Below are 228788 nucleotides of genomic sequence, written 5' to 3'. Positions count from 1 at the left end.
ACGGCGCTGTGCGTGCTGGACGACCGGACCGTGGCGTACCTGCCGGAGGCGTTCTCCCCGGGCTCCCAGGCCGTGCTCCGCCGGCTCTTCCCGGACGCCGTGCACGCCACCGCGACCGATGCCGCCGTGCTCGGGCTCAACGCCGTCAGCGACGGCCGTACCGTGGTGCTGCCGGTCCAGGCCACCGCACTGACCGCCGCGCTGCGCGAGCGCGGATACGAAACCGTGGGTGTCGACCTGTCGGAGTTGCGCAAGGCCGGCGGCGGACCCAAATGCTGCACGCTGGAGGTGCGCTCATGACGACCGTGGACATGCGTACGCCCGCCGCCCTCGCCGAGGCGGAGCGGTGGACCGCACACAACTACCACCCGCTGCCGGTGGTGATCGCGGACGCCGAGGGTGCCTGGGTCACCGACGTCGACGGGCGCCGCTACCTGGACTTCCTGGCCGGCTACTCGGCGCTGAACTTCGGGCACCGGCACCCCGCGCTGATCAGCGCCGCGCACGCCCAGCTGGACCGGCTGACGCTGACCAGCCGGGCGTTCGTGCACGACCAGTTCGCCGAGTTCTGCCGCCGGCTGGCTCAGCTGTGCGGCAAGGACCTGGTGCTGCCGATGAACACCGGCGCCGAGGCGGTGGAGACCGCGATCAAGGTGGCCCGCAAGTGGGGTTACCGGGTCAAGGGCGTGCCGGCCGGGCAGGCGAACATCGTGGTCGCGGAGAACAACTTCCACGGCCGGACCACCACCATCGTCAGCTTCTCCACCGATCCGGACGCGCGGGACGACTTCGGGCCGTACACCCCGGGCTTCACGATCGTTCCGTACGGCGACGCCGGCGCGCTGGCCGACGCGGTGGACGACCACACCGTGGCCGTGCTACTCGAACCGATCCAGGGCGAGGCGGGGGTGCTGGTGCCGCCGCCCGGCTACCTGGCCGCGGTCCGGAAGACCTGCACCGAGCGCAACGTGCTGTTCATCGCGGACGAGATCCAGTCCGGGCTGGGCCGCACCGGCCGCACGTTCGCGATCGAGCACGACGACGTGGTGCCCGACATGTACGTGCTCGGCAAGGCCCTGGGCGGCGGCATCGTGCCGGTGTCCGCGGTCGCCGCCGACGCCGACGTGCTCGGCGTGCTCGAGCCGGGCCAGCACGGCTCCACGTTCGGCGGCAACCCGCTGGCCTGCGCGGTCGGCACCGAGGTGGTCAAGCTGCTCGAGTCCGGCACCTTCCAGCAGCGCTCGGCGGCCCTCGGCGAACAGCTGCACGCCGGCCTGTCCGCGCTGATCGGCCACGGCGTGATGGCGGTACGCGGGCGGGGCCTCTGGGCCGGCGTCGACATCGATCCGGCGTTGCTGACCGGGCGGCAGGCGTGCGAGCGGCTGGCCCAGCGGGGCGTGCTGGCCAAGGACACCCACGGGTCCACCATCCGCCTGGCGCCACCGCTGGTGGTGACGGAGGCGGACCTGGGTCAGGCGCTCGCCGCCGTCAAGGCCGTCCTCGACGAGGCCCGGGCGGGCTAGCGCTCGAACTCGCCTCGACGAGGCCCGGGCGGGCTAGCGCTCGAACTTGCGGATGGCCATGGTCGGGGCGTCGGCCATCACCGAGGCGGGCTGGCTGACGCCGCCGGTGGCCCACATCCGGGCGCGGCCGACGTTCACCCCGGCGTACAGCTCCACCACGTCCTCGGCGGCCAGCTCGCGGACCTCGTCGCGGGCGAGCGTGACGCGCTCGTCGTCGTCCAGCGAGCCGGCCGGCCGGACGCCGGTGCCGTTGGTGGAGACGTCCTGCACGGTCAGTTCCGTGCCGGCCAGGGCGAACTTGGCATGGCCGCGGCTGATCCACTTCCGGGCGTCGTCGGTGAGCCACTGGCCGAGCATGACGCCGCCACCCTCGGGGGCCCGTCCGACCACCACCGGCTGGCCCTCGCTGACCACGAAGCGCTGCCGGATGACGCCGTCGATGCGGACCGACAGGACCTCGACGCGGGGGCGCGGACCGGCGTCGCTCAGCTTCGTGCCGTGCCGCGGGCAGCAGGGCACGCCGGCCCGCAGCGTCGCCGGCGGCTGCGCGACCGGGCTGATCACCTTGCGCATGTCGGCGAACGGGCTGTCCGAGTCGCCGCCGCCGAAGGCGCTGCAGTTGGACTCGGGGCACCGCCACACCCGGGCGAGCAGTTTCGCGCCCATCGGGGACGGGTCCGCCACCGGCGGCACCTCGCCGCGACCGACCCGGGCCACCAGCACCGGGCCGCCCGCGCCGGGCACCGCGGCCAGCAGCCGGCCGGGTTCGTCGACCCAGGGCCGCCCGTCGCGGAACTGCTCCGCGCGGGACCGGGTCAGCACCGGCAAGCCGAGCAGCTCGGCCACTTCGAGCACGCGGTCGCCGACCTCGGGCACGACCTCGACCACGCCGTCGTCGGCCCAGCGCCGGACCACCATGCGTTCGTTGGAGGTCAGGTCGGCGTCGGAGAGCAGCCCGCGGGGTACCACCGCGTACACCGGGACGTTCTCCTCGGCCACGTGCCGGCCCAGCGCGTCGATGACCTGGCCGAGCCGCAGCATGCTGGCCGGCCGGCCGCCGTCGAGATCGGCGTAACGCACGATCTCGGACAGATCAACCACGGCCCGGGCCAACGCCGGGTCGGTGGTGAGCCGGGCCTCGATGGCATCGAGGACCTTGCTGACCTCGAATCTCACGGATACTCCCTGTACGTGCGCGGGCCGCTACCTGGGGCCATCATGCCGCCTACGCCCCGGTACCGGAAATCGCTTCCACCAGCTCACCCACCTTAGTGCCCGGCTCGGCTCCGCTCACCGTCCGCGTCCGTGGCGACCCGGATTCCTGCCCGTCGATGACGCCGGCGGCCGGAAACCGGGGCGGACGTTGTCGCACCTCTCGGATACCGTGGGCCGGACATCGTGGCGTCGACCCGCCCCGGGCGGCGGCACCACCCCACGGGGAGGGTATTGATGAGGAATCGACGGCTGGCCATTGCGGGCCTGGCGCTGGTGGCCGCGCTCGGTCTGACCGGCTGCGGTCCGAGCGGCACCTCGACCGGCGGGTCGGGTTCGGCCCCGGCCGCGCAGAGCACCAAGCCGGTGGACCCGGCGGCGGAACTCGCCGCGGCGGCCACCAAGCTGAGCACCGAGTCGCTCAAGATCAAGATGAAGTCGGCGGCCGGACTCAGCGTCGACGGCGCTTCCAGCGTCGGCGGCGAGCAGATGCAGATGAAGATGACGCTGGGCGTGGGCGGGTCCGAGGACACCACCATGACCATGCGCAAGGTCGGCAACGACGTGTACATCAAGATGGACGGGGCGCTCGGGTCCGCGCTCGGCGCCAAGGCCGACAAGTGGATGCACGTCGACGCGTCGACGATCCCCGAGGGCAGCCCGTTCTCGATCTCTGGCGGCGGCCCCACCGACGCCAGCAAGATGATCGCCGCCACCCAGAAGGTGGAGAAGACCGGCGAGGGCTCGTACAAGGGCGTGCTGGACATGACCAAGACGCCAAACTCCAACGACAAGGCGCTGGAAGCGCTCGGCGCGAAGGCGAAGGCGGTGCCGTTCACCGCGAAGACCGACGCCGAGGGACGGCTCACCGAGCTGGCCATCGACACGGAGTCGCTGATGGCCGGCGCCGGCAAGATGACGACCACCTACTACGACTTCGGCACTCCCGTCTCCGTCAAGGCCCCGCCGGCCAAGGACGTGCAGGAGATGCCGAAGTCGATGCTGGGCGCGGCGAACGCCTGATCCACGGAGGGCGGCCGGGCCGGGACAGCCCGCCCGGCCGCACTCTCCGTGGTGTCGCGATGTCCCCTCGTGTCCGTTTGCCGTTTCGCGTCACCGGGCACAACAGGCCGTGGCCGGAGTCGCCAGGACGGCCGGCACGTTAGGGGAGGACAGCGATGCGGACACGACGACTCGCCGGATCGACGCTGGGGGTCTTGGCCGCGGTCGCGTTCGCGGTCTCCGGGTGCGCCGAGGGCGGCGACGCGGGCACGCCCGGCGCCGGCACCACGTCCGGCGCGCCCAGCCCGAGCGCCAGCACCGGGACCGCCGACCCGGCCGCCGCCGAGGCGCTGGGGAAGGCAACCGCCGCGCTCGGCAACACCAGCTTCAAGGTGACCATGACGTCCGGTCCCGGCTTCCAGCTGACCGGCCTGATGGACGCGCCCAACGGCAAGGCCACCGGAGAACTCGCGGTGACCGGCACGAACGCCGAGATCAAGGTCAAGACCCTGATCATCGAGCAGGACCTGTACGTCCAGATCCCCGGCATCACCAAGGGCTCCACCTGGACCCACGTCGACGTCTCCCGGCTGCCCGAGGGCGCCAACGTCGGCCTGCGCCCCGGTCAGATCGACCCGGCCAACACCGCCGACCTGCTCGCCTCCAGCACCGACGTGCAGCAGGTGGATCCGCGCAGCTACCGCGGCACCCTCGACCTCACCAAGGCCGCCGGGATCGCCGGCCTCGACCAGGTGACCGTGGACGGCTACGGCGCGGCCGGACAGAACGTGCCGTTCACCGCCGGGCTCGACGACCAGGGCCGGCTGTCCGCGCTGACCATCCAGCTGCCGGCCGCCGCCAACGGCCAGCAGGCGCAGCCGCTGGAGGTGCTCTACACCGACTACGGCACCACGGTGAACGCCCAGCGCCCGCCGGCCGGGCAGATCACCGAGGCCCCGAACGACCTGTACACCAGCCTGGGCGGCTGACCCACCCCCTGGCATGCTCCCCGGCCCGCAGGCAGACCGCCTGCGGGCCGGCTCATGTCCGGCGCCCAGCGGCCGGCTCCCAGCGGTCGGCTCCCAGCGGTCGGCTCCCAGCTCCTAGCGGCCAGCGGCCAGCGGCCAGCCGAGTGAACCGGCTGAGCGGCCCGGTCTAGGGGCCCGACCGAGCGGCCCGGCCCACAGCGGGTTGACCCAGAGCGGGCTGACCCGAAGCGGGCTGACCCATGGCGGGCTGACCCATGGCGGGCTGACCCATGGCGGGCTGGCCAGTGGGCCAGCCCCGCGGTCAGGCGTCTGCTGAGCTGCGGCTGGCCGACCGGGACCGGCCGGTGCCCGATGGGTACGCCGCCGGCTGATGTTCCTCGATCCATGCGTCGATCCGGGCCCACCAGTCGTACAGCCAGGTGATGCGGTCCGCCTCGGTGGCCGGAACCTCCTCCGGGGGCACGCTCCAGAACCGCATCACCAGCCGCTTGTCCATGGGCAGCTCGCGCCACACGTCCGCAACGGTGAGCATCCGGTCCAGGCCGGTGTGCGCCACGAAGATGACCCCCGCGTCCGGCGCCGCATCCAGCGCGGCGAGCAGGCCGCCCGGTTTCGGCGGCAGCACGTTGCGCAAGTTCTCGGCACGTTTCGCAAGGTCACGCAGCCCGCGCCGGCGCAGCCCGGCAATCGCCCGAACCCGTCGGCGCGGGGAGAAGTTACCGCCCTCTGGAAAGATCACGAAGGCGTCGTTGTCGTCCAGACCGGTGGCCAGGTCACCGATCTCCTGCTCCAGCGTTCCCGTGCCGGTGCGGCCGGGCGAAATGAAGCGGTTCGGCAGCCGGTTGAGCAGCACGTCGACCGCCGGGTCCCACTGCAGCGCCGCCTTCAGAACGATCCGCGGTTCCCGGGCGAACCAGTTGACCAGGGCGTCGATCAAAATGAACGAGTCGCCCGGCCCGGCGTGCCGGCTGACCACGATCTCCGGCCGGCCGGGCAGCGCGGTGTCCGGGTCGGTGCCGACCACGTCGATGGACAGATGCAACGACCACCGGGCCACCCAGAACAGCATCGCCAGGAACCGGCCGGTGAGCACATAGTGGGCGCGCTGAAAGGCGGGCGACCGGATCTTCCAGCCGAACCCGGAGGCGATCCACAGCGCGGTCAGGGCGACGAGCGCGGCGGCGTCCCAGACCACGTAGACGATCGCCAGCCAGATCAGGCGGGGCACCCGCAGGCGGCCGGGCACGAACGGCGAGGCCGCCACGGCCAGCAGCAGCCAGGCCGGGAGCGTGGTCAGCAGCACGAGCGCGAGCGCGACGACGACCGGCCCGAAGACCAGCCGCCGCACCCAGACCGGAGGCAGCGACATCAGGCGTCCCCACCCGAACCGGCCGACGGCGGATCGGCGGGCCAGGGCTCGACCGGACGCGGATCAGCCAAAACCGGACCAGCCGGCGACCGACCGACCAGGCGCGGATCAACCGGGACCGGATCAACCGGGACCGGATCAGCCAGGACCGGATCAGCCAGGACCGGATCAGCCAGGACCGGATCAGCCAGGACCGGATCAGCCAGGACCGGATCAGCCAGGACCGGATCAGCCGAAACCGGATCAACCGGGACCGGACCTGCCGGCGACCGACCGGCCAGGACCGGATCAGCCGAGACTGGGTGGGCCTGCGACGGATGGGCCGGCGACGGATCCGCCGGGCGCGGATGCCGCGGCGGCGCGACGTGGTCGGCCAGGTAGCGGCGGGAGGCGGTGTAGGCGCGGCTGATCCGGCGGCCCACCGCGGCCATGTCCCGGTACGCCCACGGTGTGTCGTCCCGGCCCTCGCCACCGCCGCTCGGCAGGACGTGCACCTCCACGCCGGCCGGCAGCGCGGCGATCTCCCGGGCGAACCGGTGCCGCCGGGCAATCTCGAAAGCCACCTGGGCCACCTCCCACGGCCGGCGCGGCACGGTCAGCGGGCGTTCGATCCGGCCCACCTGCAGTACGAAGATCAGCCGGGCGCCGACGTAGACCGCCTCGCCGATCGGGATCGAGTTGACGATGCCGCCGTCCACGAAGTGCTCGCCGTCGATCTCCATGGGCGGCAGCAGCCCGGGCACCGCGGACGACGCCACCACCGCATCGACCAGCGGGCCCGCGTCGAACCAGTGCTCGGCGGCCCGCTCGATACTGGCCGCGCAGCACCGGAACGGGATCTTCAGATCGGCGAACGTGGAGTGCTCCCCCAGCTCGTTCTCCAACAGCCGGCGCAACGGCAGCGGCGAGTGCAGGTGGGTGCGGGCCGCGAACCGGCGGACCTGGCGCCCGATCGAGTCGCCGTACACGGCTGCCGCCTCCGGCGATGTCCAGAGCCGGACCAGCCGGTCGGTCACGCCCTCGCTCGGGTCGGCCGCGACCAGCGCGCCGTTGACCGCCCCGATCGACGTGCCAATCACGTGGTCCGGCCGGTAACCGGCGCGGAACAGGGCGCGCAGCATCCCGACCTCGACGGCGCCCAGCACGCCACCCCCACCGAGCACGAACGCCACCGGACCGTCGACCATGCGCTCATCGTTTCACGATCCGGCCCGACCACCGAAAACAAGATCCGGTGACCCGGCCGAGCCGACAGCAGCGGTACGGACAGTCCGCGGCGCGGCACCGGCTGGCACCGGCGGAGCGGGCGGTCGAGCGAGCCACGGGTACGCCCTGCGCGGCCAAGCCAGCGTGACCAACGTGCCGTCGCCACGCTGCTCTGGCTCCAGCCACGTCGCAGGCCTATGTTTTCTCGGGATGCCATGCGCCGCGACGTCGTTAGCCGGCCGCCGCCGCTTGAGGCCGCCGCCGCTTGCGGAGCCTGGCCGCGGCTGAGTGTGGATCTCGGGTGCGGTGGTCGCCGGGTTTCCACACATGGGGCGGGCGGTTGCCGGGCTTCGCGCGTGGAGCGGGCAGTTTGCCGATTGCGTGCGTAGGGCGCGTCAGTTGCCGTCCGGGGCGCGCGGGGCGCGGCAGTTGCCGGGCGGGCGCGGGCGCGGCAGTTGCCGGGCGGGCGCGGGGCGGCGCAATTTGCCGAGCGGGCGCGCGAGGGCGGCGCAATAGCCGACCGGGCGCGCGAGGGCGCGGCAATTGCCGGATTGTGCGTGAGTGTGGGGCGGTCGTCGCGCGTGGGTGTGGATTTGGGTGCGGTGGTTGCCCGAGTTCCACACGTCGGAACGGACCAGCTGGCGCGCGTGGAGTTCAGGCGCGGTAGTTGCCCGAGTTCCACACGCCGCAACGGACCAGCTGGCGCGCGTGGAGTTCAGGCGCGGTAGTTGCCCGAGTTCCACACGCCGCAACGGACCAGCTGGCGCGCGTGGAGTTCAGGCGCGGTAGTTGCCCGAGTTCCACACGCCGCAACGGACCAGCTGGCGCGCGTGGAGTTCAGGCGCGGTAGTTGCCCGAGTTCCACACGCCGCAACGGACCAGCTGGCGCGCGTGGAGTTCAGGCGCGGTAGTTGCCCGAGTTCAACACGCCGCAACGGACCGGCTGGCGCGCGTGGAGTTCAGGCGCGGTAGTTGCCCGAGTTCAACACGCCGCAACGGACCAGCTGGCGCGCGTGGAGTTCAGGCGCGGTGCGCGCCACTAATGCACACGCCCGGCCAGCTCATAGTGTCGGATGCCGCGAAGTCGTGCGGCTATGGCTCACATACGACCCCAGCACCACAAGATCTACGCAGAGTCGCCGCGGTGAGTTGCAGTCATGGCAGTAAGGAGCGCCAGTCTTGCTCACAGAAGCGCAGTATCGCCACAAAACACCCTGCCAGGGCGCCGACGGACGGAATTCGTCACGCCTGGATTCCGAGACGGCCGACGCCAGCCGCCGGAACGCCAGCCGCCAAAGGGCTCCCCGCCGGCCCACGAGCCGCCGGCCCACGAGCCGCCGAAGCACGAGCCTCCGGAGGGACCACCCGCCGGAGCACGAGCCGCCGAAGCACGAGCCTCCGGAGAGACCACCCGCCGGAGCACGAGCCGCCGGAGCACGAGCCTCCGGAGCACGAGCCTCCGGAGGGACCACCCGCCGGAACACCAGCAACCAGAACAACTCCCCGCCGGAACGCCAGCCGCCGGAAGGGCTCCCCATCGGACGGCCGGCCAGGTGATGCGACTGCCGGCTGATCACCGATGCGGCGGTGCCGGCTGCTCCGGCCGTAGCCGGAGCAGCCGAATCCGAGAAGTCGGGTGGACGTAACGCATTCCCCTATGGGCGCTACCGCCACCGCCGCCGCTCCCCCCGAACCTCGAACGAACGAGCGAACGAGCGGACGAGCCCCGCGGGCGACGCTCAGCCGAGTCCGTTGAGGAAGGGCTCGTGCGCGTTCCGGAACTCCCAGCCGTAGAACCTGTCCCAGTTGATCGACCACGTCATCAGGCCACGGAAGTTCGGGCTGGTGCCGCTGCGCGGGGTGTAGCCGCCACAGTTCGTGCCCTTGACCAGGCAGGTCACCGCCTGCTGCACGCCGGGCGGGGAGACGTACCCGTTGCCCGCGCTGACCGATGACGGCGCACCGAACGCGACCTGGTCGGCGCGCAGGGCCGGGAACACCTGTGCCGCGTTGCCGGCTACCGGGAAGCCGGCCAGCAGCATGTCCGTCATCGCGATGTGGAAGTCGGCGCCGCCCATCGAGTGGTACTGGTTGTCCAGGCCCATGATGGAGCCCGAGTTGTAGTCCTGGACGTGCAGCACGGTGAGGTCGTTGCGCAGGGCGTGGATGACCGGCAGGTACGACCCGGCGCGCGGGTCCTGACCACCCCACGGGCCGGAGCCGTAGTACTGGTAGCCCAGCTGCACGAAGAACGTCTCCGGTGCCATGGTGAGCACGAAGCCGGCGCCGTACCGGGCCTTGAGTGTCCGTAGCGCGGCGATCAGGTTGACGATCACCGGGGTGGTCGGGTTACGGAAGTCGGTGTCGCCGGCGTTCAGGGACAGCGAGTGGCCCTCGAAGTCGATGTCCACGCCGTCCAGGCCGTACCGGTCGATGATCGCGCTGACCGAGCTGACGAACCGGTCCCGTGCCGCCGTGCTGGTGAGCTGCACCTGGCCGTTGGCGCCGCCGATGGAGAGCAGCACCTTCTTGCCGGCCTGGCGCTTGGCCCGGATCGCGTCGAGGAACGCGGCCTCGGTCTCCACACCGGGGCACTCGCTGGCCGGGCAGAGCGCGAAGCGGATGTCGCCGGAGGTAGGTGTGGTCGGTTCGCCGAACGCCAGATTGATGATGTCCCAGTCGGCCGGGACGTCGGCCATCCGCAGGTACCCGGAGCCGTTCGCGAAGCTGGCGTGCAGGTAGCCGATCAGGGCGTGCTTCGGCAGTCCGCCGACCGGCGGCTGGGTGGGCGGGTCGGTCGGCGGATCGGTGGGCGGGTCGGTCGGCGGGTCGGTGGGCGGGTCGGTGGGCGGGTCGGTGGGCGGGGTGGTGCCGCCCTCGCACGCGCCGTTGTCGGCCCAGACTCCCCACTGCCCGCTGGCCGTGGGCACCTCGTTCTGCGTCCACCACTTCGCGGTGTAGTTGCGGCCCTGGTAGGAGGCGGTGTCGTTGCGGACGTAGACGGCCGTGGAACTCCACGCCGGATGGCAGCTCACGGCGGCCGAGGCGGAGGCGGTCAGCGAGACGGCGGAGCCACCGGCGGCGAGGACGGCGGCGAGGACGAGAACGAGGGAGCGGCGCATGGGGGTGGCCTCCACGTCGGTGCATCGACAGTGGAGAAATTATTAGGACTGTTAACTAAGAAAGTCCAGGGGTACGGCCGTCAGGACCCGAAGTATTTTGTCCGGTCCAGCAGGCCGTCGCCGGTGTCGTCGTACATCCGCTTCTCGAAGATGCCGTCGTTGTCCTTGTCGTAGTCGGCGTAGTCCACCCGGTTGTCCGCGTCGGTGTCGTACCCGATGAAGTCGGTCCCGCCGTCGCCGTTGAGGTCGACCAGGATCTCCGCGCCACCGTCCTTGCCGCCGCGGTAGGTGGCCCGGTCCCAGTCGCCGTCGCCGTCGGCGTCGACCCGGTTGCGGTAGCCCTTCGGCGCCTCCCGCTCCTCGGGCTCCGGGGCCGGCGGCGCCTCACCGAGCGCGCTCTGCGGGGCCGCGCCGAGCCGGGACGCCGCCGGAAGGCCGTCCAGGTCGCGCTCCGGCACGTCGCCGAGGCCGGAGCGTACGCCCGCCGTTCCCCCGCCCGTGCCCCAACTCTCCGGCGCCGGGCCGACGCCCTGCGCGGCGACCGGATCGGGCACCGCCTGCGCGGCCTGCTGCGCGACGCCACCCGCCGCGCTGCCGAACTCCGACCACGGGCCGAGCGGTGCGGCGGGCGCCGCGGGGGCGCAGTCGCTCAGCCGGTTGCCCAGCATGCCGGCCAGGCCGCCGGCACCGGCGAACGGAGACATCAGACCGAACGTGCTCGACTTGGTGATCCGCGACTCGACCGCCGCCGAGCCCGCCGCGGTGTCCCCGGCCACCTGCTGACGGAGCAGGTCCGCCTCGCCGTCGGCCAGCGTGTACCCGGACAGGGCCTGGTCCGGGTCGGCCGCCAGCGCGGCGGCGAACGACGGATCGGTGAGTAAACGTTCCAGCACCGCGTCGAAATCGCTCATGGCGAAAAGAGTAGGCCGCCGAGTCGAGCCGCCGGTATCGGATGCCCGACTAATCGAGTTCCGGCATCGCCACCGGTTGCGGGCGGGGCTTGCACGTGCCGCACTGGACCGCGTCCTCGACCACCAGGGCCTCCGCGCGGGCGCGCGACTCGGACCGCATCACCTGCAGGAGGTACGGCCCGAAGCGCGCATGATCCTCACAGAGACCTCGTGCGCAGAACCGACACGATCCCCGTGCCGCCTTGGCACAGAACCAGCAGAGCACCCGCGTTCCTTTCGATCAGCCGATGATGACGGGCGGCACGCTAATGCCCGTGTTGGAGGTGGAGGGGGTGACCTCGCCGTCGCCGCCTTCACCCTCGCCCTCGCCGTCCCCGTCGCCGCTCTCGCTCGGGTCCGGATCGGACGAGGTCGGCGGGGTCGTCGTGGGGGACGTGGGCGGCGTCGTGGTGGGCGTGGTCGGCGGACGCGTCGTCGTCCGGGTCGGGGTCCGCGTGGTCGGCGGCGGATCCTCCGTCTCCTCCTCGTCGTCGTCCGGGTCGTCGACGACCGGCGGGGGCAGCGGACGTGGCTGGACCGGCGCGTCGGTGGTCGGCGGCACGGTGGTGGGCGACGTGGACGGCGTGACCGACGGAAGCTCGCTGGGCAGCTCACTCGGCGTCTCGCTGGGGCCGGCCGCCGGCGGGGTGACCGGCACGCCGTCGCCGCAGGACAGCGCGCCACCGGTGGGCTCGGACCGGGTACCGGCGACGGTGACCCGGCCGGTGGAGACGCTGACCGCGCTCGGCTCCACCGCGTACCAGGCCTCACCGGTGTTGACCACCTCGCCCAGCGGGCGGTTGACCACCAGCGCGAGCGGCCGGAACGCGCCGGACGTGCTGGTCGTGTCGGCCAGCAGCCGGCCGTTGTCGATGGCGAGCGTGGCGTGCGGCGCGCGGGACCGGTTGGTCGCCGTCCACAGGCGGCCCACCTGGGTCCGCGAACCCGGGCAGAGCACCGTGGCGGACCCGCCCTGGAAGGTCAGCCGGCCGGTGGCCGCGGGCGGCACCTCGACCCGGGTGCCGGTCTCGACGTACCGGCGGTCGCCCTCGTCCAGCGCCACCTCCTGGCCGCCGATCAGCGCGATCAGCCGGCCGCGCTCCGCGGTGAGCAGCGCCCGGTTGGTCGGCATCTCGGCCCACGCCGGGCCGGGCACCAGGTTGGCGCCGGTGAGCAGCAACGCGAGCAGGAGCAACAGCAGCACGAGCCACCACAGGCGGCGCTCGAAGCGGCGGTCCACGTCCGGGTCCTCGGTGCCGTCCGGCGGGCCCGGCGGCACGGCCAGCGGCGGGTAGACCCCGCCCGGGTGCACGCCGGCCTGCAGCGCGGTGCGGCCGACGACGGGCGGGCCGGCGACCGGGCCACGGTGGGCGGCGCCGACCAGCGCCGGGAGCGTGGAGGCGTCCGGGATGACCCACAACCGCACCGGGGTACGGCTCTGCGCCACCACCCCGGGGCTGCCGTCGCCGACCGGGCCGACCAGCGTGCCACGGCGCAGTTCCACCCCGTCGGGCATCGCGATGACGCCGGACTCGACGACCACCGCGTGGGTGGGTCCGGGCAGGCTGACCGGCGCGCCCGGGTCCAGGTCCACCGGGTGCGCGGACGCGATCAGCGCCAGCCGTTCGTCCACCGCGAGCGAGGCCAGGGCCGGGGTGTCGGCGAACAGCGCCTCGGCCTCGGCCCGGTCGTTGGGCGGCGGTCCGGGCAGCGGTCCCACCACGGCCGCGACCGTGGCGGTGGGCAGCGAGAGCAGCGTGGTGCCCGCGGTGTACCAGTTCAGCGCGGTGGACCGTCCGGTGAGCGCGTTGGCCAGGCCGACCACGCCGCCCGTGCCGACGTGGTGCCGGATCACGCCGCCGGGGTCGTTGGGCAGGCGGGCCTGCATGGCGCCGTCCACCACCACGTACACCGCGCTCTGCGAGGCGCCGGCCAGCACCACCTGACGGCCGGTGGGCGGATGCATCCAGCGGGCCCGGGAGGCCAGCGCGGCCAGCGCCGGCTCGGGCAGGCCGCCGAGGTCCGAGGCGCGCAGCGCGGCGAGGCGCCGGGGCATGTCCGCCTCGTGTTCCCGCTCGACGGCGGCCAGCCGCCAGCGGCGGAAGGCGCGGGTCAGGCGGCCGACGGCCAGGTAGATCAGCGGCGCGGTCAGGCCCAGCAGCACCAGGATCAACAGCAGCTGGCCGCCGATGCCGCTGTGCCACAGCCCGGTGGTCAGGCCGGAGACGCGGTCGGACCAGATCCGGTACGCCAGGTTCGCCGCGATCACCAGCCAGAGCACCGCGAGCACGCCGTACAGGGCGACGATGCGGCCCTCCCGGTCGAGCATCGACCAGCGCGGCGGGCGCCCGCGCAGCCGGCCGGTCACCCAGGACAGGCCACGGGACCGCAGGTTCGGGATCTCCAGCCAGTCCATCAGCAGGTAGTAGCCGTCGAGCGTGAGGAACGGGTTCAGGTTGAACAGCACGTTCAGGTACCACACGAAGGCGAGCTTGAACGCCAGCGGCCCCAGCCCGGGCACGGCCAGGCCGACCAGCTGCATGATGCCGGCCAGCACCAGCCCGCTCGCCGGTCCGGCCGCGGTGACCAGCATCCGGGCCCGGCGCCCGGCCATCCACACGTCCGTGGTGTCCACGAAGACCGACGGGATGCCGAAATACACCAGTAGGCCGGCGGCCGGGACATGCCGGCCGGCGTGTTTCGTGGCGAGCGCGTGGCCCAGTTCGTGACAGGCCAGTGCCACCACGTTGAGCAGCAGCAGGACGACCGCGCCCAGCAGGTAGGACCCGCCGGACAGGAAGACCGCCTGGCTGCCCCGCCACCAGGTGCCGAGGAACAGCACGGCGCCGACCAGGCTGATCACGGCCAGGGCGATCGCCGAGGCCCGGTGGAACAGGAACCGGCCGCCACCGCGGTAGAGCGCGGTGATCACCGGATCGATGTTGATCATCAACATCCGGCGGCCCCGCGCGGCAGCCAGCAGGCTGCGGCCCATCCGCGCGGCCAGCGGTCGCTGGACGATCTCCTGCAGCGGCCCGAACGCGTCGATCGGGAGTTCCTCGAGCATCCGGTTGCCGGCCAGGTCGGCGACGATGCGGCGGACCTGGTCGGGCGAGAGCCGCCCGGCGATGCGGGCGAACTCGGCGACCAGGCGGGCCACCGTGTACGAGCCGTCCATCATGGTGGCGAGCTGCCACTCCTCCGGCGTGAGCCGCAGGTAGCAGGCGCGCGAGCCGTCGTCCGGCGAGCGCAGCATCACGTACACGGAGCCGCGCACGCTGGTCAGCTCCACCGCCTCGATACCGGCCCGCAGCACCGGGCGGGCCCGGGCCGGGTTGAGCCGCTCGACGACAGCGCCCCACAACCCCGGGTCGGCGGGGCCCGAGGGTGTCCCCGGTTCCCGCCCGGCCAGGGCTTCCCAGACATTCATCCGGGTTTCGACGTGCGTCACTCGAGTCGGCCTTCCACTCCATGCAAACGGCGAATGGAGACTAGGCGTTTCGGCCGTTCAAACGCGAGCCTCAGACGCCTATTCGATAACCGGTTAACCATAAAGCAGGCATAAAGGTGCGGTGGGTGGTCGAGCCAACCCCCTTGGCCCGACCACCCACCGCGTGGGAGGAGGCGCCCGACCGATGGCCCGGGCGGGCGCCGGATGCTTGGTTACTGCGTCTCGGCGAGCGTGGCGGTCACCGTCTTCTCGGCGCCGTCGCGCTTGAACTGGACCGTCACCCGGTCGCCGACCTTGCCGGTCTGCACCACGCCGATCAGGTCGTCCGAGCCGTTCACCGGCTTGCCGTTGATCGCCGTGACGACGTCGCCCTGCTGCAGGCCGGCCTTCGCGGCCGCACTGTCCGGCGTGACCTCCCGGATCAGCGCGCCGCCGCCCTCGACCTCGGCGACCTTGACGCCCAGCGCCGGGTGGCTGACCTTGCGCCCGGCGATCAGATCGCCCGCGACCTGCTTGGCCCGGTTGCTGGGAATCGCGAATCCGACACCGATGTTGCCGGAGCCCTGCCCGGACGTGGCGATCGCGGTGTTGATGCCGATCACCTGACCGTCCGTGTTGACCAGCGCCCCGCCGGAGTTGCCCGGGTTGATCGGGGCGTCCGTCTGCAGCAGACCGGACATCGAGGTGGGCGCCTGCGACTGCTGCTGCTCCTGGCCGCCGAACGGGTTCGGCGGTGCCTGCTGCTCCGGGTTCGAGCGGATGGTGCGGTCCTTGGCGCTGACGATGCCGGCGGTCACCGAGCCGGCCAGGCCGAGCGGGCTGCCCAGTGCCAGCACGGTGTCGCCCACCTGCATCTGGGAGCTGTCGCCGAACGTGGCCGGCTTGAGCCCGGCCGTCTCGCTGGTCTTGACCACCGCGAGGTCGGTCCGCGGATCGGTGCCGACGATGGTCGCGGGCGACTTCTTGCCGTTGGCGAACACCACCTCGACCGCGTCGTTCTGGGCGCTGGCCACCACGTGGTTGTTGGTCAGCACGTAGCCGTCCGTGTTGAGGACGACGCCGGAGCCCTCACCGGAGCCGGTGCCGATCGAGACGACACTGTCCTGCACCAGCGCGGCGATCTGGGCCAGCGACGAGCGGTCCACCATCCGGGTCACCGAGGAGTTGCCGGTCTGGATCGGCGGAGTGCCGTCGGAGTCCATCGCCAGCACGGTGGCCGCACCGACGCCGCCACCGGCGAGCGCGATGAGCACCGCCGCCGCGCCGGCCGCGAAGATCCGTCGGCCGCGTCCGGCGCGGGCCGGGTCACGCTGCTCCACGCCGACCGGCTGGGCCCACGGCGGTGCGCTGTTCTGCGCCGGCTGTTCCGGTCCGGGCTGCTCGTGCCCCGGCTGGTGTGGGTAGGCAGGTGCGCCGGGGTGCTGCTGGTAACCGAAGGGCGTCTGCGTCGGGTACGGCTGGCCGTATCCCGGCTGCTGCGGGGGGCCGTACGGCTGCTGCCCGGCGCGCTGCCACGGCGAGGGTCCCCACGGCCCGCCCTGCGCGGCGCCGGCGCCGACCGGCTGCGGCACGCCCGGCTGGCCGACCGCGGGCTGGCCGGCCGCGGGCTGGCCGGCCGCGGGCTGGCCCGCCGCGGGCTGGCCCGCCGTCGGGTGGGTGACCGTCGGCTGCGCCGCGGTGGGTTCGTCCACCACCGGCTGCGCGGCGGCCGGCTGGTCGACCGTGGGCTGGGCGACCGTGGGCTGGGCCGCGGTCGACTCGTCCGGGGTGGGCTGGGAGGCCGACGGCTCGGACTGTCCCCGCTCCGGGCTGATGCCACCGAAGGGGGCGTCCGCGGGCCGGTGCGACGGCTCCGTGGCGGGAGTCTCGTGCCGCTGCGGGTTGGTCTCGTGCTCGTTCATGAGACCTACCTTGCCCACCGGCACTCGGACATGCCTGTGTCAGGCCTGGATGTTTTCTGTGAATGATGCGTCACTCGGCGGGCGGATCGTCCGGTTCCAGCGCGGGCAGAGTGACCCGGAAGGTGGCGCCCTGCCCCGGTTCGCTGATCACCTCGACGGTGCCGTGGTGCGACCGGACGATGGCCGCCACGATGGCCAGGCCCAGCCCGGCCCCGGTGGCCGCCCGGTCGGTCCGCCGGGTGCGCGCCTCGTCCACCCGGTAGAAGCGCTCGAACACGTGCTCCCGTTGCTGCGGGGACAGCCCCGGCCCGGTGTCCGAGATCTCGATCACCGCGCGGTTGCCGGGCTCGCTGTACAGCCGAAGCGACACCGACGCCTCCGGCGGCGTGTGCACCAGCGCGTTGGTCATCAGGTTGCCGATCACCTGGCGCAGCCGGGCGTCGTCACCGAACGCCACCAGCTTCGACGGCTCGTCGCGGACGTCCAGCTCGATGGCGCGTTCCGGCGCCACCGCCTGCGCCGCCTGCACCGCGTCCACGGCGAGCACCGGAAGTTCCACCGGTGCCAGCCGGATCGGCCGCTCCCGGTCCAGCCGGGCCAGCAGCAGGAGATCCTCGACCAGCAGCCCCATCCGGGCCGACTCGTCCTCGATCCGGCGGACCAGCTTGGCGATCTCCTCCGGGTCGCTGACCGCGCCCTGGCGGTACAGCTCCGCGAACCCGCGGATCGTGGTCAGCGGGGTACGCAGTTCGTGCGAGGCGTCCGCGACGAACTGGCGCATCTTCGCCTCCGAGCGCACCGCACGTGCCTCGGACATCTGCGCGTCCGCGGCGGCGTCCCGGGCCGCGGACTCGGCCGCCCGGGCCGCGGTCTCGGACTGGGCGCGGGCCGTGAACGCGGTCTCGATCTGGGCCAGCATCGCGTTCAGCGCCCGGGACAGCCGGCCCAGCTCGGTCTTCGGATGCGGGCTGTCCGGTTCCGGATCGGGCACCCGGCGGGTGAGGTCGCCGGCCGCGATGGCGGCCGCGGTCTGTTCGATCTCGTCCAGCGGCCGCAGGCTGGTACGCACCACGGCGGCGCCCACCGCGGCCAGCGCGATCAGCACGCCCAGGCCGACCAGCGAGTCGATCCAGATCAGCTGGGTGACCGCGTACTCGACCTCGGACATGTTGCGGCCCACGTACAGCACGTCGCCGTTGGCCACCGTGGTGATCATCATCCGCCAGTGCACGCGCTTGCTGGGCGACACCACGGTGTACGGCTGGTCCACGATCCGGTCGGCGATCTCGTCGACCGTGGTGAAGTACGGCGGCATGTCGTCCGCGCTGAGCTTGGCGTTGTTCCAGTACGCGTCGCCGACGCCGGTGGTGGACCGGACCGCGAACATGTACTCGGTCGGGATGCCGTCCTGCCGCGGGCTGAGCCGGCTGGCGCCACCGGTCGGCAGGACGGTGGCCAGCGACGCGGTCACCGCCCGCAGGTCCCCGTCCAGCCGTTCGAGCAGGTAGCTGCGCAGCGCGAACGTGCTGGACACGCTGATCAGGGTGAGCGCGGCGAACACCAGGGCGAGCAGCGACGCGAGCAGCTTGATCCGCAGCGGGGTACGCCGGAGCTTCGCCGCGAGCTGGCCGGACGGCGGCGCGGACGCCGGAGGCGGTGGTGCCGAGACGGGCTCCACGGCAGCTTAGGCCGCGGGCTTGCGCAGCACGTAGCCGACACCGCGCAGCGTGTGGATCAGGCGCGGCTGCACGTTGTCGACCTTGCGCCGCAGGTAGGAGATGTACGACTCGACGATGTTGTCGTCACCGCGGAAGTCGTACTTCCAGACGTGGTCCAGGATCTGTGCCTTGCTCAGCACCCGGTTGGCGTTCAGCATCAGGTAGCGCAGCAGCTTGAACTCGGTGGGCGAGAGCTGCACCCGCTGGCCCGCGCGGTAGACCTCGTGGGTCTCCTCGTCCAGCTCGAGGTCGGCGAACGTGAGCCGGGACGGCGTGTCGTCGCCGGCCGTGGTGCGGCGCAGCACGGCGCGGATCCGCGCGGTCAGCTCCTCGAGGCTGAACGGCTTGGTCACGTAGTCGTCGCCGCCCAGGGTGAGGCCCCGGATCTTGTCCTCGGTGCCGTCCCGGGCGGTCAGGAACACCACCGGGGTACGCGCGCCGCCCTCGCGCATCAGCCGGATGACCTCGAAGCCGTCGAGGTCGGGCAGCATCACGTCGAGGACGACGAGGTCGGGATTGGCGCTCTTGGCGGCACTGACCGCGGCACTGCCACTGGTCGCGGTGCTGACGTCGAACCCGGCGAAGCGCAGGCTGGCGGAGAGAAGCTCGAGGATGTTGGCGTCGTCCTCGACGACGAGGAGCTTCGCCTCGCTGGGCTTGGACTGGGTCTGGGCGGCCATGGGCCCATCTTTCTCCCAGCCGCTGCACTCCGGCTGCACACCGGCTGAAAGTTTTCTGTGAACCGGCTCGATTCAGGCGGCCAGGTCCAGGGCCGCCGGGGTGAGACCGACCGAGGCCTGCGCGGCCCGGGCCACCATCCGCCGGTCCGCGTCCGCCACCGGGTGCAGCGCCGGGCCGCCGGCCAGGGTCACGGTCAGCCCGCGCAGCGTGGCCACCCGGCGGACGGAGGACCACAGCGTGTCGTCGCCGACGAACGCCGCGGCCGGCGAGTCGTAGGTGATCGCCAGCGGCAGCACCGGCGCACCGGCGTCCACCGCGGCCTGGAACATGGCCGGGCGAAACGCGCCGCGGGTGGCGCCGCAGAACGTCGTACCCTCCGGAAAGACCGCCACCGACCGGCCGGCCCGCAGCGCCGCGGTCACCTCGGCCACCGTCCCCGGCAGCGATTTGGGCCGGGACCGGTCCACGAAGATGGCGCCGGCCGCGCCGGCCAGACCGCCGATGCCGGGCCAGCCGCGGACCTCGCGCTTGGCCACCGGCCGCACCGGCGCGGACGCCAGCAACGCGACCACGTCGAGCCAGGACACGTGGTTGGCGACCAGCAGGCTGCCCGGTCGTACCGCCGGACCACGGCCACGCACCCGGACCCCGAGCGACGCCAGCACGGCACGGGCCAGGGGCCGCACCGCGCGTCCGCGCAGCAGCGGCACGAGCAGCAGACCCAGCACGAGTACGCCGGCCAAGGTCACCAACCGCAACACCGCCCGGCCCGGGTGGACCAGGTCGTCCCCGCCCGGCCGGCACGCCGCACCGCACCCGGAGACCGGCCGCCACACGCTGCTCCCGCTCCCGCTCCGCGACTCGGCGCTCGTCCACCGCGGTGGTCCGGACCGTAGCCTCCCCGCTCCGCTCATCTCGTGGCCCCCAGGAAGTGCCGGCGGTAGCGGGGGTCCATCCGGTCCATGGAGAACAGCACGTAGAAGTCGGCGGTGCGGAAGTCCGGGTCGTAGGCCGGCTCCCCGCACACCCAGCTGCCCAGCCGCAGGTACCCGCGCAGCAGCGGCGGCACCGGCGTGGCCGGGTCGCCGACCAGCTCCGTGCCGGCCAGCCAGGACCGGCGCGGGGTGACCCGCAGGGCGGGCGGCGACAGATGCCGGGCGGAGACCCGGGCCCAGACGCCGGCCGCGGTGTGCCCGCCGTCGTCCAGCGCCACCGAGGCGCAGCCGCCGAGCCAGCGCAGGTTGTTCAGGTGCAGGTAGCGCGCCAGCCCGGCCCACATCAGGTTGACCACGGCGCCGGAGCGGTGGTCCGGGTGCACGCACGAACGCCCGGTCTCGACCAGCTGGTCGCGGAGCGGGCCGAGGCGGCTGAGGTCGAACTCGCCGTCGCCGTACCGGCGGCCGGCCCGGGCGGCGGCCGCGGGCGACAGCATCCGGTACGTGCCGACGACCGCCCCGGTGTTGTCGTCCCGGACGATCAGGTGGTCGCAGTACTCGTCGAACTCGTCGATGTCGCGACCGTCGGCGGCGGTGGGTAGGTGGACGCCGAGTTCGGCGGCGAAGACGTCGTGGCGCAGTTGCTGCGCGGCCGCGACCTGGCTGGCGTCGTCGGCGATCATCAGGGTGTATCCGCTGGTCCCGGTCGAGGCGGGGGCGGTCAGCAGAACTGCCATGTCACCTGTGTAGGGGCCGGACCTGCCGCGGGCGTGTCGGCCGAGGTGGAACCGGGTGTCAAGAAGATGAACGCCGCTCGGTGGTGGCGTGTGAGAGGTTCTGACCATGCACATCCCGGCTCGCTTCAACGGCCCTCCCGGCTCCGGCAACGGCGGCTGGTCGGCCGGCGCGTTCGCGGTCGCGGCCGGCGCCGGCACCGGCGGCGCACCGTTCCAGGTGACGCTGCGGGTGCCGCCGCCGCTGGACACCGAACTGACCCGGTCCGGCGGCACCGTGCTGGCGCCGGACGGCACGCTGGTCGCCGAGGTGGAGGCCGGTGGCGACGCGGGCGAGCCGGTCCCGCCGGTGCCGGTCGAGCGGGCGCGGGCGGCCGCCACGGCGTTTCCGGGCTTCACCGCGCATCCGTTCCCGACCTGCTACGTCTGCGGGCCGGAGCGCCCCGACGGGCTGCGCCTGTTCCCCGGCGGGCTGCCGGACGGACGGACCGCCGCGCCCTGGTCGGTGCCGGCCGACGTCACGGTCGAGACGATGTGGGCCGCGCTGGACTGCCCGGGCGGGTGGTCGGCACTGCACGACGGCCGGACCTACCTGCTGGGCCGGATCACCGCGGCGGTGGATGCCGTGCCCCCGCCGGGCGCGTCCTGCGTGGTGGTCGGGCGCCTGGATGCCATGGTGGGCCGCAAGGCGACCACCTCGTCCACGGTCTACTCCGCGGACGGCACGCCGCTGGCCACGGCCAGGGGCACATGGATCGCCCCCGCTCCGCTACCTTGATCACCCGCACCTCGCCGAAGGGAGTCAGCGTGACCGTCGGGCAGACCAGTCCCGGGTCCGAAGAGATCGTCGTCCGGAACCTGACCAAGCACTACAAGCAGCTCCGGGCCGTGGACGATCTCTCGTTCACGGTGCGGTCCGGCCGGGTCACCGGCTTCCTCGGGCCGAACGGCGCGGGCAAGACCACCACGTTGCGCATGCTGCTCAACCTGGTCACCCCGACGTCCGGCACGGCGACCATCGGCGGGCAGCGCTACCTCGAGCTGGATCAGCCGATCCGCCACGTGGGCGCGGTGCTGGAGGCGAGCAGCGCCCACCGTGGACGCACCGGCGTCAACCACCTGCGGGTGATCTGCGCGGCGGCCGGGCTGCCGCGCGAGCGCGCCGACGAGGCCCTGGCGCTGGTCGGGCTGACCCCGGCCGCCAAGCGCAAGTTCAAGGGCTACTCGCTGGGCATGAAGCAGCGGCTCGGCATCGCCGCCGCGATGCTCGGCGACCCGCGGGTGCTGATCCTGGACGAGCCGGCCAACGGCCTCGACCCGGAGGGCATCCGCTGGATGCGCGACCTGCTCAAGGCGCTCGCCGCGGAGGGACGCACGATCCTGGTCTCCAGTCACCTGCTCAGCGAGATGCAGCAGCTCGCCGACGACGTGGTGATCGTGGCGGCGGGCAAGCTGGTCCGCCAGGGCCCGGTCGACGAGGTGCTCGGCTCGATGGGCGCCGCCGTACAGGTCCGGGTGCGCACCCCCGATCCGGCGAAGCTGACCACCGCGCTGGCCGCGTTCCAGCCGTCGATCACCCCGCTGCCGGACGGCGCGCTGCTGGTCACCGGCATGGAGACCGCCGCGATCGGGCACGCCGCGTTCACCGCGTCGGTGGAACTGCACGAGCTGACCGGCGAGCGGGCCGACCTGGAACAGGTGTTCCTGCAGCTGACGGCCGGAAAGGCGGGCATCCGATGAACCTGGTCCGCTCGGAACTCACCAAGCTCCGCACCACCTCGACGTGGTGGGTGTTCACCCTGATCATGATCCCGCTGTGGGCGCTGGCGGTGCTCTACAACTGGGGCTCGTCGTACGCCACGCAGCAGGCCAGCACGGCCTCCGACGTCCCGGCCGACCAGGCCGAGGTGGTCCAGGTCGCCGGCGAGGCGATCAACGTGGCCACCACGCTCTACACCAGCGGCCAGTTCCTCGGGGTGCTGCTGGTCATGCTGCTCGGCGCGATCATCGTGACCAACGAGTTCTTCCACCAGACCGCCACCACGACGTTCCTGGTGAGTCCGCACCGCGAGCGCGTGATCCTGGCCAAGTTGATCACCGCGGTCCTGGTGGGGCTGCTGTTCTGGCTGGTCACCACGGTGCTCAACCTGATCGCCGTGCCGTTCGTGCTGGACGCGCTGAACGTGCCGGTGCAGCTCGGCGAGGCGGGCGTCTGGCGGGCCGTCGGCCTGAACGCGCTGGCGTTCGCGCTCTGGGCGATCGTCGGCGTGGGCGCGGGCGTGCTGATCCGCAGCCAGCTCGGCGCCACGCTCACGCTCTCCCTCGGCTACGTGATCGGCACGATGGGCGCCAGCCTGGTGTTCTTCCTGCTCGCCGAGTACGTCGCCGAGTGGTTCGAAAAGCTCCAGGTGCTGGTCCCCACCACCGCCTCCGCCCTGATGATCTCCGGCACCGAACTGCCCGGCAATCCACCCCGCTGGGTAGGCGCCGCCGTGCTCATCGGCTACGCCCTGGTGACCGGCCTTCTAGGCACCGCCATCATGAAGCGCCGCGACATCAGCTGACCAAGCCTTACCCGCGGGCGCCCGAACTACCGGGCCCCCCCGCGCGTTTCCGCAGCTCCGCCCCACGGTGAAGTAACCGCGCCCACCCACCCGCGAGGGCCGCCGGTCTTCGGGTGCCAAGATCGAAGGAGCGAAGCGAGCTTCGATCTTGGCACCCGATGACCGGGTATAAGGCCCGAGCCCGCGAGCGACAGCGAAGCCGGCCAGCAGGGTAGCCTTGTCAAGCAAGACTCTCCGTCCCGTGTGACGATCGCGTCGCGTGCTGACAACATGGTGAAAGAGGCGAACACGGCAGTGTCGACCCAGCAGACTTCGCAGGACAATCCGCTCGCCGATTTCGGTCCCAACGAGTGGATCGTCGACGAGATGTACCAGCGCTACCTGGCAGATCCGGCCAGCGTCGACCCCGCCTGGCACGACTTCTTCGCCGACTACAAGCCGGCGATGGCAACCGGCTCGATCGTGACGCCGGACGAGGCGACCGCGGCGAACGCCACCGCCAGCGCGGCCCGGGCCGGCACCGACGCCCCGGCCGCGACGACCGTGGCCCCGGTGAAGCCGACCGTGCCGAAGTCCCCGGCCGAGCCCGCGAAGTCCGCACCCGCCCCGAAGCCGGCCGCCGAGACCAAGCCGGCCGCGCCGAAGCCGAGCACCAACGGCAAGGCGCCGGAGGGCGCCAAGGTCACCACGTTGCGCGGCGTGGCCGCCCGGATCGTGCAGAACATGGACGCCTCGCTGGAGGTGCCCACCGCCACCAGCGTGCGCGCGGTCCCGGCCAAGCTGCTGGTCGACAACCGCATCGTGATCAACAACCACCTCGCCCGGGGGCGCGGTGGCAAGGTCAGCTTCACCCACCTGATCGGCTGGGCGCTGGTCCGCGCGGTCATCCAGCACCCGGAGATGAACAACTCGTTCGCCGAGGTGGACGGCAAGCCGGCGCTGGTCCAGCCGGAGCACATCAACCTGGGCATCGCGATCGACCTGGCCAAGAAGGACGGTTCCCGCGCGCTGGTGGTGCCGTCCATCAAGAACTGCGAGCAGATGGACTTCCGGCAGTTCTGGCAGGCGTACGAGGACGTGGTCCGCCGGGCCCGGCGCAACGAACTGACCATGGACGACTACTCCGGCACCACGATCTCGCTGACCAACCCGGGCGGCATCGGCACGGTCCACTCCATCCCGCGCCTGATGGCCGGGCAGAGCGCCATCATCGGCGTCGGCGCGATGGAGTACCCGGCGCCGTACTCGGGCATGTCCGACGAGACGCTGGCCGACCACGGCGTCAGCAAGGTCACCACGCTGACCAGTACGTACGACCACCGGGTCATCCAGGGCGCGCAGTCCGGCGAGTTCCTCAAGGCCGTGCACGAGTTCCTGCTCGGCGAGCACGACTTCTACGACGACATCTTCACCTCGCTGCGGATCCCGTACGAGCCGGTGCGCTGGATGCGCGACGTGGCCCGCACGTCCGAGGGCCAGATCGACAAGGCCGCCCGGGTGGTGGAGCTGATCCACGCGTACCGGGTGCGCGGTCATCTGATGGCCGACACCGACCCGCTCGAGTTCGAGATCCGCCGGCACCCCGACCTGGACGTCACCCAGCACGGCCTGACGCTGTGGGACCTGGACCGGGTGTTCCCGGTCGGCGGCTTCGCCGGCAAGCAGAAGATGAAGCTGCGCGACGTGCTGGGCGTGCTGCGCGACACCTACTGCCGCCGGGTGGGCATCGAGTACATGCACATCCAGGGCCCGGAGGAGCGGCGCTGGATCCAGGACCGCATCGAGCTCAAGTACACCAAGCCGGACCCGGCGGAGCAGAAACACGTGCTCAACCGGCTGAACGCGGCCGAGGCGTTCGAGACGTTCCTGCAGACCAAGTTCGTCGGCCAGAAGCGGTTCTCGCTGGAGGGCGGCGAGTCGCTGATCCCGCTGCTGGACGAGGTGCTGCAGGCGTCCGCCGAGGCGGGCCTGGACGAGATGGTCATCGGCATGGCGCACCGCGGCCGGCTCAACGTGCTCGCGAACATCGTCGGCAAGCCGTACGAGAAGATCTTCAACGAGTTCGAGGGTCAGATGGACCCGCGGTCGGCGCACGGCTCCGGCGACGTCAAGTACCACCTGGGCCAGACCGGCAAGTACACGACGCCGGACGGCGAACACGCCACCACGGTCAGCGTGGTCGCCAACCCGTCCCACCTGGAGGCGGTCGACCCGGTACTCGAGGGCATCGTCCGCGCCAAGCAGGACCGCCTGGACCTGGGCCTGCACGGCTACACGGTGCTGCCGCTGCTGGTGCACGGCGACGCCGCGTTCGCCGGTCAGGGCGTGGTCGCCGAGACGCTCAACCTGTCCCAGCTGCGCGGTTACCGCACCGGCGGCACCGTCCACGTGGTGGTCAACAACCAGGTCGGCTTCACCACCGCGCCCGAGTACAGCCGCTCGTCGCTGTACTCCACGGACGTGGCCCGGATGATCCAGGCACCGATCTTCCACGTGAACGGCGACGACCCCGAGGCCGTGGTCCGGGTCGCCCGGCTGGCCTTCGAATACCGCCAGGCGTTCAACAAGGACGTCGTGATCGACCTGGTCTGCTACCGCCGCCGCGGGCACAACGAGGGCGACGACCCGTCGATGACCAACCCCAAGATGTACGCGATCATCGACACCAAGCGTTCCGTCCGCAAGCTCTACACCGAGGAGCTGATCGGCCGGGGGGACATCACCGTGGAGGACGCGCAGGAACAGTTGCGCGACTACCAGCAGCAGCTGGAGAAGGTCTTCAAGGCGACCCGGGACGCGGCGGGCTCGCCGCCGAAGCCGCGGCGCGCGCTGACCGAGGAGCCGGAGCCGCAGGTCGAGACGGCGGTGGAGGCGGGTGCGCTGCGCGCGGTCGGCCAGGCCCACCTCGAGCTTCCGGAGGGCTTCACCCCGCACAAGCGGGTCCAGCAGCTGCTGGAGCGGCGCGCCAAGATGGCCGCCGAGGGCGGCATCGACTGGGGTTTCGGCGAGCTGCTGGCTTTCGGCACGCTGCTGTCCCAGGGCGTCACGGTACGTCTGGCCGGTCAGGACTCGCGGCGCGGCACGTTCGTGTCCCGGCACGCCTCGATCGTCGACGCGAAGACCGGCAAGGATTTCCTGCCGCTGTCCACGCTGGCCACCGGCAGCGCCCGCTTCTTCATCCATGACTCGCTGCTCAGCGAGTACGCGGCGATGGGCTTCGAGTACGGCTACTCGGTGGAGAACCCGGAAGCGCTGGTGCTGTGGGAGGCGCAGTTCGGCGACTTCGTCAACGGCGCCCAGTCGATCGTGGACGAGTTCGTCTCCTCCGGCGAGGTGAAGTGGGGCCAGCAGTCCTCCCTGGTGCTGCTGCTGCCGCACGGCCAGGAGGGCCAGGGCCCGGACCACTCGTCCGGCCGCCCGGAGCGGTTCCTGCAGCTCTGTGCGCAGGACAACATGCGGGTGGCGAACCCGACCACCCCGGCGAACTACTTCCACCTGCTGCGCCGGCAGGCGCTGTCCGGCAAGCGGAAGCCGCTGATCGTGTTCTCGCCGAAGTCGCTGCTGCGGCACAAGCTGGCGGTGTCGTCGGTCGCCGACTTCACCGACGGCTCGTTCCAGCCGGTGATGGGCGACGCCGGGGTGAAGGGCCGCCCGCTGGCGCCCGAGTCGGTCAAGCGGGTGCTGCTCTGCTCCGGCAAGGTCTACTACGACCTGTACCAGGCCCGCGCCGAGCGCGACATCACGGACACCGCCATCGTCCGGATGGAGCAGATCTACCCGCTGCCGGTGGAGGAGCTGAAGGCCGTGCTGGCGCAGTTCCCGAACGCCGAGGACTTCGCCTGGGTGCAGGAGGAGCCGGCCAACCAGGGTGCCTGGTCGTTCGTGGCGCTGAATCTGCTGGAGCACCTCGAGGGGGTGCGCCTGCGGCGAATCTCGCGTCCGGCGGCGGCCGCGCCCGCGGTCGGGTCGGCCAAGCTGCACGACGCCGAGCAGGCCGCGCTGGTCGAGGCGGCGCTGCCGCAGTCCTGACGGTTGCCGGGGGCGGGGAGGACCTCTCCGCCCCCAACGCCGGTTGCTTAGGATTCAGGCATGTACTTCACGGATCGCGGCATTGAGGAACTGGTCGAGCGGCGCGGTGAGGAAACCGTGACGCTGGAGTGGGTGGGCTCGCAGCTGCGCAGCTTCGTCGACAATCACCCGGAATTCGAGACGGCGATCGAGCGGTTCGCGACCTTCCTGGCCCGAGACGACGAGGACGACGACTGACGAGCGCAATGCGGCGAGTTTGTCGCCCCGCAGAAACAGTCGACGGTTTATCGGTCATCGCCGTTTGCCGCACATTTCCGCCGGACCGGCCATTCCACGCCTTCCCGACGATTTCCCTCGCTGCTCGGATCAAGAAACCCCACCCGAACCCGCCAGCCAGTTTAATAGTCAAACAAAAGAGCAACGCCATCGCCGCGGGCAGATCCGCCCGGTCCTGCAATGCCCCGCATCACCGATCCGGTCGCATGCCGCCCCGCGCGCCGCGCCCGCCGCACCCCGCAACGGCCGCCCGACGCGCCCCACCCCACCTCGCCGCACCCCACCACGCCCACCCGACGCGCCCCACCCCACCTCGCCGCACCCCACCCACACCCGCCCGACGCGCCCCACCCCACCTCGCCGCACCCCACCCACACCCGCCCGACGCGCCCCACCCCGCCTCGCCGCGCCCCACCCACGCCCGCCCGCCGCGCCCCGCCGGCCTTGACACCGATGCCATTCCTCACCGTGGCAATGCCGAAGAAACCGACCGCCCCCGACCACAGGCAGATCGCATTTTGGCATGATCGAATACTGACAAGCCGTCTCCGGGATGCGGGACAATTGCAGCATGGGGCAGTTGGCATTGTTCAGTCGGACCGAAATCAGCAAGCTTCGCGACCGGACTGCCGCACGCAATCATTCGGAATTCCGTGAAGAATTCCGCCGCGCCCACGAGCGGCGCCGGGCCTGGGGTCTGCAAAGCCGCCATGCCGCCAAAATGCGTCGCATACGGCTGGGCGGCGCCGTGTCGCCGACCGCACCCGCAGCCAGAAGCGACCGGACGCGCCCCCGAACGGCGACCGCGACCCCGCTTGCACCACCGCCGAACGGCGTCGTCTCACCGCCGGCAGCGCTGGACACCGCGGCAACCCGCCAGACAGTCACCGCCCGCGACACACCCACAGCCCGCGACACAGCCGCTACCCGCGACACACCCACAGCCCGCGACACAGCCGCTACCCGCGACACACCCACAGCCCGCGACACACCCACAGCCCGCGACACAGCCGCTGCCCGCGACACAGCCCGCCGCTCGCGACATGGCGGCAGTCTTGGCCCGGCCCCTGGCCAGGCGCCGACTTCGGCTGACGGTGGTATTGCCGCATCGCCCACCGGCCGGAGCCGCCGGTCGCGTGGCGTGGTGCCGATCGCCGTGGTTGCCGGCCAGCTCCACAGCGCGAGCCCTCGCACCGTGGCTCGGTCCGGCTACCGTCGGCCGGGTGGGAACGATCGGCGAGCGCCGGCCGGTGCGCCGGGTGGAACTGGACCACGGCGTCGAGGTCGACAAGTCGGCGTGGTGGGCGCAGATCCCGGCTGTGGCCGCCGTGCTGGAGCGGGGACTCAACATTCCGGCCGGGGTGACGTTCCTGGTCGGCGAGAACGGGTCCGGCAAGTCGACGCTGGTCGAGGCGCTCGCCGGGGCGTACGGACTGAATGTGGAAGGCGGCTCACGCAGCGCCCGGCACCGTACCCGGGAGACCGAATCGCCGCTCGGCGGCATGTTGCGGGTAATCCGCACGCCGGGGCGGCGAGCGAACGCCTACTTCCTGCGGGCCGAGACCATGCACGGGCTGTACACCTACCTGCAGGACAACGTCGGCGACCCGGGTGCGTTCCACGAGAGCAGCCACGGCGAAGGGTTCCTGGAGCTGCTGGAGAGCAGGTTCACCGGGTACGGGTTCTATCTGATGGACGAGCCCGAGGGACCGTTGTCCTTCACCTCCACGCTGAGTCTGCTGGCCCGCCTGGACGTGCTGCGCGGCGCCGGCGCCCAGGTGGTGGTGGCGACGCACTCGCCGCTGCTGACCGCCCTGCCCGGCGCCACCATCCTGGAACTCGGCGATCATGGCATCCGCCGGACGCTGTGGAGCGAGCTGGAGATCGTGGCGCACTGGCGGCGGTTCCTCGCCGGGCCGGACGCCTACCTCGGGCGGCTGCTCTGACCGCCACGGCCGTTCGGCCCTATCACGGCGACCGATCTTGGGTACGTTGAAGCCGTGGCGCGCAGTGTGTACGTCGCCGGGCTCGGTCCCGGTGTCGGCAAAGGAACGGTCGCTCTCGGCCTGGTCGAGTTGCTCTCCCGGCAGGTGGCCCGGATCGGGGTGTTCCGGCCGCTCGCCGGCGCCACCGACGATCCGTTGCTGACGCTGCTCACCACCCGCTATCCGGTGATGGCCGGGTACGCCGAGTCGTACGGCGTCACCGCCGCCGAGGCGTCCGCGCTGGTCGCCGACGGGCGGCGGGAGGAGCTGATCTCCCGGATCGTGGAGCGCTACCGCGAGGTGGAACGGCGCTGCGCCGCGGTGGTGGTGGTCGGCAGCGACTTCGCCGACTCCCAGCACGAGGACGGCGGCGAGGAGATGCCGCGCGAGCTGGCCTTCAACGCCCGGCTGGCGACCGAGTTCGGCAGCGTCGTCCTGCCCGTGGTGAGCGGCGAGGGGCGTACCTCGGCGACGTTGAACTCGGCCGCGCGCAGCGCGTACCACTCGATCGTCGATCTGGGCGCGACCGTGCCCGCGGTGATCGCCAACCGGGTGCCGGACGGCGTCGACGTCCCGGCCGGCCTGCCGGTGCCGGTCTGGGCGCTGCCGGAGGTGGCGGCGCTGGCCGCGCCCACCGTGGCCGAGGTGGCCGCGGCGCTGGACGCCGAGGTGCTGGCCGGCGGCGAGGCGGCGCTGGACCGGGACGTGCTGGACTACGTCGTCGGGGCGGCGCACGTGCCCGCGCTGCTGGACCACCTGACCGACGGCGCGCTGCTGATCACCCCGGGCGACCGGGCCGACCTGCTGGTGGCGGCCAGCGCGGCGCACGCGGCCGGCAACGTCACGCTGGCCGGCCTGGTGCTGACGCTCGGCGAGCTGCCGGATCCCCGGGTGGTCCGGGTCATCGAGCGGCTGAACACCGGCCTGGCCATGCTGGTCGTGCGGAGCGACAGCTACCACACCATCTCGGCGGCCGGCCGGATCGCGGCCCGGCTCAGCCCCGCCACCCCGCGCAAGGTCGACGCGGCGCTGGGCGTCTTCGAGAAGCACGTGGACACCGCGGAGCTGTCCCGGGCGCTGGAGGTGGCGCGGTCCAGCCGGGTGACCCCGCTGATGTTCGAGAACGACCTGATCGACCGGGCCCGCACCGACCGGCGGCATCTGGTGCTGCCGGAGGGCACCGACGAGCGCATCCTGCGGGCCACCGAGACGCTGCTGCGGCGCGGCGTCGCCGACCTGACCCTGCTCGGCGACCCGGCGGAGATCAACCGCCGGGCCCGCGAGCTGGGCGTGGACCTCGGCGCCGCCCGGCTGGTGCACCCGGAGACCAGCAGCTGGCGGGACACGTTCGCGGAGCGGTACGCGGACCTGCGCCGGCACCGCGGCGTGACGCTGGACCTGGCGTACGACGTGGTGCGCGACGTGAACTACTTCGGCACCCTGATGGTGTCCTCCGGCCTGGCCGACGGCATGGTGTCCGGGGCCACCCACACCACCGCGGCGACCATCCGGCCCGCGTTCGAGATCATCAAGACGGTGCCCGAGGTGTCCGTGGCGTCGAGCGTGTTCTTCATGCTGCTGGCCGACCGGGTGCTGGTGTACGGCGACTGCGCGGTGAACCCGGACCCGGACGCCGCCCAGCTCGCCGACATCGCGATCTCCTCGGCGCACACCGCGGCGGCGTTCGGCATCGAACCGCGGATCGCGATGCTGTCCTATTCCACCGGCAGTTCCGGCGCCGGTGCCGACGTGGAGAAGGTCGCGGCGGCCACCGCGCTGGTCCGGGAACGCCGGCCGGACCTGCCGGTGGAGGGTCCCATCCAGTACGACGCGGCGATCGACCCGGCGGTGGCGGCCACGAAACTGCCGGAGAGCACGGTCGCCGGCAAGGCCACGGTGTTCGTGTTCCCGGACCTCAACACCGGCAACAACACGTACAAGGCGGTGCAGCGGTCGGCGAACGCGGTCGCGGTCGGGCCGGTCATGCAGGGCCTGCGGCGCCCGGTGAACGACCTGTCCCGCGGCGCGACGGTCAAGGACATCGTCAACACGGTGGCGATCACGGCGATCCAGGCGGCGGTATGAAGATCCTCGTCCTCAACACCGGCTCGTCGTCGGTCAAGTACCGCCTGTTCGACGGCGCCGACACGGTCGCGAAGGGGCTGATCGAGCGGATCGGCGAGGCGGACGGTGACGCCGCCGACCACGGCGCGGCGCTGCGGCAGATCATGGATTCCGTCGACCTGTCCGGGCTGGCCGCGGTCGGGCACCGGGTGGTGCACGGCGGCAGCGACTTCGAGAAGGCGACCGTCGTCGACGACGACCTGGTGGCCGCGGTGGAGCGTCTGGTGCCGCTGGCGCCGCTGCACAACCCGGCCGCGCTGACCGGTATCGCGGTGGCCCGCGGCCTGCTGCCGGACCTCCCGCAGGTGGCGGTGTTCGACACCGCGTTCCACGCGTCGATCCCGCCGGAGGGCGCGGTCTGGGCGATCGACGCCGAGCTGGCCCGGCGATGGCAGATCCAGCGGTACGGGTTCCACGGCACCTCGCACGCGTACGTGTCCCGGCAGACCGCCCGCCTGCTGGGCCGGCCGGTCGGCGAGACCAACGTGATCACCCTGCACCTGGGCAACGGCGCCAGCGCCTGCGCGGTCCAGGGCGGCCGCAGCGTGGCCACGTCGATGGGGATGTCACCGCAGGGCGGCCTGGTGATGGGCACCCGCAGCGGCGACATCGACCCCACCGTGGTCTTCCACCTGCACCGGGAGGCCGGGATGTCGATCGACGAGATCGAGACGTCGCTGACCCGGGGCGCCGGGCTGCAGGGGCTGGCCGGCGCCAACGACATGCGTACGGTGCAGGAACGCTGGTCGGCCGGCGACCCGGCGGCCACGCTGGCGTTCGACGTCTACTGCCGGCGGATCCGCGAGTACGTGGGCGCCTACTACGCCGTGCTGGGCCGGGTCGACGCCGTCACGTTCACCGCCGGTGTCGGCGAGCACTCACCGGAGGTCCGGGCCGTGTCGCTGTCCGGGCTGTCCGCCCTGGGCATCGAGATCGACCCGGACCGCAACGAGCGCGGCGAGAAGATCATCTCGCCGGACGGCGGCCGGGTCGCGGTCTGCGTGGTGCCGACCGACGAGGAACTGGAGATCGCCGAACAGACCCGCACCGCGATCGCGTGAGACGGGTTACAGGGCCAGCCAGGCGATGACCGCGAGCACGACCACGGCGAGAACGACGCCGCCGAGAATCAGCGGTGTCTTCGACGCGGCGGCCGGCTCCGCCGGGGAACTGGTGAAGGCGCGGAACGCCTCGGTGTTGCCGCTCGGGTCCACGGAGTTGTCAGACATGCGCACGACCATAGCGAAGCCGCGCACCCCCGGCGACTCCCGCCCATAGCGCCTACCAGCCCAGACGTCTCGAGACTGCGGAATTCACTCCATCGTGGGAGTGTCCGCCCTACCGTCGGAATCATGGGGCGAATGACCTTCACCGTGGCGGCGGTGGCTCTTGTGGTGACGCTGCCGGCGACCGCGTGCGTGTCGGAGCGGTCCCGGGTGGCGGTGCACGACGCTGGTGTTCCACTGGAGCGCTCCAGTGGAACACCAGCGCCGGAATCACCCGCGCCGCGGCTGCGACCCGAAGCGCGGCCCGAAGCGCGGCCCGAGCCGGAGGCGCGGCCGCGCCGCTACGCGGTCGGGCTGCGGGAGCTGCGGCTGGCGCGCGGACCGGACCGGCCGCTGCGCACGGTGCTGCTCTATCCGCGTACCGCGCCTCCCGCCGCCGAGGCCGGTGACCCGCCGCTGCGCAACACCCGCCCGGCCCGCGGCCGGTTCCCGCTCGTGCTGTTCAGCCACGGCCTGCACGGCTCACCCGAGCGGTACACCCCGGTGGCCGCCGCCTGGGCGTCGGCCGGCTTCGTGGTCGCGCTTCCGGCCTACCCGCACACCAGCGCCGGCGCACGGCCGTACCGCCGCGCCGACATCGTGCACCAGCCGGCCGACGCGGCGTACGTCATCGCGCAGGTCCGCCGCCTCGACACCCGGCGGGGCGACCCGCTGCGCGGCCGGATCGACGGCGACCGGGTGGCCGCGGTCGGCCACTCGGCCGGCGGCTACACCACGACCGGGCTGTTCACCGCCGGTCATGACGCGCGGCTGCGGGCCGGTGCGGTCCTGGCCGGGTGGCAGGCCCCCGGTGCGTTCGCCGGGCCGAGCGCCACGATGCTGTTCCTGCACGGCGACGCGGACCCGGTGGTGCCGATCGCCCGGGGCCGCGCGGCGTTCGGGCGGGTGCCGTGGCCGAAGTCGTTCGTCCGGCTGCCCGGCGCCTCGCACGGGCACTTCCTGCTGCCCGGCAAGCGCGGCTACCCCCAGGTGATCGCTCTGGTCACCGACTTCCTCCGGTGGACGCTCACCGGCGATCAGCGGGCCGGCCGCCGACTACCGCCGAGCGACCTCCCGGTGCCCGGCACAATGGGTGCATGAGACGCCGTACCGCCGCGCTGGCGATCGTCGCCCTGAGCGTGGCCGGGCTGCTCAACGCCTGTTCCGCGGACCAGCCTCCGGCCGCCGACTCCCCCACGGCCGGACCCCGGTCGCCCGCGCCGTCGCCCGCGCCCGCCCCGCCGTCCGCCGGCGGCGCCCCGAAGGGCCTGCCCGCCGCCGGGACCGCGCCCACCACCCGCTTCCAGGTCGAGGTGCGGACCCTGCGGTTCCACCGCGGTCCGGACCGCCCGCTGACCACCACGGTGTGGTACCCGGCCGACGGCGACGGCCCGTTCCCGCTCGTCGTGTTCAGTCACGGCCTCACCTCGGAACCCGCCGCCTACGCCTCGGTACTCCGGTCCTGGGCCCGCGCCGGTTTCGTGGTCGCCGCCCCGGCGTTCCCGCACACCTCGTACCGGGCGAGGGACTTCGACGCACTGGACGTGATCAACCAGCCGGCGGACGCCTCCGAGGTGATCACCCGGATGCTGGCGCTCAACGAGACCGACGGCGACCTGCGCGGCCGGATCGCCCCGGCCCGGATCGGGGCGGCCGGGCACTCGGCGGGCGGCATCACCACCATCGGCATGTTCAGCGGCGCCCGGGACCCACGGCTGATCGCCGGCATCGTCCTGTCCGGCCGGCGGGTGCTGCCGGCGCCGTTCACCGGTCCGGCCGCGCCGCTGCTGTTCGTGCACGGCAAACGGGACAAGACCGTGCGGTACGCCGACGGCCTCGCCGCGTACCGGGCCGTGCCCTGGCCGCGCGCCATGATGGCGGTCACCGAGGGCGGCCACGTGGCGATCACCAAGGACTTCGGCCCGGTGATCACCACCACGACCGACTTCTGGCGCTGGAGCCTGTACGGCGACGGGACCGCCAAGGACCGTCTGAAGGCCGACGCCACCCGCGGCGGGCGGGCCACCTTCACCGACGACCTGTAGGCCCCTCAGTGCAGGTGGTCGACGACGACCTTGCCGAACACCTCGCCCGAGTGCAGCCGCGCGAACGCGTCCACCACTGCGGTGAAGCCGTACGTCGAGTCGATCACCGGCCGGATGTCCATCGCCGCCATCAGGTCGAGCAGCGCGCCCAGCTCCGCCGCCGTACCCATCGTCGAGCCCAGCACCTCCAGCCGCATGGCGAACAGCCGCCGCAGGTCGACCGTGGCCTGATGCCCGCCGGTGGCGCCGCAGACCACGATCCGCGCGCCCGGCGCCGCGCACTTCATCGAGTGGTCGAACGTCGGCGCGCCCACCGACTCGATCACCACGTCGACCCGTTCCGGCAGGCGGGTGCCGGGTGCCACCGCGGTGGCACCGAGCGCGGTCACCCGTTCCCGCTTCCACTCCTCGCGGCTGGTGGCGTACACCCGCTTGCCGAGCGCCACCGCGAGTACCACGGCCGCGGTCGACACGCCCCCGCCCGCGCCCTGCACCAGCACCGATTCGGCCTCGGCGACGCGGCCCCGGGTGGTCAGCATGGTGTAGGCGGTGAGCCAGGCGGTGGGCAGGCACGCCACGTCCGCGAAGGAGAGACCGGCCGGTTTCGGGATCAGGTTCTCCGGGGGTACGGCCACCCGGTCGGCCAGCGTGCCCGGAAAGTTCTCGGAGAGCAGGGACAGCCCGCGCGGGTCACCCGGGTCCGGCACCACCGGGAAGACGACGACCTCGTTGCCGTCCGGGTCCACCCCGGCCGCGTCGCAGCCGAGGATCATCGGCAGCCGGTCGGCGGGCAGGCCGACCCCGCGCAGCGACCAGAGTTCGTGGTGGTTGAGCGAGCTGGCCCGCACGTCGACGGTCACCCAGCCGGCCGGCGGCGACGGCTCGGGCAGGTCTCCGACGGCCAGCGCGGCCAGAGGTTCGTCGGGCTTCACGGTGCTGGCGTAGGCGGCGCGCATGGCCCGAGCTTACGGCCCGGCGACCGACGCCGGTGTTCCACTGGAGCGCTCCAGTGGAACACCGGCGTCGTCACCTCACGCCGTAACCGACGCCCGCTCGTCCGGGACCGCCGGCGCAACCGTCATCCGGGCCACCCCGTCCCGCTCCGCCGCCCGGGCCACCGCCTGCGCCACCGCCGGCGCGACCCGCGGGTCCAGCGCGGACGGCACGATCGCGTCGGCCCGCAGGTCGTCCGCGACCACCTCGGCGATGGCCTTGGCGGCGGCCACCTTCATGCCCTCGGTGATCGTGGTGGCCCGGGCGTCCAGCGCACCCCGGAAGATGCCGGGGAACGCCAGCACGTTGTTGATCTGGTTGGGGAAGTCGCTGCGTCCGGTGGCGACCACGGCCGCGTACCGGGCCGCGATGTGCGGCGGGACCTCCGGCGTCGGGTTGGCGAGCGCGAAGATGATCCCGCCCGGCGCCATGCCGGCCAGGGCCGCCTCGTCGATCAGTCCGCCGGAGACGCCGATCAGCACGTCGGCGCCGATCAGCGCTTCGCGGATGCCACCGGTACGCCCGGAGTAGTTGGTGGCCGCGGCCAGCTCCGCCTTGCTCGGGTTCAGCCCCTCGCGTTCGGTGTACAGGATGCCGCGGGAGTCGCAGACGATCACGTTGGCGCCGGTGACCCCGGCCGCGATCAGCATCCGGGTGATCGCCACCCCGGCCGCGCCCGCGCCGCTGATCACCACGCGCAGGTCGGCGAGCCGGCGGCCGAGCAGCTTGGTGGCGTTGCGCAGGGCGGCCAGCACGACCACCGCGGTGCCGTGCTGGTCGTCGTGGAAGACCGGGATGTCCAGCGCGGCGTCCAGCCGGCGCTCGATCTCGAAGCAGCGCGGTGCGCTGATGTCCTCCAGGTTGATGCCACCGAACGAGGGGGCGAGCGCGGTCACGATCGCGATCAGCGCCTCGGTGTCCTGGGTGTCCAGGCAGACCGGCACCGCGTCGACGCCGCCGAACTGCTTGAACAGGACCGCCTTGCCCTCCATCACCGGCATCGCGGCCCGGGGTCCGATGTTGCCCAGGCCGAGCACCGCCGAGCCGTCGGTGACCACGGCGACCGCGTTGCCGGTCCAGGTGTAGTCGGCGGCCAGGTCGGGGTTGTCGGCGATCGCCTCGCAGACCCGGGCGACCCCGGGCGTGTACGCCAGCGACAGGTCGTCCCGGCTGGACAGCGGCACGGTCGCGGCGATCGCCATCTTGCCGTGCTGGTGCAGGTCGAAGACGGGGTCGGCGGCCAGGGCGGGATCGAGTTCAAAACTGAAAAAGGACATGGGAAACTCCGAACGGCATCGGGACGTCGTTGAGCCAGCCGGTCGGTGCGCGAGTCTGCGCGGACCGGCGTGCGATGCGGGGGTCTCCCGGACAATGACCGCAAGACTACGGTGTGCTGCGGTTACCGGAGGTTAACTTAGGCGTCCCGGACGGGGCCAGTAACGCCACCGAGCGCGTCCGATGACATCCGCCACTCCGTACGCTCGGGAATCGTCCGTCACGAACTCGTTGTCCCCGCGTACCCACCAGCCGTCGTCCTGCTCGCGCACCGCGCGCTTGATCACCAGCAGGTCCGGCCGGGAGCGGAAGCGCGCGACCACGACGTCACCGGCGCGGACCCGGCCGCCGCGCCGCACCAGCAGCGCGTCGCCGTCGCGCAGCGTCGGCGCCATCGAGGGTCCTCGCACCAGTACGGCAAATAGTGGCAGTTGCCACCGCACGGCATCACGTCTCTCGCTGAGTCAGGCGGATGTGTAAGGGGTAGTGTCGTCTTCGGATCATCGCAACCAGTCTGGAGGGGTCCTGATGCGACTTCCGCGTTTCCTTATGCCTCGCACCGTGGTCAGTGCCCACTGCGATCTGCCGTGTGGGGTCTACGACCCGGCCCAGGCCCGGATCGAGGCCGAGTCGATCAAGGGCATCATGGAGAAGTACCAGGCGAACACCGACCCGGAGTTCCGCACCCGCGCCATCATCATCAAGGAGGAGCGGGCCCAGCTGGTCAAGCACCACCTGTGGGTGCTCTGGACGGACTACTTCAAGGCACCGCACTTCGAGAAGTACCCGAACCTGCACCAGCTGTTCAACGAGACGACCAAGCTCGCCGGAGCCTCCGGCGCCAAGGGTTCGCTCGACCCGGCCGTGGCCGACCAGCTGCTCGGCAAGATCGAGGAGATCGCCAAGATCTTCTGGGAGACCAAGCAGGCCGCGTGACTTCTGCCGTCACCATCCGGCCGGCGCGTCATGACGATGTGCCGGCCGTCGTGGCGATGGTCCACGAGCTGGCCGAGTTCGAGCGGGCCGCGGACCAGTGCCACCTCACCGAGGAGCAGCTGCGTACCGCGCTCTGCGGACCGGATCCGAGTGTCTTCGCGCACGTCGCGGCGGACGCCGACGAGGTTCCGGTCGGCTTCGCGCTGTGGTATGTGAACTTCTCCACCTGGGAGGGCACCCACGGGGTGCACCTGGAGGATCTGTACGTGCGCCCGGCCGCCCGGGGCACCGGGACCGGCGCCGCGCTGCTGGCCGCGCTCGCGGCGATCTGCGTGGAGCGCGGTTACCGGCGCCTCGAGTGGGTGATGTTGGACTGAATCCGGCCGCCGACTTCTACGCCGCGATCGGTGCGACCGTGGTGGAAGACTGGTTGCCGTACCGATTGACCGGCGATGCTCTGGACCGACTCGCTGAACGGGCCTCCCGCACCGGGACCTTCAGCCGCTAGAGTCTCGTCCATCGGGAGGATGGGTACGTGACTCAAGCGACACAAACGCAACCGGAGCCGGCGATCGGGGACGACGTCGTGCTGCTCACGGTGCCCGCCGACGGTGGCTACCTCGGTGTCCTCCGGACCGCGACGGCCGGACTGGCCGCCCGGCTGCACTTCGCGCTCGACGAGATCGAGGATCTGCGCATCGCCGTGGACGAGGCCTGCGCCATGCTGCTGGCCATCGCGACCCGCGGCGCGGAGCTGGAATGCCGGTTCGCGGTCACCGACGACGCGCTCACCGTCGAGGTGACGGTCTCCACGGTGCGTGGTGCCCGGCTGCCGGCCGAGTCGTCGTTCGCGTGGAAGGTGCTGACCGCGCTCACCACCAGCGCGTCCGCCGAGGCCAACGGCCGCTACGCGACCATCCGCCTGCTCACCCGCCGCACCGAGTTCTGATTACCACCGGGTTCTGACTACCGCTGGTTCACCTCGGAGAGGTAGTCGAGGTGCCGGCGGGCGGTCACCACGGCTTCCTCGGCGTTCCGGTCGGTGAGGTGCTTCAGCAGCGCCCGGTGATCCGCGTCGATCTGCGCCCAGTATCCGTCCGGCAGGCTGTCGACCACTTCCTCGCCCAGCGTGACCTGGTACAGCGGGCGGGTGACCAGCTCGAACAGCGGGTTCTCGGTCGCCTTCGCCACCGCCGAGTGGAAGATCGAGTGCGCGTGCAGCATGACGTCGAAGTCGTCGATCTCCGGATTGAACAGCGCGCTGCGGATCTCGGCCAGGTGCGCGTCGGTGCGCCGGATCGCGGCCAGACCGGCGGCCGGGACCTCGAGCGCCCGGCGCAGCTCCAGCAGATCGGTGAGGCCCACCGCGGGCGAGTTGGTGAGCAGCGTGAGGCCGGTGGACAGCGCGTCGGACAGCTGCCCGGCGTTCGGGTGCGCGACGAAGCTGCCCCCGGTGACGCCGCGGGTGGTCACGATGAGGTGCTGGCTGGACAGCAGGCGCAGCGCCTCGCGGACCGTGCTCCGGCTGACCCCGGACCGCACGCAGAGTTCCGGCTCCGGTGGCAGCCGCTCACCGGGCCGCAGCCGTCCGGACGTGATGTCGGCACGCAACTCGTCGGCGAGGAGCTGATACGCCGGGGGTCGCACTGTTGATCCGGTCACCCACTCAGGGTAGGCCTAAATCGGCGCCCTGCGGAGCTAGTCGACGCCAAGAGCCCGGGTGCTCGAGGGCGACACGAGCAGGACGCCGACCACCAGACCGAACGCCATCAGCAGCAGCCCGAGCCAGGCCGGGCCGGTCTGCAGCAGGAAGCCGCCCGAGGCGATCACGAACAGCTGCACGACGACGGCCGGTCCGCGGGCGCCCGGCGCGCGCCGGGACAGCGCGCGGGCGACCACCACGACCGCGGCCGCGGCGAGCGCGGCCATCACGATCAGGGCCACCGCCACCCCGACCTGCACCTCCGCGGCGGTGAGGAGCCGGATCAGGAGGTACGCCGTCAGAGCGGCCAGACCGAGCGCTTGGAGCAGCAGCAGGCGTACCGCCCAGAGGAGGGTCGCCGGGGTCGTACTGTCGGATTTCTCGCCGTTCACTGGAGCACCATACCGACAGCTCAGAATGCCTCCGGCGTTGTACAGTGCCGCGCATGCGCGCGTTACTGGTGGTTAACCCCAAGGCCACCACCACCAATGAGCGCAGCCGGGACGTGCTGGTCCGGGCGCTGCGCAGCGAGGTCGACCTGACGGTGGAGTACACCCTCCGTCGTGGGCACGCCACGGCACTGACCCGGGCGGCGGCGGAGAGCGGCGTCGATCTGGTGGTGACCCTGGGCGGCGACGGCACCGTCAACGAGGCCGCGAACGGGCTGATGACCGCGGCCCCGGCGATCTCCGGGCGGACGGTGGCGCCGGCGTACCGGCTGCCCGCGCTCGCGGTGGTCCCGGGCGGCTCGACCAACGTCTTCGCCCGCGCGCTGGGCATGCCCCGGGACTGGGCCGACGGCACCAGCGTGATCATCGACGGGCTGCGGGACGGCCGGTACCGGGTGATCGGGCTGGGCCGCGCGGACGACCGGTACTTCACCTTCTGCGCCGGCTTCGGCCTGGACGCGGACGTGGTCCGGCGGGTGGAGCAGGCGCGGCTGCGCGGCCGCACCTCCACCCCGGCGCTGTACGTGCGCTCGATGATCAGTCAGTTCTTCTCCGGCGAGGACCGCAAGTCGCCGCCGCTGTCGCTGGAGCGTCCCGGCGAGGAGACCGAGGGGGAACTCGGCACGGTCATCGTGCAGAACACCGCGCCCTGGACCTATGTCGGCGATCATCCGATCAATCCGAACCCGGAGGCGTCGTTCGACACCGGACTGGACGTCCTCGCGGTACGGAAGCTCTACGTCCCTAGCACTGTACGCACAGTGACGCAGATCGCCTCCAACAAGCGAGATCCACACGGCAAACAGGTCCTCCGGTTGCACGATCAGGCCGAGTTCACGGTGGTCGCCGGACGCCCTCAGGCGTTCCAACTGGACGGGGATTACCTGGGTGAGCGGCAGAAGGTGCACTTCATGTCCGTTCCCGAAGCGTTGCGTGTGATCTGCTGACGACGGGGTACGCGTACAGGGCACCCCTCACGATCCGTTACAGAAACTCGGCAAAAGGGTCGGCAACCGGGCCGGGACCGTACTACATTGATGGGAGCGTTGGTCAACCGGATCTGCGGGATAGCCACAGAACCGGACATAGGGGTCGTGAGGCAGCTCACCCGCCCGGAGAAAGTTCGGGCGTTACCCTTGACATCGCAGGAGTTCGTGAAAGCATTCACAAGCGATAAGAAGTAACCGGTTGCCGCTCGCGTGCGTTCCTAATCCAGAAGCGCCGGAACGGTGCCATGAACAAAAGCTTGCTCACGCCCTGGTGATCCGACCGCTGCAGTCAGTCGGTAGCCACGGCGTATGCATATAGGTAAACCCGCACCGCGTCTATTGCCACCCATTAGAAACAAGGAGTGTTGCCGCCATGGACTGGCGTCACCATGCGATCTGCCGCGACGAGGACCCCGAGCTGTTCTTCCCGATCGGGACGTCTGGCCCGGCGCTCCTGCAGGTCGAGCAGGCCAAGGCCGTCTGCCGGCGGTGCACCGTGACCGAGGAATGCCTGTCCTGGGCACTCGAGTCCGGGCAGGATGCCGGCGTTTGGGGCGGCATGAGCGAAGACGAGCGCCGCGCTGTGAAGCGTCGTGGCGGTCTGCGCGTCGGAGCACCCACCGCCTAGTCAATCCCCCTCACAGCATTTACGCCCCGCGGCCGATCGGCCCGGGGCGTCGTGCTGTTTCGGGACGATTACCACCCGCAATGACTGCGCTCCGCGCGAATTCGACCACTCAGGGTTCGCGAAATGATCTCGAAATTGCCTCGGCCACCTTTGGTTCCGGTCCGGGTACCCTCCGCTGCGAAGTTTCTTGTCAAGATGGGGCCATGTACTACTCCCCCGGCGAGGTCGCCGACAAGACCGGCTTCAGCATCGACACGCTCCGCTACTACGAGCGCATCGGCCTGCTCGAGGGCATCGCCCGCACGTCCGGCGGGCAGCGGGCGTTCACCGACGACGACATCTCCTGGCTGGGAACGCTGCGCTGCCTGCGGGACACCGGCATGCCGATCGCCCGGATGCGGCGCTACGCCGAACTCACCCGCCTGGAGGGCACCGAGGCGGAACGGCTGCAGATCCTCGAGGAACACGACGAGGAGGTGGGCCACCGCATAGCCGAACTGGAAGACCAGCGCTCCTACATCCGCGGCAAGATCGCCTGGTATCGCGAAACCACCCAGACCCCCGCCACCGCCCCTTCCGCCTAACCCCCGCCCCTCCACAGCCCACAGCCCCCCGGCACCCGCCTCCGGCACCCGTGCACCCATGCACCCGCCCCAAACTGCGTCGATCTTGGACTCCTGGTGGGAATAAAAGCCGCATCGCACCGACAATTCGGGCACCACAAGTCCAAGATCGACGCAGTTTGGCGGCGCCGGGGCGGCGGTGGGACCGCGGGGACGGCAAGAGCCGGCCCAGCACGCAGAACCGCAGGAACGGCAAGAGCCGGCCCAGCACGCAGAACCGCAGGGACCGTCGGGCCGGCCAAGCACGCAGAACCGCAGGGACCGTCGGGCCGGCGTGATCGGACACGCCGGCGAGACCGCAGGGACGACAGGAGCGGCCGGACGGACGGAGACGGGCGGGGCGGGGCGGCTCGTTCCTTAATCGGTCGCGCGGAGCCGAGGTGCGGGCTAGCGTGCGCGAACGTGGACACCCCATCGATGACCGCGTCCGTGGCGGTGGACGGGGCCGTCGCCGGCTCCGGCCGGGTGGAGTGGTGGGACGAGGCCGACGGCACCCGGCTCTACCTGCTCACCGGCGAGATCGACCCCCGGTGGCGCCGCCGTGGACTCGGCCGCATCCTGCTCGCCCGGCTGGAGGAGCAGGCCGCCGCGCACTGGCGGGACCATCCCGGCGCCGGGCCGCCGCTGTTCGGCACCAACCCGTCCGACGAGGCCGCGCTGGCGCTGGCGCACGCCGCCGGCTATCGGGTCCGTTTCACGCTGGTCGACCTGGCCCGCGACCCGGCCGGCGCGGTCGAGGCGCCGCTTCCGCCCGGCGTGGCGCTGCGCCCGGTGCGCGGGGAGCATCATCCGCGGATCCACGCGGCGATCAGCGCCTGTTTCGCCGAGTCCCGGCTCGGCCAGGAGGTTCAGACGTACCACGAGTACCGCGACGGGGTACGGGACACCGACCTGTGGGTGGTCGCCTGGGCCGGTGACGAGATCGCCGGCCTGGTCGTCAACGAGCGCGAACCGGACGGCACGGTGGACAGTTCCTGGGTCGCCGTACTGCCGCCGTGGCGCCGGCGTGGGCTGGCGTCGACCCTGTTGCAGCACAGCCTGCGCCGGCTGGCCGGGCACGGCGTGCGGACCGCGACGATCCGCACCGTCCAGGAGAATCCGCACCGGACCGTGGCGCTGTACGAGCGGGCCGGCTACCGGGTGACGGTCCGCACGCCCCGCTACGCGAAGCCGCTCCGGCAGGCGGGATAGCTGTCAGGCGGCGAGCAGCCCGCTCGTCTGGGCGTACACCCGTTCCTCCACGAGCCGCACGAGTTCGGGCGCGTCGCCCAGCGGCTGCGCGACGGCCACCGCCCCGGCCGACACCGCCGACGCCACCACACCGTCGTAGAGCCGCCCGGGTGCCAGGAAGTACCCGGCCACCCCGATCCGGCGCGCTCCGGCCGCCTGGAGGCGCTGTACGGCCTCGGCACCGGTCGGCGGGGCCGCGGAGGCGTAGGCCACCGTGCACGGCAGCCCCAGGCGCGCACCCAGCGCGGTGGCCGCGTCGGCCACGGTGGCCCGCGCGGCCGCGTCCCGGGTGCCGGCGGCGGCCAGCACCACGGCGTCCAGGTCCGCGTCGGGCAGCCGCCGGATCAGTCCGTCCAGCAGCGTCGCCGAGCCCGGGCCGAGTACGTCGGTGATGTCCACGGTGAGACGTAGCCCGGCCGCGTGCGCGTCGGTGACGACGGCCGGCACGTCGACCTTGCCGTGGTACGCGGCGGTCAGCAGCACCGGCACCAGCACCGCGCGCCGGTGGCCGGCGGCCTCCAGCCGGGTCAGGACGTCCAGTGGCCGGGGGCCGGCGTGGTCCAGGTAGGACGCGCGCACCACCCACTCGGGGTGGGCGTCGGCCACGGCCCGGGTGAGCGCCTCGGTGGCCGCCGCGGCCCGCGGGTCACGGCTGCCGTGCGCGATCAGCACGACGCCGGTGGAGCGCTCCAGTGGAACACCACGGACGCCGACGGCTAGACGTGCAGGCCGCATTCGGTCTTCTCGAACATCGCCCAGCGACCGGCGCGCGGGTCCTCGCCGGCCGTGGTCCGCCGGGTGCACGGCCAGCAGCCGATCGAGCCGTAGCCCTTCTTGAACAGCTCGTTGACCGGCACGTTCCAGCGGGCGATGTAGCGGTCCACCTCGGCCTGGCCCCACGCCGCGATCGGGTTGACCTTCACCTTGCCGCGCTTGGGGTCGAACGCCACCACCGGGGTGTTGGCCCGGGTCGGCGACTCGTCGCGGCGCAGGCCGGTGGCCCAGGCGTCGTAGTCGGACAGGGCCCGCTCCAACGGCTCCACCTTGCGCAGGAAGCAGCATTCGTCGGGGCTGCGGGCGAACAGCCGGGGGCCGTACTCGCCGTCCTGCTGGCCGACGGTGAGCCGGGGGCGGATCGAGCGCACGTTGACGTTCATGGTGCGGGCCACCGTGTCGCGCACCTTCAGCGTTTCCGGGAAGTGCAGGCCGGTGTCCAGAAAGACCACGTCCACGCCGGGCGACACCCGGGAGAACAGGTGCGCGACCACGGCGTCGGCCATCGAGCTGGTCACGCAGAACCGGGAGCCGAACGTGTCGGTGGCCCAGCGTGCGATCACCTCGGCCGGCGCGCCTTCGAGGTCCCGGCCGGCGTCGCGGGCCAGCGACTCGAGCCGCTCCGCGGTTTGGCGCGGCGGCGGCGTCGCGCCGAGATTGACCAGTCCCAAACCAGTGGCAGCCACGACCGTCATCGGTTCACCTTCTTTGATAGAAGCCCGTTGAACTTGACCGTGAAGACTCGTGCGCAGGAGTGGCACTCCCACGCCCCGTGCGACGCCTCGTTGGGCCGCAGATCCTCTTCCCCGCAGTAGGGGCAGTACAGCGGTGCCGACCGGGCGTCACTCATTTCAGTAACTCCTCGTCGGCTCTGAGCACCCACGTGGCGAACGACTCGCCGTCGGTGCGACCGGCGAGGTAGTGGGTGGCGACGCGTTCCACGTACTCCGGCAGCTCTTCCGCGGTGGCCTTGAGGCCGCGCAGCTTGCGGCCGAAACCGGCGGTCTGTCCCTGCGCCATGCCGAGGCCGCCGCCGAGGTGGATCTGGAAGCCCTCCACCTGCTCGCCGTGCGCGTTCATGACCAGCTGGCCCTTGAGGCCGATGTCCGCGACCTGGGTCCGGGCGCAGGCGTTCGGGCAGCCGTTGATGTGGATCGAGATGTCCGCGTCGAAGTCGCGCAGCCGCTCCTCCAGCCGGGCGACCAGCTCTTCGCCGCGGGCCTTGGTCTCGACGATGGCGAGCTTGCAGTACTCGATGCCGGTGCAGGCCATGGTGCCCCGCCGCCAGGCCGACGGCCGGGCCTCCAGCCCGATCCCGCGCAGGCCGGTGACCAGGGATTCCACCTGGTCGTCGGCGACATCCAAGACCAACAGCTTCTGGTACGGCGTGAGGCTGACCCGCGCGGAACCGTGCGCCTCGACGACGTCGGCCAGGCGGCTGAGCTGGGTGCCGGAGGAGCGGCCGACCACCGGGGCGGCGCCGATGTAGTTGCGGCCGTCGCGCTGCTTGTACACGCCGATGTGGTCGATCGGCTTCGCCGGCAGCTGCGGCGGCGGTCCGTCGATCAGCGCCCGGCCCAGGTATTCCTTCTCCAGCACCTCGCGGAACTTCTCCACGCCCCAGTCGGCCAGCAGGAACTTCAGCCGGGCCCGGTTGCGCAGCCGGCGGTAGCCGTAGTCGCGGAAGATCCCGACCACGCCCTCCCAGACGTCCGGGATCTCGTCCAGCGGCACCCACACGCCGAGCCGCTCGGCCAGCCGCGGGTTGGTGGAGAGACCGCCGCCGACCCAGACGTCGAAACCCGGGCCGTGCTGCGGGTGGACCGAGCCGATGAACGCGACGTCGTTCGACTCGTACGGGGTGTCGGCGAGCCAGCCGATCGAGGTCTTGAACTTGCGCGGCAGGTTGGAGTACTCCGGGTTGCCGACGTACCGGCGCAGGATCTCGTCGATGGCCGGCGTGCCGTCGACCACCTCGTCGGCGGAGACGCCGGCGACCGGGCTGCCCAGCACGACGCGCGGGCAGTCGCCGCAGGCCTCGGTGGTCTGCAGGCCGACCGCGTCGAGCCGGCGCCAGATCTCCGGCATGTCCTCGACCCGGATCCAGTGCAGCTGGATGTTCTGCCGGTCGGTGATGTCGGCGCTGTCCCGGCCGAAGTCGGTGGAGATCTGCGCGATGGCCCGCAGCTGGGCCAGGTTGAGCTGGCCGCCGTCGATCCGGACCCGCAGCATGAAGTACTCGTCTTCGAGCTCGTGCGGCTCGAGGACCGCGGTGCGCCCGCCGTCGATGCCGGCCTTGCGCTGGGTGTACAGCCCCCACCAGCGGAACCGGCCGCGGAGGTCCTGCGGGTCGATCGAGGCGAAACCGGTGTGCGCGTAGATGTTCTCGATGCGAGCCCGGACGTTCAGCGGGTTGTCGTCCTTCTTGATCCGCTCGTTCGGGTTCAGCGGCTCGCGGTGTCCGAGCGCCCACTGACCCTCACCACGTGCCTTGCGCGGCCGGGCGGTAGGCCTCTGGGTGCGGTCGAGCGCCATGATCGGCGTTCCTTCCGGGGTTGTGGGCGCGTCGGGACGCTCACGGCCACCCGGTGAGGGCTCGCGACTTCAATGTCTGGAGAAGGCCGGCGCGTCTTTTCGCACCCGAGACAGAATGATCGGGCGGCGTCAGGAAGCCGGACACATCGCGCTGCGGACGCGGCCGTAGTCGACGTGGCGCCGGGCCACGAAGCGGCGGTCAACTGCAGCGGTCATGCCGGTAAGCCTCTCACGAGAGGCGAATGTCGGCCAGTGCGGTCCAGATTGCGGGAGTGTGGCGCCGCCCACGCTCGGCGCCACCGCGATTGCGCTATGTGCCTATCGCTTCCCGAGCGGCACCACGAGCACCGCCTCGGTGCCGCCCTCGGCCCGGTTCCGCAGCTCGATGCTGCCGCGCAGTTCGCCGGTCGCCAGCGCGCGGACGATCTGCAGGCCGAGCGTGCCCTTGGCGTCCGCGGCGAAGCCCTCGGGCAGGCCCCGGCCGTTGTCCGCCACGGTGACGTGCAGCTGCTTGCGGAACCGGTGCGCGGTGACCACCACCTCGGCCACCGTCTCCGGCGGCACGCCGCCCTCGCCGAAGCCGTGCTCGACCGCGTTGATCAGCAACTCGTTGAGCACCATGACCAGGGAGGTGGCGATCTCCGCGGGCAGCACGCCGAACGAGCCCTCGCGGCGCATCTTCACCGACACCTCGGTGGTGGCGACCTCGGTCGCGGCGGTGGCCACCCGGTCCACGATGCCGTCGAACTCGACCGCCTCGTCGCTGGACATGGAGAGCGTCTCGTGCACCAGGGCGATCGAGGCCACCCGGCGTACCGACTCCTCCAGCGCGTTGCGCGCCTCCTGGTTGTCCACCCGCCGGGCCTGCAGCCGGAGCAGCGCGGCGACGGTCTGCAGGTTGTTCTTCACCCGGTGGTGGATCTCCCGGATGGTGGCGTCCTTGGTCATCAGCGCCCGGTCCCGCCGCCGCACCTCGGTGACGTCGCGGACCAGCACCAGCGCACCGATCGGCACCCCGGCCGGGAGCAACGGCAGGGCCCGCATGAGTACGGTGGCCCCGCGCGCCTGCACCTCCTGCCGGGGCGGCGACTCACCGCGCAGCGCGGAGAGCATCCGTTCGGACGCGTCGTTGCCCTCCAGCGGGTCGGCGGCGAGCCGGCTGGACAGCGCGGACAGCTCCTCGCCGACCAGGTGCGCGTTGAAGCCGAGCCGCCGGTACGCGGACTGCGCGTTCGGGCTGGCGTAGGTGACCTTGCCGCTGGCGTCGAGCCGGATCAGCCCGTCGCCCACCCGTGGCGCGGACGTGGTCTCCCCCGGGTGCCGTGGCGGCGGGAACGTGCCGTCGGAGACCATCTGGGCCAGGTCGTCCGCCGTGGTCAGGTAGTTCAGTTCCAGCTGGCTCGGGGTGCGGGCGGTGGACAGGTTGGTGTCCCGGCCGATCACCGCGATCACCTCGCTGAAGCCCTCCTCCTCGGCGGAGACGTCCCGCAGCCGCACCGGAATCGCCTCGTGCCGGGCCGGCGTGTCGCCGTACCAGACCGGGTCGCCCTCCCGCCAGATCCGGCCCTGGGTGTACGCGATGTCCAGGTGCGCCACCTCGGGCCCACCGACGATCTTGCCGACCTGGTCGTCCTGGTACGCGGTCGGCGCGGTGGTGGGTCGCACCTGGGCCACGCACAGGAACGCCCGCGGCTGGCCGTCCGGCGCGCGCACCGGCACCCACAGCAGCAGGTCGGCGAACGACAGGTCGGAGAGCAGTTGCCAGTCCCCGGCGAGGCGGTGCAGGTGGTCGATGTCGGCGGAACCGAGGCCGGTGTGCTCCTCGACGAGATCGCGCAGCGTGGACACGACACCAGCCTGCCACGTGTGCGCGTCGGGCTGGTTACGTCCTCCTACAGGGTGGAGGTGACCTTGTTCAGGCCGCGCGGTGCGTCCGGGTCCTCGCCGCGGGCCAAGGCCAGGGCCAGGGCCAGTTTCTGCAGCGGCAGGATGTCCAGCAGCGGGGCGTACCGCTCGTCGACGGCCGGCACGGCCAGCCGGCCGGAGGCGCCGGCCACGTCGGCCGGGCCGACGGTGACCACGTCGGCGCGGCGCTCGCCGAGCCGGTTGACCACGTCGCTCATCGCCCGGCCGCCGGGACCGTCGCCGACCACGGCCAGCACCGGCACGTCCGGGTCGGTCATCGCCAGCGGACCGTGCAGCAGGTCGGCACCGCTGAACGCGAGCGCCGGCAGGTACGACGTCTCCATCAGCTTCAGCGCGGTCTCCCGGGCCGTCGGGTACGCGTACCCCCGGCCGGTCGTGACCAGCCGCGACGCGAAGCGGTAGCGCTGGGCCAAGGTATCCGCCCCGGTGTCGGTGAGCACGTCCGCGGCCAGCTGCGGCAGCTTGTCCAGCGCGGCCCGCTCGTCCGCCGGCAGCCTCCCGTCGCCGGCCCGGATGCCCTCGACCAGCAGGAGCAGGGCGAGCAGTTCGGCGGTGTAGGTCTTGGTGGCCGCCACCGCACGCTCGTGCCCGGCCGCGACGTCGATGGACAGCTCGGCGGCCCGGGTCAGCGGCGAGTCCGGGTTGTTGGTCACGGCCAGGGTCAGCGCGCCGGTCTCCCGGGCCACCGTGAGCACCCCGGTGAGGTCGGGCGAGCCGCCGCTCTGGCTGACCCCGACGACCAGCGCGTCGGACAGGTCGGGGCGGGCGCCGTACAGCGTGATCGTGCTCGGCGAGGCCAGCCCGACCGGAATGCCGAGGCGGATCTCGGTGAGGTACGCGCCGTAGAGCGCGGCGTGGTCGGAGGTTCCCCGGCCGACGAAGACCACGTGCCGCGGGCGCCGTTCGGCCACCCGGGCGGCGACCGCGGCGATCGCCGCGCCGTGCTCGCCGTCGAGCAACCGCGCATATCCCGCGGGCTGCTCCGCGATGTCGGCGGCCATGCCCTGACCTCGCTGCGTCACGTCCGTCATCCTCCCACGCAAGCATGAATCTGCTCTATTCGTGCGCAGTGTTGCACGAAAAAGCAGGGAACCACAATCTTTCGAGCAGCACTGCGCATGGAGCGGACTGACATATCGACGATCGTCGCCTAGGCTCGCGTCCGAGCGCATGTGCAACTTGCACAGGGAAGGTTGGCTCGTGGACATGAGCGATCCACCGGGGTCCCCCGAACGCGATCTCGAGCAGGCCCGCGAGGCCCTCGATCGCGGCGAGATGCACCACGCGGCCGGGCATCTCGCCGGCGCCATCGCCCAGGCACCGACCCGTCCCGAGGCGCACGAGCTGCTCAGCCGGCTGGCCGCCCGGGCGGACGGCGCACTCGAGCTGTTCCCCCTGGACCAGCCCGCGTTCGTCGGCACCGTGGTGGCCCGCGCGCACCTGCTCGCCGCGGCCGGCCGCCCCGAGGACGGCCTGCCCCTGCTCGCCGCGGCCAGCGGGCACACACCCGGGATGAACTGGGCCGGCGTGCCCTGGGTCCGCGACCCCGGGCTGGGCGTGCGGATGGAACCGGGCCTGCTCGCCCGGATCGTCATGCAACTCTGCAGCGCGGTCGGCGACCCGGCTCCGGAGGCCGGACGGGACGCGCTCCAGCCCTACCTCACGGTCGCCCGGCACGCCATCGCGGTGCACCCCGACCACCCGCTGCTGCTCGGCGCCGGCTCCGCGCTGGCCCGCCGGGTCGGCGAGACCGCGCTGGCCGTGGACTGGGCCGAGCGCGGTGCCCAGGCCCGGCCGTCGAAACTGGCCGAGATCTGGCTCGGGTACGCCTACCGCGCCGCCGGACGGATCGGTGAATCCCTCGCCGCGCTCCGCCGCGCCGTCGCCCACGATCCCGACGACCTGTCCGTGTACGCCGACATCGCCGGCACGCTCGCCGACCAGGGCCGCCTGCAGGACGCCCTGGACTGGGTGGACCGGGCACTGACCCGCGACCCGGAGTACGACTGCGCGGTGCACACCGGGCACCGGCTGCGGTACCGCGCCGACGGCGACCTGGCCCACCTGGTCCGGCTGGCCGACTTCATCCGCGACCATCCGGACGACACCCACGAGCACACCGATCTGGCCGACTGCTGCGCCGGTACGCCCTGGCTGAGCCGCGTCCCGTCGGCCCCCGGCGCCCCGGTCGACCCGGACCGCCGCCCGCCCGGCACCGCCCGGCCGCCGGCCACCGCGGTGGAACGCCTGCACCGGGTCGCCCAGCCGCTGTGGCCGCATCCGCCGGCCGCGTACGACGCCGCCGTACCCCTGCTCCTGGTCTCCCCGGACGACCTGCTCGCGCTGGTCACCCACCCGCCGGACGCGCCGGACACCGAGACGGCCCGGGTCCTGGCCGGGGTGGACCCCACGCTCTGGGACCGCTGCGCCCGGGTGTGGGCCTGCCTGGGGCTGCTGCACCACGGCACCGACGAACCGTGGGCCGACTCCACCCGCCGGCGCCTGCTCCTCGACCTGGCTCTGGACGGCACCGACCGGATCACCGAGGCGGCGCTGTTCGCCCTGATCACCAACGCCTGGATCGACCCGTCCGCCCGCGCCGACGTGGCCGCACTGGTGACTCGCCGGCTGCACGACGTACGCGACGGTGCGTCACCGATCGCCTGGTCGGTGGCCCAGCTCGCGCTCGCCACCCCGGACCTGCCCACGTCCACCCGGGACCTGGCCGGGGCGGTGCTGGTGCAGGCCGCGTCCCGACTCCGGCGGGCGCGCCGCCGGCCGGTGCGGCGCCGGCTGCTCCGGTGGCTCGCCCGGGGCTGACCCCGCCGAAGCGGTCAGGAGTCGATGACGGCGATCAGGTCGCCTTCCTGGACCACGTCGCCCTCGTTGACGGCCAGCTGGGAGAGCGTGCCGTCGGACTCCGCCAGCACCGGGATCTCCATCTTCATGGACTCGAGGATCACCAGCGTGTCACCCTCGGCCACCTCGTCGCCCGCGGCGGCCACGACCTTCCACACGTTGGCCACCATCTCGGCACGGATTTCGTCGGCCATGGCGAAGCTCTCTTTCGGTCGAGACTGTCGGTGGCAAGTATCCAATCATGGATCGGCCACGACGCACCGGCACGCGGGGCGATCCGCACCGGCCGGGCGCGCCGACTACGATCGGTCGCCGACGACGTGCGAACGAAGAGGAGTCCCGATGGCGAAGAAGGCCCGCAAGAAGAAGGCTCGCAAGAAGAGCTCGGCCAACCACGGCAAGCGGCCGAACAGCTGATCCGACACGGCCCCGGCAGCTCGCGCTACCGGGGCCGTTTGAGTCGACGTCAGGGCAGGTACTCGCGGGTTTCCACCTCGACGGTCAGCTCGCTGAGCTTGAAGCGGAGGCGGTCGCGGAGCTCCTGCGGCGCGGTCTCGTCGCCGCAGCAACGGGCGACCAGCGCCTTCACCTCGTGTTCGATGCCGTACTCACGCAGGCAGCGGGAACACTCCTCCAGGTGCTTCTGGATGAGCGCCCGCCGGTCCTCACGGCACTCCAGGTCCAGGTACAGGTAGACCTCGCTGAGCACCACGCTGCAGTCGGTTTCGAATTCGTCGCCCACGTGCCTCACGCCTCCTGCGGTTCGGAAGCAGCGGCGGTGCGGGTGATGCCCCGGTCGGCGGCGTACGTCTCGAGCAGCTTGCGCAGGTTGCGCCGGCCCCGGTGCAGGCGGGACATGACCGTGCCGATCGGCGTACCCATGATGTCGGCGATCTCCTTGTACGAGAAACCCTCGACATCAGCGAGGTAGACGGCGAGCCGGAAATCCTCCGGCAGAGCCTGCAGAGCGTCCTTGATGTCGCTGTCCGGCAGCCGGTCCAGCGCCTCCGTCTCGGCGGAACGCAGGCCGACCGAGGTGTGCGACTCGCTCGACGCCAGCTGCCAGTCGGTGATCTCCTCGGTGGGAGCCTGCACGGGCTGCCGCTGCTTACGCCGGTACGAGTTGATGTAGGTGTTGGTGAGGATGCGGTACAGCCACGCCTTGAGGTTGGTGCCCTCCTCGAACTGGTGGAACGCGGAGAACGCCTTCAGGAACGTCTCCTGCACCAGGTCTTCGGCGTCGGCGGGGTTGCGCGTCATCCGCAGACCGGCGGCGTACAGCTGATCCACGAACGGCAGCGCATCCCGCTCGAAGCGCGCCCGGCGCTCCTCGGTCCGTTCTCTCTGGGCCACGCGATCCTCTCCCCTCGACTGCCTCGCCGAGGATACGGGTAGTGCCCCTGCAGCAGATTCGAAAACCGCCGGTGTGCTGACACTCACCGATGATGCGACCGGCGCCGGTGCGGCGGCCGGCCACTCGGGGGAACCCAGCAGGTTCCGTACCCGGCGCACCTCCCGCTCGTCCCGGTCCGCAGATATCGCTGGCACTCGACAACCCCTTCCGACGTTCAGCCTTCCGGGGGATGTAACCGTCGGCGGGCCCGCAACATTCCGGTCACCGGCCCCAGTGGTGCGCGCGCAGCCAGGTCAGGACCGCGTCGGCCGTGCCGGCGAGGTCCTTGCGAAGGTCGTGGGTGGCGCCCGGACGGACCACCACCTCGACCCGCCCGACGGGCACCGGCACCCCGAACGGGTCCCGGTCGCCGTTGACCACCAGCGTCGGCAGGTCGGTGGGCAGCTCGGCGGCACGGCTGCGCTCCGGCCGGCCCGGCGGATGCAACGGAAAAGCCAGCGCGAGTACGCCGGCGGCGCCCAGTGCCGCCGCGGTGCGGCACGCCACCCGGGCACCGCTGGACCGCCCGCCCAGCAGCAGCGGCAGGCCGGGCTCGGCCAGCTCGCGCACCACCGCGGTCCACGCCTCGTCCAGCTGGGCCGCCGGTGCCGGGGCACGGCGGCCGGCCACCCGGTACGGCTGGGTCACCAGCGCCACCCGCACCCCGGCGGCGGTCGCGATGTCGTGCACCCGGGTCAGGTCCGGGGCGTGTACCCCACCGCCGGCGCCGTGCCCGAGGACGAGCAGGCTGACCGGCGGACCGGCGGGATCGGTGATCTCGATCTCCGCCGGACCGCGGGGTGTCTGGATTATGTCGGTCGCCACGGCGTCATTGTGATCGCCGTGGCGCCGGTTCGGTCAGCGGCTTACCGGGATCATGGTGAGCAGTTCACGGTCCTCGGCGTCCGGACCGTCGTCGACCTCGTCGCCGTTGGGCTGGACACGTTCGCGCCAGGCCACCAGCATGGCGCGCCGCTCCCGGGGCGTGGTGCCGCCCCAGACGCCGTGGCAGTCGCCCACCTGCAGGGCCCAGGCCAGGCACGGCCCCTGGACGTCGCAGGTACCGCAGAGCGATACCGCGCTCTCGGTCGGCTCGTTCGGAGCCGGGAAGAACGTTTCCGGATCGACGCTGCGGCATGCCCCCCGGATGCGCCAGGCCTCATCGCTCCGGCGCTGCGAAATTGCTTCGATCAGTCTCGGGTCGCGCCTCGCAATGGCGACCTCGTGCGGACGCGGCATACGTGCCCGTGTCATCAGCAGCCCACCTCCCCCGTGGGACCGGTACTACGCGTGGTTACGCCGTCCGCACCGTGCGGACCGACACCACTCCGGCGGTGGTTTGTATCGCAGATCAGAAGATCAGAACAAGGCCCTTATCTATCTCGCAACAAAGTTGGCGATTCAAATTGCCTGCAAAGTGGGGTGATTCGGTCATCAAAAAAGCGTCACCGGGACCGGTTCCGGGTCCGGCGGAGTGATCAAATCCGGACCGTTGTTACGGACGTTCCCGACGTCCGGACGGACCGCGCGCAGCTCGATCCGGTCGAGTTCGGCGGGCGGCATCGGCCGCAGCAGTTCGGCCGGCTCACCGCCGCCGGCGAGCCAGTCGGCCCACCGGTCGGGCGGCAGGATCAGCGGCATCCGGTCGTGCACCCGGGCCAGCCCACCGAGCGCGGCGGTGGTCACGACGCTGCAGGTGAGCACGTCGGCGGCGGACATGCTCCAGAGGCCGGCGAAGGCCAGCGGGGAGCCGTCCCGGGGGGTCATGTAGTACGCCTGTTTGCGCTTGCCGTCGCGGACCCACTCGTACCAGCCGTCCGCCGGGACCAGACACCGCCGCCGGGCGAACGACGGCGCGAACGCCGGCAGCGTGGCCACCGTCTCGGCCCGCGCGTTGATCATCCGGCCACCGGACCGGGGATCCTTGGCCCACGCCGGCACCAGCCCCCATTTTGCGGTATCCAGCACTCGTCCGCCGCGCCGCTTCGACACCCGGACCAACGGGACCGGGTCGGTGGGCGCGACGTTCCAGCTCGGTGTGAGCCCCTCGGTCACGTCCACCGCGTCGAACAGGCGGCTCAGATCGGCTTCGCTGCGCGTCGTCGCGTACCGGCCACACATGCCCGCGACCCTACGCTCTCGCCTTGTCCACGTTGAGCCGGAACGGGTTGCGCAGGCCGGCGACCGTCCCGGGGGACGGGAAGGCGCCGCCGGAATGTCGTACCCGACCGGCAGAATGGGACGCGTGACTGAATGGATCGCACCGACCGCCACCGGCCCGGTGACCGCCTCCGTGCGGCTGCCCGGCTCCAAGTCGATGACGGCCCGCGCCCTGGTGCTCAGCGCTCTGGCCGACGGCCCGTCCGCGATCGAGCGGCCACTGCGGGCCCGCGACACCGAGCTGATGGCCGGTGCGCTGCGTGCCGTCGGCGTCACGGTCGACACCGGCCGCGACGACCGCTGGACGGTGCAGCCCGGCGAGCTGCGCGGGTCGGCCCGGGTGGACGTCGGGCTGGCCGGCACCGTGATGCGGTTCGCCCCGCCGGTCGCCGCGCTGGCCGAGGGGACGGTGACGTTCGACGGGGATCCCTACGCCCGCAACCGCCCGATGCGCCCGCTGGTCGAGGCGCTCCGCGGGCTGGGCGTCACGATCGAGGCCGCACCCACCGGCGGGCTGCCGCTCACCGTGCACGGCGCCGGGCTGGTCGAGGGCGGCGAGGTGGTGATCGACGCGTCCGCGTCCAGTCAGCTCGTCTCGGCCCTGCTGCTGTCCGCGCCGCGCTTCACCAAGGGCCTGGTGCTGCGGCACGAGGGACCGCCGGTGCCGTCCGCGCCGCACCTGCGGATGACCACCCACATGCTGCGGGCCGCCGGCGCCGTGGTCGACGACAGCACGCCGGACGTGTGGACCGTCGAGCCCGGTCCGCTGCGGGGCCACACGTGGGAGATCGAGCCGGACCTCTCCGGCGCCGCGCCGTTCTTCGCCGCGGCCATGGTCACCGGCGGCACCGTGACGCTGGCCGGCTGGCCGGTGCGGAGCTGGCAGCCGGTCGACCGGCTCACCGCACTGCTCACCGGCCTGGGCGCCGAGGTGACCCAGACCGGCGAAGGGCTCACCGTGCGGGGCACCGGCGCGCTGCACGGCATCGACGCCGACCTGTCCGAGGTGGGCGAGCTGACGCCGGTCGTCGCCGCGCTGGCCGCACTGGCCGACAGCCCGTCCCGCCTGCGTGGCGTGGGACACATCCGGCTGCACGAGACCGACCGGGTGGCCGCGCTGGCCCGCGAGCTGACCAAGGTCGGCGCGGACGTCACCGAGCACCCGGACGGCCTGGACATCACGCCGGGCCCGGGCCGGTCGGCCGTCTTCGAGACCTACGACGACCATCGGATGGCCCACGCCGGCGCGGTCGTGGGACTCACCGTGGAGGGCGTCGGGCTCAGCGACGTAGCGTGTACCTCGAAGACGTTGCCCGAGTTCCCGGAACTCTGGGCGGGACTCGTGGCGAGGAGCTGAACCTGCCGGGCCGCAAACGGGAGTACGACGAGGACGACGTCCGGATCCGACCGGGCCGGGCGTCACGACCTCGCACCCGTCTGCGCCCGAAACACGACGACGCGGTGGACGCGCTGGTGATCACCGTGGACCGCGGGCGGTACGGCTGTGTGCGCGCCGACGCCGAGCAGGACGAGGTGGTCACCGCGATGCGCGCCCGGGAACTGGGCCGCAAGTCGGTGGTGGTGGGTGACCGGGTGGCCCTGGTCGGCGACACGTCCGGTGCGGCCGGCGCGCTGGCCCGGATCGTCCGCATCGCCGAGCGCCGATCCGTGCTGCGCCGCACCGCGGACGACGACGACACCACGCCCGAGGGCCGGCTGGAACGCGTGGTGGTGGCGAACGCCGACCAGCTCGTCATCGTGAGTGCGCTGGCCGACCCGCCGCCCCGGACCGGGTTCATCGACCGGTGCCTGGTGGCGGCGTACGACGCCGACGTCGAACCGCTGCTCTGCCTCACCAAGGCCGACCTGGCCGGGCCCGCGGCGGTGCTCGACTACTACGCCGAGCTGGACCTGCCGTACGTCCTGGTCCGCCCGGACAGCGACCTGACCGAACTGCGCGCCCACCTGGCCGGCCGCATCTCGGTGCTCGTCGGCCACTCCGGCGTGGGCAAGTCCACGCTGGTCAACCGCCTGGTCCCGGACGCACTGCGAGCCGTCGGCGTGGTCAGCGCGATCGGCAAGGGCCGGCACACCTCAACCAGCGCCGTGGCGCTGCGGCTGCCCCGGGTGATCAAGAAGGGCGACCCGGGCTGGATCGTCGACACCCCCGGAATCCGCAGCTTCGGGCTCGCCCACGTCAGCGCGGACAGCCTGCTGCACGGCTTCCCGGACCTGGTCGAGGGCACCGTCGACTGCCCCCCGAACTGCGGACACACCGCGGCCGACCAGGACTGCGCGCTGGACGCCTGGGTGGCGGCGGGCAAGGCGGACGCGCGGCGGCTGGCGTCGTACCGCCGGCTGCTCAGCTCACGCGCCGGCGAGCCGGACGCCCGCGACCAGCCGGACCCCCGCGAGGAGCCGGACCCCCGCGACCAGTCCGCGCCCCGCCCCTGACCCGGCCCGCCCCTGACCCGGCCCGCCCCTGACCCGCACGTCTCCACGACTGCCCCGCCCTGCCCCGCCACTAGCCGGCCCCGCCCCGCCAGTGGCCCGGTCCCGCCCCGCCAGTGGCCCGGTCCCGCCCCGCCAGTGGCCCGGTCCCGCCCCGCCAGTGGCCCGGTCCCGCCCCGCCAGTGGCCCGGTCCCGCCCCGCCAGTGGCCCGGCATGCCTCCGCCACTGACCCGGCCCGGCAACTGGCTCGCCCCGCCACTACCCCGCCTGGCCCGGCACTGGTTGCCTCGCCGTCGGCACGACGGTTGATCACCTGGGCCCCAGAAGTAGATCTTGGCGGCCAGACGTTGGAGCGGCACTGCCTTAGGAGGGCCATTCGCACCAAGAATCGCTCCACCATCCACGATCTGCCGCCAATCTCCCGCCCACCCCGACTCCCCTGCGCCCAACTCCCCTGCGCCCGACTCCCCTGCGCCCGGCTCGCTAGGCACTGCCGTACAGATCCTCGAGTCGTGCTGGGCGCCTCGCACCGACAATTCGGGCGCATCGCCCCCGACTTTGGCAGAGTCAGGCGGGAGCGGCGCGTGGCAAGCCCCACCGGCCGCGCCTGGTTCCCGCGATGCGCAGTGCGTGTGGTTCCGGGTGCGGAGCGCGCCGCACCTCCACACGCCGGGCACAAGGCGACCGGGCGTGTCGAGTTCCGGTGCGCAGCGAACCATCCCGCCACACGCCGGGCACAAGGCGACCGGGCGTGTCGAGTTCCGGTGCGCAGCGAACCATCCCGCCACACGCCGGGCACAAGGCGACCGGGCGTGTCGAGTTCCGGTGCGCAGCGAACCATCCCGCCACACGCCGGGCACAAGGCGACCGGGCGTGTCGAGTTCCGGTGCGCAGCGAACCATCCCGCCACACGCCGGGCACAAGGCGACCGGGCGTGTCGAGTTCCGGTGCGCAGCGAACCATCCCGCCACACGCCGGGCACAAGGCGACCGGGCGTGTCGAGTTCCGGTGCGCAGCGAACCATCCCGCCACACGCCGGGCACGGGGAGACACTGTGTGTCGAGGTGCAGCGCGCAGCGAGCGACCGGACCTATAAGCGCACGGCACGCCAAGCCCCACGATGCGCCGAACCGCACACCCCGGAGAGCCGTGCGGACCCGCCCCCGTGACCATCCGCTAGGTTTCCGGCATGACCGGTTACGCCGATGATCTGTCGCTCGCCCACCTGCTCGCCGACACGGCCGACTCGATCTCGATGGCCCGGTTCCGCGCGCTGGACCTGCATGTGGAGTCGAAGCCCGATCTCACCCCGGTCTCGGACGCCGACACCGCCGTGGAGAAGGCACTCCGGGCCACCCTGGCCCGGGCCCGGCCGCGCGACGGCGTGCTGGGCGAGGAGTTCGGCATGTCCACCCCGGCCGCCGGGTCCGGCAGCCGGCACTGGGTGATCGACCCGATCGACGGCACCAAGAACTTTGTCCGCGGCGTCCCGATCTGGGGCACGTTGATCGCGTTGATGGAGAACGACGTCCCGGTGGCCGGTCTGGTCTCCGCCCCGGCGCTGGGCCGCCGCTGGTGGGGTGCGCTGGGTCACGGCGCGTACGCCGGCCGGCACCAGCGGGCCGCGTCCCGCATCCAGGTGTCAGCGGTGAGCCGTATGGACGACGCCAGCTTCTGCTACTCGAGTCTCTCCGGGTGGGCGGAGAGCGGTCGCCTGGAGCCGATCCTGGACATCGTCCTGCAGGTGTGGCGGAGCCGGGCGTACGGCGACTTCTACGGGTACATGCTGCTCGCCGAGGGTGCGGTGGACGCCATGGTGGAGCCGGAGCTGTCGTTGTGGGACGTGGCCGCGCTGGTGCCGATCGTCACCGAGGCCGGCGGGCGGTTCACCGATCTGGACGGCGGGGCCGCGCCCGGCAACGGCAGCGCCATCGCCACCAACGGGCTGCTGCACGCCGACGTCCTCGGCCGCCTGGCCGACCACCGGGCCGGGCAACCCGGCCGCTGAGGCCCCCGACGGACAGGAAGGCCGGGTAACCCAGCCGGGAACGGTCTATTCTCGCCGAGTGGTGTCCCCGGGCTGGTTCTTCCTCGCTGCCATGATCGCGGCATACGGGGTCGCCAACTTGCTTCAGTCGGCGGCCGCCGCGCGTACCACCGTGCACCACACCTTCGACCCGGGCCTGCTGTTGCGCCTGGCCGGGCAGCGCACCTACCTGCTCGGCATCGGCTGCCAGCTGTTCGCGTTCGTGTTCGCCTTCCTGGCCCGGCGGGACCTGCCGCTGTTCCTGGTGCAGGCGAGCGTGGCCGCGGGGCTGGGCGTGACCGCGCTGCTCGGCGTACTCCTGCTGAAGTGGTGCCTGCCCCGCGCCGAGGTGGGGCTGCTCGGTCTGCTGCTGGCCGGCATCGCCGCGCTCGTGTTGTCGGCGCAGCCGGCGCCGGCCCGCCCGCTGGGCGCCCCGGCGATGGTGGCGCTGGGTGCGGCGCTCGGCCTGCTGGCCGGTCTGGGTTTCTTCGCGGTACGCCTGCACGGCTCGCTCGGCTCGGTGGTGCTGGGTTCGCTCGCCGGGATGGCGTTCTCCGCCGCGGCGATCGCGGCCCGCCCGCTGGCCGGTGAGCATTCGGTGGCGGGGGTCTTCACCAACCCGCTGCTCTATCTGCTCATCGCGCACTCGATCGTGGGTCAGCTGCTGCTCGGCCTGGCGATGCAGCGCGGGTCGACCACGGCGGCGGTGGCCGCGATGGATGCCGCGGGGGCGGTGCCGGCGGCGATCGTCGGACTGTTGCTGCTCGGCGACCAGATCTACCCGGGCCGGGAGTGGCTGGCGGCGGTCGGGTTCGTGGCGACGCTGGCGTCGGTGATCGGTTTGACCCGGTACGCCGAGCCGCAGCACCACCACGCGACGGTGCCGGGTGGCCGGCACGAGGCCCGCCGCCCGGAGGCGGGCCGGCTGCGCACGGCGGGCACCAGTCGCTGAGTCCGCGCCGGACGCATGAGCCCGGCCCATCGGGGTACTTGCTGGCCATGCCCATGTTGCGCTTATGTCCCGATTAGCCGATATAAGGCGTATCGCCGCTAAAGAGGTAGCGATTTTCTCTCCGCGCCGAAATGCGAGGCGAGATCGCGATAGGCACAATGGAGCGATCATGACGAGCGAGCTGACACACCGACTGGTCACCGAAGGCATGTACCCGGTGCTTCAGCTCAGTGGGGTGCTCGACGCCGGCACCGCCCGGCGGGTCCGGTCGATCCTGCTCGGCCTGCTGGCACACCAGCCGGAGGCGGTCGTGGTGGACGTGACCGGCGTCCGGCTGGCCGAGCCCGGCGCGCTGCAGGTGCTCCGGGACGTCGCCCGGGAGACCGCCGACTGGCCCGCCGCACACCTGGTGCTCTGCGCCGCGGACGGCGACCTGTGGCGGGCCACCGGCCTCACCGTGTGGCCCGGCCACTCCGAGGCGTTCACCCATCTCGGCACCGCGGACGCCGACCACTACCTCAGCCTGGCGCTCGACCCGGTCCTCGGCGCGGCCCGCCGCTCCCGGGAACTCGTCACCGAGGCGTGCGGCCGCTGGGACCGCCCCGAGCTGGCCGGCCCGGCCTGCATCGTGGTCACCGAGATGGTCAACAACGTGGTGGCGCACGCGCACACGCCGATGACGGTGTTCCTGGCCCGGCACGGCGAGGCGATGAGCGTGGCGGTACGCGACGAGTCCCCGGTCGTGCCGGAGTTCTCCGGGCCGGTGGCGCCCACCTCGTACGGCGGCCGGGGGCTGCTGCTCATCGACGCGGTCGCGGCCCGCTGGGGCAACCTGCGGCTGGACGACGGCAAGGTGGTCTGGGCGGTGCTGGAGGACCAGCGCGAGACCGCGTCCGCCCCGGACCGCCATCTCGGCAGCGAAGGCATGGCCGACCCCGCACGCGGGTAGGTAGCGGTCATGCGAGACAACGACTACCCGACCGAGGTGTCCGACCCCGAGGCCTCCGGGCTGCCGGAGACCGCGGACGACGACTCGAACGCGTACGACTCGGTGGACAGCCCGCGCTGGGCCGACGGAGCGGACCCGGCCGCGCTTGCCGGTGTGGGTCCGGGCGGGTCGAACCGGTTCGGCGACACCGCCGAGGAGCAGCGCCAGGGCGAGTCCCTGGAGCGCCGCCTCCGGCAGGAGGAGCCGGACGTCGGCGCGGAGGACCCGCTGCCACCGGCCCGTGACCCGATCGACGAGACGCTGGACAGCTCCGAACAGCGCAACCTCGACGCCGACGTGTGGGGCGCGAGCCCGACCTCGGACCCGAAGTCGCAGGTGTCGCTGTACGACGACGGCCAGCTCGACGACGACAGTCCGGCGACCGTGGGCCGGCTGGTGGAGCCGGACGAGGGCTACGGCTTCGACAACGAGACGGACAGCGTGGCCTACGACGCCGGTGCGGCCGGCGGCGGCGCCAGCGCCGAGGAACTGGCCATGCACGAGACCAACCCGCCGAGGTACGAGTAACTCTGGGCTCAGTCGAGGCCCCGCTCGATCGCATAGCGGGTGAGTTCCACCCGGTTGTGCAGCTGCAGCTTGCCGAGCGTGTTCTGCACGTGGTTCTGCACGGTGCGGTGGCTGAGCACCAGTCGTTCCGCGATCTGCCGGTACGACAGGCCCTTGGCCACCAACCGCAGCACCTCGGTCTCGCGCTCGGTGAGCTTCGGCGCGCCGCCGTCGTCCGCGGCCGGCTGCTCCACCGCCAGCCGGCGGAACTCGCCCAGCACCAGCCCGGCCAGTCCCGGCGTGAACACCGTGTCACCGGCCGCGGTGCGGGCCACCGCCTCCAGGAACTCGGTCAGCCCGGCCGACTTCAGCAGATAGCCGGTCGCGCCGGCCTTCACCGCGTCCAGGACGTCCTGCTGCTCGCCGCTGGCCGACAGCATCAGCACCCGGATGCCGGGCACCGCCTCCAGCAGCCCGAGGATCGCCTCGACCCCGGTCACGTCGGGAAGTTGCAGGTCCAGCACGACGACGTCGGGGCGGGCCGCGGCCGCGATGCGGATCGCCTGGCGTCCCTCGCCGGTCACCGCGACCACGTCGTACCCGGCGGCGGCGAGATCCCGGCTCACGCCCTCGCGCCACATCGGGTGGTCGTCCACCACCATCACCCGTACCGCCTGCTCTGCCACGGCGTTCACGATATCGGTCCGCGCGGTACGGTCAGCTCCACCTCGGTGCCCTCGCCCGGGGCCGAGGCGATCTCCACGGTCCCGCCGAGATCGGTGATCCGGCCCCGGATCGACTGGGCCACGCCCAGCCGGCCCTGGGCGGCCGCCTCGTCCAGCCGGGCCGGGGGGATGCCGCAGCCGTCGTCGCGGACGCTGACCGTGACGTCGCCCGGCTCGTCCTCGACCAGCACCCAGACCTTCGTACCCGGCGCGCAGTGCTTGGCGACGTTGTCCAGCGCCGCGCCGACCGCGGCGGCCACCTCGGCGGCGACCCGGGCCGGCAGCCGCACGGCCGCGGCCGGGGACGCGATCGACACCGTGCTGGAGGCGTACCGGCCGAGCAGCGCCATCAGGTCCGCCTCGGCGCCGTCCGCCACCGCCGGCGCGGTCCGGCTGGTGACCAGCGCACGCAGCGCGGCCTCCTGCTCGCCGGCCAGCCGGGCCAGTTCGCCCGCCTCGCCGTCCAGCCCGGCCCCGCGGCGCTTCACCAGTGCGAGCACCTGCAGCACCGAGTCGTGGATGTCCCGGGCCAGCCGTTCCCGTTCCCGGGTGGCCGCCTCGAGCTGCACCGCGTGTTCCAGCTTCGCCTGGGCGACCTCGACCAGCCGGACCATGTACCCCACCGCGAGCGCGGCGAGCAGCATCAGCACCGTGCCGGTGAACGCGGCCTGGTCGTAGTGCGCCCGCACCACCAGGTCGGTGGCGCCCATCGCCAGGGCCGCGATGATGCCGCCGCGACGCCCGCCGGCCACCGCCCAGGCGATCACCGGTGCCACGTGCCAGGCCACCGCGAGCGTCGGCCGCCCGGCCTCCAGCGCGGCCCGGCCGACGACCCAGATGCTGGCGGTCATCACGCCCATGGTGATGACCAGGTCGGCCACCAGCAGCGGTGGCCGGCGGCGGGTCGGGTCGGCGTACGCGTACGTGGTGACGACGGTCCAGGCGGCGGTCAGCGCGAGGACGGGCCAGGCCAGCACCGGCCGTTCGTACTCGCCGACGTTGCGGACGACCAGGATCGTCACGTACACCAGGGCGGCGATCCGGAACACCGCGATGGCCCGCCACAGCGGCGCCTGCAGACCCCCGGCGCGGCCGGCGAATGCCCCGGTCACCTCCGACATGCCCCTGACCCTCCCATAACGACACCACGGCCGAACTTAAAGAAATTTTTAAGTCTGCCCCGCGGACTTGCGAGATCATCTCGCATCTTCGACAGTGTCACTGCCGCCTCGGCTCCCCCGTCCGGAGGTATCGACTCGATGCACCGTGCCCGCCACACCGGAGCGTCCTCTTCCGCCTACCGACCGCGACAGATCGTGGCGGTGGTCGCCGCCGCGGCGGGCCTGGCCACCGCGATCTGGCTGCCGTCCCGACTCGACCGCGCCGAGGCCAACGACCTGGACCGGCGCGGCCGGCCGGGCCAGAGCACCCAACGCGACACCGACGAGCAGGTGACGTTCGAGGACCGTTTCGCCGGGCGCCGGGGCAACGGTGCGGACCGGGACAAGTGGGCCGTGCCGGCGGACAGCGCGCGGGCGGTCCGGCTGGACGGGTCCGGCACGCTGACGCTGGTGGCCCGCGGGTCCGACGCGACGCGGCTGGTCACCCGGGAGCCGATCGAGCAGGAGCAGGGCCGCCTGGAGACCCGGATCAAGCTGCCGGAGAGCCGGGGCGCGCGTCCGGCGCTGTTCCTCGCCGGCGCCGGGGAGGGCGCCACGGAGACCGACCTGCTGGGCCCGATCCGGCGGGTCGAGCCGCGGGCGCTGGACCGGGGCTTCCACACCGTCACGGTGGAGTGGGACGCCGAACTGGCGGTCGCGTCGGTGGACGGTGACGAGGTGTTCCGGGTGCGCGCCGAGCAGGCCGGCGACCAGTGGGTCTTCGACGGGCCGTTCGTGGTGGGGATGAGCCTGGGCGTGGCCGAGTTCGCGCGGCGGTCGGTGTTCCCGCAGCGGATGCAGGTCGACCTGGTCCGGGTGTCCACCGAGGTGCCGGAGTCGGCGCCGCCGGCCAGCAGCGCGCCACCGTCGGTGGAGCCGACCACGCCGCCGCCGGCCGCCGAGCCCACCACGCCGCCGCCCCCGCCCGCGGCACCGGCCGCCTGGGAGCCGTTCACGCTCTACACCGCGGGCGACAAGGTCACGTTCGACGGCGTGCAGTACGAGGTGAAGGAGACCCACACCTCGCTGCCGGAGTGGCAGCCGCCGGCCGTACCTAACCTGTTCACGCCCCTCTGACAAGAAGACTTACAAAAAAAGGTGTTATCCGGGGTTCCGGAACCAGTCGCTCTTGACTGATGACAGTCGAACTTTAAAGACTGTTAACGGAATCATTACCTCTCCCCGGAGGCATCCCCATGCGCAAGATCCGGATTCTGCTCGCCGCGGCCACCGTCGCGGCGACCCTCACCGGCGGCCTGGTGGCCGCCTCACGCGGCGACACGGCCGAGGCCGCCATCGGCCCGGTCACCTGGCAGGACGAGTTCAACGCACCGGCCGGCACCCCGCTCGACCAGAACAAGTGGAAGTTCGACATCGGTGGCGGCGGCTGGGGCAACAACGAGCGGCAGTACTACACGAACTCCACCAGCAACGTGGTGCACGACGGCTCCGGCCATCTGGCGATCACCGCCCGCCGCGACAACCCGGCGAACTACCAGTGCCACTACGGCCGCTGCGAGTACACCTCGGGCCGCATCCTGACCGCGGACAAGTTCGCCCAGCGGTACGGCCGCTTCGAAGCCCGCCTGAAGATCCCCCGCGGTCAGGGCATCTGGCCGGCCTTCTGGATGCTCGGCGGCGGCAACTGGCCCACCGACGGCGAGATCGACATCATGGAGAACGTCGGGTACGAGCCGAACACGGTGCACGGCACGGTGCACGGCCCCGGGTACTCCGGGGGCGAGGGGATCGGCGGCGGCCGGACGATCGGCGAGCCGCTGAGCAACAACTTCCACACGTACGCGGTCGAATGGTCCCCGAACCTGATCGTCTGGTACCTGGACGGCGCCGAGTTCTACCGGATCACGCCGGCCAACCTGGGCGGCGACCGCTGGGTCTTCGACCACCCGTTCTTCATGATCCTGAACGTCGCGGTCGGCGGCAACTGGCCCGGCTACCCGGACGCCACCACCACCTTCCCGCAGACCATGCTGGTCGACTACGTCCGCGTCTCGGCCTGGACCGACGGCGGCGGCACCCCCACCGGCAACGGGCTGCGCAGCGCGCTGAACGGCAAGTGCATCGACATCCCCGGCGGGAACCCGGCCGACGGCGCCCGGCTGCAGATGTACGACTGCAACGGCAGCGCCGCGCAGCAGTGGACGTTCAACGGCGACGGCACGGTCCGGGCGATGGGCAAGTGCATGGACCCGGCCGCCGCGGGCAGCGCCAACGGCACGCCGATCCAGCTGGTCACCTGCAACGGCAACCCGGTGCAGCGGTTCACCCTGTCCGGCGCGGGCGACCTGGTGAACATCTCCGCCAACCGGTGCGTGGACATCAAGGAGGTCAACCCGAACAACGGCGCCCAGCTGCACCTCTGGGACTGCCTCGGCGCCTCGAACCAGAAGTGGTCCCGGGCCTGACCGACGGTTTTCCACAGCCGGACGCCGGCCGCCCACGGGCGGCCGGCGTCTCGTCTACGGTGTCTGCGTGACCAAGGATTACGTCGCCGCGATCGACCAGGGCACCACGTCCTCCCGGTGCATCGTCTTCGATTCCGGCGGCACGATCGTGTCGGTGGCCCAGCGCGAGCACCGCCAGATCTTCCCCCGGCCGGGCTGGGTCGAGCACGACGCGGAGGAGATCTGGGAGTGCGTGCAGTTCGTGGTGCGCGAGGCGCTCGCCTCCGGCGGCCTCGACGCGTCCCGGCTCGCCGCGGTCGGCATCACCAACCAGCGCGAGACCACCGTGGTGTGGGACCGCGCCACCGGCCGGCCGGTGCACCACGCCATCGTCTGGCAGGACACCCGCACCGACGAGCAGTTGCGCCGCTTCGACGCGGCGTTCGGCGAGGAGAACTTCCGGGCCCGCACCGGCCTGCCGCTGGCGCCGTACTTCGCCGGGTCGAAGCTGGCCTGGCTGCTGGAACACGTGGACGGGCTGCGCGAGCGGGCCGACGCCGGTGAGGTGCTGTTCGGCACGATGGACAGCTGGCTGATCCACAAGCTGACCGGCCGGCACCTGACCGACGTCACCAACGCCAGCCGCACGCTCCTGATGAACCTCCGCACGCTGGACTGGGACGACGAGATCCTGGCCGCCACCGGCATCCCGCGGGCGATGCTGCCGGAGATCCGGTCCTCTGCCGAGGTGTACGGCACCGCGCACAGCGGCCCGCTCGCCGGGGTCCCGGTCGCGTCCGCGCTCGGCGACCAGCAGGCCGCCCTGTTCGGGCAGACCTGCTTCGCGCCGGGCGAGGCCAAGTGCACCTACGGCACCGGCAGTTTCCTGCTGCTCAACACCGGCACCGAGCCGGTGGTCTCCGGGCACGGGCTGCTCACCACGGTCGGCTACCGGATCGGCGACGCCCCCGCGGTGTACGCGCTGGAGGGCGCCATCGCGGTCACCGGCGCGCTGATCCAGTGGCTGCGCGACAACCTGGGCATCATCCGGGCCGCCGCCGAGGTGGAGGACCTGGCCCGCACGGTGCCGGACAACGGCGGCTGCTACCTGGTGCCGGCGTTCTCCGGACTGTTCGCGCCGCACTGGCGCGCGGACGCCCGCGGGGTGCTGGTCGGGCTCACCGGGTTCGTCAACCGCGGGCATCTCGCCCGGGCCGCGCTGGAGGCGACCGCCTGGCAGACCCGCGAGGTGGTGGACGCGATGAACGCGGACAGCGGCACCCCGCTCACCACGCTCCGGGTGGACGGCGGCATGACCGCGAACGACCTGCTCATGCAGTTCCTGGCGGACGTGCTGGCGGTACCGGTGGTCCGGCCCACCGTCGCCGAGACCACCTGCCTGGGCGCGGCGTACGCGGCCGGGCTGGCGGTGGGCTTCTGGCCGGACACCGACACGCTGCGGGCCAATTGGACGGCGGACGCGCACTGGACGCCGGAGATGAACGCCGACGAGGTGGCCCGCGGCCTCACCCAGTGGCGCAAGGCGGTCGACCGCACGCTCGACTGGGTCTGAGCCGGGGCTAAGCGGAGACCGTGAAGCGGTCGCCGTAGACCCGCCAGTTCAGCGGCGGGCTCAGGTCCAGGTTGCCGGCCCGCAGGAAGGCACGCTGCGCGGTGTCCACCCGGGTGGTGTCGCTGTGCGCCTCCTCCACCTGCATCGCCTGCACCCGGGCGGTCAGGAAGGCGGCCAGCCACACCGTCTCGTCGCCGCCCTGCCGGGGCGTCTTCGCCGACTTCACCGTCTCGGCCCGGATCGCGTGCAGCCCGGACATGCCATGCATGACCGCGGCGTCGTAGTACGCGAACTGCCCCAGCGCGCGCAGCCCGTCGGTACGCGCCAGGGTGACCGCCGGACCGAAGTACATCCGGTCCCGCTCGTCCTCCTGGGTCTTCTGGAAGACCGGGTCCCGGGCCGCCGCCCGCCACGCCGCCGGGAAACCCGGATCCAGTCCGGCGTGCGAGTCGGAGCCGTCCACCGCACGCAGCGCCGGGAGGTACCTCGCCAGCCCGTTTCCCGGCTTGCGGCGGGTGTACTCGGCGACCACGGCCAGCATGTCCGACGTGCCGGAACAGAACCCGACGAGGCCGGCGGTGTAGCCGCGGCCGTCGCCGATGTCCTCGATGTAGCCGTACTGCGAGCGCCAGTTCAGCGTCGAGTTCTCCGCGGTGGAGACCAGTTGCATGGCGAGTTCCTTGCGCCGCGGGTCGTCCAGCGCGACCGCCGCGGCGGGCACCGCCGTGCCGGGCGCGACCCGGGGTGCCGGCGGCGGCACCGGCCCCGGGCCGTACGCCCGCACCTCGTGCAGCGAATAGCCGTACGAGGTGCCGCGCTGGGTGGCGAGCACCCGCAGGTACCGGCCGGCCCGGTCCAGCCGCTTGAGGTCGTCGGTGCCGCCGTTGCCGGAGCGGGTGGCGTACAGGTCGGTCCAGGAGGCGCCGTCGCCGGACACCTGGACCCGGTACGACGCCGCGTACGCCTTCTCCCACACCAGCGTGACCCGGTGCACCCGGCGGGCGGCGCCCAGGTCGATCCGCAGCCACTGGGTGCCGGGCCCGGACACGCCGGCCCAGCGCGAGCCGAGGTCACCGTCGACCGCGCGGGAGGCGTCGTACTGCGCCCCGCTGGTGCTGGACGCGAGCGCCGGGCGGCCCCGGGACAGCAGCACGTCGGACGCCGCGTCCGCGGTCACCGACACGGCCAGCGGCACGCTCAGCACCGTGCAGACGGCCACGCCCAGGGCGACCCCACCGACTCTGCTCCGCACCCCCTCACGCTAGGACGCAGCCGGTCAGCGCCGCTTGCGGTTGCGCGAAATCAGCACGATCGCCAGCACGATGGCGCCCACCACGACGAGGCAGCACAGGGCACCGATGATGAAAAAGCCGCCGCCGCCCCGGCGCCGGGACCGGGCCGCCTCGACCGCCACGTCGGCCACACCGGTGCTCACCGCCCACGCGTGCACCGGGATCATCAGGGTCAGGATTGCACCGGTCACGGCCGCGGTCGCCCGGGACCACCACTTCATCGCTTGAGACATGCGCTCCATCCTGGCCCATACCGGCAAGCCGGACTACCTCAGGTGCGGCAGGGTATGTGCGAGCGGACCCGAGGAGTAGGAGAGCGGATGGACCCGGATCTGGTGGCGCTGGCCGAGGCACACGGGGTGGCGACCTGGTACGAGGACTGGCATCGCGAACGCCGCGACGTGGCGGCCGAGTCCGTCGTCGGGGTGCTGGGGCTGCTCGGCGTCGACGCCGCCACCCCGGACGCGGTACGCCGGGAACTGGACGCGATCCGCGAGACCCGGCGGCTGCGCAGGCTGCCCGGCACCGTGGTGGTCCGCCACGGCACCGGCCGCCCGCTGGCCGGACCCGGCACCGTCACGCTGGAGGACGGCACCCGCCGGGAGGTCCGCGAGATCCCCGCCGACCTGCCGCTGGGCTGGCACCGGCTGACCCACGACGACCAGGACGTGACGCTGGTCGTGGTGCCCACCGAGCTGCCCGAACCGCCGGAGGCCTGGGGCTGGATGCTGCAGCTGTACGCGCTGCACTCCGCCGACTCGTGGGGCATCGGCGACCTGGGCGACCTGCGCACGTTCGTCCGCGGGCAGGACGCCGGGCTGATCCTGCTGAACCCGCTGCACGCGATCACGCCCACCCTGCCGGTGCCGGCGTCGCCGTACTCGCCGTCCAGCCGCCGCTTCGCGAACCCGCTGTACCTGCGGGTCGCCGACACCGACGCGTACCGCCGGGCGGATCCGCCGCTGCGCGCCCAGGTGGACGCGTTGCGGCCGGCGCCGACCGGGGACGGCCTGATCGACTACAGCGCGGTCTGGCAGGCCAAACGGGCCGCCCTGGAGCTGCTCTGGCCGCTGGCCGGCGAGATCGACCTGGACGCCGACCCGGGGCTCACCGACTTCGCCACGTTCTGCGCGCTGGCCGAGCGGCACGGCGCGAACTGGCAGCAGTGGCCGGCGGAGCTGCGCCGGCCGGACTCCCCGGCGGCCCGCGCGGCCCGCTCCGGCGACCGGGTGGCGTTCCATGTCTGGGTGCAGCATCTGCTCGAGGCCCAGTTGGACGCGGCCAACGCCGCGGCCCGCGAGGCCGGGATGCCGGTCGGCGTGGTGCACGACCTCGCGGTCGGCATCGACCCGAGCGGCGCGGACGGCTGGCTGCTGCAGGACGTCCTGGCCGCGGGCGTGCACACCGGCGCCCCGCCGGACGCGTTCAACCAGCTCGGGCAGGACTGGGGCCTGGCCGCCTGGCGGCCGGACCGGCTGATCGAGAGCGGATACGCGGCCTACCGGGACATGCTGCGCCGGATCTTCCGGTACGCCGGCGGACTGCGCGTGGACCACGTGGCCGGGCTGTGGCGACTGTGGTGGGTGCCGCCGGGCATGGGCGCCGCCGAGGGCACGTACGTGCACTACGACCCGGAGGCGATGCTCGGCATCCTGGCGCTGGAGGCGCACCGGGCCGGCGCCGTGGTGATCGGCGAGGACCTCGGCACGGTGCTGCCGGTGGTGACCGAGGGCCTGGACCGGATGAACATGCTCGGCTCGGCGGTGCTCTGGTTCACCCGCGACGACGACGACCCGGACGGCGGCTACCTGCCGGCCCGGCGGTACCCGCGCAACGCGCTGGCCAGCGTCTCCACCCACGACCTGCCGACCGCCGCCGGTTTCCTGGCGGGCGAGCAGGTCCGGGTCCGGGCCGAGCTGGGCCAGCTGGCCGGCAGCGAGGCGGACGAGCGGCGCCACGCCGACGCGGACCGGGCCCAGCTGCTGGCCCTGCTCCGCGCGGAGGGCCTGATCACCGCGGACAGCACCGGCGACGAGGTCGTGGTGGCGATGCACGAGTTCCTGGCGCGGACCCCGTGCCGGTTCGTCACCGCGTCGCTGTACGACGTGCTGGGCGAGCTGAACCAGCCGAACCTGCCCGGCACCACCGACGAGTACCCGAACTGGCGGATGCCGCTGCGGCTGTCGCTGGAGGAGATCGAGGCCGATCCACGGGTCCGGCGGGTGGCGGGCATCCTGGCGAAACGCCCCGCCTGAGCGGGTTTGCCGCCCCGGTGGCCGGGCACCGGAGAGGCAACCGCAACGAGAGGAGCCGACCATGGGTTTCATGGACAAGGCCAAGGACTTCGCCGACGACCATGACAAGCAGGTCGACCAGGGCCTGGACAAGGCCGGCGACCAGATCGACGACCGCACCGGGAACAAGCACTCGGAGCACATCGACAAGGGCGTGGACCAGGCGCAGGCGCGTACCGGCCAGGGCGACACCCAGCCGTAGGTCAGATCGACAGCGGAGGCGGCGGCGGGTCGTCGTCCACGGCGAACAACATCGGGTGTACGACCACCCGCTCCTCCCGCTCCCGGCACCGGGTCGGCGGCAGCAGCGACGACCGGTGCTCCGGGTGTTCCGCGCAGTGGCGCAGCGCCCGGGTCACCGCGTCGGTGTGGTGCCGCCCCCCGCCGTACTCCCCGCACCGGGCACAGTCCCAGCGCCAGTACGCGGGCCCCTCGTCGGAGTCGTGCCGGCGGATCCGCAGCGCGGCGCCGGTCCGGTTGTGCCGGTCCGCCGCGGCGACCAGGATCGCGGCCATCTCTGGCGACGGCGGTGTTCCCGCCGGTCGGGTGGCACTGACGCCGACGACCTCGGCCAGCACGCCGCTGGTTCCGGACACCGGGCACCTCCCTCACCCCCGCCCACCGCGGACGGGACATCGTGCGCCAGTGTGAACCGCCGGACCCGCCGGGAGCAGCGGTTTCACTTATGCCCCTCGGGTATTCACCCGCACCGGTACCCACCTGTGCGGGCCCGGCCGGCCGATCGGCAACCGGTGTTACGGTTGTCGCGCGGAGGTGGCCGACGTGCGCGACAGCGGACCTGGAACCACCACGCCCCGCTTCCGGCACTCCGCCTTCCTCTACGGCTCCGAATCCGCGTACACCGGCTTTCTGCTGCCCTTCCTCTGCGAGGGCCTGGAACGCGGCGAGGCGGTGGCGGTGGCCGCCGGCGACGAGCACATCGACGCGCTGCGTGCGGCGCTGGGCCGCGACGCGGCCGCGGTCCGGTTCCTGCCGGCCGGCGACTGGTACGTCCGGCCGGTGCGCACGCTGTCCGGCTGGGCCCGGACGCTGTCCGCCGCCGCCCGCGCCGGCCGGCCGGCCGCACGGCTGGTCAACGAGATCGCGTTCGGCGACGAACCCCGGTCCTGGGTACGTGCCGAGGCCGCCACCAACGCCGCCCTGGCCGACCTCAACGGTCACCTGCTCTGCCCGTACGACCGCCGCCACCTCCCGCCGCACCTGATCGACGCGGCGCGGCGCACCCACCACCTGCTCCACGACGACGGCTGGCACATCAGCGACGACTACGTACCGCCGGACCTGCTGCTCGCCGACCTGGCCGAACCGCTGTACCCGGCCGACGGCCCGCCCACGGTCGAGGTGGCGGTCGGTGACACCGTGGCGGACCTGCGCGCCTGGCTGCGGGACCGGGCCACCGCCGAGGGCTGGCTGCCGCCGGAGCGGGTGGAGATCCTGCTGCTCGCGCTCAGCGAACTGGCCACCAACGGCATCCGGCACGGCGGCCGGCAGCGCAACGTGCGGGTCTGGGTCCGCCCGGAGGCGGTCGTCTGCGAGGTCACCGACGACGGCGCGGAACCGCCCGACCCGCTGGCCGGATACCGCCCACCGGCGCCCGGGGTGATCGGCGGCATGGGGCTGTGGCTGGTGCACCAGGTCTGCGACGCGTTCGCGGTGCACGGCCGGGACGGCGTCACGCTGGCCCGGTTCGCGCTGCTCCGCTAGCGCGCCGCGACCAGGCCCAGGGCGCTCGGCTGCACGCCGGGAAAAACGCCGCTGGTGCTGCCCACGCCGCACCGCTTCTGCAGGATCTCGGCGATCACGGCCCGGTAGTCGGTGGTCACCGCGAGGTCGCCGTCGACCAGGCGGGCGGGTGCCAGGCCGGGCCACCGCCCGTACACCCGGCCGCCCTTCACCCCGCCGCCCAGGACGAACATGGCGTTGCCGTACCCGTGGTCCAGCCCGCCGGACCCGTTCTGCGCGACCCGGCGGCCGAACTCGCTGATCGTCACCAGGGTGACCCGGGACAGCCCGGCCGGTCCCAGGTCGGTGGCGAACGCGGCCAGCGCCCGGGCGAGGCGGTCCAGGTTCTCGTACATCCGCCGGCCCGGCACGGCGGTGCCCAGGTCCTCGTGCATGTCCCAGTCACCGGAGTCCACGCACGCGCTGCGCAGGCCGACGCCGGCCTTCACCAGCCGGGCCACGTCGCGCAGCGCGGCACCGAGGTCGGTGTCCGGGTAGGCGGCGCCGTCGGCCGGCGTGTACCCGGCCTCGATCAGCCGGCCCGCGGTGGCCAGCGCGTCGGTGACCTGCCCGGTGGTCTGCGCCATCGCGGCCGGAGCGCCGGCGTACAGCTTGGTCATGGTGGCGGCCATCGGCCCGGCACCGCCCTCGCCGTACAGGCGGAACCGGTCCACCGAGGTCAGGCCCAGGTCCGGGGCCGGACCGGCCAGCACCCGCGCCGGACGGGCGCTGCCCAGCGACACCCCGCGGAACGGGTCACCGCCGCCCAGCCCGCCCAGCATCCGGTCGAGCCAGCCGGTACGGATCGAGGTGCCCGGCGCGGCCCGTTCCAGTTCCTCCATGGCGGCGAAGTGCGAACGGTTCGGGGCCGGCTGACCGACCGCCTGCACCGCGGCCAGCCGGCCCGCCTTCCACAGCGGCAGCAGCGGCGCCAGCGCCGGGTTCAGCCCGAACGACGCGTTCCCGCCGATCAGCCGCGCCTTCGGCACCGCGATGCCGGGACGGGCCGAGTAGTAGTACGGGTCGCCGTGCGGCACCACCGCGGACATCCCGTCGAAGCCGCCGCGCAGCGACAGCAGCACCAGCACGTCACCGGAGTACGCGGGGTCCGCGGCGAACGCCAGCCGGGTGTCGAGCTGGTCGCCGATCAGCCCGGCGAACGCGCCCGCCGCGCCGGCCGCCAGCAGCCGGCGGCGGGTCACGGTCGCGCGCCGGTCCTCGGCGCAGCCACAGTCGTCGGTTGCCATCTCGGTCACCTCAGCGCGAACGAAGGGGAATTCAGGAGCAGAGCCACCAGGTACGGGAACGCCCAGCCGACCGCCCGGTCGCCGGACCGCAGCCGCGTGCCGGCCGTCTTGCCGTAGAACGCGGCGACCGCCTCGGTGTGCTCGGCGGACAGCCGGCGGCCCAGCAGCCGGTCCGCGGCCAGCCCGATCAGTTCGCCGTACGTGGGCGGCAGCGGCCCGATCAGGTCGGCCACCGGGGCCGCCGGGCGGACCAGCTGTTCCGGATACCAGCCGGCGGCCAGGTTCAGGTGCCCGTTCCAGCGGATCACCTGCCCGGACGGCGACGCCCAGGCGGCGGCCACGTCCGGGTAGCCGTTCGGCGGTGCCCACGCCAGCGGCGCCTGCCCGGCCGACTCCGCCATCCAGTACAGCGCCCGCAGTGCCGCGGTGCCGGCGGGCTCGGGGCCGTACCCGAGGATCCGGACCGTGGCGGCCAGATCCTCCAGCGGGGTCCGGGTCTTGGCACCCACCGACGCCGCGAACTCGGCCGAGCCGAACAACGCCCGCAGCACCGGGGCGATCGCGGTGCGATGGTCCAGGTACACCTTCGTCAGCCGGGTGACCAGCGAGGCCGGTGGCTGGTCCGAGACGAACCGGACGCAGAGCTTGGTGACGATCCGCTTCGCCGTGGACGGATGCAGTGCCAGGTGGTCCAGCAGTGCCAGCGCGGCGGCCTCACCTCCGGTGGCGGTCCGGTTGGCGTGCCGGAAGCCGAGCACCGCGACCGCGCCGGTGGCGTGCGCGCCGGCGTCGTACCGGTAGCGGCCGGTCTCCCAGCTCACCGTCAGGCCGGTGCACAACCGGGCCGTGTGCTTGACGTCGGCCTCCGTGTACCCGAGCCCGACGGTGTGCAGTTCCAGCAGCTCACGGCCGTAGTTCTCGTTCGGCGCGGCACGGGTGGACGACCGGTTGTCCAGGTACGACAGCATCGCCGGGTGCCGGGCGCTGGCCTTGAGCATGTCCGCGAACCGGCCCAGCGCGTGCTTGCGGATCACCGTACGGTCGTAGTCCGGCCGGCTGTCCCAGACGTCGCCGCCCGGGTTGGTCACGTTGAGGTGGTTGGACCAGAAGTCGACCATCACCTCGAGCAGTTGCCGCTCGCTCCAGATCGCCCGGGCGACGGCCGCGTACCCGAGTTCGAACATCGGATCCCAGGTGTATTCCGGCAACGCCCCGGCCCGGACCCTGGCCCGGATCCCGTCGATGGACAGGCCGCTCAGCGGCAGCCGCGCGACCACGCCGTCGGCCACCGGGTCGGCGATCGTGGCGGGGCTGAGCTGCCGTTCCAGCCAGGCCGACGCGCCCAGCCTGCGCACCTCGGCGACGGACGCCACGGTCGGACCGTAGGTCGCCCGGCGCAGCAGGTGCAGCAGCGGGTCGGCGGGCAGGAATTCGGCGGTCACGGCCTGGTCGTCGGCGGGCCACCCGGAAAACGTCGGACAACCGGCGCGGTGCTCCCCGACTGCAACCGGGATACTGGCTGCCGTGGGGCGGCGCAGGCAGGACCGGGAACGGGCGGAGCGGCAGGTGGTCGCGGTGGCGTCCGGCCTGGCCGAGCTGGTCCCGGACCCGGACCGGTCCACCGGCTGGACCCTGCTGATCGACGGCACCCCGCAGTCGCACCTCGACCTCGCCGACCCCACCCACCTGGAATTCGAGTACGTCCGCCGGATCGGCACCGTCATCGACCTGATCGCGCCGCCCGGCGCACCGCTGCGGGTGCTGCACCTCGGCGGCGGCGCACTGACCCTGCCCCGGTACGTGGCCGCCACCCGGCCCGGCTCGGCGCAGCGGGTCGTGGAGATCGACGGGCCCCTGGTCGAGCTGGTCCGCCGCGCGCTCCCGACCGACCCGCGGATCCGGCTCAAGGTGCGCGTCGGCGACGCCCGCGAGGTGCTCACCGGCGCCCGCGACGGCGGGTACGACCTGGTGGTGCTGGACGTGTTCGCCGGCGCGCGGACCCCCGCCCACCTGGCCTCGGTGGAGTTCATGCACGAGGTGGCCCGGGTGCTGTCCCCGGCCGGCACGCTGGTGGCGAACGTCGCCGACGGGCCACCCCTGCGGTACGCCCGCGCCCAGGTGGCCACGATCCGCGCCGCCCTGCCGCAGGCGTGCCTGGTGGCCGACGCGGCGGTCCTGCGCGGACGCCGGTTCGGCAACCTGGTGGTGCTGGCCGGCCGCACGCCACCGCCGGTCGCCGACCTGACCCGGCGGGCGGCCGGCGACTGGTTCCCCGGCCGGGTGGAAACCGATCTGGACCGGTTCACCGGCGGCGCCGCCCCGGTCACCGACGCCACCGCGGTCGCCTCCCCGGCCCCGCCCGAGGAACTGTTCAGCGCCCGGCGGTAGGCCCGAACGTTCATCGATTTCCGGCTTTCGGCGTAGTCGTCCCGTGTTCCGGCGAAACTCGGCCGTATTCACTTGTCGTCGTCGATGTGGACCGATGTAATCGAGTGGCTGCGCGGCCGGGCGCGGCATCGACGGGAGGGGGCCGCCATGTCCGAACAGCACTTCCTGTCCTCCCCCACCGGCTCGTCCGGCGCCCTGCACGGCGCCGAGCGGGTGATGTGGCGCGGGCACTGCGGGGTGGCCGAGTACGGGTTCCACGAGCCCGATTCGCTGCCGCTGTGGACACTGCCGGAGAGCACCGAGGTCCTCGTCACCGACCAGCGGGTCCGGTTCTCCTGCGCCGGCACCGGTGCCGGCGAGTTGCGCTGGCTGTGGCCGCAACACCTACGCCTGCAGCCCGGTTCCCCGAGCACCGACCGCGGCACCGCGGCCACCCAGGTCCAGCTGGTCTGCGCCGGCACGGACGGCGGCTGGCCGGCACTGGTCCTGGCCGGCGGCGACCTGACGTCGGTGGCCGAGGCCGACCACCTGGCCAACACGGTCCGGCAGGCGATCGCCCGGTTCCGGGTGGACAACGCGGACAAGCTCGGCCTGACCATCCCGCAGGCCCGGATGCTGTCCCGGCTGCTGATGGCCCCCGAGTTCCGCAACCACCAGGGCGGCGACGGCCAGACCGTGTCCCTGCTCGGCGCCCTGCCGGTGCACCGCGGTGCCGCACCGCCGGAGGACGGCACCCGGCCGCCGAGGCACCGCCCCGGCCTGGCCGCGGACATGGTGCGTGCAGTGCTGGCGGCCGAGGCCGAACTGGCCGCCCAGCAGGCGGAGCCGGACCAGGCGTCCCGGGCGGCCGAGCTGGCGGCGCGGGTCGCCGCCCTGGTCTCCCAGTCCCCTGCGGACAGCTGGCCCGAACCACCAGCCGACCACCAGCCCGCACGCCCCGCCGAAGATCGGTCCGCACCGCCGGTCGCCCACCGGGAACGGCAACGGGCCGCCGACCAGTTGCGGAACGCACCGACGCTCAACCTCACCGAACGGGCCAAGGCGATCCGTCGCACCGCGGCCCGGATGGCAGCCAACGCGGCCCGCAACCGCACGCCCGGCCGCCACACCAATCGCAACTCGGAAGCCAGAGCCCGCGGCAACGACCGCAGCTGACCTCGGCCCGCGGGGCGGGGAAGGGGTCAGTGCACCGGGACCTCGAAGCAGACGCCGTCCGCGACCCGTTGCTCGTGCAGTAGATGCGCTCGGCCGATCAGTTCCATCAACTCGGCCTCCTCGCGGATCCGCCGGCGGTGCTTCGCGGGCAGCGTCCGGATGTGCGCCTCCTCGACCTGCAACCGGTGGAAGATCTCGTCGCAGTAGGCCGGGTCGGTCTCGATGTCGAGGTACTCGGTGGCGTGCCGGCGGGCCGCGGACACGTACGTCTGCGCCCGGCCGCGCGGGCTCAGCAGCGACGCGACCACCGTGATGACCAGCACCAGGATGATGAACGCCAGGGAGGCGCCGGTGCTGATTTCGACCACGTCGATGTGTTCGCCGCCGTTGATGAACGGGACGTTGTTCTCGTGCATGGCGTGCAGGATCAGCTTGACGCCGATGAACGCCAGAATGCCGGCCAGCCCGTAGGACAGGTAGATGAGCCGGTCCAGCAGCCCGTCCAGCAGGAAGTAGAGCTGGCGCAGGCCGAGCAGGGAGAACGCGGTGGCGGTGAAGACCAGGTAGACGCTCTGGGTGAGGCCGAAGATGGCCGGGATGGAGTCCAGCGCGAACAGCAGGTCGGTGCCGCCGATCGCGACCATGACCAGCAGCATCGGGGTCATCACCCGGCGGCCGTCCTGGATCGTGAACAGCTTGTCGCCGTCGTACGTCTCGGAGGTGCGCAGGAAACGCCGCGCCAGCCGGATCATCACGTTGTCGGCGGACCGCTCGTCCTGGTGCTTGAGCAGGTTGCCGGCCGTCATCAGCAGGATCAGGCCGAACAGGTAGAACACCCAGGCGAACGAGTTGATCAGCGCGGCGCCGAGGAAGATGAAGCCGGTCCGGGCGATCAGCGAGAACACGATGCCGAACAGCAGCACCTTCTGCTGGTCGGCGCGGGGCACCTTGAAGCTGCCCAGGATGACCAGGAAGACGAACAGGTTGTCGACCGACAGGGCCTTCTCGGTCACGTACCCGGCGTAGTACTCGGCGCCGGCGGCGTGCCCGCCGAAGATCCACACGCCGAGGCCGAACGCCAGGGCGATGCCGACGTAGATGGACGACCAGATGGCCGCTTCACGGATCTCCGGGATGTGCGCCCGGCGGACGTGAAAGTAGAAGTCGAAGATGACCAGACCGAGGATTCCCACCACGGTCAACGCCCAGACCAGGCCGGACACCTGCATGCAGCACGCTCCACGGATCGCTCGGGCAGCGATCTCATCCTAGGGGCGATCTATTACCGCCGCGCTTCGTGGATCGGTCCGGGCCGCGCGGAGCTGGGCGCGGGTCAGGAACAGCGCGCCACGCAGGTCGGCGCCGCGCAGGTCCGCACCGCGCAGATCGGCGCCGGTGAAGTCGGCCCGGCGCAGGTCCGCGTCGCGGAGGTCGGCGCCGATCAGCAGCGCGCCGCGGAGGTTGGCGCCGCGCAGGTCGGCCTTGCGCAGCCGGCGCCCGATCAGGTCGGCGCCGCGGTGGTCCGGACGCCGCCCGGCGCCGGCCCGGGCCAGGTCGCTGGCCTGGAGCAGCAACGGGTTCACCCGCCGCCGGTGGGCATCGACGTCGATCGCGGCGAGGTCGCCGGGTGCGTACCCGGTCAGCTCCTCGGTCTCCGCCAGGGCGGACCGGAGCCGGCCGTGCAGCGGCCGGGCGGCGGCCAGGCGGAGCGCCTCGGTCAGGTACCAGATCAGCTCGTGGAGCTGCCGCATCACCGGCAGCGCGGCGAACATCGGGCCGGCGATCTCCGGTGCCGAGCGCCAGTCCCGGCCGCCGAAGGTCACCTGGGTCACCTGCTGCCCGGCGCCGAAGCAGTCGAACACGGTGCATCCGGGGAAGCCGCGCTGCGCCAGCCGGTCGTGGATGCCACAGCGGAAGTCGTCACGCAGGTTCGGGCAGGGACGGCCGGCCGGTTTGTCGATCGCGAAATCGGACGAGCGGGCGAACGCGGGCGCCACGCAGCACAGGCCCGCACACCGGGCGCAATCGGCTTCCAGGGACCGCTCCATGGCGGGGCACAGGCTACCTCGACGGCCGTCGGGGGCCGAGCCGAGTCCGACTTGATCCGACTGACCCCAGTTTCGGGGGTAACGCTAAGTACGGACCGCCAGGTTGCAAGACCTCGTCCGACCAGGCAATAAGCACGCCCGTCCAGGCGGATGACTACGGAGAGTATATCGACCTAATCTTCGACGGTCGTCCGCCGGGGGTGGTGGACGCATATCGGACGCCCCGTAGCGAAGGCAGGCAAGCTGCCGAGGGAGACAAGTGATGCACACACGTTCCGCACGGCCGTCCGGCCGTCAGCGGGCCGCCGGACTCGCCGCAACCGTGGCGCTCGGCCTGGGCACCGCCGTGTTCGGCGTGAGCTCGCCGGCCATGGCCGCGGCACCGACGCTGAACCAGCCGGCGACGCCCACCGGGTACTCATACGTGACGTTGACCGGTACCGCCGACCCCGGCACCACCGTGGTCCTGTGGGAGGCGGCCTACGCGTTCCGGACCGCGATGTACGAGGCGCAGCAGTTCTTCCCCGAGGACGTCATCACGGACGTCGCGGACTCCTCCGGCCGGTTCGAGCTGCGGCGCCGGATGGACTCCGGCTTCGTCTTCAAGGTACGGGTCGGCGGCACCGACTCGAACACCGTCGAGGTGCCGATCATCGCCAAGCCGTCCCTGCAGGTCACCGCGTCCGGCAACAACGTCAGCGCCAGCGTGCTCGCCGACCCCGGCCAGCCCGGCCTGGCCGCGGCCGTGCAGCGGTGGAACGGCACTGCCTGGGTCACCGAGTCGAGCGGCCAGACCGACGAGAGCGCCACCTACTCGACCGTGCTGACCAACCAGCCCGGCGGACTGCAGTACTACCGCGCGTCGGCCGGACCGGACGACGAGAACTTCGTCCGCCTGGGCTACTCGGACACCGTCGGCCTCACGCTGGCGGGCTCCGGCGGGTCGACCAACTCGCCGCCGGCCAACCCCACGCCGACCCAGACCACCGTGACGCCGAAGCCGACCACCACCACGGTCACGCCCAAGCCGACGACCACGGTCACGCCCAAGCCGACCACCACGGTCACGCCGAAGCCGACCACCACCGTCACGCCCAAGCCGACGCTCACGCCGACGCCCAAGCCGACCTCCACCCCGAAGCCGCCGGTGGTGACCGGGCCCAAGCCCGGCGACGTGAAGTTCACCTACGCCTACTACAACTCCAAGGGCTCGGACACCGGCAGCAACAAGAGCCTGAACCTCGAGTACGTCCGGTTGACGAACAAGACCAAGAAGACCATCAACCTGCGCTACTGGACGGTTCGCGACCGGGCCGGCAACGTCTACAAGTTCACCGGCAACTTCCCGCTGGCCGCGGGCAAGAGCGTCTACCTGCGTACCGGTAAGGGCACGAACACGTCGACGACCCGCTACTGGGGCCGCAAGTCGTACGTCTGGAACAACACCGGCGACACCGCGTACCTGCGGAGCAGCGCCAACAAGACGATCGACACGTGCGGCTGGGGCAAGGGCAAGGGTTACACCTCCTGCTGATCAACCGCTGAGCAGCCATCTGCGACGGCCCCCGGATGCCTCCGGGGGCCGTCGCCGTGCCCCAGGAGGGCAAGGTGGTTGCCGGTCCGACCCGGGTCGCCAAGGATGGCCTGGGGATCATCGTCGAGGAGGACACATGACCGGCACGCGAAGTCTGACCCAGGCCGAGGCGCGGGAGCGGGCCACGCTGCTTGCCGTCGACGGGTACGACATCGCGGTGGACCTCACCGACCTGCCCACCGGCCCCGCGGTGCGCTGCGTCGCCACGGTGACGTTCAGCTGCCGGCAGCCGGGCGCCGGGACGTTCGTCGACTGCGCGGCCGACGTGGTCAGCGCCACCCTGAACGGGGTGCCGCTCGCGCCCGCCGCCGAGGGCCGGATCGCGCTGCCGGACCTGGCCGGGCAGAACACGCTGCGGGTGGAGACCGTGCAGAAGGACACCAGCGAGGGCCAGGGCGCACACAAGGCCACCGACCCGGCCGACGGCGAGGTGTACCTCTGGATGTCCTTCGAGCCGGACGAGGCACACCACGTCTGGGCCTGTTTCGACCAGCCCGACCTCAAGGCGCCGCACGCGTTCACCGTGACCGCACCGGCCGAGTGGACCGTGACCAGCAACTCCGGGGACGCCGCGATCGAGGACCTGGGCACGGCCCGCCGCTGGACGTTCCCGGCGACGCCGCCGCTGTCGACGTACAACACGGTGGTGAACGCCGGCCCGTTCCACCACGTCCGGCGTACCGTCGGGGGTCATGACCTGGGCATCTATGCCCGCCGCTCGCTGGCCCCGATCCTCGAACGCGACGCCGACGAGATCTTCACGCTGACCGCGCAGGGTCTCGGCTTCTACGCCGAGGTCTTCGGGATGCCGTTCCCGCAGCGCCGCTACGACCAGGTCTTCGTTCCCGAGTTCGGCGGCGCGATGGAGAACTTCGGCTGCGTCACCTGGTCGGACGTGTTCCTGCGGCGGGCCACGCCGACCCCGGCCGAGCGCGAACTGTTCGCCAAGATCCTGCTGCACGAGATGGCGCACATGTGGTTCGGCAACATCGTCACCATGCGCTGGTGGGACGACCTCTGGCTGAACGAGGCGTTCGCGCAGTTCGCCTGCAACTGGGCGGCCGTGCGGGCGACCGCGTACACCGACGCCTGGGCCGGGCACCTCGCCGAGGACAAGCTGACCGCGTACGTGGCCGACCAGGGACCGATCTCGCATCCGATCCACCAGCCGATCCCGGACGTCGCGCACGCCATGACCATCTTCGACGCGATCACCTACCCCAAGGGCGCGTCGGTGCTGCAGCAGCTCATGACGTACGTCGGCGAGGACAACTTCGTCACCGGCATGACCGCGTACTTCGCCCGGCACGCCTGGGGCAACACCACCCTGCAGGATCTGATCGACGCGCTCGCCGAGACCAGCGGCCGGGACCTGAACGCGTGGCGGGCCGGCTGGCTGGCCACCGCCGGCACGGACCGGCTCACGCTGGAGCGCGACGGCGACTCCTACGTGCTGGTGGCCGCCGGACCGGCCGGGCCGCCCCGCCCGCAGGTGCTCGCCGTGGGCGCCTACCAGCGGCACGGTGACGACCTGCACCGCACCGCGCTGGTCGAGGTGGACGTGCAGCAGGCCCGCACCCCGGTCGACCTGCCGCCCGGCGCCGAGCTGTACCTGCTCAACGACGAGGACCTCACGTTCGCCACCACCCGCCCGGACGCCGCGGGCCGGGAGGCGCTGCTGAGCACCGCGGCCGACCTGCCGACCGCGGTCGCCCGCGGGGTCGCGGTCGCCACCGTGTACGACATGCTGATCAACGGCGAGGCGTCCGCGGCCGAGGCCGTGCGCGTCCTCACCGCGGTCCTGGCCGTGGAGACCTCCGACTCGGTGATCGAGCCGTACCTCGCGCTCGCCGCGACCATCGCCGAGCAGTGGGCGCCGGAGGCGGAACGGGCCGGTTTGACCGCCGCCGTCGCGGCCACCGCCCGGGCACTCGCCCGGGACACCAGCCGCCGCCAGGTGGCGCTGCGCGCGTTCGCCCGGACCGCCGGCAGCCTGGCCGACCTGGCCTGGCTGCGGGCCGAGATCGGCGACGACGTGGATCTGCGGTGGCGGGCCCTGATCCGCGCCGCGCACCTGGGTGCGGACACCGCCGCCGAGGCCGCCGAACTCCGCGACCGCGACCCCGACCCGGACGCCTGGACCCGGGCGCTGGCGGTGCGCGCGGCCACCGACGACGCGGGCGAGCTGGCCGCCGTGTGGCAGCAGGTGATGCTGGACCGTGCGGTGCCGCTCAGCTCCGTCCGGGAGATCGCCGCCGCGTTCTGGCGCCCGGGTCGCGACCACCTGCTCGCCCCGTACGCCGAGCGCTACCTCGACCTGCTGCCCGAGATGCACCGCGGCGGCATGGTCCCGGCGATGGCGTACAGCAGCGGCCTGTTCCCGATCTTCGGCGTGGACGCCACGTTCCTGGACCGGGCGGAGGCGGCCGCCGAGCACGTCGCGCCGGTGGTCCGGACGAAGATCCGGGAGAAATCCGGCGTGGTACGCCGCATGCTGCGCGCCCGCGGCTGACCGCCGCGGACCGTAGGGACTGTTCGACCACACTTCCCGGGGCCCTTCGGGCATCCGTTGAACCGCACCCGCAAATCCTCCGTTCATGCCGCGGAGCTGATTTGTCGAAGGGACCGATCTACCGTGCGCTTGCCGTCCTTTCCCATGTTCAGCCGACTGGCCGGCCGGCTGAAACTCAGCCGTCTGATCGGCCGGCTGAAGAAGAGCGTCGCGGCGACCGCCATCGCGGGGGTCGCGGGGCTGTCCGTCGTGGCCGCGATCGGCTGGGGCGTGGCCGACGCCGACGACGACGAGCTGGTCGGCCGGGCCATCTCCGACGCCCACCTCGCGGCCATCAACGAGGCCGCGCTGTCGTGCCCGATGCTCACCCCGACGCGGATCGCCGGCCAGCTGATGGCGGAGTCCGGCCTGAACGAGAAGGCCAAGCGCACCGTGTCCGGCGGGCGGGGCATCGCCGGCCTGGACGACGCCGACTGGAAGCGCTGGGCGCCGTGGCAGAAGGCCGCGCGCACCGACCCGGCGGCGAACATCCTGGCGCTCGCCCACCAGATGTGCCACTTCAGCGGTGAGCTGCGGCTCACCACCATGCGCGGGGACCACTGGCAGCTGTCGCTGGCCGCCTACCGGTCCGGGATGAAGGCGGTGGAGTCGGCCGGCGGCGTGCCCAAGCCGGCCGCCGACTACGTCAAGAAGGCCGACGCGTACGCCGCCTACTACGAGAAGCTGCCGCACATCGGCAGCGACAAGCCGGCCGCGCCGGACGAGAAGCCGGACGACACCAAGCCCATCCCCGACGAGTACGTCGAACCGCTCGTCAAGGCCGGCACCAAGTGCCCGCAGGTCTCGTCCGCGGCGGTGGCCGGCCAGATCATGGCGCTCTCCGGCTTCAACGGCGACAAGCTCGGTTCCCGCGGCGAGCAGGGCATCGCCCAGTTCCGGCCGGACATCTGGAAGCGCTTCGCGCCCGGCGGTACCTCACCGTGGGACGCCAAGGTGGCGATCCCGGTGGTGGGCACCGCACTGTGCGGCCTCGTCACCGAGTTCTCCGGCCTGCCCGGCGACCCGTACCTGCTGGCGGTCAGCGCGTTCACGTCCGGGCCCACGACGGTCCGGCAGGCCGGCGGCAAGCCGCAGGCCAGCGCGACCGGGTTCCTGGAGCGGGTGGCCGCGTACACGGCGTACTACAAGCTCGACACCCGGCTGACCGGTGCGCCGAACGCCGCCCCGCCAGCTGGCAAGCCCACCGCCTCGAACCCGGTTGCCGTGCCCTCGGGGGCCGCGCCGCCACCGCCGCCGGAGGCGCAGGCACAGGCGCAGGCCAATCCGCCGAAGGGCAAGGACACGCCGAAGTCCAAGACCACGACGAAGGCCGCCCAGCCGCAGTCGCAACCGGACACCCCGCTGCCCGGCGTCACGTTCGTGCAGAAGATGTCCGGCAAGTGCCTGGACGCGGGGGCCGGCGTCGACGGCACGAAGCTGACCATGCAGTCCTGCAGCAACGCCTCCTCGCAGCGGTGGGACGTCCGGGACGACGGCACGATCCGCTCGATCCTGACCGGGCTGTGCATGGACGTCGCGATGGCGGACACCGCGCAGGGGACGCCGGTGCAGACCGCCAACTGCAGCGGCAACCCGGCGCAGCAGTGGTCGATCAACAACAACATGGTGAAGACCGGCCTGACGAACAACTGCATCGACAGCGTGGGCGACAGCAAGGCCAACGGCACCAAGATCGAAATGGTGGGTTGCCAGGGCGCCGGCCACAGCCAGCAGACCTGGAACCGCAAGAAGTAGACCGCGTCGGCAGCAGCGAGAAGGCCCTCGGAGAAAGATCCGAGGGCCTTTCGCGTGACCGAAGGAACAACCTGTGTAGCCCCTTCCGTGGGCAGGATCTACGCCGTTGGTAAGTCGAACTCTCCGGCTTTCACTGCAGTGAGGAATGCCGCCCACTCATCAGTGGAATAAATGAGCGCCGGCCGCTCCAGGTCCTTCGAGTCCCGGACAGCTACGAAATCAGGCGTGAGAGCCACCTCAACACATGTACTGCTGCCACAAATCGACGCTTTCTGCCATTCCAGGGTGGGCAGCAACAGTCCGTAAGTCATTGATCGACTCTGTCCTTCGAGTAGGGCGTCACTAATCACGTGAGTTCGCGGTGTACAGTCTTCAAGAACCGAATGGATTCGGCAGATTTGAGGGCTCTGCTTCGCAGAGCTTCAAAGGCACTTAGGTGAGCAGAAACGTCTTCCGGCTGCTCAAGATAGACGTCGCTCGAAATTCCTTCAATGAATACGACGTCCTGCATGCGGTAGTCGTCGCGACCGGGAGGGGCGTCGAACTGCAGCACGGTAAAACCTGACATCACGCCCGGATGCGCCCCCTTGCCGAATGGCATGATCTGGAAGTTCGAGACCCTTGACGACGTGGCAGACTGGATCAAGTAGTCAATCTGCGCCCTCATGACGTCTACGCCCCCGACAATCCGACGAACGGCAGCTTCATCCACGATCACATCCAGAATCGTGTCCGCACGCAGCGCATCTTGTCGCATCTCCCGCAAATCCAGCTTCTTCTTCTTGGTCGCCGGCTCAAACTTTGCGAATCCGTCGATGATCGCGCTGGTGTACCCTCGCGTCTGCAGAAGCCCAGGCACCAGAAGCTGGTAGTCACTAATCTTGCTGGCCGCACCTTCAAGGCCAACGTACTTTTCCAACGGCGGCTCGAGATCGAATTCCTTCCACCATCCGGACTCTCTGTTTTGCCGGGCAAGTCTGATGAGTCGATCTCGAGTCTCGGGCTCGGTGACGCCATAAAGGTTCAGCAATGCAAGAACGTCCGGTACAGATATGTTTCTCTGCGCATTCTCTAACCGACTGATCTTCGCCGAGTGAACCTGCAACTCGTCCGCGACATGCTTCATGGTCATACCAGCGTCGATTCGGAGCTGCCGCAAGGCCGCCCCCAGTTGGTATCGGCGCACCATGGGCCCCGGGTCGCTGCCCATCTGCGCCACCCCCTAACTAGCGACCTGGCGAACCGCCATCTGGCAGTTGCGCTGAGGCAAATCTAGTTTGGCAATTGCCACTTGGCAACACGCCACGCGTACGGCATCATGAAGTTACGCAAAGCTACGCATCACTAACACTCAGCTGTATCTGGATGCCGCTCACGGAGGGGGCGATTCCCATGATCACGTCTTGATCTGCTTGGCCAACCCACCAGGACAACAGCATCACCTGAGCAATCGGTGCAGGGAGCGCCATCACAAGATCACTCTAAGCGAGGGCGTTGCTGTCGTGGTGTCGCCCGACAAGTTCGCTCGTGATCCACCTGCCCGCCACATCACCTCGGCTGGCTCCGCCACCCCACCCATCTGGGCGCCGGGCACATGGCGCTGAGCGCAAGTACCGATTGAAAGAGGCGCCTACGGCTGGCACCGCAGACGCCTCAATTGCGAACCGCGCCGACGACTGAACACTTATCGAAGGGAACGGCTCATGACCAGACTAGTCCTCGTTGGGCTAGAGACCCAGCAAGGATCGAACCTCTCAGCCACAGGCACGATGCTGCTCATCTTGGCAGCGTTCCTCTTGCTGGTGGCTCTCGACACGATGCGGCTTGCACTCTCGCCACTGAGGGAGGTCCTCAAGGCTTTCGCCGCAGCGGGAACAACGACGATTCTTGTGCTACTCGCTTTCGCGATGGTGATGACGGCGCTGATCCTGTAAGCCATGCTGCCCGGCGACCAGACAGATGGGCGGGGCCCGCCGGTGGGACAGTTACCGATCCTGCCGGCGGGCCCCGGCCACGTCGAGGGCGGACTGCAGGGAGGCCCGGTAGCCGTCGCTGGTGAAGGTGGCACCGGAGACGGTGTCCACGTCCGCGCTCTGCACGGCGAGGGTCTGCCGTTTGAGCGCCGGCAGCGCGCGTTCGCTGACCTGCCTGCTGGTGCCGTTGCTGTCCGGGAAGACCGGTACCGCCACGCTGGTGATCCGGCCCGCGCGGACGGCGACGACGACCTGGACGGACCCCGTGGTGATCTCCACGACCCGGCCCCGGTAGGTCCCGGCGTCACCGGCCGGTGCGCCCGGGCTGAGCCGGTAGCTGAACAGCAGGACCAGGGCGGTGACGGTGTAGACCAGCCACCGGACACTGCGCCGCATCACGCCTCCTCGGATGTCATCGGCTGAACAGTTCGGTGTGCAGGCGGGAGTCGGGCACCCCGGCCGCCCGGGCCGCGGCCCGCACCGACCCGGCCCACGCCTCCGGGCCGCAGACGTACACCTGGGCCCGGGCGATGTCCGGCGCGATCCGGCGCAGTTCGGCCACGTCTCCGTGGCCGGCGAGCGTGGCGGGCAGCCAGGACGAGTCGCCGGCGCGGGGCCCGATCAGGTGCACGACCCGCACCCCGCGGTGCTCGGCGAACCACCCGAGTTCCGCACCGAACGCGGCCTCGTCCGCGCTGCGGGCCCGATAGACCAGGGTGGCGTCCGCCCGGCCGTACGGCAGCTCGCCGAGCAGCGCGAGCAGCGGGGTGATGCCGATCCCGCAGGCCAGCAGGACGACCGGGCCGCCCGGGTAGGTCTCGCCGGTCAGCTTGCCGAACGGCCCCTCGAACAGCACCCGGGTGCCGGGCCGCAGGCGGGCGATCCGGGCGCTGCCGTCACCCACGTCCCGGACCGTGATGCGGAGCCCGTCGTCGCGCGGCGCGGCCGACAGCGAGAACGGGTGCGCCCGGGTCCAGCCGGGCCCGTCCAGGAAACGCCAGAGGAAGTACTGGCCCGCCCGGACCGGCAGCCGGTCCAGCCGGCGACCGGTGAGGTGGACCGAGGTGATCCCGGGCGCCTCCGGGACCACGCCGCGGACGGTCAGCCGGTGACGCCGGTTGCGCCAGACCGGCACTCCGATCCGGTAGACCACGACCGCCCCGGCGGCCAGCGCGTACAGCGTCCACCAGTAGGCCCGTGCCGCCGGCGAGCCGACGAATTCGGTGCCGGTCCCGATCTGGTGCGGCAGGGCCAGACCGATCCCGAGGTACGCGTACAGGTGCAGCGCGTGCCACGACTCGTACCTCAACCGGCGCCGGGCCGCCCGGACGGACGTCACCGCCACCAGGACCAGCAGCCCGGATCCGACCGCGGCCAGCAGCATCCCGGCGCCGGAGCTGACGAGGCGCGCCAGCTCGGCGAAGAACCCGGTCCGGGTGGCGGCACTGGAGCCGAGCACCGTCCACTGGAGGTGCAGCAGCATCAGGTGGAACGAGGTCGAGCCGGTCCATCGGTGCCACCGGGTGAGCCGGGGCTGGCCGAAGGCACGTTCCAGCACCGGGATCCGGGCCATCAGGAGGACCTGCACCAGCAACAGGTCGGAGGCCAGCAGGCCGGCCAGCCGCCCGACCGCGAACACCATCGGAGGACCACCGGAACTCACCTGCCGCACGCCGCCGTTGCGTACCCACAACGCGGTCACCACCAGGAGGCTGGCACCGACCGCCACCCCCGCGGCGTCGGCCCACCACCGCGGCGCCGCGGCGGGCGGGCGCCGGAGGGGCGCCGCGGGTCCGGCGACGGCCGGCCGCACCGCGGTGGTCACCGGCCCCAACCTTCGGGGCGGACGTTCTCCCTCGGCTCACCGCCGACACAGGTGACCTCGACGCGAACCGCGGGCGGCCCGCCGTGCCGGCCCCAGCTCGCGCCCTTGCTCCGCGCGAAGCGGATGGACGCGGTGCGCGCCGGGCCCTTCTCGATCGGGCTCGCCGTGTACCCCTGCGCCGGACTCCAGCTCAGCAGCTTGGCCTGGTCGCCGGTGCAGGAGGCGAACAGGCTGCTGCCGCGGTGCCCGAAGGCGCGCGACTTGGCGGCCGGCGGCGCGGTCGTCCGGGCCGGTACCGGCGCCGCCGACGTCGGTGCCGCCGAGGGGGAGGGCGAGGCCGCCGACGACGCGCTCGCGGCCGGCGGAGGTGCGGCGGAGAGCCGGGCGGCCACGTCGGAGTCGCTCAGCGGCCGCGCCGCCGATCCGGCGAAGTCGTCACTCAACGTGTTGACCGCGGCTACGCCCAGGGTCGTGGTGAGGCCGGCCGCGACGATCCACGCGCCTGCCCCAATGCTCCATCGCTTTCGTCTCACCTGCTCAGCATGCTGGAGAGCAGGGATAAGGAGCGGTTAACGTAGGGCTATGGCCAAGATCCTGATCGTCGAGGACGACGCCACGATCCGCACCGGAGTAGTCCGCGCGCTCACTCAGCGTAGCCATACCGTGGTGTCGGCGGCGACCGCGATGGACGGGCTGCGGCTGGCCACGGCCGAGAAACCGGACGTCCTGCTGCTGGATCTCGGCCTGCCCGACGCGGACGGTCGCGAGATGCTGCGGATGCTGCGGGCGGTCAGCCAGGTCCCGGTGATCGTGGTCACGGCCCGCCGCTCGGAACACGAGATCGTCCAGGCGCTGGACGCCGGCGCCGACGACTACGTCGTGAAGCCCTACGGCGCCGACCAGATCGACGCGCGGATCCGGGCGGTCCTGCGCCGTCTCGGGGCGGCCGCGCCGGCCGGGGAACGCGACACCGCGGTCGCCGTCGGTGGTCTGCGCATCGATCCCCGCTCCCGGCAGTCCACTCTGGACGGCGCGCCGCTCGATCTCGCGCCCCGGGAGTTCGACCTGCTCTACTACCTCGCCGCCCGGGCCGGTGAGGTGGTCAGCAAGCGGGAACTGCTGACCGAGGTGTGGCGGCTGCCCTACCACCGTGCCGACAAGACCGTCGACGTGCATCTCTCCTGGCTGCGCCGCAAGCTCGGCGAGACCGCGCAGGAGCCGCGGTACCTGCACACCGTGCGGCGCGTGGGTGTCCGGCTGAGCACCCCGTGAGGCGCCGCATCGCCGTGCTCGTCACCGCGACCATGGCGCTGGTCCTCGTCTCGTTCGTGGTGCCGCTGGCCCTCCTGGTCCGGCGGACCACCGCGGACCGGGCGGTCAGCCGGGCGGTGGAGGAGGCCCAGTCGCTGAGCGTCCTGGTCGCCACGAGCGACACGGCCACGTTGCGGCTGGGCATCGAGCGGGCGAACGCCGGGACGACGTTCCCGCTGACCGTTTTCCTGCCCGACGGCACCGTGGTGGGCGCCCCCGCCGCGGTGACCCCCGCGGTCCGGCTGGCCGGCCAGGGCGACAGCTTCTCCGTCGCCCAGCCGGCGGGACGGGAGATCGTGGTCGCCGTGCAGGGTCTCCCGGCCGGCACCGCGGTGATCCGGACCTTCGTGCCGGACGCCGAACTGACCCGGGGCGTGGCGCGGGCCGCCCTGCTGCTCGCGCTCGCCGGTGCCGGCCTGCTGGTCGTCGGGGTTCTGGTGGCGGACCGGCTCGCGGCTTCCCTGGTACGTCCGATCCGCGACCTGGCGCGGCTGTCGGACCGACTCGCGACCGGTGAACTCGACGCCCGGATCGCCCCGTCGGACATCGCCGAGATCAACGCCGTCGGCCTGGCCCTCAATCACCTCGCGGGCCAGATCCGGGACCTGCTGGACGCCGAACGGGAATCGGCCGCGGACCTGTCGCATCAGCTGCGGACTCCGCTCACCGCGCTCCGGCTGGAGGCCGCCACGCTGTCCGACCGGGAGGAGACCGCCCGGATCGAGGACCAGATCGCGGAACTGGACCACGCGCTGACCCGGGTCATCGAGAACACCCGCCGATCGGGCGGCTCCGGCGGCGTACCCGCGCCGGGCGGTGAGCCGGCCGACGCGGCCCAGGTCATCGCCGCCCGGGCCGCGTTCTGGGCGGTGCTCGCCGAGGACCAGCAGCGCCCGATGGACGTGGCGGTGGCCCCCGGGCCGCTGCCGGTCGACGTGCCCGCCGCCACCCTGACGGCGTGCGCCGACGCGCTGCTCGGCAACGTGTTCGCGCACACCCCCGACGGCACCCCGTTCTCGGTGCGGCTGAGCGCGCGGGACGGCGGCGGCGCGCTGCTCGTCGTCGCCGACCGCGGACCCGGCCCGGGGCCCCTCGACGGCACCCGCCGGGGCGTCAGCGGCGCCGGCTCGTCCGGGCTCGGCCTGGACATCGCCCGGCAGGCGGCCGCGGCGTCGGGCGGCACCCTCACCTTCGAGCGCGGCGAGTCCGGCGGCGCCCGGGTGACCGTCGTCCTCGGCCCGCCGGCACGCTGACCCGGCGTCACAGGCCCCGCGTGAGGCTGCCGCGGACGTGGACGCGAGCCTGATGGATGCGGGACTTGACGGTGCCCTCCGGGATGCCCAGGTGCTCGGCGATCTCCCGGTAGTCCAGCTGGCAGATGTCCCGCAGCACCATCGGCGCCACCCACTCCGCCCGGTGCGCCTCCAGGCGTTCCAGCGCGTCCAGCAGGTCCAGGCGGGAACCCGCGATGACGCTGGTGGTCCGCGCGTCGGCCGGTTCCACCGGCGGCGCGGCGTAGGCCTGCTCCGCGGCCCGGCGCTTCAACGACCGGTACGTCTGCCGGGCGCTGTTCGCGACGATCACGTGCAGCCACGTCGAGAACCGTGATCGCCCCTCGAACCGGTGGATGTTGCGGGCCACCTGGAGCAGCACGTCCTGGCAACTCTCCTCCGCGTCCTGCGGGCAGGGCAGGAATCGCGCACACCGGCGGAGCACGCCGGGCCGGATGGCGGCGAGCAGCGCGTGCAGCGCCGTGTCGTCCCCCGCCGCCGCCCGGTGCGCCAGATCCTCGTGCTGGTCGTTCCGCATGCCCGCCCCCGTCGTCCGCCGCGCGGCTGATGAATAATACGAACGTGTCGATGCCCGCCGAGATCGGCCGCTACCGTGTCCTCCGGCGGCTGGGATCCGGCGCGTTCGCCACCGTCTGGCTCGCCGAGGACGATGTCCTGGACTCGCCCGTGGCGATCAAGGTGCTGGCCGACAACTGGGCGCACCACCCCGATGTGCGTGCCCGCTTCGAGCAGGAGGCGCAGCTGCTGCGCCTGGCCGACTCGGAACGGCTGGTGCGGGTGCACGACTTCGGCGAACTGCCGGACGGCCGGCCGTACCAGGTGATGACCTACGCGGACGGCGGGACGCTGGCCGAGCGGCTCGCCGACGGCCCGATGCCGGTCCGGGCCGCGTTGCGCACCGCCGCGGACATCGCCGAGGCGGTGTCGGTGCTGCACCAGGCCGGTGTCCTGCACCGGGACCTGAAACCGTCCAACGTCCTCTTCAGCACGGTCCGGGGAAGCCGGCGCGTGCTGGTCGCGGACCTGGGACTCGCCAAGACGATCGCGCACGCCTCCGGCTTCACGGTGGTCGCCGGCACCCCCGGCTACATGGCGCCCGAGCAGTCGGTGCCGGGCGGCGGCATCGACGTACGGACCGACGTCCACGCCCTCGGCGCGCTCACCTATCACATGCTCACGGGGCGTCCCCCCGGGTCGCGGGAGGGCCGCACCGGTATGCCGCCGGCACCGCCGTCGAAGGTACGCCCCGGCATCCCGCGGCAGGTGGATCACATCGTCCTCCAGGCTCTCGAACGGGACCGGCAGCGGCGCTGGCCGACCGCGGACCGGTACGCCACGGCCCTGCGCGCCGCCGCCGTCAGCCGGCCCGGCCGCAGTCGGCTGCACCGAGCGTTGTCGCGGACGGCGGGTTCCGTGGCGGTGCTGGCGATGCTCGTCGCTCTCGGCGGATCCTCGGAGGCGGCCGGGTGGACCCGGGTCGCGGACTCCTCGGGAACGCTGTCCCTCGCGGTGCCGCGCGACTGGGCCGAACAGGTGCGCAGCACCGGCTGGGACCCGGCGACCGTCGGGCTTCCCTCCGGTCGCCGGCCCGGCCTGCTCGTCGGTGCGGACCTCGGGTCCTGGGGCGACCCACTGCACGCCCGCCCGGGCGTGTTCGCCGGGGAGAGCCCCGCGCTGGCGGACGGCGATTCCACGCTGCGCCCGCCGACCCACGGGGGGTGCCGCCGGCAGCCCGACCGCCCGGTCACCGTGGCCGGGTCGACCGCCCGGATGCGGCGGTGGACGAGCTGCGGCGGGACCGCCGTCTCGTACAGCGAGGTGGTGCTCGACGGCGTCTACGTCCAGATCAAGCAGGCCGGCGGCACCGACCGCACCGACGAGGTGCTCCGTACCCTGCGCCGGTCCTGACCGTCAGTCGATGCACCTCTGCTCGGCGGAACTCAGCGCCAGGTGGCTGACCTTGCCATCCTTGATGTCGATGACATATCGCGCACCGCGGTTGCCCGGCACCCGCACCGCACCCTCCCCGGCGTCGCTGTCACCCAGGACGAAGGCGAAGCCCGGGTACGCCTTCCGGACCGCACTCAGCGAGCTGCCGAGCCGGACTCCCCGCGGCGTGCGCACGGTGCCGTACAGGGCGAGGTAGGAGACGCCCCGGCTGGGATCGATCATGACCGTCGCGTTCTTCGAGCCACGCACCTTCGAGACGCCGCAGCGGGCCGGATAGTCGGCGACCCGGTATCCCTGGAGCATGCCGGTCGCCTTCGCCTGCTTGCGGCTCATGCCCAGCTTCAGCGGGCCCAGGCCGTCCGGCCCCAGCACCCGCCGCGCGCTGCTCGTACGCACCGGACCGGACGTGGCCGGCCGCTCCGAAGCCGACCGGACCGAGACCGGCGCGCTCCGCCCCGGCCCGGTCGTGGCCGGCGCGGAGCGGGCCGGGCCCAGAGATGCCGAGGCGGCGGGCCGCTCGCCGGCCGGCGCCGTATCCCCCGCCGCCGGCTCCCCGCCCGTACCGCATCCGGTGATCAGCACCACGCTGATGACCGCCCCCGTGACAGCAATCGTTCGCACCTCGTGTCCCTTCGTCGCGTGTGGCTCCCGTCCTCTGGTGCGATGCCGAGGACCACGCTCCGGTTCTGACGGCCAGGTCACGAGACGATAACGGCCGTCAGGCGCGCGGCCCCCCGCGCTTCGTGGTGAACCGGTCGGTCATCCATCTCTTGCTGTAGTTCCCGTCGTCCGCCCGCGTGTTCCGGCCGAGGTTCACCCCGTCCAGTCTCGCGGCCAGCCGGCCGAGGTCGACGTCGTCGGCTCGCCCACTGCCTCCCCACGCCGCGGTCGTCAGCGCTCTGGGCACCGGTGCCGGCGGAAGACCCATCGCCCGGGCGATGTGCCGGCTCAGCGCCTCGTCCAGGGACAGAGCGTTCGGCGACTTCGCCGCGGGGGGCGCTATGACATAGTCCGGAATCGGCGGGGCCGTCCGGAGGGCGGGGGGCAGCGGCGGCACGGCCATCCCGTGCACCTTGTGGAAGTGTGTCCAGGCCTGCTGGGGATAGGTTTCCCCGGTGGCACCGGCGACCCAGCCCGCCTCGTAGAGGTTCCGCCACGCCCACTTGAACGCCTCCGCCTTGAAGACGTCCCGCTGCTCGAGCAGTTCCTTCGCGTTCGGCTTGGCCTTCAACTCGGCGATCAGCTTCGGGTACGCCCAGTGCGTGTCGAGCCGCCCGGGGTCCGCGTCCCAGAGGTAGGTCGCCTCGGCCATGATCGAGCGGGCCTCGTCGGCGATGTGGATGTGCACGAACGCGTCCGGCGGCAGCCCGGGCCGGTTCTCGCGGACCAGGTCGGCGGTGGCGCCCCTCCGGAACGATTGCACGTGGGCCATCTCGTGGATCGCCTCGAGCGCTCGGTCCTCCGGCGACACCCGGGCGTCCAGGTAGACGGCGCCCATGTTCGAGCGGGAGCCGCCCTCCGACCAGAACAGGGGAATTTCCATGCCCTGGTACGGACCCGGCCGGCCGACGATCGAGTCCCGCAGCTGCCGGGCGAACTCGGAACGGTCCAGCTTCGCGTGCACGTCCTGCCAGGTTGCCCGGTCGATGGGGCGTGGCGCGGCGGGCGGCGCCGGCCACGGGTGATACCCGTGATGGGAGTACATCGTTGTTTGCTCGTTTCGCCGGGGACGGCTGATGACCCCCCATAACGAGCTCCGGACCGGAACGGTTCACGGGACACGAAGACGCCCCCTCAGAGAATCTCTGAGGGGGCGTCATCCTTGGTAGCGGGGACAGGATTTGAACCTGCGACCTCTGGGTTATGAGCCCAGCGAGCTACCGAGCTGCTCCACCCCGCGCTGCCTGCAACCCCTTGCGGCGTTGCTTGGTAAACAGTAGCGCACCCGTCCCGCGGGCTGCAAAACGACCCCCCGTGGCCCGCCCCGGAGGGCGGGCCACCTGGGGAAACGTCAGCCGCTGGGACTCGGTGCGGGGTTCGGCGGCGCGCTGCCGGACGGCGCCGGTGTGGGCGCCGAGGTGGCGCCCGCGGCCCGCTGTGCGTCCTGGAACCGGGTCATCGCCTGGTCCAGGGCCTGCATGGCCTGCCCCTCCTTGACGAAGTCGTTGGCCCGCTGCGCCGCCTTCAGGTCCCCGATCGCCTTGTCCACGTCCGCGGCCGCCTGGGCCAGCTGACCGGGTACCACCGGAGGTGGCCGGTTGTCGGCCGGTGGCGGGTTGTTGCCGCCGGCCGGCGGGTTGTTGTTCCCGGTGTTGGCGCCGGCCGCCTTGCCCTGGGCGACCAGGTTGTCCAGGCCCTCCTTGAGGTTGTTGGCCAGCACCACGTAGGTACCGCCGTCACCGTAGGAGAGCAGCACCTTCTGCAGCAGCGGGACGGCGTTCTCCTGGCTGCCCTTGACGTACACCGGCTCGACGTACAGCATGCCGTTGCCGACCGGCAGGGAGATCAGGTTGCCGTAGAGCACCTGGGACTGGTTGCTGTTGGACAGCAGCGTCAGTTCGGACCGTACCGTCGCGTTGTTGGTCATGCGTTGATGCACCTGGACCGGGCCCTGGGTGACCGTCTGGTCGGGTAGCTCCAGCACCTCGAGCTTCGGCTTGCCGTCCACGTACGAACCGGAGATCAGCGCCGCGAGGTTGTCCCGGTTGCTCGGCGTCACCGCGGACGTCAGCTGGAAACGCGCCTTTTCCTGGCCGGGCAGCTGCACGTTCAGGTAGAACGGCGGCTGCTTGATGCCCTCCTGCGGCGCGTCCGGGTCGTTCGGCACCTGCCAGAAGTCCTGGCCGGAGAAGTACTCGGCCGGGTTGGTGACGTGGAACCGGGAGAGCAGGTTGCGCTGCACCTTGAACATGTCGGCCGGGTAGCGGAAGTGCTCGGCCAGTGACGCCGGCGTCTCCGCCTTGGGCACGACCAGGTCGCCGCCGAACGCCGCGTTCCAGGCCTTGAGGATCGGGTCCTGGTCGTCGAACTCGTACAGCTTGACCGTGCCGTCGTACGCGTCGACGGTGGCCTTGACCGAGTTGCGCATGTAGTTGACGTTGTCCCGGGCCAGCGCGAACGTGCCCTGGTTGGTGGTCTCGTCGCGGGTCTCCTGCTGCAGGTTGACCCGCTGCGAGTACGGATACGTCGCGGAGGTGGTGTAGCCGTCCAGAATCCACTGGATCTTGCCGTCCACCACGGCCGGGTACGGGTCGCCGTCGATGGTGAGGAACGGCGCCACCTTGGCCACCCGGGAGCGCGGGTCCCGGACGTACATCAGGCGGGACTCCGAGTTGACCGCGTCGGAGAGCAGGAAGTTGCTCTCCGTGTTCTTGATCGCGAACACCAGCCGGCGGAAGAACGAGCCGATCGGCACGCCGCCCTCGCCGGTGTACGTGTAGCGCTCCTCGGCGTTCTTGTCGTTCGGCTGCGGGCGGTCGAACTCCACCTTGCGGTTGGGGTCCTCCTGGCCGACGATCGCGTACTCGGTGGACTGCTCGCCGTAGTAGATGCGGGGCTGCGCGACCCGGATCTCCTCGTCCTCCGACGCACAGCCGGGCTGCTGGTCGTCGCCGAGGAAGCCGGAGACGAAGTACGGCAGGCCGCCGCAGACCACCTGGTTGGCGGGCGCCGCGACAAGGCCGTACCCGTGGGTGAAGGTGGTGTGCCGGTTGATCCAGTTCTGCTGCTGCGTGGTGAGCGCGCTGTCGTTGATCTCGCGGACGCCGACCACGTAGTCCTTGGAAGCGCCGCCCACCGTGTACCGGTCCACGTCCAGCTTGGGCCCGAAGTCGTAGAAGCCGCGGACCTGCTGCTGCTGGGTGAACGCCTCGGACACCAGCTGCGGGTCGATCAGCCGGACATTCTGCGCGTTGGCGTCGGTCGCCAGCGTCCCCGGCGGCACCGTGTTCGACGCCGCGTAGGGGCGCATCTCCGCGACGTCCAGGCCGAACGCCGCACGGGTGGCCTTGATCGACCGCTCGATGTACGGCGCCTCCTTGTCGGCGAGGCTGGGCTGGACCGTGAAGTTCTGCACCGCGAGCGGGTAGATGCCGCCGATCGCGACCGCCGAGATGGCCAGCAGCGCCAGCGAGACGCCCGGCCAGACCAGGTTGCGCATGAAGGCGTTGGAGAAGACCACGATGGCGATCGCCACCACGATCGAGATGTAGACCAGGATCTCCTTGGCCGGCAGCAACGCGTTGACGTCGGTGTACCCGGCGCCGTACAGGCCCGGTGAGACGTGCTGCTCGAGCAGCAGGGCCCGCTGGTCCAGGATGTAGGCCACGGCCTTCAGCAGCACGAACACCGCGACCAGCGAGGTCAGGTGGGCGCGCGCCGCGGACGTCATCCGGTCGCCGACGCCCTGCAGCCGGACACCGCCGAAGATGTAGTGCACCGCCAGCGCACCGAGGACCGACAGCACCACGGCGGTGAAGCCGACGCCCAGCACGTACCGCCAGAGCGGGTACTCGAAGACGTAGAAGCCGACGTCCACCTTGAACTCGGGGTCCTCGACGCCGAACGGCTGGGCGTTCTGGAACAGCAGCCAGTCCCGCCAGCGGTTCTGCGCGCTCAACCCGGCGAAGAACCCGATCACCACGGCGATCGACGCGATCCAGGTGCCCAGGCGGGGCGCGATGACCATCCGGTACCGCTCCAGCGTGGCCTGCTCCGCCGAGTGCGGCCGCAACAGCGGCCGCAGACGGTACGCCAGGTAGAGGTTGCCGGCGACCACCAGCGCCATCAGCAGGCCGACCACCACGAACAGCAGCAGCCGGGTGACCAGCATGCCGGTGAAGACATTGGCGTAGTCGACCTCGCGGTACCAGAGCAGGTCGGTGTACTTGTCGATGCCCCAGCCGAGCAGCGAGAAAAGAAGGAAGACCCCGACCAGGACGCCGACCGTGACGCGACCGCGCCGGCTCATCCTCGGCAGAGGACTGTTACGCATGACCAACGTAGGCTCCGAACACTTGGCGGAGTTTCACATTATGGCGTGCTGCCCCGCGGGCGGTTGCACGAGTCGTTACGAGCATGGCACCGCAGTGCCGCCGGTGGTGAATGCCTGGAGTGCCCGGAGGGCGTCGTCCACGCTGCCCACCCGCGCCATCGGCAGGCCCGGGACGGCGTTGCGGAGCGCCTCGGCGCAGTTGTCGGCCGGCACCAGGAACAGCTGGGCCCCGGCGGCCTTGGCGCCGACCAGCTTCTGCGGGATGCCACCGATCGGGCCGACCGTACCCTCGTCGTCGATCGTGCCGGTGCCCGCGATGATCTTGCCGCCGGTGAGGTCCTGCGGCCGGACCTTGTCGATGATGCCGAGCGTGAACATCAGGCCGGCGCTCGGCCCGCCGATCTCCCCGAGGTCGATCTTCACGTCGAACGGGTGCGGCTGCCGCCGGTCGATCTGCACGCCGATCCGCGGGGTGCCGCCGTCGTCCTTGCTGGTGATCCGCGCGGTGCCCGGCTTGCCGTCCCGGGTGTACCCCACGGTCAGCGTGGTGCCGGCCGGTTTGGCCTGGATCAGCTCGGTGAGCTTCTGCGGGCTGGTCACCGCGGTGCCGTCGACCGTGCTGACCACGTCGTCCTTGGCCAGCTTGCCGTCCGACGCGCCGCCCGCCGTCACCTCGGCCACGAACGTCTGCACCGGGTAGCCCAGCTCGCGCAGCGCGACCGTCTCCGCGCTGGTCTGCGACACCTGGAACTCCTGCTCGTTCTGCTCCTCGACCTGCTTCTCGGTCTGGTCCGGCGGGTAGATCACGTCCCGCGGCACCACCGCCTGCTGGTCGCTGAACCAGCCCCGGATCGCCCAGACCAGTTCGACGTCGTTCTGCACCCCTACGGTGGTGAGCCGGAGCTGGCCGGCGGACTTCGACGTGTCGGTCCGGGTCACCTGGATCACTTCTTTGCCGTTGTCCGAACCGAGCGTGTCGACGGTCGGACCGGGCTTCAGCACGACGTACGGCATGGGAGCGGCCATGACCCCGACGGCTAGCAGCGCGGTGATCAGGGCGCCGAGGATGACCGTGACACCGCGACGTCTCATGCGCGTGAGCGTACCCACCTACCCTGAGTTCTCTCTGAGCTGACACCGGCATCGGCGCTTCGGGGGCGTTTCCCGCGTACGGTTGAGCCGTGCCTGATATCCCGTTCGGCTTCTCCCTGCCGGGCGCACAGCCGCCCGACCCCTCCGACCCGCAGCAGATGCAGCAGTTCATGGCCCAGCTGCAGCAGATGTTCGCCGCACCGGGCAGCGGCCCGGTCAACTGGGACCTGGCCCGGCAGGTGGCGGCCAGCCAGCTGACCGGGACCGGCGACCCGGCGGTGACCATCGTCGAGCGCAACCAGGTCGAGGAGTCGCTCCGGCTCGCCGACCTCTGGCTCGACCCCGCCTCCGCGCTACCCAGCGGCATCCGCACCGCGACCGCGTGGAACCGTAATGAGTGGATCTACAACACGCTCGACGTGTGGAAGAAGCTCTGCGACCCGATCGCCGGCCGCATGGTCGGCGCGATGGGTGACCTCGTGCCCGAGGAGGCCCGCGCCCAGCTCGGCCCGATGCAGTCGATGGTCGCCACGCTCGGCGGCGCGCTGTTCGGCGGCCAGCTCGGCCAGGCGCTCGGCCAGCTGGCCGCGGAGGTGCTCTCGGCCGGCGACATCGGCCTCCCGCTCGGCCCGGCCGGCACGGCCGCGTTGATCCCCGCCAACATCAAGGGGTACGGCGAAGGCCTGGAACTGCCCGAGGACCAGGTCCGGCTGTACGTGGCGCTGCGCGAGGCGGCACACCAGCGCCTGTTCGAGCACGTCCCGTGGCTGCGTGCCCACGTGCTGAACGCGGTGGAGACGTACGCCAACGGCATCACCGTCAACCGCGAGGCCATCGAGGACGCGATGAGCCGCGTCGACCCGTCCGACCCCGAGTCCATGCAGGCGATGGCGCTGGAAGGCATCTTCACGCCGGAGGACACCCCGCAGCAGAAGGCCAGTCTGGCGCGGCTCGAGACGGCGCTGGCGCTGATCGAGGGCTGGGTCGGGCACGTGGTGGACACCGCCGCCGGCGACCGGTTGCCGTCGGTGGTCGCGCTCGGCGAGGCGTTCCGCCGCCGCCGGGGTGCGGGCGGTCCCGCCGAGCAGACGTTCGCCGCCCTGGTCGGCCTGGAGCTGCGGCCGCGCAAGCTGCGCGAGGCGGCGGCGCTGTGGGCCGCGGTGACCGAACACCGCGGCGTGCCCGGGCGGGACGCGCTCTGGGAGCACCCCGACCTGCTGCCGACGGACGAGGACTTCGCCAACCCGCAGGGGTTCGCGCAGGCCCGGTCGGACTGGGACATCTCCGAGCTGGACAACCTCGGCAAAGAGGACGGCGGGCCGCAGAGCTAGACGGCCCTCACCTGGGCCGGCCCGTCCGCGGGCCGGCCCGCCGCCGGCCTGAGCTGGTGGGTTCGGTCCGCCGCTCGCCGTCGGCCTGAGCTGGTGGATTCGGTCCGCCGCTCGCCGTAGGCCTGAGCTGGTGGGTTCGGTCCGCCGCTCGCCGTCGGCCTGAGCTGGTTCGATGCGGTCAGCCACCCAGCAGTGCGCGGGTGGCGTCCCACCCTTCGAGGGCGGGGTCGAGCGTGGCCAGATCCGCCGGTCCGCGCAGCCGCCGCCACTCCGCGGTCGACTCGACCTCGCGCGGCTCCGGTGCGGTCCGGCGCAGCGACGTGGGTGACGCCGTGTCCAGGTCGTGGTCGCCCAGCCAGTCCGGCGCGGGCAGGCGGGTCGCCACGCCCAGCAGGCCGCCGCCCGGTCCGCCCGGCGCGACCGCGACCGGCTTGCTGGTGAGCGGCCGCAGCAGCTTGCCGAGCACCATGCCGGGCACGTCGGCGGCATCCGAGGCGATCACCGCGGCCTGGTCGTACCGGTCCGCGGCGGCGGCCTCCAGCACCGGCCGCACGGTGGCCGCCGGCACCTCGTAGATCCGCATGCCCGGCCAGGCGATCCGCTCGGCCAGCGCGCGGTCCGCCGGGGTGGCCGCGATCGCCGGGTCGGCCTGCGCCAGCATGGCCAGCAGATCGACGACGTCTTCGGCCAACGCGGCCCGCCACGCCTCGAGGTCGACCCCGGGCGGGCTCCACGTCACGGGCACCAGAAGCGCCACCACCACCCGCCGCACGTCCCTAACCTACCCATGACGCCGGTTCCGCGCCGCCGGCGCCCGCCACCGCGGAGATACGCCCGGGTCTCGAGGGCGGAGGTGCACTCCGACTCAGTCGGCCAGCACGAGGCCCGTTGCCGCCGAGATGCCCTCCAGGTAGCCGCGGGCCCGTTCCGCCTTCGGGTACCGGTTCACCAGTTCCCAGAACCGCGCACTGTGGCTCGGCACGACCAGATGGGCCAGCTCGTGCAGCAGCACGTAGTCGATGACCCAGTCCGGCATCTCCTGGATGCGGTGCGAGATGCGGATGGTGCCGTCGTCGGGGGTACAGGACCCCCAGCGGCCGTTCTGGTTGGTCACCCACCGGACGCTGGCCGGCGTCACCCGGGCCGCGTGGTCGGCGAGGTACCGGGCGGTCAGGCGGGTGGCGCGCTGGGCCAGCTCGTTGTCCGTGCGCTGGATGCGTTCCTCGCGGGCGGCGAGCCGGGCGAGCATGCGCTCCACCCATTCGGTCTCCTCGGCGCGGGAGAACCGGTCGGGGATGAGCACGACGACGCGCTCACCGTCGCGATAGGCGGACACCGTGCGGCGACGGCGCTGGCTGCGCCGCACTTCGACGACAGGCTTGCGCGTCCGGGCCATTACCGGCTCGCGCGGCCCAGATTCGGGTTCACGTTGAGACGCTAATCCGTGAGACCTAGGTCACCGCAAGAGTACGCCCGACGACACGCGCCAGAAAAGAACCCTTTGCCCCGGACTGACCGAAAAAAATTTGCCAACCCGCAACACCAGTACCCGTACCCAATCACATGATCGGGGAACCCACGACACTGGCGTCCCGTTTAGGCCCTTCTGAGACTTTCCTCGGCGTGTCCCGGCATATCTGCCCAAAAAGGGCGCACCTGGCCCGCAGACTCACGTCGTCGTCGACACCGGCGACACCGCGCTGACATGGAAACGGCTCGACCTGGGTAGTGACCGCCCCGAGCGGGTGGCCACATGCACGTGGTCGCGGAGCGGTCCAGCGCCAACAGGTCGCGGCCTGTCGCCGCGGGGAGGGCACCGGGTCGACCCGGCCGACAACATGAACGAGGAGGAACCGTGGCCGACAACACGTACAACGGCTACTGCGTCAAGTGCAAGGAGAAGCGTGACTTCCAGGGCAACGTGGAGGTCTCGAAGACCGGCATGAACATGGCCAAGGGCAAGTGCCCGGTCTGCGGCACCACCGTCAACCGGATCCTGGGCAAGGCCAAGGCCTGAGTTGCCTGACCGGGACAGGGGCGGCCGAACCGGCCGCCCCTGTCCCGTTTCACCCCTGCGAGTCGTAACCAGTATCCACATCACCACGTTGAGTAAGTAGAGCCAGTATCGTCGCTGTGGATAACTTGTGGATAAGTCGGTGGACAGGCTGTCACGCCTGTGGACAACCGTCTCGCTTCGCATCGCGGTGATGACACGCTGTGATGTATGAGTCGGTCCGCCGTACCCCGGCCCACCCTGATTCCCGGCCTGCCGCGCCTCTGGCGCGACCCCCACACCCTGCAGCTCGGCCTCGATCCGCCGCGCGCCGTCCTGGTCGATCTGCCGGACCCGCGAGCGGCGCGGATCCTCGATCTGCTCGACGGCTCCCGGCCCGAGCGCGTCGTACTGCGCCGGGCCACGGCGGACGGCATCGCCCCGGCCGACGCCCGGGCTCTGCTCGACGCACTGCACGCGGCCAGGTTGGTGCTGCCGGCACCCGCGCTGTGGCCGGCGTTCCTGACCGAGGACGCCCGTCACCGGCTGACCGGCGAGGCGGCTGCCCTGGCGTTGCAGCGAGCCACCGTCCCCCGGCCGCCCGGCTGTCCGGAGGATCGGGCCCCGAGCGGAAGAGCGAAGGATGCCGGTGCGGCCAGAGCCGGTGGTCCGGGCGGGCGGTCGCCGGCCGCGACGCTGCGCCGGCGCCTGGCCGCCCGCGTGGTCGTCACCGGGCACGGCCGGCTCGGTGCCGCCATCGCGGTCGCCCTGGCCGAGGCCGGCGTCGGTCACGTCCATCCCGATCTGCCCGGCCCGGTCGCCCTGGCCGAACTCCCCGGCGGCCCGCTCCGCGGCACCGATGTCGGCACACCGCGGAGCGAGGCCGTCGCGTCGGCCCTGCGCCGCAGGGTGCCGGGCGTCGAGACCCGTCCGGTACGCCGCGGCGCCGCCGCCCTGCTGATCCAACTCGGGTACGCCCAGCCCACCGCCCTGGTCGCCGCCGCGCATCTGAGCCGGCGCCAGCCTCACCTCGCCGTGTCGGTCCGGGACGGCGTCGCGGTGGTCGGGCCGTGCGTGCCGCCCGCCGGCGCCCCGTGCCTGCGCTGCGTCGAGTTGCACCGCCGGGAGCGTGACGCCGGCCGCCCGGAGCCGGCGGACCGGCCGGCGACCGGGACCGCCGAACCGTGCCCGGTCGCCACGCTGCTCACCGCCACCGGGTACGCGACCGCGGAGGCGCTGACATACCTGGACGGCGGGCGTCCGGAGACGGTCGGGGCGGCCGTGGAGATCGCCGCGCCGGGGCGGTTCCGCAGGCGCAGCTGGACGCCGCATCCGGACTGCGGCTGCCGGCGGTGAACGGGACTTCCGGGCCGGGTGCGGCGCAGATGACACAACCGGGGAGGTTGAACCGCCCGGCGTCGGTCACAATGATCTGGTGAGCGACATACCGCGTCGTGCGGCCTCCCGGACCGCCAGGCTTGCCGCGCTACCCCTCGGCTTTGCCGGGCGGACGGCGCTCGGCCTCGGCAAGCGGGCGGTCGGCGTCGCCACGGACGTCATTTCCGCCGACATCCAGCAGCGCACCGCCGAGCAACTGTTCAGTGTCCTGGGACAGCTCAAGGGCGGAGCCATGAAGTTCGGGCAGGCCCTGAGCGTGCTCGAGGCGGCGATGCCGGAGGAGATGGCGGGACCGTACCGGCAGGCGCTCACCAAGTTGCAGGAGGCCGCGCCGCCGATGCCGGTGGCGAGCGTGCACAAGGTGATGAGCGAGCAGCTGGGCGCGGACTGGCGGGACAGGTTCGCCGAGTTCGACGACAGCCCGGCCGCCGCGGCCAGCATCGGGCAGGTGCACAAGGCGGTGTGGAAGCTGCCGCCGTCCCGCAAGGGCGCCCGGCCGAAGACGCTGCCGGTGGCCGTGAAGATCCAGTATCCGGGCGCCGGCGACGCGCTGCTGTCCGACCTGAAGCAGCTGTCCCGGCTGGCCGGCATGTTCAAGATCATTCAGCCGGGCATGGACATCAAGCCGCTGGTGGCGGAGCTGCGGGAGCGGATCGTCGAGGAACTCGACTACGCCATGGAGGCGGAGGCGCAGCGCACGTTCGCCGCCGCGTTCACCGGCGACGCGGACATCTACGTGCCGCGGGTGGTCGCGGACGCGCCGCGGGTGCTGGTCACCGAGTGGGTGGACGGCACGCCGCTGGCCAAGGTGATCAGCGACGGCACCGAGGCGGAACGCGACGAGGCCGGCCGGCTGATGGCCACCCTGCACTTCTCCGCACCGCAGCGGTGCGGCCTGCTGCACGCCGACCCGCACCCCGGAAACTTCCGGATTCTCGCGGACGGCCGGCTCGGGGTGATCGATTTCGGTGCGGTGGCCCGGCTGCCGGGCGGTCATCCGGAGCCGATCGGCCGCCTGGTGCGGCTGGCGCTCAGCGGCGACGCGGAGGCGGTGGCGGACGGGCTGCGCGACGAGGGGTTCATCAAGCGCGACGACGAGATCGACGCGCAGGGTGTGCTGGAGTTCCTGCGCCCGATGATCGAGCCGGTGGCGGTGCCGGAGTTCCGCTTCACCCGGGCCTGGCTGCGCGGCGAGGCCACCCGGCTGTCCAATCCGCGGTCACCGGCCTACCAGTTGAGCCGCAAGCTCAACCTGCCGCCGTCGTACCTGCTGATCCACCGGGTCACGATCGGCTCGATCGGCGTGCTGTGCCAGTTGGAGGCGCAGGCGCCGTACCGCGCGATCCTGGAGAAGTGGTTGCCGGGTTTCGCCCCGGTGCCGTGACCGCCGTCCGAGCAGGGCGAAGGCCCGTCCGCCGGAGCGGACGGGCCTTTCGCGTTCTCTGGTTGCTGACGGTCTCACTCGATCAGAAGGGGCGCCCACCCAGTTCGCGTGCGGCGCGCTGACGCGCGGCCATGGCTACTCGGCGTCCGGATCGGTGAGCCTCAGGGGTCTGGTCGGCCTGAGGCCGACGCATTCGGGCACGGGACAACGCTTCTTGGAGAAGTTTCACCTTCGGGGCTCCGTTCAGGGTCACAGCTGCACTCGTTTCGCGGACGGGGTGGTGGACGGGGGCGGTGGTGGTCGTGATGGTCATGTCACGCCGCCAGCCGGACGGCGTTGCGCTCGAGACCGTTCGCGGCGAGCCGCTCCTCGACCTCGACCTTCAGCTCGGCGTCGCGAGCGACGTCGACCTTGCGGGGACGGCCCCGCGGCCGCTTGCGCGGAACAACGGCACCGCGCTCAAAGATCTCGCCTCCCCAGACACCCCAGGGCTCGTTCCGCTCGACCGCGCCGGCCAGGCACTCGACGCGCAGCGGGCAGTCCCCGCAGAGCGACTTCGCCAGTTCCAGCTGGGCCGGGGAGTCCGAGAACCACAGGTCCGGGTCGAACTTCCGACAGGGCAGGTTTGCCTCGAGCTCGACGGAAACGTCGAGTGGGGCCAGCGCCAGACTCATAAAGCCCGGTCACCTCTCTCTTCTCTCGATCTTCTGGATCGCCATACAGGTCGTGCGCGCCGGCCGGTGAGCCGACAAAAAATATGGCCGCGGATCCCGGTTACGGGTTCCGCGGCCTCGAGGTGAGCCGGTTGGTCTGTTGATCAGACCGGCCTTCCTCGAGGCGGGACACCGCTGGCGCCATCCGTCATACGCTTGACGGAGATGCCGTTGCTGCCCACGAACCCAGTGGTCCCGTAGTTTCCGCCGACGCCGGTCAGGGTGAGGCCCAGCTCGGCCTGGGTCCAAACCTGGTGCACCTGCGAAACCGGAGCCCGTTCCGCAGCCAACACCGCAACGGACACGGTGGACGGCTTCGGAGCGGACGGAGCGCAGGCAGCAGCAAGCAGCAGCGACGGTCGCTGAATCGTGTAGATCTCCATCGGTGCCACCTCCTCCATATGCCTTGCGCTCGTGTTCCTACGGGGTGTTTCTGCCCTGGTCGGGCACGGTGCGAAGCCGCGCTCGTCTAGGTGTGCACTGAGGCTAAGCCTCGTCGCACAGCGAGGGCAAACGAATTACGGGACTAGTTTCCAAAGTTTTCTGCCACAAGATCATCTGGGTCGGCGCCGCGCACCAGAGCGAACACTGCCTCGCCGTACTGGCCCAGCTTGCGGGGGCCGATGCCGGCGATCGCCAGGAGGTCGGCCGGGGTGTCCGGGCGGCGCTCCGCGAGGGCCACCACGGTGGCGTCGGTGAACACGACGTACGCAGGCACTTTCTGGGCCGCGGCGGCCCGGCGGCGCCACTCGGTGAGGCGGGCGAAGAGGTCCTCGTCGAGGTCGGACGGGCAGGTCGGGCAGCGCCCCAGTTTGCGGTCCGCACCGGCGAGCAGGGTGGCGCCGCAGATCCGGCAGGAGGACACCTGGGAACGCCTGCGGTCGGGTTTCCGACTCACCGACGAGGCGCCGGCCCGTTCGGTCCCGCCGGAGCGCTCCAGCTGCGGCAGGAACCGGCACGGCCGGCGGGCCCGGCCGCCCGGGGAACGCGACTGGCCGTACGACAACCAGAGCCACTGGCGGGCCCGGGTCACCCCCACGTAGAGCAGCCGCCGCTCCTCCTCGAGCTGCTCCGGCGTCTTCGCGTACGTGGTCGGCAGGGTCCCGTCGGAGAGACCGACCAGGAACACCGCGTCCCATTCCAGGCCCTTTGCCGAGTGCAACGACGCCAGCGTCACGCCCGCCACGGTCGGCGCGTGCTGTTGTTCGGCGCGCCGGGCCAGCTCCGCGTTGAACGCGGCCAGCGAGACGTCCCGCTGCACCGCGCCGGCCTCGCCGAGCGGAAGCACCTCGGGGGCGGCCGCGTACTCCTCGGCGAGGGTGACCAGCGCCGCGAGCGCCTCCCACTGCTCCCGGGCGGCCCCGCCCGGCGGTGGCTGGTCGCGTGCCCAGCCGGTCGCGGCCAGCGCCTCGACCACCGCGTCGACCAGGGGCGTCTCGCCCGGGATGGAGCGCACCGCGGACCGCAGCGCCACCATGGCCTGCCGCACCTCGGAACGCTCGAAGAACCGCTCCGCGCCGCGCACCACGTACGGCACCTCGATCTCGGCCAGCGCCTTCTCATACGTCTCGGACTGCGCGTTGGTGCGGAACAGCACCGCGATCTCGCTGGCCGGCGTGCCGGACGCGATCAGCTCCCGGCACCGTCTCGCGACCGCCGTGGCCTCGGCCGGCTCGTCCGCGAAGATCTTCAGCTCCGGTTCGGCACCGGGCGGCCGCTGGCCCTGCAGCTCCAGCCGGAGCCGCGCCTCGCTGCCCCGGGCCTGCCGGATGACCGCGTTGGCCAGGCCGACCACCTGCGGGGTGGAGCGGTAGTCACGGACCAGCCGGACCACCACGGCGTCCCGGCGCTGCTTGGGGAAATCGATCAGGTACGACGAGGTGGCGCCGGTGAACGAGTAGATCGTCTGACTCGCGTCGCCCACCACGGTGACGTCCTCCCGGCCGCCCAGCCAGGCGTCCAGCAGCCGCTGCTGGAGCGGGTTGACGTCCTGGTACTCGTCCACCACGAAGTGCCGGTACTGCGCGCGGATCTGCTCGGCGACGTCCGGGTGCTCCTCGATTCCCCAGACCGCGGCGCGCAGCATGTCCTCGAAGTCGATCACGCCTTGCCGGCGCTTGAGCTGCTCGTACGCCGCGAAGACCTCGGCCACCTTGGCCGCCTCGATCGGCGGCTCGCGCAGCGCCTTGGCCGCGGCCACCGCATATTCCCCGGGCTCGGCCAGCGAGGACTTCGCCCACTCGATCTCGGCCGCGAGGTCCCGCGCGCCGGTGCGGTCGACCCGGACCCCGGCGCGGGTGGCGGCGAGCGCCACGAGCCGGCCCTTGCTCTCCAGCAACTCCGGCATGCCGCGCCCCTCGAGCAGCCGGGGGGCGAAGTAGCGGACCTGGCGCAGCGCGGCCGCGTGGAACGTGCGGGCCTGCACCCCGGCGGCGCCCAGCGCGGTGAGCCGGGCGCGCATCTCGGCGGCGGCGCGGGCGGTGAACGTGACGGCCAGCACGTGCCGGCCGCTGATCTCGCCGGTCAGCGACCGGTACGCGATCCGGTGGGTGATCGCCCGCGTCTTACCGGTGCCGGCCCCGGCGAGGATGCAGACCGGCCCGGCGGGGGCGGTCACCGCCCTGCGCTGATCGGGGTCCAACCCGGCGAGTACGCGTTCCGCTGTCACAACCGGGAATCATGGCACCCACCTACGACGTTTCCCCGGATGGCTCCGCGGTATGCGGCAGCGGACGCCACCTCTGCGAAGGGATCGTGACCGATGTTGATCATGTACTCGACGTCCTGGTGCGGGTACTGCCACCGCCTGAAGTCCCAGCTCGACCGGGAAGGCATCGGCTACCAGGTGATCGACATCGAGCGGGACCCGGCCGCGGCGGAGTTCGTGATGGGCGTCAACGGCGGCAACCAGACCGTGCCGACGCTGCGTTTCGACGACGGGTCGGCCCTGACCAATCCCTCGATCAAGCAGGTCAAGGAACATCTCGCGGCGCTGCGGGCCTGATCTCGCCACCGCCCGGCCCCCGTTGTGAGGCCGTCTGATCACGGCCCGAGCCGGACGATGTCGATCACAGTGGGCCGCCCGGTGCGGGGGCGTACCGGGCGGCCCGGCTTTCGGCCCGCCGGAGTAGCAGCTCCGGCGGGTCGTCGCGGGCCCGTTACGGGATCAGAGCCGGGATGCTGGCGTCCAGCAGCCCGCGCTGCTTGAGTTCGCCGTACAGCGGGGTGGTCTCCGGGTAGTGGCCCCAGAGGTGATCGCCGTCGCCGTCGCCGACGCCGCCGAGGAGCTGGCGCTGCACGTCGTTGAGGCCCGCCCACATGGGCTGGTTGGGCAGGTCGGCGACGTTGTCGCGGCCGGCCAGCCAGCGGTAGGTGTACCCGAAGAAGGCACCGACGCGGGTGATCGACGAGTAGTTGTCCGACCGGGCGTGCCAGATCCGGCGGTCGAACACCACCAGGTCGCCCGGGTTCGCGGTGATCTGCAGCGCGCCCTCCGGCTGCGGCCACGGGACGCCGCGGCTCGGCGGGCCGGGCAGCCAGTTGGTCAGGTGGCTGCCGGGCAGCACGGTGAAGTTGCCCCGGCCGGTCTCGCTGACGTCGGAGAGCCAGTACGCCAGCTTGACGCTCATCCGCGGACGCGGGTCCGTCTCCAGCTCACGGTTCTGCCGGCCGCCGTCCTGGTGCCAGTGCCACCAGTCGGGCGTCTTCTCCTTGATCTGCGGGTGCACGTCGATGTGCGAGTGGTAGACGTGCACGTTCCAGCCGAGCAGCGACCAGATGTACCGGAACGCCACCGGGTGGTCGAGCAGGAAAGCCAGTTCGGGGCAGGCGGTAACCGCGGAAAGCTCATGCAGCGCACCCGTCACACCGGCCTTCTCGCGGAAGTTGAGAATGGCCGTACGCGCCCGCTCTATCTCGTCCTGGTTCAGCACATTTCGAATCACCAGGAAGCCGTCGCGGTCGAATTGCGCGCGTTCCTCGTCCGTCATGGGGGTCCATGCGGGCGCGATGACCTGCGTCATGTGTGTAAACCACCTCTCGGTCTCTGCAATGCAGACGTGGCTCGTCACCGTATTCGTTGCACGCAATAGCCGAGATTCTCGCTGATTCGACGGACGTGATTCCGTTATCGGGGGAAATCACCCATCCAACGCTCAACCAGATAGAACGCGATAGACGACCGCATAGGGAGGCTCATGGCGATGCCACTCTGTGGCTCAATGTAATTGCCGGCAATCATTTGAGTAATGTCGCGGCGACTGAACCAGTGCGCCTCGTCGATCTCCTCGGGGTCCAGCGTCAGCTCCTGGTCCCGGTCGGCGACCGCGGAGAAGCCGAGCATCAGCGACCCGGGGTACGGCCACGACTGGCTGGCCTCGTACCGCACCGAGCTGAGCCGGATGCCGACCTCCTCGGCCACCTCCCGGGCCACCGCCGCCTCCGCCGACTCGCCGGGCTCGACGTAACCGGCCAGACAGGAGAACCGCCGCATTCCGTCCGGCCCGTCCGGCCAGGCCGAATTGTGCCCGAGAAGACACCGCCCGGCGGGCCCGGCGACACCGTCGTGGATGAGAACGATCATGGCGGGATCGGTACGCGGCCACATCTGCCGCCCCTCCGGATCCACCCGCGACCAGCCGCCCTCGATCACCGTGGTGGGCTGCCCGCTGCGCGGCGAGTAGACGTGGGTGGCGTGCCAGTTCCCCAGCGCGGCCGCCGCCGTGAAGATGCCGGCGTCCCGGTCGTCCAGCCGGTGCCCGATCTCGCGCAACGTCACCGCACGGGCCGCGCGACCGGTCGGCAGCGGCGCGTCGACGGTGAACAACGGCGTGCCGTCGAGGTCGAGGCCGAGGAACAGCCGTTCCCCGGCGGGCGCGTCCGTCGCGGGCACCAGGACCAGCGCGGCGCCCCCGCCGGGTTGCTCGGTGACCAGCGCCCGGCCCCCCTTCGCGACGTCCACCACCAGCACCAGCCCGCGCTCCCAGGCGGACGCCAGCCAGGCGGCATCGCGCCGGTGGTGCGCCGCCCGGTCCAGCGTGGTCCGGGCCAGCGGCGGCGCCACCGGCCGCCCACCGGGCTGCTCCCCGACATCCGGCTGCTCCCCGGCGTCGCGCTGCTGGTCCTGGCTCACTCGGTGTCGCGCTCCAGCGCGGTCAAGGCGGACAGCGGCCCCTCCACCTTCTCCGCGTCGCCGAGCACCACGGTGATCGCCCGGGCCGGGGCCAGGTATCGCGCGGCCACCTCGGCCACCTGCTCCCGGGTCGCCGACGCCAGCGCGGCCGAGTGGTCGCGCAGGTAGTCCAGGCGTAGCCCGAAACTGGCGTACATGCTGGCCAGCCCGGCCAGCCCGCCCTGGGTGGACATGCCCAGGCGCAGGGTGCCGAGCGCGTACCGGCGGGCCTGCTCCAGCTCCTCCTCGCCCGGCGGCAGGCTGGCGATGCGGCCCAGCTCGTACATGGTCTCGAGCAGCGACGGGCCGGTCACCTCGGTGGCCACCTCGGCGGACGCGACCAGCGCGGAACCGGCGAGGAAGTGCTCGATCGAGGTGTGCGGGCCGTACGTGTAGCCCTTGTCCTCCCGGATGTTCTCCACCCAGCGGGACGAGAAGTAGCCGCCGAAGAGCAGGTTGGCGAGCTGCAGCGCGGCGTGGTCGGGGTGGGTACGGGGCACCGCGGGCAACGCCATCCGCAGCGACGACTGCACCGCCCCGGGACGGTCCACCAGCAGCAGCGGACCGGGCTCCAGTTCCGGCGTGGGCGGCACGTTGCCGTCCTTGCTCGGGCCGGTCCAGCTGCCCAGCGCCTTGTCCGCGGCGTCGATCGCCTTCTCCGGGTTGACGTCGCCGACCAGCACCAGCACCGCGCCGTCCGGGCGCAGCCGGTCCGCGTGCAGGGCCCGCAACTGGGCCGGGCGTACCCCCTTGACCTGTTCTGGCTCCGGGGTCTGCACCGCGTAGGGGTGGCGGCCGTACATCCGCTTCAGCAACGCCACCCGGGCCAGGTGCGCGGGCTGACTCTGCGCCACCTGGATGTGGTCGACCAGCCGGTCCCGCTCGGTGGCCACCTCCTCGGCCGGGTAGGTGGCGTCGGTCAGCACCGCGGCGAGAATCTCCAGCGTCCGGTCCAGCCCGCCGGCCAGCGTGTTGCCGGTGATCAGCAGCCGGTCCGGGTCCAGCCCGGCGGACAGCCCGCCGCCGACGGTCTGCAGCTCGGCGGCGATGTCGATGCTGGACATCGTGCCGGTGCCGGTGAACAGCGCCTGGGACAGCAGCGTGGCGCGGGGCAGCGGGGCCCGTCCGAACGGCACCCGCAGCCGCAGCTCGACCAGCGGCACCGAGGTACGCCGGATGGCCAGCACGGTCAGGCCACTGGCCAGCGTGCGCTCGGCCTGGCGAGGCAGTTTGATCTTGCTGTCCGGCACCAGGTCCGGAAGGGAATGCTTGGTCACTGGCCCGCTCCCGGTACGACCTCGACAGTTGCCCGACGTGAAGGTTGCAGAGTGGCGGCCGCCGCGACGATCTGCTCCGCGGTCACCTCGCCGACCAGCCGGGGCAGGTCGTTGAGCAGGTCCGGGCGTCCGCGTTGCTGTTCCAGGACGGCCATCGGCAGGGCCCGGCCGAGCACCGGATCGGTGTCGCGCAGCAGGTGCGTCGCCATCCGGGCCTGGGTGCGGGCCAGCTCGCCGGCCGGCAGGCCGCCGGTGGCCAGCCGGTCCAGTTCCTCGTCGATGGTGCGCAGCACCTTCTCCGGGTCGCCGCCGGGTGGGAGGTGCGCCTGCAGCAGCAGCGCGGTCGGGTTGCGCACCAGGTATTCGTCGCCCATGAAGCCGATGTAGCCGCCCAGGCTGGTGACCGTGCGGTCGCGCTGCACCAGGCGCTCGACCAGGCGGGAAGCGTCGCCGTCGGTGAGCACCTCGGCCAGCACCACATACGGCAGATAGGCGGCGAAGTCCCCGATCGGGTCGGGCACCCGCCAGCCGCTGGCCACCGCGGGCAGCGGCGCGAGCCGGTCGGTGTACCGGTCCCGCTTCTCGCCGGTCAGGTCGGGCTCGTCGAAGTCCGGTCGCGGCGGCGCCGGGCGGGACGGTACGTCGCCGAAGTGCCGTTCGACCAGCGCCGTCGCGTGCGCCACGTCGAAGTCGCCGGCCACCGACAGCACCGCGTTGCCGCAGGCGTAGTAGCGCTGGAAGAACTCCTGCGCGTCGTCGACGGTGGCGCTCTCCAGGTCGGCGAAGGAGCCGTACCCGTCGTGCTCGTTGGGGAACGTGGAGAACATCACCGGGGGCAGCTTCAGCCAGGGGAAGCCGCCGTACGGCCGGTTCAGGACGTTGACCCGGATCTCCTCCTTGACCACGTCCACCTGGTTGCGCAGGTTCTCCTCGGTGAGCCGGGGCCCGCGCATGCGGTCGGCCTCGAGGAACAGCGCCCGCTCCAGGCCGCCGGTCGGCAGCACCTCGAAGTAGTCGGTGTAGTCCAGGTGGGTGGACCCGTTGAAGGTGCCGCCAGCGCCCTGCACGTGCCGGAAGTGGGCCAGCTTCTCGAGGTTCTCCGAGCCCTGGAACATGAGGTGCTCGAAGAGGTGAGCGAACCCGGTGCGGCCCTCCGGCTCGGACCGGATGCCGACGTCGTAGACGACCGCCACACCGACCACCGGTGCGCTGCGGTCGGGTGACAGGACCACCCGCAGGCCGTTGTCGAGGGTGAATCGTTCGATCGGGTACTTCGTCGCGGGGATCTTCACTTTGCGCGCCACGGTATGAATCTAGCCTGACCTGCCGACCCGACGGCGACCACGCCATCACTTTCGGTCGTCCCCCGCCTTCCACGATGCGGTTCACCCTTGACGAGGCAAACCCACCTCATCCATTATTCCCATGCATCAGATAGGGAAAGCGGAGTTTGATCGACCGCCCGTGACGAGAGGACGACCCCTTGTACGTCTCGGCACGCACCGACTACGCGGTCCGGGCGATGCTGTCCGTGGCCGCGGACCACCCGCAGTTGGTCAAGGCCGCCACACTCGCGGCGGCCCAGGACATCCCCCTCAGCTTTCTCCAGGGCATCCTGCTCGATCTGCGCCGCGCCGGGCTGTTGCACAGCCATCGCGGGGTGGACGGCGGGTACGCGCTGGCCCGCGACGCCCAGGACATCACCGTGGGCGACGTCGTACGCGCGGTCGGCGGAGCGCTGACCACGGTACGAGGGCTACCCACCACCACCGCGACCTACCACGGCGCGGCGACCGGCCTGGGCGACGTGTGGATGGCGGTCGAAGCGGCCATCGAGGGCGTCGTCGACCGCACCACGCTCGCCGAACTATCTGTTTCCGCCGTTTCTTCGAGATCGAAATAGGAGTGGGCATGAGCTCACGCACCATCCGTACGCTTGCTCTCGCCGCGGCCGCCGCCCTGGCCGCCACCAGCCTGTCCGCCTGCGGCGGCGGCGACGAGGCCTCGGCCGGTGGCGGAGGGACCACGCTGCGGCTCGGCTACTTCCCGAACATCACCCACGCGCCCGCCCTGATCGGGGTGAACAAGGGGCTCTTCCAGCAGTCGCTCGGCGACACCAAGCTGGATCCGAAGACGTTCAACGCCGGACCGGCCGCGATCGAGGCGCTGTTCTCCGGCGCGATCGACGCCACCTACATCGGACCGAACCCGGCGATCAACGGCTGGGCCACCTCCAAGGGCACCGCCCTGAAGATCATCGCGGGCAGCACCTCGGGCGGCGCCGGCCTGGTGGTCCGCAACGGCATCAACACCCCGGCCGACCTCAAGGGCAAGAAGATCGCCACCCCGCAGCTGGGCAACACCCAGGACGTGGCGCTCCGGAACTGGCTCAAGAAGAACGGGTTCACCGCCGACCAGCAGGGCGGCGGCGACGTCTCGGTGCTGCCGCAGGACAACGCCACCGCGGTGCAGGCGTTCGCGCAGGGCGCCATCGACGGTGCCTGGGTGCCGGAGCCGCACCTGAGCCGGCTGCAGCTGGAGTCCAAGGGCAAGCTGCTGATCGACGAGAAGACGCTGTGGCCGAACGGGCAGTTCGTCACCACCCACCTGATCGTCAAGCAGGAGTTCCTCAAGGAGCACCCGGACACGGTGAAGAAGCTGCTGCAGGGCCACCTCGCGTCGGTCGACTACATCGAGAAGAACGGCGAGGACGCCAAGAAGGCGGCCAACGACCAGCTCGCCGCGCTCAGCGGCAAGCCGCTCAAGGACGAGATCCTGAACGCCGCGTTCAAGAATCTGACGTTCACCAACGACCCGATCGCGGCGTCGCTCTACGCCAGCGCCCAGCACGCGCAGGACGTCGGGCTGCTCAAGCCGGTCGACCTGAAGGGCATCTACGACCTGGCCCCGCTCAACGAGCAGCTCAAGGCGGCCGGCAAGCCCGAGGTCAGCGACGCGGCCGCGTCCTGATGTCGTCTCCCGGCCGGGCGCGGACGCGCCCGGCCGGGCCTGACCGAGGAGTGAACATGAGCCTGGTAGAGACCAAGCCGGTCCGGCAGGACACCGACGTCGTCGTCCGCCTCGACAGTGTCTCCAAGCAGTACGGCGCCGGGGCGAACGCCCTGCTGGCCCTGGACAAGGTCTCCCTGACCGTCCGTCAGGGAGAATTCGTGTGTCTGCTCGGCGCCTCCGGCTGCGGCAAGAGCACGCTGCTGTCGCTGGTCGCCGGCCTGGACGAGATCAGCGGCGGCACGCTGGACATCGGCGGCCGGCACGTGTCGCTGATGTTCCAGGAGGCGGCGCTGTTCCCGTGGCTGTCGGTGTCCGGGAACGTGGAACTGGCCATGCGGCTGCGCGGGATCGGCAAGGCCGAACGCCGGCGCCGGGCCGCGGAGCTGCTCGACGTGGTGCGGCTCACCGGGTTCGGCGACAAGCGGCCGCACGAACTCTCCGGCGGCATGCGCCAGCGGGTGGCGCTGGCCCGGGCGCTCGCCCAGGACGCCGACATCCTGCTGATGGACGAGCCGTTCGGCGCGCTGGACGCGATGACCCGCGACATCCTGCACGACGAGCTGGAACGGATCTGGCGCGAGCAGGCGCTGACCGTCGTCTTCGTCACGCACAACGTGCGCGAGGCGGTCCGGCTCGGCGACCGGGTGGTGCTGCTCAGCAGCCGGCCCGGCCGGGTCATCGAGGACTTCCCGGTCGGCCACGCCCGGCCCCGGCGCATCGACTCGCCCGAGGTGGCCGGTCAGGCCGCCGACATCACCGACCGGCTCCGCGCGGAGGTCGCCCGCCATGCCCACTGACGTCAAGGACGACGCGGCCGACCGCCTCTCCGGGCTGGACGCGCTGGAGCTCTCCCCGGCCCGCGAACGCGACCTCGGCCGCCGCCTCTGGCGCGCGACCTGGCCCAAGCTGCTGGCCGTGGGGATCGTCATCGCGGCCTGGCAGCTGGTGGTGCTGTCGGAGTGGAAACCGGAGTACGTCCTGCCCGGCCCGGCGACCGTGTTCGGCGACCTGGCCACCCTGGTCACCACCGGCGACTTCTGGGAGGGCGTACGGCTGACCATGCTCCGGGCGGTGACCGGGTTCGCGCTCGCCGTGCTGATCGGCACGGTGGTCGGCGCCGCGGTCTCCCGGTTCGCGCCGCTGCGGGCCGCGATCGGATCGCTGATCACCGGCCTGCAGACGATGCCGTCGATCATGTGGTTCCCGCTGGCCATCCTGCTGTTCCAGATCAGCGAGAGCGCGATCATGTTCGTGGTGGTCATCGGCGCCGCGCCGTCCGTGGCGAACGGCCTGATCAGCGGCATCGACTACGTGCCGCGGACCTGGCTGCGGGTCGGTCAGGTGCTGGGCATGACCGGCTTCGCCCGGTACCGCCACCTGATCCTGCCGGCGTCGCTGCCGTCGTTCATCTCCGGGCTCAAGCAGGGCTGGGCGTTCTCCTGGCGCAGCCTGATGGCCGGCGAGCTGCTGGTGATCGTGCCGGGCGCGCTCTCCGTCGGCGTACGCATGCAGCAGGCCCGCGACCTCAGCGAGTCCAGCCTGGTCATCTCGTTCATCATCGTGGTGCTGGTGATCGGCATCCTGATCGACATGCTGTTCAACGCGGCCGACAACGCCCTGCGCAAGCGCTGGGGGCTGACCGGTACCTGAGCCGCGGCCGTCGCGCGGCGGCGGACGTCAGAGCGGGCGCACCGACTTCAGCACGTCGTCGACCACGGGGTCGAGATGCCGGTGCGTGCCCGGGATGGACACGTAGAGCACGGCCGCCGTCGTCTTGCCCACGTCGACGACCGCCACCGCGGACAGTTCGTCGGTGGCCGACAGGCCGGGCGCGGAGAACGTCAGCCGGAACTTGCTGACCCACGCCGGCCGCCCGCCCAGCGTGGTGAGCGCGTCGCGCAGCGGCTCCATGGTGTTCGGCTGCGGGTAGTACTCGGCCCGCACGTCCGCCGCCACCTGCCGGCCCACGCACTCCAGGTCGAGGGTCACCGCGTCGTTGTTGGCCGCCGGGACCGCCGCGGACAGGATCGAGGCGTGGTACTGCCCGCCGCTGTAGCTCTCGGTGACGAAATGCTGGCCCTTGCGGTACGGCACCTGCAGCGTGCCGGCCCGCCACACCTGATTCCAGGTCTCCCAGGGGGCCCCGTACGCCGCGTAGGAGATGCCGGCCTCGTCGTCGACGGTCCGCGGGCCGGCCGGCGGTGCGGCGACCGGCGGACCGGACGGCGCGGCCTCGGGTACCCCGGTCGGCGGCGGGCATGCCCGCGCGAGCGGCGGCCGCACGTCGGTGGGCGCTTCGGCCCGGTCCCGGCCGAACGCGTCCCCCTCACCGGACAACACCAGCACCAGGACGACGGCCAGGCCGGCCGCGAGGATCGCACCGGCGATCCCAGCGAAGATCATCATCTGCCGCCGGCGCCGTTGCGGTCCGTCCGGGCCCGGCGGTCGCGGCGGGTCGGGCGGCGGCGGAGTCAGCGGGGGTACGGACGGAGCGGTGACCATGCCGGACGCCCACGGACCGCCCGGCCGTTGCCAGGAGAAGGTCTGCGTGGGCTCGGACACGCCTACCAGTGAACACCACGACGGGTGCCAGGTGCCTACCCCATCACCATCGGCTCGTACCAGGGTGCGAAGGCGACCAGCGTGACCAGGGCGATGCCGGTCACGGCGAGGAACAACACGAGCGCCATCTCCCGGCGTGCGGCGCGGGTATAGCGGGTGTCCATCTATGCCTCCCCGTGGGTTTGCCTTCGACGCAGTCATCTCTAAGACGTCGCGGAGGGCGAGATGGTTGCACTCTGCGCAGGCCGGGTTCAGGTTGGGCGGTTACCTTCTTCACATGGACCTCGTGTATCCCCCGGTCATCGGTGCTGCCAAGACCATGTTCCGGGTGCTCGACCTGAAGATCACCATCGACGGTGCGGAGAACATCCCGACCACCGGCGGAGCGGTGCTGGCCAGCAACCACGCCAGTTACCTCGACTTCATCTTCTGCGGCCTGGCCGCCCAGCCGTCCAAGCGCCTGGTGCGGTTCATGGCGAAGAAGAGCGTGTTCGACCACCGGATCAGCGGTCCGTTGATGCGCGGCATGCGGCACATCCCGGTGGACCGCGAGGCCGGCACCGCGGCGTTCCGGGCGGCCACCACGGCGCTCAAGAACGGCGAGATCGTCGGCGTCTTCCCCGAGGCCACGATCAGTGAGTCGTTCACCGTCAAGGAGATGAAGTCGGGCGCCGCCCGGCTGGCCCGTACCGCCAAGGTGCCGCTGATCCCGATGGCGGTGTGGGGGCCGCACCGCCTCTGGACCAAGGGCCGCAAGAAGGAACTGACCAAGCGGCACGTACCCGTGCTGATCTCGGTCGGCGAACCGGTGGAGATGCCCCGCGGCACGTCACCCGACGCCATCACGCAGATCCTCAGCGGGCGGCTGAGCGTGCTGCTCGACTCGGTGCAGCGGGCGTACCCGGAGCAGCCGGCCGGACCGGACGATCGCTGGTGGCTGCCCGCCCACCTGGGCGGCACCGCGCCGCTGCCGGCCGCGACCGCGGAGGCCGCCGAGGCGTGAGCCGTGCGCGGTGGCCGGGCTACGCCTCCCCGGCCACCGTCCGGCCGTAGTTCTCGACCGCCAGGTACGGGTTGAGGTGCGGATGCCGGCTGCCGACCGCGACGTCGCGCCAGTACCGCTGCAACGGGTTCGAGTCGGCGAACCCGGCTGAACCGTGCAGGTCGAGCATCCGTTCCAGGGCGGCGCGGCAGTCCCGGCCCGCGTCCGCCAGGTCCATGTGCAGGCGTACACCGTCGGCGGGGGTCGTCGCGGCACCCGAGTCGGCCGCCCGGGCGACCTCGGTCATCGTCCGCCCGGCGCGGTCCACCAGGTGCGTGGCCTCGGCCAGCCACTGCCGCGCCCCCGGTGACTCGCCCATCCGGGTGTAGGCGGTCATAAACGGTGCCCGGTCCGAGGCGAACATCGCGCCGATGACGTCCAGCGCGCCGCGGGCCGCGCCCACCACCGGGCCCAGCACGGTGATGCCGAACAGCAGCCGGTCGGAGCTGTTCCGCATGTCGAGCGGCGCGATCCGGTCGGCCCGGACCAGCACGTTCTCCGCCACCAGGGTATGGCTGCCGGTGCCGCGCATCCCGGCCATCTGCCAGGTCGGCTCGATGGTCAGGTTTCCCATTGGCACCACCGCCAGGTGGAACGTCCCGTCCACCAGGACGGCCAGGGAGGCCCAGGCGGCGTCCTCGCAACCGGAGACCGCCGGCCACCGCCCGTTGACCAGCACCCCGTCCGGCCGGCGCTCGCCCCGGGCGCCCGGCCGGCCGGAACCACAGGCCAGCGCGTCCGGGTCGGCGAAGATCTCGGCCCCGGCCGGGCCGGTGAACAGCGTCGCGGCCAGGGTCTTGGCGGTGGCGCAGGTACCGGCGATCCAGGCGGTCGAGGGACAGGCGCGCCCCCACTCGGCCAGGCGGGCGGCGACGGTCTCGGCGCCCGCGCCGGCGCCGCCGTAGGCCGGCGGGGTCCGCAGCGCGAACGCCCCGGCATCGCGGGCGGCCCGCAGGCTCTCCGCGGCGGGCCGCTGCCGTTCCTCGGTCCGCTGCGCGTGCGCGGCCAGGATGGTGAACACGTCGGTGGTGGTCTCTGTCGTCACGATGACCCAGTCAAGATCACAAAGGCCCGCCGGACCATGTCCGATCGTCCACCGCGCATACGCGTTCGCGCCTGGGACGCGCGTGCGCGGCTACCATCCGCCGATGGACGTGATCAGCGACGTGATCGGCAGCGTGCGCACCGGGCAGGCGTTCGCCCGCCGGATCGGCGAGTCCGGGGACTGGGGCCGGCGCTACGTGCAGTTCACCGGCGTCGGCTTCCACGTCCTGCTGCACGGCTCGGGCTGGCTGATCCCGGCCGCCGGGCCACCGGTAGCGGTCTCCGGGGGCGACATCGTGCTCTCCCCGGCCGGCGACGAACACGGGCTCAGCCCCACGCCGTGCACGCTGGCCGCGCTGCCGGAGGCGCCGATGAGCGCCGAGCCCAGCGGTCCCGGGCCGCACGACGTGGAGTTCCTGTGCGGCGCCTACCGCCTCGGCCGCGGACAGGTGCACCGGTTCCTGCAGGGACTACCGGCCACCGTCGTGCTGTCCCCGGCGGACGACCGGGCCGCGGCTCTCCGCTCGCTGACCGCGCTGCTCGCCGACGACGTCGCGGCGGCCCGGCCCGGTGCCCAGGCGACCCGGGGCGCGCTCATCGACCTGCTGCTGGTGCAACTGCTGCGGCTGTGGCAGGACCAGCACGAGGCGGACCGGCCCGACGTCGACCCCGGCATCGCCACCGCGCTGCGGCTGATCGACAGCCGGCCGGAGGAGCCGTGGACGGTACGCCGGCTGACCGAGGCGGCCGGGATGTCCCGGACCACGTTCACCCGGCGCTTCACCGAGGCGGCGGGCAAGCCGCCGATGGCGTACGTGATCGGCGCCCGGCTGGCCCGCGGCGCCCGCCTGCTGCGCGAGACCGAGGCACCGTTGGCGGCCGTCGCCCGGCAGGCCGGATACGCCAACGAGTTCGCCTTCGCGGCCGCCTTCCGCCGCGAATTCGGCGTCGCACCGGGCCGGTTCCGGCGGGAATCCGTGCTCACCGCGCCGTGCACCACCACCCGTGCCGGCTGACCCACCACGGTCGCCGGTGGATATGACGCGGCTGGACATGACGCGGCGCCGCACCCCGAGGGGGATGCGGCGCCGGTGTGTCCGTTAGCTCAGAGCGGACGGATGTTCGCGGCCTGCGGGCCCTTCTGGCCCTGCGTGACCTCGAACTCGACCCGCTGGTTCTCGTCCAGGCTCCGGTAACCCGAGGACTGGATCGCGGAGAAGTGGGCGAAGACGTCGGCGCCGCCGTCGTCCGGGGTGATGAACCCGAAGCCCTTGTCCGCGTTGAACCACTTCACAACGCCCGTAACCATGCTCGTCTCCTCGACGGTCGATCGCCCCCGGCCATTATGGCCGGAAACGAGGTGGTAAGACCCGCAATTCGCGAGTCTCGTGCTGTCGTACTGATCGCCCGTACCGGAAACACCCGGGTTACGACAAAGAGCGCCTGGGGCAGAATCCCCCACAGGCGCTCCTGAGTACTTGGGAACCAAACTGACAACGCAACGGAGCCTAGCACGACGGAGGAGGGCGATCGGTGATCGGCGTGCATGTGGCGCAACAACTTCGGGAAGCCGGACTGACCTGGAAGCCAACGCCCGGTGACCGGTTCGCGATCCCCGATCGGGACCTCGACGACGAGGTCTTCGTCCTCAGTAACATGACGATCGAGGTCTACACCGTGCCCGAGGGCCAGGTGATCGGATTCAACGGCACCACCGAGTGGGCCCTCGACGACGTGGAACTCGACGAGGCACTGTGGCTGCCGCGCGAGGAGCAGTTACGGGAGCTGCTCGGCGGCACGTTCCGGACCCTGCACCGGGCCGCGGCCGGCTACGCGGTGGACACCCACCTGCTCGGCGCGGACCACACGTTCACCGCGCCCACCGCCGAAGAGGCGTACGCGGCCGCCCTGCTGCATCTGCTCACCGCGGCCGGTGCGTGATCACGCACCGCACAGATCGATGTCCTTGACTGGCGTACCCGGGCCCGGGAAGTCTCCCGGAATGACCCTCACCCGCCGCACGTTGATCGGCGCCGCGGTGGCCGGCACCGCCGCCCCACTGGCCGGCACCTCCGCGGTGGCCGCCCCCACCCGCAAGGCGGTCCGGCCACCCGCGCTGCGTCCCGGTGACCGGGTCCGGGTCGTGGCGCCGGCCGGCGTGCCGGACGCACGGCTGGACCGCGGCATCGCGATCCTGGAAAGCTTCGGCCTGGTCGTGGAGCGCGGCGCGCACCTCTACGACCGGTACGGCTACCTGGCCGGCACCGACGAGGCCCGCCTCGCCGACCTGAACGCGGCGTTCACCGACCCGGGCGTCCGGGGCGTCTTCGCGGCCCGCGGCGGATACGGCACCCAGCGCATCCTGGACGGACTCGACCTGGCCGCGGTACGCCGCGATCCGCGCGTGTTCGTCGGGTTCAGCGACCTCACCCCGCTGATCGGCCGGCTCTGGCGTGGCGCCCGGCTGGTCAGCTTCTACGGCCCGATGGTGAACTGGACCGACGCGCGCACCGGCCCGGTGGAGATCGAGTCGCTGCGCTCGGCGCTGACGACCACGGCACCGATCGTGCTCACCCGGGACCCGGCCGAGCCGAGCGCCGCGGTGGAGGTGCCCGGCACCGCCACCGGAACCCTGCTGGGCGGCAACCTGACCATGCTGCAGGCCAGCATCGGCACCCCGGACCTGCCGAACCTGCGCGGGGCGATCCTGGTCTTCGAGGACGTCGACGAGGCGCCGTACAGCTACGACCGGATGCTGACCCACCTGCGCCGCGCCGGCATCCTGAAGCACCTCGCCGGGGTGGCGGTCGGCCAGTTCACCAACGCCACCGGCACCGCCGGGCAGTGGACCGCGGCGCAGGCCGTGCAGGACCGGCTCGGCGACCTAGGGGTGCCGGTGCTCGGCGGACTGCGGATCGGGCACGGCAACGGGCAGTTGACGGTGCCGTTCGGCACGCGGGCGACGCTCGACACCGCGGCCGGAACGCTGACCGTGGCGGCCGGCGTGGTGGATGGTTCCCGGGCCCTCGGCGGTTGAGTGCGGAGCGGGCGTCCCCCGGCCGGGACCGCGTCCCTATCCGGGACCGTCGAGCTCCGGCAGATCCTCCAGCAGGGCGGCCAGCGCGGCCGCGTCCAGCAGATCGGCCGGCCGGGCGGTCACCCCGTCCCGGACGAAGTGGAAACCGGCCCGCACCTGCGACACCGGCACCCCGGCGAGCGAGGCCCAGGCGATCCGGTACGCGGACAGCTGCACCACCGCCGCCGCCCCGTCCGCCGCCGACGTCGGCCGGTGTCCGGTCTTCCAGTCGATGACGTCGAACCGGCCGCCCGGGTCGGCGTACACCGCGTCCATCCGGCCCCGCACCACCACCCCGGCGATCGTGGTGGCGAACGGCACCTCCACCTCGACCGGCACCCGCTGCGCCCACTCGCCGGCCAGGAACGCCTCCTGCAGCGCCGCCAGGTCGTCGTCGGCCGCGGCGTCGTCGTCGGCCGCGCCGGGCAACTCGTCGACGTCCAGCAGTCGCGCCGACCCGAACCGCTGCTCCAGCCAGGCGTGGAAGGCGGTGCCCCGGCGGGCCTGCGGCGCCGGGCGCTGCGGCAGCGGCCGGCGCAGCGAGCGGGCCAGCGCCTGCGGGTCGCGGCGCAGCACGACCAGCTGCGAGACCGAGAGATGCGCGGGTACGGCCACCTCGATCGGCCCGTCCCGCTGGGCCCGTTCGGCGCGCTCCGCCAGCAGCAGGGTCGCCTCCCGCCGCCACCGGGCGATGTCCGGATCGTCCGGTTCCTCGGGCAGGCCGACGAGATCGGCGGCCCGGCCCGCTTCCGCGCCCACCTCGGGATCGCTCTCCGCCAGGTCGGCGAACGACGCCGCCGCCTCCGGATCGGGGCTGGCGATCATGCGGCGGATCAGATCGGCCGCCGCCGCCATGGCCGGGCGGCGGGCGCCCAGCGGGTCGGCCGGCCATTCCGCGGTGGCCACCAGCTCGGCGCTCGGGTTGGTGGCGTCCGCCGCCGGCTCCGGCGTCCACACGTCCACCACCCCGGCACCGTCGGCGCAGGTCGCCCGGATCTCCTCGAGGAACGGCGACGGGCCGCGCGGCCGTTTCACCCCGTCGCCCCACCAGTAGCCGGAGCAGAGCAGCAACCGGCGGGGCCGGGTCACCGCCACGTACGCCAGCCGGCGCTCCTCCCGCTCGTCGTGCTCCCGCCAGGCCCGGCCGAACGCGGTCACCGCCGCCGCGACGTCCTTCTGGTCCGCCGCACCGGACAGGTCCAGCTCCGGCAGCCCGTCGGCGTCGCCGCGCAACGGGAACGGCAGCACGCCCAGCCCCTTCAGGTAATGGTCGGACGACCGCACCTGTCCCGGCCACACCCCCCGGCACAGCCCGGCCACCGAGACCACGTCCCACTCCAGGCCCTTCGCCGCGTGCGCGGTCAGCACCTGCACCGCGCCCTCGACCACGTCCACCTGGCCCGGTTCCAGCCCGCGTTCCTCCTCCTCGGCCGCGGACAGGAAGGCGAGGAACCCGGCCAGCGTGCCGCCGTCGGTCTCGCCGGCGTAGCGGGCCGCCACGTCACCCAGCGCGTCCAGGTGACCGCGGGCCAGGCCGGCGTCGCCCGCGCCCCAGCCGCGCACCGCCACCTCGACGTCCAGGCCGATGGTGCGTTCGATGTCCGCCACCAGGTCGGGCAGCGGCTGGTCCAGGCGCAGCCGGAGTTCCGCCATCTCCCGGGCGTACGCCCGCAGCCGCGCGTACCCCTCGGCCGAGTACTGCTGCGGCGCGCCCAGGTCGGCCATCGCCTCGACCAGGGTGGCGTCGTCCAGCCGGTCCGCGACCACCTCCTCCGGCCCGGTGCCGCGGGCCTGGTGGGTGGCGGCCGCCCGGGTGGCGGCGATCCCCCGGGCCCGCCGGTGCAGCGCCACCAGGTCCCGCGGCCCGATCCGCCAGCGTGCCCCGGTCAGCAGCCGCAGCAGCGCCGCGCCGTCGGTCGGGTCGGCCAACACCCGCAGCGTGCACACCACGTCGCGTACCTCCGGGGTGTCCAGCAGGCCACCCAGGCCGACCACCTCGACCGGCAGGCCGCGGGCCCGCAGCGCCTCCTCGATCGCCGGGATCTGGCTGCGCACCCGGACCAGCACCGCGCTGGTCGGGCGCTTGTCCAGCGGGATCTCGGTGGCCGGCGCGTCCGGCAGGCCGGCCGCCAGCCGCCAGGCGGTGAGCATGGAGTCGGCGATCCAGCCGGCCTCGTCCGCGTACGTCGGCAGCAACGCGCAGGTCACCGTGCGCCCGCCGACCGCGGACGCGACCCGCTGCGCCGGCACCAGTTCGGCCACCCGGGCGCCGGCCGTGCGCAGCGGGGCGGACAGCGCGTTCGCGACACGCAGGATCTCCGGCCGGTTGCGCCAGCTGCGGGTCAGGTTCAGCACCCAGGCCGCCCGGCCGCCCGGGCCGGTGAACTCGGTGGGGAACCGCTCCAGTGTGCCCGCCGACGCGCCGCGCCACCCGTAGATGGACTGGCACGGGTCGCCCACCGCGGTCACCGGGTGACCGCCGCCGAACAGCGCGTTCAGCATCACCACCTGGGCGTGGCTGGTGTCCTGGTACTCGTCCAGCAGCACCACCTTGAACCGGCCGCGCTCGATCGCGCCGACCTCCGGATGGTCCCGGGCGACCCGGGCGGCGCGGGCCATCTGGTCGCCGAAGTCCATCGCCTCCAGGTCGAGCTTGCGCTGCGCGTACAGCCGGATCAGGGGCAGCAGGGTGAGCCGGTGCTGCTGGCGCTGCAGCACGTCGGTGACGTCGGCGTACGCCCGGCCCGGCAGCGACTGCACCTCGGCGAAGAACCGCCCGGTCCAGGCGGCCAGGTCGTCCGGCGTCACCAGGTGTTCGGCGAGTTCACCGGCGAGGGCCAGCACGTCGTCGGTGACGGTGGTCGGCGCCCGGTTCAGGCCGGTCATCTCCCCGGTGTACGAGCGCACCAACGAGTCCACGATCTGCCAGCGGGCCGCCTCGGTGAGCAGGCGCGCGGACGGTTCGTACCCGGCACGCAGGCCGTGCTCGGTGACCACCCGCGCGGCGTAGGAGTGGTACGTGGCCACCGTCGGCTCCCCGGCGAACGCCTCGTCCCGGCCCAGCCGCCGGACCAGCTGCCCGAGCCGGGTACGGACCCGGTGCGCCAGCTCGCCGGCCGCCTTGCGGGTGAACGTCAGGCCGAGGATCTCGTCCGGGTGGGCGTACCCGTTGGCGACCAGCCAGACCACCCGCGACGCCATCGTCTCGGTCTTGCCGGACCCGGCACCGGCCACCACCAGGACCGGTTCCACCGGCGCCGCGATGATCGCGGTCTGCTCCGGGGTGGGCGCGTGCAGCCGCAGCAGCCGGCCCAGTTCGAGCGGCGTGTAGCGGGGCCCGGCGTCGGCACGCGGACGACGGTTCGCGGCGGGTTCCGCGAACAGGCTGGGCTGGGTCAAGCCGCACCGTCCGGTTCCACGACCTGCCGGCCCTTGCCGGACACCGGGCAGCTGGTGGACACCGGGCAGACCCGGCACTTCGCGTTGGCCACGGCGGAGAAGGTAGCCGCCGCCATGGTGTCCGCGGTACGCCGGACCATGGCGTACGCCCAGCCCGGGTCCTCGGCCTCGGCCAGCGGCAGCTGCATCTGCTCGCGGGCCTCCTTGGTCGGGCCCAGCTGCACCAGCGCGGCGCCGCCACTCTCCGTGCCGAAGTCCGCGAACGCCCCCGCGTCCACCGCCGCCTGGTAGCCCGCAAGCTGCGCGTGGTCCGCCACGTCGGACGCGGTCACCGCGGTGGACTTGCCGGTCTTCAGGTCGATGACGACGAGCCGGCCGTCCTCGTCCACCTCCAGCCGGTCGACCCGGCCGGTGAGCTGGATCGGCCGGGCCGGGTCGTCCAGCCGTACCGTGAACTCGTGCTCGATGGCGAGCAGCCGGCGTGGGTTGCGGGCCAGCCAGCGGAGCAGCTTGTCCACCATGGCCTGAGCCCGCTCCTGTTCCGGCCCGGCCAGCCAGCGCGCGGCCAGCTCGATCGCGTCGAAGCGGGCCGAGACGTACTCGACCAGGCGTTCCCGGTCGGCGTTGGCGTCCTCGGCCAGCATCGCGGCCGCGTGCACCAGGTTGCCGACGCCCTGCGCGGGGCCGGCCGGTGCCGCACCGCCGTGCCGTTCGAGCAGCCAGCGCAGACTGCACCGCAGTGCGCTGTCCATGGCGGACGGCGTGACCTTGACCGGCTCGCCCTCGTCGACCAGCGGCCGGTCGTCGGAGAGCAGGCGCAACCCCCACCACTCGTCCGGATGGGCGCCCGGCACGCCGGTCGCGGCCAGCCGGGCGAGTTCCGCGGCCGCGGCGTGCCGCCGGGCCGGGGTGGCGTGCGGGTCCACCACCGCGGTACGGAGTTCGGCCACGAGGGCGGCCAGCGTCAACGCCCGCGGCGGCCGTCCGGCCTCCAGCTCCCCGTCCGGGTCCTCGTCGGCGGCCGGGGGCGGCTCCGTCGCCGGGCCGTCTCCCGGCGGGCCACCGTCGGGCTGCGCGGGGATGCCGGCCGCAGACCGCTCGTCCGGCCCCGGCGACCCGTCATCCGGCGGCGTGCCATCCGGCTCCGGCGACCCGTCGTCCGGCAGGCTCGGCGGCGTGCCATCCGGCTCCGGCGGGATGTCGTCCGGCGGGGTGTCGTCCGGCTCCGGCGGGGTGTCGTCCGGCGGTGGGTCGGCGGGGCCGCGGTCCGGCATCGCCAGCTCGGTCAGGAAGCGGCTCGGCTGCTCCTCGCCGTCCGAACCGCCCACCCCGGCCGACGCGACCGCCGTGACCACCAGGCGCCGGCGGGCCCGGGTCGCCGCCACATAGAACAGCCGCCGTTCCTCGTCCAGCAGCGCCGACGTCTGGCCCACCACCGCCGCCGCCCCGGACGCCGCGCGGCCCGCGAGGTAGTCGACCAGGCGTTCGGAACCCAGCAGGCTGCCGCGCAACCGCAGGTCGGGCCAGATGCCCTCCTGCACGCCGGCCAGCACCACCACGTCCCACTCCAGGCCCTTCGCCGCGTGCGCGGTGAGCAGCCGCACCGCCTCGCCCCGGTCGGCGCTGGGCGCGATCGAGTCGGCCGGCAGGTCCTGGCCGAGGACGTGGTCCAGGAACACCTCGGTGCGCGCGCCGGGCAGCCGGTCCACGAAACGTGCCGCCGCGTCGAACAGCACCACCATCGCGTCCAGATCCCGGTCGGCGGCCTCGGCCCGCCACTGCCGCGCCCGGCCGCCCTCGCCGCCCGGTTCGACCGGCGCTCCGCGGGTGCTCAGCGAATACCACCGGTCGGCCAGGCCGCTGGCCCGCCACACCGTCCACAACACCTGTTCGGCGGTGGCGCCCGGCGCCGCGGCGGCCTCCCGCGCGGTGGCGATCAGCCGGGCGACGGTCTGCGCGGGCAGCGCCCAGCGGCGCTCCACCATGTCGAGTCCGGCCGGGTCGCGCAGCGCGTCGAGGAGCAGCTCGCCGGACGGCCGGCGGTCACCGGCGGCCAGCGCCAGCGCCCGCAGTCCCTGCCGCAGCCGCCGCTCGGCCAGCGGGTCCGCCCGGCCCAGCGGCGAGTGCAGCAGCGCGACGGCCGCCTCCTCGTCGAGCGTGTCCGGTTCCAGCGCGCACCTCAGCAGCAGCAGGAACGGTGCGACGGCCGGCTGCAGGTGCAGCGGCAGATCCTCGGCATGGGTCACCGTGGGCACGCCGGCGGCGGCGAGCGCACGCTGCAACGACGGCAGCTGCAGCGAGGTGGACCGGAGCAGGACGGCCATCCGGGACCAGGGCACGCCGTGCAGCAGGTGGGCCTCGCGGAGCACGTGCGCCACGTAGGCGCTCTCGCTGGTCGCGGAGCGGAACGTGCGCACCAGCGCCCCGCCCGGCACCGCCGCCGCGACGCGCGCGGACTCGCCGTCAGGGACGACCTCCGCGAGGCGCGCGGACTCGCCATCGGGGACGGCCTCCGCGAGGCGCGCGGACTCGCCGTCCGGGACGGCCTCCGGAGGCGGCGGATGCAGTGCCCGGTGCGTGACCGGGCCGCGCATCCGCCGCGCCACCCGGCCGGTCGCCGCCAGCAGGGTGGGCTCGGCGCGGTAGCTGGTGTGCAGCGTCACGGTCTCGGCCAGCGCCCCCGATGCCGTCCGGAACCGGAGCGGGAAGTTCGGCACCGCGTCGGGGTCGGCGCCGCGGAAGCCGTACACCGAGGAGTCGGGATCACCGAACGCGACCAGCGGTTTGCCCCCGGACGCCACCAGCGACAGCAGTTCCACCTGGGCCGGGTCGGTGTCGGCCAGCTCGTCGACGTAGACGTACTCCAGCCGGCGCCGCTCGGCCTCCAGCAGGGCGGGGTCGTCGGCGAGCAGGCCGGAGGCGGCGCGGACCAACTCGGCCGGGTCGTAGGCGGTGGAACCGCGGGTGGTGGCGTCGCGCAGCGCGAGCACGGCGACGTACTCCCGGAGGAAGCGGGCGGCGGCCGGCCAGTCGTCGCGGCCCAGGCGTTCACCGAGGCGGGCCAGCTCGACCGGGCCGACCCCGCGCTCGGCGGCGCGCTGCATCAGGTCGCGCAGCTGCTGGGCGAAGGCGCGGGTGGGCAGCGCCGGGCGCAACGCGGCCGGCCAGCCGATCGGGTCGTCGGCCTCGGCGTCGCCGACGACCGCGAGCAGCTCGCGGATGACCAGGTCCTGTTCGGGGCCGGTGAGCAGGCGCGGGGACGGTTCCCCGCGCTCGGCGGCGGCCCGGCGCAGCAGCCCGAACGCATAGGCGTGGAACGTGCGGACCAGCGGCTCGTGCACGATGCGGCCGGGGTCACCGGCGATCCGCGCCTCGATGCGGTCGCGGAGCGCGGCGGCTCCGCGGCGGCCGAACGTGAGCACCAGGATGCGTTCCGGGTCGACACCGGACGCGATGCGCGCCGCCACCGCCTCCACCAGCACGGTGGTCTTGCCGGTGCCCGGTCCGCCGACGACCAGCAGCGGACCGTCGGTGTGCGCCACCGCGTACCGCTGGAGGGGGTCGTCGCGCAGGGCGGCCACCGCCGGCCGGCGGCGCCGGACCAGACGGTAGGCCGGGCCGCGCACGGCCGCGGACGTCACCGGAATGCTCACGACGTCAATGACACCACGCGGGTACGACGCCGGCTCGCGGCGCCGTCACTGGTCGGCCGGGTCGATCTCTTCCTCCGGCATCTGCGGTGCCGCCGGACCGGTGTCGGCCGGGTCGGGCGCGATGGTCGGGAACGTGGGGGCCTCCCGGGGCGGCGTGGCCGCGGCGCCCTCGGTGGCCGGGGTCTCGGCCGGCTGGTCGTTCGGGAGTGGACCGGGTGCTTCCGGGGTCGGCTGGACGGGCGGCGCCGGCGGCACCTGGGTGACCACGGCCGTGCCGCCGGTGCCGCCCGGTGCCACGCTCCGGGTGACCACCGGCGCGGAGCGGCCGGGCGGTACGGCGTCGTCGGCGGCGGGGTTGCCGGCCAGCGCGGCGGGCGGGGCCGGCACCACGGGTACCGGCACGACCGGGGTCTGTCCCTCCACCTCGGGTGCGGACCGGCCGCCCGGCGCCGGGCCGTCGGTGTACACGCGACCGGGCTTGAGCACCCCGCCGGGGCCGAGCACCCCGGCGGCCGGCGCGCCGAGAGCCGCGGCGACCAGGACGGCCCCGACCACCAGCACCCGCTTCCGCGTCATCCACCACTCCCGTGATCTGCGATGACAGAAGACGCTAGCGGTACGGGCGCGCGCTGACCCTCCCCCGCAAGGTGGACTACCGCCGACCGATCGAGGCACGTCGGCGTACCGGCATCGGCACCCGGGTCACGGCCGGCTCGGACGGCGGGCCGAGCAGCAGTTCGACGGCTCGCCGGCCGAGCTGGTAGTGCGGCAGCGCGATGCTGGTCAGCGGCGGCCGGAGCCAGGCGGCGAGTTCGGAGTCGTCGAACGAGACCACCGACACGTCGCCCGGAATGGCGCACCCGGCCGCACGCAACGCCTGGTACGCACCCAGCGCGATGCGGTCGTTCAGGCAGATCAGCACGTGCGGCCGGAGTCCGCCGGTGAGCGCGCCGAGCACCGCGTCGTACGCCGGGTCCGGCCACCAGTCACACTCGATGGTGCCGGCCAGCCGGGCTCCGGCGGCGGCCAGCCCGGCGGCGATGCCGGTCATCCGCTCGCGGCCCGCGAAGACCTGGTCCGCCGGCCGTCCGACCAGGTAGATGCCGCTGTGGTGTCCGGCGTCCAGGACCACCGTGGCGGCGGCGTGCCCGGCCGCCAGCTCGTCCGGGACCACCGCGTGGTGCGTCGGCCGGTGCGCCCCGGTCAGGCAGTTGAGCAGGACCACCGGGTGGCCGTGCAGCAGTCCCGGGACGCGCACCTGCCGGGTGACCATGCTGGCGTACACGAACGCGTCGACCTGCCGGTCGATGAAGTCGGAGATGAGGCGTTCCTCGATCCGCGGATCGCCCTCGGTCTCGCCGATCAGCAGCAGGTGCCCGTGTGCCACCGCGGCGGCCAGGCTGCCGTGGACGGCCCGGCCGGCGTACGGGTCGGCGGCGATCGTGTCGGACACCAGCGCGATCGTCCGGGTCACCTTGGTGCGCAGGCTGCGGGCCATCAGATTGGGCCGGTAGTCGAATTCCTGCGCGGCCCGCAGCACCCGTTGCCGCGCGTCCTCGGAGATCCGCATGTCGACGTGGCGTCCGGTCAGCACGAAGGAGGCCGTACTCCGGGACACGCCGGCCCGTTGCGCGACCTGCAGCAGTGTCGCCCGTGGCGGGGGCATGCCGGCAAGTTTTCCACGCCGGTCCGCCGCCCGTGGCCCCGTGCCGCGGGGCCGTCCGGTCAGGCGACCGCTTCCACGGCGTCCAGCGCGGCGGTCACCGAATTCACCACGACCACCTGGTCCAGCGCCGCCCGCCGGACGAACTTCGCGTCCGCCAGGCCGGCCAGCCAGGTCATCAGGCCCGCGTAGAAGCCGTCCGGGTCGACCAGCACGATCGGCTTGCGGTGCAGGTCGAGCGTCGCCGTGGTCCACACCTCGAACAGTTCGTCGAGCGTGCCGAGGCCGCCGGGCAGCGTGATGAACGCGTCGGACCGGTCGATCATCAGGTTCTTCCGGGTGCCCATGTCGGCGGTGACGATGAGTTCGTCCGCGGCGGTGTCGGCGACCTCCAGGTCCACCAGGGACTGTGGGATCACCCCGAGGGTGTGTGCGCCGCCCTGCCGGGCGCCGTCGGCCACCGCGCCCATCATGCCGACGCAGCCGCCGCCGGAGACGAGCGTGTGGCCGCGGGCGGCCAGTTCCCGGCCGGTGTCCGCGGCCAGGTCCAGCCAGCGCTGCTCGATGGTGTTGGAGGAGGCGCAGAAGACGCAGATCGCCGCCATGTCACTGCTTTCCGTTCTCGGTCGCCGCGGCGTCCGCCGCGGCCACGATGATGCGCACCGCCTCGTCCACGTCGTCGGTGAGCTGGATCAGGTCCAGGTCGGCGGGGCCCACCTTGCCGTCCGGGAGCAGCCGCTCGCGCATCCAGTCGAGCAGCCCGGCCCAGTATTCGGTGCCCATCAGGATCACCGGAAACCGGGTGACCTTCTTGGTCTGCACCAGCGTGATGGCCTCGAACAGCTCGTCCAGCGTGCCGAAGCCGCCGGGCAGCACGACGAACGCCTGCGCGTACTTGACGAACATGGTCTTGCGGACGAAGAAGTAGCGGAAGTCGATGCCGATGTCGACCCAGTCGTTGAGTCCCTGTTCGAACGGCAGCTCGATGCCGAGCCCGACGGACATCCCGCCGGCTTCGGTGGCGCCGCGGTTGGCCGCCTCCATCACGCCGGGCCCGCCGCCGGTGATCACCGCGTACCCCGCCTCGGCCAGTGCCGCGCCGAGGTCGGCGGCCAGCTCGCACTCCGGGCTGTCCGGCTTGCTGCGGGCCGAGCCGAACACGCTGACGGCGGGCGGCAGATCGGCCAGGGTGTCGAAGCCCTCGACGAACTCGGACAGGATGCGCAGGGCCCGCCAGGCGTCCTTGGTCTTCCACTCGCGCCGGTGGTGCGAGTCGAGAAGCTTCTCGTCCGCGGTGCTCGCCGGTATCGAGTCACGTCGCAGCGTGACCGCTCCGCGATGACGCTCCGACTCCGCACGGGGTCGCCCGTTGGTGCTGTCCGTCATGGCCCCCACGGTAGTGCGGACGGTCCGTAACCGGTGAATAACCGGTCTGGTTTCGGCAACGGGATTGCGGCGTCCGAACCTTTTTGCCAGATTGAGGCAACGGACGGTAGCTCTCGAGCGTCTGTACAGTTACCAACGCCCACGGCAGGCAGAGGAGCCACCGTGACGACTCGATACGAACGCATCAAGATGCAGCGCCGCATGCAGCGGCGCATCCGCCAGGTGGTGGAGGAGCGGCGGATGTCCCGCGCGCTCCCGCCGTTCGCCGCCGAGACCCCGTTCGACCCGGAAGCGACCGTGGAGATATCGCCGCGCGCGATCGGCCGGGCGGTCGCCGAGACGATCTGACCGCCCGGGGTCCTCCCGGTCTACGGGGCGGCCAGCCAGCGGTGCAACGTGGCGGCACCGTCCCGGATCTTGCCGATCTCCACGTGCTCGTCCGGCGCGTGCGCGAGCAGCGGGTCGCCCGGCCCGTAGTTCAGCGCCGGGATGCCCAGGGCGGCGAACCGGGCCACGTCGGTCCAGCCCAGCTTGGCGGCCGGCTCGGCGCCGACCGCGGCCAGGAACTCCCGGGCCGGTGCCGCGCCGAGGCCGGGCAGCGCGCCGGGTGCCGAGTCGGTCAGTTCGATCTCGAAGCCCTCCATCACCTCGCGGACGTGGGCCAGCGCCTGCTCCTCGGTGCGGTCCGGCGCGAACCGCAGGTTGACCTCCACCGTGCAGGCGTCGGGGACCACGTTCCCGGCCACCCCGCCGGAGATGCGGACCGCATTCAGTCCCTCACGGTACGTACACCCGTCGATGGAGACCGTGCGCGGACGGTAGTCCTGGAGCCGCCGCAGCACCTCGCCCGCCGCGTGGATCGCGTTGACCCCGCGCCACGACCGCGCGGTGTGTGCCCGCCGCCCGGTGGTGTGCACCAGCACCCGCAGGGTGCCCTGGCAGCCGGCCTCCACCACCCCGTAGGTCGGTTCGAGCAGCACCGCGAAGTCGGCCTCCAGCCACTGCGGATGGGCCTGCGAGACCAGGTGCAGCCCGTTGTACGCGGACTCGATCTCCTCCGCCTCGTAGAACAGGTAGGTGACGTCGTAGCCCGGGTCCGGCAGCGTCGCGGCCAGGTGCAGCGCCAGCGCCACGCCGGACTTCATGTCGGACGTACCGCAGCCGTAGATCAGGTCGTCCACGACGGTGGACGGGAAGTTGTCGTTGATCGGCACCGTGTCGAGATGCCCGGCCAGCACCACCCGTTGGGCGCGACCCAGATCGGTGCGCGCCATCACGGTGTTGCCGAGCCGGTCCACGCTCAGGTGCGGCGTCTGGCGGAGGACCTCCTCCACACAGTCGGCGATCACTTTCTCGTTGCGGGAGACGGACTCGATGTCGACCAAGGTGCGGGTGAGCACGACCGGGTCCACCAGCACGTCCGAGGTCAGCGGGTTGTTGCCCATACGGCGCACCATACCGGCCGCCGGTGAACCTCCCTCGCGATAGCGACCAGGCGCTTTCGGTAGGGTCTCGATCGTGACTACCGAAATCTCGACCTCGCCCGCCTGGGGCATCGGGCTGGCCACCGTCACCGCCGCCGGCCAGGTGCTCGACACCTGGTACCCGACCGGCTTCCTGGGACTGGGCGCGGAGCCCGCCGAGGCGCCGACGCTGCCCGCCGGGCTGACCGGTCCGCGGGCGCTGGCCGGCCTGTCCACGGTCGAGGTGCGCACGGTGATCGGCTCGCTGGCCGACCCGATCAAGGACGCGGCGGACGCGTACCTCCGTCTGCACCTGCTGTCGCACCGCCTGGTGCGGCCGAACGCGCAGAACCTGGACGGCATCTTCGGGCACCTGGCGAACGTGGCCTGGACCTCCGCCGGGCCGTGCCCGCCGGACCGGGTGGACGAGTTGCGCCTGATCGAGCGGGCCGCGGGCCGGCACCTGACGGTGTTCGGGGTGGACAAGTTCCCCCGGATGACCGACTACGTGGTGCCCGCCGGCGTGCGGATCGCCGACGCCGACCGGGTCCGGCTGGGCGCCCACCTGGCCACCGGCACCACGGTGATGCAGGAGGGGTTCGTCAACTTCAACGCCGGCACGCTCGGCACGTCGATGGTCGAGGGCCGGATCGTGCAGGGCGTGGTGGTCGGCGACGGCTCCGACGTGGGCGGCGGCAGCTCGATCATGGGCACGCTCTCCGGCGGCGGCAAGGACAAGGTGCGGATCGGCGAGCGCAGCCTGCTGGGCGCGAACGCCGGCGTCGGCATCTCGCTGGGCGACGACTGCGTGATCGAGGCGGGCACCTACATCACCGCGTCGTCGAAGATCACCCTGCCGGACGGCCGGGTGGTCAAGGCCCGCGAGCTCTCCGGCGTCGACAACCTGTTGTTCTGGCGCAACTCGGTGACCGGGGCGCTGGAGGCCCGCCCCCGCAAGGGCACCGGCATCGAACTCAACGCGGCGCTGCACGCCAACGACTGATCAGCGCCAACGGACGGGTCGGGCGAGTCGGGCGCTCACCGTCAGCGCAGCGCGTCCCGGGCCGCGGTCTTCACCGCCCCGGTGAGCGCGCTCAGCACGGTCGATTCCATCCGCCAGTACTGCCAGTACAGCGGCACGTCCAGGTGGCGGCCGGGGACCAGTTCGACCACCCGGCCGGCCGCCAGGTCGGGCACCGCGATCTGCTCCGGCATGAGGGCCCAGCCCAGCCCGAGCCGGATCGCCTCGACGAACGCGGCGGCGGCCGGCACGTAGTGGATCGGCGGGTCCGGCCGGCGGCGGTTGAGCGACGCCAGGAACCGGTGCTGCAACCGGTCCTTGCGGTTGAGCAGGATCATCGGCGTGGTCGCGAAGTCCACCGCGCCGAGGGCCGGCGCGGCCACCGCCCGGTACCGCATCGCGCCGAGGCGTTCCACCCGGCAGCCCTGCACGGCGACGTGCTGTGCGGTGACCGCGGCCATCGCGGTGCCGGCCCGGAGCAGGTCGGCGGTGTGGTCCTGGTCGTCCTGATGCAGGTCGAAGTCGATGCCGGGCAGGCCGGCCAGCGCCGGCAGGAACCAGGTGTGCAGCGAGTCGGCGTTGACCACCACCGAGATCCGGGTACGGCCGGCGCCGGCCAGCGCGCCGCGGGCCGCGGACAGCGCCTCGCGTTCCAGCAGGGCCACCTGTCCGGCGTACCGGACCAGCGCCCGGCCCGCCTCGGTGGGCTCGCACGGTTTGGCCCGCCGGATCAGCACCTGGCCGACGTCCTGTTCGAGAGCCTTGATCCGCTGGCTCACCGCGGACGGCGTGACGTGCAGCGCCCGCGCCGCCGCCTCGAAGCTGCCCGTGTCGACGATCGCCTGGAAGGTCGCCAGCTGGGTCGGGTCCACGTTAAGCGATGCTAAACGAAGTGCAGAATCTTTAGCTGGAGAGGTACGCCGTCCGCCCGTACCGTCGGGTCGTGCTCACCTCAGCCGTCGGCGGTTTCGCCGCCTCTCTCGTTCTCATCGTGGCCATCGGCGCGCAGAACGCGTTCGTGCTCCGCCAGGGCCTGCGCCGCGAGCACGTCCTGCCGGTGGTGGCGATCTGCGCGCTGTCCGACCTCGCCCTGATCGTGGCCGGCATCGCCGGCCTGGGCGCCGTGGTGGCCGCCCAGCCCGTCGCGGTGACCGCGATCCGGTGGGTGGGCGCGGCGTTCCTGCTCGGGTACGCGGGACTGGCCGCGCGGCGCGCCCTGCGGCCCGGCACGCTCGCGCCCACCGACCGGGCCCCGGCCACGTTGCGGGCGACGCTGCTCACCTGCCTCGCGCTGACCTATCTGAATCCGCACGTCTACCTGGACACGGTCCTGCTGCTGGGGTCGGTGGCGCAGCAGCATCCGGACCGGTGGGCGTTCGGTGTCGGCGCGGCGGTGGCCAGCGGCGTCTGGTTCACCGCACTCGGCGCGGGCGCGCACCGGCTGGCGCCGATTCTGGCCCGTCCGGCCGCGTGGCGGGTCCTGGATGCCCTGATCGCGGCCGTGATGGCGGCGATCGCGATCACGCTTGTGGCATAGCTAGCTATCGACGGATTTCAATCTATCGGCTAGACATGACGGGGTTGGTCGATAGGAGGCAACATGCGGAGAGTGTTCGCAATCGTGGCGGTGACCGCGGCGCTGATGGCCGGGATAGGTGGTCAGGCGTGGGCCGAGCCGCCCGATCCGCCGGGCACACCGGGCGTGCCGGGCGTGCGGCTGGTCGACGGGCACACGCTCACCTGGACGTCGCCGACGCTGGTGTCGGGCGACGCGGCGATCGAGTTCTGGGCCGCGGACCGGCTGCTCGGACGCCCCACCACGACCGACCACCGCACCTTCCGGCTGGTCGTGGACGAGCCGCCGAAGCCCGCCGAGCTGCAGGTCCGGGCGGGTGGCCGGCGCCTGGACGGTCCGCCGCCGGCGCAGGGTTCGACGGAACCGCCGCCCGCTCCCCCGCCGGCCGCGGCCGCCGCGGTGGACCCCGGCCTGCCCGGGACCTACCGGACGGTCAGCGGCGAGTACAAGCTGGACGCGGTGCAGCTGTCCGGCTACCCGAAGCCGGTCGAGATGCAGGCCGTGGTGGTGGCGCCGGAGGGCGCACCCGGCGCCCGGCCGCTCGCGCTGTTCCTGCACGGCCGGCACTTCACCTGCTACCGCGGCGTCGAGATCAACAATGTCACGCTGGACTGGCCGTGTCCGTCCGGTACCGCCATGGTGCCCAGTCACCGCGGCTACCTCGAGGCCCAGCGGCTGCTGGCGTCGCAGGGCTACGTCACCGTGTCGATCTCGGCCAACGGGATCAACGCCCAGGACAACGTGACCGAGGACGCCGGCGCCCAGGCCCGGTCCACGCTGGTCCGGATGCACCTGGACCGGTGGGCCACCTGGTCCGGCACCGGCCGCCCGTCGGCACCGCCCGCGGTCCAGGCGGCACCCCCGGCGGACCTGTCCCGGGTCCTGCTGGTCGGGCACTCGCGCGGCGGTGAGGGAGTGAACCGGGCCGCGATGGACAGCCTCACGCCACCCCCGGCCGGCCAGGACGACTACCGCGGCACCGTGCGCTGGACCGTTCGCGGCACGCTGCTGATCGGACCCACCGTCTTCGGGCACAATCCGGTGCCCGACGTGCCGTCGGCCACCCTGCTGCCCGGTTGCGACGGCGACGTCTCCGACCTGCAGGGCCAGATGTACGTGGACGCCACCTCCGGGGTGAGCACCGGCCGGGCCCTGCACAGCGCGCTGTTCATGGTCGGCGCGAACCACAACTACTTCAACTCCGAGTGGACGCCCGGACAGGCCACCGCGCCCGCGTACGACGACTTCCCGACCGAGGCCGGCGACCCGGTCTGCACCCCGGGCAAGGCGACCCGGCTCACCGCGGCGCAGCAGCAGAAGGCCGGCGCCACCTACATCGCCGCCGCCGCGCGCCTGTTCGTGGACGGCGACGACCAGGTCCGCCCGCTGCTGGACGGCACCGGCGTACGGGCGCCGTCGGCCGACCCGGCCCGGGTGCTCAGCCACGCCATCGGCGGCGCCCGGACACCGCTGGTGGTCCCGGAGGAGGCGGTCCAGGTGACCGGCGCGGGACGGCTCTGCGCCGAGGTGACCGAGGACCGGACCCAGGCGTGCATCCCGCCGCCGTCGTGGCTGGCGCTGACCCCGCACTTCGTGTCGTTCGCCGGGCTCAACCCGGAACCCGGCCGGCGGGCGGTGGCGATGGAGTGGTCCGCCGCCGGTCAGACGATCACCATGCGGCCGCCGCGTGCGGTCCCGGTCAGCGGCGCCGTGACGATGCGGATCGCGGTACCGCCGAACACCACCGGCACCCGCTTCGGCGTCGCGGTCACCGACGACGCGGGCCGGCGCACCGAACTCGGCGACGTGCAGGTGGACGGGCTGCCCGGCTCGACGATCCTGACCCAGCACTGGGGGCAGGAGGTCCGGGTGCCGCTGGCCGCCGCGCAGTCGGTCGTCCAGCTGGAGCTGATCCCGCGCGGCACCGCCGGCAAGGCGTGGCTGCTCGACGCCTGGGGCTGGCAGCCGGGCACACCGGACCCGCAGGCGACCGGTCTGGCGCGCATCGACGTGGGCAGCCTCACGCCGGTCCAGGAGGGCGACTCCGGCACCCGTACCCACCAGGTCCCGGTCAGCGTCACCGGCAGCGGCACCGGTCAGGTCCGGGTGTTCGTGACCGACGCGGTGACCTGGGACAGCCAGTCCTGGCTGGCCACCGTGACGCCGGAGACCACGTCCATCCCGATCCCCATCCCGGTGGCCGGCAACACCCGGTTCAGCGGCGACCGGGGCTATCCGGTGGGCATCAAGGTGGTGCGCGGGCTGGTGATCGGCGACTACGGGAGCACCGTCAAGGTGGTCGAGGACGATCCGGTGCCCGCCGTGACGGTGACCACGGTGGCCGACTCGGTCACCGAGGGCGGCAAGCTGACCTGGCGGCTCACCCTGTCCACGACGGCCGACACCGACCTGTACATGGTCGCGACCCCGGTGCCGCTCTCCGGCGCGCCGGAACTGTCCAGCTCGGACGTCGAACCGGACTGGTTCCGCGAGCAGGCGTTCGAGGACCCCGAGCCGTCCCGGCAGCTGTCCGGGACGAACCTGCGGCCCCGGATCCGGGTGCCGGCCGGCCAGCTGACCGCGGACCTCACGGTGCCGACCGTGGCCGACGGGGTGACCGAGCCGGCCGAGCAGGTGCGCTTCGAGCTGGCCCGCAGCGGCCACGGCGACGCGCTGCCACTCGGCACGGTCACCGGGAAGGTGACGGACTGACCCGCGCCGGCCCCGGGCAGCGGGTCGGTCCGGGGCCGGCACACAGCGGATACCCAGCCGATTCCTTGGTTCCTGCGGCACGTTGGTTCCAGCACCGGACGTGACCCGCATCGGAGGAACCATGCAGCAGCCCCGCCAGCCGCACTACCGGGGGCGCCCACTGCCCCGGCCGGACGACGAGGTCGTCGACCAGGGACTCGGTTTCGACCTCGGGACGCTGCTGGACCGCCGGCAGCTGCTCCGGGCCTTCGGGCTCGGCGCCACCACGCTGGGCCTGGCGGCGTGCGGCGGCACGTCGGACGGGGAGCCGCCGACCGCCACGACCGCGACGGCGACGTCCGGGGAGATTCCCGACGAGACCGGCGGGCCGTACCCGGGCGACGGATCCAACGGGCCGAACGTCCTGGACGACAGCGGCATCGTCCGCAGCGACCTGCGCTCCAGTTTCGGCGCCGCCGACGGCACCGCGGAGGGCGTGCCGATGACCCTGGAACTGACCGTCCTGGACGTCGCGAACGGCGGCCGGCCGTTCGCCGGGACGGCGGTCTACCTCTGGCACTGCGACCGCGAGGGCCGCTACTCGCTCTACTCCGAGGGCGTCGAGGACCAGAACTACCTGCGCGGCGTCCAGATCGCCGACGGCTCCGGCCGGGTGCGCTTCACCACCGTCTTCCCCGGCTGCTACGCCGGGCGGTGGCCGCACCTGCACTTCGAGGTCTACCCGGACCGGGCCGGCCTGGCCGACGCCGGCAACGCGATCGCCACGTCGCAGGTCGCGCTGCCGAAGGAGGCCTGCGACAAGGTGTACGCCGAAACCGGCTACCAGGCGTCCGTGGGGAACCTCGCGGCGCTGACCCTGGCGAGCGACAACGTCTTCGGCGACGACGGCGGCGCCACCCAGCTCGGCACCGCGACCGGGGACGTGACCGCCGGCTACGCGGTCTCGCTGCCGGTCCGCGTGGACACCCGCACGGCCCCCACCGGCGGTTAGTTATCCGGCGACGGCCGCCCGGCCGGCGCGCCCGGCAGCCCCGGCGCGCCCGGCAGCCCCGGCGCGCCTGGCAGCCCCGCGCGCCCGGCGGTCCTGGCTCACCGGCGGCCTCGATGCACCCAGCGGTCTCCCGCCGTCCCGATAAGGAGGCGCCGGCTGGGCGGTTGACCCCTTCAGCGGCACGGCTTGTCTGGTTTGCGGCATTCGAATGCGTATCTTGGACGCTTGACGCGGCTCGCACCGCCCCACAACTCCACACGCCCAGCAACCCCGGACACGGCGTGCTGAACTGCGGCCCGCACCGCACCACAACCCCACACGCCCCACCACCCCCAACCCACCGTGCTGAACTGCGGCCCGCACCGCACCACAACCCCACACGCCCCACCACCCCGACGCAGCGTGCGTGAGGCGCGCGCCCGAAGACCACACGCACTCGCCACCAGCCGCACCAAGCACGGTGCCGCGACGCGCCGCCCCCACACCGAACTCCGGCGACCACCAAGCTGCGGGCAGGCGTGAACGGGTCGGCCAGGTTCCGTCTCGTGGCTCTCGTGGGTGCGAGGCCGAACCTAGGCCGCGCGTTCGGAGAAGCGGACCATGTTGCCGGAGGGGTCGCGGAACGCGCAGTCGCGCACCCCGTACGGCTGGTCCACCGGCTCCTGCAGGACCTCGGCGCCGGTCGCCCGGATCTTCTCGAACGTCTCGTCGCAGTTGCCGGTCCGGAAGATGATGCCCGGCAGCAGCCCCTTGGCCAGCAGGTCCGCGGTGGCCTGCCGGTCGGCGCCCGAGGTGTGCGGGAAGTAGCCGGGGATCATGAAGCCGATCTCGACGCCCGGCTGGTCCGGGGCGCCGAGCGTGAGCCAGCGGTTGTCCTCGAAGGTCACGTCGTTGCGGACCTCGAGGCCGACCACGTCGCGGTAGAACCGCAGCGCCTCGTCGTAGTCGTGGACGGTCAGGAAGCAGTGCGACAGCGAGTTCGTCATGCGTCCCACGCTAGGCCGGCGACACCGGGCGGGCTTCTCCGAAACTGACCGGTTGTCCCAGGCCACGCGCCACACAGCCGGGGATGACGGCGACGGCCCGGTGGTCGCGGGCCCGGTACGCGCGCGGCGTCTCCCCGACCAGCTCGGTGAACCGGCTGCTGAACGAGCCCAGCGAGGTGCAGCCGACCCGCAGGCAGGCGTCCGTGACGCTGACGTCGCCACGCCGCAGCAGCGCCTTGGCCCGTTCGATGCGGCGGGTCATCAGGTACTGGTACGGCGTCTCGCCGTACGCGGCCCGGAACCGGCGGGCGAAGTGGCCGGGCGACATGTGCGCGGTGCGGGCCAGCGACAACACGTCGAGCGGCTGGGCGTACTCCACGTCCATCCGGTCCCGCGCCCGGCGCAGCCACTCGAGGTCCACTGCCCGAGCCTACGTCCGGGCGGCGCCGCGCCGCGCCGCGCGGAGATACGGGCGTTTTAGGACGACTTATTAGTTTCGCACTATCTGAGACTCTCGACCTAACAGATTATATTTGTGAACTTTCCGGGTCGAGAATCCGCCAGAATTCACCCCCTTGAGCAGGGCGGATATCGCGGCACTACCGCCGGCGCACCGGCATACCGGCACGTCAAGGCGTTGACCGAATAACTAATTGATGCCAGCCTATGCCCATACCAATCTAGCGGGGGTAAGATCAGGTATTCGAGGGCCGGATTTCCGTTCCGGCACCCATCACGCAACGAACTCTGCTGACGAACGAAGAGGCTCGTTCGTCACAGCGGATTGCGTGCCTGCATGCCAACCCCGCCCGTCGAGCGGAGGCATCAAGTGGGCAAGTTTTTTAGGACAGTCGTGTCCGCAGCCCTGGGCGCAGTGATTCTGTTACCAGGCACCGCACTAGCCGATGGCCCATTGGCGGACCAAGCGGTGCTCAACGCCGTTCAGGCGTCCCCGGAGTTCCAGCAGGTTCAGGCCGAGAATTCAGATCTCGAGCTGGTTCCCTCACTTTCCCGAACGGCTCGTGAGGGTCACTTCGCGGTGGCGGTGCAGGCACTCAAGGACGACTTCGGCACCACGCTTGTGGCGACCCATTTCGTGGACATGAACACGGGCGACGTCAAGCTCTCCCGCCTGGGCAGGATCGTCGTCGAGGACGCGGGGGCGACGGCGCGCGGTCGCTTCGGAGAGAACGTGTCCAAGACGGCACGGATCACGATGACGACGAACGGTGCGGTCGATTTCGTCGGCACCGTGTCCGACACGGGCGTACTCCGTGAGGACACCGGCTACGAGGCGGTCGCGAACGAGGCCCGGCAGAAGGCGAAGGCCGGCTGCGTGGAATGCGACGCGGCCACCAAGCCCGTTGATCCGTCGCAGGAACTCAGCGCCATGGGCTGGTGTGAGGATCTGATCAATATTCTCTGCGGCGCTTCGGGAGCATTCCAGTGTTTCCTGTACTGCAGCGCATTCGGCACGACGCCGGCTGGGCTGGGGTGCGGCGTGATCTGTGGCCTCATTGCCACACTGGGTTGCGCCAGCGTCATCAACCAGCTCTGCTAAAGTCATTTATTTCCGCAGTTTCGATGCACAGGAGCCCTTAATGCTGGGAAAGCTGGCGGTCGCCGTCCTGCCGTGTCTCATCATGATTGTGGGCGCCGGACTGCTACGGGGATGGTCAGCGGCCCTGTACACCCTCCTGGGCTCCGCGGCGGGACTGCTGGGCCTGTGGTTCTGGCAACTCAGGTCCGACCGGAACGTCAGCCGACGCGCGTAGGCGGGCGTCTCGACGCCGACGCTGGGGCCCTACCGGATCACCGTCCGGTAGGGCCCCAGCTTCTCGTCGGCCGGCCGAGGGCCCCTTCCCGCGGCCGGCCACGGGTTTCAGGCCCACAGCGCCGCCCGGACCCGGTCCGCGACCGCGCCGACGTCCACCGGGCGGGCGGTGTCCACCCGGATCACCGGGCCCAGCCGCAGCGGCTCCGCCCGCGCCGCCCAGCCGCTCCACCGGGTCGCCAGCCGTTCCGCGTCCGCGTGCACGTCCGGGCGCCGGCGCGCCACGAACCGGGCCCGGGCCAGATCCGCGGGCACGTCGCACCAAACCTCGACCGATCCGCTCGCGCCGGCCCGGGCCAGGCCGGTGCGGGCGTGTTCCAGGTCGCGCGGCCGGAACCACCACGAGTCGACCACCACCATGCCGGGCAGGTCGGCGGCGCAGCGCCACACCGTGTCCATGGCGACGGCGCCCAGCGTCGGCAGGTCGGTGACCACGGCGTCGGCCAGCGCCTCCTTGACCCGGTCCTTGGACAGGAACCCGGCGCCGAGCGCGGCGGCGAGCCGGGGGGCGAGGCTGCTCTTGCCGGATCCGGGCAGTCCGTTCACCAGCACCACGTCACGCGCCATGCAGGCACGATCGCACAGCGGGCGATCGGCCGGCCGGCCGATATTCTGTGCGCCGCATCCGGTCCTGGTCGCAGACTACGGGCATGAATGCGCCTGAGCGGTCGAGTGAGTTGCTGGGATATCCGCCCACGGCCCGGCTGCTGATCGTCAACTGCGACGACTTCGGGATGTATCCCGCCATCAACGCGGCGGTGATCGAGTCGATCGACGCAGGCATCGCCACCTCGTGCAGCCTGATGGTCCCGTGTCCCGCGGCGCCGCAGGCCATGGACCTGCTCAGCCGGCGGCCGCAGATCCCCTTCGGAATCCACCTCACCCTGGTGTGCGAGATGCGCGGCCTGCGATGGGGGCCGATGGCCGCGAAGGAACGGGTTCCGTCGCTGCTGGACCCGGCCGGTGAGCTGTTCGCGCCGACACCGGCCGGACGGGCCGCGCTCCTCGGCCAGGCGCGGCTCGACGAGATCGAACTCGAGTTCCGCGCGCAGATCGGTGCCGTCGCGGAGGCCGGGCTCACGCCGACCCACCTCGACTTCCACTGCCTGGCCGACGGGGGCCGCCAGGACATCCTCGACCTGGCCGTGATGCTGGCGGCCGAGGCCGGCCTCGCCGTCCGGGTCTGGCTCGAACCCGCGCGCCGGGCGATGCGGCGACGCGGGCGGCCGGTGATCGACAACGACTTCCTGGACAGTTACTCCCTCGACATCGAGGACAAGGCGGCCCGGTACGTCCAGCTGCTCCGGGACCTGCCCGCCGGCCTCAACGAGTGGGCGGTGCATCCCGGGCTGGGCGACGCGCGGGCCCGGGCCGTCGACGACGGCTGGGCGGTGCGCCGGACGGACTACGCGTTCCTCACCTCGCCGCAGGCCCGTGACGTGCTGCGGCAGGAGGACATCGTGCCGATCGACTACCGCACAATGCAGCAGGTGTGGTCCGCGAACCGCACGGCTTGACCCTCGAGCAGGTCGAGGCGGCAGGGTCTGCGACGTGGAGAGTGACATGCGCGGGATCGGCGAGATGGCCCGGGCCAGCGGCCTGAGCGTCAGCGCCCTGCGGTTCTACGACGGCGCGGGTGTGCTCGTGCCGGCCGAGGTCGACCCGGTGACCGGCTACCGCCGGTACGCCGACGGCCAGGTCCGTGCCGCCCGCCTGGTGGCCAGCCTGCGCCGGGTCGGTATGCCGCTCGCGGACATCGTCCGCGCGGTGCACGGTCTGTCCGACCCGGCTTCGGTACGGCGGTTGCTCGACGAGCACCTGCGCCGGCTGGAGCACGGGCTGGCCGACGCCCGCCGGGAACTCTCCAGTGCCCATGCCCTGCTCGATCTGGAGGACCGAATGACCCGTGTGACCCTGCCCGCCGCCGCCCTCGCCGCCACGCTCGACGCGGTGCGGTTCGCCGCCGGCACCGACCCGGCCCTGCCGATGCTCGGTGGTGTGCTGTTCGAGACGTCCGCCGACGGCCTGACCCTGGTGGCCACGGACCGGTACCGGCTGGCGGTGGCCCGCGCCGACGCCACGGTGAGCGGACCGCCGGCCCGGGTGGTGGTGCCGCTGGGGCTGGTGGACGAGGTCCGGCCGCGGCTGGCCGGCGACGAGCCGGTGACGCTGACGCTCGGCCCGGACTCCGTCGAGCTGGGTCCGGTCGCCGGCCCGCCGCTGGGCGTCGACTTCCCGGATCACCGGCGGCTGATCGGCGCACCGGTCGGGCCGCGGGTCACGGTGGAGGTCGCGGCGTTGCGGGCGGCGCTGGCCGCGCAGCCGGTGTCGTGGCGGGAACACGACGGGACCGCGTACCCGGTGGCGGTTCTCGGGGTGGACCCGGCGGGCCGGGTGCGGCTCGCCGCGGAGGCCGAGTGGGCCGGCGACGCGGACGCGCACGTCGCGGTGAACCGGGAGTTCCTGTTGCAGGCGCTCGACGCCGGCGGTGCCGGCCAGCTGGTGCTGGAGCTGGACGGCCCGATCCGGCCGCTGGCGGTACGGGTGCCGGACGCCGACCGCTTCTCCCTGTTGATGCCCGTGCGGCACTGACACACTGGCCGGGTGAATGACGAGATCAGGGCTCGGCGGGCCGCCTGCACCGACACGTTCCAGGCGAACGGGCTGTTCCGGCCGGCCGATGTCCTGCCCTCGATCTCGGCCGACCTGGAACCCGACATGTACGGCGACGGCGGCGTGGTCGCCGAGCTGGAAAGCTACGTGGCCGACCTGCTCGGCAAGCCGGCCGCGGTGTTCCTGCCCAGCGGCACCATGGCCCAGGCCGCCACGCTGCGGGTGCACGCCGACCGCCGGACCAGCCGCACCGTGGTCTGGCATCCGTACTGTCATCTCGCCGTGCACGAGAGCGAGGCGTACGCGCGCCTGCACCAACTGGTCGGCCGCGCGGCGGGCGGCCCGGACTCGCTGCTCACGCTGGACGACCTGACGTCGGTGGCGGAGCCGGTCGCCGCGCTGGTGCTGGAGTTGCCGCAGCGCGACCTGGGCGGTCAGATGCCGGGCTGGGACGCCCTGGTGGCGCAGACCGACTGGGCCCGCGGGCGGGGCGCGGCCGTGCACCTCGACGGCGCCCGGTTGTGGGAGGCGGCGGCCGGATACGAGCGTTCGCCGGACGAGATCGCGGCGCTGTTCGACACCGTCTACGTGTCGTTCTACAAGGGCGTCGGCGCACTGCCCGGCTGCTGTGTGGCCGGTCCGGCCGACGACGTGGCGCAGGTCCGGGAGTGGCGGCACCGGCTCGGCGGCACGCTGTACGCGCTCTGGCCGGGCGCGGGTTCGGCGTTGCACCTGCTGCCGGCGGCGCTGGCCGAGATGCCGGCCCGGATGGAGTACACCCGCGCGGTCGCGCGGGCGCTGGCGGACGTGCCCACGGTGCGGGTGGTGCCGGATCCGCCGCAGACGCCGATGATGCACCTGCTGCTGTCCACCACCGCGGACCGGTACGCGGCGCAGGCGAAGCGGCTCGCCGAGGAGTCCGCGTTCTGGGTGTGGCCGCAGGCGGTGGCGACCGGGGATCCGGCGGTGCAGCGGGTGGAGCTGTCGGTGGGGCGCGCGACGATGCGGCACAAGCCGTCGTTCATCGCGGAGACGCTGGCCTACCTGACGGCGTGACCGCCGGTCAGCCGCCCGTGTTCTCGGCGTCCCACATCGCGATGACCACGCCGAGCACGAACACCTGAACCGGTACCGGCAGCCCGGGCAGGTCGGCCGCGACGTCGCTGCGCCAGGCGCTGACCCGCTTCACGTAACCGATCCGGTTGTCGTCGGCGTACAGCTCCTGGGTGCCGTTCCACCACGACTTTCGGCGGAACTGGTACGTCCGGCCGGCCGACTCGACGGTCCATTTCCGGCGGCCGACCCGGTCCGCCGCGGCGATCGGCGCGCCGGACTCGTCGGCCATGGTGAACCGGTTGCCCCAGAGGTTGCCGCGCACCGGGTAGCGCCGGCCGGCCACCTCCGCGGTGCCGCCGCTCTTCCACACGTTGCTGTCCCACGCCGCCAGCGGCCGGTCGTCGACCGCGACCTCGTACCGGTTCCGCCACATGCTCGGCTTCCTCGCCACCAACATGAACCCAGCGTAGAGGTCACGGTCACGCGCTGCCGGGATCACGCTCCTGCCAGGTGCACAGGCAGACCCGGTTGCCGTCCGGGTCGGCCAGCACCCAGAAGCTCGGCGCCTCGGCGTCGCTGACCAGGGTGCCGCCGGCGGCGAGCGCGGCGGAGATGCGCGGCTGGACCTCGGCGGGGTCCACCCAGACGTCCGGGTGCCAGCGCTGGCGCGGCTCGGTGTCACCGGACTCCTGGAACCACACCACCGGCAGGGCGCCGAACGGGTCGCGCAGTTCGTCGCCGAGGTCGGGCCCGGACCGGGGCTCCATGGCCAGAACCGCGCCCCAGAACGGCAGCACCTTGGCGAACGCCGGGCTGTCCAGGGCGAGTTCGAGCCGGGAGACGCCGGCCCGCTCCGGGCTCGCTGCGTGCTCGGCGGCGACGGCGGAGATCCGGCGGGCCAGCCGGACGTCCCGGCCGGTGACCGCGCCGACGTCGTGGCTGGTCAGCCTGATGTCCAGGTGGGTGTAGCGCAGGTCCAGGTCGGGATGGTGGTCCAGCTCCTCGGCGATCGCGCCGATCGCGTTCACCAGCGCCAGCCCGGCGGCGAAGTCCGCGGTACGGATGCGGGTCTGCAGGCCGCCGAGCAGGTACGTCCACCCGTCCAGCCGCTCGTCGGCGACCTGACGTCCGGTCAACTTGGTCATCCACCCATGCTCGCGCACCGGCCGCCGGTGCGAAACTCGGGGCGGCTGACACGTCGGAGATTTCCGACGCATCATGGTCGGCATGCCGGAAGTCGACGTCTTCGGCGCGCTCGCCAATCCGGTGCGCCGCCACCTGCTGGAAGCGCTGCGCGACGGCCCTCGCCCGGCCGGCGACCTGGCCGGACGGTTCGCGTTGAGCCGGCCGGCCGTGTCCGAACACCTGGCCGTGCTGCGCGCCGCGCACCTGGTCACCGAGGAGCGGCGCGGCCGGCACCGCTACTACCGGCTGACCGCCGAGCCGCTGGCCACGGTCAACGACTGGCTACACCCGTTCGAGCGGTACTGGCGTACCCGCCTGACCGCACTCCGCGACCTGATCGAGGACGAACCCGAAGGGAACCGACCGTGAACAGCAACGAATGCGAGCAGTTCACTGGCCGGCCCTGCTCGGCGGATCGGGCCCGCGCTCACCCGCTGACCACCGCGCCCTTCTCGTCGACGACCACCGAACTCCAGTACCGGTCCCACTCGTCGCCGACCCGCTCCGGGACCTTGCCCTCGGGATACTTCACGTAGCCGGCCGGCGGTTCCTCGCCCTCCGGCACACAGGCCGCGCCGGTGGTGTTGCCCACCGCCTTGACCGGGTACTCGTCGGACCCGCAGATCCGTTGGTCGGCACAGGCCGCGGTCGACGCGACCACCAGGACACCCATCAGGAACAGACGTACACGCATGCCGATGAGCCTGCCGCAGCGGCGGCACGGCGGCATCGGTACAGATACTCAAGCGTGCTGTGGAACACGCACAACCGCGTCGCCGGAACGGCCGTCCGGTGGTTACCGTCGGGCCATGACGCAGATCGGGCCACCGTACGAGGACCTCGTCGGTGCCGCCGTCGGCGTACCCGTGCCGGGTTGGGAGTTCGCCTGGCTGGACGGCCGCGCGGACGGCACCCAGCCGTCCTGGTCGTACCCGGAACTCGCCCGTCCGCTGCTGCGGCGCGCCACCAGCCTGCTGGACCTGGACACCGGCGGCGGCGAGTTGCTGGTCGAGCTGTCGCCGCTGCCGCCGCACACGGTCGCGGTGGAGAGCTGGACGCCGAACGTGCCGGTCGCCCGGGACCGCCTGGCACCGTACGGCGTGTCCGTGGTGACCGAGCTGCCCGGCGGCGAGGAGGAGTTCGACGTGGTGCTGAGCCGGCACGGCCGGCTGCCCGCCGAGGACGTGGCCCGGCTGCTCCGGCCGGGCGGGACACTGCTGAGCCAGCAGGTCGGCAGCGACGACCTGGCCGAGTTGAACGCGGCGCTGGGCGCGCCCGCGCCACACCCGAAACGCTGGACGGCCGAGGTCGCGGTCGCCGATCTGGAGGCGGCCGGGCTGGCGGTGACGGACGTACGCGAGGAGCGCCCGACCCTCGCCTTCCACGATGTGGGAGCGATCGTCTACCAGTTGCGGGCGGTGCCGTGGCAGGTCCGCGACTTCGACCCGCAGCGGTACGAACGGGCGTTGCGCCGGCTGGACGCGATCATCCGGACCGAGGGCCACTTCACCGTCCAGGCGCACCGGTTCCTGGTGCAGGCGTACCGTCCACCCGCGACGACCGGGCCAGCACCAGCGTGGTGACCAGGTCCAGCGTGATCTGGTCGCCGACCACCTGGTCGAGGCCGTCGAGCGCGGCCCGCTGCTGCTCGGGCGGGCGCCGGCGGAACGGCGAGAACGTCTGCATCAGCCGCAGATAACGCCGCTTGCTGAAGACCGGGTAGGTGTGCCAGACCTGCTCCCGCACGTCGGCGAAGACCGCGCTCTGCCGCACGTCGTCGAGGATCCAGTGCTCGGCGCGGGCGGTGACGGTGGAGTCGACGCCGTGGATGACGCGCTCGATGGCGGCGGACTCGGCCGGGTCGGCGTACCCGTAGGTGTGGCCGAAGACGGCCAGGGTGCCGCCCGGGGTGAGCGCGTCGTGCGCGCGCCGGTTGCGGGTTTCCGGGTCGAGCCAGTGCCAGGCCAGCGCACAGCCGATCAGGCTCACTCCGCCGGGCGGCGGCGTCCACCGCTCGAACGTCGCGCGCACCACCTCGACCTGCGGGAACTTGTCCGCCAGTACGTCCGCCATCAGCGGGTCCGGCTCGATGCAGGTGACCGGCGCGCCGAGACCGGTCAGCAGTTCGGTGCCCTTGCCGGTGCCGGCACCGAGCTCGGCGACGGACTCCGGGGTGCCGCCGTGGTAGTCGACGATCGCGTCCCGCACCACGTCCGGGTAGCCGGGGCGGACATCGTCGTACATCCCGGCGACCGGACCGAAGATCTGCGTCATCCCAGCAAGCTATCCGGTCGGTGCGCGGCGAGCGATCAGTCCTTCGGCGACACCGCACCGGACGGAGCCGCGCTGCCCGGCGGCTCCGGCTCCGTGCCGTCCCGGGCCCCGCCGCTCGCCAGCGCGCCGACGATCAGCAACAGGGTCAGGCAGAACAGCAGCACGGCCGACACCACCACGGCCGCCGTGTCCCGCTGCCGCAGTGGCGACCGGCCCTGGGCGACCGGCTCGTCGAACCACGACGCCGGCTGCTCTTCCGTCATACCTTCAAGTTTTCGCCGCCCGCCGCCGGTCGTGATCAGCCGAACCGGCGACAGCGTCAACCGAAAGAAGCAAAAAGTTTAAGACTCTTTCGGGACATCCGGGCGGGCGGTCCCCTCGTTGGACCCTTCCGGGCTCAGGAGCGGAACGCCGCGACCAGGTCGCCCAGCCGGCGCGCGGTGCCGGTCAGCTCGGCCACCGCCCGGCGGGTCTCCCCGGCGGCGCCGCGAACCTGCTCGGCCGCGCCGCTCACCGTGCCGATCGCCCGGTTGATCTGCTCCGCGCCGGAGCTGACCGTGCTCGCGCCGTGCACCATCGCGCCGGTGGTGGCGGTCTGCTCCTCCACCGCCGCGGCGATGGTGAGCTGGTGCTCGGCGATCGATCCGATCACGTCGGTGAAACCGCCCACCGCGGTGACCGCCTCGTTGGTGACCTGCTGGATCTCCTCGATCCGGCGGGCGATCTCCTCGGTGGCGTCGGCGGTCGACTGGGCCAGCACCTTCACCTCGCCGGCCACGATGGCGAACCCGCGCCCGGCCTCCCCGGCCCGGGCCGCCTCGATGGTGGCGTTGAGCGCCAGCAGGTTGGTCTGCGCGGCGATCGCGGTGATGGTCTTGAGGACCTCGCTGATGTGCTGGCTGGACTCGTACAGCCGGCCCACGTTCTGCGACGCCTGCGCGGCGCCGGTCACCGCCTGGTCGGCGGTCCGCGACACCTCGGAGGTGTTCGTGCTGATCTCCGCGATGGCGTGGCGCATCTGCTGGGTGCCCTCGGCGATCGCCTCGACCTCGTCGCTGGTACGCCGGGCCGACACCGCCACCGTCTCCAGCTCCAGGGCCGTCGCCTCGGCGGCCCGGGTCATCGTGGTGCTCGCGTGCTCCAGCCCACCGGCCGACGTGGCGACCTCGCCGACCGCCCGGCGGATCCCGTCCACGGTGTGCTGCATCCGGTCCATCATGGCGTTGTAGGCGACTGCCATCTGACCCAGCTCGTCCTCGCCCACGACCGGCATGCGCCGGCTCAGGTCGCCGTCCGCCGCCGACTCGATCACCTCGGCGTCGATCCGGAGCACCCGGACGATGCTGACCTGCACCGACACCTGCAGGAGCACGCCGAACACGGCGAGCGCAGCCGGCGCCCACAGCAGCAGGCCGGCCAGCGCCTCCAGATCGGCCCGCGCCGCCGAGCCGGCCGGCGACGCGGCGGCCGCGGAACCGGCCACCGAACGGGCGTAGAACCCGAGCCCGACCAGGCCACCGGCAAGGCTGAGCAGGGCGAGGCCGGTACGCGGCTTGGTGGGCAGCCGGTCGAGCAGCGTGAACATAGTTCCTCCTGGCGGTCGCTGTCCGACGTATCGGACGTGCCACTCCCGACCTGAGGGGGCGACACCGCCGGGTAAGCGAATTTCCGCCCAAATTGCGGAACAACGTCCGGAGGGCCCGGTGGTGACGGGTACGGAGCGACCGGCCCTAGCGGGCGTCGTCCGCTTGGGCGACACCCCCGTGCACCGGGACGCCGTCACCCCATCGGCATCCCTCGAACGGATTCGGCTGAAGGGTTCGACCCCGGTCGACGCCTGCCTGCGACCGGGACCCGCACGTAGGGTTACTGGACAGCCCGGCAAAGTTACTTTAAGCGTCATGGATCTCACATCGACCGACATCCTGTTCGGCCTCGGCGCCGTAGCCGCGGCCGTCTTCGCGGCGTGCGGCGTCTACTGGGCCAGCGGCCGCGGCACCGCCGCATCCCCGCGCGGACCGCTTCCGCCCTCCCCGGCGGAAACGGTCACGTCCCCGCCGGCCGCCGCGGAACCGGCCCCCGCCGCCCCCGCCCCGCAGCCACGTGCCCCCATCGGCCTCGACCCGCACGGACGCCACCGTGCCCCGGAGGAACTGCTGCGCGCCTCGACCTACCGGCTGACCGCGGACCGCATCGCCCGGGCCAAGGTGCAGGCGCCCGACCAGCGCACTCAGTCGTCGCAGGCGATCCCGTCACCGTCCCGGTCCAGGTCGTAGGGATCGCTGCCGGTGACCCGGATCGGGCCGCTCACGTACTCCGGCCCGTCGCCGCTGCCGCCCGCACAGTCCACGTCGCTGGCGATCGGCACGCACGGGCGGTATCCGGACCGGCAGTCTCCGCCGGAGTCGGTCCGGGTGCCGACCGCCACCACCTTGGTGACCGGCTTCCGGGTCACCTCGGAACGCACCAGCCGCCGGTCCGTCTGCTCGCCGTCGGTGACGGTCACCTCGTAGGTCAGCGTGCGGACGCCGCGCACACCCGCGGTCCGTACCCGCGTCTCGCCCTTGTCCAGGGAGCTGTCGTCGACCTTGCGGGTCCGGTAGGCGATCGACGTGCGCTCGACCACGGTGCGCTTCTGCACGACCGGCGCGGCCACCTCCTCGGTGGGGGACGCGGTGGCCGGCCCGGCCGACGGCGTCGCGGCCGCGGTGGCCGCGGTCGCGGGGCCCGGGTCCGCCGGGGTGGTGGGATCGGCCGCGGCGAGCTGCCGGTCCGGAGCCGGGGCGACCTGCTCGACCCGGTCCGGCTCACCGGCCAGGGCGCCGATCAGCGTGAGCCCACCGCAGCACGGCAGGAGCACCGCGGCGAAGAGGAGACCGACCCGCTGCAACGGCGTGCGGCGCGACCAGAAGCCCCCGCCGGGGCCCGGGTGGTGCGGTGTCTGATTCGTCACCGGCTCAGTGTCGGCGTCCGGTTCACCGGGCAGATCGGTCGATCGGCCGGTACCCGCCGCCGAAAGAATCGAATCTTCTAAGCCTCTTTCACCGGCGGGGCCCGGCTCAGTTCGCCCGGCGAGGTGCCGATGAGGCACGTGAACACCATCTGCGCTTCGAGTGCGAGACGAGGTGAGCCACGTGCTGGTGGCGGTCGGCGCGCGCCCGCGACGGGACGTACGCCGGTGAGCAAGTCCCGCGCGCTGTTCGTCGACGACGAGCCGCGCATCCTCGACGGCCTGCGCCGATCGTTGCGGGGCAAGCGCGCCGAGTGGGACATGGTGTTCGCGGGCGGCGGCGCGGAAGCGCTGGAGTTGCTGGCCGTTGACCGGTTCGACGTGATCGTCTCGGACATGCTGATGCCCGGCATGGACGGCGCGGACCTGCTGGCCGCCGTGGGCCGGGCACATCCCGGCGTGGCGCGGGTGGTGCTGTCCGGGCACATCGAGCAGGACTCGGTGATCAAGGTGGCGGTCGCCGGTCACCGGTTCCTCACCAAGCCGTCCGAGGTCGAGCACCTGGTCGACGTGATCGAACAACTCCTGGTACGGGCGCCGGGCGCGCACCGGGACACCGCACGCCGGATCGCCGGGGGTGTGCACTCGCTGCCCGCCGTGCCGGAACACCGCGGTCCGGTGGACGCGCTGCTGCGGCCCGACGCCGACCTCGCCGCCGCGGTACACGCCGCCACGCACGACATCGGGCTGGCCGCGAAGCTGCTGCAGCTGTCCACGTCCCGGTTCTTCGGCGCCCGCCCGCGCAACTCGTCGGTGGAGTCGATCGTGAGCGCGATGGGCGTACCGATGGTGCAGCAGGTGGTGGCCGCGACCGCCGGGCTCTGGCCGGCCGATCCGTGGCACCCGGGGACCGCCGGCCTGATCCAGGCGACCTGGCGGCACGCCGTCGCGACGGCCTACCTGGTGGAGCTGGTCGCCTCGCCGGCGAGCCGGCCGCACGCGCACGCGGCGGCACTGCTGCAGGACATCGGCCGGCTGGCCGGTCTGGCGGTGACCGACGGGGACCCCGCGGACATCGATGTGGACGCCGGCACCCGCGACGGTGCCGGGTTCCGCGACATCGGGGTGGAGTTGCTGCGCCTGTGGGGCGTACCGCCGCCGGTGGTCGCCGCGGTCGCCCAGCGGGACACGCCGCAGCGGCCGGACGCCACCGGCCTGGGCGTGACGGCCGCGGTGCGCACCGCGCACCTGCTGGTCCAGCAGACCGACGCGGCCGACCCGCAGGGCGGCCAGGAGCCCGGGGAATTGGCGTCCCTGCTGTCGCATCCGCAGATGCAGGCGCGGGCGACGGACTGGCGGCAGGCGGCCGACGAGGCCGCCTGGCGGGCCGGAACGGCGGCCTGCGCCGCACCGGCCGCCGGCACATCCGGCTGACAGAGGGGGAATCGATGGCGCGCGTTCTGGTGGTCGACGACGATCCGGCGATCCGCAGCCTGCTCACCGATCTGCTCGAGATGGACGGGTACGAGGTGAGCGTCGCGGTGGACGGCCTGGCCGCGCTGCGGGCGGTGGAGACGGTGAACCCGCACTTCGTGGTGCTCGACGTGATGATGCCGGGCCTGGACGGCTTCGGCGTGCTGGCGGCGATCCGGGCGCTGCCGGGCGATCCGGTGCCGGTGCTCATGCTGACCGCCGCCGCCGAGACGGACGCGAACGCCAAGGCCTGGGCCAACGGGGTCGACTACTACCTCGCCAAACCGTTCACCCCGGACGCGGTGCTGGATCTCGTCGAGACCGTCCTTGCCGAACGCGTAGTCGACTAGTGACAGCCAGTTACTATTCCTCTCACGTCCACCACGACCCGGCCGATGGTCTTCCGCAAGCAGCGGAAATCCGTCAACAACCGAGGTGCGCAAGCCAATGAAACGAACCCCCCGGGCGGGTACGGCCGTCGCGGTCGCCGCGCTCATCGCACTGACCAGTACTCCGGCCCCCGCCGCCGCGCACGTCCCGGCGACCGCGTGGCGTGAGGTCGTGGTGACCGGCTCCGGCGCCGAGGACGCGGCCCGCGCCGTCGAGGCCGCCGGTGGCCAGGTCATCGCCGCACTCCCGGTCGCCCGCGGCGTGGCCGCCCGGCTGCCGGCCGATCGCTCGCTGGGCGCCGGGTGGGTGGTGGCGCCGCAGCGGGAACTCACCGTCGCCGAGGCCGGCACGCCCGCGTCGTCCGGTGCGGCCACCACGATCCGTCAGATGGTCGGCCTCCCGGCGAACGGCAACGAGGGCCGCGGCGTGACGGTGGCCGTCGTGGACACCGGCATCGCCGACGTGCCCGACCTGGCCGGCCGGGTGACCCGGCGGGTCGACGTGACCGGCACCGGCGGCGGCGACGGCTACGGGCACGGCACGTTCATGGCCGGCCTGATCGCCGCGTCCGGGGCCGCCTCGGGTGGCGCCCACCGCGGCGTGGCGCCGGGCGCCGAGCTGGTCGACGTCAAGGTGGCCGACGCACAGGGCCGCACCGACCTGATCACCGTCCTGCGTGGCCTGCAGTGGGTCAGCGACCACCGCAAGGACATCCAGGTCCTGAATCTGTCGCTGTCGTCGCAGAGCCCGCTGCCGTACCAGCTCGACCCGCTGAACCAGGCGCTGGAGTCGTTGTGGCAGCGCGGTGTCACGGTCGTGGTGCCGTCCGGCAACGACGGCCCGGGCGTGGGTTCGGTGACCGCACCGGGCAACGACCCGGTGCTGCTGACCGCCGGCGGGCTCGACGCCTCGGGCACCGCGGACCGCGGTGACGACGTGGTGGGCACCTGGTCCGGGCGCGGCCCGACCTGGCAGGGCGACGCCAAGCCGGACCTGGTCGCGGCCGGTGGCCGGGTGGTGAGCCTCAGCGCGCCGGGCAGCGTGGTCGAGCGGGCGAACCCGCAGGCACGGGTCGGCAACGGCTACTTCCGTGGCTCCGGCACCTCGATGGCCTCGGCGGTCACCTCGGCCGTGGTGGCCGCGACCCTGTCCGTGCAGCCGAAGCTGGGACCGGACGCGATCAAGAACCTGTTCGTGAGCACCGCGTACCCGAGCGCCGGGTTGACCGCGCGGGCCGGCGGGGGCGCCGGCGGCCTGGACGTCGGCGCCGTGCTCGACGCCGCGCCGAGGTGGCGCACCGGCAAGGCGCACGCCCAGCACGCGCAGGACACCGCCACCATCCGCCGGGACGCCAAGCGCTGGACGGAGTTCGCCAAGGCGCTCGTCGACGAGGACCCGGAGACCGCCGCCCGGGCGTGGGCCGCACTCAGCCCGGCCTCCCGCGACTGGGCCGCACGGGCCTGGGCGCAGTTGGACCCGGCCGCCCGGGCGTGGGCGGCGCGGGCCTGGGCCGGCGAGGACTGGGCCGCACGGGCCTGGGCGAACGCGGACGGAACCTGGGCGGCACGGGCCTGGGCGGCCCGGGCGTGGGCCGCACGGGCCTGGGCGGACGCCGACTGGAGCGCGCGGGCCTGGGCGGACGCGGACTGGACCGCCCGCGCCTGGGCCGGTGACGACTGGGCGGCCCGGGCCTGGGCCGCCGACCGGTGGAACGCCCGCGCTTGGGCGTGGTTGCCCAGGTCGTGAGCGCTCCGTTGCCGCACGTCGGCCGCCCGGTCCTGGACCGGGCGGCCGACGCCGTGCGCGCGTGGGCGCGGGACCCGATCCTGCGGCGGGTGGTCGGCGTCGGCCTGCTCGGCGTGCTGCTGGCCGGCGCCGTGGTGTTCGGGCTGGCCGGCAACCGCGCGGTCCTGCGCGGCATCGACCTGCCGACCGCGTGGCTGCTGCCCGGCCTGGTCGTACTGACCTGCCTGGCGGAGATCGCCGTGGTCCGCCTGCGCCACGGCGACGCGGTCGAGGAACTGAGCCTGTACGAGGCCGCGCTCGTGGTCGACGTGCTGCTGCTGCCGCCCCGCGACGCGCTGATCGCGGCGGTGGCCGGGCTGGTCATCGCGAGCGCCGTGCAACGCCGTCCGCTGATCAAGGCCGCGTTCAACCTCGGCACCTACACCGCCGCCATGGCGGTGCTCATCCTGGCCATGCACGCGATCGGCGACGCACCCGGCACGGTGACCGTCGGCGTGCTGGTCGGCGTCGTGGTCGGCACGTTCGCCTTCACCATCGTGAACCTGTGCTGCCTGGCCCAGATCCTCGCGGTGATCAACGACGTGTCCTGGTGGACGATCGTCCGCGCGGAGGCCCGGCTGTCCGCGTACATGGCGGTCGGCACGGTCGCCACCGGACTCACCACGACCGTGATCGGGCTGGAGGCGCCGCTGCTGCTGCCGTTCATGGCGATGCCGGCGCTCGCCGTCACGTACGCGTACCGGGCCGCCGCCCGGGAGGCCGAGGAGCGGGTCCGGTCGGCCTGCCTGCTGCGCCTGTCGCACGCCCTGGCGGAACGCGAGGACGTGGTCCGGCAGTTCCTGCTGCTGGTGCGGGAGGCCTTCAACGCGGACCTGGCGGTGGTCGCGCTGGACGGGCCGAACGCGGCGTGGTCGGTGTCCGCGGACCAGGCGGCCACCGTACGGCCCGGCGAGGTGCCGGGCTATCTGGCCGCCGCCCGGGACCTCGAGGGCCCGGTGCAGCTCACCGAGAACCTGCCGGCCGGTCTGCGCCAGCTGGTCGTGGTGCCGGTCGAGGGCGGCGGCCGGCGCCTGGGCACCGCCGCGTTCGGCACCCGGGACCGCGGCCGCCTCTCCACCGGCGACATCACGCTGCTGGCGTCGCTGGCCAGCACGCTGGCGGTAGCCATGCGCGGCGCCGAGCACCTGAACCGGCTGACCGAGGAGACCAGCAAGTTGCAGGCGGTGGTCGAGCAGTCCGCCGAGGGCATCCTGGTGATCGACGGCGACGGCGTGGTGGAGATGTGGAACCGGGCGCTCACCGACCTCACCGGCATCGACGCCGCCGGGGCCGCCGGGCGCCACCTCGCCGACCTGCTCGACGTGCCCGCCGAGGAGGAGCGCGAGTTGCTCGTACCCGTGTCGGTGGAGGTGCCCAGGGCGGCCACCGACCTGTCCGTCCGCGGGCACGACGGCGAGGAGCACCGGCTCCGGATGGCCCACTCGGCGGTGTTCGCCGGCCACCGCATGCTGCGCGACGTCATCGTGATCAGCGACCTGACCCGCGAGTACCGCACCGAGCGGCTGAAGTCCGACTTCATCGCGATGGTCTCGCACGAACTGCGGACCCCGCTGACCCCGATCATCGGGTACGTCGACCTGCTGCGCCGCCGCGGCGAACGGATGACCCCGCAGAAGCGTGCGGACGCGCTGGACCTGATCGGGGACCGCGCCGCGCACCTGTCCCGGATGGTGGAGGACCTGCTGCTCGCCTCCCGGTTCGGCGACAACCCCGACGACGTGTCGCTGGAGGTGGTGACCGGATCGCACGACGCCGGGGCGATCGTGGCACAGGCGGTGCAGGACCTGGGTTCGGACCGGATCACCGCGACGCTGCCGGACGGGCCGGTGTCCGCCCGCTGCGACAGCGGCCGGACCCTGCAGATCGTCACGAACCTGGTCGGCAACGGGCTGAAGTACTCGGCCGAGGACCAGCCGGTGGAGGTGACCCTGGAACACGACGACGAGCAGGTGCGCGTGGTGGTGCGCGACCACGGGCGGGGCATCCCGGCCGACGCGGTGGACAAGGTGTTCGAGAAGTTCTACCGGGTCGAGGACCCGATGACGATGAGCACCAGCGGCACCGGCCTGGGCCTGTTCATCGCCCGCCGGCTGGCCCGGGCGATGGGCGGCGACGTCACCGTGGAGTCGGCGCCGAACGTCGGCTCGGTGTTCACGCTCGCGCTGCGCCGCTAGGCGACTGCGCCGCCGGGCACGGGGACGGCTCGGCGTCGTGGTGGTGCCGGCCGCCGTCGACCAGCCGCCGGACGGCGGCCACCAGGGCCTCCCGGGTGAACGGCTTGACCAGCGTCGCGCAGAGCTGAGCCTCGACGGCGCGCGGATCGCCGGGGGCCAGCGAGCCGCTGATGATGGCCACCGGGGTGTCGCTGAGCTGGTGGTGGCCGCGGATCGCGCGGCACAGTTCCAGACCGTTCAGACGCGGCATGTCGAAGTCGGTCAGCACCACGTCCGGCCGTTCCCTGACGATGGCGTGCAGGGCCGCCAGCCCGTCCGTCTCGGTCAGGACGGTGAATCCGGCGTCGCGGAAGATGCGCTCGAACATGGCGCGGACGTTTTGATCGTCTTCCGCGATGAGTAACACGGTCACGTGGTGGCCCTCCGACGGTGCGGGAACGTTTGCACCACGGCATCTTTCGCGGCGCCGGCGGATCCGTCGGCGCGCCACTCCGCCGCCGCCCGGACGGCCGTCGGCAACCGTCCACGGGCCGCATCCCGGCCGCCGTTCGGGCGGTGGCCGGGCCTGGTCGGCGGAGCGTCGTTGCGTCCGGCCCGTCCGCGAGGCGGCTACCCTTCGCGGACGCGCGTGCGTTCAGCCCGCTTCGACGCGGTTGCGGCCGGCCCGTTTGGCGTCGTACAGCCGCTGGTCGGCGCGGGTCATCGCGGCCGGCAGGCCGGCCGGGGACGGCACCGCGGCGAGACCGAAGCTGATCGTGAGCGCCAGTCCCGGTTCCATCTCGTCCCACGGGTACGCGGCCACCTGCGCGCGCAGCACCTCGCAGCGCGCCGCGGCGTCCGCCAGGTCGGCCGCCTCGATGCCGATCACGAACTCCTCGCCGCCGAACCGGGCGACCAGGTCGGTCTCGCGGACGTGGTCACGCAGCACCGCGGCGATCCGGCGCAGCACCTCGTCGCCGAAGAAGTGGCCGTAGCGGTCGTTGACGTTCTTGAAGTGGTCGACGTCGGCGACGGCCACGCAGAGCGGCCCGGCGGCGACCATCTCGGGCAGCCGCAGTTCGGCGTGGCGGCGGTTCGGCAGGCCGGTGAGCGGATCCTCGGTGGCCTGCCGCTGCCAGCTCAGGTTGGCGGCCTCCAGTTCGGCGCTGCGCACCTGGGCCAGTTCCGCCTCCAGCCGGGCGTTGTCCAGTTCGAACTGGTGCACCGCCATCCGGGCCCGGACCGCGGCCACGTCGTTGTGCGCGGCCCGCTCCAGCGTGTGGTAGGCCCGGTACTGCTCCAGCGCCGCCCGGAAGTCACCCAGTTGCTCGTACGCGCCGGACAGCTCGCGGTGGATCTCCATGGCCACCGGGGTGGCGCCGGTCTCCAGCGCCCGGTCCAGCGCCTCCCGCAGGCCCTTGATCGCCGGTGCGCACTCGCCGCGCAGCAGGCGTACCCGGGCCCGGTCCTGCAACGCGCCCAGCTCCAGCGAGCGGTATCCGTGGACGGCCGCGATGGCCCGCGAGTCCTCGATCATCCGGTCCGCGGCGTCGAAGTCGCCGCCGAGCGCGCGCAGCATGCCGAAGTTGCCGAGGCAGATCGCCTCCCGGAACGGGTTGCCCGACTCCCGGGCCAACTGCAGCGCCTCGGCGATGTAGTCGAGCGCGCCGTGCAGCGCCGCGTCGGCGGTCGCCGTGTCGCCGGCCGCGCGCAACCCGGGCACCTGGTAGACGGCGTTGCTGCCGACGTTGTTGAGGATGCAGAACCGGGCCTCGTCGTCCATGCCCTCGACCATGGTCAGGGCCTTCGCGAGGTACTCGGCGCTGGAGTCGTACCGGCCCAGGCTGCCGTGCACCACGCCGGTGCGGTTGTGCACCCAGTACAGCAGTTCCCGGTTGCCGAGCCGCTGGGCGATCTCCCGCGCCCGGGCCAGCACCCCCAGCGCTTCCTCGTGCATGCCGAGTTCGTCCAGCGGCAGCGCCTGCACGGTGAGGACCTCGCAGATCGAGGCGTCGTCGGAGAGCGCCTCGAGGACGGCCACCGCCTCCTGGCAGGCGGTGACGGCCGCCTCCTGCGCGCCGAGGCGCAGCAACTGGTTGGCCATCGAGCGCAGCGCGCGGGCGTGCCCGGCGGCGTCGCCGGACGACTCGGCGAGCACGGCGGACTGCCGGGCGAGCTCCGAGCCGGCCCGGTAGTCACCCCGGAGCCGGGCCGCCTCGGCCTGCTCCAGCAGCTCGCGGACCTGCCCGACGGCCTCGGCGGGCGGTGCGGCCTCGACGAGCGCGGTGGCGGTCATACCGCGGACGATCGTCGGCCCGGCCGCGGACCTGAGCGAAATCTCATTGCCGGATCGATCTGGACGCAGATAGTAAGACCGGTTAATAATTCGGTCAGCTTCGATGTCTCTGGAGGACCCGCATGCCTCGCTCCCGCACCTTGTCGATCTTCCTGGCCGCTGCGGTCGCCGCCGTGGTGGGCGCCGCCGGGCCGGCCCCCGCCGCGCCCCCGGACGCCGGCCCGGTCGCCCGCCACGGCCAGCTGACGGTCTGCGGTCAGCAGCTGTGCGACGCCTCCGGCACGCCGGTCCAGCTCCGCGGCATGAGCACGCACGGCCTGCAGTGGTACGCGCAGTGCGTGAACGACGCCTCCCTGGACGTGCTCGCCGACGAGTGGCGGGCCGACGTCCTGCGGATCTCGATGTATGTCCAGGAGGGCGGCTACGAGACCGACCCGGCCGGCTTCACCGCCAAGGTGCACGACTACATCGAGAAGGCCACCGCCCGCGGCATGTACGCGATCGTCGACTGGCACATGCTGTCCCCCGGCGACCCGAACCACAACCTGGCCGGCGCCCGGACGTTCTTCCACCAGATCGCGGAGCGGCACCGCGACAAGCCCAACGTCCTGTACGAGATCGCCAACGAACCCAGCGGCGTCCACTGGTCCACCATCAGATCGTACGCGGACCAGGTCATCCCGGTGATCCGCGCGCAGGACCCGGACGGCGTCGTGCTGGTCGGCACGGAGGACTGGTCCTCGCTGGGCGCCTCCGGCGACGGCGAGGGCGTCGCGCGCATCCTGGCCGACCCGGTCCGCGCCGGCAACGTCATGTACACGTTCCACTTCTACGCGGCCTCGCACGACGAGTGGTACCTGAACACCCTGCGTGATGCCGTCGCGAAGCTGCCCATGTTCGTCACCGAGTTCGGCACCCAGGAGTACACCGGCGACGGCCCCAACGACTTCGCCCGGGCCCAGCAGTACCTGGACCTGCTCGCCGAACACAAGGTGAGCTGGGTGAACTGGAACTACTCCGACGACATGCGCAGCGGCGCCGTGTTCACCGAGGGCACCTGCGCGGCCGGGGCGTACTCCGGCACCGACCGCCTGAAGGAGGCCGGCGTCTGGATCCGCGACCGGATCCGCACACCGGCTTAACAAGTTCCTCATATCGACGGGCCACGATCACCGCCACGCCGGTCCCGGTAGCCGGCGCCGGACGATGACGGACGGAGCCCGCATGGTGACACACCGAGCACCCAGCCCGCGGTGGCGGCGGCTGCGCCGCTGGACGCTGCGGGCCGTGGCCGCCACGGCGATCCTGTCCGGCCTGGCCGGCGCGGCGGCCTCGGGATACGTGGCGGCCATCGACGTACCGCCGGACCCGGCGCCGCCGCAGGCGTCGGTGCTGTACTACCGCGACGGCCGCACCGTGCTCGCCCGGATCGGCACCGCGAACCGCACCGACGTTCCGCTGGCGCGCGTCCCGACGGACGTGCGCCGGGCGTTCCTGGCCGCCGAGGACCGCGGGTTCTACCACCATCCCGGCGTCTCCGTGCGCGGCGTGCTGCGCGCCGTGTGGTCCAACCTCTCCGCCGGGTCCGCGCAGGGCGCCTCCACCATCACCCAGCAGTACGTCCGCAACGCCTACCTGACGCAGGACCGCACCCTGAACCGCAAGGCCAAGGAGGCGGCCCTGGCGCTGCGCCTGGAACGCCAGCTCACCAAGGACGAACTGTTCGAGCGGTACCTCAACACCATCTACTTCGGCCGAGGTGCGTACGGCATCGAATCGGCCGCGCACGCCTACTTCGGCACCCGCGTCGACCGGCTGACCGGCGTGCAGGGCGCGGTGCTCGCCGCCCTGATCAAGAACCCGTGGCTGAACGACCCGACCGTCGACGCGCAGCGGGCCGAGAACCGGTGGCGGTGGATCCTGCGGTCGATGGCCGGGCAGGACTGGCTGGACCCGGCGGCGGCCGAGTCGGCGACGTACCCCAAGGTGGCCGAGCGGTCACCCACCGCGGCGGCGGTCGGCGGCCCGGCGGGCATCATCGCGGACCGCGTGGAGGCCGAACTCGACCGGCTGGGCGTCGCCTCGCAGTTGCTGCGTACCGGTGGCCTCCAGGTGGTCACCACGGTCGACCGCACCGCCCAGCAGGCCGCCGAGACGGTGGTCCGCAAGGCACTGAAGGGACAGGCCAAGACGATGCACGCCGCCCTCGTCGCGGTCGACCCGGCGACCGGCGCCGTCCGCGCCTACTACGGCGGGGACGACGGCCGCGGCTACTACGACGACGCGATGGCGCCCCGGCCGCCGGCGTCCACGTTCAAACCGATCGCGCTGGCCGCCGGGGAGCTGGCGGGCATGTCGTACCGGGCGTTGTGGGACGGCACCTCGCCGCGGCAGTTCACCGACCGGCAGGGCGTGCCGCTGCGCAACCGCAACGGTCTGCAGTGCCCGGTGTGCCCGCTGGACGTGTCGATGGTGCACTCGCTGAACACGCCGTTCTACGCGCTCGCCGAGAAGGTCGGCCCGGCGCAGGTCCGCGATCTGGCAGTGCGGCTGGGCGTGCCCGAGCAGTACGGCGACCGGAAGACCCTGGTCGACCTGCCCGGCGAGCCCACGCCCGGGCAGACCCGCGCCGACATCGCCCTCGGCCGCTACCCGGTCTCCCCGGCCGACCTGGCCACCGTCTACGGCACGTTCGCGGCCGGCGGCCTGCGCGCCGAACGCCACCTGGTGCAGTCGGTCGCCGGGGCGGACGGCAGCCGCTGGCACCAGCACAAGATCAAGCAGCGGCGGGTCCTGGACGCGGCCGTCGCGGCGGACGTCGGCGTGGTGCTGTCCGGCGTGGTGGACGCGAACGGAACGGTCCGGGACCGGCCGGCCGCGGCCAAGACCGGATCCCAGCAGTGGGGCAACAGCAAGGACACCTCGGACGCCTGGACCGCGGGGTACGCACCGCAGCTGGCCGCCGCCATCTGGGTCGGACGGCGGGAACCCGGGCCGATCCGGGACGCCCGGCAGAAGAACATCCCGGTGAACGGCGACGGGATCCCGTACCGGATCTGGCGGGAGTTCCTCGGCACCGCGCTGGCCGGCCGGCCCGCCACGCCGCTGGCACCGCCGGGCGACGTCGGGGACGTCCGGGCGGGCGACTCCAAGCTGGGCGCCAAGGCGCTGTCGGACTCGTTCCCGTACGTCGGCATGGTGTTCGACGCCGACGGCAACGTGGTGGGCGGACAGGAGGACCGGCGGTTCCCGCTCCCGACGACCCCCGACGAGGCGGAGGCGGCGAAGCTGAGGCAGCAACGGGAACTGGACCGTCCGAGGCCGTCGACCTAGGCCGGCCGCAGCCGGTACTCCCAGCCCTCCCGCCAGGCGAAGTCCGCGGCCGTCAGCTCCTCGAGCGGGACGCCGTCGACCAGATGGTCCAGGGCCCAGCGGGTGGCGACGTGGCCGATCACCAGGACCCGCTGCCCGTCCCACCGGGTCGGCACGTCGCTGAGGAAGCGGCCGGCCCGGTGCACCGCCTGCCGCCAGCTCTCGCCGCCCGGGTACGGCCGGTCCAGGTGATCCGCCCGGCGCTCGTGCAGCCCGGCGGCCGGCGTGCCGTTGCCGGTGCCGTAGTCGCACTCGCGCAGCCGCCAGTCGTGCAGGATCGGGATCGCCGAACCCTCGAACGCGATCTCGGCGGTCTCGACCGCACGCCGCAGGTCGGAGGTGAACACCGCGGCGATGCCGTCGTGGCGCCGTCGCCGGCCGAGTTGCGCCGCCAGCGTCCGTCCCCGCTCGGAGAGCCGGCCGGGCAGCCAGCCGGTGGCGATGCCGCGGTCGTTGTCCTCGCTCCACGAATGCGTCTCGAACACGACCACGGTCGGCATCCGAACAGGTTAGTGGGCGAGACGGTCAAACCGGGAGACCGCCCGCTGCATCCGGTTTTCTGGCGTTTGCGTCGCCGCGTGCGGGCCGGGCCTGGCGCGGCTCGCGCTGAGTGCGTGTGGTTTTCAGGTGCGGCCGCACCACTTCTAGGCACGCCAGTCAGGGGGACGGCGGAGCGTGTGGAGGTCTGGCAAGCACCACACCACACCTCAACACACCACGCCCGAGCCGGCGGTGAGTGCCGTGCGGAAGGGGGCGAATCGCGCACTCGATCGGAGGCGGGAGGTCGATGTCGTGCAGTTGTGGTCGATCCTCAGTCCACAAGCTCAGGGATGCCGCATGGCGCTCAGAGCCCACGTGGCTGCGGTGCGGGCAGACGCCGCCGGCCACGATGCGCAGGTCCACCCCATTCCTCGGACCCGACGCAGTCACCGCTTGACATCGCACTTGACAGATCTTGGAGCCTGGGCCGGATCTTGGAGCCTGGGCCGGATCTTGGAGGCGGACGGCCCCTGGAGGGGCGTTTTCGCGCCAAGGTCTGCCCTGGCCTCCAAGATCTACCCCTCGAAAGCCGCACACCGGACAGGACGCGCCGCCGGTTCGCCCCCGCCCCCGTCGGCGTTGACCGAAAGGTGGCCTTCGCGCCTGCGCCGCAATCGTCCAGGCAACGAGCCGACGTATCCGGAACCCGACCCGCTGCACGGCGTCCGTCTTCCAGGCCGCGCTGCCCCGAGGGCGGCCCGACACCGTCCTCGGTAGACGAGCAACAGACAGCGACCACCGTCCGCAGAACCCGACCGGCTCACGGACGCCGGACATCGCCCTCAGAAGACGGACAACGGAACCCGACCGGCTCACGGACGGCCGGACATCGCCCTCAGTAGACGGACAACGAAATCCGACCGGCACGCGGACGGCCGAACGCCGTCCTCAGTAGACGGCAACGGCCAGCCCGACCGGCACCGCGCTGACCGCCACGAAGCGCCCTGGCACCATCCGCAAACCCGACCAACTCGCGGAACGGCCCGACACCGTCCTCACTGGACAGCCGGCGGACAGCCCGGCACCAGTCTCGGTGGACGGGCCGGGCGTCGCTCGGATCGGCCGCGCCCGGATCGCGGTCACCGGATCGGGCAGATGAACTGGATCGGGCCGGTCGACGGGTCCACCGGGGGTCCGCCGTCGGTGAGGGCCAGCCGGTACCGCCCGCTCTCGCGGCTCACCGTGAACGCGCTCCGGAGCAACACGTCATCGCCGTCGTGCACGACCAGCACGCCGTCGGAGACCTCGTACCGGTATGTCCGGCCGTCGTCCGGGGTGAAGACCCGCAGCGTGCCGGTGTTGTAGAAGGTGAGGCCCGCGGAGACCGGATACCAGTCGAGGTCGCGCAGCCAGGTGGTGAACGTCAGGTCGTCGCCGCCGGGGTCGAAGAGCGGCCGGGCCGGTTCCGCCGCGCGCAGCCTGGCCGCGATGGCGTCGTCAGCCGCTGCCAGCGCCGGCAACAGGGCGGCGCGCACCTCCTCGTCGGCCTCCTCGGCGGCGAGCCGGAGCAGGCGTTCGGTGACCTGCGGTGCGTCCCCGGTGCCGAGCCAGGTGACGGCGGCCAGCCGGACCCGCGGATCGGCATCGTCCAACGCGGCGAGGCCGGCCGAGACCCTCGGATCGGCACCGTCCAACCCAGCAGAACCGGCCGGGGCCTGGTCCGGGAGGGCGGCGAGTCCGCGCACCGCGGCGAGCCGGACGCCCGGGTCGGGGTCGGTGCGCAGGGCCGCGGCGAGCGGCTCCGCCGCCGCCCCGCCGGCCTGCGCGAGGCTCGTGGCGGCCGCGCTGCGCACGTGCGGTTCGGGATCGCCGGCCAGCAGCTCGGCCAGGCGGGCGGCCAGGTCGGCGCCGGCCGAGGCCGGGACGCTGCGCGCGGCCAGCGCCCGGACCAGCGGGCTGGGGTCGCGCAGCAGGCCGGGCAGCACCGGGGCGAGTTCGGCCGGTCCCAGGTCGATCAGGGCCCGGACGGCGTGGGCGCGGAGCCGGTCGTCGCCGTCGTCGCGGGCGATGGCGCGCAGGCGGCCGGCCTCGTCCACGCAGCCCAGTGTGGCCAGGGTGCGGACCGCGGCCTCGCGTACCGCCGGTTCCGGGTCGTCCAGCAGGCGGGCCACGGCGCCGCACCGGCGCACGTTCCACCGTTCCAGGGTCTGCAGCGCGAGCTTCCGCACCCGGGACGACGGGTCGGTGAGCAGCTGCACCACCGCCTCCACGGTGTGCGTGTCCGGCCGTTCCACCAGCGCGCCCAGCGCACCTTCGCGGACCTCCGGGTCCGGGTCGGCCAGCATTCCGGCCAGATCGTCGGTCGCCGCGACGCCCAGCGCCTGCAGCGCGGTCGCGGCCCGGGCCCGCACCCGGGTAGACGGGTCGCCCAGCCGGGCCAGCAGGTCGATCCGCAGCGCGCCGACCCGGTGCCGGCCGATCAGCTCGACCGCGGCCGTCCGCTGCGCCTCCTCCGGTGCGACGATCAGACGGCGCAACAGATCCGGTACGGCCTCCGCGTCGGGCAGCGCGTCGACGGCCCGGATCACCACCTGCGGGTCGGGGTCGCCCAGCGCGGTCGCGAGATCGCCGGCGGCCTCGTCGCCCAGCGCACCCAGCACCTGCACGGCGAGCGCCCGGACGCGCGGGTCGGGGTCGCGCAGCCCGGCGCGGGCGACCGGCAGGATCTCCGGGCCGGTGGTGCCGCGCAGCGCGATCAGCGCCATCGTCTTCTCGTCGCGGGTGCCGCCGTCGAGGAGTTCCCGGGCGGCGTCCGGCAGGTCGGGCCGGGTCCGCAGTTCCTGCAGTGCGGCGGCGATGCCACCGGTGCCGCTGGCCGCCAGCGCACGCAGCAGGTCGCCGGTCGGTGCCCGGAGGTCGAGGTCGTCGCTCATCACACGCTGCCTTCGGCGACCAGCGCCCGGCGGACCCGGCGGTCGTTGAGCGCGGTCAGGCCCTGGTCGTTGAAGCTGAACTGGTTGACGTTGCGGTGGCCCTGGATGGTGCCGCTCAACGGGCCGATGATGAGGTCATAGGGCCAGCTCACGTGTCCCCCGAGCCTGCGGTTCTCGTCGCGGAACTCTTCCCAGCTCATCGAGCGTGTCACGTCGGGCGCGATGTCGTCAGGGTATCGGACGTCGACCGACGTGCGCCGGTCCGGGAACACCAGCACGTACTCGCTGCCGGACAGGCCGAGGATGGACTCCAGCAGGCCGGCGGCCTGCAGCGCGGCGATCGGGATGCTGAACTCCACCACGCCCCACTCGGTGAAGCCGCCGCGGGCCCGGGTGTACTGCTCGGCCGCCCGCTCGGCGGGCGCCTGCGCGGCGAACGTGTAGAAGCCGGCGCCGAACTCGCCGCCGCCCCGGGCGTCCACCCGCACGCCGCGGACCAACGTCTCCGCGGTGCCCTTGTCGCTGCCGTGGTAGAAGTTCTGCGGCGGCTCCACCTCCGGCGGCACGGCACCGGATCCGCCGAGGGGGATGTCGCCGTCGGCCTCGGTGGTGTTCGGCGCCACCCGCACCTGAAAGTGGATCTGCGGGGTGACCGTGCGGCCGGTCTGCTCGGGAAACAGCACGGACAGCCGGATTCCCGGCCGCAGCTGCGGCTGCGCCTCGGTCTCCAGGGTCCGGGCGTCCTGTTCCTTGCGCGCCCGGACCTGCCGGTACGGACCGGGCGTGGGCTGCTGCAGGCGGCCCACGGCAGCGCGCACCAGCGCCATGTGCAGCTCCAGTTCGGCGGGCGTGAGGGGGCCGCCGGGCACCGGGTGCGCGTTCGGGTCCTGCTGGACGCCGGCGGCCGGCGGCGCGTTCGGGCCGGTGGCACCGGCGCCGCCGCGGAGTGCCGTCAGCGCGGCCTGGCCGAGCCGCATCGCCTGCTCGAACAGCCAGTCCAGGGCCTGGTCGACGAGTTGCCGGAGACCGCCGATGATCTCCACGACCTTCTCCGGGACGTTGCCGATGCCGACCTGGTTGGCCAGGAACCCGATGGCCACCGGCACCGCCTGGGCGAGTCCCTGTTCGAGCATCTGCGCGCCGGGCTGAATGTTGCCCTTGGCGACCGCGGCGAGGGTGGAGACGTACCGGTCGACGATCTGCAGGATGTCGCGGAGGTACTCGATGGCGGACTGGATCGCGTTGAAGAACGCCACGAAGCTGTTCACCACGGCCATCACGCCGGTCGGGTCGAGCATCGAGAGCAGCCGGGCGGTGACCTTCTCCACGATCTCCGTGACGATCCAGTCGCGGGCCATCCCGATCAGCGTGTCCCACAGGTTGCCGAGCTGGTCGGAGACGTGTTCCCAGATGGCCACGAGGCCGCGTTCCTGGACGTCCTTGACGAAGCCCCAGGCGCCGGTGAGGGTGTCCACCGCGCCGCGGACCCGGGCCACGTTCTCGGCGCCGATCTGCTCGCCCAGCTTCTGCCACAGGGTTTCCGCGGTGATGCCGAGGACCTGCAGGACCATGCCCAGGATCGATTCGAGCGACAGGTCGGCGGGGCGCTGGATGCCGAGCCCGCCGAGGCCGCGGAACAGCCAGTCGGTCAGGCCCTGCAGCAGGTAGCTCAGGATCTTGTCGAAGAACGCGGACAGCCCGGACTTGAGCGCCTGCATCATGTTGACCAGGAAGCCGACCGGGTCGGCGGTGATGTCGTCGATGGCCGACATCGCGTTGCCGAGGATGCTGCCGACCAGGTCGGACGGGAAGTTCATCAGCTGCAGGATCAGCGTGATGACGACCTTGACGACCTCGCCGACGAACTGCACGATCCGGCCCAGCGGTTCGCCGAAGCGGGCCAGGATGCGTTCGAACGCGGCCACCGGCGCGAGCAGGTCGTCGAGGGTGAGGCTGTCCCAGACCCCGCGGAACGTGTTGACGATCAGGTCCCAGGAGATGCCGAGCCGGCCGATCGCGCCCTCGATCTGCGCGCCGGCCTGCGCGATCACGCCGGACTCGGCGAGCTGGGCGTACGTCGCCTCGCCGCCCGGCATGAGCGCGATGAAGCCGCCGATCAGGTTCTCCGCGGTACGCGGCACCGACTCGCCGGTGAACGGGTTGCGCCCGAGCACCACGGTCAGCAGCCGGAACCCGTGCAGGTGGTGGGCGTGCTCGCTGAGCCAGCCGAGCAGCGCGTCCTTGACCAGGCGCAGCACCGTGGCGATGACGTCGGTGGCGAACGCGCCGACCCGTTGCACCAGCCCGACCGCGTCGCGCGCCAGGGCCTGCAGGTTGGCCGGCAGGTTGGCCAGGTTCTGCGGCTGGATCGCCGCCCAGCCGGCCGCGAACAGCGCGCCGAGTTCGGAGAGCAGCGACAGGAACCGCGGCACCTGCTGGTCCAGCCAGTCGGCGGTCTTCTGCAGCGTCCCGCGTTCCTGCATCTGCGCCAGCCGCTGCTCCTGACCGATCAGCGTCAGGAAGTCGGTGAGGATCTCGACCGTGCTGGCCTCGACCGGCGTGCCGCGCAGCGGGTCGTGATGCAGCACCTTCTTCGCCAGGCTCCACACCGGAGTGCCGACCAGGAAGGTCTCGGCCAGGTCGACCGCCGCCTCCCGGATCAGCTGCACGACCGCGTCGATGATGGACCGGACGAACGCGAGCGCGTCCTGGTAGACCGCGTCCACGTGCCGGGTGATGATCGCCAGGTTGCCGCCGATGCCCTCGGTGACGGACAGCTCGTCCCAGGCCTGGTCGATCTCCCGCTGCAGGCGGGCCAGCGTCAGGTTGTGCGCGGTGAGGCCGCCGTCGACGATCCGGTACGCCTCGTGCAGCACCCCCAGCTCGAGCAGCCGGTCGGCGATCTGGTTGCCGAACGGCACGATGCTCAGCGCGCCGCGGACCAGGTTCTCCGGGGTACGCGGCACGTCCCGGTCGCTGATCGGGTCGTAGCCGACGGCGACCGTGAGCATCGGATAGCCGGGCACGTCGTGGGCGTACTCGCGGACCGCGTCGAGGATGAAGTCGGGGATGAAGTCGTCGGTGGCCCGGAACAGCGTCTCCCGGTAGATCTGCACCGCCTGCTGCTGGACCACGTGTGTCGCCTCGTGCGCCATCAGCGGCAGATCCCCGGCCGACTCCCCCGGTCCGAGGAAGATGTGCCCGCCGGCGGTGAACGCCCGGGCGCCGATGTCCGCGGCCGCGGCGCGCGCCGTCTCCGACGTGTGCACCGGCACCTCGGCGAGGCTCACCCCGAGGTAACTCTCCAGCGGCGCCCGCACGTGCTCCGGGATCGGCGTACCCGGGCCGGGGTTGCGGATCGCGGCCTCCACCGACGGCGGCGCCGCGGCACCCGCGGGGTCGCCGGGCGGGACCGCGCCGCCGGCCGCCGGCTGCCGTGCGGCGCGCGACACGGACGCCGCCGGGGCGGTGCCGGGCGCCTCCGGGACGGACCCGGACGAGAACCGGGCGGCGACCGCGTCCGCCTCGCGCTCCAGCGGGTCACCGGGCCGGCTGACCGTCCACTTGGCCTGCACCGGGGACCGCCCGGCATGCCACCGGTGCAGCGCCGCCGACCCGCCGGCGGACAGCGCACCGGGGGCGGCGGCCGGTGGCCCGTCGCCGGCGGCGAGGCGTTGCACGGCAGTGTTGCCGGACGGCGCCACGGTCGGGGCGGACGGCGCCGCGGTTTCCCGCGTGGGCGCGACCCGGACCGGCTCGGCGGCCTGCGGCTCGTCCGAGCGGACACGGGCGGGCGCGGTCACTGCTGGCGGGCCTCCGGCTCGGGCGTGCGGACGTACGTCGCTCCGAGCGTGGCAAGTGCCCGCACGTCCTGGCAACCCGATCGGGCGCGCTTGCACCTTCGGCTGCACCTTCGCCTTGCCGATTGCCGGGAACTTGTCCGGCCGCTGGATCGACTGATGTGACGAACGCCCCCGCGCCCCGAACGCAGAGGATCCCCGATGTCCGTCACCGAAGCCGCCCCGGCCGCCCCCGCCCCGCCGGCCAGAAGACCGTCGTCGCTCGGCGCGCTGCTGCTGCGCCTGCACTTCTACGCCGGCGTGCTGGTCGCGCCGTTCCTGCTGATCGCCGCGGTCACCGGCCTGCTGTACACGGTCGCGCCGCAGGTCGACGCGATCCGCTACGGCGATCAGCTCACCGTCGCGGCCGACGGCCGCACCGCGCTGCCGCTCGCCGAGCAGATCGCCGCGGCGCGGGCCGCCCACCCCGAGGGCACCCTGTCGGCGGTCCAGCCGGGGCAGGGCGACGCCACCACCCGGGTGGTGTTCGACCTGCCGGAGCTGGGCGAGAAGCAGCACACCGTGTACGTGGATCCGTACCGTGGCTCCGTCCGGGGCACGCTCACCACCTGGTTCGGCTCGACCCCGGCGGTGACCTGGCTCGACGATCTGCACCGTAACCTGCACCTGGGCGTGGTGGGCCGGCACTACTCCGAGTTCGCCGCCAGCTGGCTGTGGGTGCTCGCGCTGGGTGGGATCGCGCTGTGGTGGCGCCGCGCCCGCGGCCGCCGGCTGCTCGCCCCGGAGCTGTCCGCGAAGAAGGGGGTACGCCGGACCCGCAGCTTCCACGCCTCCACCGGCCTGTGGCTGGCGCTCGGCCTGCTCATTCTGTCCGCCACCGGGCTGACCTGGTCGCGGTACGCCGGCGGCAACTTCACCGACGTGCTGGACGCGTGGGACGCGCACAGCCCGGAGCTGTCGACCTCGGTGTCCGCCGAGGCGCACCACGGTGGCGGTGGCCCGGCGGACGCGGCGGCCGCGGCGGACCCGGCGGCCGCCGACGGCGTCTGGCGGGTGGCCCGCGACCACGGGCTCACCGGTCCGGTGGAGCTGACCGTGCCGGAGACCGCCGGTGCGGCCTGGACCGTGGCGGGCGTGGACCACACCTGGCCGGTGCGGCTCGACCGGGTGGCCGTCGACCCGGCCACGGACACCGTGGTGGCGCGCAGCGACTTCGCCGACTGGCCGTTGCTGTCCCAGCTCAGCAAGCTCGGCGTGCAGGCGCACATGGGCGTGCTGTTCGGCGTGGTCAACCAGATCCTGCTGGCGGCTCTCGCGGTCGGGCTGATCTGCGTCATCGTCTGGGGGTACCGGATGTGGTGGCAGCGGCGGCCCACCCGCACCGACCGGCGGGCCGCGTTCGGTGCCCCGCCGGCGCCCGGTGCGTGGCAGCGGCTGCCCGGGTGGATGATCGTGGTCGGGGTGCCGCTGGTGTTCGCGATCGGCTGGGCGGTACCGCTGTTCGGCGTACCGCTGATCGGTTTCCTGCTCGTCGATCTTCTCGTGGGCGTGGTGCGCGCCCGCAGCTGATCAGCCGGCGGTCACGACCGGCAGGCCGCGGAGCCGGCGTCGGTGTAACTCTGGCCCGCTTCCGGGACGAACAGCCAGTCGTACCCGCCGGAGCGCAGGGTCAGCCGCAGGATCCCGTAGGCGGTGGCGTTGCGGGCCTCGCTGTGCGGGTGGACGGCGCCGAACGGGTAGTGGGACGCGCCGCCCATCCCCACCACGAACTGCCGCATGCCCCGTCCGGTGTCCAGCCGGCCCTGCGGGTCCAGTGGCGCGAACCGCTCGTAGTTGTGGTTGTGGCCGGTGAGCACCAGGTCCGCCCGGTCGTCGTAGAGCGCCTGGTACAGCGGGCGGGTCGCGGTCGCGCCGCTGTGGTTGGTGGCCGAGGTGAACAGCGGGTGGTGCCAGTACGCCAGCGTGCAGGAGCTGGTGTCGGCGGCCAGGTCGGCGCGCAGCCACCGTTCCTGGGCCGAACCGGCCGCGCAGGACACGATCGTGCAGTTGGAGTTCAGCACCACCACGTGCCACTGGCCCAGGTCGTAGGAGTAGTAACCCTTGCCGGGCTCGCCGGCCGCCGCGCCGAAGTAGGCGAAGTACGGTGCGGCGCCGGGGGTGCGGTACTCGTGGTTGCCGACCGCCGGGCGGGTCCGCGACCGGTGCCGGCCCCAGCTGGGCGCGTAGCACCGGGCGAACTGCTCGGCGGTGCCCTCCAGATAGGCGGTGTCGCCGATCGCGGCGATGGTGCCGTCGAGCGTGTCCAGCAGCGCGGCGGTGGCCTCGTCGCCGGCCGAGGCGCAGTCGGCGATGTCGCCGGCCGCCAGCAGCACCGGGTCGACGGTGGTGGACGGCGCGGTCGTGGTGACGACGAGCCGGGGGGCCAGTCCGGGGAGGTCCCGGCTGTCGAAGTAGGTGCTGTCGTCGTGGGTGGGCAGCACCGCGAGGCTGACCGTGCCGTCGCGGACCACGGCCGCGGTGACGTCCAGGTCGTACCAGCGGTTGCGGCTCACCGGGCCGACGGTGGCGAGCGCGGTCGCCGCGACGGCCGGGCGGTTGCGGTAGGTCGTCGCCGACTCCGACCATCCGGTGCCGGTCACCGCGGCGACCTTGCCGCCGGCCGGGCTGGCCGCGTTGGCCGTGTCGCGGGTGTGCAGCCGCAGGGTGGCGCGGGTGACCGGCGCGGTCAGGCCGGAGAGCACGAACGAGAGGTAGGCGATCTTCGCCGGGGTCCGGTCGACGGTGAGGTGGTCGGCGGTGCCGTGGTTGCGGGTCGGCGCGTCGGCCGCGACGAACGTGTCGGCGGACGCCGCCACCGTCACCGTCGTGGTGGCGCTGGGCGCCGGGGCGGCCGGGCCGGCCGGGGCCGCGGCGGTCGAACCGGGCACCGCGGCGATCACGCCGACCAGCGCCACGGCCAGCATTCCGGTGCTGGTCACGCGTAGTTTCATGGTCGCCCCCGGTCGCACTGCGGTTTCCGTTACCGGGCAGATCCTTCCGACCGGGCACCGGGCGACGTGGGCATTTCGACATATTCGAGCCGGAAATTCAGGCGTAAGAGTTCATCTTTCATTGACACATCTCGATATAGGATGACGTCCTCGGACCGGCACCGGGGAGGTCGGCATGAAGGTTGTTCCGCGGGCGCTGCTCGCCTCCGTGTTCGCGTTGGCGACCGTCCTGGCCACGATGCCGGCGGCGGTGGCCGGCCCGGCCCACCGCGCCCGGTGGGCGATGGGCGGGCACGACCTCGGCAACAGCCGCGCCAACCCGGCCGAACGCATCCTGCGACCGTCGACCGTCGGCCGGCTCGCGGTCGACTGGACGGTCACCACCCAGGGCGACGTCTCGGCGACACCGGCCGTGGTCGACGGCGCGGTCTACTTCCCCGACTGGGGCGGCGCGTTCACCAAGGTCGACGCGGACACCGGCGAGGTGCTCTGGTCCCGCTCGGTGAGCGAACTGGCGGGCGTCGAGGGCACATTCTCCCGCACCAGCCCGGCGGTGGCCGGCGACACCGTCTACCTCGGCACGCAGACCGGCGGCGTCCTGCTGGCCGTCGACACCGAAACCGGTGACCTGCGGTGGCGTACCCCGATGGACCCGCACCCGATGGCGATCCTCACCTCGTCGCCGGTGGTGCACCGGGGCATCGTCTACCAGGGCGTGTCGTCGCTGGAGTTCCTGCTGGCCGGCGACCCGGCGTACGACTGCTGCACGTTCCGCGGCAGCCTGGTGGCGGCGGACGCGGCGACCGGGGAGATCCGGTGGAAGACACACACGCTGCCGGACCAGGGCGCCGGGGGCGACATCTTCAGTGGCGCCTCGGTCTGGGGCAGCACGCCGACCATCGACCCGCACAGCCGCAGCGTCTTCGTCGGCACCGGGCAGAACTACTCGGTGCCGGAGAGCGCGCGGGAATGCCAGACCAACGGCGGCACGCCGCGCGAGTGCCTGCCGGAGTGGAACGCCAAGGACTCGATCGTCGCGTTCGACCTGGACACCGGGAAGATCAGGTGGACCAGCGGCCCGGCCCGGTTCGACGAGTGGAACCTGGCGTGCCTTCCGGGCTTCCCGCCCAACAACTGCCCGAACCCGGGACCGGACCACGACACCAGCGACGGCACCCATCTGTACACCCTCCGCGGCCCGGACGGACGGCCCCGCCGTGCGGTGGGCGCCGGGCAGAAGAGCGGCGAGTTCTGGATGCTGGACGCGGCCACCGGCGAGGTCATCTGGAGCGCGTCGGTCGGCCCGGGTTCCGTCCTCGGCGGCATCGAGTGGGGCACCGCCACCGACGGCCGGCGCATCTACTTCGCCGAGACCGACTACGACCGGGTGCCGTACCAACTGCCCGGCGGCGAGACGATCGACCACAGCTCGTTCGGTGCGCTGGACGTGCAGACCGGCCGGATCGTCTGGCAGGTCGCCGAACCGCACGGCGGCCTGGCGGTGGGCCCGGCCACCACGGCCGGCGGCGTGGTCTACTACGGCGCCCTCAACGGCTACATGTACGCCTTCGACGCGGCCACCGGCGAACTGCTCTGGGAGCACCAGGGCGCGGGCGCCTCGAACGCCGGACCGGCGATCGTCGACGGCCGGCTGTACTGGGGCAACGGCTACCAGCGCCTGGGCGCCGCGAGCACCACGTTCTACTCGTTCGCACTGCCCGGGTCGTAGGCCGGGAGCCCGTCGATGCTCGCGGTGTTCTTCACCCTGCGGTAGTCGGCCAGGTCCGCGTCGGTACGCCGGGCGCTCCACTTCAGCAGCACGTCCCGGTCGCCCTGGTAACTCATCAGCGGAACGGAGTACCCGCAGGAGTCGCTGACCCGGTGCACCGCCACGTCCACGATCGCGCGGACCCCGTGCGTGTCGGGCGGAGCGGAGAAGTGGGTGAGCAGTTCGGCGTACTCCGGGTCGGTGGCCGGCAGCACCCGGCCGGTGCCGTGCAGCCGGACGATGTTCGGCTTGCCGTCGAAGGCGCAGAACATCAGCGTGATCCGCCCGTTGTCCCGCAGGTGCGCCGCCGTCTCGGCACCGCTGCCGTGATAGTCCAGGTACGCCACCCGGAGCGGATCGAGCACCGCGAAGGTGCCGGTCATCCCCTTCGGCGAGACGTTGACGTGGCCCTCCGCGCCGCTCGGCGCGGTGGCCACGAAGAACACCGGCTGGCTGACGATGAACTCGCGCAGGCGGCCGTCGATCGAGTCATGGACCTTCATGCCGCCATGGTCCCCCGGCCGGGCCCCGGCGGCCCACCCGATTACCGGGCCCGCGCGGGCTGGACGTCGGCGGCGGCGTGCCGTCCCGGCAGTGCCGGACCCCGCGCCGCCTCGAAATCGGCCTGCCGGGCCACCAGCGCCGGCTCCAGGAGCGCGAACGCGCTCGGGCCGACCGGCAGTCGCAGCGGCGGCTCCGGCAGGCCCGCCACGTGCCGGACCGCGTCGGCGAACAGCGCGGGCGGGCTGACCTGGTCGCTGTCCACCATGCCGCGCAGTGCGCCGAGCATCCCGCCGGACACCGGTCGGTAGGCGTCGATCGGCCGCTCCGGGAGGTGCACCTTGTCGCCGTACGAGGTGGCGAATCCGCCCAGCTGCAGGATCGTCACCTTGACGCCGAACGAGCCGGCCTCCGCGGCCAGCGCCTCGGCGAGCCCGTCCAGCGCGAACTTGCTGGCCGTGTAGGCGGACAGGCCGGGGAAGGCGACCACCCCGGACACCGAGGAGGAGAAGATCGCGTGCCCGCCACCCTGGGCGCGCCAGTGCGGGAGTACGTGGCGCAGCAGCCGCCACGGCCCGTACACGTTGGTGTCGAACTGCGCCGCCACCTCGGCGTCGGTGACCTCCTCGACGACGCCGAACTGACCGTAACCGGCGTTGTTGACCAGCACGTCCAGGCCACCGAAACGCTCCGTGGCCAGCTCCACGGCGGTCGCGCACTGAGCGTCGTCGGTCACGTCGAGCGGTGCGGTCACCACGCCCGGGCCGAGGTCGGCGATGCCGTCGAGTGCCGTGACGTCGCGGGCCGTCACCAGTACCTGCTCGCCATCGATCGCCAACTGTTCGGCCAGGGCGCGTCCCAGGCCACTGGAACAACCGGTGATGAGCCAACGTCGCTGTGTCATGACGGGCAGCCTTCCAGCAGCCGATCACGCTGTCACCAGATGTCACTGCGGAGAGTGACATCGCTCCTTACCGACGGCGGCCCAGGAGCGCGAAGGCGCTCAGGGCTTGCGGGCCACGCCGGCGAACTCGTCCACCTCGACGCTGTCCGGGTCGGCGGTGCCGGGACGCCATTGCGAGCAGGACACGACGCCCGGCTCCAGCAGGTCGAAACCGTCGAAGAAGCGGGCGATCTCGTCCACCGGGCGCAACGTGATGCTGGGCTTGCCGAACTTGTTCCAGTGCGCCACGGCGTCGTCGCTGGCCTGCCCGTACACCGCGTTGGTGGCGTGGTTGACCACCAGGTAGCTGCCGGCGGGCAGGCTGTCCTTGAGCCGGCCCACGATCTGCCGGGCCTCCTCGGTGTTCTCGACGTGGTGCAGCACGCCGACCAGCATCAGCGCGATGGGCCGGCTGAAGTCGAGCGTCTTGCGGGCCCGGCCCAGGATCACGCCGGGATCGTGCAAGTCGGCGTCCAGGTACTCGGTGGTGCCTTCGGGCGTGCTGGTGAGCAGCGCCCGGGCATGCACCAGGACCAGCGGATCGTTGTCCACGTACACGATCTTCGCGGCCGGCTCGATGCGCTGCGCCACCTCGTGCGTGTTCGCCGCGGTGGGCAGCCCGGTGCCGATGTCCAGGAACTGCCGGACGCCGAGATCACCGGCCAGGTGGGTGACCGCACGGCCGAGGAACGCCCGGTCGGCCCGGGCCTGCTCGACGATGCTCGGGAGGATCTGGCTGACCTGCTCACCGACCTGCCGGTCGACGGCGAAGTTGTCCTTGCCGCCGAGCCAGAAGTTCCAGATCCGCGCCGAGTGCGGCCGGGTGTCGTCCACCCGGGAAACCGGATCGTACTCGCCGGTCGGCACCTGTTCCGCCACATTGGACCCTTCGCTCGAAGTCGAGGCGTCACCCTATCGAATGGACCGGTCCGGGGTCGATGCCGCTGACCACCGGTTACGCCATGATCACAAGCTCGGTCTCCGGGTCGTGCGGCAGCGGCGGGGTGCCGGCCACGACGAGGTCGGCGCGTTCCCAGGGCTGGTCGGCGAGCAGGAACGGCACCTCCTCGGCCGCCCACTCCTGCCATTCCCGCTCCGCGACGGCCACGTCCAGTCCGTCGCGCTCGACGTCCCGTCGCACGCCCCGCCGTTCGGCCTCGGCGAAGTCCGACTGCACCCACACCGCGACGTCGATCAGGTGCGCCACCTCACGACGGGACGCGCCGACACCCTCCACGATCACCGTCGACGCGGTCCCCGGTACGTCGATGTGGCCGGTCCGCCCGCGCGCCGCCCAGGCCGGTGGCTGATAGTGCACCTCCTGTCCGGCGTGCAGCGGCCGCAGGATGCCCTCGATCATCAGGTCGTCCCAGCCGAAGCGGGAATGCCACCACGCCACGTCGTCGGTGTGCACCACCGCGGCGCCGGCGATCCGTTGCTGCAGCCGGGCGGCCAGCGTCGACTTGCCACTTCCGCCGCGGCCGTCGACGGCGATCACCCGCGGTCGCGACGGCGGGCTGCCCGCCGCGGTGACCAGTGTCCGGGCGACGAGGTCGAGCCGTTCCACCCGCCAGGGGCCAGCGGCCGGTTCACCGGGACCGAGTCTCATCACCCAGTCATACCCGTTCCGGTGCGCGGCGATCGTGTCGATGCGCCATCGCGCGGGGGAACCGGGGTCGATGTCCCGGCACCGCAGGGGCCGGGCGACGGCGCGCCGCCCACCCGGCCGGTCCGCCGCCGTCCCGTTCAGGACCCCGGGTCCGGGCGTGGCCGTGGCTGCTTTACCCGGTCCCGCTCCGGGAGGTAGGTGCCGGCACTGCTGCGCAGGAAGCGCTCCAGGGCGGTCACCTCCCGCACGTCGGCGAGCCGCTCGCGGCGGTCGGCGGCCCGGTCCCGAAGATCGGCCGCGCGGTCACGTTCGTCGGCGGCGCCCTCCCGGCGGGCGACGTCGCGTTCCCGGCGCGATGCCAGGATGTCCCATTGACGCTCGCGCCGTTCGAGGTCCTGCTCCCGTGTGTCGAGCTGTCTCGCCCGCTCGTCCGGCGTGGGACCCGGTGGTTCCGGCTCGTCCGCGGCTCGCCGCGCACGTTCTCGGCTCATCCAGCCACTATTACCAGCAGGCAGGTCCGACCGCGAGCACCTCACCGGGGACCGGCAAACCGGGCGCGCACCGGCGATCATCGGACCGGTCAGGCCGGCGTGCCGTGCCGGTCCACCCGGAGCGGCCGGCGTGCCGTGCCGGCGGGCCGCCGGGTCAGGGTCAGGGTGACCCGCAGGTTGTCCGGGAAGACGGAGAACGCGCTGCGCTCGGTGACCGGGCCGGCGGACGGGTCCGGCCGCAGGTCGAACTGCTGGGCCACCATCGCCGTGATCATGGTGGCCTCGACCATGGCGAGGGGAGCCGGGCCCAGCGCATCTTCGTGGCCGCCACGGTGCTGGCGCTGCGCGGCATCGGGTGCGACTACTGGCTGGTGTGGCGCAGGTATCCCCACCGGGCCGGGCGGCGGCCGTGACCCAGGACCGCGCTCGGCGCACGACCGGTCAGCGTTCGGCCTCCGCCGCGGCCGCGCGTTCCAGCAGCAGGGCCCGTTCCCGGCGGGTCGGCGCCAGTTCCGCCGCCCGTTCCAGCTCGGCGGCGGCCTCGGCGTGCCGGCCGAGCCGGGTCAGCAGGTCGCCGAGGACCGCGCCGAGCAGGTGGTGCCGGGCCATCCGCGGGTCGGCGCGCACCGGCGCCAGCGCGTCGAGCGCCGCCTGCGGCCCGTCGGCGTGCAGCACCGCGACCGCCCGGTTCAACAGCACCACCGGCGACGGCGCGAGTTGGGCGAGCGCGTCGTACAACGCGACGATCGCCTCCCAGTCGGTGTCCGCGAACGTCCGGGCCCGCGAATGGCAGGCCGCGATCGCCGCCTGCACCGTGTACGGGCCGAGCGGCCGGCGCAGCGCGACCGCCCGGTCGAAGGCCGCAAGCCCGTGCGCGACGAGCGTCCGGTCCCAGCGCGACCGGTCCTGGTCGGGCAGCAGCACGTCCTCCCCGGACGGTCCGGTACGGGCCCGGAACCGGGACGCCTGCAGTTCCATCAGCGCGACCAGCCCGTGCGCTTCCGGCTCACCCGGCAGGTGCCCGGCGAGCACCCGGCCCAGCCGCATCGCCTCCTCGGCCAGGTCCCGCCGCACCCAGGAGTCGCCGGACGTGGCCGCGTACCCCTCGGTGAAGACCAGGTAGATCACCTCGAGCACGGTGGAGAGCCGGGACGGCAGCTCGTCCGCGCCGGGCGTCTCGAACGGCACCCGCGCCTCGGCGAGGGTGCGTTTGGCCCGGGAGATGCGCTGCCCGATGGTCGGCGACGGCGCCAGGAACGCTCGGGCGATCTCGTCGGTGCTCAGGCCGCCGAGCAGCCGCAGGGTGAGCGCCACGCGGGACTCGCGGGGCAGCACCGGATGGCAGGTCATGAAGATCAGCGGCAGCACGTCGTCGCCGATCGTGCCCGGCTCGGGCTCCGGCAGGACGCCCGAGCCGAGCGGGTCTTCGGCGAGCAGCGCGTACTTCTCGTCCCGGGACCGTTCCCGCCGGATCCGGTCGATCGCCTTGTACCGGGCGGTGGTGTACAGCCAGCCGGCCGGGTTGGCCGGGATGCCGTCCACCGGCCACTGCTCCAGCGCCAGCACGAACACGTCCTGCGCCACCTCCTCGGCGAACCCGAGGTCGCGGGTGAGCCGGGCGAGCGAGGCGGTCAGGCGCGCGGACTCCATGCGCCAGACCGCCTCGATCGTCCGCCGGGTGTCCATCGCCGCGGTCCCTCAGCCCTCGCCGTGCTGTGCCTTGATCTCGGCGGCGAGCTTCTCCTCCCGCTCCCGGAGTTCCGGGGTCAGTTCGGCGCCGAAGTCCTCCATCTCGAACAGCGGCCGGATCTCCAGCGTCGCGGTCACGCCGTACTTGGGGTCGTTCGGGCAGCGCTTGGCCCACTCGACGGCCTCTTCCAGCGATGCGACCTGCCAGATCCAGTATCCGGCGATGATCTCCTTCGACTCGGTGAACGGCCCGTCCACCACCGAGGTGGTGCCGCCCTCGAAGACCACCTTGGCGCCGGCCGCGCTGGGCTTGAGCCCTTCGCCGGCGAGCATGATGCCGGCCTTCACCAGCTCCTCGTTGTACGCGCCCATCTGGGCCAGCATCTCCTGGGTGGGGGCGATCTTGTCTTCGTCCGCGCCGTGACCCTTGATCATGACCATGACCCGCATGTCGACTCCTCTGTGTCATCCGATGGTGGGGCGCGCTGACCGGCCCCTCACCCAGACCTCGAACGGGCCGGGCCGGTTTTCGACAGTCAACCCAAAGAAATTCTCCGGTACCCGCCGCGCCGCGCCCACGCTCGGGTGAATGCGACCCGCCGAACCCCTGCGGCGACATAACCCATTACCGTACGCCTCTTTCATCCCGGGCGCCCCGGTCCGGGCCGGCCGCACTGCGGCTGCGAGAATGACGGAGTGCTGACCACCGAGGATTTGTGGGGGTTCGTCACCGGGCCGGCTCCCCTCACGGTCCTCGCCATCACGCTGGTGGTGGCCTGGCCCGCGGCCCGGTGGATCGCCGGCCGGACCGGCAGCCGGCCGCTCGTGGCCGCCCTCTTCCTCCTCTGGGTCGGCATCGTGGTGGCGCTGACGCTGACGCCGAGCGACCCGGTCCCGGTGCCGCCGCACTACCTGGAACAGATCGGCCATCCCCGGCTGGTGCTGTCGCTGCTGACCGCGGCGCCGTCCGACGCCGAGCAGGTCGCGAACATCCTGCTGTACGTGCCGGTCGGCTTCCTGGCCCGGCTGGTGTGGCGGCGCACCGTCCCGGCCGCGCTGATCGGACTGGTGCTCACGGTCGCCATCGAGACCTGCCAGTACAGCATCATCGGCCGGGCCGGCTCGATCACCGACATCCGCAACAACACCGCCGGTGCGGTGATCGGCGCGCTGCTCGGGGCCACCGTGCACGGTGGCGCCCAGTGGTGGAGATCCCGCCCCCGGTAGGCGCCCGCACGGTCACCGTGCGACACCGCGCCCTCCTCCATGTACCGGCACGGGCAGGCCGGTCGGCTGGTATGGGACTCGGCCGAACGGCCGAAACCGGGAGCGCTCCCACGGCCGTCCGGGGGGTCTGAGCAGCAGGAATAGAAATAGACAGGAGTCAGTACAGATTGCGGCTCAGACATTGGCTTGTGTGAATGAACACAGTGGTGCATGCTCACTACAGCCGGTGGGGGATTCGCCACCGACCGATGCAGACGCCACACGACGGCAACGCATATCGACCCGATCGCCGAACAAGCGACCATTGCCGAATCGACCTTATTGCCGCACCGGCGCGGAAGTCAAACGGCGCGTCGTGAGCGCAGCTGTCTTCGGTACATACAAACGCCCTTAGCTCGCGCTATGTCACCGTCGACCGCGAGCGGACCACACCTGTCCCGACCGCTTGTCGGCGGTCGATTCCTGCCGCATGAATTGGGAGGAACCATCGTGTTCAATCTGCTCGCCGCTGCTGGCATGGCGGCATCGCTTCTGGTGGCACCCGCCGCCCCGGCCGCACCCGAAGCACCGACCCCGGAGGGCATCACGTTCTCCGTGGTCACCGTCAATGGTTCCGGCTGTCCCGCCGGCTCCACCCGAGTGCGCACGTCCCCGGACGGCACGTCGTTCTCGGTGCTGTACAGCGACTTCGTCGCCGAGGACGGCGCGCATGCCGGCGCCACCGAATTCCGCAAGAACTGCCAGCTCAACCTGCTCGTCTCCATTCCGCAGGGCTTCTCCTACGCGATCGCGCAGGTCGACTACCGCGGCCACGCCAGGCTCTACTCGGGCGCCTCGGCGACGCAGAGCGCGTACTACTACTTCACCGGTCAGTCGGCGACCGCCGAGACGAACTACTCCCTGAGCGGCCCGTACAGCGGCCGGTGGACCAACTCCGACGCCGCCGAGGTCGCCGTCTACTCGCCGTGCGCAGAGCAGACCAACTTCAATATCAACGCCGATTTGCGGGTACGCGCCGGCTCCGCCGAAGCGTCCCGGAATTGGATCTCGATGGACCGGGCCCATGGTGAGGTGGAAAACATCTACCACCTTTCCTGGAAGCGCTGCTAACACGCACTGCTGACAGGAACCCGGTGTCTGGGGGCCGGCCCAAATCGTGGGTGCCGGGCAGTTTGCCCGCCGTAGACACGGTGTCGAACAGCTGCGACGCCGTTGAATGCCCCATCGCGTCCCGCGCCGGTGCCGTCGCCGTCGCCGTCGCTGGACGCCGTCGAAGGAAAGCGGAGGACTCATGCTCAATCTGATCGCGGCCGGCAGTCTCGTCGCGTCCCTGCTGGTTTCCCCGATCGTTATCGACCCCGGACCCTCGGTGCCGGACGAGCAAATCACGATCGATGTGATCACGGTCAACGGTTCAGGCTGTCCCGCGGGAACCACCGCGGTGGCCGTGGCTCCCGACAACACCGCCTTCACCGTCACCTACAGCGAATACTTCGCCCAGGTGGGCGTCGGCTCCGTCCCCAACCAGGCCCGTCGTAACTGCCAGCTGGCGGTCGACGTGCACGTGCCGGGCGGCTTCACCTACGCCATCTCCAAGACCGACTACCGCGGGTACGGCTCACTCGCCAAGGGCGCGTCAGCCACCCAGATGGCCCGCTACTACTTCCAGGGCCAGTCGCCGACGTCGTACGCAAGCCACGCCTTCCGCGGCCCGTTCGACGACAACTGGCAGACCAGTGACGAGGTCGAGATCGCCTCGCAGAGTTGGTACCCCTGTGGCGAACAGCGGTACCTGAACATCAACACCGAGCTGCGGGTCGCCGCCGGCACCTCGGACGTCAAGAACACCACCAGCGTCATGTGGATGGACTCCACCGACGGCAGCATCTCCACGAAGTACCACTTCAACTGGAAGCGCTGCGACGAGGACTGACGCAAGTCTCGGCGGCGGGTGTCTGGGGCACCCGCCGCCTAGTCGTATCCCTAAACATCGATACTCATCATTGTCTTGTCGGCGGTAGACACTCTAAGCTTCAAGCATTCGTGGGTCATACTCGCCGAAGGAGCTCCAAAGTGTCCAGTCGATTCGCGCCCCAGGTTTGGTCTCTCTTCCGCATCGTGGTGGGCCTGCTGTTCCTCTGTCACGGCCTGGCGGCCGTGTTCGGCCTGCTCGGCGGACACCGCGGCACCGGTAATGCCATCGAGGCCGGCACCTGGCCCAACTGGTACGCCGGCGTCATCCAACTGGTCTGCGGCGCGCTGGTGCTGGTCGGCCTGGCCACCCGGCCCGCCGCCATCCTGGCCTCCGGCTCGATGGCCTACGCCTACTTCGTCGTGCACCAGCCGGACGGCCTCATGCCGATCCAGAACGGCGGCGTCAACTCCGCGCTGTACGCCTGGGCGTTCGTCACCATCGCCGTGCTCGGCGCCGGCCCCTGGTCACTCGACGCGCTCATCGCCCAGCGCCGCGGCGAGCGGAGCGCCCCTGCCCCGGAGCGTCAGCTCGCGCAGAGCCGGCCGTAACCCCGCGCACGACTCGTCCCCCATCCCCGGAGTGCCTCCCCCGCGTTCGCGAGCGAGGCACTTTCGGTGTGTACCGCGGACCCGTGCGATACGTTGCTGATCATGCCCACGACCCGCCTCGATCTCGGACGGATCCGTGCGGCCCGCCCGGACATCGACCCGGTCTTCCGCGACACCCCGCTGTACGAGTGCGACCCGTTGGGACGCGCGCTGGGCTGCACCGTGAGCGTCAAGCTGGAGACGGCGAACCCGGTGCGCAGTTTCAAGGGCCGCGGCACGGAACTCGTCGCCAGTCTGCTGGCCGGCCAGGGCGGCACCGCGGCGGTGTGCGCCAGCGCCGGCAACCTGGGCCAGGCACTCGCCTGGTCCGGCGGCCGCCGCGGACTCGACGTGACGGTCGTGGCGTCCCGCCGGGCGCCCGCCACCAAGCTCGACCGGATCCGTGCGCTGGGCGCCGAGCTGGAGCTGGTCGACGGCGACTTCGAGGCCGCACGCGAACGAGCCGGGCAGATCGCCCGGCAGCGCGGCATCCGGCTGGTCGAGGACAGCCTCGATCTCGAGACCTGCGAGGGCGCGGCGACCATCGGCCTGGAACTGGCGAACGGGACGCCCGCCTTCGACGCCGTACTGATCGCCCTGGGTGGCGGCGCCCTGGCCACCGGCGTGGGCCACGCCCTGAAGTTGCTGGCACCGGACGTCGAGGTGATCTGCGTGCAACCGGCCGGCGCACCGGCGATGACCCGGTCCTGGCACGAACGCCGGATCGTCACCACCGCATCCACCGACACCATCGCCGACGGCGTCGCCGGCCGATTCCCCATCCCCGCGGTCCTGGACGACCTGCTCACCGTGGCCGACGACGCCGTACTGGTCACCGAGGCGTCGATCGTCGCGGGCATGCGGCTGCTCCTGGAACACGCCGGCCTGGTCGTCGAACCCTCCGCGGCGCTCGGCGTCGCGGCCGTCCTGGAGAACCGGGACCGCTTCGCCGGCCGCCACGTGGCCACCGTCATCTGCGGCAGCAACGTCGACCTGGACGCCTACCACCGCTGGATCGGCACCTGAGCCGGGCGGATGTCGATCTGCGCCGGGCGTCACTCGTCGTACTGATAGAAGGCCCCGCCCGGGGCCCGAGGTGATGGGACCTGTCACATGGCGAAGTACATGCTGCTCATCTACGGCGACGCCGAGCAGTGGGAGGCGATGTCCGCGGAGCAGGCCACCGCCCATTCCGCCGCGCACGCCGCGTTCGCCGCCGAGGCCGGCGAGCGGGTACTCGGCGGAGAGGAACTGGAACTCGCGCCGACCGCCACCACGCTGCGCTCCGACGCGGCCGGAGCACTGATCACCACGGACGGGCCGTTCCTGGAGACCAAGGAGGCGCTGGGCGGGTTCTACCTGCTCGAGGCCCGGGACCTGGACGAGGTGATCAAGCTGGCGTCGCAGCTGCCGGAGGTGCGGGCCGGGCACAGCGGCGTGGAGATCCGCCCGGTGGTGGACCACGGATGACCGACGAGGTGGCCGCGGCGGTCGCGCAGGCGCACCGCCGCAGCTGGGCCCAGGTGCTGGCCACCACCGCCCACCTGACCCGGGACCTGGGCCTGGCCGAGGAGTGCACCCAGGACGCGTACGCGCGGGCGCTGCAGACCTGGCCGGTGAGCGGCATCCCGGACCGGCCGGGTGCCTGGCTCACCAACGTGGCCCGGAACCGGGCGCTCGACGTGCTGCGCCGCGAGTCGGTGTTCCGGCGGTCGCTGCCGTTGCTCGTACCCGAGGAGTCTGTGCCTGGGCCGGAGGACGCCCTGGTCGAGGACGACCGGTTGCGGCTGATCTTCACCTGCTGCCATCCGGCGCTGTCGCCGGAGGCGCAGATCGCCCTCACGCTGCGGCTGGTGTGCGGGCTCTCCACGGCCGAGGTGGCCCGCGCGTTCCTGGTGCCGGAGGCGACCATGGCCGCCCGGATCACCCGGGCCAAGAAGAAGATCTCCGCGGCCCGCATCCCGTATCAGGTGCCCGCGCCGGAGCAGTGGGGCGAACGGGTCGACGCGGTACTGCAGGTGGTGCACCTGATCTACACCACCGGGCACACCGCGCCGGCCGGCGCGCACCTGCTGCGGCGGGACCTGGCCGACAGCGCCGTGGGCCTGGCCCGGACGCTGCACCTGCTGATGCCGAACGACGCCGGCGCCACCGCCCTGCTGGCGCTGCTGGTGCTCGTCGACGCCCGCGCCGCCACCCGCACGTCGGCGACCGGGCGGCTGCTGCTCCTCTCCGAGCAGGACCGCACCCGCTGGGACCGGGCACTGATCGCCGAGGGCGTCGCTCTGCTCACCGAGGCGCTGCGCCGCCACCCGCCGACCCGGTTCGCCGTGCAGGCGGCTATCGCCGCGGTGCACGCCGAGGCGCCGAGCTGGGCGGCCACCGACTGGGCCGAGATCGTCGGGCTGTACGACGTCCTGGTGCGGCTGTGGCCCGCCTCGGCGGTGGTGGCCCTCAACCGGGCCGTCGCGGTCGGCATGCGCGACGGCCCGCAGGCCGGCCTGGACGCCCTGGAGCCGCTGCTGTCCGACCCGTCGCTGGCGACCTACGGCTACCTCAGCGCCGCCCGGGCCGACTTCCTCCGGCGGCTGCACCGGTGGGCGGCCGCCGCCGAGGCGTACGAAGAGGCCATCGCCCTCACCGACAACGAGGTCGAACGCCGCTTCCTCGCCGACCGGCTGAGCGACGTACGCAGACACCGGCCGGCCTGACCCCGGCGAGCCGCTAACCCACCCGCTCGAACAGCGCCGCGGTCGCCGCCACCGTGCGCTTCGCGTTCTCCCGCGGCGCGAGCCGGCGCAGCGACTCGGACAGCACCTCGACGGAGACCGGCACCTCGGCGCCGGTCGCCCGCAACGCGGTCACCAGACCGGCGAGGTCGAAGTCGCCCTCGCCCGGCAGCAGCCGGTCGTTGAGGCAGTCGTCGAGCAGATCCGCCCGCGGCGTCGCCCGCCCGTCGGTCAGCTCGAGGCCCGCGACGTGCCGGGCCGCGACCGCCTTCACCACCGGCAGCGCGGCCGGGTCCCGGAACACGTGCCAGGCGTCGAAAATGAGGCCCACGCCGGGGCGGTCGACCGCGCGGATCAGGTCGTGGGCGGCCACGTGGTCGAAACCGGGCAGCACCACGACCGGCTCGAGGGCGATCACCGTGCCGTGTGCGGCGGCCCGGTCGCACAACCCGGCGAACCGTTCCGCCAGGACGTCCGCGGGCGGGAGTTCGGCCGGCGGGATGAGCAGCACCGCCGTCTTGATCCGGGGTACGCCGAACGTCTCCGCGTGCCGGAACAGCGATTCCTCCGGTTCCCGGTCACCGGCGAACCAGCCGAACATCGCCTCCAGTTCCATCAGCCGCACGCCGTGACCGTCCAGCAGGTCCCGCACGGCGGCCGGTGACCGGTCGGCGATCAGCCCGTCCAGCTCGGCCGCGGTCGTGGCGATCCCGGTGGCCCCGGCGGCGGCCACCGCTGCCACCCGTTCGGCGAACGGGTAGCGCGGCGGCTCGGTGGGCAACGCACCGGCCAGATGCAGGTTGGTGAACACGAGTTCCATGGCGCCCGACGGTAGGCGACGCGCCGGTCCCCGGATGGAAGCTGGACGCCGTCCGATGGAACGTCCGTGCCAGGTGTTTGATGGAACGATGAGCACCTCGCGCGGCACCCACCAGGTGGACACCGCACGCATCGACGACGACACGTACCGCGACTGGAGGGCGCGGATGGGCGACGGCTTCCCCCTGCCCACGATCACGCAGGAGGGGACCCGCGCGGCCCGGGTGCGCAGCCGGTCGACCCGCGCCCGCGACGTGGCCGTGATCGATTTCCACACCACGGCACGGGTACGTGCGGGCGGCTCCACCGGCGCCGGAGAACTGCGGCTGCACCTGGTCCGCCGCGGAAGCTGGACGTTCCGGTACGGCCGCGGCGCCGCCCCGGTCCAGGCCGGCCGGTTCGTGCTCGGCCGCTCGACCGGCTCGACCGGCTTCGACGTGGCCCCGCACACCTCCGCTCGCACCGTCGGGCTGCCGCCCGGCGCGATCGCACTGCCGGGCGCCGACCCGCACGTCGCCGGATCGGCCACCGACCCCGAGGTACGCCTCCTGCTGGCCCACACCAGCCTGCTGCACGAAACCATCGACAGCCTCACCGAGCCCGGGCTCGTGGCGGCCCGCGACGCGCTGGTCGAACTGGTCCGTGGCGTCCTGTACCGCTACGTCGCCGGCAGTGAGCCGGACCTGGCTCCGGCGCTCGCCCGGGCCGCCCGCGACCTCGCCGACCGCCGCCTCACCGACCCCGACCTCACCCCCGCGATGCTGGCCCGCGACCTGCACGTCTCGGTGCGGACGCTGCACCGCGCGTTCGCCGCCACCGCCGAACCGGTCGCCGCGTACATCCGGCGCCGCCGCATCGAGGAGGCCCACGCCGCACTCACCGCACCCCGCCCCCTGCCGGTCTCGGTGGTCGCGGCCCGCTGGCAGTTCGCCGACAGCAGCCACTTCGTCCGCGCCTTCCGCCGCCACTACGGCCACACCCCGGCCCGGTACGCCCGCGACGCGAACGCCCGCCGTCAGTCCGGCACGTCGAACTCGTAGGACAGCGGCTCGGCCAGGCCGGCCATCCGGACCCCGCGCGCGTACAGAGCCCGCGCCCCCGGCGAAAAATAGTGATCGGGCGCGCTGCCCCTGATCCCGGTGGCCCCGTTGACGACGTGCGCACCCTTGTGGAACGAGGCCGCCATCGACTTGCGTATCCGGCGCCACCCGGACAGCGACTTCAGGTCGTCGGTCAGCGCCTGGAGCACCGACTCGCCGAGCACCGAACCGGACTCGCGGCCCAGCAGGATGCTCAGCCCGGTCGGGTTGTCCCCGATCAGACCGAACGGCCCCGGCGACTCCACCTCGATCGGGTAGCAGCTCAGCAGGATGCGGCCGACCGAGTCGGGGATCTCCAGCGCGCCGGAGACCTGTCCGCGCGCCACGACGGCGCTGCGGTGTTCGGGGGTCAGCGTCTCGTACGCCAGCCACAGGCCGAACTCGTTGACCCACTGGCCGGCCAGGTGGGCGACTTCGTCTCGACGGGCGTGGAACTGAAGGTTCAACGTCGCCATGGACCTATACCTCACTCCCGCACCACTCAGTTGAAGGTTGCGCCGGTCGGGGGTGGACTCAGCCTCTCCGGCGCAACCCCGGTTATCAGTTGCTCCAATGCCAGGTCCACGCTTCCGTGCCGCAGCACTGCGGTCGCCACGAGGTAGACGACGGATTGTTCGTCGATCGCCAGGAAGAACTCGCCCTGTCCCACCTCACCGAGGGGGAAGAACCTGTGTCCGTACCTGTCCGAGAGATCGGCGAACCTTTCCTCCTCTCCGACCGCGAGATCCGGATCGAACTCGAACGGCTCTCGTACGCAAGTGGTTCCGGGGCCGTCGATGTCCACGCGAAGGCCGCCGAACTCCGTCAAGAAGTCCTCTGCCGCAGCGTGCCAATCGAACTCCGGCACCGACGCCTTCCATCGTGAGATGTCGACGCGTCGGTGCGGGACCCATCCGGCACGTCGAAGGACGTGCTCGACTCCAGCGGTGAAACGGGTCATCGGTCGGCCTCGCCCCCGGAGCAGGTAGCGAGCGAGGCGTTCGCACCGCCCGGCTGGTAGGCGGCATGGAACCGCTCGAACATCAGATCTCCATCGGTTGGCACCTGAACCTGCTCCGCACCAGGTCAGTGCCCCGGGCTACGCAAGACAACCGGGGCACTGCACGGGGATTAGCTAGATGGGCTCACCTGCCACGCCGCTGAATCCGACGAGACCCTTCTCGTTCGCCATGGACAGGATCTCTGCCAAGTAATCCAACTGCCGAACGGACAGAGTCAGGAGCACATACTTCATCGCGTCATCCGGACTGTCTTCCAGGTCGAACTCCGAGGGCTCCAATACATCTTCGATGTCGGGCCAACGCGCTAACAGTTCCTCGCGGAACCGCATTACGCCCGAGTTTGGAGTCAGGTCGCTGGTGTCGCCCTCAGCAAGCTTGTCGAAGATCTCCTCGGGGTCACCCGCGCCGCGCCACCAGAAGCCAAGATCACTACTCACGACGTCATCATAAGGGAAATTCCTGCCAAGTTATGAATTGGAGTGCAAACCAAATCAGTTTAGGATTGATCTATCCAGACCAAGAATTCTCGCGGTTTCTTCGCTCCGAGGAGGTCGCCGATCGGCGACCTCGACACGGACTCCACCTGAGCATAGGACTCGTGCTCCCCATTTCTGTCAACAACCTCTAGTTGTCGCACCATACTCACAACAAAGGTGGGTTCCGGAAACCAGCTAGCTTCCCCATATTGAAAGAGAAATCCGTCCGCGTCCTGGTCATCCGGGACATCAAACTCTGTCGCGGCGAACCTCCGGGCGAACTCGGTCAGCGCGGGTAAGGGCGGGCCAGCAGGAATCTCATCGCCGACAATGCTGCGAGCGATGTCGACCGCTTCGCCCACCTGCCGTTTGTTCGACAATGCAACCTCCGTATACGGCGCCCCAGAAGATGGTAAGTCCCGCCCCTCTCGCACGGGTCACGCGAGGGGGGCGGGCATAGCGTGGCTAGGGCCAATAGCCCCCTTGAAGTTGCCTTCTGACATGGCCGATCACGTCTAACGCCTCACTCCTGTTCCTGGCCCCTGCCATGAGGTCGTTGACGAAATTTGTAGTACTGGTCCATCAGTCGGCAACTGAGGTCACCGGCCAGAGCTTCCGGCCACCCGGACCAGGGCCTGCCTCACGTGTTCGGAGAGGCAGGCCCAGGTCACTAGTCCTCGTCCTCGTCCTCGTCCTCGAACTGATCGCAGGAGACGAGACCGTTGAAAAAGTCCTGAAACGAGTCGGCGATCCGACGAGGAACCCGGTCCTCGTCCACGTACACCACCGCCGGCTCACCGGTAGGACCGCTTCCCGAGTAATCCAGCATGACCGTGTCAGGACCAGCGGCGGGAGTCACCGCAATGACCACTCCGACGTCCGGGTACCCCCATTCCGAAACCAGATAGGCCGATGTGGCATCGACTCCCTCCGGATAACCGACTCCCTTGATCACATCCACCTCGAAATGGCTCGCGCTCCACGACGTCGGGAAGGTGGTAGGGAAGCAATTGTTCTTGAGAACTCCACCGTTCTGCTGGGACAGCAGACTGACATAGCTCTGCGGCAGCCTCAGCCCGAGCGCACCCTCCGCCTGCCGAACCATGTCCTCGGTCAGCGGTGGCCCGGTCCAGGGCGACGAGGGATCCTCGAATGGAGAACTCATCATTTCCCTTTCACTCTCAGCAGATTGACTGTCCACCTGTGTGGTTAGTGCTGTTATGCACCTGCATGTTCACCAGTTGCATGCGTCCACAATTCTGGTGATGATGCCAGGTCCATTTACCTCTGCGATATGCGGGGCTGATGCCCGCCGCCTTGTCGGCGAGCCGGAAGTCCTTCTTACGGTTGCCGGTCAGCGTAATGGTCACGTCCGGCACGCTCGGGTCCCGCCAGGCGGAGAAGTCCGGGAACCCGTGGGAGTCGAAGGGAACCCCAGTCACGGGATGCGTACCACCCGCCAGGTGCCCGTTGATCGGACCCACCGGGGTGCCGCCGCTGGCGCAGGCGCAGGTGGCCTTGTGTCCTCGCACAGCGCCACCACAGTTGTGCACCAGCACGGATTCATCGCCGGCCGAGACGTAGTAAGTGTGGGTGTCGTTGACGGTGAGGTTGTACACCGTCATGGCCTTCGAATAGTCCGTGGTCCTGGCCACGGTGACCGGGCGGCCTTTGGTATCGCGCAGGGTGTCGCCGACCTTGATCTCGGCGGCCGGGGTCCACCCCTTGGTGGTGCTGTACACCTTGTGCCCGGCGGTGGCGGTGATCTTCGCGGTTGCGCCGTCCGCTTTCGAGCCGGCTCCGACCAGCGTGAGTTCGACGAGTTGCTTGCCGCCCTTGCCGGTGATGGTGGCAGTGACCTGTTGCGGTTTCGTCACTCCGGTCTCGGCGTTGCTGGCCTTGACCGTGTCGCCGGGTTTCACCTTCTCGATCGGCTTGGTGCTGCCGTCGGCGAGGAGGACCGGGGTGCCGGCGACGAACGAGTTGGGCGTCTCGTCGGCGACGTCGGCCAACCGGCCAACCGCGCCGCCCGCGTTCCGGCAGCTTTCCTGTGTCACCGACTGGATTTTCTTCTTGACGCCGCTTGCCGCCTTCTTGGCGGTCGCCTTCGCCTTGCCGCCGATGTCCTTGGCCGCTGCGACCGTGTTCTCGACCTGTTTGGCCGCCGCGGTCTTGACCTTGTTGGTGGTCTCGCCGACGACCTTGGTGATGCGCGGCGGGATGTTCGCCAGGGCGGAGCGGGCGGCCTTCAGCCGTCCGTAGGCGTCGATCAGCCGGCGGCCGACGCCGATCGCCTTGATCGCCACCTTGGCGGCCTTGAACATCTTTCCCCACGGCACGGCCTGCAACGCGGTGGAGATGCAGGCGACGATGTCGCCCTCGGTGATGCACGCCTTCGCGTCATTGAAGCCGACCAGGTCGAGGATCAGATTGACGATTTCGTCGCCGATCTGCTTGACGAACCCTTCCGCCTCGTCGACCAGCTTCTTCGCGCTGAGGTATTCGGGGTTCTCCACCTCGACGGTGCCGCCGTCGGGGTTGGCGCCCTGGTCCGCGATCTCGCCGGCCTCACGGTTGTTCAGCGAGGTGTAGTACTCCACGTACGCGGCGGTCATCCCGTTGCCGACGTCGTCGTGGTCGCGGCCGGTGGGGTCGGTGAACACGGTCGGGCGGGCGTTGGTGTACGAGTAGCTCGACACCGCCGGGTCGGTGGCCGGCTGGGCCGCCGGGTCGATGGCGTCGAATCGTCCGGTGCCGGGGTCGTAGTTGCGGGCGCCCATGGCGTACCGGTCGCCCTGGCTGACGTCGTGGTAGCTGCCGGCGTACTGCAGCGGGTTCGACGGTGCGCCGTCGGAGAGCTTCTGGCCGCCCTCGGTCAGCCCGGTGCCGCGGGCGACCCCGAAGGCGTCGTAGTCGTACGACCACTCCGGAGTGCCGTTCGGGGCGACCATGCCGGACACGCCGCCGACCCAGTCGTGCAGGTACGAGTGCGCGCCACCGGACGTCAACAGCGCCAGTGGTGCGCCGCCGGGGTTGTACAGGTAGCTGCGTTCGACGTTGCCGGCGGCGCCGGTCTGGGTCTCGCCGGCCAGCAGCGGACGGCCCGCGTTGACGTCCCAGTTCCAGGTCTGCACGACCTCCTGGGCGCCGGTACCGGTGACCGCCTTGATCCGGTTCCCGACGGCGTCCCACGTGTAGTTCGTGGTCTTGGTGCCGACGGTGGCCGAGGTCATGGTGTGGTCGAGGGCGTAGGTGTACCGGTCGCTGCCGGCGCGGGTCTGGTTGCCCTCGAGGTCGTACTCGAAGGTGCGCTCGGTGGACCGGCTGCCGGTGATCCGCTCGTGGGTGAGCTGGTTCGCGGCGTCGTAGGTGTAGCTGGTGGTGGTGTTGTCGCCGGGTGCGGCGACCTTCTTGGTGGTGCGGTTGCCGACCAGGTCGTAGGTGTAGTCGGTGCGTTCGGCGCTGGCACCCGCGCAGGACTGGGCGCCGAAGCATTCCGCGGTGAGCCGGTTCGCCGGGTCGTACGTGTAGGCGGTCGCCTCCGTGCTGGTGGGCTGGCCGGGCTCACCCCTGGTCTCGGTGATCCGGGTCGGGTTGCCCACCTTGTCCAGCACGAGGTCGAACGCCGACAGCACGGTGTCGCCGGTGGTGGCCGCGATCCTGGTCATCCGCCCGGCCGGGTCGTACGAGCGGTTCTCCACCACACCGGTCGCGGACGGGTACGTGGTCTTGATCAGGTTGTCCGCGACGTCGTAGTCGAACCCGTACGTCGCCGAGTTGCCACCCTTGTCGGCGGTGAGTTCGGTGATGCGGTCACCGTCGTCGTACTCGGCGGTGATCTTCGTGCCGTCCGGGTACGTGCGGCCGGTGATCCGGTCTTCGCTGTCGTAGTCGTAGCCGAAGACCTGGTCACCGCGGACGACCTTGGTGAGCCGGTCGGTGTTGTCGTACTCGCGGGTCTGGATCCCGCTCGGGTCGGCGGCCGCGGTCAGCTTGTTCTTCGCGTCGTAGCCGTAGGTGTGGACCGGGCCGTTGTTGCCCAGCTGCTTCTTGATCAGCCGGCCCAGGTTGTCGTAACCGTAGTAGATCGTCTTGGCGGGGATGTTCGGGTCGGGCCGGTTCGGCTCGACCATCCGCGCGGTGATCTCCTCGATCAGCTGCGAGTTCGCGTCGTACACGTACTCCCGGCGCCGGCCCAGCGCGTCCGTGGTGGCCACGGTGCGGCCGGCCTTGTCGTATTCCGTCGACGACGAGCGGGTCAGCGGGTCGGTCCGGCGGATCACCTGGCCGTTCGCGTTGTACTGGTAGGTCAGCGCCTGGTTGTTCGGGGCGTCGGGTCCGATGACCGAGGTGAGCCAGTCGTTGTCGTTGTAGCCCAGCCGCGTGGTGTGGCCGTTCGCGTCGACCTGCGCGATCAGCCGGTCGTTCGCGTCGTACGTCTGCCGCGTGACGTTGCCCAGCGGGTCGGTGACGGTCTCCGGGTTGCCGGCCCGGTCGTAGCTGTACCGGGTGGTGTAGTCGTCGGCGTTGTTGCCGTCGAGGTTGCCGCGCGGTTCGGTGATCGCCACCGGGCGGCCGTCGTCGTCGTACTTCCAGGTGACCACGCCGCCGGTCGGGGTGGTCTGCCTGACCGGGTTGCCGGCCTCGTCGTACTCGATCCCGGCGTTCGCGCCGCCGCTCTCGGTGGTGCTGCCGGTGCGCCGGTTCGCGCCGTCGAACGTGCTGGCGAGGTCCTCGCCGTTCTCGTTCGTCATGCCGACCACGTTGCCGGCGTTGTCGTAGCGCACCGACGTCTTGCGGTCGAGCTGGTCGACCTGCTCGTTCGGGCGGTCCAGCGCGTCGAACGCGGTGTCCACCTTGGCGCGCTTGCCGTCCGAGCCGTACGGCCGGTCGGCCTGCACCAGGTTGCCGTTGAAGTCGTAGTGGAACCGGCTGGTGAACAGCTCGGCCTGGTCCGGCTTGGCGTGGCCCAGCGGCGCCACCTCGGTCGCCACCCGGCCGGTCGAGTCGTAGGTCCAGCTCGTGGTCAGGTTCAGTTCGCCCGGGTTCACCGTGATCGACTTGCGGCGGCCGGCCGGCGTGTACGCGGTGGCCGTGGTGTTGCCGACCGCGTCCTTGACCAGCGTCGGACGTCCGGCCTTGTCGTAGGTGGTGTGCCTCGACCCGCTCAGCGGATCCGTTTCCACGACGACCTGGCCCAGTTCGTCGAGGGTCTTCCGGTACGGCGCCTGCTTACCCGGCTGCCGTACCTCGACGATCGCGTTCTCCTCGTCGTAGGTGTACCGGGTGCGGTACTGGTCCGGGTTCACACCGGACACCGTGCCGCGCGGGTCCACCACCGAGGTCATCCGGCCGGTCCGGTCGTACGTCATGACGGTCTTGCGGCCGGTCGGCGACGTTTCGGAGAGCCGGTTGCCGTCGGCGTCGTACTCGTAGGTGGTGGCCTTGTCCCGCGGGTCGGTGCGCTTGACCACCTGGCCCTTGGTGTCGTATTCGTAGCGGTAGCCCGACTTCTGTTCCGGGTTGCGCTGGCTGGTCAGCTCGTTGAACTCGTTGTAGGTGTAGACCCACTTCTGGTTGCGGCCGTCGGTGAACGTCTTCAGGTTCCCGCGGTCGTCGAAATCGCTGGTCTGGGTGAACGAGAACGGCTCCGGCGCGGTCCGCGACTGCGGGTTGCCGGCCGGGTCGAACGTGGTCTCCTCCTGGTTGCCCTTCGGGTCGACCACGAGGCTCTTCTGCAGCTTGCCGTCGTAGCGGGTGTTGACGATGTCGTTGTTGCCGTTGCGGCTCCACAGCAGCACGTTGTCGCGGTAGCCGTCGACCACCACCACGCCGTCCGGGTCGGTGGTCGTCGCCTGCTGCTCGGCCGCGTTCCAGGCGAACGTGGTGACCGCGTTCTCCGCGTCGGTCTGCCGGCCCACCCGGCCGGCCGCGTCGTACTCGTTGAGGAGCTGCCGGGCGCCGCGGGCGTCCACCACGGTGGCCAGGCGGCCGGCGGTGTCGTAGCCGTAGGTGGTGGTGTAGCGGCGGGCGTCCTGCACCTTGAGCAGCCGGTTGCCCTCGTAGTCGAACTGGACCGCCCGCCCGTCCGGCAGCGTCACCTTGGTGACCAGCCGCAGGTCGGCCCGGGCCTCGAAGTCGGCCACCCGGCCACCGGCGTCGGTGATCTTGTCGATCACCCCCTGTGCGGTGTACGCCAGCGTCACCCCGTGGCCGCGGGCGTTCTTGATCGAGATCAGCTTGCCGGCGGCGTCGAAACGCAGCACCCGCCGGTCCGGCGGCACCAGCTGCCAGCCGTCGGACACCTTGGTCAGCTTCGCGCGCACCCCGGCCGGAGCCTGGTAACTGCCGTCCGCACCGCCGGTGTAGACCGCTTCCGCGCCGTCCTCCGCGCGTACCCGGGCGGCGCCGTTGTCCGCCGCCACCACGCTGATGTCGTAGCTGGAGGACCAGCCCGTACCGAACATGCCCTGGCTGGTGTTGCCGGACGAGTAGTAGCGGGCGAGCCGGAACGGAATGCCGTACGAGGGCATCGCGAAGTCCTGCTCCACCCGCTGGAACGCGCCGGTGCCGGTGTTGACCATCTGGGCGCGGAACGCCTGGGCCCGGACCGTCGTACCCAGCACCGTGGCGCAGCCGCAGCCGACGGCCTGGCCGGCCGGCACCGACGGCGGGTTCACCACCGTGCGGGGCCGCGCCTTCGCGGACTCGCCGCTGCTGACCTCGCCCTCCGGCTCGACCACCGTGATCGTCACGGTGTACTCGCGCGCCGGGTCGAGCACCCAGCCGTCGGCCGCGCCGAAGCTGCGGCAGAACTCGGCCGGGTACGAGCACCGGCTCAGGTCGGCCTTGTCGAGGTCGGCGGACCGCTGCTCGGCGCCGGACTCGACGTCGCGGACGGTGGCCCACCAGCGCGCCCAGGACGTCGGATCACCGTCGTCGACGTCGGCGTTGAAGTACACCACCAGCGAGGTGTCGCCCAGCAGGAAGCCGGGCCGGACGATCGGCGCGCTCGGTGCGGCCAGCTCCGCGTCCGCGCGGAGGGCCCGCGCCGTCGCGGCCCGGCGCGCGGTCCGGCCGGCGGTGCCGACCTTCTTCGGCGCACCGGCCGACTCCACCGCCGGCGGCACCGGTGGTGCCGCCTGGCCGGCGGGTAGTCCGTGGTTCGGGGTCGCCGACTTCGGCAGACCGCGGTCGACCGGGTCGGCCCCGGCCGGGGCGACCGGCGGAGCGGCCTCCGCGGGCGATAAGGGGGTAACCGCGATGAAAGCGGTCACCAGGGTTGTTGTCAGGGCATACGAAAGCAGCCGGACATGGCGCGGCACACGCATCGAGCACTCCCCCGTGGCTATGCGATTGCGAGCGGTCCCGACGCTTCCCCATCGATCTCGATCAAACAATGGATCAAACGGTTCAGGGCGCCCTCGTCCAAACGTCCTAGGTAGACAGCCCAGCTCCTACTTAACCGCTTCATCTCGATCGACACCCGGAAGGGACCACGGAATCGCGGCTGATCGACTAGCCTCCGCGTCTATGGGGAGCCGCGTGTCCAGGAGAAAGTTCATCGTGGTCGCCGCCGGAGCCGCGGCACTGGGCGCCGCCGGGGTGGTGCTCACCCACACCGCCGACGCGGCCGTGGCACCCGCCTACCACCCGACCCGGCTCAAACACGTCGGCGACGCCCAGCAGATCGTCGTGGTCACCGGCAGATCCAAGACCTCGACGTACGCGACGCTGCGCACCTATCAGCGGAACAGCAACGGCACCTGGTCCGCGCCGTTCGCCGCGATGCCGGCCCGCAACGGCTACCGGGGGTGGGTGGTGGGCGGCCGGCGGGTCCAGGACACCGGCACCACACCGCAGGGCACGTTCCGCATCACCACGGCGTTCGGGCTCAGGAAGAACCCCGGGACGAAACTGCCGTACCGGCTGGCCGACGCCAACGACTACTGGGTCGGCGACCAGAAGGACCCGAGGACCTACAACCTGGTGCAGCCCTGGGCGTCCGCGACCCGCACCTGGCGGATCAGCCAGGCGGAGCGGCTGGCCGCCTACCCCACGCAGTACGAACACGCGGCCGTCATCGACTTCAACCGCCCGGTCGCGTCGACCGTGACCTGGCACACCACCTACGCCGAATACGTCACCAGCAAGCCGGTCAGCACCCGGCTCGGTTCGGCGATCTTCCTGCACGTCAACGGCGCCGGCTCCACGGCCGGATGCGTCTCGCTGAAGCGCGCCGACATGATCAACGTGCTGAGGTGGCTCGACCCGGCGAAGAAGCCGCGCATCGTGATGGCCCCGGAATCGGAGATCGGCACGGCCTGAGCCGAGGTTCGTCATGGGCAGCTCACCGTGGCCACGCCCAGCCACCGGCGCCGCCCGGCGGCATGGTTGACTCGTGCGCCGATGCCATTGCGGGGGATGCATGCGAACGTTGCTCTGGTCGCTACTGGCGGCACTGTTGATCGGAACGACCGGCGGGGCCGCGCAGGCGGACCGCGGCCCGGTCGATCGGACCACCCTGCCCGGGGAGACGAGTTTCCGCCCCGGCGCCGGCCTCGTCCGGATCGTCGGCACCACGCTCACGCTGGCGGCCGGTGAATCGCGTCATCTGCGCGGGCGGCTGGAAGCGACGAGCGACACGAAGGACGTGGTCGCGATGAACGCGACCGTCCGATGCCTGGCCGGACCGGTCCAGGTCGGCGTCTCCGCCAGCTCGTCGCGCAACCACGAGGGGTACGACACCACGTACTACGCCCTCGACGGCCACCTGCCGCTCTACGCCGACCTGTTGTTCACCGCCCCGGCGGCCGGGACCTACGAGTGCGGCCTGTACGGCGTGACCGCCAGCACCTCGAACCCGGACTACACGCTCACCGCCGTGCCCGGCCGCACCTGGCTGGAGGCGAGCCGTACCGATCAGGCCGGGGCGCACTGGTGGCAGAACCCGGTGTGCGACAGCATCGGCAGTTCGCCGACCTGCTCCTACATCGGCCCGGGCCAGCCCGGCCACGCGTTCGTGTTCTACGAGCCCGGCCTCCCGCACGACCAGTGGACCCCCGGACCCGGCACGACCGCGGTGCAGGCGTCCGCGAACGTCACGCTGACCACCTGCTACCGGCTCACCGCGTCCTGCTCACCGTCCCGGGTGCCGGAGGCGGACCGGCTCCCGCGCGGACCGGAGAGCAGGTCCGTGGTCCGGCTCAGGCTCGAGGCGCTCCAGATGAACGCCGCGGGCTCCCACACGTGCCACACCAACGCCACCGCGCCGTCCACCGCACAGATCATGGACGACGCGCACCACTACACCGCGTACCTGGCGCTGCCGGACATCCCGGTCCGGCCGGACTGCGGTCGCGTGTTCATGCTGCGGGTGTTCGTGGAACACGTGTCGGGAAGCCCCGTCAAGATCGACGGCCTGCAGTCCACCTCGCTCACCAACGGCATGATGCTGAACCTCTGATACGTGGCCGGCCGTACGACGGCCGGCCGTGCGACGACCGGCGGATCGACTCCGGCCGTCGCCTTCCCCGGCGCTCACGCAGGTTCGTCGAACTCCCCGTCCCGCACGCCGCCGGCGAACGCCGACCACTCCGGCCGGGTGAACAGCAGCGCCGGCCCCGACGGGTCCTTGCTGTCCCGCACCGCGACACCGGTCGGCACGAACGCCACCTCAACACAGTTGTTGCCGCCGTTGCCGTTGCTGCGGCTGCTCTTGCGCCAGCGCACCGGTCCCATCTCATCAGCGAACATGAAACTCTCCTTCGATCAGCCATCGGCCGGTCGGTTACCGGCTAGTCAGTCACTTTTCGCTGCATCGACGGACGGGAACATGACGCTGCGCCGCCGTTCGACTGCCGTTTCCGCGGTCGCTTCGGTCCCGGCGCAGCGGGCACGCCTTCGTTGTGGGACACCGTCGGAGGAAGGAGCCACGATGGGGGATCAACCAGAGCCGGATACCGTTTTGGAGTGGGAACTGCGCCGCCGGCACTGGGGCCGCGAGGAGGCGCTCGCCGAGTTGGCACGTACCGCACGGGAGATGGGCATCCGCAGCTTCGGGCTGAGCCTGCGGCAGCTCGACCGGTGGCTGGCGGGTGAGGTGCGGGCGCCCCGTGGCCCGGCGTGCCGGGTGACGGAGCGGCTGTTCGGCCGGCCGATCGAGGTGCTGCTCGGTCCCCCGAACCCGCCGCGCCGAACCCTGACCGCATCGTCGCGGCCACCCGGCGACGAACGGCCGTTGACCCGCCGGGCGGCCGCGCAGGCGCGGTCGCACGCCCGTTCGGCGGCCGCCGCGTCGGTCGACGCGGTCAGCGTGGAGACGTTGCATTCGGAGGTACGCCGGCTCGCCCGCGGATACGCCACCACGCCGCCGCTGGCACTGCTCGCCGACCTGGTGGAGACCCGGGAGGGGGCGTACCGGCTGCTCCAGCTCACCCGCCGGCCGGGCGACCTGACCGATCTCTACCTGATCGCCGGGCAGGTGTGCGGCCTGGCGGCGACGACGTCCTGGGACCTGGGCGACGCCGAGGCCGCGGACGACCTCGCCGCCGCCGCGTGGACGTACGCCGAACTGTGCCGCCACCCCACCCTGCGGGCCTGGGTACGCGGCGTGCAGGCGACCACGGCGTTCTGGTCCGGCCGCCCGGCCGAGGGACTCCGGCTGGCCGAGGACGGCCTGCGCTACGCCGGCGGGTCGACGGCCGTGCGGTTGCACGCGATCGGCGCTCGCGCCTCGGCGATGCTGCCGGGCGGCGCCGAACGCGCGGTGCTGGCGCTGCGTCGCGCGGCCGACGCCCGCGAGCACGACCGGGGCGCCGACGAGCTGAGCGACGGCGTCGGCGGGGAGTTCGGCTTCCCGCCGACCCGGCTGGAGTTGTGTGCCGGTGCGGTGTTCCTCCGCCTGGGCGACGGCATACCGGCGGCCCGGCATTCCCGGGAGGCCCTGCAGCTGTTCGAGCGCACCCCGCCGGCCCAGCGGCGCTGGGCGGTCCGGCACGGTGCGCTGATCGACCTGGCCACCGCGCGGGCCCAGCAGGGCGACCTCGAGGGTGCCGCGGACGCGCTGGGCCCGGCGCTGGCGCTGGACCCGGACCGGCGTACCGCCCGGCTGTCCGGCCGGTTGCAGACGCTGCGGCGGGTGGTGGGTGACTCGCCGGGGCGTACCACCGGGGTGGGCCGGGAGTTGATCGAGGCGGTCGACGACTGGACCGCCGACGCGCTGATCCGGGCTCCACTGACCACGCCGTTCGCCGCTCACTCCACCGTGGGGGCAGCCAGCGCCGCTGCCGGGCCGGATCCGTGCCAGACATGGGTCCGGCCCGGCGTATCCGGCGCTATCGGCCGGGCCCTCCGAACGCCCCAGTTCCCCCCACGCAACGTCCCCGAGGTGCGGTCAGAGCCGCGCGGAACGGTCCCCCGGCAGGCGGTACGTCGTGTCCAGCACCGCCGGCACCTCGTCCAGCCAGGACGTGTCCGTCCCCGGGTGCAGGGTGTGCGCCACCACCAGATCCCAGGTCTCCCCCTCCGGCGCCGGCACGCTCTTCACCTCGCCGTCGGACAACGCCACCACCGGAACCAGGTCGTCGCTGAACGACACCTCGGCCCCCGCCCGGCGCAGCCGCTCGATGATCTCCAGCGCCGGCGACTCCCGGACGTCCGCGATCCCCGGCTTGTACGCCACCCCCAGGATCAGCACCCGGGCCCCGGCCACCGCCCGGCCCGTTCCGGCGAGCACCTCCCCCACCCGGCGCACCACCTGACCGGGCCGCGCCGCCACCGCGGTCATCGCGGTCTCGATCAGCGGTGCGCTCACCCGGTCCGCCCGCAACTGCCAGAGCAGGTAGTGCGGATCGCACGGAATGCAGTGCCCGCCCACCCCCGGCCCGGGGAAGAACGGCATGAACCCGTACGGCTTGGTGGCCGCCGCGTCGATCACCTCGGTGATGTCCAGCCCCAGGCCCCGGCTGATGTCCGCGAACTCGTTGGCCATCGAGATGTTCACCGCACGGAACGTGTTCTCGTACAGCTTGGTCATCTCCGCGGCCTCGACGCTGCTCACCGGGTGCACGAAGCTGGCGCACCGCTCCAGCAGCGCCGCGGTGCGGCGCACGCACTCCCGGCTGACGCCGCCCACCACCCGCGGCACCGCCTTCTGCGGGTGCCGCTCGTTGCCCGGGTCGATCCGCTCCGGCGCGAACGACACGAACACGTCCCGGCCCACCTCGAGGCCGCGGGCCCGCAGCGGCTCGACCAGGAAGTCGCGGGTGCAGCCGACGTAGGTGGTCGAGGTCAGGATCAGGGTCTGCCCGGGTACGGCCTGCGCCACCACGCTGCGGCACGCGGCCTCCAGGGGTGCCAGGTCGGGCGCCAGGTGATGGTTGATCGGGGTGGGTACGCAGATCAGCACGGACTCGGCCGCCGACACCCGCCGCGGGTCCACGGACAGCTCGAACGCGCCGGTGTCGGCGAGCGCCTCCGGCAGCCGCACGTGGTCGGCGGCGAGCAGGTCGACCTCACCGGCCCGGATGTCGTCGACCCGCTTCCGGCTGATGTCCAGGCCGAGGACGCGCTGCCCGGCGGCGTGCATGGCGAGCGCGGTGGGCAGGCCGACGTAGCCGAGCCCGACCACCGCGACGTCGTGGCGGAAACGCGCGCGGGGCGCCGCGACGGAGACGTGTTCGAGGAAGGTGGTCACGAGAGGTTTCCCATTCGGAGAAGGTTCGTTGCGCTGCGGTCGGCCGGGCCGTCGCACAGCTCGGCCAGGTCCTTCACCAGTCCGGCGCTTTCGCTGTACGGGGACAGCAGCCGCGCCTCGTACGGGTCCAGCGGCGGCACCGCCACGTGCGAGATCAGCGGGTGGAACGGGCGGGTGTCCTCCTCGCCCAGGCCGAACAGTTCCTCGTGCAGCTTCTCGCCGGCCAGCAGTCCGGTGTAGACGATCTCGACGGGCCGGTCGGCCTGCTCGGCCATCTGCCGCGCGACCTGCGCGATCCGCACCGGCTTGCCCATCTCCAGCACCAGCGCCTCACCGTCCCGGCCGATCGCGGCGGCCTGGATGACCAGCTGGACGGCCTCCTGCACGGTCATGAAGTACCGGCTGACCTCGGGGTCGGTGACGGTGATCGGCCCGCCGGCGGCGACCTGCGCGGCGAACGCGGTCAGCACCGAACCCCGGCTGCCGAGCACGTTGCCGAACCGCACGCTCAGGTACGTACCCTCGGCGGTCGTGCTGGCGTGGGCGGTGAGCCGCTCGGTGACCCGCTTCGAGTAGCCGAGCACGTTGCACGGGTTGGCGGCCTTGTCGGTGGAGATGTTCACGAACCGTTCGACGCCCGCGGCGGCGCACGCCTCCAGCACGGTCTGGGTGCCCCAGACGTTGCTCTTCACGGCCTCGCCGGGGTAGCTCTCCAGCAGCGCGACGTGCTTGAGCGCGGCCGCGTGGAAGACGATCTGCGGCCGCCGCTCGGCGAAGATCTCCGCCACGCCCTGCTCGTCGCGCAGGTCGGCGAGGATCAGGTCCGGGCTGTCCAGCTGGGCGCGGCCGTGCAACGACAACTGCACGGCGTGCAGCGCCGACTCGTCCCGGTCCAGCATCATCAGCTCGGCCACGTCGAACCGGTGCAGCTGCCGGCACAGTTCCGACCCGATCGAGCCGCCGGCGCCGGTGACCAGCACCCGCTTGCCCTTCAGGTAGCTCGCGATGGTCTCCAGGTCGGTGTCGATCTGGTGCCGCCCGAGCAGGTCGCTGACCTTGACGTCGCGCACGTCCGCCGAGCTGACGGTGTCGCCGAGCAGTTCGTTCACGGACGGCACCACCTTGAACGCGGCGCCCGCGTCCAGCGCGGTCCGCCGGATCTCCCGGATCACCGCGGCGTCCACATTCGCCACCGCGAAGATCACCGTCCGGGCGCCGGTCGCGGCCAGCACGTCCGGGATGTCGTGCCGGTTGCCGCGGACCGCGACGCCGCAGACCCGCAGGTGCCGCTTGCCCGGGTCGTCGTCGATCAGCCCGACCGGCAGGTACCTGCTGTTCGGGTCGCGCACCAGCGAGCGCACCAGGCGCTGGCCCGCCTCACCGGCGCCGAACAGCAGCGCCGGGGTGGCCTGGGTGACGTCCGGCCGCATCCGCCGTTCGTGCTGCAGCCGGCGCAGATACCGCACCCCGAACATGATCACCAATGCGACCGGGCCGCCGACCAGAGTGGCGCTGAGCGGCACCGGCCGGCTCGGAATCATCAGGTCGATGGTGAAGAGCACGACGACGACCGACAGCGCCGTGGTGAAGACCGCCCGGACCTCTTCGAACGTGCCGAAGCCGTACCGGCCACGGTAGAGGAACTGATGGTGGCCGATCGCGGTGTGCAGCACGATCGCCACGAGGACCGCCACGGCGGTCGCGGTCAGCGGTGCGGCCGCGAGGTCGAGGTCGTGCCGCGCCACGATCGCCGCGCTCAGGCCCAGCGCCCACGCGCCGGCGTCCACCAGCCACGGCGCCCGCATCCGAGCCTTTTGAGCAGGGCTTTTCGGCGTACTGATCGGCTCTTCCTCATTCATCCGTGACCTCTTAAGAGTGAATTCCGAAAACCGTCGGAGTTTCTGCGCGGTCAACCATCATCAAAGGCGCTATACGCCGTTAGTTCTGCTGAGCCGCGTTGCGCGACGGGCTCACTGAAGGGACAACGCGCGAGCCCCAGGCCGGATACACGCAGTTCGGGCGAGAGAGCTTGACCACTCGGCGGATACCGGGGCATAAACGGAGGAGGCAATCCATTGGACCTGCGCGACTATCTACGCGCCGTTCGGAAAAGGTGGTGGCTGGTCGTCGGGGCGGTAGCCGTCGCGGTCGGGGTAGCGGCCACGGTCACCCTGCTCACCCCTCCGAGGTACGCCGCTTCGGTGACGTTCTTCGTCAGCACCCGCGGTTCCGAGGTCACCCAGGCGTTCCAGGGCGGCCAGTTCGCGCAACAGCGGGTCAAGTCGTACGTGGACGTGCTGACCAGTAACCGGCTCGCCCAGTCGGTCGCCACCGCCAACCCGAACGGCCTCACCGCCGAGGACGTCCAGGCCCAGATCACCGCGCAGGTGGTGCCGGACACCGTGCTGGTCCAGGCCACCGTGACGGACGTGAACCGGGCCCGCGCCCTGCAGGTCGCGCAGACGCTCGCCGACGAGTTCCCCAAGCTGATCGGCACGCTGGAGACGCCGCCCGGCTCGAAGACCCCGACCGTGGGCGTCCAGATCATCGCCGAGCCGAAGCTGGCCGGCGCGCCCGTCTCACCCCAGCCGGTCCGCAACGTCGGCCTGGCCGTGGCGCTCGGCCTGATCATCGGGGTGGCCGCGGCCGCCCTGCGGGAGACCCTGGACAGCACCATCCGCTCCCCCGAGGTGCTGCACAAGGCGGCCGGCGCACCGGTGCTCAGCGCCATCCCGCTCGACCGCAAGGCGGACAAGTCCCCGCTGATCACCGAGGGCAGCGCCCAGTCCACCCGCGCCGAGGCGATGCGCCAGCTGCGCACCAACCTGCAGTTCGTCAACGTGGACCGGCCGCTGCGCAGCCTGGTGGTGAGCAGCGCCCTGCCCGGCGAGGGCAAGTCGACGACGGTCTGCAACCTCGGCATCGCGTTCGCCGAGGCCGGCAAGCGGGTCATCATCATCGACGCCGACCTGCGCCGCCCGAAGATCGCCGAGTACCTCGGCCTGGAGGGCGCGGTCGGCCTGACCAACGTGCTGGCCGGCCAGGCCAACATCCGCGAGGTGGTGCAGGCCTGGGGCAGCAGCGGCCTCTGGGTGCTGCCCAGCGGTTCCGTCCCGCCGAACCCCAGCGAGCTGCTCGGCTCCGGCAACATGGCCGACCTGCTGACCGCCCTGGGCAGCGCGTTCGACGTCATCATCATCGACACGCCGCCGCTGCTCCCGGTCACCGACGCCGCCGTGATGTCCACCGTGGCCGACGGCTGCCTGCTGGTGTCCCGGCACGGCAAGACCACCGTCTCCCAGGCCACCTCGGCCGCCGCCACGCTGGCCAAGGTCAACGCGAAGCTGCACGGCTGCGTGCTGAACATGTCCCCGGCCAAGAGCGGCGGCGCCTACGCCTACTACAGCTACACCACCGAGGACGTACCCTCCGGCCTGCAGACGCCCACGACGGCGGCCTCCCCGCTGCCGCGGTCCCCGTTCCCCACCCGCCCCACGGCGGCGACCGCGAACCCGTCGCCGACCGCCGGCCGGCACGGCCGACGCGCCCTGGCCGACTCACCCACCACCGACCTGCGGGTCTACCGCACCGAACCGACCCGGTACGAGGGCACCGCCTCGGTGCAGGACGTCAGGCCGCAGCGATGACCCCGACCACCGTGCTCAGCGACCGCCACACGTCCTCGGCGCAGACCCGGAACGCCTCGATCGGCTGGTTCACCGGGTCGGGCAGGTCGTCTTCGTCCCCGGGTACGGCCGGAACGGTGTGCCGCACCGCGTTGATGCCGTCCACCAGCCCGTGCAGCCGCTGCGGCACGGTCCCGGGCAGTGCGGCCGGCACGGCAACGGCGAGGCGGGCGAACTGCCGCAGCGTGAACGTCCGGCGCACGGCGCCGGGCGCGAGTGTCACGCAGGCGGCGCGCTGCTCGCGCGCCGCGGTCAACACCAGGTCCGCGTCGGCCAGGACCCCTACATCGACGGTACGGGTGACGAATCCGCCCGACTCGATCCCGCATTCGCCGAGCACCTCCGCGCTGCCGGGGTGCATCGGCGATCCCGGGTACGCCCGGGTCCCCGCACTCGACACGGCCACGGACGCCGCGGCGGCCGGGCCGAACGCATCGTCGAACGCCCGCCGCGCGAGCCGCTCCGCGAGCGGGGAACGGCACAGATTGGCATGGCAGACAAAAAGAATTCGGAATCGCTCGGTGTACACGATCGTGTGATTTCCATCCGGTGTATTCGCGGGCCCTCAGAAAGGCCTCGGGCCGACGGCCCGCAGCGACGGTACACCGGCCACAACCGGTACAGAACACAAGGAAGGGTATGACCGATGAGCATTCTCGTCGTTGTCGCGCACCCCGATGACGAGGTTCTCGGATTCGGCGCATCAGGTGCGTTGTACGCGTCCCGAGGTGTTCCCGTACGCGCCTGCATCGCCGTTTCCAAGGCGGCCGCCCGCAGGCAGCGTCCGGACACCGACAAGCTGACCGACGACATCCACGCCGCCCAGCAGGTACTGGGTTTCGGCAGGCCGATCCTGGGCGATTTCCCGAACATCCAGCTGAACACGATCCCGCACCTGGAACTCGTGCAGTTCATCGAGTCGGCCATCCGCGAGACCGCGGCCGACACGATCGTCACCCACCACGCCGGCGACATCAACGACGACCACCGCCAGGTCGCGCGAGCCTGCCAGGCGGCGGCGCGGCTCGCGCAGCGCTCGCCGGGCACCCTCCGGCTCCGGTCGCTGATGTCCATGGAGGTGCTGTCCTCCACCGACTGGCAGTTCCCCGGAACCGCACCGGTCTTCACCCCCACCACCTTCATCGAGGTGGGCGAGCAGTACCTCCAGCGCAAGATCGACGCGCTGGGCAGCTACGAGGCGGTCATGCGGCCGTACCCGCATCCGCGCAGCACCGAAGCGCTGCGCGCGCTGGCCACGGTGCGGGGGGCGCAGTCCGGCACCTACCTGGCCGAGGCGTTCGAGACGTCCTTCCGGGTGGTGAACCCGTGAGGCACCTCTATCCCCGCTACGGCAAGCGGATCCTCGACGCGGTGGTGGCCGGCCTGATCGGCCTGGTCAGCCTGCCGGCCGGCCTGCTCGCCGCCCTGCTGGTACGCCTCGACGACGGCGCCGCCGCGCTGTTCCGCCAACAACGCCTCGGCCGCGGCGGCCGCACCTTCACCATCTTCAAGTTCCGCAGCATGGCGATCGGCACCGCCCACGTCTCCTCGGCCGAGGCGGGCACGCTGCCGATCACCCGGGTCGGCCGCTTCCTGCGCCGGACCAACCTGGACGAGATCCCGCAGCTGTGGAACGTCATCCGCGGCGACATGAGCCTGGTCGGACCGCGCCCGGCGCTACCCACCCAGACCCAGCTGGCCCAGCTGCGCTCCGCCTCCGGCGCGCTCAACGTGCGGCCCGGCCTGACCGGCCTGGCCCAGGTCAACGCGTACGACGGGATGACCGAACAGGAGAAGGCCGCCTGGGACGCGAAGTACGCCGCGTCGCTGTCGTTCACCCGGGACATCTCGATCCTGCTGCGCACCTTCCTGTACCTGCTCAAGCCACCGCCGAGGTACTGACATGCGATTCGGCTTCGTCACCTGCGTGCAGCTCGGCCTGACCTGCATGGAAACCATCTACAAGGTGGGCGGATCGCTCGACCTGGCGGTCACCCTGCCGGACGACCGGGCGACCGCGAAGTCCGGCCGGATCTACCTGGACGACTTCAGCGCCCGGCACGGCATCGACCTGGTGAAGGCGCCGAACGTCAACGACGCCGCGGTCATCGACGCGGTCCGCGAACGCCGCATCGACTGGCTGTTCATCATCGGCTGGTCCCAGATCGCCCGCCGCGAACTGCTGGACGCGCCGACCCGCGGGGTGCTGGGCATGCACCCGACGCTGCTGCCGGAGGGCCGCGGCCGGGCCGCGGTGCCGTGGGCCATCCTCAAGGGCCTGCCGGAGACTGGAGTCACCCTCTTCAAGCTGGACGAGGGCGTGGACACCGGACCGATCGTGGCGCAGCAGCGCATCCCGATGCACGACACGATCACCGCGACCGAGCTGTACGCCGACGTGGAACGCGCCCACAGCACGTTGCTCGCCGACGCCTGGCCCGGCCTGGTCACCGACCGGCTCCCCCTAGTCTGTCAGGATCCCGCCGCCGGAAGTTCCTGGCCCGGCCGGTCCCCCGCCGACGGCGAGATCCGCCGGGACCTGACCGTCGACCAGGCCCTGACGCTGGTCCGCGCCACCTGCCGGCCCTACCCCGGGGCCTTCGTCCGGCGCGACGACACCGTGCTGCGCGTGTGGTCCGCCGTGCCACACCAGCCACGTTCGGGCCGGCCGGAGATCGTCCTCGCGGACGGCTCGATCGACGCAGTCGATTACCAGATCGAAGTGGACAACCATGGGTGAACGCATCGCCGTGATCGGCGCCAGCGGCTTCATCGGCGGTGCGGTGATCGCCCGGCTCGAGAAGTCCGACCACGCGTACCGATCGATCCGGGCCCCTCGCCTGCGGTGGCAGCCGGAGCTGCCCACGTCGGTCGACACCCGTGCGCCACACCTCCCGCAGCAGGAGATCGACTCGCTGGCGGCGGCGCTCTCCGGGGCGGACGTCGTCATCAACGCGGCCGGCATGGCCAAGGCGGATTCGCCGGCCACCCCGGACATCTTCGGCGCCAACGCCCTCATGCCACTCGTGGCGGCACGAGCCGCCGCGGCCGCCGGAGTGCCGCGCTACATCCACGTCAGTTCCATCTCCGTGCAGGCCAACGACCGGCTCGACGAATCCGACCGGGTCACACCGTTCTCCGCGTACTCGCTCTCCCGCGCCATCGGGGAACGGCTGCTGCTGACGGAGACCGACCCGAACACGGTCATCTACCGGCCGGCCGGGGTGCACGGCCCCCGCCAGTCGAACACCCGGGCGATCGTCACCATCGCCCAGTCGCTAGCGGCCTGCGTTGCCGGAGACGGCTCGAACCCCACCCCACAGGCGCTGGTCGAGGAAACCGCCGAAGCCCTGCTCTTCGTCAGCAGGTTCGCCGGTCCCGTACCCCGCATCCTGTTGCATCCGCACAACGGCATGACCACCGGTTCCCTGCTGCGCATCCTGGGCGGCAAGGAGCCGATCCACCTGCCCTACCGGCCGACCCGCACACTCGTCACCGGGCTACTCCGCAGCACGCGGACCAACATCCGCCTCCACAGCAACGCCCGCCGCCTGGAAATGCTCCTGTGCGGCAGAGACCAGGACCCCACCTGGCTGAGCCAGAACGGCTACGCGCCGCCGCTGGACACCGACCAGTGGACCAAGCTCGCCCTCGCCGTGCGTGGCGACTCCGCACCACGCTGACAGCCATCACGGCCGCGTGTCGGTTGTCCGGGCCCGCTGCCCCGGCGTGAGGTGACCGGCCCGCCCGTACTGAACCTGGGGATACAGGGCGGTAGCCTGATTCGCCCACAAGGCGGTGCCCGCACCGCGCGAGGCATAGCGCAGACGCACCCGTTCGAGCCGTGCGTCGACGCAGGGCCAGACCAGACCGCAGAGACACCGCCGACGGCCGAAGATCCAATGTCGCCGTTTGTGTGTGGTCAAGGCTTCTCCCAGAGGGCACGCGACCTGACGTGATCGCGCCGTGCGCGCAAGGCGCCGGCACGAAGCGCAGATGGGTCCACATCCGCGCTGCGGCCGTGACGGACCACGGTTCTGGTGCTCGCAGGGATAGTGCGAAGGGGCCGCCCTAGTGGGGGTCGGGCGGCCCCGGCCGCGAAGTCTGACCTTGGCTTCGGGTGAGCCACACGGTCCAACTCGCCGCTGATGACATGGTGGTACGGCTATCGATAGGTTCGGAAGTATCGAGACCTACACCGTCGCCCTGTAAGAGTTCCCGACACCGTTGTACAGGAGTGTGCAGATGGCGCCACCTCCGATGTTGGACCTGTTCGCTGGCGAGCTGCGCAGGCTGCGGACAGCGGCGGGACTCTCTCAGGAGGCGCTAGCCGAGAAGATCAATTTCTCTCCATCGTTGGTGGCCGCAGTCGAGCAATGCCGCCGCCCGCCTCGCCGGGAGTTCACCCAGAAGTGCGATGAGGTGCTGAGCAGTGCTGGACTACTACTCCGCATCCGCGACGCGATCGTCCGAGAATCTGTGGTCCCTTGGTTCCGCGAGTGGGCCGCGATCGAACGGGAGGCGCGGGCGCTGCGGTCATTCCAACCGCTGGTCCTCCCTGGCCTGTTCCAGACCCAGGACTATGCGTACGCCCTCTGCGCAACAGGGAGCCCCCTGCCCGCCGAGGAGGTCGACCAAATCGTGGCCGGCCGGATGGCGCGGCAGGAGGTTTTGACCAGAACACCTCCGCCGTTGCTCGTCGCCGTCGTCGACTACACCGTCCTGGAGCGGCCGATCGGCGGACCACAGACCATGCGGGAGCAGTTGCACAGGCTGATCGAGTTGGGCGAGCGGCCGAACATCCACATCCATGTCGTACCGAAGGCAGTCGGCGGCTACACCGGCCTGAGTGGTCCGTTCGTCCTCGCCTCGCCGTTCGAAGGGAACGACGTCGCCTACCTTGACAACCAGATCAAGGGCACGGTGGTCGACCTGGCAGCGGAAGTACGGATCTTGAACGAAGCATGGGAAGCAGTGCGGGCGGAGGCGTTGCCCAAGCGGCAGACTCTCTCGATGATCTCGGAGGCCGCGAACCAATGGACTTGACCAACGCCAGGTGGCGCAAGAGTTCCATCAGCAGCGGCAACGGCGGCGACTGTGTCGAGGTCGCCAGCAACCTGCCAAACCTGATAGCGGTCCGTGACTCCAAGGAACCGGCTGGGCCGGTCCTGCTATTCGGTCGACGCGGCTGGCAGGCGTTTCTCGACGGCCTCAAGAGCGGTGACTTCGACCGCTGACGTCGCAAATCGCGCTGGCGATTGGTCGCTAGAAGCCTCTTTCGGAACCGCGGCAGAGAGCGTGCCGCCCACCCAGTTTAAAAGCCCTCTCTGGGGAACTATCGATTTCGGGGCTCAACTTGTGAACGCTCAACTCGACCCCAACTAGCTTGCTTCTTCGATCCAGAAGACTCTATGGGGAAGCCGCTAATCCTATCCGAGGACTTCCAAGATATAAGTCCAACGACAAGCATCACCCAGGTCATTCTGTTGCCATTAACGTCGCTCGAAGTTTGAGCAACGGAAAACCAATAGATTCCCAATCCCAAGAGCGCAGCAGATTCGAGGCTGACCGAATTTCGAATAAACCCCACGAGCGCATAGAATGCGAATACCACGAATGCAATCGCGGCCAGCCAACCACCCTCGACGGCAATCTCTAGGAAGATGTTGTGGGGGTATACCGACGTGCCGCCATCAACTCCCCAAAAACTCCGAGGGACCTGGAAGCCTCCCCAACCAACTCCGAACGGGCTCTTGGGAATCTCCCGAAGTGCTACATCGAACAGATATTCCCTCGCCACGTCCTCTTGGTCGCCCAATAGGAAAAGCCGAATCCGATCACTCGCAGCCGTCGGAGAGACCGTCACGAAAGCGCCTAGGGCTAAGAACCCTCCAATCAGTTGCGCCGAGGCCGAAACCCTCCGTCCCTTAAACCGCCGCGCCAACACGACAGCAAAGGCGACCGAAAAAAGAACAGAGATCATAGGGCCGCGGCTGCCGACAGCCAATGTGAACGCGGTTCCCACCGCCGCCGCCGCCCACCAGATCCAACGGTACTTCCCGCCCCCAAGCGCTATCAGGGCAGCAATCACGACGCTAGCGCCGAGGACGCGCGCAGTGCCAATAGCTGTCTGACCATCCAAATTCAGCCGACCAAAAATCTCCTGTGCCATTCGGTCGGGGAACAAGGTTGTCGCTACTGCCATTACAAAAGCCAAGGCGAGGCTGATTCCTAGGAGCCACCTCTGAGCCTGCAACCCCCCGTACACTAAGCAAGGCATCACTGCACAGAGGAGTGTTACCGTGCCTAAGTTGAAGGCCTTCTCGAGCGGAATGCCACTGCCGAAAGTCACGGCGACGCCCGCGGCGAACGCAAGCCACAGGCCAACAACGAGCGGCAATACGGTGGGCGCAGCCCATCGAGCCCGCGAACCAACCAGCACGATCAATCCTGCACACACGGCGGCGAGCAGGAGCGTCACGTCAATTGGTAAGGTCCGCAAACCAGGCATACCCTTGAAATAGCCTGAGTATGCCAGAAGGACTAGGGGAATCAACATCAGTGGAGCGGTACCGCGCCAAGCCTCTGCACCGCCTTCGAGGCGACTCGCATTGACACACAAATCTTGAGCCCTCATCACACTCGGGCCTTCTTTGCTACCCGAACGAGGCCGAAGACTTGAGGCATAAATGCAAGCAGGGCGAGGCTCAAGCAAACCATCAATACAAACGCACCCATGAAAAACTTGGTCGGACCCGCGGTAACTGCACCGATCGGCAACAGAACGGCCGCCAAGAGACTCACGCTTCCTGCGTAGAACGTCAGCAAGCTCAGACGTCCGCGATTGACTAAACCAAGGCAGACTGTAGAGAGGACAGCTTTCCATGCAACAAGACACAGCGCTATCAGAGCTGGGTCGTCATTCATTGCACTGAGCGCCGCGATGCCAGTCCCGGCTACATCCGCAAGGTTCAACCACACGCTCCTCCAACTTCTCCCAGAAGCCGAAAGATAGGAGTCAGCCAACGTGATCAAGAATCGAGACGGCAGGGAGGCCAATAGAATCATCAAAGTGACGGCCGCGGCGTGCCACTCATTCGGCATGAGCACCTCTGCGGGCGCCAATAGCATATATCCGACGGCGATCATCGACGTGACCAATAGAATGGTGCTGTGCGCGATCCTGCCAAACAGGACTGGACGGAGAGCATCTCCAGCGCTCGACAGCTCTGCTACAGCGGATCGATAGAGCGTAGAACTTATCAGTGCTGCGATCCCCGCGGTGCATTGGAACGATATGAAGTAGATTCCAACCGTGGCCGGCGATGCCAACATGGAGGCTACAAACGTATCTACCTGGGTTGGTACAAGCTGCACCACGCTCTGGGCCGCCCAAGGCATCCGTTCACCTAAAGAGACACGCTCAGGACACTCTTCCTTCGCGCTCTCCCAATACCTCGACTTCGGAAGCAGTAGAAGAATGACAATAAGAGAATAGGCGATCATAGAGACAGCAAAAGCCGAGGCGGAATGGGTGTAGTATGCCACCGCTAGGCCGACCAAGGCACGCAGGATGCCTGCAACCACCTGCGCAAAAGCGACTGAACGTGTCTTGTCGTTCTTCAAAGCGCCGGCGAAAAGCACGTTGACGCAGCCAAGAAGCGGTAGATTCAGGACAGAGATCAGAATCAACATAGCCACTGAACCGCGCCCAGCAATAGCATAGGCAAGAGCAATTGCGGTACCGGGAATAAACAGAAGACAGTTCAGACGAAGCGACCGTGATAGTGACGCGCGGAGCCCTTTGGTTCGTTGAGTCAGATAGAGGTTGACCTCACCGAAGTTCAAAAGTCCGGTTAGGATGATGGTGGCAGATACAGCGGTCGCCCAGGCACCGAAGTCCTCGGGATCCAGCCAAATCGCGAAAGATACTTGCGCAGCGAGTGATAATCCTTGCATAAGCGCAGCACTCGCAGATAGAACTGCTACACCGCGAAGGAGTCTGCGCAGCCTAGAACTTGCCTCGAGCTTAGGTTCTGCCTCTTGCGACAGCTGTGGGGAACGGTCGCCGAGGATTCCGGCAGACGGGCGTTGTTGGCGACGCTTTACGAGCGCCCTCATCATCCGAGCTTGGTCTCTACATCGCCCAAGACGGCTTCTACGATCCGACGGGCGTGCGCCGAGGAAGACCAGTTATCCTCTATCTCGGCCCGGCATCTTGATGCAATATCAGATCGGCCACGCTCAAGCCTAGGCAGCCATCGCTCGATGACGACTGCGAGGTCCTCGGCGGACCCATCCGCAAAGAAGTCACCCGTCACTCCCGGTAGAATCGCTGCCGTCTCTGGACCTTGATTTTGAATTGCGTCGCTAGTTATTACCGGCACTCCATACGAGAGACTTTGAATCGTGGTCAGGCCGGCCTTAGCAGGAATAACAGTTAGTGTAGTCCTACTGTAGACCTGCTCAAGGACGTATCGCGAGTAGGTTGCGCCCAAAGTTCTCAGGTCAACGTTACGGATCGCCGCTTCGTGTTCGATCTTCGGCCGCGCCTGGCCTTCGCCAACTAGCACGAAGACCACATCTCTGCCCTTCGACGCAAGAATCTCGATTGCGCGAAGTAGAATATCGAAGCGTCGTTGGTCATCCACACGGATCACGGCGCTGATGACCGTTTCGTCGCGTGCGGGTAAGATCTTTCTTAGATCGGCATCGTCCTGTTCGGCCTCAGCTGAGGTTAGGTGCGACTCATAACTGTTTCCGATTACCGATATACGATTCGCGGGATATCCCGCCTCGATGCCGATGCGTGCATTTTCCTGACTATAAAGCAACAGGCGGTGGGCAATTCTGTAGAACAGAAGTCGTACACACCGCTTCAGTCCGCCTTCAGGCCGATGCCAACCGATTGTCCAGAAATAAACGCGCCTTCTCGTCAAACGTGCCAACATCGCTCCGAGCCACGTCGTTAAGTACGCGGCATCGCCTAGGAAAATGACAATCTGGTACTGCTTCGTCATTAGCATCCGCAACAGACCTGATTGCCACAGCGCTTGGCCACGCCAGATATTTCGGACAGCCTTGAACCGTTTGAAGTTGCATGCCGGGATTGCTGGAATCGAGCCGTCCCGGGACGCTACGTCTGCAATGAACGTTACTTCTAGAGCGGAGTGGTGATCCAGATGCTTGAAAACACCATACCTGTAATGTGGCAGGTGCTGATAAACCACTAGGACGTTCGCAGCCGTCTGGTTTTCGGTCTCAATCTTCTTCATAGCGTGACTTAACTGGTCGAGCCGGCCTTCCGACACAGATCATGTCCTCAGGCATATCATTTGTCACAAGCGAGCCAGCACCTATAATTGCACCTCGCCCGATCGTTACATCTCCGAGGATTATGGATCCATACCCAATTAAATTATTCCCGTCGAGCCTGACCGTAGGTATGGGGAGTGGACCTTGGCTTTGAATTTCTTTGGTTGGATCATTAAAAGAGTGATCATTGCCAATAAATGCGACTGAGCTCGAGATCATAATGTTGTCGCCGATAACAGCGTTGGTCATGCAATCGAAGTTCCGCCCGATTGAAACCTTGTCGCCGATTTTGACTGTTCGGCCACGCGCGAGACGAAAAGAAGGACCAACGACGAAATCCGAGCCATAGCTGATGCTGTTGCCGAAGCCGCACCTCGCTCTCAACCGCCTGGCGAAACGAACTGCGTCCACCAACAGTGCTGTGAACGGGGAGCTGATACCCACTCTTACCTCAATCCCCCAAGCCGGACGGACTACTCTCTCCACGACGGCTTGGTAGGCCATCAACAAGTGTGTTTTCAAAGGCCGAAGGGTCTAGGAGTCCTTCTGCCTTTCGGATTGATCCTTGGAAGACGGTTGGATTCTGCATTAGTGCAGCAATCCCTTCCCTAACTCCCTCGACAGTCAAATCGACGACGTGGCCCAAGCCTAGTTCTCTGACGAGCTTAGTAAGCCACGGTGACCCACCGGCAATAACCGGAACACCCAACCTAACCGCAGAGATCAGGGTGGCGCTTGGATCGTCATTCTCGTAGGTCAAAACTACAGCGTCGCAGGCTGCGAGATGCTCGCCGATTTCGACTTCCTTTAGATAGGCATCAACTCGTTTGATCCTTGACTTTCCCTGCTTACGCATTGCATTGCCTATTAGGGCCGAGGAGCGCTCATCGGCTGGGCCTGCAATTAGTAGTTGAGCGGAGGCTGGCAGAAGCTCTAGTGCACCGAGCGTGAGCTCGGGACGCTTGTAAGCATTTATCATGCCTACCAGGCCAACTAGGAAGGTGCTTTTATCGACGCCCAGGCGTTCGCGGATGGAGGCTCTGTCCGAAAGGGTTAGATCCGGAGGGGGATTACGAACTGGCTTGAGGCTGCGGAACCCTTTCCGTTCCCGCATCAGCCCGAAGGCGTCCGTCAAGAAATATGTAGATGTGTTCGGCCAAACCCTCGGAAGCAGCAGGACAAGGGCCTTCTTGATGTGCCACGAAAGAACAGTACTCAAGCCTCTAGCTGGGGCCGCCGTCCGCATCATTAGGATCGAAAGCGGCGGGAGCTCCCGTCTCCTAGAAAGCAATGCATAGCGGTTCAGCGCCGCTATGACAGTGTCGCCGTCTAGAACGAAGACATGATTGACTCGTTTTTCCAATACCGCGTTAACGGCCAGCTTGATAAAATTGGCTACGCGGTCCTCGCGTTTCCCTACCGGGAGGTGTTGCACCTTCCCGGAGGCGAGTTCGTCGCTTATATGCACGCTGAATTCTTTTGCTCCGTCATGCGGTGGCGTGATCAGAAGCATCGGAGCTGGCAGACTTCTAGCTAGTCGGCGGACGAACATAAGTCGGTGGCCAGCAACTCCGAACTGGATCACGGCGACGCCGGCTTGAGCCGGGCGCTCAACTGATGCTATCGGCGGGGCGTCCGTGGTCGAGGGGATTCGGTCAGTCAACGGATATCCGCTCCAGATCTCATTTCCCTGATCCCCGCCCAGCTCCGGTGCAGGGCGGCGGTCGAAACAACGTAGTTGACGACGCGGTTTCCGAAGTCTTGGACTAGATAGTCCGGAGGAATCTGGCGAACCCTGCGATACTCTTTGCGCGTTGCGATTTCAATTCCTGCTACGACTTCTTCTGGACGCAGCCGCACCATCAGAATGTTCGCGTTATCGAGAGCTTCTGGGCGCTCAATAGAGTCTCGCATAGTTATTGCAGGGAATCCCATTATCGCCGACTCCTCGGCGATGGTCCCACTATCGGAGAGCGTACACGTCGCATTCAATTGGAGATGACAATAGTCGAAGAATCCGAACGGCTCAAGAAAACGGATTCCATCGAAGAGACTGGGATCATTGATTATTCCCGCGAGGCGTTTACGCGTACGCGGATGGGTCGAGACCACGAGAGGAAGATTCCATCCGTCGCGCACGGCCCGGAGGCACGCCAACAATTGATCTAGGCGCTCCGGATCGTCGACATTTTCCTCCCGATGTGCACTAACGAGGAAGTATTCCCCCGAGTGCAAACCCAGACGGTCTAGCACGTTACTCGCATCGATTTTGGGTCGATAGAAGTCCAGGACCTCCCGCATCGGTGACCCCGTGTGCATGATGCGGCGTGGGTGCAATCCTTCTGCCAGTAGGTTGCGCCGCGCGTGTTCGGTATAGACGAGGTTGAAGTCGCTGACGTGGTCGACCATGCGCCGGTTCGTTTCCTCCGGCACGTTCAGGTCGAAGCATCGGTTGCCGGCCTCCATGTGGTAGACCGGCACCTTCATCCGGCGGGCCATCAGCGCAGCGATGCAGCTGTTCGTGTCGCCGAGGACCAGCAGCGCGTCTGGCCGCTCCTCCTTGATGGCTTCCTCGACGCCAGCCAGCACCCCGCCCAGCACCCGCCCGAGCGAGGACGTGTCCACGCCGAGGAAGCGGTCCGGCTTCCGGAGTTCCAACTCCTCGAAGAAGATGTCGCTCAGCATCGGGTCCCAGTTCTGGCCGGTGTGGACCAAGACGTGGTCGACGGTTTCGTCGAGCAGGCTGATGACTCGGGAGAGTCGGATGATTTCCGGCCTGGTCCCGACAACGGTCATGACCTTGGTCATCGTTTTCTTCTCTCTCGTGCCGCGGCGACTAGCGCCTTCTCTAGCTGGTCGACGCCGGATCGCTTCGACATGTCGATCCGGTAGGCGTCACGTGCTCGGTCTCCCATCGCGGCTCTCTCCGTTGGGGAGAGCCGCGATGCCTGGGCGAACCGTTCCGCGAGCGCCTGCCAGTCCTCGGGTGGGCAGGTGAAGCCCGCTCCGCTCCGCTTGACCAGAGCCGCCGTGTCTCCCGGCGCGGCGGCGACGACCGGCGCACCGCAGGCCAGCGCCGCTTGCAGCTTCGACGGGACGGCGCCGTGGAAGATCGGAAGATCGCGAATCGTGAGGAGTTGGAAGTCGGCGGCGGCCACCAGGTCGGCCATCTCGCTCGGGGGGCGGCGTCCCAGGAATCGGACGTTCCCCGCGCCTAGCCGGTCGACCAGGTTTCGCGCCTCCTGCTCAACCAGCCCCGATCCGACGAACACGAGGTCGATGTCACTGGACGTCTCGACCGAGGCGGCGGCTCGGATGCTGCCCTCGATGTCCTGGAACGGGCCGAGGTTGCCGCCGTACATCACTACGGTCCGGCCCTGCCGTCTGACCTCACGCTTCGCGGACTCGCTCGGCTCGACCGGACGGAAGAGTTCTTCGTCGGTCCAGTTGAGCACGACGCTGACCTTCGACGGCTCGGCGCCGCGTTCGATGATCAGGTCGCGCATCGACGGTGCGATGGCGACGACCCCGCTGGAGGCGCTGTAGATGCTGCGCATCATCCGGTGGAGAGCGCGGTACGCGAGTTTGCCGACGGCGCCGCTCGGCGCCATGGACGACGCGGTCACCGATTCCGGCCACAGGTCCTGCACGTGCACCACGGACGGGGTCCCACGCAGCAGACGCAGGATGGCCGGCGCGGCGAAGACCGTCGCCGGTGTCAGGTAGACGTACACGACGTCCACGTCTTTGAGGTATCGCAGACCGGCCATGGTGCTGGTCGCGGCGAAGGAGAAGTAGTTGGCGGCCCGGCGCACGGCCGAGGAGTCGTGGCTGGCGTAGAGCGGGACTCGCCTGGTGGTCAGGTTGCCGTCGACCGTGCGGTCATTCCACCGCTGCCGGTATCCGGCGTAGATCTTGCCGTCCGGATAGTTCGGGAAGCCGGTCAGCACCCGCACCTCGTGACCTCGAACCGCGAGTTCCGCGGCGAGGTTCTGCGGGATGAACCAGGGCTCAGGGGAGTACCACTGTGAGACGATGCCGACCTTCATCAGACCGGCTCGGGGTACGTGTCGGGATTGACCGGGTCGAAGAGGTCGTTCGACCAGAAGAGCGTGGTGAGCTCACCATCGCCGACGTTGGTGATGTTGTGTGCCCACATCGTCGGCATATCAACGATGACCGGCTCGTCTCCGGACACTCGGAAGCGCAAGACCTCGTCGTGCAGCACACGGCGCAGGCAAATCTCGGCGTCGCCCCGCACCACGACGAAGCGTTCCACCTTGGCCAGGTGGAAATGCTGGCCACGGGTCACGCCTGGCACCGTCGACGAGCAGAAGGTCTGGCCTCCGCCGCCATGAACCTTTACTGCCTCGACCAGCCCGCCTCGCGCGTCGGTGTGCTTGGCCAGCGGAAGCGGTGCAGGGGGAAGTTGCGAGCGGTACGTATTGAACAGCCTGACGTCGAAGCGACTGCCGAGTGGCGGAATCTCGCCGGTCCGGTAGATGTCCGCGAAGGTAGTGAGCTGTTCGGCCAGACGTGTCACGCTTCGGCGCGCCATCGGCACCTCGGCTTCACCATCGACCACCCCGAGGAGGATCGCTGCGGCGTCCGTGATGTGCAGCAGATCGAGTTCGCGGTCGCCGGTGACCTGCGGAACGCCGCCGTCGGCCAGTAGCCGGCAGAAGGTGGCGATCACCGAGTTGTAGTTCGGACGCCCGTGCTCGCCGAAGAGGTTCGGTAGGAGCACATCTTCGAACTCGGAGCCGAACCAGCGCGTGGTCTCCGCTAGCAGCACCGCCGCAGTGGCCTTGCCGTCGCCGTATGGCGTGCCGTTCCCGGCTTGAATGGAGTTCGCGTAGACGACCTTCTTGGGCGGTGTTCCGCACGCACGGAGTCCGGCCGTCAACTGGCGGGCCAGTGCGACGTTGCCTTCCGCGACATCACTGGGCTCACCACGATTGATACCAGCCATGTGGATGACACGGTCGGCGCCGCTGATCAGGCTGGCGAGCCGATTCGGCTGGGCCAGGACGTCCCGGGTGACGACGATCGGCTCGGGCATCCGCAGCGCTCTCGCGAGGACGCGAACGTGCCAGCCGAGGAAACCGCCGGCACCGGTAAGGACCACGGGCCGCGTCATGCCGCGGCCACCGGCTCGAAGGGGCGACCGGCGGCGGCGAGCTGACCGCGCACCTCTGGCAAGGTCAGCAGCAACGCTTCCACCTCGGGAACGCTGAGCCGCGGCGCGTTGTTGGAGTCGAAATCGAAGATTGCCTCGCGTTCGAGTTCACCTTCATCGGTGTAGAGCGAGTAGTTCAGGTCGCGGCTGTCGATCGCTACCCGGAAGAAATCTCCGAAGTCGGTGGCCCGTTCCAGTTCCTCGCGGCTGGCGAGGGTTTCGGCCATTTTCTCGCCGTGCCGGATGCCGAGGATGTTCATCTTGAACGGCGCGCCGAACAGGTTGCACAACGCCTCACCCAGGTCGGCGACCGTGCTGGCACTCGCCTTACGGATGAAAATGTCGCCGGGGGTCGCGTGGGTGAATGCGTGCTCGACCAGGTCCACCGAATCGGACAGCGACATCAGGAATCGAGTCATTCTCGGTTCGGTCACGGTGATCGGTTCGCCGGCCTTGATCTGCTCGATGAAGAGCGGGATCACCGAGCCACGCGAGTACATGACGTTGCCGTACCGGACGCACGACACGTTCGTCGCGGCGGTCGGGTTGTTGCGGGCGTGCGCCTGGGCGACCTTCTCCATCAGCGCCTTGCTCATGCCCATGGCGTTGATCGGCTGCACGGCCTTGTCGGTGCTGAGGAAGACCGCGGAACGGACCTCGTGGCGCTCGCAGGCGTCGATCACGTTCGCGCTGCCCAGCACGTTGGTGCGGATCGCTTCGATCGGGAAGAACTCGCAGCTGGGCACCTGCTTGAGGGCTGCGGCGTGGAAGACGTACCCGACTCCGCGCACCGCCTTGCCGACGGAGTCCGCGTCGCGGACGTCGCCGACGTAGAAGCGGACCCGGTCGTCGCGCAGCCGGCGCCGCAGGTCGTCCTGCTTGGCCTCGTCCCGGCTGAGGATCCGGACTTCACCGGCGCCGGCGGCGAGCAGTCTCGCCACCATGGTCTGTCCGAACGAGCCGGTGCCACCGGTGATCAGGAAGCGTTGGTCGGAAAGCGAGGGCAACAAAGGAGGTTCCTCCCGTTCACCCGCCGACGGCGGGCATCGCTGGGAAACGATCGATTCTCTGACGACCAACGAGTCCCGGCGGACGGGGTATCGGACTTGCCCTAAACGATTCGGCCGCCCTGCGATCCGCCACGAAATTCACTACAAAGGGGTAAGCCGAACACCCCCTGGACGGCCACGCCGTTAGCCAAAAAAGGCTGAGCCTCGGCCAGCAACGGCCGCGTCACCTTGCGCTTCTGCGCGGAGCGTCTTATTCATCTTCTGATGCGCTTGGTGCGCATCTGTCATCCCAAGGGGATATACCAGCTGTGCAGAACGCAGATCATTCCGGCAGCGAGTCCGCCGGTCCGGACCGCTACGCCTTCACACCCCCGGAGCCGGCCGTCGGAGTTCCGCCGCAGATCAAGTTCAAGAAGGTACGCCGGGTGCGCACGGCTGCGCCGCTGCACGGCGCCCCGAAACGCCGGAAGCGGTGGGTCTGGGGTATCGCGGCCGGCCTGGCCCTGGTGCTGGCGGTCGGAGCCGGGCTCGTCGGATTGCAGGGGGTACGCGCGAAGGGCCACCTGCAGACGGCTGCCGGGCTGTTCGTGCAGCTGCAGCAGCAGATCCGCAACGCGGACGTGGCGGCGGCGAAGGGCACCCTCGCGGCCCTGCAGATCGAGACGAAGGCGGCGCGGGAGGAGACCGGCGGGATCGGCTGGACGGTCGCCGGCTGGCTGCCGTTCCTCGGCGACGACGTGCGGGCCGTCCGGACCGTGTCCGCCGTACTCGATGATCTTGCTGCTCGGGGGTTGCCGTCGCTGCTCGACGTGGCGTCGGGGCTGGACCCGGCGGCGCTGTCCCCACGCGACGGTCGCATCGACCTCAGCTCGCTGACCACGGCCGGGCCGCGGATCACCGCGGGGCTGGAGGTGATCCGGCGGGCGCAGGCGGACGTGGCGGAGATCCGTACCGATGATCTGGTCGGACAGCTCGGCGACGCGGTCCGGCAGCTGACCGACGGCCTGGACAAGGCGGAGGGCCTGACCGCGACCGCCGACCGTGCGGCGCGGCTGCTTCCGCCGATGCTCGGCACGGACGGGCCGCGCACCTACATGCTGCTGTTCCAGAACCCCGCGGAGGTGCGCGCCACCGGCGGAATGCCCGGCGCCTACATCGTGCTCCGGGCCGACGGCGGCGCGATCAGCATCACCGGCCAGGGCACCGCGACCGGGAGCCTGAAGGTGTTCGACGCCCCGGTGCTGCCGCTCGGCGACGAGATGGTCGGGCTGTACACCGACCGGCCGGGCGTCTTCCCCGCGGACGTGAACCTCACCCCGGACTTCCCCACCGCGGCGGCGCTGGCCCGGGCCATGTACCAGAAGCGGTCCGGCGTCGCCGTCGACGGCGTGCTGGCCACCGACCCGGTGGCCCTGTCCTACCTGCTGCGGGTGACCGGCGCGGTGAAGGTGCCCAAGGGCGCGCCGCTGACCAGTGAGAACGCGGTCCGGGTGCTGCTCAGCGAGGCGTACGCGAAGTATCCCGACCCGGCCGAGCAGGACGCCTACTTCGCCGGCGCGGCTCGCGCGATCTTCGAAGCGCTGCTCAAGGGCCAGGGTGAACCGCAAGGCATGATCACCGAACTGGCCCGCGCGGCCGGCGAACGCCGGCTGCTGCTGTGGAGCAACCACCAGCAGGAACAGGCCAGCCTCGCCGGGACCGTCCTGGCCGGACGGCTGCCCGCCGACGACGGCGCGGCGCCCACCGTGGGCGTGTTCCTCAACGACGGCAGCGGCGCGAAGCTCAGCTACTACCTCACCCAGGCAGCCGAGCTGGGCGTCGGCGCGTGCACCGGCGAGGGCGGCCGGGAGCTGCACCTGAAGCTCACGGTCGGCTCGACCGCACCGGGCGGCGGTCTGCCCGCCTACGTGACGGGGATGGCGCTGTCCGGTGCCCCGTACACCTCGCGGACCAACGTCATGATCTTCAGCCCCACCGGTGGCGGCGTGGTGGGGGTCGTACACAACGGTAAGGAGGTGGAGTTCGGCACCGGGCTCGAACGTGGCCGGGGGGTGGGCATCGTCACCGTGGACCTGCCACCCGGAACCAGCAAGACGTACGACGTGACGATCCAGACCGGCACTCTGCCCGCGGCCGAGGCCGCGCTGACGCCCCGGTTGTGGACCACGCCCGGGGTACGGCCCTGGAGGACGGCCGTGAAATCCGGGGATCGGTGCGCCACGTAACACCACTCGAATCGTTGGACATATACCTGCATTTTCACAATGGAAAGAGGCAGTCATGAGCCGCAATCGGGCTTCAGCTGTGTTGTCTGCCCTGGTCGCCATGCTGGCGATGACGGCGGGCCTGCTCGCGTTCACCACCAGCCCGGCGTCGGCCACTCCGCGCGGGCCCTACCCGCCGCCGCCGCCGTCGCTGGTCGTCAACAAGGGCGTCGTGAAGTACGGCGTCACGGTGAAGGCGAAGGGCAGCAAGTACGCCAAGAAGGAGAAGGTGTACATCACCGTCTACTTCAAGGCGAAGGGCTCCAAGAAGACCAAGGTCGTCAAGACCGCGAAGGTCTACACGGACAAGAACGGCAAGTTCAGCATCAACGTCAAGATGTCGAAGCCCGGCACCGTGCAGATCAAGGCAACGGGCAAGACGTCCAAGAAGACGGCGACCGTCATGGTCTACGTCCTCGAC

At 71.5% G+C, this 228788-nt stretch carries 204 protein-coding genes, 1 tRNA gene and 4 pseudogenes (1 of these 209 running past the window's edge); 97 read left to right on the top strand and 112 right to left on the bottom strand.

Features of this window, described 5'->3' with window-relative positions:
* Both ddaH and rocD read left to right on the top strand, forming a co-directional pair.
* A protein-coding gene (ddaH, locus tag LDL48_RS11390) for a dimethylargininase (protein ID WP_225255016.1) crosses the window boundary here: on the top strand, nucleotides 1-300 show its end. 507 nt of this gene lie to the left of the window's left edge; only the last 300 of its 807 coding nucleotides appear in the window; its start codon lies beyond the left edge, outside the window; it ends in the stop codon at nucleotides 298-300.
* Nucleotides 297-1523, top strand: a complete 1227-nt coding sequence (gene rocD, locus LDL48_RS11385; RefSeq protein WP_225255015.1) for an ornithine--oxo-acid transaminase — start codon at nucleotides 297-299, stop codon at nucleotides 1521-1523. Before ddaH ends, rocD begins: the two co-directional genes overlap by 4 nt.
* A 33-nt stretch (nucleotides 1524-1556) precedes the next feature.
* Here rocD and LDL48_RS11380 read toward each other — a convergent pair whose 3' ends face one another.
* Nucleotides 1557-2699, bottom strand: coding sequence for an FHA domain-containing protein (locus LDL48_RS11380; protein WP_225255014.1), 1143 nt, complete (start codon nucleotides 2697-2699; stop codon nucleotides 1557-1559).
* Nucleotides 2700-2972: 273 nt separating this feature from the next.
* On the opposite strand from LDL48_RS11380, the gene LDL48_RS11375 reads away from it, so the two are divergent.
* Both LDL48_RS11375 and LDL48_RS11370 read left to right on the top strand, forming a co-directional pair.
* Nucleotides 2973-3758, top strand: coding sequence for an SCO4651 family lipoprotein (locus tag LDL48_RS11375; RefSeq protein ID WP_225255013.1), 786 nt, complete (start codon nucleotides 2973-2975; stop codon nucleotides 3756-3758).
* 155 nt (nucleotides 3759-3913) lie between these two features.
* On the top strand, nucleotides 3914-4726 hold the full coding sequence (locus LDL48_RS11370; protein ID WP_225255012.1) for a LolA-like protein: 813 nt from the start codon (nucleotides 3914-3916) through the stop codon (nucleotides 4724-4726).
* Nucleotides 4727-5027: 301 nt separating this feature from the next.
* Here the strand turns inward: LDL48_RS11370 and LDL48_RS11365 are convergent, their stop codons facing one another.
* The 10 genes and pseudogenes from LDL48_RS11365 to LDL48_RS11320 all read right to left on the bottom strand — a co-directional run bounded on the left by LDL48_RS11365 (nucleotide 5028) and on the right by LDL48_RS11320 (nucleotide 20796).
* Nucleotides 5028-6095 carry a 1-acyl-sn-glycerol-3-phosphate acyltransferase gene (locus LDL48_RS11365; RefSeq protein ID WP_225255011.1) on the bottom strand — a complete coding sequence of 356 codons (1068 nt, stop codon included), beginning with the start codon at nucleotides 6093-6095 and terminating at the stop codon, nucleotides 5028-5030.
* Between the two features lie 371 nt (nucleotides 6096-6466).
* A pseudogene (locus LDL48_RS11360) lies at nucleotides 6467-7282 on the bottom strand (patatin-like phospholipase family protein); the annotation flags it as partial.
* Between the two features lie 1758 nt (nucleotides 7283-9040).
* Nucleotides 9041-10423: a chitinase gene (locus LDL48_RS11355; RefSeq protein ID WP_225255010.1), complete on the bottom strand. Its 1383-nt coding sequence runs from the start codon at nucleotides 10421-10423 to the stop codon at nucleotides 9041-9043.
* 80 nt (nucleotides 10424-10503) lie between these two features.
* Entirely contained in the window at nucleotides 10504-11334 is an 831-nt protein-coding gene (locus LDL48_RS11350; protein ID WP_225255009.1) for a hypothetical protein, read from the bottom strand.
* 280 nt (nucleotides 11335-11614) lie between these two features.
* Nucleotides 11615-14803: a metalloprotease gene (locus LDL48_RS11345; RefSeq protein ID WP_225255008.1), complete on the bottom strand. Its 3189-nt coding sequence runs from the start codon at nucleotides 14801-14803 to the stop codon at nucleotides 11615-11617.
* A 233-nt stretch (nucleotides 14804-15036) separates the two neighbouring features.
* On the bottom strand, nucleotides 15037-16725 hold the full coding sequence (locus LDL48_RS11340) for a S1C family serine protease (protein WP_225255007.1): 1689 nt from the start codon (nucleotides 16723-16725) through the stop codon (nucleotides 15037-15039).
* Nucleotides 16726-16795: 70 nt separating this feature from the next.
* The gene (locus LDL48_RS11335; RefSeq protein ID WP_225255006.1) at nucleotides 16796-18403 is read right to left on the bottom strand and encodes a sensor histidine kinase; all 1608 of its coding nucleotides are present in this window, start codon (nucleotides 18401-18403) and stop codon (nucleotides 16796-16798) included.
* 6 nt (nucleotides 18404-18409) lie between these two features.
* Nucleotides 18410-19123, bottom strand: a complete 714-nt coding sequence (locus LDL48_RS11330; protein WP_225255005.1) for a response regulator transcription factor — start codon at nucleotides 19121-19123, stop codon at nucleotides 18410-18412.
* A gap of 72 nt (nucleotides 19124-19195) precedes the next feature.
* Nucleotides 19196-19873: a lysophospholipid acyltransferase family protein gene (locus tag LDL48_RS11325; protein ID WP_225255102.1), complete on the bottom strand. Its 678-nt coding sequence runs from the start codon at nucleotides 19871-19873 to the stop codon at nucleotides 19196-19198.
* Between the two features lie 161 nt (nucleotides 19874-20034).
* On the bottom strand, nucleotides 20035-20796 hold the full coding sequence (locus tag LDL48_RS11320; RefSeq protein WP_225255004.1) for a GNAT family N-acetyltransferase: 762 nt from the start codon (nucleotides 20794-20796) through the stop codon (nucleotides 20035-20037).
* 106 nt (nucleotides 20797-20902) lie between these two features.
* Here LDL48_RS11320 and LDL48_RS11315 point away from each other — a divergent pair, with 106 nt between their 5' ends.
* The 8 genes from LDL48_RS11315 to LDL48_RS11280 all read left to right on the top strand — a co-directional run bounded on the left by LDL48_RS11315 (nucleotide 20903) and on the right by LDL48_RS11280 (nucleotide 32832).
* Nucleotides 20903-21571, top strand: a complete 669-nt coding sequence (locus LDL48_RS11315) for a hotdog fold domain-containing protein (RefSeq protein WP_225255003.1) — start codon at nucleotides 20903-20905, stop codon at nucleotides 21569-21571.
* Nucleotides 21572-21600: 29 nt separating this feature from the next.
* Nucleotides 21601-22533, top strand: coding sequence for an ABC transporter ATP-binding protein (locus LDL48_RS11310; protein ID WP_225255002.1), 933 nt, complete (start codon nucleotides 21601-21603; stop codon nucleotides 22531-22533).
* Entirely contained in the window at nucleotides 22530-23357 is an 828-nt protein-coding gene (locus LDL48_RS11305) for an ABC transporter permease subunit (RefSeq protein ID WP_225255001.1), read from the top strand. Before LDL48_RS11310 ends, LDL48_RS11305 begins: the two co-directional genes overlap by 4 nt.
* Before the next feature lie 294 nt (nucleotides 23358-23651).
* The gene (locus LDL48_RS11300) at nucleotides 23652-27386 is read left to right on the top strand and encodes a multifunctional oxoglutarate decarboxylase/oxoglutarate dehydrogenase thiamine pyrophosphate-binding subunit/dihydrolipoyllysine-residue succinyltransferase subunit (protein ID WP_225255101.1); all 3735 of its coding nucleotides are present in this window, start codon (nucleotides 23652-23654) and stop codon (nucleotides 27384-27386) included.
* A 60-nt stretch (nucleotides 27387-27446) separates the two neighbouring features.
* The gene (locus LDL48_RS11295) at nucleotides 27447-27623 is read left to right on the top strand and encodes a DUF6104 family protein (protein ID WP_225255000.1); all 177 of its coding nucleotides are present in this window, start codon (nucleotides 27447-27449) and stop codon (nucleotides 27621-27623) included.
* 1262 nt (nucleotides 27624-28885) lie between these two features.
* Nucleotides 28886-29608: an AAA family ATPase gene (locus LDL48_RS11290; protein WP_225254999.1), complete on the top strand. Its 723-nt coding sequence runs from the start codon at nucleotides 28886-28888 to the stop codon at nucleotides 29606-29608.
* Between the two features lie 54 nt (nucleotides 29609-29662).
* Nucleotides 29663-31732, top strand: a complete 2070-nt coding sequence (pta, locus tag LDL48_RS11285; protein ID WP_225254998.1) for a phosphate acetyltransferase — start codon at nucleotides 29663-29665, stop codon at nucleotides 31730-31732.
* On the top strand, nucleotides 31729-32832 hold the full coding sequence (locus tag LDL48_RS11280; RefSeq protein WP_225254997.1) for an acetate/propionate family kinase: 1104 nt from the start codon (nucleotides 31729-31731) through the stop codon (nucleotides 32830-32832). The genes pta and LDL48_RS11280 overlap by 4 nt, the downstream gene beginning before the upstream one ends.
* Nucleotides 32833-32838: 6 nt before the next feature.
* Here LDL48_RS11280 and LDL48_RS11275 read toward each other — a convergent pair whose 3' ends face one another.
* The gene (locus LDL48_RS11275; RefSeq protein WP_225254996.1) at nucleotides 32839-33000 is read right to left on the bottom strand and encodes a hypothetical protein; all 162 of its coding nucleotides are present in this window, start codon (nucleotides 32998-33000) and stop codon (nucleotides 32839-32841) included.
* Nucleotides 33001-33123: 123 nt separating this feature from the next.
* Here LDL48_RS11275 and LDL48_RS11270 point away from each other — a divergent pair, with 123 nt between their 5' ends.
* Entirely contained in the window at nucleotides 33124-34137 is a 1014-nt protein-coding gene (locus tag LDL48_RS11270; protein WP_225254995.1) for an alpha/beta hydrolase family protein, read from the top strand.
* Nucleotides 34134-35081, top strand: coding sequence for an alpha/beta hydrolase family protein (locus LDL48_RS11265; RefSeq protein ID WP_225254994.1), 948 nt, complete (start codon nucleotides 34134-34136; stop codon nucleotides 35079-35081). Before LDL48_RS11270 ends, LDL48_RS11265 begins: the two co-directional genes overlap by 4 nt.
* Before the next feature lie 5 nt (nucleotides 35082-35086).
* Here the strand turns inward: LDL48_RS11265 and LDL48_RS11260 are convergent, their stop codons facing one another.
* The 3 genes from LDL48_RS11260 to LDL48_RS11250 all read right to left on the bottom strand — a co-directional run bounded on the left by LDL48_RS11260 (nucleotide 35087) and on the right by LDL48_RS11250 (nucleotide 37792).
* A complete protein-coding gene (locus tag LDL48_RS11260; RefSeq protein WP_225254993.1) occupies nucleotides 35087-36037 on the bottom strand; it encodes a zinc-binding dehydrogenase in 951 nt (316 codons plus the stop codon).
* A 75-nt stretch (nucleotides 36038-36112) separates the two neighbouring features.
* Nucleotides 36113-37351 carry an NAD(P)-dependent malic enzyme gene (locus LDL48_RS11255; protein WP_225254992.1) on the bottom strand — a complete coding sequence of 413 codons (1239 nt, stop codon included), beginning with the start codon at nucleotides 37349-37351 and terminating at the stop codon, nucleotides 36113-36115.
* 132 nt (nucleotides 37352-37483) lie between these two features.
* The gene (locus LDL48_RS11250) at nucleotides 37484-37792 is read right to left on the bottom strand and encodes a S26 family signal peptidase (RefSeq protein ID WP_225254991.1); all 309 of its coding nucleotides are present in this window, start codon (nucleotides 37790-37792) and stop codon (nucleotides 37484-37486) included.
* Nucleotides 37793-37877: 85 nt separating this feature from the next.
* Here LDL48_RS11250 and sodN point away from each other — a divergent pair, with 85 nt between their 5' ends.
* The 3 genes from sodN (at nucleotide 37878) to LDL48_RS11235 (ending at nucleotide 39234) form a co-directional block, all read left to right on the top strand.
* A complete protein-coding gene (gene sodN / locus LDL48_RS11245) occupies nucleotides 37878-38285 on the top strand; it encodes a superoxide dismutase, Ni (RefSeq protein ID WP_225254990.1) in 408 nt (135 codons plus the stop codon).
* Nucleotides 38282-38662, top strand: coding sequence for a GNAT family N-acetyltransferase (locus LDL48_RS11240; RefSeq protein WP_308016450.1), 381 nt, complete (start codon nucleotides 38282-38284; stop codon nucleotides 38660-38662). Before sodN ends, LDL48_RS11240 begins: the two co-directional genes overlap by 4 nt.
* Nucleotides 38663-38820: 158 nt before the next feature.
* Nucleotides 38821-39234: an ATP-binding protein gene (locus LDL48_RS11235; RefSeq protein ID WP_225254989.1), complete on the top strand. Its 414-nt coding sequence runs from the start codon at nucleotides 38821-38823 to the stop codon at nucleotides 39232-39234.
* A gap of 17 nt (nucleotides 39235-39251) precedes the next feature.
* On the opposite strand, the gene LDL48_RS44460 is transcribed toward LDL48_RS11235, so the two are convergent.
* Both LDL48_RS44460 and LDL48_RS11225 read right to left on the bottom strand, forming a co-directional pair.
* Nucleotides 39252-39947 (bottom strand): FadR/GntR family transcriptional regulator, encoded by a 696-nt coding sequence (locus LDL48_RS44460; protein WP_225254988.1) that lies wholly within the window; start codon nucleotides 39945-39947, stop codon nucleotides 39252-39254.
* A 36-nt stretch (nucleotides 39948-39983) separates the two neighbouring features.
* Entirely contained in the window at nucleotides 39984-40379 is a 396-nt protein-coding gene (locus tag LDL48_RS11225) for a hypothetical protein (protein ID WP_225254987.1), read from the bottom strand.
* A gap of 53 nt (nucleotides 40380-40432) precedes the next feature.
* Here LDL48_RS11225 and LDL48_RS11220 point away from each other — a divergent pair, with 53 nt between their 5' ends.
* The 4 genes from LDL48_RS11220 (at nucleotide 40433) to LDL48_RS11205 (ending at nucleotide 43867) form a co-directional block, all read left to right on the top strand.
* Nucleotides 40433-41383 carry a diacylglycerol/lipid kinase family protein gene (locus LDL48_RS11220; RefSeq protein WP_225254986.1) on the top strand — a complete coding sequence of 317 codons (951 nt, stop codon included), beginning with the start codon at nucleotides 40433-40435 and terminating at the stop codon, nucleotides 41381-41383.
* Between the two features lie 415 nt (nucleotides 41384-41798).
* On the top strand, nucleotides 41799-42053 hold the full coding sequence (locus LDL48_RS11215) for a WhiB family transcriptional regulator (RefSeq protein WP_225254985.1): 255 nt from the start codon (nucleotides 41799-41801) through the stop codon (nucleotides 42051-42053).
* A 203-nt stretch (nucleotides 42054-42256) separates the two neighbouring features.
* Nucleotides 42257-42637 (top strand): MerR family transcriptional regulator, encoded by a 381-nt coding sequence (locus LDL48_RS11210; protein WP_225254984.1) that lies wholly within the window; start codon nucleotides 42257-42259, stop codon nucleotides 42635-42637.
* Nucleotides 42638-43078: 441 nt separating this feature from the next.
* Complete coding sequence (locus LDL48_RS11205) at nucleotides 43079-43867, top strand: GNAT family N-acetyltransferase (RefSeq protein ID WP_225254983.1); 789 nt, start codon at nucleotides 43079-43081, stop codon at nucleotides 43865-43867.
* 3 nt (nucleotides 43868-43870) lie between these two features.
* Here LDL48_RS11205 and LDL48_RS11200 read toward each other — a convergent pair whose 3' ends face one another.
* The 5 genes from LDL48_RS11200 to LDL48_RS11180 all read right to left on the bottom strand — a co-directional run bounded on the left by LDL48_RS11200 (nucleotide 43871) and on the right by LDL48_RS11180 (nucleotide 50142).
* Nucleotides 43871-44641: a sirohydrochlorin chelatase gene (locus tag LDL48_RS11200; RefSeq protein ID WP_225254982.1), complete on the bottom strand. Its 771-nt coding sequence runs from the start codon at nucleotides 44639-44641 to the stop codon at nucleotides 43871-43873.
* Nucleotides 44623-45375, bottom strand: a complete 753-nt coding sequence (locus tag LDL48_RS11195) for a phosphoadenylyl-sulfate reductase (protein WP_225254981.1) — start codon at nucleotides 45373-45375, stop codon at nucleotides 44623-44625. The genes LDL48_RS11200 and LDL48_RS11195 overlap by 19 nt, the downstream gene beginning before the upstream one ends.
* Before the next feature lie 151 nt (nucleotides 45376-45526).
* Entirely contained in the window at nucleotides 45527-47215 is a 1689-nt protein-coding gene (locus tag LDL48_RS11190; RefSeq protein ID WP_225254980.1) for a nitrite/sulfite reductase, read from the bottom strand.
* A 318-nt stretch (nucleotides 47216-47533) separates the two neighbouring features.
* Nucleotides 47534-49063, bottom strand: coding sequence for a PAS domain-containing sensor histidine kinase (locus LDL48_RS11185; RefSeq protein WP_225254979.1), 1530 nt, complete (start codon nucleotides 49061-49063; stop codon nucleotides 47534-47536).
* A gap of 44 nt (nucleotides 49064-49107) precedes the next feature.
* The gene (locus LDL48_RS11180) at nucleotides 49108-50142 is read right to left on the bottom strand and encodes an SIS domain-containing protein (protein ID WP_225255100.1); all 1035 of its coding nucleotides are present in this window, start codon (nucleotides 50140-50142) and stop codon (nucleotides 49108-49110) included.
* A gap of 205 nt (nucleotides 50143-50347) precedes the next feature.
* Between LDL48_RS11180 and LDL48_RS11175 the strand changes: the two genes are divergently transcribed.
* Nucleotides 50348-51961 carry a tetratricopeptide repeat protein gene (locus LDL48_RS11175; protein WP_225254978.1) on the top strand — a complete coding sequence of 538 codons (1614 nt, stop codon included), beginning with the start codon at nucleotides 50348-50350 and terminating at the stop codon, nucleotides 51959-51961.
* 14 nt (nucleotides 51962-51975) lie between these two features.
* Here the strand turns inward: LDL48_RS11175 and LDL48_RS11170 are convergent, their stop codons facing one another.
* A complete protein-coding gene (locus LDL48_RS11170; protein WP_225254977.1) occupies nucleotides 51976-52194 on the bottom strand; it encodes a biotin/lipoyl-binding carrier protein in 219 nt (72 codons plus the stop codon).
* Nucleotides 52195-52342: 148 nt separating this feature from the next.
* Here LDL48_RS11170 and LDL48_RS45010 point away from each other — a divergent pair, with 148 nt between their 5' ends.
* Complete coding sequence (locus LDL48_RS45010) at nucleotides 52343-52417, top strand: 50S ribosomal protein bL37 (protein WP_369752275.1); 75 nt, start codon at nucleotides 52343-52345, stop codon at nucleotides 52415-52417.
* Between the two features lie 49 nt (nucleotides 52418-52466).
* On the opposite strand, the gene rsrA is transcribed toward LDL48_RS45010, so the two are convergent.
* The 5 genes from rsrA to LDL48_RS11145 all read right to left on the bottom strand — a co-directional run bounded on the left by rsrA (nucleotide 52467) and on the right by LDL48_RS11145 (nucleotide 55514).
* On the bottom strand, nucleotides 52467-52742 hold the full coding sequence (gene rsrA / locus LDL48_RS11165; RefSeq protein WP_225254976.1) for a mycothiol system anti-sigma-R factor: 276 nt from the start codon (nucleotides 52740-52742) through the stop codon (nucleotides 52467-52469).
* A 5-nt stretch (nucleotides 52743-52747) separates the two neighbouring features.
* Nucleotides 52748-53548 carry a sigma-70 family RNA polymerase sigma factor gene (locus LDL48_RS11160; RefSeq protein WP_308016449.1) on the bottom strand — a complete coding sequence of 267 codons (801 nt, stop codon included), beginning with the start codon at nucleotides 53546-53548 and terminating at the stop codon, nucleotides 52748-52750.
* A gap of 67 nt (nucleotides 53549-53615) precedes the next feature.
* Nucleotides 53616-54218, bottom strand: coding sequence for an alpha/beta hydrolase family protein (locus LDL48_RS11155; protein WP_225254974.1), 603 nt, complete (start codon nucleotides 54216-54218; stop codon nucleotides 53616-53618).
* 33 nt (nucleotides 54219-54251) lie between these two features.
* Entirely contained in the window at nucleotides 54252-54647 is a 396-nt protein-coding gene (locus LDL48_RS11150; RefSeq protein WP_225254973.1) for a WhiB family transcriptional regulator, read from the bottom strand.
* 180 nt (nucleotides 54648-54827) lie between these two features.
* Nucleotides 54828-55514 carry an SOS response-associated peptidase gene (locus tag LDL48_RS11145; protein ID WP_225254972.1) on the bottom strand — a complete coding sequence of 229 codons (687 nt, stop codon included), beginning with the start codon at nucleotides 55512-55514 and terminating at the stop codon, nucleotides 54828-54830.
* Nucleotides 55515-55638: 124 nt separating this feature from the next.
* On the opposite strand from LDL48_RS11145, the gene aroA reads away from it, so the two are divergent.
* The 6 genes from aroA (at nucleotide 55639) to LDL48_RS11115 (ending at nucleotide 62499) form a co-directional block, all read left to right on the top strand.
* Entirely contained in the window at nucleotides 55639-56910 is a 1272-nt protein-coding gene (gene aroA / locus LDL48_RS11140; RefSeq protein WP_225254971.1) for a 3-phosphoshikimate 1-carboxyvinyltransferase, read from the top strand.
* Nucleotides 56911-56912: 2 nt separating this feature from the next.
* On the top strand, nucleotides 56913-58007 hold the full coding sequence (rsgA, locus tag LDL48_RS11135) for a ribosome small subunit-dependent GTPase A (RefSeq protein WP_225255099.1): 1095 nt from the start codon (nucleotides 56913-56915) through the stop codon (nucleotides 58005-58007).
* Between the two features lie 1187 nt (nucleotides 58008-59194).
* The gene (gene hisN / locus LDL48_RS11130) at nucleotides 59195-60013 is read left to right on the top strand and encodes a histidinol-phosphatase (RefSeq protein WP_225254970.1); all 819 of its coding nucleotides are present in this window, start codon (nucleotides 59195-59197) and stop codon (nucleotides 60011-60013) included.
* A 91-nt stretch (nucleotides 60014-60104) separates the two neighbouring features.
* Nucleotides 60105-60983 (top strand): hypothetical protein, encoded by an 879-nt coding sequence (locus LDL48_RS11125; RefSeq protein ID WP_225254969.1) that lies wholly within the window; start codon nucleotides 60105-60107, stop codon nucleotides 60981-60983.
* A 169-nt stretch (nucleotides 60984-61152) separates the two neighbouring features.
* Entirely contained in the window at nucleotides 61153-61932 is a 780-nt protein-coding gene (locus tag LDL48_RS11120; protein ID WP_225254968.1) for an ATP-binding protein, read from the top strand.
* A 9-nt stretch (nucleotides 61933-61941) separates the two neighbouring features.
* Nucleotides 61942-62499: a DUF5709 domain-containing protein gene (locus LDL48_RS11115; RefSeq protein WP_225254967.1), complete on the top strand. Its 558-nt coding sequence runs from the start codon at nucleotides 61942-61944 to the stop codon at nucleotides 62497-62499.
* An 8-nt stretch (nucleotides 62500-62507) separates the two neighbouring features.
* Here LDL48_RS11115 and LDL48_RS11110 read toward each other — a convergent pair whose 3' ends face one another.
* Both LDL48_RS11110 and macS read right to left on the bottom strand, forming a co-directional pair.
* Entirely contained in the window at nucleotides 62508-63140 is a 633-nt protein-coding gene (locus tag LDL48_RS11110) for a response regulator (RefSeq protein ID WP_225255098.1), read from the bottom strand.
* Nucleotides 63141-63169: 29 nt separating this feature from the next.
* The gene (gene macS / locus LDL48_RS11105; RefSeq protein ID WP_225254966.1) at nucleotides 63170-64324 is read right to left on the bottom strand and encodes a MacS family sensor histidine kinase; all 1155 of its coding nucleotides are present in this window, start codon (nucleotides 64322-64324) and stop codon (nucleotides 63170-63172) included.
* A 195-nt stretch (nucleotides 64325-64519) separates the two neighbouring features.
* On the opposite strand from macS, the gene LDL48_RS11100 reads away from it, so the two are divergent.
* The 3 genes from LDL48_RS11100 to glpK all read left to right on the top strand — a co-directional run bounded on the left by LDL48_RS11100 (nucleotide 64520) and on the right by glpK (nucleotide 68341).
* Entirely contained in the window at nucleotides 64520-65440 is a 921-nt protein-coding gene (locus LDL48_RS11100; protein ID WP_225254965.1) for a carbohydrate-binding protein, read from the top strand.
* A gap of 119 nt (nucleotides 65441-65559) precedes the next feature.
* Entirely contained in the window at nucleotides 65560-66789 is a 1230-nt protein-coding gene (locus tag LDL48_RS11095) for a family 16 glycosylhydrolase (protein ID WP_225254964.1), read from the top strand.
* Nucleotides 66790-66856: 67 nt separating this feature from the next.
* The gene (glpK, locus tag LDL48_RS11090) at nucleotides 66857-68341 is read left to right on the top strand and encodes a glycerol kinase GlpK (protein WP_225254963.1); all 1485 of its coding nucleotides are present in this window, start codon (nucleotides 66857-66859) and stop codon (nucleotides 68339-68341) included.
* A gap of 7 nt (nucleotides 68342-68348) precedes the next feature.
* On the opposite strand, the gene LDL48_RS43410 is transcribed toward glpK, so the two are convergent.
* Complete coding sequence (locus tag LDL48_RS43410; protein WP_308016448.1) at nucleotides 68349-69593, bottom strand: chitosanase; 1245 nt, start codon at nucleotides 69591-69593, stop codon at nucleotides 68349-68351.
* Between the two features lie 24 nt (nucleotides 69594-69617).
* Nucleotides 69618-69866: a hypothetical protein gene (locus tag LDL48_RS11075; RefSeq protein WP_225254962.1), complete on the bottom strand. Its 249-nt coding sequence runs from the start codon at nucleotides 69864-69866 to the stop codon at nucleotides 69618-69620.
* Nucleotides 69867-69953: 87 nt separating this feature from the next.
* Here LDL48_RS11075 and malQ point away from each other — a divergent pair, with 87 nt between their 5' ends.
* Together malQ and LDL48_RS11065 are read left to right on the top strand one after the other, a co-directional pair.
* A complete protein-coding gene (malQ, locus tag LDL48_RS11070; RefSeq protein WP_225254961.1) occupies nucleotides 69954-71888 on the top strand; it encodes a 4-alpha-glucanotransferase in 1935 nt (644 codons plus the stop codon).
* 61 nt (nucleotides 71889-71949) lie between these two features.
* Nucleotides 71950-72129, top strand: coding sequence for an antitoxin (locus tag LDL48_RS11065; protein ID WP_225254960.1), 180 nt, complete (start codon nucleotides 71950-71952; stop codon nucleotides 72127-72129).
* 1 nt (nucleotide 72130) lies between these two features.
* On the opposite strand, the gene LDL48_RS11060 is transcribed toward LDL48_RS11065, so the two are convergent.
* On the bottom strand, nucleotides 72131-72523 hold the full coding sequence (locus tag LDL48_RS11060; protein ID WP_225254959.1) for a hypothetical protein: 393 nt from the start codon (nucleotides 72521-72523) through the stop codon (nucleotides 72131-72133).
* Nucleotides 72524-72710: 187 nt separating this feature from the next.
* On the opposite strand from LDL48_RS11060, the gene LDL48_RS11055 reads away from it, so the two are divergent.
* Nucleotides 72711-73652 (top strand): anti-sigma factor RsbA family regulatory protein, encoded by a 942-nt coding sequence (locus tag LDL48_RS11055; protein WP_225254958.1) that lies wholly within the window; start codon nucleotides 72711-72713, stop codon nucleotides 73650-73652.
* Here LDL48_RS11055 and LDL48_RS11050 read toward each other — a convergent pair.
* Nucleotides 73649-74917, bottom strand: coding sequence for a DUF1501 domain-containing protein (locus LDL48_RS11050; RefSeq protein ID WP_225254957.1), 1269 nt, complete (start codon nucleotides 74915-74917; stop codon nucleotides 73649-73651). The two genes, LDL48_RS11055 and LDL48_RS11050, sit on opposite strands and share 4 nt — an antisense overlap.
* Before the next feature lie 5 nt (nucleotides 74918-74922).
* Nucleotides 74923-76359, bottom strand: coding sequence for a DUF1800 domain-containing protein (locus tag LDL48_RS11045; protein WP_225254956.1), 1437 nt, complete (start codon nucleotides 76357-76359; stop codon nucleotides 74923-74925).
* A gap of 82 nt (nucleotides 76360-76441) precedes the next feature.
* On the opposite strand from LDL48_RS11045, the gene LDL48_RS11040 reads away from it, so the two are divergent.
* Nucleotides 76442-77305: a spermidine synthase gene (locus LDL48_RS11040; protein WP_225254955.1), complete on the top strand. Its 864-nt coding sequence runs from the start codon at nucleotides 76442-76444 to the stop codon at nucleotides 77303-77305.
* A gap of 147 nt (nucleotides 77306-77452) precedes the next feature.
* Nucleotides 77453-78460: a translation initiation factor 2 gene (locus tag LDL48_RS11035; RefSeq protein ID WP_225254954.1), complete on the top strand. Its 1008-nt coding sequence runs from the start codon at nucleotides 77453-77455 to the stop codon at nucleotides 78458-78460.
* A gap of 254 nt (nucleotides 78461-78714) precedes the next feature.
* On the opposite strand, the pseudogene LDL48_RS11030 reads toward LDL48_RS11035, so the two are convergent.
* A pseudogene (locus LDL48_RS11030) lies at nucleotides 78715-79689 on the bottom strand (TerC family protein); the annotation flags it as partial.
* 39 nt (nucleotides 79690-79728) lie between these two features.
* Entirely contained in the window at nucleotides 79729-80508 is a 780-nt protein-coding gene (locus tag LDL48_RS11025) for a pentapeptide repeat-containing protein (RefSeq protein ID WP_225254952.1), read from the bottom strand.
* Nucleotides 80509-80770: 262 nt separating this feature from the next.
* On the opposite strand from LDL48_RS11025, the gene LDL48_RS11020 reads away from it, so the two are divergent.
* The 3 genes from LDL48_RS11020 (at nucleotide 80771) to LDL48_RS11010 (ending at nucleotide 86408) form a co-directional block, all read left to right on the top strand.
* On the top strand, nucleotides 80771-82042 hold the full coding sequence (locus LDL48_RS11020) for a lamin tail domain-containing protein (RefSeq protein WP_225254951.1): 1272 nt from the start codon (nucleotides 80771-80773) through the stop codon (nucleotides 82040-82042).
* Nucleotides 82043-82178: 136 nt separating this feature from the next.
* Nucleotides 82179-84614, top strand: a complete 2436-nt coding sequence (gene pepN, locus LDL48_RS11015) for an aminopeptidase N (RefSeq protein ID WP_225254950.1) — start codon at nucleotides 82179-82181, stop codon at nucleotides 84612-84614.
* A gap of 144 nt (nucleotides 84615-84758) precedes the next feature.
* On the top strand, nucleotides 84759-86408 hold the full coding sequence (locus tag LDL48_RS11010) for a ricin-type beta-trefoil lectin domain protein (protein WP_225254949.1): 1650 nt from the start codon (nucleotides 84759-84761) through the stop codon (nucleotides 86406-86408).
* Nucleotides 86409-86506: 98 nt separating this feature from the next.
* Here LDL48_RS11010 and LDL48_RS11005 read toward each other — a convergent pair whose 3' ends face one another.
* On the bottom strand, nucleotides 86507-86719 hold the full coding sequence (locus LDL48_RS11005; RefSeq protein ID WP_225254948.1) for a DUF397 domain-containing protein: 213 nt from the start codon (nucleotides 86717-86719) through the stop codon (nucleotides 86507-86509).
* A gap of 35 nt (nucleotides 86720-86754) precedes the next feature.
* Entirely contained in the window at nucleotides 86755-87618 is an 864-nt protein-coding gene (locus LDL48_RS11000) for a helix-turn-helix domain-containing protein (protein ID WP_225254947.1), read from the bottom strand.
* A 559-nt stretch (nucleotides 87619-88177) separates the two neighbouring features.
* Between LDL48_RS11000 and LDL48_RS10995 the strand changes: the two genes are divergently transcribed.
* Nucleotides 88178-88342, top strand: a complete 165-nt coding sequence (locus LDL48_RS10995) for a hypothetical protein (protein WP_225254946.1) — start codon at nucleotides 88178-88180, stop codon at nucleotides 88340-88342.
* A 51-nt stretch (nucleotides 88343-88393) separates the two neighbouring features.
* Here LDL48_RS10995 and LDL48_RS10990 read toward each other — a convergent pair whose 3' ends face one another.
* From LDL48_RS10990 to LDL48_RS10980, 3 genes are read right to left on the bottom strand one after another with little or no spacing between them, the layout of a single operon-like run.
* The gene (locus LDL48_RS10990) at nucleotides 88394-88777 is read right to left on the bottom strand and encodes an FMN-binding protein (protein ID WP_225254945.1); all 384 of its coding nucleotides are present in this window, start codon (nucleotides 88775-88777) and stop codon (nucleotides 88394-88396) included.
* Between the two features lie 16 nt (nucleotides 88778-88793).
* Nucleotides 88794-90206, bottom strand: a complete 1413-nt coding sequence (locus LDL48_RS10985; protein ID WP_225254944.1) for a ferredoxin reductase family protein — start codon at nucleotides 90204-90206, stop codon at nucleotides 88794-88796.
* Nucleotides 90203-90739 carry a hypothetical protein gene (locus tag LDL48_RS10980; protein WP_225254943.1) on the bottom strand — a complete coding sequence of 179 codons (537 nt, stop codon included), beginning with the start codon at nucleotides 90737-90739 and terminating at the stop codon, nucleotides 90203-90205. Before LDL48_RS10980 ends, LDL48_RS10985 begins: the two co-directional genes overlap by 4 nt.
* Nucleotides 90740-90788: 49 nt before the next feature.
* Between LDL48_RS10980 and LDL48_RS10975 the strand changes: the two genes are divergently transcribed.
* Both LDL48_RS10975 and LDL48_RS10970 read left to right on the top strand, forming a co-directional pair.
* Complete coding sequence (locus LDL48_RS10975) at nucleotides 90789-91478, top strand: response regulator transcription factor (protein WP_225254942.1); 690 nt, start codon at nucleotides 90789-90791, stop codon at nucleotides 91476-91478.
* Nucleotides 91475-92770, top strand: a complete 1296-nt coding sequence (locus tag LDL48_RS10970; protein WP_225254941.1) for a HAMP domain-containing sensor histidine kinase — start codon at nucleotides 91475-91477, stop codon at nucleotides 92768-92770. Before LDL48_RS10975 ends, LDL48_RS10970 begins: the two co-directional genes overlap by 4 nt.
* Nucleotides 92771-92777: 7 nt before the next feature.
* Here the strand turns inward: LDL48_RS10970 and LDL48_RS10965 are convergent, their stop codons facing one another.
* Nucleotides 92778-93326, bottom strand: coding sequence for an RNA polymerase sigma factor (locus tag LDL48_RS10965; protein WP_225254940.1), 549 nt, complete (start codon nucleotides 93324-93326; stop codon nucleotides 92778-92780).
* Nucleotides 93327-93376: 50 nt separating this feature from the next.
* Here LDL48_RS10965 and LDL48_RS10960 point away from each other — a divergent pair, with 50 nt between their 5' ends.
* The gene (locus LDL48_RS10960; RefSeq protein ID WP_225255096.1) at nucleotides 93377-94717 is read left to right on the top strand and encodes a serine/threonine-protein kinase; all 1341 of its coding nucleotides are present in this window, start codon (nucleotides 93377-93379) and stop codon (nucleotides 94715-94717) included.
* 3 nt (nucleotides 94718-94720) lie between these two features.
* Here LDL48_RS10960 and LDL48_RS10955 read toward each other — a convergent pair whose 3' ends face one another.
* From LDL48_RS10955 to LDL48_RS10935, 5 genes are all read right to left on the bottom strand, one after another.
* Nucleotides 94721-95380 (bottom strand): RAD23 family protein, encoded by a 660-nt coding sequence (locus LDL48_RS10955; RefSeq protein WP_225254939.1) that lies wholly within the window; start codon nucleotides 95378-95380, stop codon nucleotides 94721-94723.
* 97 nt (nucleotides 95381-95477) lie between these two features.
* Nucleotides 95478-96383: a hypothetical protein gene (locus LDL48_RS10950; protein ID WP_225254938.1), complete on the bottom strand. Its 906-nt coding sequence runs from the start codon at nucleotides 96381-96383 to the stop codon at nucleotides 95478-95480.
* 199 nt (nucleotides 96384-96582) lie between these two features.
* A tRNA-Met gene (locus tag LDL48_RS10945) sits at nucleotides 96583-96659 on the bottom strand.
* Nucleotides 96660-96770: 111 nt separating this feature from the next.
* Nucleotides 96771-99752, bottom strand: a complete 2982-nt coding sequence (locus LDL48_RS10940) for a UPF0182 family membrane protein (protein ID WP_225254937.1) — start codon at nucleotides 99750-99752, stop codon at nucleotides 96771-96773.
* Between the two features lie 75 nt (nucleotides 99753-99827).
* On the bottom strand, nucleotides 99828-100844 hold the full coding sequence (locus tag LDL48_RS10935; protein WP_225254936.1) for a YlbL family protein: 1017 nt from the start codon (nucleotides 100842-100844) through the stop codon (nucleotides 99828-99830).
* Between the two features lie 158 nt (nucleotides 100845-101002).
* On the opposite strand from LDL48_RS10935, the gene LDL48_RS10930 reads away from it, so the two are divergent.
* On the top strand, nucleotides 101003-102175 hold the full coding sequence (locus LDL48_RS10930; RefSeq protein WP_255627982.1) for a zinc-dependent metalloprotease: 1173 nt from the start codon (nucleotides 101003-101005) through the stop codon (nucleotides 102173-102175).
* Nucleotides 102176-102353: 178 nt separating this feature from the next.
* Here the strand turns inward: LDL48_RS10930 and LDL48_RS10925 are convergent, their stop codons facing one another.
* Nucleotides 102354-102947, bottom strand: coding sequence for a hypothetical protein (locus LDL48_RS10925; protein ID WP_225254934.1), 594 nt, complete (start codon nucleotides 102945-102947; stop codon nucleotides 102354-102356).
* A 93-nt stretch (nucleotides 102948-103040) separates the two neighbouring features.
* On the bottom strand, nucleotides 103041-103571 hold the full coding sequence (locus LDL48_RS10920; RefSeq protein ID WP_225254933.1) for a M48 metallopeptidase family protein: 531 nt from the start codon (nucleotides 103569-103571) through the stop codon (nucleotides 103041-103043).
* A gap of 459 nt (nucleotides 103572-104030) precedes the next feature.
* Between LDL48_RS10920 and LDL48_RS10915 the strand changes: the two genes are divergently transcribed.
* The 3 genes from LDL48_RS10915 (at nucleotide 104031) to LDL48_RS10905 (ending at nucleotide 106950) form a co-directional block, all read left to right on the top strand.
* Nucleotides 104031-104192 (top strand): DUF5679 domain-containing protein, encoded by a 162-nt coding sequence (locus tag LDL48_RS10915; RefSeq protein ID WP_225254932.1) that lies wholly within the window; start codon nucleotides 104031-104033, stop codon nucleotides 104190-104192.
* A gap of 207 nt (nucleotides 104193-104399) precedes the next feature.
* Complete coding sequence (locus tag LDL48_RS10910; RefSeq protein WP_225254931.1) at nucleotides 104400-105524, top strand: ThiF family adenylyltransferase; 1125 nt, start codon at nucleotides 104400-104402, stop codon at nucleotides 105522-105524.
* A 79-nt stretch (nucleotides 105525-105603) separates the two neighbouring features.
* A complete protein-coding gene (locus LDL48_RS10905) occupies nucleotides 105604-106950 on the top strand; it encodes an ABC1 kinase family protein (protein WP_225254930.1) in 1347 nt (448 codons plus the stop codon).
* Nucleotides 106951-107264: 314 nt separating this feature from the next.
* Here the strand turns inward: LDL48_RS10905 and LDL48_RS10900 are convergent, their stop codons facing one another.
* From LDL48_RS10900 to LDL48_RS10890, 3 genes are all read right to left on the bottom strand, one after another.
* Entirely contained in the window at nucleotides 107265-107624 is a 360-nt protein-coding gene (locus tag LDL48_RS10900; RefSeq protein WP_225254929.1) for a WhiB family transcriptional regulator, read from the bottom strand.
* Nucleotides 107625-107767: 143 nt separating this feature from the next.
* Nucleotides 107768-108046 carry a hypothetical protein gene (locus LDL48_RS10895; protein ID WP_225254928.1) on the bottom strand — a complete coding sequence of 93 codons (279 nt, stop codon included), beginning with the start codon at nucleotides 108044-108046 and terminating at the stop codon, nucleotides 107768-107770.
* A gap of 143 nt (nucleotides 108047-108189) precedes the next feature.
* Complete coding sequence (locus LDL48_RS10890) at nucleotides 108190-110331, bottom strand: ATP-dependent DNA helicase UvrD2 (protein WP_225254927.1); 2142 nt, start codon at nucleotides 110329-110331, stop codon at nucleotides 108190-108192.
* Nucleotides 110332-110424: 93 nt separating this feature from the next.
* On the opposite strand from LDL48_RS10890, the gene LDL48_RS10885 reads away from it, so the two are divergent.
* Nucleotides 110425-110667 (top strand): mycoredoxin, encoded by a 243-nt coding sequence (locus LDL48_RS10885; protein WP_225254926.1) that lies wholly within the window; start codon nucleotides 110425-110427, stop codon nucleotides 110665-110667.
* Nucleotides 110668-110821: 154 nt separating this feature from the next.
* Here the strand turns inward: LDL48_RS10885 and LDL48_RS10880 are convergent, their stop codons facing one another.
* The 4 genes from LDL48_RS10880 to LDL48_RS10865 all read right to left on the bottom strand — a co-directional run bounded on the left by LDL48_RS10880 (nucleotide 110822) and on the right by LDL48_RS10865 (nucleotide 115414).
* Nucleotides 110822-111685, bottom strand: coding sequence for a phytanoyl-CoA dioxygenase family protein (locus LDL48_RS10880; protein ID WP_225254925.1), 864 nt, complete (start codon nucleotides 111683-111685; stop codon nucleotides 110822-110824).
* 104 nt (nucleotides 111686-111789) lie between these two features.
* A complete protein-coding gene (nudC, locus tag LDL48_RS10875; protein WP_225255095.1) occupies nucleotides 111790-112725 on the bottom strand; it encodes an NAD(+) diphosphatase in 936 nt (311 codons plus the stop codon).
* 65 nt (nucleotides 112726-112790) lie between these two features.
* Nucleotides 112791-114110: a M16 family metallopeptidase gene (locus tag LDL48_RS10870; protein WP_225254924.1), complete on the bottom strand. Its 1320-nt coding sequence runs from the start codon at nucleotides 114108-114110 to the stop codon at nucleotides 112791-112793.
* Nucleotides 114107-115414, bottom strand: a complete 1308-nt coding sequence (locus LDL48_RS10865) for a M16 family metallopeptidase (protein ID WP_225254923.1) — start codon at nucleotides 115412-115414, stop codon at nucleotides 114107-114109. The genes LDL48_RS10870 and LDL48_RS10865 overlap by 4 nt, the downstream gene beginning before the upstream one ends.
* A 179-nt stretch (nucleotides 115415-115593) precedes the next feature.
* On the opposite strand from LDL48_RS10865, the gene LDL48_RS10860 reads away from it, so the two are divergent.
* From LDL48_RS10860 to LDL48_RS10845, 4 genes are read left to right on the top strand one after another with little or no spacing between them, the layout of a single operon-like run.
* Nucleotides 115594-116013, top strand: coding sequence for an RrF2 family transcriptional regulator (locus LDL48_RS10860; RefSeq protein ID WP_225254922.1), 420 nt, complete (start codon nucleotides 115594-115596; stop codon nucleotides 116011-116013).
* 8 nt (nucleotides 116014-116021) lie between these two features.
* Complete coding sequence (locus LDL48_RS10855) at nucleotides 116022-117080, top strand: ABC transporter substrate-binding protein (protein WP_225254921.1); 1059 nt, start codon at nucleotides 116022-116024, stop codon at nucleotides 117078-117080.
* A gap of 56 nt (nucleotides 117081-117136) precedes the next feature.
* Nucleotides 117137-117919 carry an ABC transporter ATP-binding protein gene (locus LDL48_RS10850; protein WP_225254920.1) on the top strand — a complete coding sequence of 261 codons (783 nt, stop codon included), beginning with the start codon at nucleotides 117137-117139 and terminating at the stop codon, nucleotides 117917-117919.
* Nucleotides 117909-118772: an ABC transporter permease gene (locus LDL48_RS10845; protein WP_225254919.1), complete on the top strand. Its 864-nt coding sequence runs from the start codon at nucleotides 117909-117911 to the stop codon at nucleotides 118770-118772. The genes LDL48_RS10850 and LDL48_RS10845 overlap by 11 nt, the downstream gene beginning before the upstream one ends.
* Before the next feature lie 27 nt (nucleotides 118773-118799).
* Here the strand turns inward: LDL48_RS10845 and LDL48_RS10840 are convergent, their stop codons facing one another.
* A complete protein-coding gene (locus LDL48_RS10840) occupies nucleotides 118800-119684 on the bottom strand; it encodes a hypothetical protein (RefSeq protein ID WP_225254918.1) in 885 nt (294 codons plus the stop codon).
* 35 nt (nucleotides 119685-119719) lie between these two features.
* Entirely contained in the window at nucleotides 119720-119848 is a 129-nt protein-coding gene (locus LDL48_RS43405) for a hypothetical protein (protein ID WP_255627938.1), read from the bottom strand.
* Between the two features lie 113 nt (nucleotides 119849-119961).
* Between LDL48_RS43405 and LDL48_RS10835 the strand changes: the two genes are divergently transcribed.
* A complete protein-coding gene (locus tag LDL48_RS10835; protein WP_225254917.1) occupies nucleotides 119962-120687 on the top strand; it encodes a lysophospholipid acyltransferase family protein in 726 nt (241 codons plus the stop codon).
* Between the two features lie 19 nt (nucleotides 120688-120706).
* On the opposite strand, the gene LDL48_RS10830 is transcribed toward LDL48_RS10835, so the two are convergent.
* A complete protein-coding gene (locus tag LDL48_RS10830; RefSeq protein WP_225254916.1) occupies nucleotides 120707-121771 on the bottom strand; it encodes an acyl-CoA dehydrogenase family protein in 1065 nt (354 codons plus the stop codon).
* Between the two features lie 103 nt (nucleotides 121772-121874).
* Between LDL48_RS10830 and LDL48_RS10825 the strand changes: the two genes are divergently transcribed.
* Complete coding sequence (locus tag LDL48_RS10825; protein ID WP_225254915.1) at nucleotides 121875-122786, top strand: AraC family transcriptional regulator; 912 nt, start codon at nucleotides 121875-121877, stop codon at nucleotides 122784-122786.
* Between the two features lie 89 nt (nucleotides 122787-122875).
* Here LDL48_RS10825 and cspE read toward each other — a convergent pair whose 3' ends face one another.
* Complete coding sequence (gene cspE / locus LDL48_RS10820; protein WP_225254914.1) at nucleotides 122876-123079, bottom strand: transcription antiterminator/RNA stability regulator CspE; 204 nt, start codon at nucleotides 123077-123079, stop codon at nucleotides 122876-122878.
* Nucleotides 123080-123303: 224 nt separating this feature from the next.
* On the opposite strand from cspE, the gene LDL48_RS10815 reads away from it, so the two are divergent.
* Both LDL48_RS10815 and LDL48_RS10810 read left to right on the top strand, forming a co-directional pair.
* Nucleotides 123304-123711, top strand: a complete 408-nt coding sequence (locus tag LDL48_RS10815; RefSeq protein WP_225254913.1) for a pilus assembly protein CpaE — start codon at nucleotides 123304-123306, stop codon at nucleotides 123709-123711.
* Between the two features lie 61 nt (nucleotides 123712-123772).
* Entirely contained in the window at nucleotides 123773-124807 is a 1035-nt protein-coding gene (locus tag LDL48_RS10810) for a S66 peptidase family protein (protein WP_225254912.1), read from the top strand.
* A gap of 36 nt (nucleotides 124808-124843) precedes the next feature.
* On the opposite strand, the gene LDL48_RS10805 is transcribed toward LDL48_RS10810, so the two are convergent.
* The 6 genes from LDL48_RS10805 to LDL48_RS10780 all read right to left on the bottom strand — a co-directional run bounded on the left by LDL48_RS10805 (nucleotide 124844) and on the right by LDL48_RS10780 (nucleotide 134947).
* Nucleotides 124844-128245, bottom strand: coding sequence for an ATP-dependent helicase (locus LDL48_RS10805; RefSeq protein WP_225254911.1), 3402 nt, complete (start codon nucleotides 128243-128245; stop codon nucleotides 124844-124846).
* A complete protein-coding gene (locus LDL48_RS10800; RefSeq protein WP_372472089.1) occupies nucleotides 128242-131898 on the bottom strand; it encodes an ATP-dependent helicase in 3657 nt (1218 codons plus the stop codon). The genes LDL48_RS10805 and LDL48_RS10800 overlap by 4 nt, the downstream gene beginning before the upstream one ends.
* 45 nt (nucleotides 131899-131943) lie before the next feature.
* A complete protein-coding gene (locus LDL48_RS10795) occupies nucleotides 131944-132474 on the bottom strand; it encodes a hypothetical protein (RefSeq protein ID WP_225254910.1) in 531 nt (176 codons plus the stop codon).
* A 76-nt stretch (nucleotides 132475-132550) separates the two neighbouring features.
* Nucleotides 132551-133564 (bottom strand): LacI family DNA-binding transcriptional regulator, encoded by a 1014-nt coding sequence (locus LDL48_RS10790; RefSeq protein ID WP_225254909.1) that lies wholly within the window; start codon nucleotides 133562-133564, stop codon nucleotides 132551-132553.
* Nucleotides 133565-133623: 59 nt separating this feature from the next.
* A complete protein-coding gene (locus LDL48_RS10785) occupies nucleotides 133624-134166 on the bottom strand; it encodes an LOG family protein (RefSeq protein WP_225254908.1) in 543 nt (180 codons plus the stop codon).
* Between the two features lies 1 nt (nucleotide 134167).
* Nucleotides 134168-134947, bottom strand: coding sequence for an LOG family protein (locus LDL48_RS10780; RefSeq protein ID WP_225254907.1), 780 nt, complete (start codon nucleotides 134945-134947; stop codon nucleotides 134168-134170).
* A 162-nt stretch (nucleotides 134948-135109) separates the two neighbouring features.
* On the opposite strand from LDL48_RS10780, the gene LDL48_RS10775 reads away from it, so the two are divergent.
* Nucleotides 135110-135295: a hypothetical protein gene (locus LDL48_RS10775; protein ID WP_225254906.1), complete on the top strand. Its 186-nt coding sequence runs from the start codon at nucleotides 135110-135112 to the stop codon at nucleotides 135293-135295.
* Between the two features lie 20 nt (nucleotides 135296-135315).
* Here the strand turns inward: LDL48_RS10775 and dapE are convergent, their stop codons facing one another.
* On the bottom strand, nucleotides 135316-136392 hold the full coding sequence (dapE, locus tag LDL48_RS10770; protein WP_225254905.1) for a succinyl-diaminopimelate desuccinylase: 1077 nt from the start codon (nucleotides 136390-136392) through the stop codon (nucleotides 135316-135318).
* Between the two features lie 73 nt (nucleotides 136393-136465).
* On the opposite strand from dapE, the gene dapD reads away from it, so the two are divergent.
* Nucleotides 136466-137413 carry a 2,3,4,5-tetrahydropyridine-2,6-dicarboxylate N-succinyltransferase gene (dapD, locus tag LDL48_RS10765; RefSeq protein WP_225254904.1) on the top strand — a complete coding sequence of 316 codons (948 nt, stop codon included), beginning with the start codon at nucleotides 136466-136468 and terminating at the stop codon, nucleotides 137411-137413.
* Between the two features lie 41 nt (nucleotides 137414-137454).
* Here the strand turns inward: dapD and LDL48_RS10760 are convergent, their stop codons facing one another.
* Nucleotides 137455-138303 (bottom strand): LysR family transcriptional regulator ArgP, encoded by an 849-nt coding sequence (locus LDL48_RS10760; RefSeq protein WP_225254903.1) that lies wholly within the window; start codon nucleotides 138301-138303, stop codon nucleotides 137455-137457.
* Between the two features lie 71 nt (nucleotides 138304-138374).
* Between LDL48_RS10760 and LDL48_RS10755 the strand changes: the two genes are divergently transcribed.
* The 3 genes from LDL48_RS10755 (at nucleotide 138375) to LDL48_RS10745 (ending at nucleotide 142710) form a co-directional block, all read left to right on the top strand.
* The gene (locus LDL48_RS10755) at nucleotides 138375-138968 is read left to right on the top strand and encodes a LysE/ArgO family amino acid transporter (RefSeq protein WP_225254902.1); all 594 of its coding nucleotides are present in this window, start codon (nucleotides 138375-138377) and stop codon (nucleotides 138966-138968) included.
* Between the two features lie 63 nt (nucleotides 138969-139031).
* Nucleotides 139032-141719 carry a hypothetical protein gene (locus LDL48_RS10750; protein WP_225254901.1) on the top strand — a complete coding sequence of 896 codons (2688 nt, stop codon included), beginning with the start codon at nucleotides 139032-139034 and terminating at the stop codon, nucleotides 141717-141719.
* A 121-nt stretch (nucleotides 141720-141840) separates the two neighbouring features.
* The gene (locus LDL48_RS10745; protein WP_225254900.1) at nucleotides 141841-142710 is read left to right on the top strand and encodes a dioxygenase family protein; all 870 of its coding nucleotides are present in this window, start codon (nucleotides 141841-141843) and stop codon (nucleotides 142708-142710) included.
* Nucleotides 142711-143282: 572 nt separating this feature from the next.
* Here the strand turns inward: LDL48_RS10745 and LDL48_RS10740 are convergent.
* A complete protein-coding gene (locus tag LDL48_RS10740) occupies nucleotides 143283-143696 on the bottom strand; it encodes a VOC family protein (RefSeq protein ID WP_225254899.1) in 414 nt (137 codons plus the stop codon).
* 10 nt (nucleotides 143697-143706) lie between these two features.
* The gene (locus LDL48_RS10735; protein ID WP_225255093.1) at nucleotides 143707-144081 is read right to left on the bottom strand and encodes a helix-turn-helix transcriptional regulator; all 375 of its coding nucleotides are present in this window, start codon (nucleotides 144079-144081) and stop codon (nucleotides 143707-143709) included.
* Between the two features lie 468 nt (nucleotides 144082-144549).
* On the opposite strand from LDL48_RS10735, the gene LDL48_RS10730 reads away from it, so the two are divergent.
* Nucleotides 144550-145257, top strand: coding sequence for a hypothetical protein (locus LDL48_RS10730; RefSeq protein WP_225254898.1), 708 nt, complete (start codon nucleotides 144550-144552; stop codon nucleotides 145255-145257).
* A 321-nt stretch (nucleotides 145258-145578) separates the two neighbouring features.
* Here the strand turns inward: LDL48_RS10730 and LDL48_RS10725 are convergent, their stop codons facing one another.
* The gene (locus LDL48_RS10725) at nucleotides 145579-146097 is read right to left on the bottom strand and encodes a P-loop nucleotide/nucleoside kinase family protein (protein WP_272493032.1); all 519 of its coding nucleotides are present in this window, start codon (nucleotides 146095-146097) and stop codon (nucleotides 145579-145581) included.
* A gap of 83 nt (nucleotides 146098-146180) precedes the next feature.
* Here LDL48_RS10725 and LDL48_RS10720 point away from each other — a divergent pair, with 83 nt between their 5' ends.
* The 3 genes from LDL48_RS10720 to LDL48_RS10710 are packed head-to-tail and all read left to right on the top strand — an operon-like array spanning nucleotide 146181 to nucleotide 149199.
* The gene (locus tag LDL48_RS10720; RefSeq protein ID WP_225254897.1) at nucleotides 146181-147047 is read left to right on the top strand and encodes a polysaccharide deacetylase family protein; all 867 of its coding nucleotides are present in this window, start codon (nucleotides 146181-146183) and stop codon (nucleotides 147045-147047) included.
* 46 nt (nucleotides 147048-147093) lie between these two features.
* Nucleotides 147094-148122 (top strand): DNA polymerase III subunit beta family protein, encoded by a 1029-nt coding sequence (locus tag LDL48_RS10715; RefSeq protein WP_225255092.1) that lies wholly within the window; start codon nucleotides 147094-147096, stop codon nucleotides 148120-148122.
* A gap of 12 nt (nucleotides 148123-148134) precedes the next feature.
* Nucleotides 148135-149199 carry a threonine aldolase family protein gene (locus LDL48_RS10710; RefSeq protein ID WP_308016447.1) on the top strand — a complete coding sequence of 355 codons (1065 nt, stop codon included), beginning with the start codon at nucleotides 148135-148137 and terminating at the stop codon, nucleotides 149197-149199.
* A 7-nt stretch (nucleotides 149200-149206) separates the two neighbouring features.
* On the opposite strand, the gene LDL48_RS10705 is transcribed toward LDL48_RS10710, so the two are convergent.
* Nucleotides 149207-149656: a hypothetical protein gene (locus LDL48_RS10705; RefSeq protein ID WP_225254896.1), complete on the bottom strand. Its 450-nt coding sequence runs from the start codon at nucleotides 149654-149656 to the stop codon at nucleotides 149207-149209.
* A 22-nt stretch (nucleotides 149657-149678) separates the two neighbouring features.
* Nucleotides 149679-150344 carry a 4a-hydroxytetrahydrobiopterin dehydratase gene (locus tag LDL48_RS10700; RefSeq protein WP_225254895.1) on the bottom strand — a complete coding sequence of 222 codons (666 nt, stop codon included), beginning with the start codon at nucleotides 150342-150344 and terminating at the stop codon, nucleotides 149679-149681.
* A gap of 82 nt (nucleotides 150345-150426) precedes the next feature.
* Between LDL48_RS10700 and LDL48_RS10695 the strand changes: the two genes are divergently transcribed.
* Nucleotides 150427-150753 (top strand): ArsR/SmtB family transcription factor, encoded by a 327-nt coding sequence (locus LDL48_RS10695; protein ID WP_225254894.1) that lies wholly within the window; start codon nucleotides 150427-150429, stop codon nucleotides 150751-150753.
* A 58-nt stretch (nucleotides 150754-150811) separates the two neighbouring features.
* Here LDL48_RS10695 and LDL48_RS10690 read toward each other — a convergent pair whose 3' ends face one another.
* Nucleotides 150812-151078 (bottom strand): SCO0607 family lipoprotein, encoded by a 267-nt coding sequence (locus tag LDL48_RS10690; RefSeq protein ID WP_225254893.1) that lies wholly within the window; start codon nucleotides 151076-151078, stop codon nucleotides 150812-150814.
* 115 nt (nucleotides 151079-151193) lie between these two features.
* Between LDL48_RS10690 and LDL48_RS10685 the strand changes: the two genes are divergently transcribed.
* Nucleotides 151194-151967 carry a class I SAM-dependent methyltransferase gene (locus LDL48_RS10685; RefSeq protein WP_225254892.1) on the top strand — a complete coding sequence of 258 codons (774 nt, stop codon included), beginning with the start codon at nucleotides 151194-151196 and terminating at the stop codon, nucleotides 151965-151967.
* On the opposite strand, the gene LDL48_RS10680 is transcribed toward LDL48_RS10685, so the two are convergent.
* The 3 genes from LDL48_RS10680 to LDL48_RS10670 all read right to left on the bottom strand — a co-directional run bounded on the left by LDL48_RS10680 (nucleotide 151891) and on the right by LDL48_RS10670 (nucleotide 154243).
* Entirely contained in the window at nucleotides 151891-152658 is a 768-nt protein-coding gene (locus tag LDL48_RS10680) for a class I SAM-dependent methyltransferase (RefSeq protein ID WP_225254891.1), read from the bottom strand. The genes LDL48_RS10685 and LDL48_RS10680 overlap by 77 nt on opposite strands.
* Nucleotides 152659-152693: 35 nt before the next feature.
* Nucleotides 152694-152921, bottom strand: coding sequence for a hypothetical protein (locus LDL48_RS10675; protein WP_225254890.1), 228 nt, complete (start codon nucleotides 152919-152921; stop codon nucleotides 152694-152696).
* Nucleotides 152922-153055: 134 nt separating this feature from the next.
* Nucleotides 153056-154243, bottom strand: coding sequence for a methyl-accepting chemotaxis protein (locus LDL48_RS10670; protein ID WP_225254889.1), 1188 nt, complete (start codon nucleotides 154241-154243; stop codon nucleotides 153056-153058).
* Nucleotides 154244-154559: 316 nt separating this feature from the next.
* On the opposite strand from LDL48_RS10670, the gene LDL48_RS10665 reads away from it, so the two are divergent.
* Nucleotides 154560-154934: a hypothetical protein gene (locus LDL48_RS10665; RefSeq protein WP_225254888.1), complete on the top strand. Its 375-nt coding sequence runs from the start codon at nucleotides 154560-154562 to the stop codon at nucleotides 154932-154934.
* On the opposite strand, the gene LDL48_RS10660 is transcribed toward LDL48_RS10665, so the two are convergent.
* Nucleotides 154889-155611 (bottom strand): G5 domain-containing protein, encoded by a 723-nt coding sequence (locus LDL48_RS10660; RefSeq protein ID WP_225254887.1) that lies wholly within the window; start codon nucleotides 155609-155611, stop codon nucleotides 154889-154891. The genes LDL48_RS10665 and LDL48_RS10660 overlap by 46 nt on opposite strands.
* Nucleotides 155612-155836: 225 nt before the next feature.
* Here LDL48_RS10660 and LDL48_RS10655 point away from each other — a divergent pair, with 225 nt between their 5' ends.
* The 4 genes from LDL48_RS10655 to LDL48_RS44455 all read left to right on the top strand — a co-directional run bounded on the left by LDL48_RS10655 (nucleotide 155837) and on the right by LDL48_RS44455 (nucleotide 161451).
* Nucleotides 155837-157042, top strand: a complete 1206-nt coding sequence (locus LDL48_RS10655) for a response regulator (RefSeq protein WP_225254886.1) — start codon at nucleotides 155837-155839, stop codon at nucleotides 157040-157042.
* Between the two features lie 14 nt (nucleotides 157043-157056).
* Complete coding sequence (locus LDL48_RS10650; RefSeq protein WP_225254885.1) at nucleotides 157057-157431, top strand: response regulator transcription factor; 375 nt, start codon at nucleotides 157057-157059, stop codon at nucleotides 157429-157431.
* Between the two features lie 97 nt (nucleotides 157432-157528).
* Nucleotides 157529-159217, top strand: a complete 1689-nt coding sequence (locus LDL48_RS10645) for a S8 family serine peptidase (RefSeq protein WP_225254884.1) — start codon at nucleotides 157529-157531, stop codon at nucleotides 159215-159217.
* Entirely contained in the window at nucleotides 159214-161451 is a 2238-nt protein-coding gene (locus tag LDL48_RS44455; RefSeq protein WP_225254883.1) for an ATP-binding protein, read from the top strand. Before LDL48_RS10645 ends, LDL48_RS44455 begins: the two co-directional genes overlap by 4 nt.
* On the opposite strand, the gene LDL48_RS10635 is transcribed toward LDL48_RS44455, so the two are convergent.
* The gene (locus LDL48_RS10635; protein ID WP_225255091.1) at nucleotides 161429-161857 is read right to left on the bottom strand and encodes a response regulator; all 429 of its coding nucleotides are present in this window, start codon (nucleotides 161855-161857) and stop codon (nucleotides 161429-161431) included. The two genes, LDL48_RS44455 and LDL48_RS10635, sit on opposite strands and share 23 nt — an antisense overlap.
* 228 nt (nucleotides 161858-162085) lie before the next feature.
* Nucleotides 162086-163726, bottom strand: a complete 1641-nt coding sequence (locus LDL48_RS10630; protein WP_225254882.1) for a GGDEF domain-containing protein — start codon at nucleotides 163724-163726, stop codon at nucleotides 162086-162088.
* 191 nt (nucleotides 163727-163917) lie between these two features.
* Between LDL48_RS10630 and LDL48_RS10625 the strand changes: the two are divergent.
* Both LDL48_RS10625 and LDL48_RS10620 read left to right on the top strand, forming a co-directional pair.
* Nucleotides 163918-164868: pseudogene (locus LDL48_RS10625) on the top strand (glycoside hydrolase family 5 protein); the annotation flags it as partial.
* Between the two features lie 82 nt (nucleotides 164869-164950).
* On the top strand, nucleotides 164951-167059 hold the full coding sequence (locus LDL48_RS10620; protein ID WP_225254881.1) for a transglycosylase domain-containing protein: 2109 nt from the start codon (nucleotides 164951-164953) through the stop codon (nucleotides 167057-167059).
* Here LDL48_RS10620 and LDL48_RS10615 read toward each other — a convergent pair.
* The 3 genes from LDL48_RS10615 to LDL48_RS10605 all read right to left on the bottom strand — a co-directional run bounded on the left by LDL48_RS10615 (nucleotide 167056) and on the right by LDL48_RS10605 (nucleotide 174314).
* Complete coding sequence (locus LDL48_RS10615; protein WP_225254880.1) at nucleotides 167056-167598, bottom strand: histidine phosphatase family protein; 543 nt, start codon at nucleotides 167596-167598, stop codon at nucleotides 167056-167058. The genes LDL48_RS10620 and LDL48_RS10615 overlap by 4 nt on opposite strands.
* Nucleotides 167599-168717: 1119 nt before the next feature.
* Nucleotides 168718-170511 carry a HEAT repeat domain-containing protein gene (locus LDL48_RS10610; protein ID WP_225254879.1) on the bottom strand — a complete coding sequence of 598 codons (1794 nt, stop codon included), beginning with the start codon at nucleotides 170509-170511 and terminating at the stop codon, nucleotides 168718-168720.
* Nucleotides 170511-174314: an eCIS core domain-containing protein gene (locus tag LDL48_RS10605; protein ID WP_225254878.1), complete on the bottom strand. Its 3804-nt coding sequence runs from the start codon at nucleotides 174312-174314 to the stop codon at nucleotides 170511-170513. The genes LDL48_RS10610 and LDL48_RS10605 overlap by 1 nt, the downstream gene beginning before the upstream one ends.
* 198 nt (nucleotides 174315-174512) lie before the next feature.
* On the opposite strand from LDL48_RS10605, the gene LDL48_RS10600 reads away from it, so the two are divergent.
* A complete protein-coding gene (locus LDL48_RS10600; protein WP_225254877.1) occupies nucleotides 174513-175880 on the top strand; it encodes a PepSY-associated TM helix domain-containing protein in 1368 nt (455 codons plus the stop codon).
* Nucleotides 175881-175891: 11 nt separating this feature from the next.
* Here LDL48_RS10600 and LDL48_RS10595 read toward each other — a convergent pair whose 3' ends face one another.
* Nucleotides 175892-177289, bottom strand: coding sequence for a CBM96 family carbohydrate-binding protein (locus LDL48_RS10595; protein ID WP_225254876.1), 1398 nt, complete (start codon nucleotides 177287-177289; stop codon nucleotides 175892-175894).
* 187 nt (nucleotides 177290-177476) lie between these two features.
* Here LDL48_RS10595 and LDL48_RS10590 point away from each other — a divergent pair, with 187 nt between their 5' ends.
* A complete protein-coding gene (locus tag LDL48_RS10590; protein WP_225254875.1) occupies nucleotides 177477-179030 on the top strand; it encodes an outer membrane protein assembly factor BamB family protein in 1554 nt (517 codons plus the stop codon).
* On the opposite strand, the gene LDL48_RS10585 is transcribed toward LDL48_RS10590, so the two are convergent.
* From LDL48_RS10585 to LDL48_RS10550, 8 genes are all read right to left on the bottom strand, one after another.
* Nucleotides 179003-179572 carry a pyridoxamine 5'-phosphate oxidase family protein gene (locus LDL48_RS10585; protein WP_225254874.1) on the bottom strand — a complete coding sequence of 190 codons (570 nt, stop codon included), beginning with the start codon at nucleotides 179570-179572 and terminating at the stop codon, nucleotides 179003-179005. The two genes, LDL48_RS10590 and LDL48_RS10585, sit on opposite strands and share 28 nt — an antisense overlap.
* A gap of 41 nt (nucleotides 179573-179613) precedes the next feature.
* Entirely contained in the window at nucleotides 179614-180474 is an 861-nt protein-coding gene (locus LDL48_RS10580; RefSeq protein WP_225254873.1) for an SDR family oxidoreductase, read from the bottom strand.
* A 99-nt stretch (nucleotides 180475-180573) separates the two neighbouring features.
* Entirely contained in the window at nucleotides 180574-181392 is an 819-nt protein-coding gene (locus LDL48_RS10575; protein WP_225254872.1) for an SAM-dependent methyltransferase, read from the bottom strand.
* Between the two features lie 76 nt (nucleotides 181393-181468).
* Nucleotides 181469-182122 (bottom strand): uridine kinase family protein, encoded by a 654-nt coding sequence (locus LDL48_RS10570; protein WP_225254871.1) that lies wholly within the window; start codon nucleotides 182120-182122, stop codon nucleotides 181469-181471.
* Between the two features lie 137 nt (nucleotides 182123-182259).
* On the bottom strand, nucleotides 182260-182613 hold the full coding sequence (locus tag LDL48_RS10565; RefSeq protein ID WP_225254870.1) for a hypothetical protein: 354 nt from the start codon (nucleotides 182611-182613) through the stop codon (nucleotides 182260-182262).
* An 89-nt stretch (nucleotides 182614-182702) separates the two neighbouring features.
* On the bottom strand, nucleotides 182703-182888 hold the full coding sequence (locus LDL48_RS10560; RefSeq protein ID WP_225254869.1) for a hypothetical protein: 186 nt from the start codon (nucleotides 182886-182888) through the stop codon (nucleotides 182703-182705).
* 166 nt (nucleotides 182889-183054) lie between these two features.
* Complete coding sequence (locus LDL48_RS10555) at nucleotides 183055-184299, bottom strand: RNA polymerase sigma factor (protein WP_225254868.1); 1245 nt, start codon at nucleotides 184297-184299, stop codon at nucleotides 183055-183057.
* A gap of 12 nt (nucleotides 184300-184311) precedes the next feature.
* Nucleotides 184312-184752, bottom strand: a complete 441-nt coding sequence (locus tag LDL48_RS10550) for a YciI family protein (protein WP_225254867.1) — start codon at nucleotides 184750-184752, stop codon at nucleotides 184312-184314.
* Between the two features lie 246 nt (nucleotides 184753-184998).
* Here LDL48_RS10550 and LDL48_RS10545 point away from each other — a divergent pair, with 246 nt between their 5' ends.
* From LDL48_RS10545 to LDL48_RS10515, 7 genes are all read left to right on the top strand, one after another.
* Complete coding sequence (locus LDL48_RS10545; protein WP_225254866.1) at nucleotides 184999-185529, top strand: VanZ family protein; 531 nt, start codon at nucleotides 184999-185001, stop codon at nucleotides 185527-185529.
* A gap of 402 nt (nucleotides 185530-185931) precedes the next feature.
* Nucleotides 185932-186639 (top strand): DUF4360 domain-containing protein, encoded by a 708-nt coding sequence (locus LDL48_RS10540; RefSeq protein ID WP_225254865.1) that lies wholly within the window; start codon nucleotides 185932-185934, stop codon nucleotides 186637-186639.
* A gap of 181 nt (nucleotides 186640-186820) precedes the next feature.
* Entirely contained in the window at nucleotides 186821-187462 is a 642-nt protein-coding gene (locus LDL48_RS10535; RefSeq protein ID WP_225254864.1) for a DUF4360 domain-containing protein, read from the top strand.
* A gap of 140 nt (nucleotides 187463-187602) precedes the next feature.
* On the top strand, nucleotides 187603-188052 hold the full coding sequence (locus tag LDL48_RS10530) for a DoxX family protein (RefSeq protein ID WP_225254863.1): 450 nt from the start codon (nucleotides 187603-187605) through the stop codon (nucleotides 188050-188052).
* Nucleotides 188053-188154: 102 nt separating this feature from the next.
* Nucleotides 188155-189117 (top strand): threonine ammonia-lyase, encoded by a 963-nt coding sequence (locus LDL48_RS10525; RefSeq protein WP_225254862.1) that lies wholly within the window; start codon nucleotides 188155-188157, stop codon nucleotides 189115-189117.
* A gap of 87 nt (nucleotides 189118-189204) precedes the next feature.
* Nucleotides 189205-189561: a YciI family protein gene (locus LDL48_RS10520; protein ID WP_225254861.1), complete on the top strand. Its 357-nt coding sequence runs from the start codon at nucleotides 189205-189207 to the stop codon at nucleotides 189559-189561.
* Nucleotides 189558-190802: an RNA polymerase sigma factor gene (locus tag LDL48_RS10515; RefSeq protein ID WP_225254860.1), complete on the top strand. Its 1245-nt coding sequence runs from the start codon at nucleotides 189558-189560 to the stop codon at nucleotides 190800-190802. The genes LDL48_RS10520 and LDL48_RS10515 overlap by 4 nt, the downstream gene beginning before the upstream one ends.
* 13 nt (nucleotides 190803-190815) lie before the next feature.
* On the opposite strand, the gene LDL48_RS10510 is transcribed toward LDL48_RS10515, so the two are convergent.
* Nucleotides 190816-191640: a sugar phosphate isomerase/epimerase family protein gene (locus LDL48_RS10510; RefSeq protein WP_225254859.1), complete on the bottom strand. Its 825-nt coding sequence runs from the start codon at nucleotides 191638-191640 to the stop codon at nucleotides 190816-190818.
* A gap of 88 nt (nucleotides 191641-191728) precedes the next feature.
* Here LDL48_RS10510 and LDL48_RS10505 point away from each other — a divergent pair, with 88 nt between their 5' ends.
* Nucleotides 191729-192679, top strand: coding sequence for an AraC family transcriptional regulator (locus tag LDL48_RS10505; RefSeq protein ID WP_225254858.1), 951 nt, complete (start codon nucleotides 191729-191731; stop codon nucleotides 192677-192679).
* Here the strand turns inward: LDL48_RS10505 and LDL48_RS10500 are convergent.
* The 5 genes from LDL48_RS10500 to LDL48_RS10480 all read right to left on the bottom strand — a co-directional run bounded on the left by LDL48_RS10500 (nucleotide 192655) and on the right by LDL48_RS10480 (nucleotide 201493).
* Nucleotides 192655-193194: a hypothetical protein gene (locus LDL48_RS10500; RefSeq protein ID WP_225254857.1), complete on the bottom strand. Its 540-nt coding sequence runs from the start codon at nucleotides 193192-193194 to the stop codon at nucleotides 192655-192657. The genes LDL48_RS10505 and LDL48_RS10500 overlap by 25 nt on opposite strands.
* Before the next feature lie 26 nt (nucleotides 193195-193220).
* Entirely contained in the window at nucleotides 193221-193679 is a 459-nt protein-coding gene (locus LDL48_RS10495; RefSeq protein ID WP_225254856.1) for an SUKH-3 domain-containing protein, read from the bottom strand.
* Between the two features lie 174 nt (nucleotides 193680-193853).
* Complete coding sequence (locus LDL48_RS10490) at nucleotides 193854-194177, bottom strand: hypothetical protein (protein WP_225254855.1); 324 nt, start codon at nucleotides 194175-194177, stop codon at nucleotides 193854-193856.
* Between the two features lie 709 nt (nucleotides 194178-194886).
* Nucleotides 194887-195381, bottom strand: a complete 495-nt coding sequence (locus LDL48_RS10485) for an SMI1/KNR4 family protein (protein ID WP_225254854.1) — start codon at nucleotides 195379-195381, stop codon at nucleotides 194887-194889.
* Nucleotides 195382-195397: 16 nt separating this feature from the next.
* Complete coding sequence (locus tag LDL48_RS10480; protein ID WP_225254853.1) at nucleotides 195398-201493, bottom strand: polymorphic toxin-type HINT domain-containing protein; 6096 nt, start codon at nucleotides 201491-201493, stop codon at nucleotides 195398-195400.
* 268 nt (nucleotides 201494-201761) lie between these two features.
* Here LDL48_RS10480 and LDL48_RS10475 point away from each other — a divergent pair, with 268 nt between their 5' ends.
* Nucleotides 201762-202544: a L,D-transpeptidase family protein gene (locus LDL48_RS10475; protein WP_225254852.1), complete on the top strand. Its 783-nt coding sequence runs from the start codon at nucleotides 201762-201764 to the stop codon at nucleotides 202542-202544.
* A 100-nt stretch (nucleotides 202545-202644) separates the two neighbouring features.
* Complete coding sequence (locus LDL48_RS10470; protein WP_225254851.1) at nucleotides 202645-203682, top strand: hypothetical protein; 1038 nt, start codon at nucleotides 202645-202647, stop codon at nucleotides 203680-203682.
* Between the two features lie 74 nt (nucleotides 203683-203756).
* Here the strand turns inward: LDL48_RS10470 and LDL48_RS10465 are convergent, their stop codons facing one another.
* On the bottom strand, nucleotides 203757-203972 hold the full coding sequence (locus LDL48_RS10465) for a DUF397 domain-containing protein (protein WP_225254850.1): 216 nt from the start codon (nucleotides 203970-203972) through the stop codon (nucleotides 203757-203759).
* Here LDL48_RS10465 and LDL48_RS45440 point away from each other — a divergent pair.
* Nucleotides 203971-205350, top strand: a pseudogene (locus tag LDL48_RS45440) (NsdA family TPR-like regulatory protein); the annotation flags it as partial. The gene LDL48_RS10465 and the pseudogene LDL48_RS45440 sit on opposite strands and share 2 nt — an antisense overlap.
* 261 nt (nucleotides 205351-205611) lie before the next feature.
* On the opposite strand, the gene LDL48_RS10455 reads toward LDL48_RS45440, so the two are convergent.
* Both LDL48_RS10455 and LDL48_RS10450 read right to left on the bottom strand, forming a co-directional pair.
* Entirely contained in the window at nucleotides 205612-206913 is a 1302-nt protein-coding gene (locus tag LDL48_RS10455; protein WP_308016446.1) for a nucleotide sugar dehydrogenase, read from the bottom strand.
* Nucleotides 206910-208718, bottom strand: coding sequence for a nucleoside-diphosphate sugar epimerase/dehydratase (locus LDL48_RS10450; RefSeq protein ID WP_225254849.1), 1809 nt, complete (start codon nucleotides 208716-208718; stop codon nucleotides 206910-206912). The genes LDL48_RS10455 and LDL48_RS10450 overlap by 4 nt, the downstream gene beginning before the upstream one ends.
* Before the next feature lie 270 nt (nucleotides 208719-208988).
* Between LDL48_RS10450 and LDL48_RS10445 the strand changes: the two genes are divergently transcribed.
* Entirely contained in the window at nucleotides 208989-210560 is a 1572-nt protein-coding gene (locus tag LDL48_RS10445; protein WP_225254848.1) for a tyrosine-protein kinase domain-containing protein, read from the top strand.
* Here LDL48_RS10445 and LDL48_RS10440 read toward each other — a convergent pair.
* On the bottom strand, nucleotides 210544-211128 hold the full coding sequence (locus LDL48_RS10440; RefSeq protein WP_225254847.1) for an arsenate-mycothiol transferase ArsC: 585 nt from the start codon (nucleotides 211126-211128) through the stop codon (nucleotides 210544-210546). The genes LDL48_RS10445 and LDL48_RS10440 overlap by 17 nt on opposite strands.
* 117 nt (nucleotides 211129-211245) lie before the next feature.
* Here LDL48_RS10440 and LDL48_RS10435 point away from each other — a divergent pair, with 117 nt between their 5' ends.
* From LDL48_RS10435 to LDL48_RS10410, 6 genes are all read left to right on the top strand, one after another.
* Nucleotides 211246-211929 (top strand): PIG-L deacetylase family protein, encoded by a 684-nt coding sequence (locus LDL48_RS10435; RefSeq protein ID WP_225254846.1) that lies wholly within the window; start codon nucleotides 211246-211248, stop codon nucleotides 211927-211929.
* Complete coding sequence (locus tag LDL48_RS10430) at nucleotides 211926-212501, top strand: sugar transferase (protein ID WP_225254845.1); 576 nt, start codon at nucleotides 211926-211928, stop codon at nucleotides 212499-212501. Before LDL48_RS10435 ends, LDL48_RS10430 begins: the two co-directional genes overlap by 4 nt.
* 1 nt (nucleotide 212502) lies before the next feature.
* Nucleotides 212503-213339: a formyltransferase family protein gene (locus tag LDL48_RS10425; protein WP_225254844.1), complete on the top strand. Its 837-nt coding sequence runs from the start codon at nucleotides 212503-212505 to the stop codon at nucleotides 213337-213339.
* Nucleotides 213332-214282 carry an NAD-dependent epimerase/dehydratase family protein gene (locus LDL48_RS10420; RefSeq protein WP_225254843.1) on the top strand — a complete coding sequence of 317 codons (951 nt, stop codon included), beginning with the start codon at nucleotides 213332-213334 and terminating at the stop codon, nucleotides 214280-214282. The genes LDL48_RS10425 and LDL48_RS10420 overlap by 8 nt, the downstream gene beginning before the upstream one ends.
* A gap of 577 nt (nucleotides 214283-214859) precedes the next feature.
* Entirely contained in the window at nucleotides 214860-215645 is a 786-nt protein-coding gene (locus tag LDL48_RS10415; protein WP_225254842.1) for a helix-turn-helix domain-containing protein, read from the top strand.
* Nucleotides 215636-215836 carry a DUF397 domain-containing protein gene (locus LDL48_RS10410; protein ID WP_225254841.1) on the top strand — a complete coding sequence of 67 codons (201 nt, stop codon included), beginning with the start codon at nucleotides 215636-215638 and terminating at the stop codon, nucleotides 215834-215836. The genes LDL48_RS10415 and LDL48_RS10410 overlap by 10 nt, the downstream gene beginning before the upstream one ends.
* 98 nt (nucleotides 215837-215934) lie before the next feature.
* Here LDL48_RS10410 and LDL48_RS10405 read toward each other — a convergent pair whose 3' ends face one another.
* The 9 genes from LDL48_RS10405 to LDL48_RS10365 all read right to left on the bottom strand — a co-directional run bounded on the left by LDL48_RS10405 (nucleotide 215935) and on the right by LDL48_RS10365 (nucleotide 226100).
* Nucleotides 215935-217080, bottom strand: a complete 1146-nt coding sequence (locus LDL48_RS10405) for an O-antigen ligase family protein (protein ID WP_225254840.1) — start codon at nucleotides 217078-217080, stop codon at nucleotides 215935-215937.
* Nucleotides 217081-217235: 155 nt separating this feature from the next.
* Entirely contained in the window at nucleotides 217236-218720 is a 1485-nt protein-coding gene (locus LDL48_RS10400) for a lipopolysaccharide biosynthesis protein (protein ID WP_225254839.1), read from the bottom strand.
* The gene (locus LDL48_RS10395) at nucleotides 218720-219874 is read right to left on the bottom strand and encodes a glycosyltransferase (RefSeq protein ID WP_225254838.1); all 1155 of its coding nucleotides are present in this window, start codon (nucleotides 219872-219874) and stop codon (nucleotides 218720-218722) included. The genes LDL48_RS10400 and LDL48_RS10395 overlap by 1 nt, the downstream gene beginning before the upstream one ends.
* Nucleotides 219861-220325 (bottom strand): acyltransferase, encoded by a 465-nt coding sequence (locus LDL48_RS44450; RefSeq protein ID WP_225254837.1) that lies wholly within the window; start codon nucleotides 220323-220325, stop codon nucleotides 219861-219863. Before LDL48_RS44450 ends, LDL48_RS10395 begins: the two co-directional genes overlap by 14 nt.
* 40 nt (nucleotides 220326-220365) lie before the next feature.
* Nucleotides 220366-221577, bottom strand: a complete 1212-nt coding sequence (locus LDL48_RS10385) for a glycosyltransferase (RefSeq protein WP_225254836.1) — start codon at nucleotides 221575-221577, stop codon at nucleotides 220366-220368.
* Nucleotides 221574-222722 (bottom strand): non-hydrolyzing UDP-N-acetylglucosamine 2-epimerase, encoded by a 1149-nt coding sequence (gene wecB / locus LDL48_RS10380; protein WP_225254835.1) that lies wholly within the window; start codon nucleotides 222720-222722, stop codon nucleotides 221574-221576. Before wecB ends, LDL48_RS10385 begins: the two co-directional genes overlap by 4 nt.
* Nucleotides 222719-223963, bottom strand: coding sequence for a glycosyltransferase family 4 protein (locus tag LDL48_RS10375; RefSeq protein ID WP_225254834.1), 1245 nt, complete (start codon nucleotides 223961-223963; stop codon nucleotides 222719-222721). The genes wecB and LDL48_RS10375 overlap by 4 nt, the downstream gene beginning before the upstream one ends.
* Nucleotides 223963-225054: a polysaccharide biosynthesis C-terminal domain-containing protein gene (locus tag LDL48_RS10370; protein WP_225254833.1), complete on the bottom strand. Its 1092-nt coding sequence runs from the start codon at nucleotides 225052-225054 to the stop codon at nucleotides 223963-223965. Before LDL48_RS10370 ends, LDL48_RS10375 begins: the two co-directional genes overlap by 1 nt.
* Nucleotides 225051-226100, bottom strand: coding sequence for a polysaccharide biosynthesis protein (locus LDL48_RS10365; RefSeq protein ID WP_255627932.1), 1050 nt, complete (start codon nucleotides 226098-226100; stop codon nucleotides 225051-225053). The genes LDL48_RS10370 and LDL48_RS10365 overlap by 4 nt, the downstream gene beginning before the upstream one ends.
* 311 nt (nucleotides 226101-226411) lie before the next feature.
* Here LDL48_RS10365 and LDL48_RS44445 point away from each other — a divergent pair, with 311 nt between their 5' ends.
* Nucleotides 226412-228328 carry a DUF4012 domain-containing protein gene (locus LDL48_RS44445; protein ID WP_225254831.1) on the top strand — a complete coding sequence of 639 codons (1917 nt, stop codon included), beginning with the start codon at nucleotides 226412-226414 and terminating at the stop codon, nucleotides 228326-228328.
* Between the two features lie 55 nt (nucleotides 228329-228383).
* Nucleotides 228384-228788: hypothetical protein (locus LDL48_RS10355; protein ID WP_225254830.1), on the top strand; the 405-nt coding region annotated here is incomplete at its 3' end.

Origin of the sequence: Jidongwangia harbinensis, assembly GCF_020216025.1 — a bacterium.
Taxonomy (GTDB): domain Bacteria; phylum Actinomycetota; class Actinomycetes; order Mycobacteriales; family Micromonosporaceae; genus Actinoplanes; species Actinoplanes harbinensis.
Note: the sequence above shows the minus strand (reverse complement) of the source record. Positions and strands in the feature narration are given on the sequence as shown.

What these genes read in the sequence shown, in the direction of transcription:
- LDL48_RS11035 (WP_225254954.1), top strand. Translation starts at nt 77,453, where the DNA reads ATGTCCGAACAGCACTTCCTGTCCTCCCCCACCGGCTCGTCCGGCGCC.
- LDL48_RS10450 (WP_225254849.1), bottom strand. Translation starts at nt 208,718, where the DNA reads ATGCGGGCGCCGTGGCTGGTGGACGCCGGCGCGTGGGCGCTGGGCCTG.
- LDL48_RS11265 (WP_225254994.1), top strand. Translation starts at nt 34,134, where the DNA reads ATGAGACGCCGTACCGCCGCGCTGGCGATCGTCGCCCTGAGCGTGGCC.
- cspE (WP_225254914.1), bottom strand. Translation starts at nt 123,079, where the DNA reads ATGGTTACGGGCGTTGTGAAGTGGTTCAACGCGGACAAGGGCTTCGGG.
- LDL48_RS10580 (WP_225254873.1), bottom strand. Translation starts at nt 180,474, where the DNA reads ATGACACAGCGACGTTGGCTCATCACCGGTTGTTCCAGTGGCCTGGGA.
- dapE (WP_225254905.1), bottom strand. Translation starts at nt 136,392, where the DNA reads ATGGGCAACAACCCGCTGACCTCGGACGTGCTGGTGGACCCGGTCGTG.
- LDL48_RS10395 (WP_225254838.1), bottom strand. Translation starts at nt 219,874, where the DNA reads ATGAAGAAGATTGAGACCGAAAACCAGACGGCTGCGAACGTCCTAGTG.
- LDL48_RS11365 (WP_225255011.1), bottom strand. Translation starts at nt 6,095, where the DNA reads ATGTCGCTGCCTCCGGTCTGGGTGCGGCGGCTGGTCTTCGGGCCGGTC.
- LDL48_RS11190 (WP_225254980.1), bottom strand. Translation starts at nt 47,215, where the DNA reads ATGGCGCTCGACCGCACCCAGAGGCCTACCGCCCGGCCGCGCAAGGCA.
- LDL48_RS10975 (WP_225254942.1), top strand. Translation starts at nt 90,789, where the DNA reads ATGGCCAAGATCCTGATCGTCGAGGACGACGCCACGATCCGCACCGGA.
- LDL48_RS10680 (WP_225254891.1), bottom strand. Translation starts at nt 152,658, where the DNA reads ATGACGCAGATCTTCGGTCCGGTCGCCGGGATGTACGACGATGTCCGC.
- LDL48_RS11260 (WP_225254993.1), bottom strand. Translation starts at nt 36,037, where the DNA reads ATGCGCGCCGCCTACGCCAGCACCGTGAAGCCCGACGAACCTCTGGCC.
- LDL48_RS11255 (WP_225254992.1), bottom strand. Translation starts at nt 37,351, where the DNA reads ATGTCCTTTTTCAGTTTTGAACTCGATCCCGCCCTGGCCGCCGACCCC.
- LDL48_RS10895 (WP_225254928.1), bottom strand. Translation starts at nt 108,046, where the DNA reads ATGGAGATCTACACGATTCAGCGACCGTCGCTGCTGCTTGCTGCTGCC.
- LDL48_RS10425 (WP_225254844.1), top strand. Translation starts at nt 212,503, where the DNA reads ATGCGATTCGGCTTCGTCACCTGCGTGCAGCTCGGCCTGACCTGCATG.
- LDL48_RS10485 (WP_225254854.1), bottom strand. Translation starts at nt 195,381, where the DNA reads ATGAGTTCTCCATTCGAGGATCCCTCGTCGCCCTGGACCGGGCCACCG.
- LDL48_RS11210 (WP_225254984.1), top strand. Translation starts at nt 42,257, where the DNA reads ATGTACTACTCCCCCGGCGAGGTCGCCGACAAGACCGGCTTCAGCATC.
- LDL48_RS11145 (WP_225254972.1), bottom strand. Translation starts at nt 55,514, where the DNA reads ATGTGTGGCCGGTACGCGACGACGCGCAGCGAAGCCGATCTGAGCCGC.
- LDL48_RS10835 (WP_225254917.1), top strand. Translation starts at nt 119,962, where the DNA reads ATGGACCTCGTGTATCCCCCGGTCATCGGTGCTGCCAAGACCATGTTC.
- LDL48_RS10410 (WP_225254841.1), top strand. Translation starts at nt 215,636, where the DNA reads ATGGACTTGACCAACGCCAGGTGGCGCAAGAGTTCCATCAGCAGCGGC.
- LDL48_RS11115 (WP_225254967.1), top strand. Translation starts at nt 61,942, where the DNA reads ATGCGAGACAACGACTACCCGACCGAGGTGTCCGACCCCGAGGCCTCC.
- LDL48_RS10610 (WP_225254879.1), bottom strand. Translation starts at nt 170,511, where the DNA reads ATGAGCGACGACCTCGACCTCCGGGCACCGACCGGCGACCTGCTGCGT.
- wecB (WP_225254835.1), bottom strand. Translation starts at nt 222,722, where the DNA reads ATGACCAAGGTCATGACCGTTGTCGGGACCAGGCCGGAAATCATCCGA.
- LDL48_RS10550 (WP_225254867.1), bottom strand. Translation starts at nt 184,752, where the DNA reads ATGCGGGTCATGGTCATGATCAAGGGTCACGGCGCGGACGAAGACAAG.
- LDL48_RS10700 (WP_225254895.1), bottom strand. Translation starts at nt 150,344, where the DNA reads ATGACCAAGTTGACCGGACGTCAGGTCGCCGACGAGCGGCTGGACGGG.
- LDL48_RS10535 (WP_225254864.1), top strand. Translation starts at nt 186,821, where the DNA reads ATGCTCAATCTGATCGCGGCCGGCAGTCTCGTCGCGTCCCTGCTGGTT.
- LDL48_RS10795 (WP_225254910.1), bottom strand. Translation starts at nt 132,474, where the DNA reads ATGACGCGGAAGCGGGTGCTGGTGGTCGGGGCCGTCCTGGTCGCCGCG.
- LDL48_RS11095 (WP_225254964.1), top strand. Translation starts at nt 65,560, where the DNA reads ATGCGCAAGATCCGGATTCTGCTCGCCGCGGCCACCGTCGCGGCGACC.
- LDL48_RS10540 (WP_225254865.1), top strand. Translation starts at nt 185,932, where the DNA reads ATGTCACCGTCGACCGCGAGCGGACCACACCTGTCCCGACCGCTTGTC.
- rocD (WP_225255015.1), top strand. Translation starts at nt 297, where the DNA reads ATGACGACCGTGGACATGCGTACGCCCGCCGCCCTCGCCGAGGCGGAG.
- LDL48_RS11000 (WP_225254947.1), bottom strand. Translation starts at nt 87,618, where the DNA reads ATGGGCAGCGACCCGGGGCCCATGGTGCGCCGATACCAACTGGGGGCG.
- LDL48_RS10560 (WP_225254869.1), bottom strand. Translation starts at nt 182,888, where the DNA reads ATGATCACGGCGATGGTGGCCCAGCAGTTCGACCTGCGGCCGGACCCG.
- LDL48_RS10630 (WP_225254882.1), bottom strand. Translation starts at nt 163,726, where the DNA reads ATGACCGCCACCGCGCTCGTCGAGGCCGCACCGCCCGCCGAGGCCGTC.
- LDL48_RS10565 (WP_225254870.1), bottom strand. Translation starts at nt 182,613, where the DNA reads ATGAGCCGAGAACGTGCGCGGCGAGCCGCGGACGAGCCGGAACCACCG.
- LDL48_RS43405 (WP_255627938.1), bottom strand. Translation starts at nt 119,848, where the DNA reads ATGGACACCCGCTATACCCGCGCCGCACGCCGGGAGATGGCGCTCGTG.
- LDL48_RS10515 (WP_225254860.1), top strand. Translation starts at nt 189,558, where the DNA reads ATGACCGACGAGGTGGCCGCGGCGGTCGCGCAGGCGCACCGCCGCAGC.
- pepN (WP_225254950.1), top strand. Translation starts at nt 82,179, where the DNA reads ATGACCGGCACGCGAAGTCTGACCCAGGCCGAGGCGCGGGAGCGGGCC.
- LDL48_RS11175 (WP_225254978.1), top strand. Translation starts at nt 50,348, where the DNA reads ATGAGCGATCCACCGGGGTCCCCCGAACGCGATCTCGAGCAGGCCCGC.
- LDL48_RS10790 (WP_225254909.1), bottom strand. Translation starts at nt 133,564, where the DNA reads ATGCCCCCGCCACGGGCGACACTGCTGCAGGTCGCGCAACGGGCCGGC.
- LDL48_RS11195 (WP_225254981.1), bottom strand. Translation starts at nt 45,375, where the DNA reads ATGACGGTCGTGGCTGCCACTGGTTTGGGACTGGTCAATCTCGGCGCG.
- LDL48_RS11275 (WP_225254996.1), bottom strand. Translation starts at nt 33,000, where the DNA reads ATGTCTGACAACTCCGTGGACCCGAGCGGCAACACCGAGGCGTTCCGC.
- LDL48_RS10810 (WP_225254912.1), top strand. Translation starts at nt 123,773, where the DNA reads ATGACCCTCACCCGCCGCACGTTGATCGGCGCCGCGGTGGCCGGCACC.
- LDL48_RS11350 (WP_225255009.1), bottom strand. Translation starts at nt 11,334, where the DNA reads ATGAGCGATTTCGACGCGGTGCTGGAACGTTTACTCACCGATCCGTCG.
- LDL48_RS10880 (WP_225254925.1), bottom strand. Translation starts at nt 111,685, where the DNA reads ATGACGCAGGTCATCGCGCCCGCATGGACCCCCATGACGGACGAGGAA.
- LDL48_RS11010 (WP_225254949.1), top strand. Translation starts at nt 84,759, where the DNA reads ATGTTCAGCCGACTGGCCGGCCGGCTGAAACTCAGCCGTCTGATCGGC.
- LDL48_RS11330 (WP_225255005.1), bottom strand. Translation starts at nt 19,123, where the DNA reads ATGGCCGCCCAGACCCAGTCCAAGCCCAGCGAGGCGAAGCTCCTCGTC.
- LDL48_RS10705 (WP_225254896.1), bottom strand. Translation starts at nt 149,656, where the DNA reads ATGTTGGTGGCGAGGAAGCCGAGCATGTGGCGGAACCGGTACGAGGTC.
- LDL48_RS10785 (WP_225254908.1), bottom strand. Translation starts at nt 134,166, where the DNA reads ATGGCGGCGATCTGCGTCTTCTGCGCCTCCTCCAACACCATCGAGCAG.
- LDL48_RS11025 (WP_225254952.1), bottom strand. Translation starts at nt 80,508, where the DNA reads ATGGAGCGGTCCCTGGAAGCCGATTGCGCCCGGTGTGCGGGCCTGTGC.
- LDL48_RS11005 (WP_225254948.1), bottom strand. Translation starts at nt 86,719, where the DNA reads ATGACTTACGGACTGTTGCTGCCCACCCTGGAATGGCAGAAAGCGTCG.
- LDL48_RS10740 (WP_225254899.1), bottom strand. Translation starts at nt 143,696, where the DNA reads ATGACGAACTCGCTGTCGCACTGCTTCCTGACCGTCCACGACTACGAC.
- LDL48_RS10370 (WP_225254833.1), bottom strand. Translation starts at nt 225,054, where the DNA reads ATGACGCGGCCCGTGGTCCTTACCGGTGCCGGCGGTTTCCTCGGCTGG.
- LDL48_RS10995 (WP_225254946.1), top strand. Translation starts at nt 88,178, where the DNA reads ATGCTGCTCATCTTGGCAGCGTTCCTCTTGCTGGTGGCTCTCGACACG.
- LDL48_RS10415 (WP_225254842.1), top strand. Translation starts at nt 214,860, where the DNA reads ATGTTGGACCTGTTCGCTGGCGAGCTGCGCAGGCTGCGGACAGCGGCG.
- LDL48_RS11280 (WP_225254997.1), top strand. Translation starts at nt 31,729, where the DNA reads ATGAAGATCCTCGTCCTCAACACCGGCTCGTCGTCGGTCAAGTACCGC.
- LDL48_RS10935 (WP_225254936.1), bottom strand. Translation starts at nt 100,844, where the DNA reads ATGAGACGTCGCGGTGTCACGGTCATCCTCGGCGCCCTGATCACCGCG.
- LDL48_RS10375 (WP_225254834.1), bottom strand. Translation starts at nt 223,963, where the DNA reads ATGAAGGTCGGCATCGTCTCACAGTGGTACTCCCCTGAGCCCTGGTTC.
- sodN (WP_225254990.1), top strand. Translation starts at nt 37,878, where the DNA reads ATGCGACTTCCGCGTTTCCTTATGCCTCGCACCGTGGTCAGTGCCCAC.
- LDL48_RS11320 (WP_225255004.1), bottom strand. Translation starts at nt 20,796, where the DNA reads ATGGCAGTTCTGCTGACCGCCCCCGCCTCGACCGGGACCAGCGGATAC.
- LDL48_RS10685 (WP_225254892.1), top strand. Translation starts at nt 151,194, where the DNA reads ATGACGCAGATCGGGCCACCGTACGAGGACCTCGTCGGTGCCGCCGTC.
- LDL48_RS10435 (WP_225254846.1), top strand. Translation starts at nt 211,246, where the DNA reads ATGAGCATTCTCGTCGTTGTCGCGCACCCCGATGACGAGGTTCTCGGA.
- LDL48_RS10735 (WP_225255093.1), bottom strand. Translation starts at nt 144,081, where the DNA reads ATGGACGTGGAGTACGCCCAGCCGCTCGACGTGTTGTCGCTGGCCCGC.
- malQ (WP_225254961.1), top strand. Translation starts at nt 69,954, where the DNA reads ATGGACCCGGATCTGGTGGCGCTGGCCGAGGCACACGGGGTGGCGACC.
- LDL48_RS10690 (WP_225254893.1), bottom strand. Translation starts at nt 151,078, where the DNA reads ATGCGTGTACGTCTGTTCCTGATGGGTGTCCTGGTGGTCGCGTCGACC.
- LDL48_RS10400 (WP_225254839.1), bottom strand. Translation starts at nt 218,720, where the DNA reads ATGAGGGCGCTCGTAAAGCGTCGCCAACAACGCCCGTCTGCCGGAATC.
- LDL48_RS11150 (WP_225254973.1), bottom strand. Translation starts at nt 54,647, where the DNA reads ATGACACGGGCACGTATGCCGCGTCCGCACGAGGTCGCCATTGCGAGG.
- LDL48_RS10520 (WP_225254861.1), top strand. Translation starts at nt 189,205, where the DNA reads ATGGCGAAGTACATGCTGCTCATCTACGGCGACGCCGAGCAGTGGGAG.
- LDL48_RS11340 (WP_225255007.1), bottom strand. Translation starts at nt 16,725, where the DNA reads ATGAACGAGCACGAGACCAACCCGCAGCGGCACGAGACTCCCGCCACG.
- LDL48_RS10620 (WP_225254881.1), top strand. Translation starts at nt 164,951, where the DNA reads ATGGTGACACACCGAGCACCCAGCCCGCGGTGGCGGCGGCTGCGCCGC.
- LDL48_RS11075 (WP_225254962.1), bottom strand. Translation starts at nt 69,866, where the DNA reads ATGTCTCAAGCGATGAAGTGGTGGTCCCGGGCGACCGCGGCCGTGACC.
- LDL48_RS11345 (WP_225255008.1), bottom strand. Translation starts at nt 14,803, where the DNA reads ATGAATGTCTGGGAAGCCCTGGCCGGGCGGGAACCGGGGACACCCTCG.
- LDL48_RS11220 (WP_225254986.1), top strand. Translation starts at nt 40,433, where the DNA reads ATGCGCGCGTTACTGGTGGTTAACCCCAAGGCCACCACCACCAATGAG.
- LDL48_RS11295 (WP_225255000.1), top strand. Translation starts at nt 27,447, where the DNA reads ATGTACTTCACGGATCGCGGCATTGAGGAACTGGTCGAGCGGCGCGGT.
- LDL48_RS11065 (WP_225254960.1), top strand. Translation starts at nt 71,950, where the DNA reads ATGGGTTTCATGGACAAGGCCAAGGACTTCGCCGACGACCATGACAAG.
- LDL48_RS10420 (WP_225254843.1), top strand. Translation starts at nt 213,332, where the DNA reads ATGGGTGAACGCATCGCCGTGATCGGCGCCAGCGGCTTCATCGGCGGT.
- LDL48_RS11170 (WP_225254977.1), bottom strand. Translation starts at nt 52,194, where the DNA reads ATGGCCGACGAAATCCGTGCCGAGATGGTGGCCAACGTGTGGAAGGTC.
- LDL48_RS11305 (WP_225255001.1), top strand. Translation starts at nt 22,530, where the DNA reads ATGAACCTGGTCCGCTCGGAACTCACCAAGCTCCGCACCACCTCGACG.
- LDL48_RS10850 (WP_225254920.1), top strand. Translation starts at nt 117,137, where the DNA reads ATGAGCCTGGTAGAGACCAAGCCGGTCCGGCAGGACACCGACGTCGTC.
- LDL48_RS10650 (WP_225254885.1), top strand. Translation starts at nt 157,057, where the DNA reads ATGGCGCGCGTTCTGGTGGTCGACGACGATCCGGCGATCCGCAGCCTG.
- LDL48_RS10510 (WP_225254859.1), bottom strand. Translation starts at nt 191,640, where the DNA reads ATGGAACTCGTGTTCACCAACCTGCATCTGGCCGGTGCGTTGCCCACC.
- LDL48_RS11270 (WP_225254995.1), top strand. Translation starts at nt 33,124, where the DNA reads ATGGGGCGAATGACCTTCACCGTGGCGGCGGTGGCTCTTGTGGTGACG.
- LDL48_RS11375 (WP_225255013.1), top strand. Translation starts at nt 2,973, where the DNA reads ATGAGGAATCGACGGCTGGCCATTGCGGGCCTGGCGCTGGTGGCCGCG.
- macS (WP_225254966.1), bottom strand. Translation starts at nt 64,324, where the DNA reads ATGTCGGAGGTGACCGGGGCATTCGCCGGCCGCGCCGGGGGTCTGCAG.
- LDL48_RS11200 (WP_225254982.1), bottom strand. Translation starts at nt 44,641, where the DNA reads ATGCGGCCTGCACGTCTAGCCGTCGGCGTCCGTGGTGTTCCACTGGAG.
- LDL48_RS10930 (WP_255627982.1), top strand. Translation starts at nt 101,003, where the DNA reads ATGCAGCAGTTCATGGCCCAGCTGCAGCAGATGTTCGCCGCACCGGGC.
- LDL48_RS10960 (WP_225255096.1), top strand. Translation starts at nt 93,377, where the DNA reads ATGCCCGCCGAGATCGGCCGCTACCGTGTCCTCCGGCGGCTGGGATCC.
- LDL48_RS10715 (WP_225255092.1), top strand. Translation starts at nt 147,094, where the DNA reads ATGCGCGGGATCGGCGAGATGGCCCGGGCCAGCGGCCTGAGCGTCAGC.
- LDL48_RS10665 (WP_225254888.1), top strand. Translation starts at nt 154,560, where the DNA reads ATGGATCTCACATCGACCGACATCCTGTTCGGCCTCGGCGCCGTAGCC.
- LDL48_RS10470 (WP_225254851.1), top strand. Translation starts at nt 202,645, where the DNA reads ATGCGAACGTTGCTCTGGTCGCTACTGGCGGCACTGTTGATCGGAACG.
- LDL48_RS10465 (WP_225254850.1), bottom strand. Translation starts at nt 203,972, where the DNA reads ATGTTCGCTGATGAGATGGGACCGGTGCGCTGGCGCAAGAGCAGCCGC.
- LDL48_RS10885 (WP_225254926.1), top strand. Translation starts at nt 110,425, where the DNA reads ATGTTGATCATGTACTCGACGTCCTGGTGCGGGTACTGCCACCGCCTG.
- LDL48_RS10495 (WP_225254856.1), bottom strand. Translation starts at nt 193,679, where the DNA reads ATGACCCGTTTCACCGCTGGAGTCGAGCACGTCCTTCGACGTGCCGGA.
- LDL48_RS10720 (WP_225254897.1), top strand. Translation starts at nt 146,181, where the DNA reads ATGAATGCGCCTGAGCGGTCGAGTGAGTTGCTGGGATATCCGCCCACG.
- LDL48_RS10745 (WP_225254900.1), top strand. Translation starts at nt 141,841, where the DNA reads ATGCAGCAGCCCCGCCAGCCGCACTACCGGGGGCGCCCACTGCCCCGG.
- LDL48_RS10500 (WP_225254857.1), bottom strand. Translation starts at nt 193,194, where the DNA reads ATGGCGACGTTGAACCTTCAGTTCCACGCCCGTCGAGACGAAGTCGCC.
- LDL48_RS11110 (WP_225255098.1), bottom strand. Translation starts at nt 63,140, where the DNA reads ATGGTGGTGGACGACCACCCGATGTGGCGCGAGGGCGTGAGCCGGGAT.
- LDL48_RS10750 (WP_225254901.1), top strand. Translation starts at nt 139,032, where the DNA reads ATGCGGAGAGTGTTCGCAATCGTGGCGGTGACCGCGGCGCTGATGGCC.
- LDL48_RS11050 (WP_225254957.1), bottom strand. Translation starts at nt 74,917, where the DNA reads ATGGCAACCGACGACTGTGGCTGCGCCGAGGACCGGCGCGCGACCGTG.
- LDL48_RS11020 (WP_225254951.1), top strand. Translation starts at nt 80,771, where the DNA reads ATGCACACACGTTCCGCACGGCCGTCCGGCCGTCAGCGGGCCGCCGGA.
- LDL48_RS11120 (WP_225254968.1), top strand. Translation starts at nt 61,153, where the DNA reads ATGACGAGCGAGCTGACACACCGACTGGTCACCGAAGGCATGTACCCG.
- LDL48_RS10600 (WP_225254877.1), top strand. Translation starts at nt 174,513, where the DNA reads ATGTCCGTCACCGAAGCCGCCCCGGCCGCCCCCGCCCCGCCGGCCAGA.
- LDL48_RS11125 (WP_225254969.1), top strand. Translation starts at nt 60,105, where the DNA reads ATGATCGCGGCATACGGGGTCGCCAACTTGCTTCAGTCGGCGGCCGCC.
- LDL48_RS10990 (WP_225254945.1), bottom strand. Translation starts at nt 88,777, where the DNA reads ATGCGGCGCAGTGTCCGGTGGCTGGTCTACACCGTCACCGCCCTGGTC.
- LDL48_RS10845 (WP_225254919.1), top strand. Translation starts at nt 117,909, where the DNA reads ATGCCCACTGACGTCAAGGACGACGCGGCCGACCGCCTCTCCGGGCTG.
- LDL48_RS10585 (WP_225254874.1), bottom strand. Translation starts at nt 179,572, where the DNA reads ATGAAGGTCCATGACTCGATCGACGGCCGCCTGCGCGAGTTCATCGTC.
- LDL48_RS11180 (WP_225255100.1), bottom strand. Translation starts at nt 50,142, where the DNA reads ATGGCCGCCGACATCGCGGAGCAGCCCGCGGGATATGCGCGGTTGCTC.
- LDL48_RS10855 (WP_225254921.1), top strand. Translation starts at nt 116,022, where the DNA reads ATGAGCTCACGCACCATCCGTACGCTTGCTCTCGCCGCGGCCGCCGCC.
- LDL48_RS11370 (WP_225255012.1), top strand. Translation starts at nt 3,914, where the DNA reads ATGCGGACACGACGACTCGCCGGATCGACGCTGGGGGTCTTGGCCGCG.
- LDL48_RS11215 (WP_225254985.1), top strand. Translation starts at nt 41,799, where the DNA reads ATGGACTGGCGTCACCATGCGATCTGCCGCGACGAGGACCCCGAGCTG.
- LDL48_RS10555 (WP_225254868.1), bottom strand. Translation starts at nt 184,299, where the DNA reads ATGGACACCCGGCGGACGATCGAGGCGGTCTGGCGCATGGAGTCCGCG.
- LDL48_RS10825 (WP_225254915.1), top strand. Translation starts at nt 121,875, where the DNA reads ATGGACGTGATCAGCGACGTGATCGGCAGCGTGCGCACCGGGCAGGCG.
- LDL48_RS10525 (WP_225254862.1), top strand. Translation starts at nt 188,155, where the DNA reads ATGCCCACGACCCGCCTCGATCTCGGACGGATCCGTGCGGCCCGCCCG.
- LDL48_RS10900 (WP_225254929.1), bottom strand. Translation starts at nt 107,624, where the DNA reads ATGAGTCTGGCGCTGGCCCCACTCGACGTTTCCGTCGAGCTCGAGGCA.
- hisN (WP_225254970.1), top strand. Translation starts at nt 59,195, where the DNA reads ATGACCGGTTACGCCGATGATCTGTCGCTCGCCCACCTGCTCGCCGAC.
- LDL48_RS10670 (WP_225254889.1), bottom strand. Translation starts at nt 154,243, where the DNA reads ATGTTCACGCTGCTCGACCGGCTGCCCACCAAGCCGCGTACCGGCCTC.
- LDL48_RS10965 (WP_225254940.1), bottom strand. Translation starts at nt 93,326, where the DNA reads ATGCGGAACGACCAGCACGAGGATCTGGCGCACCGGGCGGCGGCGGGG.
- LDL48_RS10615 (WP_225254880.1), bottom strand. Translation starts at nt 167,598, where the DNA reads ATGCCGACCGTGGTCGTGTTCGAGACGCATTCGTGGAGCGAGGACAAC.
- LDL48_RS10675 (WP_225254890.1), bottom strand. Translation starts at nt 152,921, where the DNA reads ATGACGGAAGAGCAGCCGGCGTCGTGGTTCGACGAGCCGGTCGCCCAG.
- LDL48_RS10505 (WP_225254858.1), top strand. Translation starts at nt 191,729, where the DNA reads ATGAGCACCTCGCGCGGCACCCACCAGGTGGACACCGCACGCATCGAC.
- LDL48_RS11315 (WP_225255003.1), top strand. Translation starts at nt 20,903, where the DNA reads ATGCACATCCCGGCTCGCTTCAACGGCCCTCCCGGCTCCGGCAACGGC.
- LDL48_RS10940 (WP_225254937.1), bottom strand. Translation starts at nt 99,752, where the DNA reads ATGCGTAACAGTCCTCTGCCGAGGATGAGCCGGCGCGGTCGCGTCACG.
- LDL48_RS10910 (WP_225254931.1), top strand. Translation starts at nt 104,400, where the DNA reads ATGAGTCGGTCCGCCGTACCCCGGCCCACCCTGATTCCCGGCCTGCCG.
- LDL48_RS10920 (WP_225254933.1), bottom strand. Translation starts at nt 103,571, where the DNA reads ATGGCCCGGACGCGCAAGCCTGTCGTCGAAGTGCGGCGCAGCCAGCGC.
- LDL48_RS11355 (WP_225255010.1), bottom strand. Translation starts at nt 10,423, where the DNA reads ATGCGCCGCTCCCTCGTTCTCGTCCTCGCCGCCGTCCTCGCCGCCGGT.
- LDL48_RS10590 (WP_225254875.1), top strand. Translation starts at nt 177,477, where the DNA reads ATGAAGGTTGTTCCGCGGGCGCTGCTCGCCTCCGTGTTCGCGTTGGCG.
- LDL48_RS10780 (WP_225254907.1), bottom strand. Translation starts at nt 134,947, where the DNA reads ATGACGGACAGCACCAACGGGCGACCCCGTGCGGAGTCGGAGCGTCAT.
- LDL48_RS10645 (WP_225254884.1), top strand. Translation starts at nt 157,529, where the DNA reads ATGAAACGAACCCCCCGGGCGGGTACGGCCGTCGCGGTCGCCGCGCTC.
- LDL48_RS10725 (WP_272493032.1), bottom strand. Translation starts at nt 146,097, where the DNA reads ATGGCGCGTGACGTGGTGCTGGTGAACGGACTGCCCGGATCCGGCAAG.
- LDL48_RS10570 (WP_225254871.1), bottom strand. Translation starts at nt 182,122, where the DNA reads ATGAGACTCGGTCCCGGTGAACCGGCCGCTGGCCCCTGGCGGGTGGAA.
- LDL48_RS10695 (WP_225254894.1), top strand. Translation starts at nt 150,427, where the DNA reads ATGCCGGAAGTCGACGTCTTCGGCGCGCTCGCCAATCCGGTGCGCCGC.